We start from the raw sequence: 229185 nt of genomic DNA, 5'->3' as shown, positions 1-229185 counted from the left end.
CTCGTAGATGGCGATCAGCGCCTTGTGGCTGACGTCGGCCACCACGGCGCCCCGGCGCGGCTCCTCGCGGGCCAGCCGCTCGTGCACCAGGCGCACGATCGCCTCGCGGACCGGGCTCCGGCTCACGCCGAGCCGTTCGGCCAGGGCCGGAACGCTCAGCCGCGCGCCCGCCGGGAAGTCGCCGGCGATGATCTGCTCGCGCAACTCGTGGTGGACGCGGTCGGCGACGCGGGAGTCGCTCGCGACGGTCATGACTCACCCCTGGGTTCTCATCCGTGGAACAGCCTCCGGCAATCTTACATGCAAGGGCAGGCGAATTACATGCAGATAAGCCTTGCTGCATGGCGATCGATGTTGTTACATGTCAGCGATCGCACAGCGGAGGGAACGAGATGCCTGACGGACACAAGCCCGCTGACGGGCGGCGCAGCGCAGCGTGGTTCGGGCTCGACGGAAAGCTGGGATTCGTCCACCGGTCGAAGCTCTACAACCAGGGCGGGTCCGGCGACATGTTCGACGGGCGCCCCGTCATCGGGATCGCCAACAGCGCGTCGGACCTCGCGCCGTGCAACGCACACCTCGGGCAGGTCGCCGAGGCGGTCAAGCGCGGCGTACTGCGGGCGGGCGGCGTCCCGTTCGCGTTCCCGACGATCTCCCTCGGGGAGACACTGATGCGGCCCTCGGCGATGCTGTTCCGGAACCTCATGGCGATGGACGTCGAGGAGACGCTCCGCGCGAACCCGCTCGACGGCGTCGTCCTGCTCGGCGGCTGCGACAAGACGGTGCCGGCGCAGGTGATGGGCGCCCTGAGCGTCGACCTGCCGACCGTCATGGTCACCGGCGGCCCCGCGCTGAACGGGCGCTTCCGCGGTGAGGCGATCGGCTCGGGCACCCACGTGTGGAAGTTCAGCGAGGAGGTACGGGCGGGGCGGATGACCGCCTGCGAGTTCCGGTCGGCGGAGGCGTGCCTCTCCCGTAGCTCCGGCCACTGCACCACCATGGGCACGGCGTCGACGATGGCGTGCGTCACCGAGGCGCTCGGCCTCTCGCTGCCCGGGAGCGCGGTGGTGCCGGCCGTGGACGCGGGCCGCGCCCGTATCGCCGAGGAGGCGGGGCAGCGCATCGTCGCCATGGTCGACGAAGGGCTGACCCCCTCACGCGTCCTGGACCGGCGGTCGTTCGAGAACGCCGTACGGGTCAACGCCGCGATCGGCGGCTCCACCAACGCCGTTGTCCACCTGCTGGCCATGGCCGGCCGCGCGGAAGTCGGCCTGTCCCTCGACGACTTCGACCGGCTGGCGGCCGCCGTCCCCCTGCTGGTCGACCTCATGCCGTCCGGCCGGTTCCTGATGGAGGAGTTCCACGACGCCGGCGGCCTGCCCGCCGTCATCCGCGAACTCGGCGACCTGCTGGACGGCGAGGCCGCGACCGTCACCGGCAGGACGCTCGGCGAGAACTGCGCGGACGCCCCGAACTGGCGCCCGGACGTCGTCCGCAGCCGCCGGGACCCGGTGGCCGAACCGGGCTCACACACCGCCGTACTGCGCGGGAACCTCGCGCCGGACGGCGCCGTCATCAAGCTCTCCGCCGCCTCCCCCGAGCTCACCCGGCACACCGGGCCGGCGCTCGTCTTCGACACGATCGAGGACTACGACGCGCGGAAGGACTCCCCGGACCTGCCCGTGACCCCCGACACCGTCCTGGTCGTACGCAACGCCGGGCCGGTCGGCTATCCGGGCATGCCGGAGATCGGCAACCTGGCCATTCCGCAGAAGATGCTGGACCAGGGCGTACGGGACATGGTCCGCATCACCGACGGCCGCATGAGCGGCACTTCGTACGGGACGGTCGTCCTGCACGTGGCCCCCGAGGCCGCCGCCGGCGGACCGCTCGCCCTGCTGCGGAGCGGCGACCTCGTCACCCTCGACGTGCCCGCCCGGAGCCTGGAGATGGACGTCTCCGGGGAACGGCTCTCCGCGCGCGCGGCCGAAAGCCCGGCGGCCGGCGACCTCCGGAAGGGCCCCGCTCCGGGGTCGGGCTGGGCGGGGCTCTACCGCAGCCACGTCAACCAGGCCGACACGGGCGCCGATCTGGACTTCCTCACCGGGCGCCGCGGCCACTCCGTACCGCGCCGGCACCTCTGAGCGGACACCGCCGAACCGACACCACCGAACCGACACCACCGAGAAAACGAAAAAAGGGGCCCCATGACCGACCTCCTGAGCGACCTGGAGCGCAGCCGCGTCCTGGCCATCTTCCGCGGCCAGTCCCCGGGCCAGTGCGCGGACCTGGCCGAGGGGCTGTACGAGGCGGGCATCCGCCTGTTCGAGGTCACGCTGAACAGCGCCGACCCGTTCGCGGGCATCGCCGCCCTCCGCGACCGGCTGGGCGCCGACGCGCGCGTCGGCGCCGGCACCGTGCTCACCACCGGGGAGGTGGAGCAGGTCGCGGACGCCGGCGGCCGGTTCGTCGTCTCGCCCGACATCGAGCCGGGCGTCGTCGAGCGGACCAAGGAGCTCGGCATGGGCTCCGTACCGGGTGCCCTCACGCCGACCGAGGTGCTGCGGGCGGTCCGGGCGGGAGCCGACGCCGTCAAGGTCTTCCCCGTCAGCTCGGTCGGCGCCGGCCACATACGGCAGCTCCGCGGCCCGCTGCCCGACGTGCCGTACGTGGCCACCGGAGGTGTCGACGCGGACCTGGCGAGTGCGTGCATCGATGCCGGGTGCGCGGGCGTGGGCGTCGCCGTCCACCTGCTCGGCGACCCCGCCGACCCCGAGTCGGTGGTCCGGGGTGCCAGGCGGCTCACCGCCGCCACCGCGCGGCCGTAACGGCTCCGCGGCTGACCATCAGCGGCCTGTCAGCGGCCGTCAGCGGCCCGTCAAAGGAGACATCGTGAGTGCCACTGAAGTCCTCGCCCCACGTCAGGATCCCTACGAGCTGCGCCCCGAGGACGTACGCACCCCTCCCGAGACCCTCCGGGAACGGCTGCGCTACCTCGGCCCCGGCATCGTGCTCACCGCGTCCGTCGTCGGCTCCGGTGAACTCCTCGTCACCACCTCACTCGGCGCGCAGGCCGGGTTCGCCCTGCTGTGGCTGGTGATCGTCGGCGCCGCGGTCAAGGTCTGGGTCCAGGTGGAACTGGCCCGCTGGACCATCCTCAGCGGCCAGACCGCGCTCGCCGGCTACGGCAAAGTCGGGCCCCGCATCGGCCGCATGGGGTGGATCAACTGGCTCTGGATCGGCCTCGACACCGCGAAGAACTTCCAGCGCGGCGGAGTCATCGGCGGTACGGCCGCGGCCTGTTCCATCGCGTGGCCGATCGCGGGCGGCGAGCTGAGCCGTACGTCGCTGGTCCTGTGGACCGTCGTCATCACGGCCGTGAGCGTGCTGCTGATGAGCAACAGCCGCTACAGCGTGGTCGAACGCGTCACGACGATATCCGTGGCGCTGTTCACCACCAGCACCATCGCGCTCGCGCTCTCGCTGCCCTTCACCCCGTTCGCGTACTCGGCGGCCGACCTCGGCACGGGCCTGAGCTTCTCGATCCCGGCCGGCGCGCTCGGGCTCGCCCTGGCCATGTTCGGCTCCACCGGGGTCGGCGCCGACGACATGACCAACTACACGTACTGGTGCCTGGAAAAGGGCTACGCCCGCTGGACCGGCCCGGACGACGGCACCGAGGAGCGCGCCCTGCGCGCCGAGGGCTGGCTGAAGGTCATGCAGCTCGATGTGCTGGTCTCGTGGGTGATCTGCACGCTGACCACCCTCGCCTTCTACATCGTGGGGGCCTCCGTACTGGAGCCGCAGAAGGCCGTGCCCGAGGGCAACGAGGTCATCACGACGGTGTCGCGCATCTACACCGACACGCTCGGCCCCTGGGCCAAGGTGATCTTCCTGGTCGGCGCCATCGCGGTGCTGTTCTCCACCCACGTGGCCGCGGTGGCGGCGGTGCCGCGGCTGTGGACCAACACGCTCGGGCTGATGGGCGTGATCGACTGGACGAACCTGGCCGTACGCACCCGCTGGCTGCGGATCTTCACCGTGCTGCTGCCCGCCGTCTGGGCCGCCATGTACCTGTACGTCCAGTCCCCGCTGCTCCTGCTGAAGATCGGGGCCATCGGCAACGCGATCTTCCTGCTGGCCGTGCTCATCGCGGTCTGGCACCTGCGCACCACGGAGGTGGACCGCCGTTTCCGCGCCACCCGCGGCATCACGCCCGTACTCGTGGTGAGCACCGCCGCGATCACCGGGCTGGCGGTCTACGCCCTGCTCGAAGTCTTCGGCATCTCCGTGCAGTAGGCGCATATGTCGCTCCTGTACGTGTTCGGCGGCATAACCTCGGTCGGGTCCGTACGAGGCACCCGCAACCCGCCGCCCGCTCGCCGGAGGAGCAGCAGCCATGTCACTCGCCCGCGTCCACAACTTCGCCATCTCCCTTGACGGCTTCGGCACCGGTGAGGGCCAGAGCCGCGACGCTCACTTCGGTCACGCCGGGGACCGGCTCCACCAGTGGATGTTCGCCACCCGCTGGTGGCAGCCCGGCGGCAGTGCCGGTGTCGACGACGCCTTCGTCCAGCAGTTCACGCCGGGGATCGGCGCCGAGATCATGGGCGCCGGGAAGTTCGGCCACCCCGGCTGGCACGAGGACCCGGAGTGGAAGGGCGCGTGGGGTCCCAACCCGCCGTTCCACACGCCGGTCTTCGTCCTCACCCATCACACGCGCCCGTCCATCGAGATGGAGGGCGGCACGACCTTCCACTTCCTCGACGCGCCGCCCGCCGAGGCGCTCGAGACGGCGCGCGAGGCAGCGGGCGGCAAGGACGTACGCATCGGTGGCGGCCCCACCGTGGTCCGCGACTTCCTCGCTGCCGGGCTCATCGACCACATGCACGCCGTGGTGGTGCCGATCCTGCTCGACCGGGGCGTACGGCTCTGGGACGGGCTGGAGGGCCTCGAGAAGGACTACGCGATCGAGACCACGCCCTCGCCCAGCGGCGTCACGCACCTGACGTTCACCCGCGCCGGCGGCTGAACGGCGGCCGGGCCCACCGTCGCGTGCGACGGTGGGCCCGCGTCGCGGGGCTCGCCTCTTGTGTGTCCTCAGCCGCACCCCGTAAATTACCGGCAGGTAATATATTCGGCGGGCTGCGTGGCGCGGCCGCCTCGTGGCCAGCTCGAAGGAGTCACCATGCCCTCGCTCGACCGTCAGGACAACGTCTTCGTCCTCGACCTCGGAGACGGTGAGAACCGCTTCCACCCGGACTGGCTCACCGCCGTCGGCGCCGCGCTCGACGAGGTGGAGAAGGCAGAGGGCCCGCGGGCCCTGGTCACCGCCGCCACCGGCAAGTTCTACTCCAACGGGCTCGACCTGGAGTGGCTCCTCGCCCACTCCGACCAGCACGTGGACTACGCCGTCAGCGTCCACCAGCTGTTCGCGCGGCTGCTGTCGCTGCCGGTCATCACGGTGGCCGCGCTCCAGGGGCACACCTTCGCCGCCGGCGCGATGTTCTCCCTCGCCCACGACTTCCGCGTGATGCGCGCCGACCGCGGCTACTGGTGCCTGCCCGAGGTCGACATCAACATCCCCTTCACCCCGGGCATGTCCGCCCTCATCCAGTCCCGGCTGACCCCGCAGACCGCGCACGAGGCCATGGCCACCGCCCGCCGCTACGGCGGTGCGGACGCCGCGGCCGCGGGCATCGTCGACCAGGCGGTGCCGGAGGACGCCGTACGCTCCGCCGCCGTCGAACTCGCCCAGGCCCAGGCGGGCAAGGCCGGTGACACTCTCGGCACCGTCAAGGCCCGCATGTACGCCCCGGCCCTGGCCACCCTGCGCGACACCACCAACCCGCTCGGCTGACGGGCGCCGCGCCCCGCCCGGGTCGGGCACCCGCGCCCCGGGCGGGCTCTCGCGTACGCGCGGTCAGCCGCGTACGTGCACTGGTACCGGCAGGGCCACGCTCACGAGCAACACCCGGGCCATACTGGGGCGATGGACGATCTCGCGGGCTTCCTGCCGACCCGGCGTTCCCGGGTCGACCCGGCGGCCGTCGGCAGCCCCGCCGAGGACGGGCTGCGTCTGCTCGCCAGCCTCGACGCGGACGGCGGCGGCCCGCAGCCCGCCGCGAGGGCCCGGGTTCGCGAGTGACGCTGCGTTCCGGAACCGACCGGCCCGGACCGGCGCGACTCGCCCGGCTGCACACCTGACGCGCCTGGCGCGAGTACGAACGCCTCGCCGTGGGCAACTTCCGGTCTACCCGCAGTCACTGATTGGAGCCCGAAGTGTCCCTCTACATCTGCTCGCTGATATTCGACGAGGACGACCACGGCCGCCAGGAGATACCCGCGGACGACGCGTACCACGTGGTGCGGTTCCCGTACGGCTCGCGCGAGTCGTACGACGTGCACAACATGCACCCGTACGCGCAGCCGGACGGCGAGAACAGCAGCTTCCCGGACGCCCGTTCCGGGCTGATCTGGCCCGCGGCCGAGGGCTGGGGCGTGCTCGACGCGATGGTGCAGTGGGAGTCCGGCACGTACACCGAGGTGCGGGACCAGTTCGTACGGGACCCGCTCTCGCTGACCGACAACCCCGTGGACACGACCGCCACGGACCACCGTCGGCCGTCCCCGGGGATGCAGTGCCTCACCAAACAGCATTCGATCTTCGTACACCCCGGTGTGCCGCTCGGCCTGCGCGTGGCGCACAACGCCGGGCAGCCGCTCAGAGTGGTGCACGCGCAGTTCAAGCTCGCCATCCACACCGACGTCCACGGGGGTTCGTGACGGCCGGCTGCACCGGGCGGCCCGTGCCGGAATGTATCCGCTTTGTATGCCCGTCTCCTTGAATCGCCGGTCCGCCAGCCAACGGGCCAGCCAGGGGGAAGGAAACCATGAACAAGCGGAAGATCAGGATCTTCGCCGTCGGTGCGGTCGCGGTGGTCGCCGCCACCTCAGCGGTGGCGGTCGGAACCACCTCCGCGGCCACCACGGACGACGACAACCGGGACGCCGTGAGCGCCGCGAGCAGCGAATCCAGATTCAGACTCGCCGACCCTGACACGGTGCCGACGAACAAGAACGACTACATCACGTACGGCACGAGCAGCTCGGGCAAGAAGTGCGGCGGCGGCAGCGGCGGCTTCAAGGTGCCGATGCTGCGCCACGGCTCGGGCGGCGACGTCGGAATCGCCGACTGCGCCATCGGCGACGCGCTGCCGAGGAAGAACATCGGCGCCTGGGCCGACAAGTCGAGCGGCGTGTGGGCACCCGGCGTCGTCAAGCACGGCGGCAAGTACCTGATGTACTACACGATTTCCAAGAAGGGCTCGAAGCAGAAGTGCATCGGCCTGGCGACCGCGAAGGGCGCCAGCGGCCCGTTCAAGGACGGCAGCAAGCACCCGTGGGCCTGCCCGCCGAGCGGCAGATGGGTGATCGACGCCAACCCGTACGTCTCGGGCGGCAAGTTGTACGTCGTCTACCGCGACGACCAGGTCACGCGGGGCATCGAGAGCGGTGTCTCCGTCGTCGGCGCCGGCCGCAACGGCTGGGCGGACAAGGGCTTCTCGTCGCGCCGCACCGTGCTCACGAGCAAGAACATCGCGTGGGACAGCACCAAGAACGCGGGCAACAACCACATCGTCGAGAACCCTTCGATGTTCAAGGTGGGCAAGACCTGGTACCTCGCCTACTCGGCGAACGCGTGGAAGAGCGCGCGCTACGCGACCGGCATCGCCAAGTGCGGCACGAAGCCGATCCCCCAGAAGAGGTGCAGCCCGATCCGGGACGGGGTGAAGCGGCCGTACTTCGGCTTCAAGGGGAAGGCGGGCCTCGGACCGTGGCGCGGCCTGCCCGGCAACCACGCCGGCTCCGGCGGCATGGACGTCTTCCGGGCACACAACGGCGGCCACCGGGCCGTGTACCACTGGTACCAGCGCTCCAGCGGGAAGCGGTTCCCGGTCACCGGCAACTTCGTATGGCAGGACGGCGGATTCGCCGTGAAGTGACGGCTCAGGCCGAGAGGTCCGCGCCGGGCGGTCCCCGGCGTGGGCCTCCGGGCCTCACCGGCCCCTGTCGTGGCTCAGGCCCACACCGCGTAGATCTTGCCGGTGGGGGCGCTGAAGTAGACCGTGCCACCGGCGATCACCGGTCGTTGCCGGGCGAGGGCGTCGAGGGTCGATCTCCACTCCGTCTTGCCGGTGTCGGCGCGCAGCACGTACAGGACGCTGTCCGCCGCGATGTAGACCCTGCCGCCGGCCGTGGCCGGTGGCGAGAGGACGCTGCTGTCGAAGCGCCGCTCCCACTTCACCTTGCCGGTCTCCGTGTCCAGCGCGCGGAGTCCGGCGTCGGGCGCGTTGGGGCCGGTGTACAGCAGGGCGACCCCGCCGGACACGGCCTGCACGCCCTCGATGTCCGAGTCGGTGTCCATGGCTCCGGCGAAGCGGGCCTTCCACAGCTCCTTGCCCGTGTCCGCGGCCAGCGCGTACACGTAGCGGACGTCGGAGACCGTGTCGGAGGCGCAGGCGAACCACCGGCCGCCGGCGACGACGGGCCCGTCCTGGAGGGAGAGGGTGTCACCGGTGTCACGCTGCCACCGGACACGGCCGCTGTCTGCCTGCCATGCCTGCACCACACTGCCGTTGTGGGTGTAGACGGTGTCACCCGCCACGGCCACGGTGGCACCGGACGAGCCGGCGAAGCGCTCCAGGCTCTCCTCGGTCTTCTTCCAGACGATGTCGCCGGTCCTGGCGGACACCTTGTACAGCGAGTGGCTGTGGGCGCGGTAGCCGACGGTGTAGAGAGCGCCGTCCCGGAAGATCGGCTGTCCCACGCCCAGATCGTCGTCGTCTGTGTGCAGGGTCCACAGCCGTTTCCCGGTGGTGGCCCGCACCGCGTGCACGGAGTTGTCCGCACCGACGTAGACCACCTGCCCCTCCACCGTCGGTGCCGTGGTCTCCGCCGCGTCAGTGCCCAGTCCGTAGGTCGACTTCCGGATGCCCCGGTCGGCTGACAGAGCGTAGAGAGCCCCGCTGTCGGCGGCGCATACGAGGCCGCCGGCCGCTGTCAGCGGCGCGCTGCGGTCCTGGCCCAATGCCGATTCGGCGATGAGGCGGCCGGTCTTCCAGCGCAGACTGCCGGACCGCCGGGCCCCTGGGCCCACGGCCCGTGCGCTTCGACAGCCGCGTCCAGCGCCATCCCCGGTACGTACGCGGTCGCCAGCCACGGCGGCTCCCCGTCCGGATCGGCATCGACCACCCCCGCGGTGAAGGCTCCGTTGACCCGCCGGGCGGCGGCCACCTCCCGGGCGAACCGGCGCCGGAATCCGGACTCCTCCGCCAGATCCTGGCGCACCACCTTCACCGCGACGGTCCGGCCGCCCCGCGACTGCCCCAGGTAGACGCTGCCCATCCCGCCCGAGCCCAGCCTGCCCACCAGCCGGTACGGCCCCACCTGGCTCGGATCCGTCGCCCGCAGCGCCGCGAACGCCTCCACTCCGGTTCACCCTCCCCCGTTCACGCCCCCGGCACCGCACACCTGTCCGTACGTCAACCGGCCCGCCATCCTGGCACGTTGCGGCCCGGAGATGGTCGGGATCCCGCCGCGCCTCACCGGGTGTCGTGGGCGGCCGCCGTGGCCGGGCCGTCCGGGGAGCCGGCGGTGTCGTCGTCGATGATCCGGTTGAGCCAGTCGCCCAGCAGTTGGCGTTCGGACGGGCTGAGCGCCGTCAGATCCGCCAGCGCGGCCCTGAGCGCGATGGCGCTCGGTCCGATGTCGGCACGGGTGCGCGGAGCGGGCTCCCCGGCGGTCGCGGCGGTGCCGTCCGGTCCCGTGTGGCTCGGGAGTGCGGAGGGCCGGCCGTCTTCCGCGGCTGCGGGGCTGGTGATCGCGTGGATGACGGCCTCGCGGGTGATGCGGGCGGCGACCATGTCGCGGTCCGCCGGGGGCGTGGCGATCAGCGTCAGCGTGGTGCCGCGGCCGGCCGCGTGGACCACGCGTGCCGCCCGTTCCTCGGGGACGCTCAGCCGGCCGGCGAGTGCGATGCGGTGTACGAGCCCGGCGAGGATCCGTGCCGCCTGCTCGGCTCCCTCGGGTTCGGCGCCCGTACGGGGGTTCCCGTAGACGAGTGCGTACAGGGCGGGTTCGGCGAGGCCGAATCCGATGTGCAGCTCCCAGCCGCGGCGCAGGTCGTCCACGGGGTCGCCGGTGGAAGGCAGGTTCTGCTTTTCGGCGAGGTACGACGCGAGCCCGCGGCTGGCGACGGCTTCCAGCAGGCCCTGCTTGTCCCCGAACAGCCGGTAGAGGGTCGGGGCCTGTACGCCCGCGGCGTTGCACACGGCCCTGGTCGAGACGGCGTCCCGGCCGACCCGCGTCAGCAGCTCCGACGCGGCGTCGAGGATCGCTTCCCTGTTGCTCTCGTTGACCACGCTCCGATGCTAACAGCGAGCCCTGATCAACGCTAACAATGGCGCTAACAACCTCTTGTTAACGCCATTGAGCGCTGTTAACGTCGAATCGTTAGCATTGCTCGAACGAGGGGTCGCCATGAGTACCACCGCACGTATCGCCGTGGTCACCGGAGGTTCGCGAGGGATCGGCCGCGCCGTCGTGTCCCGGCTCGCCGCCGCGGGCCAGGACGTCGCCGTCGTCTACGGCTCCCGGCGGAAGGAGGCGCAAGCAGCCGCCGACGAGGCCGAGGCGGCCGGTGTCCGCGGTATCGCGCTGCAGGCCGACGTGGCCGACGAGGTCTCCGTGGCCGGGGTCTTCGACGAGGTGCAGCGGCGCCTCGGCCCCGTCGACGTCGTGGTCAACGCGGCGGGCGTGATGGCGTTGCGGCCGACCGGCGAACTGGAGATGGCGGAGCTGGACCGGCTCCTGCGCACGAACGTACGGGGCACGTTCGTCGTGGCCCGGGAGGCCGTCCGCCGGATACGCGCCGGGGGCGCCGTCGTGGCCTTCTCCACCACCGTGACCCGCACGCATCTGCCGTCGTACGGCGCGTACGCCGCGAGCAAGGCGGCCGTCGAGGCGCTCGTCCCGATCCTCGCCAAGGAGTTCGCCGGCCGCGACGTCACGGTCAACGCCGTGGCGCCGGGACCGACCGCCACGGAGCTGTTCCGCGAAGGCAAGACGCAGGAGCTCATCGACCGGATCGCCGGCGCCGCTCCGATGAACCGGCTCGGCACCCCGGAGGACATCGCGGAGGCCGTCGCCTTTCTCGCCGGCCCCGGCCGGTGGGTGAACGGCCAGGTGGTGTTCGTCAACGGCGGCATCGCCTAGCGGGACGCCGCTCTCATCCGGACACCGCTCTCATCCGGCGTACGCACCGACCACAGAGGAGGACCTTCCCATGACGTCTCAGGAAACCATCGCCGAACGCCCCGCCCACGAAGGGTTCGTGGCCTTCACCGCCATCGCCGCGGCGGTGGCGGCGGCCGCCGCCTTCGGCAGCGCGGCCCTCGGCCTGCAGCCGTGGGCCATGTTCGCGGGGTGGGTGGCGTGGTTCACGCGGCCCGCCTCCGCCCGGCTCGGCGTCCACGCCGTCGTATGCCTGTGGCTGGGCATGGTGCTCGCCGTCGTCGGTCACCTGATCGTCGAGGCGGCGTCACCCTTCGCGGGCGACCTGGCGCTGCCCCTCGCGGTGGCCGTCCTCGCCACGGTCGCGGTGGGCCTGCGCACCACACCCGTGCTCGACAACATGCTGGCCTGGTTCCTGGGCCTCGTCGCGTTCTTCGCCGCGGAGCCGGAGAACGTACTCACCGGACTGCTCACCCTGTTCGCCGCCACCGGTCTCGGCGCGTGCGCCGGGTTCGCCTGCGGGCGCCTGCAGCACCGGTTCGCCAGCTGACGGCCGGGGTGGGGACCGTACGCCGTCCCCGCCCCGTACCGGCACACCCTGTCCCACCGAAAGGACGGCACAGCCATGGCCATCACCCCGCGGATCCCCACGGGCGGACGCCCCGCGACCGCCGCCGGTGCCGCCGTCAGCGCCGCCCTCTGCGGCGTCCTGCTGCTGGCATCGTGTACGGCGCCGGGAAGCGGTCCGCCGCAGACGTCCGATACGGGCCCGCGCCCGTCCGTACGGCCCGACGGCGCGGACCGGATCACCCGCGGCCTGGTCCCCGGGGAGGTCACCCGGATCGCGAGCGGCCTGGACATGCCCTGGGGCCTGGCCTTCCTCCCGGACGGTTCCGCCCTTGTCTCCGAACGAGCCTCGGGGCGGGTCCTGCGGGTCCGGCAGGGCGAGAAGCCGGCGGTCGTCGGCACGGTGCCCGGTGTCGAGGTGAGCGCCGAAGGCGGCCTCCTCGGGCTGGCGGTCTCACCGTCGTTCCAGGAGGACCGCACCCTCTACGCATCCGTGTCCTCCGCCGCCACGAACCGCATCGTGGCCCTGCGCGTCGCGCGCGACCTGCGCTCACTTCGCCAGGACCGGGTCCTCATCGACGGCATCGACACCGCCGACCGGCACCACGGCGGGCGGCTGCGCTTCGGGCCGGACGGCAACCTCTGGATCGGCACCGGCGACGCCTTCTCGCCTCGGAACGCCGCCGACGACGACTCGTTGAACGGCAAGATCCTGCGGATACGCCCCGACGGGTCCGTCCCGCCGGACAACCCTTCGGGTACGGCCGTCTACTCCAGCGGTCACCGCAACGTGCAGGGCATCGCGTTCGGAGCGGACGGCACGGCCTACGCCTCCGAACTCGGGCACCGCACCTGGGACGAGCTGAACGTCCTGCGCCCGGGGCGCGACTACGGATGGCCCGAGTCCGAAGGCTCCCGAGGCGCTCACGGTGAGCGCCCGCTGTTCGTGCTGCACCCTGACGACGCGTCACCTTCCGGTATCGCCGTCGCGGGCGGTGCCGTCTGGATGGGCGCGCTCGGCGGGCAGCGCCTCTGGCGCCTCCCCGTCGACGAGGGCCGTGCGGACGGCCGCCCCGTCGCCTGGTTCACCGAACGGTACGGACGCATCCGCACGGTGGAGGCGGCCCCGGACGGTTCCCTGTGGATCACGACGTCGAACACCGACGAAGCGACCTGGGGCGGCACCGACCCCCGGCCGGGCGACGACCTGATACTCCGCGTCGCACTCGTACCGGCCTCCTGACGGTCCCGGCCCCGACCCTGGTCACCTGACCCCGGTCCCGGTCCCCATCCCGTGACCGGCGACCGCCCTTTCCCACCCTGACGAACGGAGAAAGCCGCCATGTCCACCGTACTCATCACCGGAGCCGCCACCGGCATCGGCAACCACACCGCACGGGCCCTCAGCCAGGCCGGGCACACGGTGTGGGCCAGCATGCGCGATCCCCGCGGGCAGGACGCCGAACACCGCCGGGAACTGCTCGACTTCGCCGCGCGGCACGGCGGCGCACTCCGCGTCGTGGAACTCGACGTCACCTCGCAGGAGTCAGCCGACGCGGCCGTGGCGGCCGTCCTGCGGAACGGCGGTGACCTGGACGTCGTCGTGCACAACGCGGGGCACCTGTACGTGGGTTACACCGAGGCGTTCACCGCCGAGGACGTCGCGCGTCTGCTCGACATCAACGTCGTCGGCGCCCACCGCGTGAACCGGGCCGCGCTCCCCCATCTGCGCGGGCGCGGCGCCGGCACGCTGCTGTACGTGGGCAGCACCATCCTCGTCACCACACCGCCGTTCCTCGGCCCGTACGCGGCGTCGAAGGCGGCGTTCGACACCCTGGCGGTGGCCACCTCGTACGAGGTGAACCCGTTCGCGATCGAGACGTGCATCGTCATGCCGGGTGCGCTCACGAAGGGCACCCGGCACTTCCCCGACGCCACACGCGCCACCGACCCGGCCGTCTCGGCCGCCTACGCGCCGCTCGGCCCCATGGTGGCGCGCAACGAGGAGGCGACGTCCGCCCTGTTCGACCCCGCCGCCGATCCCGGTCCCGCAGGGGTGGCCGACGAGATCGCCCGGATCCTCTCCCTGCCTCACGGCGCCAAGCCCTTCCGCAGCGTCGTCGACTACACCGAGGCCGGCGTGGAGAAGGTCAACGAGGCTGCGCGCGCCACCCGCGAGGCGTTCGTACGGCGCCTGGGCTTCGGCGAACTCCTGGCCCCGAGGCGCCCCGCCGTCAGAACGTCGCGGTGAAGCGGAACGCGAAGTGGTCGGAGCCGTACCGCTTCAGGCGTTCCACCTGGGAGTTCCGCACCGAGCGGGTGGCGTACGCCTGGTCGATCGGCACGCCCTTGGCGCCCTTGACGCGGATGTACTCCACCTTGCCCGGCAGCTTCATCGCCCGCGGCCGGTTGAAGTCGCCGACCACGAAGATCGGCAGCTTGGGGTGCTTGTCGTGCTGGTTCTTGACGACGGCGCGGAGCTTGTCCGCGTGCTTCAGCCAGCGGGCCTGCCGCTCCGGGTGCTTGCTCCAGGCGCCGGAGATGAAGTGCGTGTTGACGACGATGAACCGCTGCTTCTTCGCCCGGTGTTCCAGGAGCACCCAGTTGACGTAGCGGTTCGGGGTCACCTTCGCCTCGCCCTTGTGGGTCAGGACGCTGCCGGCCCGCAGGCGTTTGAACGTGTCCTTCCGCCAGGAGATCGGCACGGCTCGCGCGGGGCCGGCCTTGGGGAAGTAGTGGTCGTAGCGGTCGAGCTTCTTCCGCAGCCGGTCCCGGTCGGGCGGGTCGTTGACCTCCTGCCAGCCGATCACGTGGGCGAAGCGCTTGAACTCCGCCGCGCCGCGCTTCACGTTGTGGCCGCCGATCTTCATGGTGACCGCGGCCTCCGCGGCCGGTTCGCCCGCGGCCGCCTGCTCGGGTGCCGCGTGGGCGGACATGGTGGAGAAGGTGACCGCGGAGGCCACCGGTATCGCCACGGCGCCAAGCAGCACCTTCGTTCGCTGTCTCATGCGGAGACTCCTCACAGCGTGGAATCGGCACGCTCCCGGTACGCGCGCTCCGACGCACGAGAAGTATCAGCGGGAGATACAGGGGAGATATAACCGGCGCGGTCCGCGTGGCGGCCCGGGGTGTGCCCGTACTCCTTCCTGAAGGCCTCGACGAACGCCGACGGGCCGGCGTATCCGACGAGGTGCGCGACCCGGGTGACGGGCTGGTCGCCGAGCAGTACGCGTGCGGCCGAGCCCACCACCTTCCTCGATCTCGCCCACCAGTACCAGCTGCTGGCGCTGCTGGCCCGGCTGCGCGACGGCGGCCGTACGGTCATCGCCGTCCTGCACGACCTCAACCAGGCCTGCCGCTACGCCGACCACCTGGTGGCGATGCGGGACGGGCTCGTCGCCGCCGAGGGCGCGCAGTCCGACATCGTCGACGCGGACCTCGTACGCGGGGTGTTCGACCTGCCCGGCGTCGTCGTCCCCGACCCGGTCACCGGTGCGCCGATGATCGTCCCGACGCTCTCTGACACAGCCCTGGCCCCACCTCCCTGATTGACAGTTCGCGTCACATCCCTCCATCATCATTCCACTAATCAAGTAGTTAAAGGGTGCTGAGGAGGTGAGTTCGTGGAGTACCGCATCGACAGACGCGGGGGGACCGCCGCCTACCAGCAGATCGTCCAGCAGACCAAGCAGGCGCTGCGGCTGGGCATTCTCGTGCCCGGCGACCGGCTGCCCACCGCCAAGGAGGTCGCCGAGACCTGTGCGGTCAACCCGAACACCACGCTCAAGGCGTACCGGGAGCTGGAGCGCGAGGGCCTGGTCGAACCACGGCCCGGCCTGGGCACCTTCGTACGCCGGTCACTGGCCCGCCCGCAGGCGGGCGCCGGCTCACCGCTGCGCGAGGAGCTGCGGGAGTGGATGGCGCGGGCACGCGAGGCGGGCCTGGAGCGGGAGGACGTGGCCGCGCTGGTCGCGTCGGTCCTGGAAGAACGGTTCGCCGGTACGACGGCGGCAGCCACGGCGGCAGCCGGAACAGCGGAAAGTCAGGAGTCGAGGGATGCACGTGAGTAACGCCATGGACGCCGGAGGGAGTCCGCAGGAGCCGGCCGTGGAGGCGCGCGGGGTGGGCAAGAGGTACCGGCGCGGCCGGGCGCTCTCGGACTGCTCGTTCCGGGTGCCCGCCGGCCGCGTCTGCGGGCTCGTGGGCCCCAACGGGGCGGGCAAGACGACGCTGCTGGCGATAGCCGCCAACCTGCTGGAGCCCTCGGACGGCACCCTCACGGTGTTCGGCGCGGCGCCGGAGTCCGCGGAGGCGGGGCGGCGTACGGCCTTCCTCGCCCAGGAGAAGCCGCTGTTCCGCCGCTTCACCGTGGCCGAGACACTGCGCCTGGGCCGCGAACTGAACCCCGGCTGGGACCAGCGGGCCGCCGAGAACATCGTCCGCTCCGGCAACGTGCCCATGGAGGCGAAGATCGGCACGCTGTCCGGCGGGCAGCGCACCCGGGTCGCCTTCGCGCTCGCCTTCGGCAAGCGGCCCGACCTGCTGCTCCTGGACGAGCCGATGTCGGACCTCGACCCGCTGGTGCGCCACGAGCTGATGGGCACGCTGATGGCCGAGGCCGCCGAACACGGCACGACCGTGCTGATGTCGTCCCACATGCTCTCCGAACTGGAGAACATCTGCGACTTCCTCCTCGTCATCTCCTCCGGCGGCCTGCGCATGGCCGGCGACGTGGACGAACTCCGCAATGCCCACGTGATGTTGCACGGCGCCCGCGGCGACGAGAGCAGGACGGGCGCCCCGGCGGAACTCGACGGCCACACCGTCGTCGAGTGCCGTACGAGCGGCCGCCAGATCACAGCGCTCATCCGGCCCGGCGGCCCGGTCACCGGCCAGTGGCAGGTCGACAGCCCCAACCTGGAGGAGCTGCTGCTGGCCTACCTGCGCTCCCCCGACGCCCCGCCCCTGGTCACCCCCGAGGCGCAGGTGCCCGGCCAGGCGCAAGGCACCGGTGGCGTACGGGCGGTGGCGGCATGAGCACCGCGACCGAGCACCGCGCGGCCGGCGCCGCCGCGCCCGCCAGGCCCGCCGCGTACGCCTCCCGCGGGCCCCGGCTCAGCGGGCTGGTCTGGCTGGTCTGGCGCCAGCACCGTGCCGCGTACTGGACGCTGCTCGCCGTCACGGCCCTCGCTCTGGCGTGGATCGGCTACGAACGCACCGGCATGATGGACTTCCTCGAGACCCACGGCTGGCCCCGCACGATGCCAAACGGTGTCGAAGGGCAGGCGTCCGACTTCGGCCGTGTCTCCACCGCCCTGGGCGCACTCCCCATCCTGCTGGGCGTCTTCATCGGCGCCCCGCTGCTCGCCGGCGACCTGGAGAACGGCACCGCCAAGCTCGTCGCCTCCCAGTCCGTCAGCCGCGTCCGCTGGGTGGCGGCCAAGCTCGGGATCACCGCGCTGGTGATCGCCGTGTGCACGGTGGCGCTCTCGGTCGCGTTCGGCTGGTGGTGGAGTCCGGTCCGCGAGGAAGTCGCGATCATGGACTGGTCCTCCGGCTCCGCGTTCGACAACACCGGGCCCGTGCCCGTCGCGCTCACCCTGTTCACCGTCATGGGCGGCGTGGCCATCGGGATGCTCCTGCGCCGCACGCTGCTCTCCATGGTCGTCACCTTCGGCTTCGCCGTCGCCGTCCAGCTCGTCTGGTCCCACTTCCGGCTGGACCTCGGCCGCGTCGTCACGGTCACCACGGACAAGGGCGTCGGCGACAACGCGTACCCCGAAGTGCCCCGCGCCGCCACCACGATCGACCAGTCGTACATCACGGGTTCGGGGGATCTCGTCGGCTGGAGCACCTGCGCCGAAGCGGCGCCGGGGAAGGCACACGACGCCTGCCTGCGGAAGGAGGACATCGTGGGCTGGTCGGTGGACTATCTGCCGATCTCGCAGATGAGCGGGATGCAGTGGTTCGGGGCGTCGCTCCTGTTCGCACTGACCGCCGCCCTCGCCGCGTTCGTCTTCCTGTGGAGCCGCAAGCGCCTCGCCTGACGTACGGCCGGTAGCCGGCCCGCAGGCCCTGCCGTACGGCGGGGCCTGCGGTCGCACGGAGCGGTTACGGCCATTCACCTGACTGTATGAACGTGTGACACGGCGCACAGTCCCGCCACTTCGGTGCGACTCCCGCGTTGAACGTGCCGTGGCGTCAATGCAGTGACGGTTCTGCACCCGGCTTCACCGACCGGGTCGGGCGCCACTCAGTGGCAACACGTGAAGGAGCGGGGGAAGTTGGCGAATCATGGTGGTGAGAGAGCCGGACAGCTGGTCGGCCGGGAACGGGAACTGGCCGCCCTCCGGGAGGTGCTGGCGGAGCACCGGCTGGCGACCGTGGCCGGAAGGGCCGGGGTGGGCAAGAGCCGCCTCGCCGGCGACGCGCTCGCCGGGTTGCCGGACGCGCCGTGGCAGCGCGTGGTCCGCGTCGTCTGGGAAGGCTGCGGGCCGGGTGAACCGGGCGCGCTGGCCGCGGCGGTGAGCCGGTCCCTGGCCGAACCGCGACGGCACCCGGAGGCGGTGGGAACGGGCGCGGGCGTAAGGGAGTTGGCGCGGCTGCTGCGCGGCAGCGAAACGCTTCTGCTGCTCGACGACATCGATCCCGTACGGGAGGAGTGCACGGGTCTGGTGCAGAGTCTCCTCTCGGCGGTGCCCGGTCTGCGGGTGCTGGTGACCTCCCGGCAGCCGCTGGGGCTCGGCGAGGAGCACGTACTGTCACTGCCTCCGCTGAGTACGGAGCCGCCCGAGGCGCAGAGCGGCGACGCACCGGCCGTGCGGTTGTTCCTGGACCGGGCCGCCGAAGCGGGCCACCGCGTCGACCGCGTCGATCTGCCGCACGTGGCGGCGATCTGCCGGTCCCTGGAGGGGGTCCCGCTCTCGGTCGAACTGGCCGCCGAGCAAACGTCACGTCACCGCCTCGACGACCTCGCGAAGCAACTCGAACGGCAACAGTGCTGGCTGAGCAGCTCACGCCCGGCGCGCCCCCGGCACCGCTCGCTCCGGTGCGCGGTCAGCGTCAGCTACATGCTGTGCGAGCGCACGCTGCGCACCGTATGGGCCCGGGTCAGCGCCGTCGCCGGCCCGTTCAACGAGTCCACCGCCGTGCACCTGTGCGCGAGCGGAACCGTGGCCGGGCACCAGGTGCCCGCATGCCTGGCGCGGCTGGCCGCGCTGGGGGTCCTGGTGCCCGTACGCGATCCCGGCGGGCTCCGTCAGCCGCGCTACCGGATGGTGCGGGCCGCGCGGGACTTCGGCGTCGAACGGCTCAAGGAAGCGGGCGAACACGCGGAGGCCGTCCAGCGGCGCGCCGAGCGTTGCAGGCAGGTCGCCGCCCTCGCGGAGAGGCTGTGGAGCTCGGGCTCCCAGCCGCAGGCCGTACACCTCGTACAGGAGGAGCAGGAGGAACTCAGGGCCGTTCTGCTGCACGCCCTCGACGACCCCGGGCAGGCCGACGTCGCCCTCGACATCGTCACGAACCTCTGGTTCTGGTGGGTGGTGTACGGCAGGGCGCAAGAAGGGCTCGACCACCTGCTGCCCCTGCTGCCGTTGTGCCCGAGGGACAATCCGCCCACGCGCAGCCTGTGGCTGGCCGCCTGGCTGACCGCTCCCTCGGACCCGGACGGCGCGCGGGAGCTGCTGGGCCGCGCGTGGTCGACCGCCATACTGGACGGAGACGACGCCACCCTCGGCCGCATCGCCCACGTGCAGGGGGCGTTGGCACTGCACCGGCACGACGAGCGGGCGGCAGCCGAGCACTTCCACGAGGCCGCCCGTACGATCCCGTACCGCGCCATCGGCGGACCGTCCGCCACACTGAGCCTGGCGGCCATGGCACTTGCCCAGACCGGCTTCGACCCGCGTGCCGCGCGCAAGTCGGCCCGCCGCGCGCTGACCCGGCGCGGCATCCGCGCCGACGCCTGGACGTGCTTCGTCGCGCGGTACGCCATGGCCTACGTCGACCACCGCCTCGGCCGGCACGGCCGGGCCTGGCGCCGGGCACAGCGGGCGCTCGCCTCGCTCGACGGTTCGCTGCCCGCGCCGTACGGCACGGAAGCGCTGCGCCGGTTGACGGCCGACATCGAGACGAGCCGCCGCAGCTCGCTCCTCCTGCGCTCCGTACCGCTGTCGTGCGCGGTGATACCGCTGCCGGAACCCGCCGGCACCTGAGCGGGCACGCTGCGGCTCCCCCTCCCCCTCGGGGAGCCGCAGCGTGCTCCGGTCGGCGATGGGGCGGGACGGCGCGGCCCAGGAGAGCGCCCGCACGAGGCGCAGACCCCCGCCGGGTGCACCCGCCAGTCGTACGACGGGCTCAACTCCGGGGCGCACGGCGGGCGTTCAGACGGCGTTCAGACCGGCCCGGGGATGCGCTGCGGTTCGGCGCGCCCCTCGGCCCGCCCCTGGGCGGGCCCCTCGCTCCACCCGGCCCGCCCCTCGCCGCGTCCCCCGGCGGTCCGGGCGCCGCCCCGGCCGCGGGCTCCGGCGGGGTCCTCGGGCGGCGGCGCCTGCGGCGGCCCGCCCGTTTCGCCGCGTGCGGCGGGGTCGATCCAGGCGGGGCGGGCCGGGTCCAGCAACCGCTCGGCGTGCCCTCCGGTGCTGCCGTCCTTACGGGGGCGGGGCTGGGGGTCGTAGACGAGCCGTTCGGGCGGTACGCCCCAGGCCGCCAGCCGTTCGGCCATCTCCCCGATGAATCCCCTCGGTCCGCTCAGATAGACCTGCTGGTCGGCCCAGTCGTCCCGCGACAGCAGGGCCGCGTGCATGCGCCGTGCGGCCCCGGTCGGGCTCTCCCGTGAACGGGGGTGCCACCAGGAGAACTCCACCCCAGGGAATCGTTTCTTCAGGCGCTCGACACCGTCCAGGTCGTAGAAGTGGTCCTCCGACCGCGCCATCAGCTCCACCCGCATCGCGGGCGGCGCGGGCCGGGACGTCATCTCCTCCAGCACCGCCTTCACCGGGGACCAGCCGCTGCCCGCGGCCATCAGCGTGACCGAAGGCGCGGTCTGGGCATGGCGCCCCGGCGCGGTGGCGGTCCCCGACGAGGGGCCGAGACGCACACGGTCGCCGGTCCGTACGCGGTCGCACAGCAGAGGGCTGAGGCGGCCACCGGAGACACGCGACACGTGGAACTCCAGGATCCCGTCACCGTGCGGCGCCCGGGCGATGGAGTACGGGCGCCAGACGCCGGGCAGCAGGCCCGGCAGCTGCAGCGTGGCGTACTGGCCTGCCCGGTAGGGGTAGGGCCGCTCGGGCAGTACGTGCAGCACCGCCGTACGGTCCTGGTGCAGCCGGTGGTTCAGGACGGTCGCGTCCCACCAGGCGGGCTCCGCGCGCCGTTCTGCGTCGTTCGCGCCGACGAGCATCGTGTCGGCGGCCAGCCGGTACGCGGCCTTCCACGCGTTCTCCGTCTCCTGGCTCCACGCGTCGCCCATGCCGAACCGGACGGCCGCGACCAGGCTGTCGCCCACGACGTCGTAGTGCTCGGCCGTGACCCCGAACTTGCGGTGGTCCCGGCCGAGTTGGGCAAGCCGGCCCAGGAGTTCCGGGTCGTCGAGATGCGCGACGAGATGGGCGAGGCCGGCGAAGAAGCGGTCGTGCTGCTCGTCCATGCGCTCCGGGAAGAGTCCGCGCAACTGCGGCTGGTGCCGGAATAGATGGGCGTAGAAGAACCGGACAAGGTGGTCGGCCCGCCGGGACGCGATCTCGAATCCCGCACGGATCAAGCCCACGTCGATGTCTGTGCCGTTCACGGACACTCCAAGAAAAACGATCCCCCAGAACCTGCGGATGGTGAGGCCGCGGTCCCCGTACTCCGTCCCGTGTGACGCGCCGATGGCGGAAGATGTGTGCACAGAGCAGGACGATGTCGGCGATGCTAGCAGGTGACGTGACCATCACAAGCAGGTTCCGTGAAGGACGACGCCGGTGCGGACCGACATGGAGAGCGCCGTACACCCGCCGCCCGTGGTGACGATCCCGGCGATGCCCACCGTACGCGCGGCCACCGACAGCCGACTTGAAGACGCCTCATGGAAGGCGCGCCCTTGTCACCGAACCCGGCTTGCGTTCATATCTTTTGGGAAATGTTCGTAGTTGGTGAGAAGCGAGGAGAGCTGATGCGCGTTCGCAGATCCGCACTCTTGGGCGCGGCACTGACCGCGGTCCTGGCCGGAGGCGTACTCGCCCCCACCGCCTCGGCCGACGACTCCTGGAAGGTGCACCTCGAAGACGGCCCCACCGCCACCCTCAGCCTGGACGGCCAGGGCGCGCTCACCCTCGCCGTCGAGCGGAAGGGCCGCACCGTACTCGAGCCTGGCGCCGTCGGGATCACCAGCGCCGAGGCCGACCTGACCTCCGGCCTGGAACTGCTGGACCGCGGCGACCGCGTGGTCGAGGAGCGGTACACGGCGACCGTCGGCAAGGAGCGGGAGCGCACCGTACGGATGGCCGAGTCCCGCTTCGTCTTCGGGAACCAGGACGGTCGGCGGCTGGCCCTGACGGTGCGGGCCTCGGACGACGGAGTCGCCTACCGCTACGAGCTGCCCGACGAGAACGGCGACGGCGTGACCGTCACCGGAGAGTCCTCCGGCTTCCGGTTGCCGGCCGACTCGAAGGCGTGGCTGCAGCCGTACACCCCCAACTACGAGGCCCAGCACGTCGAATCGACCGCGGCCGCGGCGGAGAGCGGGGAGTACGGCTACCCGACGCTCTTCCGCAACGGCGGCGGCGAGGGCGGCGCGGACGGCGACTACGTACTGCTCAGCGAGTCCGACGTGGACGGCCGCTACGACGCGAGCCGGCTGACGCACCAGGAGGGCAGCGGCGCCTACCGGGTGAAGCTGGCCGACGAGTCGGTCAGCTCGCCGGGCGCCCTGAACACCCCCTGGCGCACGGTGATCACGGGCGATCTGGCGACCGTCACCGAGTCCACGCTGACCGACGACCTCGCGCCCGCGTCCAAGGTGGCGGACACGTCCTGGATCCGCCCCGGCAAGGTCGCCTGGTCCTGGCTGGACGGCGGCCAGGACACCCAGAAGGACCTGGCGCGGCAGAAGGAGTACGTCGACTACGCGGCCGAGCACGACTGGGAGTACTCGCTCGTCGACGAGGGCTGGAAGGAGACCGACTGGATGCCGGAGCTGATCGCGTACGCCGAGGAGCGCGGCGTGAAGATCATGCTCTGGATGCACTACGAGGACCTGGACACGGCCGACGAACGGAAGGCCAACCTCGGCCGCATGACGGAGTGGGGCGTGGCCGGCATGAAGATCGACTTCATGGACTCGGACTCGCAGGCGCGTTTCCGGTGGTACGACGAGATCCTCAAGGAGACCGCCGACCGGAAGCTCGTCGTCAACTTCCATGGCTCGACCATCCCGCACGGCATCCAGCGCACCTGGCCGCACGTCATGGCGATGGAGGCCGTACACGGCGCGGAGCAGCTGGACGTCACGCCGGCCGGCCTGTCGACGCTGCCGTACACCCGTAACGTGGTCGGCTCGATGGACTTCACGCCGATGGGCTTCCAGACGGGCAAGCGGCCCGTCACGGACGCCGGGGAGCTGGCCTTGTCGGTCGTCTTCGAATCCGGCTTCCAGAACTTCGCCGGTTCGCCGGAGGAGTACGCCGAACGTCCCGAACTCGAGCGCTTCCTGTCGGAGGTCCCGACCGTCTGGGACGAGACGCGGCTGCTGTCCGGCGAGCCGGGCAAGGAGACGACCGTCGCACGGCGCGACGGCGAACGCTGGTTCCTGGGCGGCATCACCAACGGCGCCGGCCGCGTCCAGCAGGTGCCGACGGACTTCCTGGGCAAGGGCGGCTGGACGGTCGACGTGGTGACCGACGGACCGGACGGGCTCGTACGGGAGACCCACGAGGTGAGGGCCGGCGACACCCTGGAGGTGCGGACGCCCGGGAACGGCGGCTTCGCCGCCGTCGCCAACCCGGCCTGACGGCCTGACGGCCGGCCTCGGGGCTCAGGCGCCCCCGGCCTGCGGAACTCCACTGGCCGCCCGCGCCTTGCGGCACGGGCGGCCGGCGGCCGCCGGTCACTTCCGGTCCGGTCACAGGTCGAACAGGCGGATCACGCCCGCGCCGCTGACCGCCAGTTGGCGGCCGTTCCCGGAGAGGGCGATGGTGTCGACGGGATCGTGGCCGGGGATCGACAGTTTCCGTTCCTCCTGGCAGCCGGCATCCCAGATGCGCACGGTGCCGCCGTCATCGTCGGCAGTGGCGAAGCGGGATCCGTCGGAGTCCATCGCCACTCGATCGCCGTCGTGCGGGATCTCGCAGATGCGCTCGCCTGTTCTCGTGTCGGCCACGATGATTTTCACCGCGCCGGAGATGACGGGCCGCATGGAGATCACAAGTCTCCCATTGTCGCCGACCGCCGTGCTCCAATTGGCGTCACGTTCCAGCACGCCGCCGAGGGTGGTCGGCGAGGTCCGCCCGGTGCCGATTCTCTGCAGCGCGAGGCCGCGCGAGTTGCTGAGCAGAAGATGGCGTCCGCTGGTGCTCATGCCGACTGCGTCCTGTTCGCCGGCGACCGGCATGCGGTCGGCCCTGGTGAGCTGTGGAGACCCGTGCCAGGGGAGCCGCCGCGTCACGACCTCCGTCTTCTCGCTGCCGAACTCGGTCTGGCGGTAGGTGACCTGGTAGATCACGGCGCCTTCTTCGCCCGAGGCCACGCCGTCGGCCCATTCGGCGGAGAGCTCGTCCTTCCCGGTGGCCTCTCCCGTGCGGGTGTCCCAACGTCGTACGGCGCCCTCGCCGTCCACCGTGACGAGAGCGTTCGTCCCCGGCGGCCCGAAGGCCATCGCCGTCGTGTCGCCCGTGGGCAGCGTGGTGCGTGAGGTGTCCTCGGGCATCAACTGGCCCAGGAGCAGGCAGGTCGCCGCCACCACGGAACCGGTGACGGCGAGTTGGCGACGCCGCCGCCGTGTGACCAGGTCCCGCGGAACCGGCGCGCGGTCCCTCGCCAGGGACCGGCTGGCGAGGCGTTCCTGCAGGCGGATGTGGCGGAACTGGTAGGTGCCGGCAGACTGGCGCAGAAGCTGACGCCTCCGGGCGTCGGCGAGGAACCGCAAGAAGTGCCAGGGCAGCCGCCCCCTGGCCGCGAGCACCAGGCGGAGCAGAACGAACCTGGGCCAGGCGCGCGGCAGCAGCATCAGCACCGCGAAGACGGCCCCGGGCAGCAAGGTGGTGGCGAGGGCCGACTCGGAGGTGTCGTAGCCCCCGTCTCGTCGATCACCCGGGGCAGGACATCGGTGAACCGGGGCTCAGCCGACCAGCCCGTCAGCGCCAGAAAGACCATGTAGACGACGGAGACGGTCAGCGTGATCAGCGGCAGTGCGCTGGCCCCCAGCACGGTCCCGGCCAGCCCTGCCCCCGCCAGGGACGAACTGCGGTCCTGGCGTACGAGGTCCAGCGGTGCCGCGTGGGTGGAGTGTGCCGAAGGGGCGTCGAGCCACGCGTAGACGGCGAACGCCAGACCCAGGGCGATCACGGCCCCGAGGACGAACGCGGCGATCCGGAGAAACTCGGCCAGGGTCTGCGAGGACCAGCCGTCGGTGAACGTCATGACGATGCCGACGGTGCCCAGCACTGTCACCGCCACCAGGGACGCGAGAACGAAGCCGGTGCGGAACCCGCCCCACAGCCGGCGCAGTGACCCGCGGAACGACAGCGAGACCCGGCCCGGCCGCCGGTCCGGCGGCGCCGCGTACCAGGTGAGCATCGCCAGCACGGCGGCCACCAGGCCGAAAGCGAGCACGATCTCGTAGTTCACGTCCTGCCCGGCCACACGCACGGCGGCCATCCCGAGCATGGTCAGCATCCCGATCCCGATGCCGACCAGCAGCCCCGCCCAGCGGGAGAGCAGTCGGGAACTCATGTGCCACCAGGCCAGATCGCGTTCCCGGTGCCGGTGGAGGTAGGTCGCCAGGTACGTCAGCCACTTCTCGGCCTGCCGCGCCTCCCGCTGCCAGTCGCCGTCCCCCTGGCCGGGGAGGGTGCCCGGCGGCGGTGCGTAGGCCGCGGGGATGATGTGGTCGACGAGGTGGTCCTCCACGGCGTGCCGGCCGTTGAATTCGAGGAGTTCGGTGGGGTCCAGGCCGCAGTGGCGGTAGACGGCACGGGCGAGGGAGAGCGCCAGCGGGGTGGACAGGGCGGTGGCCACCGGGCCGTCGGGGTGCTCCCGTACGTGGGCGTGGACGGGTTCCCAGTCCACACCTTCCGGCCAGTTCACCTCGTTGAGGTAGGCCACGGCGTCCGGCACCGCCACGGGCGCGACCTCCACGACCGGCGCGCGGCGCAGCGCGGGCGAGCCGCCCTCGATCACGTCCTGGTACTCGGCGGCCCGGCAGGTCACCACGACGCCGCGGCCTTCGCCGCACGCCTCGTTGAGGGCTCGTACGGCGGTGCGCCGGGCCACCTCGGGGATCTCGTCCAGCCCGTCGAGGACGGGCAGCAGCATCCGCCGGTCCAGCAGCAGGCGCGGGACCTGGGACCGGCCGCCGTAGTAGGAGGTGGCCAGGGTGTCCACGATCCAGTCGTCCAGCGAGTCGTTGACCGGGTCCCAGGACGAGACGGACAGCAGCACCGGGACCGGGGTCCGCGCGGGGCGGTCGTCCAGCAGGCCGAGCGTCAGCATGAGGGCCAGGACCGTCTTCCCGGCGCCCGGCTCCCCCAGCACCACCAGCCGGCCGCTGCTCACCTGCCGGTATCCCTCGGCCAGCCGGGCCGCGGCCGCGGGGAAGTCGCCTTCCAGCCGGCCCTGGAGGGACAGCCGCAGTACGCGTCCCTCGACCGTGGAGACCACGGTCTCCGGTGGTGCCGCCACCGGCCGCCTGGTGGCGGCCCACGCCAGCGGGATCACCTGCGGTTCGCGCAACTCCCGGGCGGACACCTCGTCCCACCACTGTTCCTGCACCGTGGCCGCCAGACGGTCGGCGGCCTCATCCGCGTCCGGTGGAGGAGGGGGCGGGGGCAGCAGCTGGGCGACCGCGGCACCGAGCGACCACAGCCCGGCGAACATGCCGGCCATGCCGGTCAGTTCCTGCGCGGAGTCCTGGTCCGCTCTGATCAGCGCCCACCCCAGCCAGAGCGATGCGAACGCCAGCAACGCGAACAGCACCAGGCGGGATCGCCTGCGCCACACCTGCCCCACAATCCGAGCCATCGCGCCACAGTGCCACAGCGAGCTGCGGCGCATCCTGAACTTCCGCGTCAGGCAGGGGACTTCGGCCATTCACGGGGGCGTACGCACCACCCCCTCGTGCGCCGTGCACGCCCCCGGGGCCCCGTGGCTCACCGGTGCCGGTCAGGCCCCGCCGTCGCAGGCCGCCAGCACCTTCCGCACCCGTTCCGCGTTGGAGGCGATGTGGTGGCCGGCCTCACGCTGGGCGCGTACGCAGTCGCCCGCGCGTACGGCGTCCATCAGCGGCTCGTGTTCCGCGATCAGCTTGTCCGGGTGCTCGAACTCCCGGTCGTGGGCGGAGATCGCCATCAGGTAGAAGCGCAGTTCCCTGGTCAGCACGGAGTAGAACGCGTCGATCCGGCCGCTCCCGAGGGTCGCGACGACCGCCGCGTGGAAGGACAGATCGGCGGCCACGATGCGTGCCCGGTCCCGTGAGGCCGTCTCGTTGACGAAGCCGTCGAAGGCCGCCTCCACGCGGGCCAGCCCGTCGCCGTGCAGAGGGGTGGCCAGCGCCGCCCGCTCCAGGCGGTCGCGCGCCGTGTAGAGCTCGTCGACGGATTCGCGGGTCAGTGAAATGACCATCGCGCCGTGGTTGACCTCGAACCGTACGAGTCCTCCGAGTTCGAGCAGGCGCCCCGCCTCGCGGACGGTGTTGCGCGCGATGCCGAGCTCGGCCGCGATGGCGCTCTCCCGCAGGCGCTCGCCGGGGCGGAACGCCCCGGCGAGTATGCGCTCGGAAAGGCCGTCTGCCAGCTGCTGAGCGGTGGTTGTCCTGCGGGTGACAAGTCCGTCGAGAGCTGTCATGGCGGCCATCGTAACGATGCCCTAGCGTTCGACAGCGCAACTGTCCTACAGTTGCGCATCGCTGGCGCCCCCGTCACGGCGCCCCCGCACAGGCGCCGTTCCACCTGACCGTCACGTATCGACAAGTCGAGGCCGCGCAGGCGGAAAGGGCTCGCCCCATGACACCTCGCCCCATGACACAGAGCAGCGGCTTTCTGCGGGTACTGGGCAGGGCCGACGTCCTGGCGCTGGCCTTCGGCGCGATGATCGGCTTCGGCTGGGTCGTGCTCACCTCGGAGTTCCTCGGCGACGCCGGGCCGGGCGGTGCGGCCTTGGCGTTCCTCGTCGGCGGCGGCATCGTCACGCTGATCGGTCTCGTGTACGCCGAGCTGGTCTCGGCGATGCCGCACGCGGGCGGCGAGCACAACTACGCGCTGCGGGCCCTCGGCGCACGCGGTGCCTTCGTCGCGTCCTGGGCCCTGGTACTGGGCTATGTGTCCGTGGTGGCCTTCGAGGCCGTGGCGCTGCCGCAGACGATGCTGTACCTCTTCCCCGACATGCTCACCGGGCACCTGTGGACCGTCGCCGACTACGACGTGCACGCCAGCTGGGTGGCCGTCGGCGTCGTGGCGGCGGTGGCCGTCACCGCGCTGAACTACGTGGGCGTACGGCCGGCCAGCGTGTTCCAGACGATCGCCGTGCTCGTCCTCCTGTGCACGGGTGCGGCGCTGCTTTTCGGCTCGTTCCGCGGCGGATCGTCGGAGGACATGGGGCCGTGGTTCACCGGGGGCGCGGAGGGGATCTTCCTCGTGCTGACCGCCGTGCCGTTCCTCTTCGTCGGCTTCGACGTCATCCCGCAGTCGGCCGCCGAGATCAACCTCCCCTACCGGCAGATCGGCAAGCTGCTGGTCGTCTCCGTGCTGTGCGCGACCGCGTGGTACGTCCTCATCATGCTGACCGTGGCGTCCGGAATGACCCCCGCCGCCCTGGCGGACTCCGAACTCGCCTCGGCCGATGCCATGACGGCGCTGTGGAGCAGCCAGACGATGGGCAACCTGCTGATCATCGGCGGTGTGGCGGGCATCCTGACGAGCTGGAACGCCTTCCTCATCGGCGGCAGCCGGCTCATCTACGCGATGGCGGTCTCCGGCATGCTGCCGAGGTGGTTCGGCAGGCTCCACCCCCGCTTCCGTACGCCCGCCAACGCGGTCCTCTTCATCGGCGCCCTGTCCGTCGTCGCCCCCTTCTTCGGGCAGCCGATGCTCGTGTGGCTGGTCGACGCCGGCGGCATCAACATCGTGATCGGCTACCTCGTGGTCGTCGTGTCCTTCCTCCTGCTGCGCCGCCGGGACCCCGCGATGGAACGGCCGTTCCGCACACCCGGTGGCTCGCCGACGGGTGCCGCCGCGCTCGTACTCACCCTGGGCCTGGCCGTGCTCTACCTCCCCGGCATGCCCGCCGAGCTGAAGTGGCCGTCGGAGTGGGTCATTGTCGGCGCCTGGTGGCTGGCCGGAGCGTTCTTCCTGGCGCGGCTGCCCCGGATCGCACCCGGCGCCGACGCGGAAGAGCGCCTCATCGCGGCAGTGGAATCCCGCTGACCGCTCAACGCTCACGCTGACCACAACCGCTGAACGCAGACCGCTGACGGCCGGACCCGACCGCTGACACCACCGGCCGCCGACCTGATCGCCGTTTTCAGGAGACTGACATGAAACCGCGCATCGGAATCACGTCGCGATTCCGCACCTCCGTACAGAGCCACTGCATTCACCAGGGCTACATCGACCACGTCGTACGGGCGGGCGGCTTACCCGTCGTCATCCCGTGCACCGACGACGCTCTCTGCGAACCTTACTTATCGCTTGTCGACGGGATAATGCTGACCGGCGGCGAGGACATCGACCCGGCCCACTGCACGGGCACGACGCGGCAGACCGGATACGCGTACCAACCGGTCCGCGACAGGTTCGAACTCCGGCTGACGAAGGCGGCGCTGGAGTCGGGGACACCCGTTCTCGGCATCTGCCGCGGCTGCCAGATCCTGTACGCCGCCACGGACGGCCCGCTGTTACCCCATATCCCGGACGTCAACGGCGGTGTTGTCACCCACCGCGTATCGGTCACCGAGACATCGCGGCACTACGTGAACCTCGCCGAGGACGGCAGAGTCGCCCTCGCGTACGGCAAGCAGGCCGTCGAGGTCACCTCGTACCACCATCAAGGGCTCGCCGAGCAGGAGCCCGGCGCCTCCCCGTGGCGAGTGACCGCCCGCTCCGACGACTCCCTCATCGAGGCCCTCGAACTCCCCGGAAGCGCCTGGGTCGTGGGCGTCCTCTGGCACCCGGAGCTTCCCGCGGACGCGGACGGAGGCGAACCGGACCCGTTGATATCGGCCTTCGTGGCAGCCGCCGCGGGAACATCCTGATGTTCCGCTTACGGCCCCTGGCCCCGGCGGATCTCGGCCTCATCCTGGACCTGCAGGAGCGCGTACGGTCGTCCCTCGACGATCCGGGCATCTTCCAGCTCAGCACCCCCGAATTCGTCTCGTACTGCCTCGGCGGCGGCGGAAAGTGCTACGCCGTGACACACGGCGCCGAGACCGTCGCCTACCGGATCGTGTATTTCCCGCGCGGCCGTGACTTCAATCTGGCGAAGGACACTCCGCTGCCATCCGCGGAATACCCGTACGTGGGGCATTGGGACACCGTGGCCGTCCTGCCGGAATGGCGCGGCCACGGGCTCGCGCGGCTGATGAACGCGAGAGCGCTGGCGGATCTGTCCGAGACGGAGATCAGGCACTTGTTCGCGACCAGCTCGCCGAACAATCCACACGGCGTCAGATCGCTGCTCGAGACGGGTTTCCGGCCGTTCCGGCTGGTCCGGAAGTTCGGCGGCAGGCTCCGGTTCCTCTTCTACCGCCCCACTCCCGCGGACTGGCCGGCAATGCCCGACGGCGGGGATGAGCGGCACATCGGCCTCGACGCTGTCAGCGAGCTTGAACGCGCCTTTGACGCCGGCTGGACCGGCACCGGCATCGAGCACCACGAGCGGGACGGCGCGAGCCTGCGCATGCGGCGCTGCCCGCTGCCGTACGGCATCCGCTGCGAGTCAATCGCCACGCCAGGCACGGAAGGCGGCCCCCGTTGAGAATTCTCGTCACCATTCCCAGTCCCGATCTGGAGACCTCCGACTTCCTCCTGTCGGGCAATGTCGTATACGCGCCCGCCCTGAACACCGCGTCCGACGGCGGAGTGCTGGAGGCCCTTCTCACCCACCGCGCGGACGCGCTGATCGCGCCGAGACGTCCGCACGCGTCACTTCTGCGGCGCTGGTCCACGTACGGAGACGGGGACAAGTACGTCGCCTACGTGACCGGAATCCCCGACTTATCCTTACCGCCGGAAATCCACGAGTTCACGCAGAACGACACCTCTCTCGAATCGATCGCGGCGTCGCTGGGCCGCATCGAGCGGCGGTTCACTCTCCGCCACGCGCCCGTACGGCCGTTACCGCCCCGTCCGGAGAGCCGGGAAGCCGTACTCATCGGGGCGGGCATCGTCAATCTGGTGACGGCGCTCTATCTGTGCCGGGCCGGTTACCACGTGACCGTACTCGACCGGTCCCCCGACCCGGGCGGCGAGGACTGGCGCCGCTACGGCTGCACTCACGCCGGCGACGACGCCCGCATGTTCACCTTCACCGAGATGGACAACTACAACAACAAGGACTTCCACGGGGCCCCACCGAGCTACTTCCGCCTGCCGATTGAGAAGGCGGGCTGGCTCGCCACCGGAGACCGGCCGCTGTCCCACGAGGAGCAGGCGTGGATCGACACCTTCGAAAGCGTTCCGTCGTGGCTGGCCCGCACGTACACCCAGGACATCTTCGCGTTCACCGCCGAGGCGTTCCACGAGTGGGCGGATCTGCGGAGCGAGCACCCCGGGCTCTTCGAGGACGTCGTTCTCACCGAGGGCATTCTGCGTGTCTACGACGACCCCGCACACTACGAGTCCGCGCTGGCCCGGCACCGTGCTCTCGGCGCTGTCTCCCGTGAGCCGACGGCGGCGGAACTGTCGGTCGAATTCCCCGCCCTGGCCCGCCCGTTGGACAACGGAACGCTCGTCGGCGGATTCCTCGTGCCCGGCTTCACGGTGGGGATACACCGGTTCTCACGCCGGCTCATCTCCTTCCTCGAAGCCCGCGGTGTGGTGTTCCGCTGGAACAGCGACGTGCTCGGAGTCCGGCGCGGCGGCTCCGGGGAAGTGACCGGCTTCGACTGCACCGTCCCGATACCCGGGACCGCGCACGTCATCGCCTCACCCGGCGTCTACGGCCGCGCTCTGGTCGAGGGCTCCCCCTGCCAGGGAAAGATCCACGGGGTGCTCGGCGGCTGGACGCGGCTCAGCAACGAGGGCGCGCGGCTCGCGCATTCGCTCAAGGTCGGCCGCAGGGGTCATGTCACCGAGGACGCCAACGTGACCGTCGCGGTGGACGCGGACGGCAGGCAGACGCTCGTCGTCGGCTCCGGCTACGGCTACACCGGGGCAACCGCCTGTGCCGACAGCCGGCAGCTCAGCGCGGTCCAGCGCGGCATCGCCGACACCATCGAACGGCTCTTCCCCGACCGGGACGGCCTTCCGGAGTCCTCGCACGCCGCCGACAACTACCACTTCAAGTGGTGTGTCAGGCCGTGGACCGCGACGTCGCTCGGACTCCACCACGAGGAGACGACGGCGCACGGGCAGGCCTTCGTCATCAACGGCGGCCACAACACCGGCGGTTTCGCCCAGGCGCCGGCGATCGCCCGCGCCGTACTCGCCTCTCTCGGCGGAGAGCACCACCCGATGCACGCCCTCTACGCCCCCGAGCGCTTCTCCGCCTTCGCCTGCACCGCCCGTACCGGCGAGTGACGGCGGACCTCACCACTCACGGAAGGAAGCCACCGTGCTCCCCCACGATCAGACCGCTCCGCTCGACCCCGCGGACTGGGAAGAGTTCCGGGCCCTGGGAAAGCGCATCGTCGACGACATGGCCGACTACATGGCGGGGCTCCGGGACAGGCCCGTATGGCAACCGGTCCCCCAGGACGTACGGGACTCCCTCGCCGGCGGCTTACCGGAGTCCGGCGCACCGATGGAGGACGTGTACGAGGAGTTCCGCGCCACGGTCCTGCCGTACCCCCGCGGCAACATCCACCCCCGGTTCTGGGGGTGGGCCAACGGCTCGGGGATACCCGTGGCGGCGTACGCCGACTTCCTCGCGTCCGTCGTCAACTGCACGCTCGGCTCGGGCGAGAACGCCGCGATGATGGTCGAGCAGCAGGTGCTCGCGTGGCTGAAGCAGATCATGCGCTGGCCGGACACCGGCTCGGGAGTGCTGACCAGCGGCGCGTCGATGGGACAGATCATCTGCCTCGCCGCCGCCCGCCAGGCGCACACCGGCGAAACGGACATACGCGAACAGGGCGCCCTCCTGGCCGGAACACAGTTCACGGTCTACGGTTCGACCGAGACCCACCACTCCGTCGAGAAGGCAGTCGAATTGCTCGGCATCGGAGGCCGGCACTTCCGGCAGATCCCCGTCGACGGGGATTACCGGACGGACGTCACCGCCCTGCGCGCCGCCATCCGGCGGGACCGCGAAGCCGGGCTCCGCCCGCTCTGCGTGGTGGGGAACGCGGGCACCGTCAACACCGGGGCCGTCGACCCCCTCGACGAGCTGCTCTCCGTGGCGCGGGACGAGGACCTCTGGTTCCACGTCGACGGCGCGTTCGGGGCGTTCGCCCAGCTGCTCGGGACGCACCGGCCGCTGCTGGCAGGCATGAACGAGGCCGACTCCCTCGTCTTCGACCTGCACAAGTGGCTGTACCTGCCGTTCGACATCAGCTGTGTCCTCGTCAGACAGCCCGGCGCCCTCGAGGACGCGTTCAGCTCCGGCGCGGACTACATCAGCCGTACGTCGCAGGGCCCGGCCTCGTACCCGCTGGCCTTCGCGGACCGCGGGATCGAGCAGTCCAGGCGGTTCCGGGCGCTCAAGGCGTGGTTCGCGCTCAAGACGCACGGGGTCGGGGCCTTCGCCGACACGATCAAGGGGAACATCGACCAGACCGCGTATCTGACGAGCCTGGCCGACGCCTCCGACCGCCTGGAGACCGTTTCCCGCAGCGACCTCAACATCGTGTGCTTCCGCTACGTCTGGCCCGGCGCCACCCTGGACGAACTCAACCGCGTCAACCAGGGGATCCTGTCCAGGCTTCAGGTGGAGGGCCTCGCGATGCCGTCCCATACGGTGCTCGACCGGAAGTTCGTGATCCGCGTGGCCAACAACAACCACAGGTCGACCGAGGCCGACTTCGACTTCCTCGTCGAGCAGGTCCTCTCGGCCGGCGACGACCTGCGTGTGGCGGCGCGGTGAGGGAGCACGTACCACGTACACGCGTACTCGCGGGGCTGTCGGCGGCGCTCGTGGCGACCGCCCTCTGGGGGTTCACCTTTCTGGGGCCCGCCGCCGTCGACCCGGTGAACGTCTACTACCTCGTGCTGGGCCGGTACGCCGTCTTCGGGCTGATGTCGGCCGCCGTCCTGGCAACCCGGCTCGACCGGCTCCGCGCGCTCGGCCCGCGCCGTGCCGCCGGCGCGGCGCACCTGGGCATTGTGGGGTACATCGGCTTCTATCTGCTGCTGTCGATGTCCGCGTCCGTCGGCGGCGGCGTCCTCGCCTCGGCCATGACCGGGCTGATCCCCGTCATGGTCATGCTGGCCTCCAACCTCATCGAGAAGGTGCTGCCGTGGCGGCACTGCCTGCTGCCGCTGGCCGTCATCTCGACCGGACTGTTCCTGGTGAACGGCAGCGCCGGCTCGTTCGGCACGGACGGCGGCCGGCGGGAAGCGCTCATCGGCGCGGCACTGGGCTTCGCCGCCTGCCTGGCGTGGTCGTACTTCGTCATCGTCAACAAGATCCTCATCCGACGCGCGGGACCCGCCGTCGACAACGCGACCTGGACCGCCTGCATCGGCCTGGCCGCCTTCGCCGGCTCCCTGGTGCTGCTGCCGGTGGCCGAATCCGCCGACGGTGCCTCCCCGTTCGCCGGCTTCGACGCGCTGTGGCCGTTCGCGATGTGGTGCGTGGCGCTCGCGGTGCTGGGGTCCTGGTGTGCCACCTGGTTCTGGAACATCGCGTCGAAGCGCCTGCCGTCCACGGTGATGGGGCCGATCATCGGCATGGAGGCGGTGTTCGGAGCCTTCTTCTACCTGCTGTGGGACCAGCGCACCCCCACCGTGTCCGAACTCTGCGGCGGGCTGCTGGTCATCACCGGCGTCGTGCTGTGCGTGTACGCCCTCGCCCGGGTACGGCCCCCTGCCCCGGGCCCGGCACCGGCTCCGGCACGGGGAGTACGACGGTGACGGTGGTGCCGTCTCCGGGTGGTGAGGTGATGTCCACGGTTCCGTGGTGAGCGTGCACCACGGCCTGGACGATCGCCAGGCCGAGGCCCGATCCGCCGCGGGCGTTGCCGCGGCTGGTGCCGGCGCGCCAGAACCGGTCGAACACGTGGGGCAGGTCCTCGGACGCGATTCCCGGTCCGTCGTCGGCCACCCGGATGACGGCACGACCGCCCGACTCCTCGAGGGAGACGTCGATCGCCGCGCCGGCCGGGGTGTGCTGGGTCGCGTTGCCGATGAGGTTGTTGAGTACCTGCTGGAGCCGGGGCCCGTCGCCGGCCACGTGGACGGGCCGGGGCGCGTGCAGGCGTACGGTGCGGCCGGGGGCGATGACCTGGGCGTCCTGGACGACGTCCGCGGCGAGCCGGCGCAGGTCTACGGGTGCGGAGTCGAGGGGGCGGCCGGCGTCCAGGCGGGCGAGCAGGGAGAGTTCCTCGACGAGCAGGCGCATGCGTCCGACCTCGCCGTCGACTCGTTCCAGTGCCCGGTCCAGGTCGCCGGGGTCGGTGAGACCGCCCTGGTGGTAGAGGTCGAGCCAGCCGGAGACGGTCGCCAGCGGGGTGCGCAGCTCGTGCGAGGCGTCGGCGGCGAAGCTGCGGAGATTGTCCTCCGCGCGGACCTGGACGTCGAAGGCCTCGTTGACCGCGAGGGCGAGGCGGTCGGTCTCGCTGCGTCTGCTGTACGTGGGCAGGCGCTCTTCGCGCGCGCCCGAGGCGATGGCGTCGGCGGCGTCGGCCATCTGCTTCAGCGGCCGCAGCCCGAACTTCAGGATCAGCAGCGCGGTGACGGAGGCCAGTACGAGGGTGATGCCGACGCTGCCGGCCTGGCGCGAGATGAAGTCGGCGACGGTCATCCGGTCGACGTCCGTACGTACGGTGAGGACGAGGGCGGAGACGCTCACCTCTCCGTTCGCCGTGCCGGCGGTCAGGCCGCTGGTGGGGATGCGGCGCGCGATCAGGTCCGGCACGGACGGGTGGTCGGTGAGGGTGACGACCTGGTCGGGCCGGTCGGCGGTCAGTTCGTTGACGGCATCCGGCACGTCGTCGCCGACGTGGTCGACGACGGTCCCGTCCCGCCCGACGACGGTGATGCCGAGGACCGGCGCGGCCAGGGCCGCCAACTGTCCGTCGTTGAGCGTGTGCGGGCCTCTGGCCAGCACCTCGTGGACGCGGTCGCCGGAGTCCCGCAGGGCGTCTTCGCCCCGGTCTTCCAGGTAGTGGCGGAGTGTCAGAGCGCCGGCGACGGAGTTGCCGATGACCCCCGCGGCCAGCAGCACGAGGACGCCGGCCAGGATCCGGACGCGGATGGTGACTGCCCGGCGGGGCCGGGGCGGCGCGGCAAGGGGGGTCCGGTTCATGCGGTGGGGCGGTGCAGGCTGTAGCCGATGCCGCGGACCGTGTGGATCAGCGGTTCGCGGCCGTGGTCGAGCTTGCGGCGCAGGTTGGACACGAAGCGTTCCACTACGACGGAGTCGCCGCCGAAGTCGTACTGCCAGACCGCTTCCAGTATCTGAGAGCGGGTCAGTACGTGGTCGTAGTGGGACAGCAGATACCGCAGCAGGCGGAACTCGGTGGGCGACAGGTCGATCGCCTCGCCGTCGCGGTGCACGGTGTGGCGCCGGTCGTCGAGTTCCAGGCCGGCGTAGCGCAGCACACCGTCGTCGGCCGCCGGGCCGGCGCTGCCGCGTGCGCGCCGGATCAAGGCCTGGAGGCGGGCGCTGACCTCGACGACGCTGAACGGCTTGGTGACGTAGTCGTCGCCGCCGAGCCGCAGCCCCCTGACCCGGTCTTCGACGGAGTCTCTGGCGGTCAGGAACAGCACGGGCGTGGTGACGCCGCGTGAGCGGATCAGCTGGAGGACCTCGAAGCCGTTCCCGCCGGGCAGTCCCACGTCCAGGACGACGACGTCCGGGGTGTGTCGGGCCAGGCTGCCGAGGGCCTGGGGGACGTCCTCGGCGAAGCGGGCGTCGAAGCCCGCGAAGCGCAGCGCCGAGGCCAGCAGATCGCGAATGCTGGGGTCGTCCTCGACGACGAGGACGGTGTCCGGGGAGTTCGTGGCGCACATGGTCACAGCTCGCTTCCGTCCGGGGGCGTCAAGACGTCATGAAAGCAGGGCCACTTGGCGGAAGGCTCGCGCCGTACTTGACGGTTTCCTGACGGTTCACGCCCTCGGGCCGATTCCGCCGGTGGACGCCCTAACGTCGGTCGGGCGAGGGGCAGCCGCCAGAGCGAGGTGCGTACGGCACCCGCGACCTTCGAGCGGGCGGGCCTCATCGCCGCACCACCCCTGCCTCACCCTCCGCCTCACGGGCACGGCCGCGGCAGCGCCTGCCCGGCAAAGGAGCGAACCCATGTCAGTGTCCGAACACAAGCTGTCCCGCCGCGCGTTCGGCGGCGCCGTCGGAGCCGGGGCCGCCGCGGCCGTGGCCGGCGTACCCGCGCCCGCCGCTCACGCCGCGTCCGGGGCACCGGTGAACGCCGCGGAGCAACCGTTCCGGGCAGCACCAGGGCGGCGGTCCCGGCGCCCCAACATTCTCTTCGTTTTCGGTGACGACCTCGGCTGGGCCGATCTCTCCTGCTACGGGTCGCCGCACATCAAGACCCCCCACCTCGACGAACTGGCCGCCCAGGGCGTCCGGTTCACCGACGCCTACGCGGGTTCGTCGACCTGCTCGCCCACCCGGATCAGCCTGTACACCGGGCGCTACCCGGGGCGGGTGAGAGCCGGCCTGGAAGAGCCCATCGGCGACGGCTCCGTGGGCCTGGAGCCCGGTCACCCCACGCTCGCCTCCCTGCTGCGGGACGCCGGCTATACGACCGCGATGATCGGCAAGTGGCACTGCGGCTCGCTGCCGGACCACTCCCCCACGAAGTCCGGCTGGGACGAATTCTTCGGGAACTTCACGGGAGCGCTGGAGTACTACTCGAAGCTCACCATGGACGGCAGCTACGACCTGTACGAGGGCGAAACCCCGTACGAGGACCTGCGCTACTACACGCGGATCCTGACGGAGCGGGCGAGCGAGTTCCTCGCGCGCGACCACACGCGGCCGTGGCTGCTGAACCTCAACTTCACCACCCCGCACTGGCCCTGGATCGCCGAGGGCGACACGCAGGAGGCCGCCCGGCTGGAGAAGCTCATGCGCGAACTGCCGCCGGAGCAGTCCCGGTACGTTCTCGCGCACTTCGACGGCGGCACGCTGGACACGTACCGGCAGCTGGTGGAGGACATGGACCGGTCCGTCGGCGAACTGGTGCGGCAGCTGGAGAAGTCGGGGCAGGCGGCCGACACCCTCGTCGTGTTCTGCAGCGACAACGGCGGCGAACGCTTCTCCGGCAGCTGGCCGCTCACGGGCATGAAGTCGACGCTGCAGGAGGGCGGGATACGGGTGCCGAACGTCCTGCGGTGGCCGGCCCGGATCGACGGCGGCCAGGTCAGCGGCGTACCGGTCGTCACCCACGACTGGACCGCGACGCTGCTGGAAGTCGCCGGCGCGCCCCCCGACCCGGCCGCACCGCTGGACGGCGCCAGTCTCGCCGGCTATCTGCTGCGCGGCGAGGACGCCCCGCGGCGGGACCTGTTCTGGCGGCTGAGGACCGAGCGCGCGCTGCGCCGCGGCAAGTGGAAGTACCATCGGGCGGCCACCGCGAAGCTTCCGCCGAACCACGGCAAGGACGTGCTGTTCGACCTGGAGCGGGACCCAGGCGAGTGCGCCGACCGGTCGGCGCACGAACCCGGGCTGCTCGCCGAGCTCAAGTCCGCCTGGGAGCAGGTGAACGCCACCCTGCTGCCCTATCCGGACCCGGCGTAGGGAACACGGTCCGGGGGACCCGGTCGGCGCCGGGCGCCGACCGGCGCGGGCACCGGTGAACACCGGCTCCCGCCGGGGCACTTGAGCATCGGAGCCGGGTGGGCGCCGTACGGCAAGGGGGTGGCCACACGTACAGCTGTACGGTACAGTACCGTACAGCGCGCCCACCCACCGCGCTGCCGGTGCCTGTCGCACTCAGCCCCACATCCCCGGGGGCACCGTGCGATGTCACCTCAAGATCGCCAGTACACGCATCTTTCGCTTCTTTCGTCATGGTCCCGCACCGGGAACCCTGGCCACAAGGAGGCCGATCGCCGCAATTCAGAATGTGATGTTCCACGAATCGGCCGGCGCCGCTCACTGCCGACCGGAGGAACGTAACTTCGGCGAGTCGGCCGAGTAACACCGCGGGGCGTACTGCGCATTCGTGCGATCCTTTCTTTACCGGGAATTACACAAGCTGCCGCCCCAGAGCACGCGAATATTGCAAACCGTCGGGAAACGCCACCCACCGCCGAGAAGTTTTATAGGCAACGATCCCGGCACACTTGACACGAACTCAAGAACATTGTTTAACTTCACCGCATGCACCACTCGCTTGTTTGCCGTAAAACACGTATCGTGACGCAGTGACGCTGGAACGGGGGCCATACTTCTGTGCGAACATATGTGAGTAATCGCAAACGGCCAGTGGACATGGCAGGGCCGACGCAAAGGTGGAAAATCCACCCGGTGCGCGCCCGCATTTCTCCCCCGCCGCACTTCTGTCGCTAGGCACACTCCTGCCGCATTCGCCCCGGACGTTCCCCATCCGCATTCCCTGTCGTCCCAGGTGAGCCGGAGTTGTGCCGTACCTGCAGGTCACGCCGCTCTAATCCGGTCTGCGGCTGTCGGCGGAGAACAGGGTGTATGCCCTTGGCCGCGACCGAGCGAAAGTATTCGACACCTCGCGATTTCTGTGTGCGCACGCCGGTCCCGGAACTCCTTTCCGGCGCGCCATACCCCCTCGACTCACAGGCCACTGGCATGACCGAAGGAGAGCCAGCAGTGGAAATCAAGGTGCTCGGGCCACTCAGTGTCATCGAAGGCGAAGTCCCCATCATGCCGACGGCCACAAAGCTCCGGCAGTTGCTGGCCCTACTGTGCATACAAGCCGACCGCGTGGTCACCGTTTCCAGCCTCATGGACGAGATCTGGGGAGAGTCCCCGCCCAAGAGTGCGTCCTCCATCCTGCAAACGTATGTCCTCCAGCTCCGCCGCAAGATATCCCGCGCGCTCGGGCACGGTGACGCCCGCGTGGCAAAAGACATACTGGTGACGGAGCAGGGCGGTTATACACTGCGGCTCGGTTCCGGGCAGCTCGACTATCTGGCTTACGATCGCCTCGTCGAATCCGGCCGCCTGGCCGCGGAATCAGGTGACCACCGGCTCGCCTCGGACCGGTTCAGCGCGGCCCTCACCATGTGGCGGGGGCCGGCCCTGGTCGACGTCCGGGTAGGCAACGTGCTGCAGTTCGAGACGCTCCGCATGAACGAGAGCCGTATGTCCGTCTTACAGCAGCGGATCGATGCCGACATCCACATCGGCCGGCACACCTCGCTCGTCCCGGAACTCCAGATGCTGGTTGCGCAGTACCCGCTCAACGAGAGCCTCTGCGCCCAGCTGATGGTCGCCCTCCAGCGCGCGGGCTGCTCTTGGCGGGCCCTGGCCGCGTATCAACAGCTACGCGAGGCGCTCTCCCGGGAGTTGGGTCTGGAACCGTCGGCTCCGTTACGGGAGATACACCAGGCCGTACTCGTCGGGGAGCCCGCTCAGAGCCGCTTCTCCCCCGAGCAGGTCGCGGCGGCACCGCGGTACGGCAGCGCGGCCGGTACCCCTCTCTTCGCCGCCACGAGGTGAGCCGGTATGACCACACGCGGCGACCACGGCGACGCGACCACGGTGGACACCGGTCTGGCGCGGCTGACCGCCGAACTGCACTGGCGCAGAAGGAATCCGAGCGCGGGCCCGACCGCCGAGGCGACCCGGAAGCAGCACGCGAAGGACAAGCTGACCGCGGAGGAACGGCTCGACCTCCTCTTCGACAAGGGCTCCTTCCAGGAGATCGAGCCGCTGCGCCGGCATCGGGCCACGGGCTTCGGTCTGGAGGACCGCAGGCCGGACGGCGACGGTGTCGTCACCGGCTGGGGAACGGTGCACGGGAACCGGGTGTTCGCCTACGCCCACGACTTCCGCGTGTTCGCCGGCACGCTCGGTGAGGCGCACGCCGCCAAGGTGCACAAGGTGATGGACATGGCCGCCACCGCGGGTGCGCCGCTGGTCAGCCTCAACGACGGGGCGGGCGCGCGGATTCAGGAGGGAGTCACCGCCCTCGCCGGCTACGGCGGCATCTTCGCGCGCAACGTGGCCCTGTCGGGAGTCGTCCCGCAGATCAGCGTGATCCTCGGGCCCTGCGCGGGGGGCTCCGCGTACTCGCCGGCGCTCACCGACTTCGTGTTCATGGTGCGCGGCAGCTCCCAGATGTTCCTCACCGGGCCCGATGTGATCGAGACCGTCACCGGTGAACGCATCAGCCAGGAGGACCTGGGCGGGGCGGTGGCCCACGCCCACACCTCCGGCGTGGCGGGCTTCGCCGTCGACTCCGAACGCGCCTGCCTGGCGGACGTCCGGCAGCTGCTCTCGCTGCTGCCCGCCAACAACCGGCAGCTGCCGCCCGTCGTGCCCAGCGCCGACCCGCCGGACCGCCGTACGGACGCGCTGCTGGAGCTCGTCCCCGACTCACCGCGGCAGACGTACGACGTCTGTGAGGTGATCGAAACGATCGTGGACGACGGCGAGTTCCTGGAGATCCACGAGAACTGGGCGGCGAACGCCGTCTGCGCCCTCGCCCGGCTCGACGGGCATGTCGTCGGCATCGTGGCGAACCAGCCGAGTGTGCTCGCGGGCGTGCTGGACATCGCCGCGAGCGAGAAGTGCGCGCGGTTCGTCTCGATCTGCGACAGCTTCAACATCCCGCTGGTGACCCTGGTCGACGTGCCCGGCTTCCTGCCCGGGGTGGCGCAGGAGCACGGCGGTATCATCCGGCACGGCGCGAAGCTGCTGTACGCGTACGGCAACGCGACCGTGCCGCGCATCTCGCTGGTGCTGCGCAAGGCGTACGGCGGGGCCTACATCGTCATGGACTCCCGTGCGCTCGGTGCCGACCTGTCGTTCGCGTGGCCGAGCAACGAGATCGCCGTCATGGGCCCCGAGGGCGCCGCCAACGTCGTCTTCCGCCGGCAGATCGCCGCGGCCGAGGACCCGCAGGAAGCCCGCGACCGGCTGGTGCGGCAGTACCGCACGGAGCTGATGCACCCCTACTACGCCGCGGAACGGGGGCTGATCGACAACGTGATCGACCCCGGTGAGACCCGCCACGTCCTGATCCGCTCGCTGGCCGTGCTCCGTGAGAAGCACCGCCGGCTGCCCGAGCGCAAACACGGGAACGTCCCCCTGTGACCGGGGCCGGCATACCGGGGCCGGCCGACTTCGTCCCCGAGGGCGACGGCGGGCGGCTCCGGCACGCGGAGGAGCTGCACCGCAGGGTGCGCGCCGCGCTCGTACGGGACGCGCCGCCCGATGCCGGGCGCGGCCTGGCCGGCTGTGCCGCGGCCGTACGGGTGTGGGCCGGCGGTGACCGGGCGCAGCGGCGGCGCACGGCCGCGCTGCTGCTGCGGGGCGACCGCGTGGCTCCCGCCGGTGGCCGTGACCCGGCGCACGACGACTACACCGCCCACTCGCGTACGGACGGTCTGCTGCTGTCCGCGTCGCGGACGGCCGGCCCGGTGCCACCCGGTGCCCGGGCCGTCCTCGTCACCGCCCGGCACGGCGCGGGCGGGCTGGGCGCACGTGCACCGGGGTACGAGCACTCGGTGCTGCTGCTCGGCCCCGGACAGGTGCCTGCGCGGGGGCGGAGCCGCGAGCTCGGCGGGGAGGCGGTCGTCGGTGAACCGGGCGGCGGCCTGGAACTCGCCCTGCTTGCCGCCCGGTTCACCCACGGGCTGTACGCGTCGGTGGTGGGGGCCCGGCTGGAACGGCTGCTGGACCACGCGCTGCGGGCGGCATCGGCGGGCACCGCGACGACACCCGCCCGTGGGGAGGCGGCGACCGGGGCGTTTCTGGATCTGCTGGTGACCGACTGCCTCGCCCGCTGCGCCGCGCGGGCGGTGCATTTTTCCGGTCACTGGAGTGCCGCCTGTGCGGCGGCGGCCGGGTACGTCGGCGTACGGCTGCTGACGGAGGCCGGCTACGACCTGACCACGGTGCTGGAGGAGGCGCGGCTCGGCAGCGCCCGGCCGCACCGGTGGTACGCGCACCGGCTGCGGACCCTGGCGGCGCCGCCCTGGCGGGACGGGGCGGAAGTGTCGCCCCGTGCCGTGCTCCTCGCGCGGCTGCCCGGATGCGCCCGCGGCAGCGGACCGTTCCGCGGCGCGGACGGCCGGCTTCCGGAGGCGCTGTTCCGGCCCGGAGCGGCGCTTCCCCCGCTCAACCTCGCCGGGGCGGAAAGCCGCCCCGCGCACACCGCGCCCGATCCGCTGCTGGCGTCGCAGGCCGCGCAGGCGGCACGCGTCGCCGGGGCCGGGGACGTGGGCTCCCACCCCGGCTGCGGCAGCACGCTGGCCGGTCTGCTGGGCACGCTGGCCGAGGCCGCCGACGAACTGGCCGAGGCGTGCGCCCGGTTGGGGACGGCCGGTCGTCTGGGGCCGTACGCCCGTTCACTCGCGGACCGCTACGCGCTCCTGGTGGCCGCCACCGCCTGCACAGGCGTGTGGTGGAACGCGTACGCGCACGGCGGTCCGGACTTCCCGGCCGAATCCTGCTGGCTGACCGCCGCGCTGCACCGCGTCGCCCGCCACCTCGGCCTGGGCGTCTCCCCGGAGCCGCCCGGCCCCTGTCTGGCACGGGTGCGGCGGGAGTTGCTGGTACGCCGGGCCGGCGGTACGGGCCACGGCCTGTGGCCCGTACCGCGGGACGGGGCGCGGCTCGCACCGGTGGCGGAGCTGCGGCCGGCGGCACCGGGCGGCTGACCGGTGTCCGCGGCCCCGGCACCGCTGGTGCACGCTCCCGGCCCCGGCGGTCCCTGGCACTCGGTGCGGGACAGCCTGCGGCACCACGGGCTGGCCGTGGCGTACGGCTGGGCCGCCGCGTGGGTGCCGCCCGGCACGGCGCAGCGGGAGCGGGAGCTGCCGGACGGCGGGCCGGACGGCGCCCGCCGGCCGCCCCCGCCCCGCGTGCGGGAAAGGCGGTCGGCGGCCCGGTTCTTCTTCCGCCACACCGTCGCCCGTGCGCTCGGGACGAGTCCCGCGTACGTGGACCTGGCGTACATGCCGCACGGCCGCCCCTACGTGCGCGGCTGCGACGGTCTCGAGGTGAGCCTGAGTCACTCCGGCCCGCTGCTGGCCGTCGCCCTCAGCACCCGCGGCCGCGTCGGCGTGGACGTGGAGGCGGCCGACCGGCCGCTGGGCGGCGCCGGCTGGGAACGCCGGGTGTGCACGCCGCGGGAGCGCGCCGTGCTGGCCGCCGTCCCGGGCGAGCGCCGTACGGCGGAGCTGGTCCGGATGTGGACGCTGAAGGAGGCGTACAGCAAAGCGCTGGGGCAGGGCATGCGCTACGCCTTCGACCGGCTGGGGTTCCCCTCCGACGGGCCGCCGGAGCGGTCGCTCGGGCCGGAGGGCCACTGGCAGCCGGTGACCGGCTGGCACTGCGCGACCGCACTGCCGGAGTCGGCGCCGGCGTACCGGGTGAGCTGGGTGTACCAGCGGCGGCCGGACGCCGCCGCGTCCGCGTCCGGCTGGGCGGACGCGGACGTGGCGGCGTTCCTCGCCGGGCCGGGTCAGAACGACGGTGCGGTGGAGGGCGCCCTGAGGTCGCCCAGGTAGGGGTGCCACAGGTGGGTGGGGTCGTTCTCCACCGCCTCGACGATCTCCCGCATCGCCGCCAGCGCCTTGGGCTCCTCGTCGTCGTAGACGTCGCCCTGGAGCATCTTGAGGACGTCCAGCCGGTAGCGCGGGTCCTGGACGAAGGCGGTGAACAGGATGTTGAGCCGGTAGTAGATGCTGATGAACTCGTACCAGTTCCGTACGCCGCGGCGCAGCTTCTCCTCGTACGCCGCGAAGCGCGCCCGGGAGAAGTCGCCGGCCTCGGCGGCCGCGACGATGTCCTTGCTGGCGATCCGGGCGCTGTTGAGGGCGACGCTGACACCGCTGGAGAAGATCGGGTCGACGAACCGGGCGGCGTCGCCGATGAGGACGAAGTTGTCCCCGACGATCTGCTTCATGCCGTAGCTGTAGTCGCCCTCCACCTTGAGCGGCCGCAGCTGTTCGGCGTTCTTGAGCACGTCGAGCAGCGCGGGGCGGCTGGCGACGGTGTCCCAGAAGAACTTCTCCCGGTCGTTGCCGGACTCCCTGAACCGGCGCTTCTGGCTGACGACGCCGACCGAGGTGATGTCCTCGGTGATCGGGATCTGCCACACCCAGGTGTCGCTGACGGGCAGGAAGTGGACGAAGATGTAGTCCGCCTGCTCCGTCTCCACCGACAGGGCCTTGCGGTCGAGGCCGCGGAACCACGTGTGGACCGCGTACTGGTTGAACACCGGGTCCGGCACCTTGAACTTCTCCTGGGTGCCCAGATGGGTGCGTCGCCCGCTGGCGTCCACCACCATGCGGACCGGTATCCGCACGCTCCGGCCGCCCAGTCTGGCTTCCAGCTGCGGGGTCCCGCCGTCGGCACCGAGGTCCACCTTGCCGACGCGGACACCCTGGAAGACCGTGGCGCCCAGCTCCTCCGCGTGCTTGAGCAGGAGCTGATCGAACTTCCCGCGGTCGACGTGGTACGTGTACTCGCGGTCGACCCCCTCCTGGTTGCGCTCGCGGAACTCGATCTCGGCGTCGCGGAAGTCGTGGTTCAGTCCGCGGAACCCGTTGTGGTCGATGTCCCGGTCCTCGGCCGAGGTCCAGGCCGCGCCGTACTTCTTGGGGAAGCCGGCCGCGTCGACCTTGGCCATGGCGCCTATCTCGTGCAGCACCGGGGTCGTGGCGGGCACCAGGGACTCCCCGACGTGCTCCCTGGGGAACACCTCGCTCTCGAAGACCGCCACGGAGAGGCCGGCCTTCGCGAGATAGGAGGCCATCGTGGACCCCGCGGGGCCGCCACCGATGATTCCGACGTCGAACTCTGCGTCCACTTCGTTCTCCCTGTCACCGGGCCGCTGTGCCCGGGGGTGGTTGTCACGTGTGCCTGGCGGGGGTATCGGGGCGGGCGTCACGCCGCTTCCGTCGCGAGCGTGTGCACCAGGTCGGTGATGGCGTCCAGGTCGGCGAAGTTCCTGGCGGTGAGGTGCGTCGGCGGCACCGCCACCCCGAGGTCGCTCTGGATGTAGGCGAGCAGCAGGGAGGTGTTCATCGACGAGAGCACTCCCCATTCGACGAGCGGGGTGTCGGGGGCCAGTTCGGAGACGTCGCTGCCGTCCAGGAAGTTCTCGCTGATGTACTGGCCGATGGCCTTGCTGACCACGTCGCGGTTGGTCGCGTCCACTGTTTCTCTCTCCTCGGTAGGCGGGTTGCCCGTTCTCGGTGCGGGGCGGGTGTGTCAGCGCAGGACCGGCGGCGCCGGCGCGCGGGCTGGTGGGGTGTACGGGGCGGGCCCGGGCGGGCGTACGAGACGTTCCAGCCGGGCCGTGAAGCCGGCCCTGAACTCCGGTTCGTCCAGCAAGAAGTGACCGCTCGCCAGCACCGACAGCTCGAAACCTGCCGTGGTCTCGTGTGCCCAGCCGAAGACGTGCGGCAGCTCGACGAGCCGGTCGCGGCGTCCGGCCCAGGCGGCCACGGGCACGCCCAGTGCCGGTCCGGGCGACCGGGTGTACGTCTCGGTGAGCCGGAGGTCGTGGCGGATGGCCGGGAGGTAGACACGCAGCAGTTCCGGCTCGTCGCGGAGTTCCGCGGGAATGCCGCCGTACCGGCCGAGTTCGGTGAGGAGCCGCTCGTCGGGCAGGCCGTGCAAGGGCTCGTGCGAGAGCGGGCCGGCGGGGCAGTTGCGGCCGGCGACCAGCAGGGCGGCGGGCGGGGTGCCCAGCCGGGTCAGGCGGCGGCTCAGCTCGAAGGCCAGCAGGGAGCCGAAGCTGTGGCCGAAGACGGCGAACCGCCGCGCGCCGTCCCGCCCGATGAGGCCGGTGAGTTCGGCGGCCAGCGCGTCCAGGTCGGGGGCCAGCGGCTCCCGCAGCCGCGCCCCGTGCCCGGGCAGTTCCAGCGGCACCACGCGGCAGCCGGCCGGAACCAGGGACCCCCACAGCCGGTACGGGGCCGCGCTGCCGCCGGCGTGCGCGAGGCAGTAGAGCGTCAGTTCGTCTTCGGCGGGCGGTGTGTGCATGGCGGAGACCTCCTTTCCGCTAGGGGTACGTGTAGAAGCCGCGGCCGGACTTCTTGCCGAGCAGACCGGCCTCGACCATGCGGGCGAGCAGCGGCGGGGGCGCGTAGAGCGGCTCCTTGAACTCCTCGTAGAGGGCCGTGCCGACGGAAGCGATGACGTCCATGCCGATGAGGTCGATCAGCCGCAGCGGGCCTACGGGGTGCCCGCAGCCGCGCTGCATTCCCTGGTCGATCACCTCGGGAGCGGCGAATCCGGACTCCACCATCCGTACCGCGGACAGCAGGTAGGGGACGAGCAGGGTGTTGACGACGAAGCCCGTGCGGTCGGTCGAGCGGATGACCTCCTTGCCCAGCGTGCCGGTCAGGAAGCGCTCGACGCGGTCGGTCACGGCGGGGTCGGTGCGGAGGGAGGGGATCAGCTCGACGAGGGGAACGGTCTGGGCGGGGCTGAAGAAGTGGGCCCCCACGACGTGCGTCTGACGGCCGGTCACCCGGGCCATTCCCATGATGGACAGCGAGGATGTGTTGGAGGCCAGGACGGCTTCCGGGTCCTCCACGATCTTGTCCAGCTCGGTGAACAGCTCGGTCTTCGCGGCGCGGTCCTCAGGTACGCACTCGATGACGAACTGGCGGTCGGCGAGGTCCAGCAGGTCGGTGCTGAAGCGGACCCGCTCCAGTGACTCGTGGGCCTCGTCCGCGGTGATCTTCCCCCGTTCCGCGGCCCGTTGGAGCGACTCGTCGAGCCGCGTACGGCGCTGCGCGGCGGCGGCCGCTGACCGCACCACTCCGACCACGTCGAGGCCGGCGCGCGCGCAGAGCTCGACGATGCCCTGGCCCATCAGCCCGCAGCCGACGACGCCGACCCTGCGGATGTCCGGCGAGGGCTGCGCTCCGGGGGCGGTCATGACGCCGCCGACCAGTGCAGCAGGGCCGCTCCCAGGGACATGCCGCCGCCGAAGGTGCCGAGCAGCACCAGGTCGCCGGGGCGCAGTTCGCCGGAGCGGTGGGCCTCGTCCAGGGTCACCGCGACGGAGGCGCTGCCCATGTTGCCGTAGCGGTCCAGTGTGCGGTGGGTGCGTGCGGCACCGAGCCCGGCCTGGATGCTGAGCTGGCCGAGCAGGACGCCGTTCGGCTGGTGGGGTACGAAGTGGCGGATCCGGTCGAGTCCGGTTCCGGTCTCCTCCGCCAACTGCGCCACCAGGGGAGGGAAGTTCTCCATGACGAAGTCGCGCACCCCGCGCCCGTCCATCCGGAAGTGGTGCCCGCCCTCCGCGAGGGTCGCCTCCGAGGCGGGCAGCCGGCTGCCGCCGGCCTCCACTCTGATCAGCCGCTGCGCGTCGCCGCGGCTGGCGAGCCGGAAGGCGACGAAGCCCGGCTCGGGCACCGCCGAGACCACGGCGGCCCCGGCGCCGTCGCCGAGCAGCACGGCCGTACGGCGGTCGGAGAAGTCGAGGCAGCGCGAGTACACGTCGGCCGCGATCACCAGGACGCGGGCCGCGGGCCGTTGCGCGACGATGAAACGGGCCAGCTCCAGGCCGTAGAGGAAGCCGCTGCAGACCACGTTGATGTCGAAGCAGGCGGCGTTCCAGGCACCGATCCTGTTCTGCACCAGGTAACTGGTGGGCGGTTGAGGCGAGTCGCCCGTCGAGGTCGCGAGGATGACGTAGTCCAGCTGCTCCGGGTCCAGCCCGGCCTGCTCGAGCGCCCGCTCGGCGGCCTGCGCCGCCAGGTCGGACGTCGCCTCGGACGGTGCCGCGTAACGGCGGCCGAGTATCTGGGTCTTCCGCTCGATCCACTCGGTCTCCACCCCGACCCGGGCCGCCACCTCCTCGTTGCTGATCTCCTCCTTCGGGACATACGACCCCGTGCTCAGGATGCCGATGTGTTGCCTGGCCATTGCCGATCCCCTCTCGCGGAAATGCGGAGCGGTCGCGTCCGCCGCCGGTCGGCGGCTACGCGGCGTTCCGCAGGGTTGTGAGCCGCTCGTCACCGATGCGGTCGCGCAGATCCGGGTCGGTGACGCCGCCGCCGTCGCGGGGCGCCAGGCAGCGCACCCCGACCTTGCCGATGTGCGCGTTGCGCTGGACCAGCCGTACGGCCTCCGCCACGTCCGCGAGCGGGTAGACCGAGGAGAGCACGGGGACCAGCTTCCCGAGGCTGAACAGGCGGCTGCACTCGGCCTGTTCCTGCAGGTTGGCGGCGTGGCTGCCGATGATCCGCTTGAGGTTCATCCACAGGTACCGGTTGTCGTACTCGTGCCGGTAGCCGGTGCTGGAGCCGCAAGTGACGACGGTCCCGCCGCGGCGTACGACGAACACGGAGATGCCGAAGGTGGAGCGGCCCACGTAGTCGAAGGCGATGTGCGGGTCCTCACCGACCTCCCGGCGGATGAGGCGGCCCAGCCGCTTCCCCTGTTCGATGGTGCGCTCCGGGGTGAGCTCGCCGCCGATCCCGATCTCGGACCTGTTGATCACCACGTCGCAGCCGAGGCTCCGCAGCAGCTCCGCCTTGCGCTCGGAGCTGACCACTCCGACGGGGATGCCGCCGGCGTTCTTGACGAGCTGTACGGCGAAGGCGCCGAGGCCGCCGGTCGCGCCCCAGATCAGCACCACGTCGCCGAGCTTGACCCGGGCGCCCCGGTCGCTGATCAGCATGCGGTAGGAGGTCGAGGCGGTCAGCATGTTGCTGGCGGCCTCCTCCCAGGTGAGGTGGCCGGGCTTGGGGAGCAGCTGGCTCGCCCGCACGACGGCGTAGTGCGCGAGTCCGCCGAAGTTCGTCTCGAAGCCCCACGCGCGCTGGCCGGCGCCCAGCATGCCGTCCGCGTGGGTGGCGGGCTCCTGGTCGTCCACCTGGATGCAGGTCGCGACGACGTGGTCGCCGACGCGCCAGCGCCGTACGCCCGCGCCCGCGCGGACGACGACGCCCGCGGCGTCGGAGCCGATGACGTGGTACGGCTGGGCGTGGCGCGCCGCGTAGCCGCCCTCCTTCCCGAATCGCCGCAGGAAGGCGAAGGTCGGGACCGGCTCGAACATCGCGGTCCAGACGCTGTTGTAGTTCACGGCGCTGGCCATGACGGCCACCAGCACCTCGTCCGGGGCGAGTTCCGGCATCTGCACCGGGCCCACCCGCAGCGACTTGCGTACGTCCTTGTCCTCGACCCCGGCGAACATGCCGGTGTCCTCTTCCCGCACGTGCGCCGCCAGGTACTCGCGCGGCACCTCCTCCCGCTCCAGCACCTCGGGGGGCGCGCCCGCGACAACGGCCTCGGCCAACGCGTCCATGGTCCTTCCCTTCTGCGAGTCGCCGTCCGTCACGGCGAGGTCCGGTTGATCAGTTCGTCCGCCGCCGCGAGCTCCCCGTCGAGCAGGGCCAGCAGTTCGTCCTCGGAGGCGTCCGCCCCCGCCTGCCGCGGCGCGGTGTCCGCGGAGGCATGTACGGCGGCGGGTGGTCCGGCCGGCCGCTTTCCGTCCGCCGGCTCCCCGGGGCCGGCCAGCTCCAGCACGTCCGTGGCCAGATGGCGGGCCACGGCGGCGGCGGTCGGGCACTCGAACGCCAGCGTCGCCGGGAGGTCGCAGCCGAAGCGGCGCTCCAGCCGTATCCGCATCTCAAGAACGGTGATCGAGGTCATGCCGAGCTCGAAGAAGCCCTGTTCCGGGCCGAGTTCGCCGGACCCGTCCAGCCCCAGGACCGCGGACGCCTCCTCCAGTACGCAGTCGAGCAGCAGGTCGTCCCGTTCGCCCGAGGGCAGCGTCCGCAGCCGGTCGAGCAGTTCGCCGCGCCCGGCGGGCGCGGCCGACTCCTCCGCCGCCAGATCGGCGAACAGCGGCCAGGGCAGCGTCTGCCGGTACAGCGGAAGGAGCAGGCTCCAGTCCGCGCGGGCCGCCACCGACAGCGCGTCGTCGCCGGCCATCGCGTGGTCCAGCAGCTCCAGGGCCTGCGGCGGCGGGAACGGGTCCAGGCCGCTGCGCGCCAGCAGGCTCGCGCTGGCCTGGTCGAGCAGGCCGACGCCGTCCCACGGCGCCCACGCAATGTGCCGGACCGGCAGGCCGAGCGAGTCGCGGTGCTCCGCCAGCGCCGTGAGAACCGCGTCGGGCGCGGCCTGGAGGCCCGCCCCGACGGCTCCCCACAGCGACGCCACCGAGCCGAACACGACGAAGAGGTCCAGCTCCAGCCCTTCCGCAAGGCACACGTCGTGCAGCAGCCAGGCGCCCAGGGCCCGTTGGCGCAGTCGCGCGGCAAGCTCCCCGGCGTCCGGCGGCGCGGCGTCGGCGGGACGCAGGTTCCAGTCGGCGCCCAGCCAGACCACGCCGGCGACAGGTGCGCCGCACTCCTCCGCCTCCTTGACCGCCTCGGTGGCGCGCTGCCGCCCGGAGCCGTCGTCGGGCGTCAGGACACCGGGTGTCACCACACGGCCCGCGCCGTGCCCCGTCAGCCAGCGTTCGACGTGGCGGGCCAGTTCGCCACCGTCCCCGGCGACCAGGTACGTACGGTCGGCGCGGAGCTCCGGCTGCCGCAGTACGGGCTCCGGCGGGGCGCAGCGCACGACGCGTGCCGCGAGCCTGCGGCCGTCCCGTACGGCGATGTGGTCCTCGCCGTCCGCGGCGAGGAGTTCGGCGAGCACGGCTGCGGCATCGGCTCGGGGATCCCGTACGAGCGGATCGAGGTCGACGACGCCGCCCCACACCGCGGGCCGTTCCACCCCGGCGACACCGGCGAGGCGGTGCACCGGGGCCTGCAGGGGCGCGGGCAGTCCGCCCCGCTCGGGCCGTACCGCGCCACGTGTGACGTAGGTGACACGCGCGGGTTCCGCTCCGGCACCGGTGGCGGAGTGGGCGGCGACTGCCGTGACGGGCACCGAGGCGGCGGTCAGTGCCGCCTCGACCAGCGGCTCCGCTTCCTGCGCCGGGTGGTCCGGCAGGTCCAGCGCGGCCAGGTGTACGACGCCGCGGGCCTCGCCCGGCGGCATGCGCCGCAGCGCCTCGGTGAGCCGGGTGGACAAGGACTCGGCCAGAGGCTCCGACCGGAGCTCTCCGGGTTCCGGTGCGAGGGTTTCCACCGCGTGGCCGCGGTCGCGCAGGAGCACGGCGAGTTCGCCTGCGACACCGCCCCGGTCGGCCAGCAGCAGCCAACTGCCCGTTGCGGGCCGCGAGTCCTCCGACGGGCCGGCCGGATGCGCGCGCTCGGGCCAGCCGGTCCGGTAGCGGCTCTCGGCCGCCCGCTGCCGCTCCTCGGCGGAGAGTTCACGGCCGGGCTCCGGTGCCAGCCGTACGTCGTGGAGTTCGGCGAGCACGTCCCCGTCGGGTGTCGTCAGCCGGAGGTGGGTCTGCGGGCGGCCCGCGTGGTCCGGTGCGCGCCACGCGGCGATCCGTACGCGTTCGCCCGGGGTGCCGCGCACCGCGAGGGAGCCGACGCGGCTGGGCACCAGCCGTACACCGCCCTGGCCATCGGCCCTGTCGCCGTCGTCACCCTCGTGGCCGACGTCGCCGTCGTGGCGGGTCAGCAGCGCGGGCAGCCGCAGCGCCGTCTCCAGCAGATCAGGGCCGCACAGCCAGCGCAGCGTGGCGGGGCTCAGCTCCGCCTCGGCCTCCAGTGCGTGCTCACCGCGCCGTTCGGCCACGATGCGGGGCGACCGGTCCCCGGCCGCGGTGCTTCGCGCGAGGCCGTCGCCCGGTTCGGTCCACTCGGCCGCGAGCAGGTCCGGCGGTGGTGTCACCGCCTCACCCGTGCCCGGCAGGACGCGCCCGGCGGCGACCGTACGGAACGGCGCGGCCGCGTCGGCACCACGGGCGTACAGGGTGACCTCGCAGGCGCCCGCGGGGCCCGGGGAGACCGCGAGTTGGGCGACGGTCGCGGCGCCGGGTGCCATGAAGCAGGGGCCGGGCAGGGTGACGTCCACCAGCCGGCACGGCCTGTCGCCGTTCCCGCCGGCGGCGGCAAGCGCCATCTCCAGCCATGCCGCGGCGGGCAGCCGCAGGGCGCCGCCGGTCCCGTCGCCGCCCGTCTCCTCGGCGCCGAGCCGCCCGGCCAGGCCGGCGTCGATCTCGGCCTCCACGAGGCGGGAGCCCGCGGGGCCCGCCGTACGGGTCTCGCGGCCGACCAGCGGGTGTCCGCCGGCCGCGCCCGGCTCGCGGCCGGCGGGCGGACCGTCGTGCTCCACCCAGTACGGCTTGTGCTGCCAGGGGTAGCGTGGGGCGGCGGCGAGTGCCCCGCCGTACGGATGGAGCCGGCGCCAGTCGACCGCACGTCCCGCGGCGTGCAGCGAGCCCAGCGCGGTGAACAGGGCCCGGCGGCCGTCGGTGTCCCGCGTCAGTGAGGGTACGAGGAGCGGGTCGGCGGCTCCGGCCGCGTCCAGTTCGTGCTCGGTCGGTGTCAGCTGGAGGGGGTGCGGGGACAGTTCGACGAAGGTGTCGTGGCCGTCGGCGATCAGGGCACGCACCGCGTCCGCGTACCAGACGGTCTGCCGCAGGTTCCGGCCCCAGTAGTCGGCGTCCGGCGGGGTGTCGAGCCGGGCGCCAAGCACCGACGAGTACAGCGGCGTACGCGGGACGACAGCGGTCAGTTCGGCCAGCCGGTCCACCAGCCGGGCGCGGAGCGGTTCGGCCAGCGGGCTGTGGGCGGGGGCGCCCGCGGCGATCTTCCGGAAGAAGATGTTGCGGCTCCGCATCCGCTCCTCTACCTCGGCGAGGGCACCTGTCTCGCCGGACACGACGGTGGAGCGGTAGCTGTTGACGACGGAGACGCACAACCGGTCCTCGTAGCCGGCCAGTTCGGCGGTGGTGCGCTCGGCGTCCAGGCCGACCATGGCCATGGCGCCGGTGCCCATGAGGTCCTTCAGCACCTCGGTACGGTGCACCATCACGTCCACGGCCTGTGACAGGTCGAGCGCTCCCGCGCACAGCGCCGCCGAGACCTCGCCCATGCTGTGCCCGGTGACCGCGGCGGGCTCCACGCCCAGCCGCCGCCACAGCTCCACCAGCGCGTACTGGATGGCGAACAGCAGGAACTGCTGGTCCAGTTCGGTGCCGGGCTCCTCACCGGCGGCGAGGGTCTCCGCCACGGACCAGTCCAGGTGGCGCCGCAGCTCCCGGTCGCAACTCTCGACCGCTTCCCGGAAGACGGGCTCGTGCCGCATCAGATCCCGGCACGCGCCGCGCCAGTATGAGCCGTGCCCGGAGAAGACGAACACCGGTCCCCGCCGCGGGCTCTCCCCGGCCTGCCCTACGGCGAGGCCGGGGGCGTTGCGGCCGTCGGCGAAGGCGCCGAGCCGTTCGGCGAGTTGTGCCCGGTCCTCGCCCACCGCCACGAGCCGGTGGGCGAGGTGGCTGCGGCGCAGGGCCGCGGTGTAGGTGAGGTCGCGCAGGCGGGTGTGCTCCGGCGGCTCGTCACCCGCGGCGAGCAGTACGCCGTACGCCCGTGCCTGCGCCTCCAGCGCGGGCCGTGACGCCGCGGAAAGCGGCAGCACGTACGTGCCCTCGCCGACAGTGTCCGGCGCCGCCGGGGCCGACCGGTCCGGTACGGGGGCGGGGGGCGGCGCCTCGGCCAGGACCACGTGCGCGTTGGTGCCGCTGAAGCCGAAGGCGCTGACCCCGGCGACCCGGCGGGCGCCTCCCGGGCCCCACGGGACGGGTTCGGTCGGCACGCGGACGGGCAGGCCGTCCCAGGGGATGTCCGGGCTGGGCTCGCGGAAGTGCAGGTGCGGCGGGATCTCGCCGTGGCGCAGGGCGAGGACGCTCTTGATGAGCCCCGCGACGCCCGAAGCGGCCTCCAGATGGCCGAAGTTGGTCTTCACCGAGCCGACGAGGCAACGGCTGTCCGCCTCCCGTTCGCCGAGCACGGCGCCGAGTGCCTGCAGTTCGATGGGGTCGCCCAGCGGTGTGCCCGTGCCGTGCGCCTCGACGTAGCCGATCTCGGCGGGTGCGGCGTGCGCGTCGGTGAGGGCCGCGCGCAGCAGGTCCTCCTGGGCGGGGCCGTTGGGCACGGTCAGGCCGCTGCTGGCGCCGTCCTGGTTGACGGCGGAGCCGAGCACGACTGCCAGCACGTCGTCGCCGTCGGCCAGTGCGGCCGACAGGGGCTTGAGAACGACGAGACCGCAGCCCTCACCCCGCGTGTAGCCGTCCGCCGCGGCGTCGAACGTCTTGCACCTGCCGTCCGCGGCGAGAGCTCCCATCGCGCTGGTGGACCGGTGGATGGTGTCGTTGAGTATGAGGTTGACGCCGCCGGCGACCGCCACCTCGCTCTCGCCGGTACGGAGGCTGCGCACCGCCAGGTGTACGGCCACGAGCGAGGAGGAGCAGGCGGTGTCCACGGCCAGGCTGGGGCCGTGCAGGCCGAGCAGGTACGAAAGCCGGCCGGTGGCGGCGGTGAAGGAGTTGCCGGTGCCGTAGAAGGCGTCGACGTTGCCGGGGTGCCGGGTGAGGAGCTGGCCGTAGTCGGTGGAGTTCATGCCGAGGAAGACACCGGTGCGGGTGCCGGACAGCGCGGTGGGCGGCAGGCCCGCGTGTTCCAGCGCCTCCCAGGCGACCTCGAGGAACAGCCGCTGCTGCGGGTCCATGACCCGCGCCTCGCGCGGGGGTATCCGGAAGAACGGGGCGTCGAACCGGTCGACGCCGTCGAGGAAGCCGCCGCGCCACAGCCCGGCGCCGTCGAAGCGGTCCTCGGGCACGGTGCGTATGGCGTCGACGCCGTCGCGCAGCATCTGCCAGTAGGCGGCCGGGCCTTCGGCGCCGCCGGGGAAGCGGCAGCCCAGTCCCACCACTGCGATGGGTTCCGGGGCGGGCGGCTCCCCCGCCGGTGCGGGCGGTACGGACGGCGCGGCGGGCACAGGCGCGGCGGGCGCTGGCGCGGGCGGGCCCGCCTCCGGCAGCGGTTCCCGTACCTGCTCCGGCTCCCGTACCGGTGCCGGCACCGGCTCCGGCGCTCGCTGCGGTGCGGTACCGGGCTGAGGCAGCCGCGGCAGCAGGTACGCGGTGAGCCGGTCGACCGTGGGGTGGTCCAGGGCCACGGTCTTGGGCAGTCCGAGGCCCAGCGCCCGCTCCAGGGACCGGGCCAGTTGCACGGCACCGAGGCTGTCCATGCCCAGTTCGGCGAAGCCCTGGCCGCGGCTGACCGCGGCGGCTCCCCGCAGCCCCAGCGCGCGGGCGACGAGCTCGCCGACCAGTTCGGTCAGCCCGTCGCTGTCCCGGGCCGCGGCCGGCGCGGCGTCCTCGGCCGCCGGTTCGGGCACGGCCGTGTCTGCCGCCGTGTCCGGCAGAGCGTCCGGCACCGTGTCCGCCGCCCGCTCGGGCTCCGGCGCCGGCTCCGCGTACGGGAACCACAAGCGCTCCCCCTGCCAGGGGTAGCGGGGCAGTGTCCCACCCGGTCCTTCGTGCCGCGGGTTGACGCTGCCGAAGTCGACGTCCACGCCGCGCGCGTAGAGTCCGCTGAGGCTGGTCCGCGCGGTGTGCGCGTCGTCCGTGCCGCGGCGCAGCGAGGGTACGACCACGCCGTCGAGCTCTTGCTCGCCCAGCTGCTGGGTGATCGGCTGGGCCAGCACGGGGTGCGGTCCGAGCTCGAGGAACGTACGGTGGCCGGCCCGCAGCAGCGCCTCGACAGCGTCGGCGAACCGTACGGGCGCGTACACGTTGCGGGCCCAGTGCCGTGCGCCGTACGGCACTTCCGCGTCGCCGTCCGCGTCCTGCGGCACCGTGCTGAACAGCGGAACGCGGGCCCGGCCCGGTTCCAGCCCCGCCAGCAGCTCCGCCAGCTCCGCGCCGTACGGGGCCAGTCCGGGCGTGTGGAACGCGTACGTGCCCGGCATCACCCGGCAGTCGGCGCCCCGCTCCCGTATCTCCTCGGCGAAGGCGTCCACGGCGGCGGGTTCGCCCGCGACCACTGTGCTGCGCGGGCCGTTGGCCGCCGCCAGGTGCAGCCGGTCGCCGTACGGTGCCAGCAGCTCGGCCGTATCCGCCTCCGGCAGTGCTGCCGAGGCCATCCGGCCCTGCCCGGCGGCCGCGCTCAGCAGCCGGCCGCGGTGGACCACGATGCGCACCGCGTCCTCCAGCGAGAGCACCCCCGCCACGTACGCGGCCGTGATCTCACCCATGCTGTGCCCCACCACGGCGCGCGGACGCACGCCCCAGGAGTCCCACAGCGCCGTCAGCGCGGCCTGGACCGCGAAGACGGCGGGCTGGGCGATCTCGGTGTCGTCGAGCCGGGACTCATCGCCGGCGGTCAGCTCCGCCACCACCGACCAGCCCGTCAGTCCGGCGATCAGCGTGTCGCACGCTTCCAGGCGCTCCCGGAAGACCGGCTCCTCCTCGTACAGCCGCCGGCCCATCCCCGGCCACTGGGCGCCCTGTCCGGAGAAGACGAAGACCGCGCCGGAAGGGCGGCGCGGGCCGTCCCCCGACGGGCCCGCGGCGGCGTCGCCGTAGCGGAGCTGCGCGTCGAGTTCGGCGGCCAGTTCGGCGGCGTCGGCGCCGACGACGGCGAGCCGGTGCTGCGGGTGGTGGGTACGGCGCCGGGCGGCGGTGTCGACGTACGCCTCCAGCGCGCTCGCGCTCTCCGGGCCGTTCGCGCCGGCCTCGCAGTCGGCGCCGACCAGCCGGTCGCGGTGGGCTGCGGCCAGTTCGCGGAGCGCCTCGCCGCTGCGCGCGGACAGCGGCAGCACCAGTCGCGTACGCGAGGGCTGGACGGTCCCCGGGGACGCGGAGCCTTCAGCGTCCCCGGGGGCCGGGCGTGCGGGCGGCTGCTCGACGATGACGTGCGCGTTCGTGCCGCTCAGCCCGAAGGCGCTCACTCCCGCGGCGCGTGGCAGGTCCGTGCCGCCCGGCCACGGCAGCGGCGCCGCCGCGGGCGGTGCGGTCAGCCGCCAGCCGGCCCAGTCGATGTTCCGGCTGGGCGTGTCGAGGTGGAGGTGGGGCGGGATCTCGCCGTTCCGTACCGCGAGTGCGGCCTTGAGCAGGCCGGCGACTCCGGCGGCGGCGTCTGTGTGCCCCAGGTTGGTCTTCACCGAACCGACCGTCAGCGGCTCCCCTTCGGGCCTGCCCCGGCCCAGCACGTGGCCGAGCGCGTACATCTCGATCGGGTCGCCCAGCGGCGTACCGGTGCCGTGCGCCTCGACGTATCCGATCTGATGAGGCGTCATGTCCGCGCTGCGCAGGGCGTCTTCCAGCAGCGACTGCTGCGCTTCGGTGCTGGGGACGGTGAAGCCGACACTGCGTCCGTCATGGTTGACGGCGGAGCCGCGGATCACGGCGAGTACGTCGTCGCCGTCGGCGAGCGCGTCGCCGAGGCGTTTGAGCACCAGCACGGCGCAGCCGTCGCCGCGTACGATGCCGTCCGCCGCGGCGTCGAAGACCTTGCAGCGTCCCGTCGGGGACATGGCGCCGGCCTGGCACATGAACATGGTCAGCTCGGGCGCCAGCAGCAGGTTCACGCCGCCGATCAGTGCCGCGTCCGACTCCCCCAGCAGCAGGGACTGCCGCGCCAGGTGCACGGCGACGAGCGAGGAGGAGCAGGTGGTGCTCAACGAGACGCTGGGGCCGCGCAGTCCGAGGTGGTACGAGAGCCTGCCCGAGCTGAAGCTGGGCTCCTTGCCCGACGCGTACCACGGGTCGATGCCGGTGAGGCCGGCGTACCGGGAGTGCAGCAGGAAGTAGTCCGCGCCGAGTCCGCCGGTGAAGACGGCGGTACGGGTGCCGGCGAGCGTTCCGGGGACGATGCCGGCGTCCTCCAGCGCCTCCCACGCGACTTCCAGGAGCAGCCGCTGCTGCGGATCCATCTGCTGCGCCTCGCGCGGCGCGATGCCGAAGAACGCGGCGTCGAAGCGCTCCACGTCGGGCAGGAAGCCGCCCCACCGTGTGTACATGGTGCCGGGGGTGCCGGGCTCCGGGTCGTAGTAGCGCTCCATGTCCCAGCGGGTGGCGGGCACTTCGGTGATCACGTCGGTGCCGTCCCGCAGCAGCCGCCACAGCCCGTCCGTGCCCGAACCGCCGCCGGGGAAGCGGCATCCGGCGCCGACGATGGCCACGGCCTCGTCGGTCCGCCGTCCGCCGGTCTCCCGTTCGTCGGTGCTCATGACTCCTCCGTGCGCGAGAGCTCGTGGCGGAGCAGCCGGCCGTAGTCGCCGCGCCAATAGGACAGGGGCAGCCGCTCCTGCTCGGTGCCGCCGCCGACGATCCGGCCGATGAGGAGCGTGTGGTCGCCGATGCCGACGGACTCCGCCACGACGCATTCGGCGTGCGCCACGGTGGGTTCGAGCAGCGGCATGCCGGTGACCTTGCCGGGCTCCCAGCCGATGTCGTCGAACTTGGTGCTGCTGTCGGAGGCGAACAGGCTCGAGACGCCCGCGCCCTGTTCGCTGAGGAAGTTCACCGCGAACCGGCCGGTGTCGAGGATCACCCGCAGCGTGCCGCTGCGGTTGTTCACGCCGGACAGCAGCAGCGGCGGCGTTGCGGAGACGCTGCAGACGGCGGAGCAGGTGAAGCCGCGGGGGCCCATGCCGTCCAGCGTGGTGACCACGCTGACGCCACTGGCCAGGGAGCCCATCAGGGAGCGGAAGGTCTGCGGGCCTACGGAGGCGAGTGCGGTCTGGTCTGACAGCCGCTGCCCGGCGGGGGTACCCATCACAGCTCACCCGCCTCGAGAGCGGTGGCGAGCCGCTGCCGGTCCAGCTTCCCGTTGTGCGTCCTGGGCAGGGCGTCGCAGACCGACATCCGGTCCACGATCATGTACGTGGGAAGCCGTTCCGCGCAGCGGCGCTTGACCTCCAGCAGTGTGGGGCGCCGCTCGCCGCCGGATACGAGCACCGCGTGCAGCCGCGCGGTGTGGCCCGAGCCGGTGACCGCCACGGCGGCGTCCAGTACGCCGTGCAGCGAGATGAGGGCCGCCTCGATCTCGCCCAGCTCGATGCGGTGGCCGCGTACCTTGACCATCTGGTCACGCCGGCCGACGTAGTGCAGCGTCCCGTCCTCGTCCCGCCGCGCGAGGTCGCCGGTGTGGTACGGGCCCTGGTGGCGCCGGCGCCCCCAGTAACCGAGCATCACCGTCGGCCCGGACACCACGATCTCGCCGCCGGTGCCCGCGCCGTCCGTACCGTCCACGCCCTCCGCGCCGTCGCCCGGTGCGAGGGTGACGGTGTCGCCGGAGCAGGCGCGGCCGATCGGCAGAGGGGTGTCGCGCTCGAGGTCGGTGTCGGTGACCTCGTAACTGGTGCAGACGTTGGTCTCGGTGGGGCCGTACCAGTTGAGCAGCCGCACCTTCGGCCAGCTGCGGCGCAGCGACTGCACCTGCGGGAGCGCGAACGGCTCCCCGGCGAAGACGCAGGCGCGCAGCTCGGCCGGCGGCGGCTCCTCCAGCAGGCCGCCGTCGCGGATCATCAGGCTGAGCGCGGAGGGCACCGAGTACCAGACGGTGATGCGCTCGGTGCGCAGGAACTGCGCCAGCCGGCCGGGTGCGTAGGCCATGTCCTCCGGTACGAGGTGGACGGAGGCGCCGCAGAGGAAGCCGGCGTAGAGGTCGAAGACGGAGAGGTCGAAGTTGAACGGCGCGTGGTTGGACAGCCGGTCGCCGGGGCCGATGTCCAGCTCGGCCGCAGCCCACTCGACGAAGGCGAGCGCGTTCCGGTGGCTGACGCACACGCCCTTGGGCGCGCCGGTGGACCCGGAGGTGTAGAGGATGTACGCCGGGTCGTCCGGCTCGTTCTCGTACGGTGCGGGGGGCGCGGAGGTCCCTGCCCCGGCGAGGAGTTCACCGAAGGTCACGGTGGGCGGCGGTGTGGCGCCGTCGCCCGCGCCGGACGTGGCGGAAGCTCCCGTGGCCCCCGGCGCAGCCTCCTGGTCGGATACGACGAGCGCGGGCGCCGCGCTCTGGGTGATCAGGGCCAGCCGGGCGGGCGGGTTGGAGCCGGCCACGGGTACGTAGAGTGCGCCGATCCGCAGCGCCGCCTGCATCACGGCGACCGCGGCGACGCTCTTGCGGCTCCAGACGACCACCCGGTCGCCCGGGCGCACGCCCCGTCCGGTGAGGGCCGCGGCATAGCGGCCCGCCAGCCGGTCCAGGTCGCCGTAGGTGACCTCTTCACCGGGGCCGGCGACGGCGAGGGCTTCGGGGAAGTCCGCGGCGGAGTCGGTGAGCAGCCTTTGCAGCCTCATGTCGAGAGCTCCCTGATGATCATCTCGCGCTGGATGTCGGAGGTGCCGGAGAAGAGCACCGAGGGCACCGCGTCGCGGAGTGCGGCCTCGATGCGGTCGGCGCGCTGGTAGCCGCGCCCGCCGAAGATCCGTACGGCGTCGAGCGCGCTCTGCAGTGCGCCCTCGGAGACCGCGAGCTTGGACAGGGCGATGGACAGCGTGGCGGGCAGGCCCCGGTCCCTCTCCCAGCAGGCGCGGTAGAGCAGCAGCCGTGCGCTCTCGGTGCGGAGTTTCATCTCGGAGATCCGGTGCGACACGGCCTGGAAGTCGATCAGGCGGCGGCCGAACTGGCGCCGCCCGCGGGCGTGTTCGACGCACTGCTCGAGGACCCGGTCCATCAGCCCCAGATATCCGGCGAACAGGCAGGCGCGTTCCCAGCCCATCGAGTGCTGGAAGATCACGCCGCCCTGGCCGGGTTCGCCGACGACGCCGGCGTCGGGCACGAAGCAGTCGTCGAAGCGGAGCGTGCCGGCCGGGCACTGGAGCAGGCCCATCTTCTCCATCGGCTCGCCGGCGACGAGCCCGGGAGTGTCACGGGGCACGGTGAAGGCGGTGACGCCGAAGTGGCCCGCGGCCGGGTCGGTGGTGGCGTACGTGACGTAGACGTCGGCGACGGGGCCGTTGCTCACGAAGCTCTTCTCGCCGCTGAGCAGCCAGCCGCCGGCGGTCCGCCGTGCGGTGACGGTGGGCCGGGAGACATCGGAGCCCGCATCGGTCTCGGTCATGGCGTTGCCCGCGATGAGCTCGCCGGAGCAGAGCCCCGGCAGCAGCCGCTCGCGCAGTTCCTGGGAGCCGAAGTCCACGACGGGCATGACGCAGGCGAACAGGTGCGCGCAGGCACCGAAGACGAGCCCGGTCTCGGGGCAGCCGCGGCCCAGCGCCTCGATCTGGTGCGCGGTGTCCAGCGCGCCGAATCCGCCGCCGCCGTACCGGGCGGGGACGCTGAGCCCCAGCAGCCCCAACTTGCCCAGCCGCAGCCAGTCCTCACGGCGGTAGGGGGCCGAGGCCTTCGAGGTGTCCTCGAAGGGGAAGGCCGTGGCCACCTCGGACAGGACTCTCTCGTACCGCTGTCGTTGGTCTTCGTTCCAGCCGAAATCCACGTTTCTCTCCTGCTCGGGGCGGTCGTTGGGCAGCGCGGCGCGTCAGCGGGGTCCGGGAGAGGTGACGGCCGCCGCCGGCGCCGGGCCCTGGCCGTACTCCGGGGGCGCGGCCGGGGTGGCGGGGCGGCGCAGTGCGCGGGACAGCAGCGGGGAGGTCATGACGGTGGTGACGAGCGCCATCATCACCATGGCGGTGAACAGTTCGGTGCTCAGCAGGCCGATCCCCAGGCCGACGTTGAGGATGACGAGTTCGGTGAGGCCTCGGGTGTTCATCAGCAGGCCGAGCTGGTACGACTCGCGCCAGCTCATGCCGTTCAGCCGCGCGGAGACCAGGACACCGCCCAGCTTGCCCGAGCAGGCCACCACGATGATCAGCAACATGTGCAGGGCACCGTCCGCGGTGAGCGACGTCAGATCGACCGAGAGCCCGGTGACCACGAAGAAGACCGGCAGCAGCAGCCGGCTGGTGTGCTCGATGGGGATCAGCGCGGACTGGCGCAGCAGTTCCTGCTGCTCCGACCGCGGCATCACCAGTCCGAAGAAGAACGCGCCGAAGATGGCGTGCAGGCCGATGTGGGAGGTCACGTACGCCGAGGTGAGCGCCCCCGCGGCGGCGAGCATCGGCAGCACCTGAGCCGCGGCCGTACTGGCCCGCGCGGCCATGGCGGCGAGCAACGGGCGCACCACGGCCAGCATGACGGCGACGTAGACCACGCCCCAGCCGACGACGCCGACGAAGGTGCCCGCGCCGGAGGCGGTGACGAGCGCGACGACGACTGCGAGCAGGCACCACGCCAGGACGTCGTCCAGGGCCGCGAGCGCCAGCGCGGTGTGTCCGATACGGGTGTGGTGCAGCTGCTTGTCGTTGATGATCCGGGCCAGCACGGGGAAGGCGGCTATCGAGATGGCGGTGCCGAGGAACAGCGCGAAGTGCGGGAACGCGATCTGTTCGCCGTCCACCGTCCGGTAGGACCCGTACAGCAGCGCGGCCAGGGCGAATCCGAGTGCCATCGGCAGCGCGGCGGCGCTCAGCCAGATGGTGCCGGTGGCACGCCGGCGGCCGTGGAGCGCCCTGTGGTCGAAGTGCCAGCCGATCGTGAACATGAACAGCAGCAGGCCGACCTGTGCGACGACGTGGAGATGCGGCCGGACTTCCGGGGGGAAGCAGCGTTCGGGCAGGTTGCCCGGGAGCAGTCCCAGCAGGCTGGGGCCCAGGCAGATCCCCGCGACGATCTCGCCGATGACGGTGGGCTGGCGCAGCCGGCGGGCGAGGGCGGCGAGCAGTGCTCCGACGACGAGTACCAGGGCGATGCCGCCGAGAGAGGTGAGGGTGATCCACTCCGTGTGTGCAGCGCTCATCATGCGAGATCTCCGCGAGGGCAGGGGTCCAGGAGGCACGCATCCCGTACGGCGGAGGCTGCCGGCGCTGACGTACGCCGGGCGGTCCGGGGGACGGGGGTCTCAGGCGGGCCGCGGAGACGTGGGCGGGGTCTCCGCGGCCCGCGGTCCTCAGAACTCGGTGAGCTCGGCGATCTTCTTGACCATCGCCTCGTACTCGGGGCGGCTCACGATGCTCATCATGGTCGGGAGCTTGGAGGTGTCACCGCTGACGGTGACGTGCCCTTCCGCGGCGGCCTCCGGCGGCTTCAGCTCGGACCGGTGGATCTTGACGCTCACGTCGTAGCCCATGGTGATCCGGAGGCAGGGGTCGTCGATGGTGCCCTCGGGCATCTCGGCGAGACGGCCGTCCGCGAAGCAGAGCGCGTAGCGGACTTCGCCGCGCCCGGGAACGTCGGTGACGAGGTACTGCACCCGCACGTCGGCGCCCGGCAGTTCGGGGAGCTGCGAGCCGAGACCGCGGACGGTACGGAAGTAGTCGGTCGACAGGAACTTTGTTTTCTGCACGGGCCTGCTTCCCTTTCTCTGGGTGTTTTCGCTGAGCGCGCGACGGCACGCTGGCATCCGCTTTCCGGCGGGTTCTCGGGCTGGCCGGTCAGAACAGCCGGCGGCCGTGCAGTCCGGTCTTCGCCATCTCGATCGCGACGCCGCCGATCATTTCCCTGATGTCCGGGGGCGCTTCACGCGCCAGCCACATGCACATGCGGGCCAGCTTGGCGGGTGACGGGCGGAGGAAGTGGACGCTGCGGTCCGCGAATCCGGGCCCCTTCGGAATGTAGTCGGCGCTCTCCAGCTGCCTGAAGAGATTGTCCGCCGCCGTGGCGCCGGATATCTCCTTGCGCTCGAACTGCTCACAGTTCGACACCATGGAGTCGAAAACCTCCCCGTACTGGGCGTGGTCCGGCCACCACAGACCCACCCGGGGCACGTTCTCGAGTTCCTCCAGTACCTTGCGGTCGCGCGACCGGCGGAATTCGGAGAGCGCGCGCTGGAGCCGGAACCCGCCCACGACGGACCCGAACGACCAGATACGGAACACCGCGTTCCAAAGTTCGTAGGTGTCGAAGGCGATGAACGCGCTGTTGACGAGTTTGTCGTTGTAGTCGAGGAGGCCCTGCTCCAGCGTCGAGACGTAGGCGAACTTGTCGACCGAGAAGTCGTCCGTACGCAGGGCGTCCAGCAGCCGCCAGGAGAGCGCGTTGATGACTTCCACGGTGTTGGAGATGCCGCGGGAGAAGAGCGGGTCCAGGAAGCCGGCGGCGTGCGACATCAGGCACCAGCGGTCGCCGATGGAGTGCTTGGACGAGTACTGGAGCCGGTCCGTGGAGACCCAGGGGCGCACCGACTTGGCGTCGGCGAACTGGCGCTCGACCGCGGGGAAGCGCGAGGCGAACTCGCGGAACTCGTCCTCCGCGCTCAGCCCGTTCTTCGGGTACATCCGCGGATCCATCGTGAGGCCGACGCTGACCAGCGGGTTCTTCGAGCCGCGCACGTTGTTGAACGGGATGGCCCAGAACCAGCCGCGGTCGAAGAGATGGTGCATGGTGCCGGAGGTCCACGGGATGGGCGGCCGCTCGGACTTCGGGTGGCGCAGCACCTCGTCCGTGGTCTTCACATCGATCATGTGCGTGAACAAGGAGCGCGAGTGGTGCTTGAACCGGCAGGGGTTCTCCCGCAGGTCCAGCTTTTCGGCGAGCGGTGAGCGGAAGCCGCTGGCGTCCACCAGGTAACGGCCGCGGATCGTGTTGCCGTCGGCGCCGACCACGGCGATGCTGTCGTCGGCCAGTTCGACGTCCTCGACCCGGAAGCCGAGCCGGGTGGCGCAGCCGTAGCGCACGGCCGCGTTGAAGAGGTAGGAGTCGGTGTCCTGGCGGAAGAGGTGCCCGGAGCGGTTGAGCACGCCGGGAGTGCTGAACTGCGTACCCTCGCGCGGATTCGGTTCGTTGCCTTCGGTGTGCCGCAGGAAACCGAAGTGCCGCTTCTGTCCGAACGACGTGCCGATTTCCTTGTTGCAGTCCTTGTACGAGGACAGCGTGGCGATCTCGGGGACGTCGTACCGCTCCGCAAGGATACGGAGCCAGAGCAGCGTGTACGGAATCATCGACTCACCCACGGCGAAGCGCGGGTGGGCGCCGGCGTCCACGATCACCACCCGTGCCCCGTTACGCGCGAGAATGGCACCCAGAATGGATCCGGCAATTCCCGCACCGAGAATGATGACGTCGTGCTCCGGCTTCCGAAGCAGCGCTGGTGCCTGGTTTTCCAGGTCCTGCAGGTTGGGCATGGAATTCTCCTCGACAAGTCGAAGCGCGACCGGTGAAAAGCTAACAGCGCCGCTTCCGACCGTCTTCAGCACAAGGGACGAAATCGTTCTCGGTACTTAGGGACGAGACTCGTACCTGCGGCCAAGCCGACGCCCCGGCGCGCACCCCGAAGTCATCCCAAAGGCCACTTGCCGCAGGCGGTTTGCGGCTGTCAGGGTCGGCGGGAAGGGATACCCGATCGCCCCGGTAATTCTGCCGCCGCGCCATTCCGGAGGAAAGCTGCCATGACGTCCACGGATTCACCAGCTGAACAGGTCGACTTCCGCGACAGACTGGCCAGGGCGCTGGACATGGTGTCCCGGCTCCGCGGCGCGCTGGAAGAACGGGACCGCGCGGCGCGCGCACCGATCGCGGTGGTCGGCATGAGCGTGCGCTTCCCGGGCCCCGCGGAGAGCCCGGACGAGCTGTGGCGGCTGCTGCACGACCGCGTGGACGCGGTCGGCCCCTTCCCCGCCGACCGCTGGGACGCCGCAGCTTACGAGGACGCGGAACCGGGCACGCCGGGCAAGGCGTACGTGACCCGGGGCGGATACGTGCCCACCGCCGAGGACTTCGACGCCCAGCTGTTCGGCGTCTCGCCCCCGGAAGCGCTGGGCATGGACCCGCAGCAGCGCATGGTGCTGGAGGGCGCCTGGTCGGCGCTGGAACACGCGGGCATCGCACCGGACTCGCTCCAGGGCAGCGCCACGGGCGTCTTCATCGGCGCCAGTACCAGCGACTACGTGCGCATGCGCCAGCAGTTCGGGGCCGCTGAGGCGATCGACAGCTACCAGCTGTTCGGCGAGAACAGCTTCATCGCCGGGCGCGTCTGCCACACCTTCGGCCTCCAGGGCCCCGCGCAGGTGATCGACACCGCCTGCTCGTCCTCGCTCACCGCGGTGCACCAGGCCGTACGCAGCCTCCGCAGCGGGGAGACGGAACTGGCGCTGGCCGGCGGCGTCAACGCCATCCTGTCCCCGTACGGGTTCGTGCTGCTGAGCCAGTCGCAGGCGGTCTCCCCCGACGGCCGGTGCAAGACCTTCGACGCCTCCGCCAACGGGTACGGCCGCGGCGAGGGCTGCGGGATGGTGGTGCTCAAGCGGCTGCCGGACGCGCTGCGGGACGGCGACCGGGTGCTGGCCGTTCTCCGCGGCAGCGCCCTCAACCACGACGGCCGGGCCGGGGGGATCTCCGTGCCCAACGGCGCCGCCCAGCAGGCCGTGATCCGCGCGGCCCTGGCCGACGCGGACGTGGCCGGCGCCGACATCGGGTACGTGGAGGCGCACGGCACCGGCACCGTGCTCGGGGACCCCACCGAACTGCACAGCCTGGACGCGGTCCTCGGCGCCGGCCGGGACGGAGCGCGTCAGCTCCGCGTCGGCTCCCTCAAGACCAACATCGGGCACCTGGAGGCCGCGGCGGGCATCGCGGGGCTGATCAAGGCCGTACTCGTGGTCCAGCGCGGCGCCATACCGCCCAGCCTCCACTTCCGTCAGCCCAATCCGATGGTGGAGTGGCACCGGCTGAACCTGTCGGTGCCGACCGAGACAGTGCCCTGGCCGGAGGACGGCCGCCCCCGGCTCGCCGCGGTCAGTTCGTTCGGCGCCAGCGGCACCAACGCGCACGTCATCGTCGAGCAGCCGCCCACTTCGCAGCCGGCCGGGGCAGTGGCGGGCACCGTGTCCGGCGACGGCGGACAGGCCGCGGACCACGCAGAGTTGCTCACTCTCTCGGCCCGTACGTCCGAGGCCCTGACCGCCGTCGCGGACCGGTACGCGCGTTTCCTCGCGGACGACGGCCCCGGCCCCACCCTGCGGGACATCTGCCGTTCCGCCCAGACCGAACGGGCCCACCAGGCGCACCGGCTGGCCGTGGTCGCCGGTTCGCGGGCGGCGGTGGCCGAGCAGCTGCGCCGCTTCGCCGAGCGGGCGCCGGGGGCCCCGCAGGCGGGCCGGGCACCGGCCCGCGCGCGTCCCAAGGTCGCATTCCTCTTCAGCGGGCAGGGGTCGCAGTACGCCGGGATGGCCGGCGAGCTGTACGCGACCGAGCCCGCCTTCCGCGAAGCCTTTGACGGCTGCGCCGAGCTGCTCCGCCCGCACCTCGACGGGCCGCTGTCCGAGGTGGTCTTCGGGGCCGGGAGCGCGGAGCTCGCCCGTACGCGCTGGACGCAGCCGGCGCTGTTCGCCGTGGAGTACGCGCTCGCCCGGCTGTGGATCTCCTGGGGCATCCGCCCGGCGGCGGTCCTGGGCCACAGCGTGGGCGAGATCACCGCCGCCTGCGTCGCTGGGGCGCTGACCCTGGAGGACGCCACCGCGCTGATCGCCGTCCGCGGCCGTGCGATGGACGAGTCGCAGCCGGGAGCCATGCTCGCCGTGCCGCTGTCGGAATCCGACGCGCTGGCCGTCGCCTCCGGGCGCGGCGGCAGCGTGTCCCTCGCAGCCGTCAACGGGCCGGAGAGCACCGTGCTCTCCGGCCCGCTCGAAGACATCGAGGCCCTGGATGCGGAACTGCGGGACAACGGTGTGACCGCCAAGCGGCTGCGCGTCTCCCATGCCTTCCACTCCCGGCTGACGGACGAGGCGCTGCCCGAACTGGCCCGCGCCGCTGCCTCCCTGAGCCCCCGGTCGCCGGAGATCCCGCTGGTGTCCAACGTGACCGGCGGCTTCGTGGACACCGACACCCTCAAGGACCCCGAGTACTGGTGCCGCCATGCCCGCGGCACCGTCCGCTTCCACGACGGGCTGCTGACGCTGCGGAATTCGGGCGTGAGCACGTTCCTGGAGGCGGGGCCGGGCAGGGTCCTGCTCGGCATGGGTGCGCGGGCCGTGCCGGACCACGACGTGCAGTGGCTGACGTCGATACGGGAGGGCGCCTCCGACGCCGCCGAGATCCGCGGCAGCCTCGCCCGGCTCTACCTCCTGGGCGCGCCCGTCGCCTGGTCCGGAAGCAGCGAGGACAATCGGGAACGCCCCTGGCAGCGGGTGGAACTGCCGGGCTACCCCTTCCAACGCCGGCGCTACGCCTTCCCGGTGGGCGAGACGACCAAGGGCGGCCCCGCCGTCACCGCGGGCGAAACCACCGCGCCGGAGGACACGTACGCCCTCGAGTGGCACCCCGCGCCGCCCGCCCCCGGCCGGGGCGCGGCCCCCCCGGTGCCGGCCTCACCGTGGAGGTGCGCAACGTTGCGGCGTCCGCGCCGCCCGCGGTCCCGGACGACGGCGCCGCCGTCCCGGGCGGCGGGCAGGGGCTCATCGGCCTGGCCGAACGGACCCGGCTGGTCGGCGGCGAGCTGGAACACGGCCGTACCGGCGCTGACTTCAGGCTCCGGGCCTCTTCCCGCACGCGTCGCGCCGTACGCCCCCGTGCACCCGCCCCCGTACGACCGTCACGCCGAGGGGTCGCCCGGCAGCGTCAGTCGCCACGCCCCGGCCAGCGCGCGCCACGTACGGGCCCGTACCGGGCCGCCCACCAGCGCGTCCGCGCGGTAGCGGAAGTCCGGGCCGGACACGGTGACCGTGTGCGCCCGCGCACGCAGCGGAGCGCCCGACGGGCGGCGCCGTACGACGACCTCCGCGAGCCCGCCGCTGCCCGGCGCGAGCGACACCTGGGTGACGGGCCGGTCCAGGTCGGCGAGCACCGCGCCGTCGGCTTCGACGCGGAGCCGCTGCGGCCCCCAGTCCTGCGCGCCCGCGCCGTGGCGGCCGCCGGGCCCGGTGAGCGCCGCGAGCAGCGGGAGCGGCCGCGTCAGGGTGCGGACGAGGGAGCGGCAGCCGCGGAGCGGCGGCACCCACCGCCCTGTTCCCGTTCCGGTGCCGCCCGTACGGTTCTCGCCGCCGGGGTCACCGTCCGCGTCGCCGCCTCCGTACGGTGCGCCCGCCGCGTCACCGTCGGCAGTGCCGTACGGGTCCCCCTCGCCGTACGCGTCTCCGTCCCCCTCGTCGTCCGCCGGTCCCGGCAGCCCGTTCCCACGGGCGCGCCGCCCGGACGGCCCGTACGCGCGAGCGCGGGCCGCACGGCCGCCGCCGTGCTGCGCCGCCGGCGAACCGCGCGCACCCTCGTACGGGCCCGGCACGGGCGGCACCCGCAGGGTGCCCAGGACCACTCCTCCGCTGTCGTCGACCAGCAGGTCCAGCGGGTGTTCCGTGCCGTACAGCACCGCCCGCGAGGCGGCGACGGCCGTCGTCGGCACGCCCAGCGCGCCGGCCAGCGCGATCCCCTCCGGCGGCCCCACCGGCACCATCGCCAGCGCGCAGGCGGCCAGATCGCGGTCGCGGTGCAAGAGTTGGACCGTACGCAGCAGCGCACGGTCGTCGCCCACCACCACGGGGCGTCTGCTTCCGCGGCGCGCGAGGGCGCGGGCCGCATCCTCCGGGCGCTCGGGGAGACACACCTTCGTGCCCGGGGCTCCGGCGCACAGCACGTCTCGGGCGATTCTCACGGACTCCCCGTCCGTCAGCCGCGCCCCCGGATCGATGACCACCAGCAGGTCTGGAGCCGACACCTTGTTCCTCTCTCAGGCGCTCTGTGCTCGGGCGGACCGTGCGCTCCGCGGGCCGCTGACCGGAGCCGCGCGGTCCCCGGCACGTCGCGGGACGGGGCTCTCCTGTTCGCACCCCGGTAAACAGTTCCGGTAATCTCTCGGTGCAAGAGCCCCTGTCGCTGTTGCGGTCAGGGGCTTCGTCAATCTGGGGCACCGGTTCACGGCTCTCGCGATGGCACAAGCGCCACGCACGTGGGACATGCCCCGCCCGGAAGGGGTGTACGCCTGTGCCCGCACTTGTGCTGCTCGGTGCTCAGTGGGGTGACGAGGGCAAGGGAAAGGCCACCGATCTGCTCGGCGGCTCGGTCGACTACGTGGTGCGATACCAGGGCGGAAACAACGCCGGTCACACCGTTGTCGTCGGCGACGAGACGTACGCGCTGCACCTGCTCCCCTCCGGCATTCTCTCGCCGGGGTGCACCCCGGTGATCGGCAACGGCGTCGTCGTCGACCCGGCGGTCCTGCTCTCCGAGCTGAGCGGACTCGACGCGCGCGGCGTGGACACGTCCAAGCTGCTGATCAGTGGTAACGCGCACCTGATCACGCCGTATCACGAGACGCTCGACAAGGTGACGGAACGCTTCCTCGGCAAGCGGAAGATCGGCACCACGGGCCGCGGGATCGGCCCCACGTACGCCGACAAGATCAACCGTGTGGGGATCCGCGTCCAGGACCTGTTCGACGAGTCCATCCTCCTGCAGAAGGTCGAGGCCGCCCTCGACCACAAGAACCAGGTGCTGGCCAAGCTCTACAACCGCCGCGCCATCGCGGCCGAGCAGGTCGTCGAGGAGCTCCTCGGGTACGCCGAGCAGCTGCGCGGCTACGTCGCCGACACCACCCTGATCCTCAACGACGCCGTCGACGCGGGCAAGGTCGTCCTCTTCGAGGGCGGCCAGGGCACGCTCCTGGACGTCGACCACGGCACGTATCCCTTCGTCACGTCCTCCAACCCCACGGCGGGCGGCGCCTGTACGGGGTCGGGCGTCGGGCCGACGAAGATCAGCCGCGTCATCGGCATCCTCAAGGCGTACACCACGCGCGTCGGCGCGGGCCCCTTCCCCACCGAGCTGCTGGACGACGACGGCGAGGCGCTGCGCCGTATCGGCGGCGAGCGCGGCGTGACGACGGGGCGCGACCGGCGCTGCGGCTGGTTCGACGCGGTGATCGCGCGCTACGCGACACGCGTCAACGGGCTCACCGACTTCTTCCTCACCAAGCTCGACGTGCTCACCGGCTGGGAGCGCATCCCGGTCTGCGTCGCGTACGAGGTGGAGGGCGTACGCGTGGAGGAACTGCCGTACAGCCAGAGCGACTTCCACCACGCCAAGCCCGTGTACGAGTACCTGCCGGGCTGGAGTGAGGACATCACCGGCGCGAAGACGCTCAGCGACCTGCCGAAGAACGCACAGGCGTACGTGAAGGCGCTCGAGGAGATGTCGGGCGCCCCCATCTCGGCGATCGGCGTGGGGCCGGGGCGGGACGAGACGATCCAGGTCAACTCGTTCTTGTGACGGGACCCGGCGGCCGCGGCGCCCCGGCCCGGCCGCCGGAGAGGCGGGCGAGGACGGGGCGTGCGGCCGTCAGGGCGGGGTCGGCCGCCGTGAGGGCGTCGGCCGGCAGGTCGTAGCCTCCGCCGCGGCGGCGAGCAGCGTGCCGCCCGTACGTCCTGCGGGACGCACCTACGCTCAGCCCGGTGCGGACTCGCCGACCGCCGCACGCGTACGGGCAGCGGCGTCCGTACGCCCAGCCGCCGCGCCCGCGGCGGGAGCGGTGCCGGGCGGAACGGCGTCTCCCGCGGCGACGACGACGACGGGTGCCGCCCGGGGCCGTTCCAGCGCGCCGAACGCCGCCAGGCACAGGCCCAGTACGAGCGCGAAGACCGGCAGCCAGGCCAGCCGCGCCAGCACCCAGCCGGCACCGTCCGGCACCGTGTGCAGGCCGGTGAGCGGCCCGGTGAGGGGGTCGGCCGCGCGGCCCAGAGCGGTCACCGCGAGCATCGCCGTCTGGTGCCACAGGAAGACGGTCATCGCGGAGAGGTTGAGCAGGGCGACCCCCGCCCAGAGCAGCGGCCTGCGCATCGCCCTCCGCAGCGGTTCGCGGAGCAGCAGCGCCGCACCGCACTGGGCGAGTCCGAACGAAACGGCCGCCAGGGTGGGCGGGTTGAGGTTGGACACCTCCGCGCCCGGCACACCGACCATGCCGGCCGGGTAACCCGCCCACAGCACCAGGACCACCGTGCCCAGCACGCCCGGCACCAGCAGCGCGACGGCCGTACGGGCGCGGGCGAACGCGCCGCGCGCCCACGCGCAGCCCAGGCAGTACGGCACCAGCCAGCCCGCGAGGACGTTGACCCAGCCGAGCCCTCCCGGCCCGCCGCCGTAGCCGAACCGGAACAGGTCCACATGCAGCACCACGGCGAGCGGCCACAGCGGATGCAGCCTGGCGACCAGTGGCGTGAGCGCCGTCAGCGCGGCGAAGACCAGCAGGAACCACAGCGGCGAGAGCACCAGCACCAGCAGCGTGTGCACCGTCTCGTAGCCCGCGCCGGTCGCGAACAGCGCGCCCGCCACCACCGTCCACAGCACGAGCACCCCCGCCGCCGGCCGGAACAGCCGGTTCAGCCGGGCGCGCAGCCAACTGCCGTACGACGCCCCGCGGTCGCGCGCGGCCGCGTACCCACGGGCGGCGACGCAACCGCCGACGAGGAAGAACAACGCCAGGCTCTGCAGCACCCAGGACGCGGGGACCAGCGCGGGCAGGTGCCGCAGCGGGCTGTCGCCGAGCAGCTGACCCTCGTCGCCCAGGGTGAGCGCGGTGACCAGCCAGTGCCCGAGCACGACGCCGACGACGGCGAGGGCGCGCAGGGCGTCAACTGCCCGGTCGCGCCCGTACGGTGTCGCGGCGTCGATACGGGCGGCGGCGTTCCGTACGGAGTCAGCCATGGCTGACCGCCCCGGCGTCGCCGCGCGCGATCCGCGCGAGGTTGCGGAGCGACACGGAGTCGGGCCGCAGATAGTCGCTGTGCCCCGCGTTCCCGGCGGCGAAGCGGCGGGCGCCGAAGTCCGCGTCCAGCGGGTCCGGGCCGAGGCCGACGTTGCTGCCGAACAGGTCGGGGCCCGCGTGCGGGACGTGCGCGATCCAGTCGTCCGAGCCGCGCCCCGCCCAGACGCGGGCGCCGGTGCCCAGGCCGCCCGCGTCGGCGGCACCGGTGCCGGGGCTGCCGTAGAACGCGATGTCCGCGGCGGCCGACCCGTCGGCCGCACGGCCGCAGACGGCCGCACCGTACGAGTGGCACAGCAGCGCCACCCGCGCGCCGGGAGCCGCCCGGCGCAACGTGCCCGTGAACGCCCGCAGTTCGGCCGCGCCCTCGTCCGCGAGGCCGGTGGTGAGGACGTCCGAGCTGACCGTGTCCGGGGCGTCGTAGCCCAGCCAGGCGACGACGGCAACCCGGGCGTCGCGGTCCTGGCGCCGCGTCTCGTCGTACAGCGAACGGGCGGCGCCGCTCAGGGACTTGGTGGGGTTGCGCGTGCCGGGCGACGGGTCGTAGGTGTCCAGGGTGGTGTCCGAGCCCGGCACCAGTACGGCGACGCGCTCGGCCGTCGCCAGTTCGCCGAGCACCTCGACGGCGCGGCCGTCGCCCCGGCCGTCGAACTCCAGCAGGCTGCGTCCGGGCCCGGCCAGCGCGCGCAGCGCCGCCGCCCGGTCGCGGTCGCCGTGCGCCAGCGCCATACGGGCGGCATCGCGCGCGGCGTCGCGGCCGGCGGCGTAACGGGACGGCAGGGAGTCGGCCGTGACGGCGGGCAGCCGGGGCGGTACAGGGGCGGGCGTGCCCGCGTGCCCGGCGCCGGACAGCGGCACCACCACCGCCACGGCGATCAGCGCGGCCAGCAGCCCGCGGCGCAGCCTAGAACGGACCCGCCCCGGCGTACGCCACGAACGCCGCGTGCGCCGCGTACGCCCGTCCGCGGACGCGCCGACCCCCTGTGTCCGGCGCGTCCGCGGGCGCTCTCGTCGCAGCCTCATCCCAGCCCCTCCTCGCTCACCGGCCGCGGCGGCCGGTATGACCGAGAAGCTACGAACAAGGCCAGGTCAAGCGCGTCCCGCTGGGGAGCTCACCTGGGATGTGGCTCTGGAGTATGACGAGTACGGGGTGCCGCCCCCCGGCGCGGTCCCGGTTCAGGCTGCCGCATGCGGCGGGGCGCGCTCAGAGGCTCCGGTGAACGGTCCCCCGTACGCTCCTCCATGCCGACGGTCCGTAAGCCGTGTCGGCGACGGGCGACGCGTCGGCGAAACAGCGCCAGACCACGAGCGCTCCACTGGGGTGAACGCTGTACTGGAACTCGACGGGCTCCTCTCCGCCGGCACGGTCCTCGAACGAGAGGGTCCGGTCCGCGTCCTCGGCCGGCGGAAGCGGGACGGCAGTCGGAAACAGTGCGATATAGACAGACATGCCGTGGACTGTACCGAGTGCGGCCCTCGGCACTCCGCGGGCGCCGACGGCGCCGCCCGCCAGGCCCCCTGAACGGGCCCGTCCCGTGAACCGGCCGTGCCGTGAACGGGCCCGTGTCGGGCGGCAGTCGTACGTCAGCGGTCGGTCGGGCTGTCCGTCCAACGCGGGATGTGGCGGGCGGGTCCACACTGCCAGGATCGGCGCATGAGCACTTCCACCGCGGGGCAGTACGCCTGGCCCGCCCATCTCGACGTCGGCGCCGTCCGGTTCGCCCGCCCGACCGCGCGCTACGACGCCGTCCTGGCCTTCTACCGGGACGACCTCGGGCTGCCGGTGCTCGCCGCGTGGCGGGACCACGCGGGGTACGACGGTGTGGTGTTCGGGCTGCCCGGCACGCCCGTGCACATGGAGATCACGCAGCACGGACAGCCGCCGCACATACCCGAGCGGCACCCCGAGAACCAGCTGGTGCTCTACCTGCGCGGTCCGGAGGCCGTCGAGGCGGCCGTACGACGGCTCACCGAGCGCGGCCACACGTCCGTACCGGCCGCGAACCCGTACTGGCCCGAGCGCGGCGCCGTGCTCTTCCCGGACCCGGACGGGTGGCTGGTCGTGCTCGCCCCGTGGGTGTTCGGCGAGGAGGACCCGCCGGTCACCAACGGCCCCGGTGGCTGACACCGCTGTCGCCGGGCGCGGTGGAGGCGCCCGGCGCGGGGGTCAGTTGGCGAAGGGCACGGCCTCGGACGGGTCGTTGTGCCAGTTGGTGGCGATGGGCTTGTTGACCGTCACGGTGTGGGGGAGGTCAAGGGTGACGGGGTTGTACTCGTCGCCCTCGACGGCGAGGTGGAGCACGTCGAACTGCACGCCCCCGTCCTCGTTGACGCTCTTGGGGTTGACGCCGAAGTAGGCCTTGTTCATGCCGGAGACGGTGACCCTGTCGCTGGGGCCGTGCTCGGCGGGGGAGACCTGGGTGTCGGCGTCGGAGCCGAAGGACGCGGAGGGGGTGACGCCCTCCAGGAAGCAGGTGACATGGGACTTGGCCTCGGCGGTGACGAGGAGGTAGCCGCCGGCCTGTGTCTCCTCGCTGACAGTGAAGTTCAGTTCGTCCATGTCGCAGGCCGTCGACGCGGCACCGGCTCCGCCGTCGCCGGTGAACGTGCCGGCGTTGGCCGTGGCGGTGGCGCCTGCCGCGAGGGCCAGCGCCGCAGCGGCGGCCAGGGCGAGGCGGGCGGAACGAGAGGCGAGACGTGTACGCATCGGAATCTCCATGGTGGCGAAGTCAGCTGTCCAGCGGGCTGCTTGGACGACCCCAGGCTGTGCCGCGAATCGTCCCGTCCGCCACAGAAGCCGGGCATTACGGGACGCCGGAACGCCGAAACGGGCGCTGACCAGCAGAGACACCGACCGCCTGGAACGCGTGACTGGAACGGCTGACTGGACGGACACCGCCGCCGGACGGGCAGCGCTCCGGCGCGAACAGGCGTCAGCGGCGGCGCACCCGCGTCGTACGGGCGGTCCGCAGGGGCGAAGAAGGCAGGCGCGTCATGGGGGTTTCACCTCGAACTCCCCCCGTGCCCATTCTCCTGACGAGGCGGCGGCTCTATCTTGACGCTGCCCTTCCCCCACACCGGAGGCATACAACCCATGTCCAGAGTCACCCCCGCGCGTCGCGCCAGATCCGCCGTCACCGCGGGCGCCGCCACCCTCGCCCTCACCGCCGCCGCCACCGTCGCCCTCGCGGGCCCGGCGCCCGCGCAGGACCGCCAGCCGTCGTCCCCCCGGGCGGCAGCCGCAACCTACGCCCAGACCACCGGCGTCGGCGTGCACAACGCGTACGAGAAGGACAAGTACGCCACCTTCTCCGAGGCCCTCGACTCCGGCGCCTCCCTCCTCGAACTCGACGTCTGGACCAGCAACTTCGGCAGCGGCTGGCGCGTCTCGCACAGCGACCCGTTCGGCAACAGCAACAACTGCGAGAACGCCGCCGCGGCCCTCGGCCCCGGCGCCACGGCCGCCGACCAGAGCTTCGACGGCTGCCTCGCCGACCTCCGCGCCTGGCACGACGCGCACCCCGGGCACGCGCCCGTCATGCTCAAGGTCGAGATGAAGGACGGCTTCAACGACAAGGGGGGCCGCGGCCCGGACGAGTTCGACGCGCTCCTCTCCGAACGCCTCGGAGACGCTCTCCTCCGCCCCTCCGACGTGGTCGGCGACCATGCCACGCTCGACGAGGCGGTCCAGGCCGGCGGGTGGCCCGAACGGGACGCGATGGCCGGGAAGTTCCTGTTCGAGCTGATACCGGGCACGGTCGAGGAGGGCAACCCGGCCGACGACCTGTGGACCGACGAGGAGTACGCCACCCACCTCAGCACCCTCGCCGCCGACAACCGGCTGGACCAGGCCGCGGCGTTCCCCGCCGTACACGGCGCGGAGGCGGGCGACCCGCGGGAGGCGCGGTACGAGGAGGCGCTGCGGCCGTGGTTCGTCGTCTTCGACGGTGACGCCAAGGCGTACGCGGGCGGGAGCATCGACACCCGCTGGTACCGGGAGCGCGGCTATCTGCTGGTGATGACCGACGCGCACAACGTCGATCCGCCCATCGACGCCACCAACCCCGAGGAGCAGCAGGCGCGCGACCGCGTCACCGCCCTCGCCGCCGCGCACGCCAGCTTCGCAACCTCGGACTGGTATCCGCTGCCGCAGGTGCTGTCGATGGTCGTGCCGCGCGGGGAGTAGCGGCACCGCACCCCACCGCACACCCACCGCACCGCCTCACCACACACAGGGCGCGCGCCCTCAGCCGTACGGACGTACGGGCGCGCGCCCTCACCTTCGCCGCTTGATTCGACAGCTGTCCATATTGACGTTCCCTACCCCAGGGAGGAGACTTATATTCACAATCTTCAATACAAGCCACTGAGGTGACAGCAATGGCTGAACACTCCACTGACCTGCGCGAGACCGTACGGGCCCGGTACGCCGCCGCGGCCACATCGGTCACCTCCGGCGCGAGCCGGAGCGAGGGCGGGTGCGGCGTGCCGGGTGAGGGCGGCTGCTGCGGCCCCGAGGCGGTCGAGGTCGACGACGGTTTCGGCGCCGCGCTCTACGCCCCCGAGGAACGCGGCGGCCTCCCCGCCGAGGCGCTCGCCGCCTCCCTCGGCTGCGGCAACCCCACCGCCGTCGCCGATCTCCGCGAGGGTGACCGCGTGCTGGACCTCGGCTCCGGCGGCGGCATCGACGTCCTGCTGTCCGCCCGCCGCGTCGGGCCGACGGGCCGGGCGTACGGCCTGGACATGACCGACGAGATGCTCGCCCTCGCGCTGGCCAACGCCAGGAAGGCAGGCGCGGCGAACGTCGAGTTCCTCAAGGGCACCATCGAGGCCATCCCGCTGCCCGCGGACACCATCGACGCCGTCATCTCGAACTGCGTCATCAACCTGTCGACGGACAAGCCCGCCGTGTTCGCCGAGACCTACCGCGTCCTGGCGCCCGGCGGCCGCTTCGGCGTCTCCGACGTCGTCGCCGACGACGCGCTCAGCCCCGAACAGCGCGCCGAACGCGGCACGTACGTCGACTGCATCGCCGGTGCACTGTCCTTCGCCGAGTACCGGCAGGGCCTGGAGGCCGCCGGGTTCACGGACGTCGAGATCACCCCGACCCACGCCGTCGCCGAGGGCCTGCACTCCGCGATCATCCGCGCCACCAAGCCCGCCGACCACCCAAGCCCGTCCGGCGTTTGAGAACGAACCCGAGCGGCCACCGCCGCCGCGCGTGGCCCTTCGACGGGTCACCGGCAGGCCCCTCGCGGCCGAGGGCCGTCCTCGGGTGCCGGACGGGCTGAACGGCGTGCGGGCGCGCGCCTTTCAGTGGTCCAACCGCGGAAATCCCGGTCCGTTTCGCGGTGTCGTGCGGCAATCGCGACGACAGTTTCCTTCAGCGCAACAAGAAAGTCATTCGTGTTGCTGTACGCGGGGTTGTTGCCTCCGTGGGCGTGGTGCCTTACTTGGCTACGCGCCTCTTAGCTACGCGCGTAACCCGGTACCTCCGAACGGCCAACGGAAGGAAGCCAGATGACCCGCACCCCCCACATCACGGGCCGTACGCTTCGCCTGCTCGCAGTCGCCGCCTCCGCCGGCGGGCTGATCGCCACCGCCGTCGCGGTGACCCCCGCCGCGGCCCAGCCCGCGGCCGCCGCTTACCAGGCGTCCTGCCCCACCGACGCCCAGATCAGCCAGGGTTACCACGAGGGCCACGACGGCGTGGACCTCGCCAACGCCCTGGGCACGCCCATCTTCGCGGCCGGTCCCGGCACCGTCACCGAGTCCGGTGAGGCGAGCGGTTACGGCCAGTGGGTCCGTATCAAGCACGACGACGGGTCCGTCACCGAGTACGGCCACATGTACGAGCGGTTCGTTGCCGTCGGGGACACCGTGACCGGCGGGCAGAAGATCGCCTCGATGGGCAGTGAGGGCCAGTCGACCGGGCCGCACCTGCACTTCGAGGTGCATCTGGACGGCGGTTACGGATTCGGTGACGACCCGTTGGCCTACATGGCCGAGCGCGGCGTCCAGCTCCCCTGCGTGCCGTAACCGGAACCGGAACGCCACCGCTGCCACCGCCGCACCCCGCCGACTCCCCCGCACCGCCCCGCCGTCCGCAGGAACCGGTCACCTGATCCGGCCGGTCCCGCGCGGCGAGCGGGTAATTGCCCACCACTACCGGCTTCCCTGGCACCACCGGCGCGCCGCACGCGGCCGCCCACCTCCCCCCACTGCCGAAGGAGACCAGCACATGGCCACGAGGAACGACAGACCAGACTCGGCACCGGAGCCGGCGCGCCGGCCGGCCCCCCGATCGCCGCGGCTCCCCTCCGCGTTCGACCGCCGCGCTCTGCTGCGCGGAGGCCTGGGCGCGACGGCGGCCGTCGGCGCGCTCGCGCTGGGCAGCACCGGGATCGCGCACGCAACCCCCACGGCGTACGCGGACCGGCTGTCCAGCGCGACGGGCGCGAAGAGGAAGGGCACAAGGGCCGTCGCGCCCGAGCCACGGGTCTACACCACCGCCGAGTGGGAGGCCCGCCCGCCGGACGGCGACATCGTCGTCCTGGACCGGGTGCCGACGTTCATCGTCGTGCACCACACGGCCGACCCCGGCAACAGCGAGGACTACTCGCTGGAACACGCCATGCAGATCTGCCGGGACATCCAGAACTACCACATGGACGGCCAGGGCTGGGGCGACACCGGCCAGCAGTTCACCAACAGCCGCGGCGGCTTCGTACTCGAGGGCCGGCACGAGAGCCTCGGCGCCGTACGCGACGGCTCCAAGCACGTGCAGGGCGCCAACGTCGGCGGCCACAACAGCGAGGTCATCGGGATCGAGAACGAGGGCATCTACGTCGAGGTCGACGTGCCCCAGGCGCTCTGGGACTCGCTCGTCGGACTCGTCGCGTGGATCGCCTACCAGTACGGCACCGCCATGGAGAACATCCAGGGCCACCGGGACTTCAACTCCACCGAGTGCCCCGGCGAGGTGCTGTACGGGCGGTTGCAGGAGCTGCGTGACGCGGTCGCCGGCGTGCTCGGCGTGCAGTCCGCGACGCCCGCGCTGTGGCCGCTGCTGCGGCCGGGCGACAGCGGGCACCAGGTCCGCGCGGCGCAGCACCTGCTGCGCGCGAAGGGGTTCGAACGGCTGCCGGTGGACGGCGTGTTCGGTACGGCCACCAAGCAGGCCGTGGCCAAACTGGCGGACACGCACGGCGTGGAGCAGATCGAGTGCGCCGCGCTGCACCACCGTACGACCGACGAGACGGGCTATCTCGGCTCGGACATCTGGCCGTTGCTCACGCCGCACGTACGGGCGGGGGAGAACAGCGAGGTGTCCAAGGCGGTCAGCACGCTGAAGGGCGCCACGCGCGAGAGCGTCCCCGCGGACGCGCTCGGCGAGCTCGACTGGAAGCGCCTGCTGGCCTGAGGACCACCGTCCGGTCCGGCCCGGGCGGTAGGCCGGACGGTCGCGCACCGGCCGTCCGGCCGCAAACCCCCAGACTGGCGTACCGGTTGGGTGACCACGGAGGGGTCACCCAACCGGCGCGCCTCACCCCGTCGCCATGAGTACGACACCCCTCGAATGCCTCCCACGCAGCCGTGACACGAGCCGTGACATGTGTCGTCTGAAGTCATGACACATGTCACCGCCGAGGGAACCGAGCACCCGCTCGTCCCGGACCCGGCTCCGCCGAAGGGCGCCGCGTGCGGTTCGACCGTACGCACCCCGCGCTGGGCCGCGGGATCGGGTTCCTGTCGGCGGCCGTGCTCGTCGCCTCCCTGCGGCTCCTCGTCACCCAGATCGCCGCGAAGGCCGGGGCCTTCACCCCGCCCCTCGCGCTGCCCGTGTGGCTCAACGTCGCGACGGTGCTCGCCGGCGTGGCGGCCAGTACGGAGCGGGCGCTGCGGCTGCGCTACAGCCGGCTGCTCGACGGCGCGGCGGGGTGACGCGCCGCCTTGCCCGCGACGGTACGACCGCCCGTACGGGCCGTACCGGCCGCGGGCCCCATGCCGCCGCGCCTCAGCGCAGCGCGTCCAACAGCACCCCGAACGCCGGGGTGTTCGGGGTGACCGGCGCGTAGTGGCCGCACGCCAGCAGGTGCAGCCGGGCGCCCCAGTCGTTCGTGTACCGGCGCGACAGCTCCACCGGAACGATCCGGTCCGCCGTGCCGTGCAGGATCTCCACGGGCACGCGCGGCATCTGCTTCATCGGGTCGGCGTCGTACAGCCGGTCCGACCAGCCGTTCCCCGGCTTCTCCTCGCCGGCGAGGAACTCGGCCACCGCCCCGTCGCTCAGCCGCAGTTCGTGCGCGCGCACCAGGTCCGCGACGGGCGCCACCGCGAGGATGCGGGCGCTCGCCGCCCGCTCCCGTTTCGCCGCCGCCCACAGCGCGAGCTGGCCGCCCGCGGAGTGGCCGAGGAGGACATGCGGCGGCGCGCCGAGATGCTCCAGCGCGGCGTCGACGTCCTCCGCCGTCTGCGGCCAGCCGCCGCCACCGCCCGTACGGCGGTACTCCACCAGCTCGACCGCGTACCCGCGCTCGGCCAACGCCGCTGCCAGCGGCGACAGATGGGTCCGGTCGTACTTCTCCCGCCAGAACCCGCCGTGCAGCACGGTGATACGCGGGCCGCTGCCCGCCGTCCCGTACAGATCGACGAGCTGCGAGGGGTGCGGTCCGTACCGTTCGGTGCGCTCCGGCGCCACGGGCTTCAGCCCGAGCAGCGCGTCCTGTTCCGTTTCATCGCTCAACCGACGACCTCCCCCAGCGCACGCGCCGCGCGCTCCGCGTCCCCGAACGAAGTGTAGAGCGGGGTGAAGCCGAAGCGCAGTACGTCGGGCCGCCGGAAGTCCCCGATCACGCCGCGCTCGATCAGCGCGGCCGTCACCGTCTCCGCGTCCGAGCACCGCAGGGAGATCTGGCTGCCGCGCAGCCGCTGCGCCGCCGGCGTGACGCTGCGGACACGGCCGCCGCGCACGTACGCGCCGACGCAGCGCAGGAAGAAGTCCGTCAACGCGAGGCTCTTGGCGCGTACGGCGGCGATGTCGACGCCGTCCCACACCGTCAGCGCCTCCTCGAGCGCGAGCAGCGACAGGATGTCCGGGGTGCCGACACGGCCGCGTACGGCACCGTCCGCGGGCACGTAGCCGGGGGCCATCGCGAACGGGTCGGCGTGCGAGTTCCAGCCGGGCAGCGGGGAGTCGAAGCGGTCCTGGAGCTGCTGGCGCACGTAGAGGTACGCGGGGGAGCCGGGGCCGCCGTTGAGGTACTTGTACGTGCACCCCACCGCGAAGTCGACCTGCTCCGCGTCGAGTCCGACCGGCAGCGCCCCGGCGCTGTGGCACAGGTCCCACACCACGCGGGCGCCCGCGTGGTGCGCGTACGCGGTGGTGCCGGGCAGGTCGTTGAGCTGACCGGTGCGGTAGTCCACGTGGTTGACGAGGGCGACCGCCGTGTACGGGCCGAACGCCGCGGGCATCTCCGCGGCGGGCAGCGCGCGCACCGTGGCGCCGGTGAGACGGGCCGCGGACTCCGCGATGTAGCCGTCGGTCGGGAACGTCGCCTCGTCGACCAGCACCTCGTGCCGCCCCGGCGCGTCCTCGCGCGCCATGCGGACGGCGGCGACGACGGCCTTGAAGACGTTCACGCTGGTCGAGTCGCCGACCACGAGCTGGCCCGGCGCGGCGCCGACGAGCGGCGCGATGCGGTCGCCGACCCGTTCCGGCGCGGTCCACCAGCCGGACTCGGACCAGGACCGGATGCGCAGCTCGCCCCACTCGCGGGCCACGACGTCGGCCAGCCGGGCGGGTACGGCGCGGGGGAGGGCGCCGAGGGAGTTGCCGTCGAGGTAGACGGTGGCGTCGTCGAGGACGAACTCGTCGCGCTTGGCGGCGAGTTCGTCGCCTGCGTCGAGCTTGGCGGCCTCGTCGGCCAGGTCGACGGGCGGCTGCGCGGATCCGGTGGGACCAGCGGGGTCGGTGGGGCCGTGGGCCGTGGGCTCAGACATGGCTGCGCGCCGTCCACAGCTCGGGGAACACGTTCTTCGCCGCCCGCTTCTCCAGCCAGGCCACCCCCGCCGAGCCGCCCGTGCCCGTCTTGCTGCCCATCGCGCGCCGGGTGGCCACCAGGTGGTCGTTGCGCCAGCGCCACACCAGCTCGGCGACCTCCGTCAGCGCCTCCCCGAGCCGTACGACGTCGCTGCCCTGGTCCCCCGCGTACGCGCGGGCCCACACCGCCTCGACCGCCGGATGCGGCTCGTGGCGCGCCGCCAGGTCGCGCTCCAGCACCTCGTCCGGCACGTCCTCGCCGCGCCGCGCGAGGAAGCGCAGCACCTCGTCGTACAGGCTCGGCTCGTGCAGCGCCTTCTCCAACTCGCCGTACACGCGCGGCGCCCCGCGGTGCGGCACCAGCATCGACGCGGACTTCTCGCCGAGCAGGAACTCCAGCCGCCGGTACATCGCCGACTGGAAGCCGGAGCCCTCCCCGAGGGCGGAGCGGTACGAGTTGAACTGCGCCGGCGTGAGATGGGCGAGCGGCTCCCAGGACGCGTTGAGCGACTGCAGCTCGTACGTCGAGCGCTTCAGCGCGGCCAGCGCGCCCGGCAGGTCGTCCTGCCGCAGCGACGCGGCGGCGCTCTCCCACTCGTGGACGATCACGGTGAACCACAGCTCCATCACCTGGGTCGTCACCAGGAACACCATCTCGCCCGGATCGTCCGAGAGCGGGTGCTGGAGGTGGGTGAGGACGTCGGCCTGTACGTAGTCCTCGTACGGCGTCGTGCCTGCGAAGTCGAGCGCGGGGGCCTGTGCTGCGTCCTCGGGGACATCGGAATCGTGGGACATCGCTGTCTCCTCAATGTGACTTCCGGGTAGCGGTCCGCTCCTTCCTCGACGGTTGTGGAGCCCCGGTCCCCTGGGCCCGCCGTACGGGCGGGCCCACGGAGCATCATCAGCGAGGCGGCCGTCCGGGGCAAGGCCACCCCCGTACGACCAGGGCATATGCCCCTGGTGTCATGCCGCCCTTACGAGAGGGTCGCCGCCGCGGTGGGCGAGCTCTCCTTCAGGAAAGTGGAGCAGCGCTCGTACTCCTCCTGCTCCCCGATCGCCTGCGCCGCGCGCGCGAGCGCGTGCAGCGCGCGCAGGAAGCCGCGGTTCGGCTCGTGCTCGAAGGGCACGGGGCCATGGCCCTTCCAGCCGTTGCGGCGGAGGGCGTCCAGCCCGCGGTGGTAGCCCGTACGGGCATACGCGTACGACTCCACGACCCGGCCGCCCTCGAAGGCGTCGTCGGCGAGCTGTGCCCACGCCAGCGAGGAGGTCGGGTACTGCGCCGCGACCTCGGCGGGCGCGGTACCGGCCGCGAGCTGCTCGCGCGGCTCGGGGTCGTCGGGCAGGTGGGTCGGGGGCGGGCCCCCGAGGAGGTTCTCGTGAATGGACATGAGTCCCAGTCTGCCTCAGCCAGGGCACCGGCCCACCCGCCATCCCAGCCCGTCCGGCGTTTGAGGACGGCCCTCGGCCACAACGGTGGCGTCACCGGGCACACGACGGCGGCCCGGCACCACCGTGTGATGCCGGGCCGCCTTCGTGGGCGCGCGCGTACGGACGGGGGGCGCCCGCGCGCGTTACTTCAGCTTCGTACCCGTCGACCGAAGGTTCCCGCAGGCCTGCTGCACGCGCTCGGCCATGCTCTTCTCCGCGGCCTTGCCCCAGCTCCGCGGGTCGTAGACCTTCTTGTTGCCGACGTCGCCGTCCACCTTGAGCACGCCGTCGTAGTTGCGGAACATGTGGTCCGCGACGGGCCGCGTGAACGCGTACTGCGTGTCCGTGTCCAGGTTCATCTTCACCACGCCGTTCTCCAGCGCGGTGGCGATCTCCTCCTCCGTGGAGCCGGAGCCGCCGTGGAAGACGAAGTCGAACGGGGACGGCTTGCCGAACTTCTCGGCCACGCCCGCCTGCAGGTCCTTCAGCAGCTCGGGGCGGAGCACGACGTTGCCCGGCTTGTAGACACCGTGCACGTTGCCGAACGACGCGGCCAGCAGGTACCGGCCCTTCTCGCCCAGGCCGAGGGCCTCGGCGGTGCGCAGGGCGTCGTCGACGGTCGTGTACAGCTCGTCGTTGATCTCGTGCGTGACGCCGTCCTCCTCACCGCCGGTGGGGGTGATCTCGACCTCGAGGATGATCCGCGCTGCGGTGGCGGCGGCGAGCAGCTCCTCGCCGATCGCCAGGTTGTCCTTGAGGGTCTCGGCGGAGCCGTCCCACATGTGGGACTGGAAGAGCGGGTTCTGCCCGGCGTCCACGCGCTCCTTGGACACGGCGATGAGCGGCCGCACGTAGCCGTCCAGCTTGTCCTTGGGGCAGTGGTCGGTGTGCAGGGCGACGTTGACCGGGTACTTCTTCGCGACGATGTGGGCGAACTCGGCCAGCGCCACGGCGCCGCTCACCATGTCCTTGCTGTACTGCCCGCCGAGGAACTCCGCGCCGCCCGTGGAGATCTGGATGATGCCGTCACTCTCCGCGTCAGCGAAGCCACGCAGCGCGGCGTGCAGGGTCTGCGTCGAGGTGACGTTGATGGCCGGATAGGCGAACTTGCCCGCCTTCGCCCGGTCGAGCATCTCGTTGTAGATCTCAGGGGTTGCGATGGGCATCTGTCCGCTCCTTGTGATGTCCGATATGCGTGGGCCCTGACCTGGGTATCGAGTGACGTCATCGTCGCCCCCATCTTCCCAGACACCCCCGCGTGCTCCAGCCCTGTCGGAGTTTCACGTGAAACTCCTGGGCAGCGCCGCCTGCGGGGCCGTACGGGCGCCGTACAGAGACGGACGACGCCGTACGGGCCCCGCGCGGGACGCCGCCCGGAGCACCCGTAAAGCCTCCGCGTCAGCCCAGGCCGTCAGCCCAGGCCGAGGTCGCCGAGGTCGTACGGGAACACGTACCTCAGGCCCGCCTCGCGCATCGCCTCGGCCGCCCCGCGCTCCACGATCGACGCCACCGCGACGACCTCCGCGCCCGCCTCGCGCGCCGCCTGTACGGCGGTCAGCGGCGAGTTCCCGGTGGTCGTGGTGTCCTCGACGATCAGCACGCGGCGGCCCGAGATGTCCGGCCCCTCGATGCGCCGCTGCAGGCCGTGTGCCTTCCCCGACTTCCGTACGACGAACGCGTCCAGCGTCCGCCCCCGCGCGGCCGCCGCGTGCAGCATGCACGTGGCCACCGGGTCGGCGCCGAGGGTCAGCCCGCCGACGGCGTCGTATCCGAGATCCGCGGTGGCGTCGAGCATCACCTGTCCGGCGAGCGGCGCGGCCGTGCCGTCCAGGGTGATGCGGCGCAGATCGATGTAGAAGTCAGCCTCGATCCCGGAGGAGAGGGTCACCTGGCCGTGCACCACGGCCTTGTCCTTGATCTGCCGCAGCAGCTCGGCCCGTACGTCGCTCACGTCGCTCTCGGTCATGCGCCGACCCTATGACAGGTGCCGCCAGGTCCAGGTCGTGGCGGCCTCCAGCGGTTCGATGGGCGTGACGAAGCGGGGGAGGGTGTTGAGCCCGTTGGGCGGCCCGGACTGCGGCTCGACGCAGACGGCCTCCGGCTGCTCGTCGTAGACCACCACCCACTCCACGCGGCTGGCGACCTTGAGCTCCAGCTCTCCGGGCCAGGTCAGCGTCACGTCGATGCCCTCCGGCATGCCGAAGCAGTCGTCCCACGGGCCGGGCCGCGGATCGATGCGCTTCCCGGTCGGGAGGTGGTCGGCGCCGCGCTCCTCCTGCCACTCGGCGTCGAAGCCGATACGTACGTCCTCGCCGCCGCCCCCCAGGTTCCGCAGGAACCACGGGTGCCAGCCCGCCTGCGCCGGGAACGAGTCGCCCTTCGTCTCCACCCCGAGCGCCAGCGTCACACCCGAGCCGTCCTCGGCCAGCTCGACGACCTGCGTGATCCGGCCCTCCCAGGGCCAGGGCTCGGTGAGATCGACCGTGAACGCGGCGGACCGCTCGTCCGCGCGCACGGTGCGCCAGACCGCGCTCCGTACGGTGCCGTGCAGGGCGTGCGGACGGTCGTCGACGGGCAGCTGGTACACCTCGGGCCCGTTCCGGAACCGCCCCTGATCCGTACGCCCGCACCAGGGCGCCATCACGAACGAGCCGTACTTCTCCCCCTGCCTCAGCAGCTCCGTACCGCGTGTGGTGAGCGAGGTCAGACGACAGCCGTTCTGCGGATCGACGACCAACTCGGCGTCTGCGGCGCGGAGCGTGACGGCACTGGCGGGGGTGTGACGGTCCATACCACCGACCCTAGCGGCCCGTTCGCCGTACGGGCCGCCGGGGCGACGGCGGCCCGCGGCGGGTGCCCGTACGGGCACGGGAGTTGGCGACGCGGGCGGGGAACGGTCAGCGGCGGCGGCGCAGGGCGCGGCCGAGGACCACCGCTCCGGCGAGGACCAGCGCGGCGGCCGGGGCCGCCCAGCGGAGGGTCGCGGTGGCGGCGGCGTCCTCCGGTGCCGGTACGGGCGCATAGCGGCCGCGGGGCGGCGCGTGGTCCACCTCCTCGGCGCTCCGGCCGATCATCGTGCGCCGGGCGTGTGCCGCCTCGGCGGTCGTCTCGTCCACGCCGTCCGTGTCGTCCATGCCCTCGTCGGCGTCCTCCTCGGCGCCCGTACGGGGGTCGAGCGACGGCGGCGGGATCTCGGCGTCGAAGATGCCGCCGGTGGTGGGCCCGGCTCCGGGCACGTCAGGGGTGCCGTCGTCGGCGTCATCGGTGGCGTCCGGGGCGTCCGCCGCGTCGGCCTCCGCTCCGGTTCCTGTGTCGCCGGGGTCACCCGGCTGGTCGGCCGTACGGTCGTCGCCGGCGGGCGCGTCCTCGGGGGACTGCTTCCCGCGCTTGCGGTCGCCTCGGTCCGCGCCGCCCTTCTCGGGGCCGGGGATGCCGGGGATGGCGCGGTCGTTGTCGTCGGGTTCGCCGATGCCCGCGGCGGCCCGCGCGTTGAGCTCCGCGTCCGGTTCCGCCTCGGGTTCCGCGCCGGAGTCCGCAGGGGCGGCGGGCGGTTCGGTGCGCATGCTCTCGGCCAGGGCCGTACCGAAACGATCCAGCAGCCGGTGCCCCGCCGCCGTCGCCATCTTCGGCTCGAGGTCCGCGATACGCCCGTCGCCGGTCACCTTGCCCGAGCAGACGAGCCGGGTGCCCTCGCCGTCGTCCGCACGCCGCGGTACGACCTTCAGCCGGAGCTTCACCGTGCCGCTGCCCCGTACCTCGCCGCCGGTGCCCCGGACCGTGAAGCCGTCGCCCTGCCCGGTGATCTTCAGGCTGCCCCGGTACGTGATCGTGTGGCCGCCGGCACGGACGCGCAGCCGCCCTTCGACCGCGTCACCCGCGCCTTCCGCGGCGGCGAGCTGGAGACCCGGGACGCAGCGCGTGACCCGCGTCCGCTCGGAGAGCGCCGCGCGTACCGACCCGACCGGAAACGGAACGTACACCTCATGCTCCATAGGCCGGAGCCTACCCACCGCACCCCGTACATGTGCCCGATCACCCGTATCCGCCGTGCCGCGCGGCGCGCACCGTGCCGACCGGACAACGCCCGGCCAGCGCCGGGACGCCGGCCGTACGCCGCCCGCACACCGCCCGCACCCCCGACCGGCGTCAGTACCTCGGCCGCATCAGCGTCGACGGCGGCAGCCCGCCGATCCGTGCGCGCTCCGCCCGGCGCACCGCCTGCCGCAGCGCGCCGGGGGTGAGCGACGCGAGCCGCGGCCCGCCCGCGCGCTCCGGCTCGACCCGTACGGGCGGCGCTGCCGCCGCGTGGTGCCCCGACGCGAGGACGAAGCTCCAGTCGCGCGGGCCCGGCCGCTCCCTCCGGTGTGCACCGCGGTCCGGCCCGGACTTGTGCCCGGGGGCGCGCCCCTCCACCGCATACGGCGAGGTACGCAGGCCCACGGAACGCATGGTGGACTCGACCGTCCAGAAGTCACGCGACCCCACGCTGCACGCGCCCGCGTGCACGACCATGCGCCCGCGCTCGGAGAGGGCGCGTGCTGCGAGTCCGTAGAACTCCTGCGAGTACAGCTTGGTGTTCGCCGAGATGCCCGGGTCCGGCAGCGCCGAGACGATCACGTCGTACGAGCCGTGCTCGCCGCCCGCCCCGTCCGCGCCGTGCGGGCCCCGGTGCGGGGCGAGGCGGCTCACCTGGTCGCGCAGCCAGTTGAACGCGTCCGAGGTGGCCACGCGTACCCGCGGATCACCGAAGGCGGAACGGTTCAGCCGGCTCAGCTGCGGGTCCCCGCGCGCCAACTCGACCACCTTCGGGTCGAGTTCGACGACCGTCACCGACCGCACGCCCGGATATCTGAGCACCTCGCGCAGCGCCAGCCCGTCGCCGCCGCCGAGGATCAGCACGCGCGTGCGCGGGCCGCCGGTCATCGCGGGGTGCACCAGCGACTCGTGGTAGCGCTTCTCGTCCTCCGACGAGAACCGCAGCCGTCCGTCGAGGAACAGTTCCAGGCCGCGCCGCGGATCCCCCGTCAGCACGATCTCCTGGATCTCGGAGCGCACCGCGACCCGTACGTCCGGGCCGTACACCGCCTGCCGCGCGGCCCGTTCGAAGGGGCCGACGAACACGGTGCCCAGCAACAGCAGTGCCAGCACTGCCCCGTTGGCGGCCAGCAGGCCCCAGCGCCCGCGTACGGTCAGGTCCCGCCGGAACAGCCAGAGCACGACGAAGCCGCCCGCGAGCGCGTTCACCACACCGGTGAGCAGCGTGCCCGTCAGCTGCCCGAAGAACGGCAGGAGCAGGAACGGGAACATCAACCCGCCCAGCAGCGCGCCCACGTAGTCCGCGGCGAACAGGTCGGCCACCGCAACTCCCGGGTCCTGCGCCCGGATTCGCTGGATCAGCGTCATCAGCAGCGGCATCTCCGCGCCGATCAGGACCCCGATCGCGACGGAGAAGACCACCATCGCGACGCGCGCCTCGCCGAGCCAGGCGAAGGTCGCGTAGAGCGCCATCGCCGAGCCGCCGCCCACCAGCGCGAGCAGCGCCTCGATGACGCCGAAGCCGACGGCGGCGTGCAGGTGCAGGCGTTTGGCGAGCAGCGAGCCTATGCCCATCGCGAAGACCATCACGGAGAGCACGACGGACGCCTGGGTGACCGAGTCACCCACCAGATAGGCGGCCAGGGCGACGAGTTCGAGCTCGTAGACCAGCCCGCAGGCGGCACACACGAACACCGAGACGAGCACGAGACCGCGTCCGACCCCCGCCGGTACGGGCAGCCGCGCGGGAGTGCTGGGCCGGTCGATCATGTGGGGAACTTACGTCACCCCAACCGCCCACAAGCCACCCACCCGGATGTTCCCGCGCTGTGAAACCGAATTCACGGACTCTTTCGGGTGTTCTCAGGCCGACACTTGTTCTACGCCTTCGCGCAGGGGTACGCCAACCCGGGTCCGGGTCGAGACGAGCCGGCCTTCCTGGGGGTACGAGTGCCAGGTACGCCAGGCCACTTGCTCGCCTTGGCGCTGAACGAGCAGGGCGGTGAAGGCAGTCGGGCTGCCGGGGAACGTTCCCGCGAGGCCGTTGGGATGGTCGGCGACGAGCGCGAGCAACTCCTGCGCGCGCCCCAGGAACGAGCCCGCGGAGAGCGTCTCGACGCGCGCCGCGAACTCGTACTCCCACGTGCCTATCCGTTTCGACACCCCGAGCGGGAGCGGTGCGGTGCTGCCGGGGATGCACGCGACGGTCTCCGAGCAGGAGCCGTGTTCCTTGTCGAGCAGGACCTGGTGCGAGGCGCCGAGCAACCGCAACTGCACTCTGGCGCCTGAGAGTTCGAGATCGAGTTCGGCCAGCGCGGGCAGCGGCTCGCGCCCCAGCGCCCAAGCGAGGTCCCCCGCGCGGGTGTCGCTGTACGCAGTCTTGAGAGAAGTGAGCATGGGTCGGCTCCGCAAGGCGCAGTTGAGGGTGGGATTCACCGAATCACGGAATGCGCCGGGACCACAGCGTTTTACCCATCTTCGCCGGGTTTCCATCCGCTCGGGGGCTTAGCTGCTCAACTGTTCAACTCAAGAGCACACCAAGGGATTACGGCTCATCCGCTAGCAATCGTCAGCAGTCTCCGGAAGCGGAGGCCGCGGCTCTGCAATTGCCGGAAAAACCGGCGCTCGCAGCGTCGTACGCGCCCGCGTACGCCCTCGTACGCCGGGGGGTGCGGGCAGCGGGGGGCAGAGTCCGGGCGCGCGGATCACCGCGGCCACGATGACGGCCGTCACACACCGCTACCGTGGCCCACAGCAACTCCGGCAAGCCCGCGATGCTCACCCCAACGGTCATGGCGTCCCCCTTCGTCTGACCGGCTTCTCACCGCGCCGCGCGCGAGTGATTACGACGGAACGTTCCCTCATAACCCCGGTTCAATCCCCGCGTGTTGACGCCGTGCCTCACTGCGCGTCCCGCTGTGCGCCTCAGTGTGCGCCCCTCTGTGCGGACCCGCACGCGGGGCAGTCCGTACGGCGGCCGAACCGGTCCAGGGCCGGGTCCTCCGGCCGCACCAGATTGAAGCCGAACCGGAAGCCCGGCTCCATGGGGGGCGCACCGGTGAGGAGTGCGAGCGCCGCGTGCGCCAGGAGGCTCCCGGAGAGTCCGGCGGTGACGGCGTTGACCGGGTTCCAGGGCATCCGGGGCGAGGCGGCGTCCTCGTCCTGGTCCGGTCCGAGGCGCAGATCGCGCCGCTCCCTGTCGCCCGCGCGGTGGCACTCCCAGCAGGCGCCGTCACCGGGGACGTGCACGCCCACGGAGACCAGCGGGCCGCGGTAGCCGCCGTCAGCCCAGGGCGTTCTGGCGGCGAGGCAGGCGGCGTTGGCCCAGCCGCGTATCTCCGACGGGTGGTCGGCGCACAGCACCAGCAGGTCGTAGCCGGGGGTCAGCAGCTCGGCGAGGTCGTACGGGCCGCGTACGGTGCGACGCTCACCGGTGACGGTGACGTCGGAGTTCAGGGCGCGCAGCGTGGCGAGGGCGGCGTCGATCTTCGGACGGCCGATGTCGGCCTCGCGGAAGAGGAGTTGGCGGTTCAGGTTGGACAGCTCCACCACGTCCGGCTCGACGCAGTGCAGCCGGCCGACCCCGGAGGAGACCAGGGCCTGGGCGGCGAAGCCGCCGGTCCCGCCGACGCCGACGAGCAGCACCCGGGACCGGCGGAGGCGTAACTGCAACTCCCAGGCGGTGGCCCGGGGTTCGCGGTCCATCCAGCGCAGCAGCGGGACGCCCCTGACGTAACGATTGTGCTCGCGGTCGGAGAACGCGGCCGGGGGCGCCGCCCCCGCGTCCTCGAGGAAGCCCGCCGCCAGCAGCTCGGACATGGCCTGCAGTACGTCGTCCTCCGGCAGCCCGGGGTGCCGTTCACGTACGGCCTCGGCCACTTCCGTGGGCGACCGCGCGCCGTCCATCGCCTCGGTGAGCGTCCAGATCCAGCCGTCCGGATCGCGGATCTCGGCCCCGATCCCGTAGATGACGCTGCCGATCCGGATATGCCCGTCCACGGTCCGGTACGGCCGGTGTTCGGGTTTGACCCGGGGTTTTCGTATCGCACCGATTGTCACCGCCACGTGCTTTCCCCACCCCTTCGCCGTCGCGACCGAAAGACATCTTGACACTGTGCACAGCCCATGGACTACTGACAAGGCTGCACCACGAAATCACGCCAGTGCAGTCAACTGCCCCATTATGTCGGCCAGTTGAAGTGGAAGGAGCCGGACGTGGCCAACAAGATCGAGATAAGGCCGCTCGACAAGAAAGAGACCACCGGACTCAGCGGCACCAGCAACAGCTGACCGGTCCATGGGCACTCCCGCGTATTCGGGGGTGCCCATGGACGGCCCTCTTGCCTTCCCTGCGCGTTTCTGCCTAACTATTGCCATTCTCCGCGCAACCGCCCCCCGCCCGCAGAGAAATGAGGCAGAGCCCTGCTGAGCGACAGCCTGAGCGCGCACGGTGCTCCACCATTCAACGACTATCCCACCGTTACGGAACTCCATTCCAGCGCACGTGCGTTCGCTTCCCGCCACCCCGGCCTGTGCGGCGTGCGCCGGATCGGCACCTCGCGCGCGGGCGAGGAACTGCTGCTGCTGTCCGTCGGTACGCCGGAGGCCAGGGCCCCGGTGGCGCCCGCGCCCGTACCCGCCGCGGCCGGCCCGCCGGCGCACGTGCCGCGCGGCGCGGAAGCGCCCGCGACCGCCCACGACCACCGCAACGTGCTGGTCGTCGCGGGGCCGCACGCCAACGAACGGGTCGGGGGCGCCACGGTGCTGCGGCTGGCCGAACACGTCGTACGGGAAAAGCCGTTACGCGCGGCGGGCGGCCGTAACGTCGGCTGGCACTTCCTGCTGTGCCTCGACCCGGACGGCACGCGCGTCAATGAGGGGGCAGGCGCGGACACCGGAAACAATACGCTCCACCGCTACCACCGGCCGTTCTTCCGGCCCGCCGGAGCGGAACAGCCGGAATGGTCCCCGTCCATTGTCGGGACAGCCGAAGAAACACTCCCGGAAAGCCGGGCACTGCAGACCGTCATTGACGAACTGCGGCCCGTTCTGCAGTGCTCACTGCACGCGAACGACGTCGGCGGAAGCTGGGTCCAACTCACCCGCGAAGTGCCCGGATTGCCGGACCCTTTCGCAAAGTCTGCGGCGGATCTGGGAATTCCGGTGGAAATAGGGAGCATCGACACGCTGTATTGGCCGAGCCCCGGCCCCGGCGTATTCGTGATGCCCGGTCCGGGCGTTCCGGAACGGTTCGCCAGCCTTCAGGAGGACGCAGCGCGTTCGACCTGGTACCACCCGCACCGGTACGGCGGCATGACCGCCGTCATCGAGGCGCCGATGTGGGCCAGCCGGCTCGTGGACGACTGCACGCCGGTGCCCGACCCCGGCCGCGCCGTGCGCGGCTCGGCCCTGCGGCTGCGCCGCCGTGGCCGCCGGGTCGCGGCGCTCCTCGACCGGGCCCGGCCGCTCGTACCGGCCGAGCACGCGCCCGTGCTGCGGGGTGCCGAGGCGGCCGTGCAGGTGTGCCCGGGGCTGGCGGACGACTGGGTACGGATCTCGCGGTCGCCTGTGGGCGGCGCCCGCGCCGTGCCCGGCGTGCCCGGCGTGCCTGCCGTGCCCGCGCTCACCGCCGGGCACCTCGCCTCCCTCGCGGGCGTGACCTGGCGCATTCCGCTGCGCGCCGCGGCCATGGTGCTCGGCTCGCTGGAGGGCGTGCCGGGCCGTGCCGCCCGCGAGCTGCGCGCCGAGCTGTCGGGCATCGTGTCCGCGTGGTGCACTGCCTTCGAGTGCGAGTTCCAGACCCGCTGGGTGGCGGTCGACGACCAGGTGCGGCACCAGGCCCGTACGGTCATCGCGGTGTTCGCGTGCCTCAGCGAGAGCCACGGGCTCGGCCGGCCGTAGCGGCAAACCCCGCGGGGCTCATCCGGGCAGGTGGCAGACCGCCTCCACGTTGTTTCCGTCCGGATCGCGCACGAAGGCGGCGTAATAGTGCTCGTGGTACTCCGGGTGCAGCGCGGGCGCGTGCAGCGTCTCCGCGCCGGCGGCCGTCGCCGCCTCGTGGAAGGCCACGACGGCCGCCCTGTCGGCCGCGGTGAACGCCACGTGCGCCTCACGCGCCTCGCCGCCCGTCCCCACCGGGCCGATCCAGAAGTCCGGCTGCCCGGTGCCGTATCCGATGACCGGTCCGAACTCGAGCACCCGTCTGCCGCCGAGCGGTGCCAGCACCGCGTCGTAGAAGGCCGCGCTGGCCTGGAAATCCCGCACCTGGATCGACAAGTGATCAATCATGCGGGAAGTCTCGCAGCCGCCACTGACAATCCCCCTCCGACGGGGCCTGCCGCGCCGTCAGCCGAAGTCCGCGGCGTGTGCCGCCGCGTAGTCCGCGAACGACCGCGGCGGCCTCCCCGTGACGGCCTCCACCGCGTCCGTCGTACGGTCCTCCGCGCCGCCCGCTATCTCGCGGTCCAGGCGCGCCAGCAGCGCCGCGAACTCCGCGGGCATGCCGGCGGCCAGCCGGTCCCGCATCTCCTCGTACGACAGCGGCCGGTGGCGTACGGGCCGGCCGGTGACGCGCGCGATCACGGCGGCCACGTCGGCGTAGGCGAGGGCCTCGGGCCCGGTGAGTACGAGGTCGGTGCAGGGCGCCGTACGGTCGGTCAGCGCGTGGCCGGCGACCGCGGCGATGTCGTCCGCGTCGATGAACCCGACGCGGCCGTCGCCCGTCGCCGACATGATCACGTCCGCGTCGCGGATGCTGTCCGCGTGCACGTGCCCGCCCGTGAAGTTCTGCATGAACCACGACGGCCGCAGCACCGCCCACTCGTCGAACGTGCCCGCCAGCGCCTCGTGCACCACCCCCGCCCCCGGCCCGCCCGCGGGCAGCGCGGAGGAGCTGAGCAGCACGGCACGGCGTACGCCGGCGGCGCGCGCCCGCGCCAGGAACGGCAGCATGACGGCGCCGGGTTCGGGGTCGGCGGCGGGCGGCACGAGGTAGACGCGGTCCGCGCCGCGCAGCGCGGAGTCGTACGTGCCCGGGTCGGACCAGTCGAAACGGACGGCCTGGACCGGGCGTCGGCCCCCGATGCCCCCGCCGCCCCCGACGCCCCCCGGCGCCTCGGCGCCCCGGCCGGCGGCCGTCACGGGGTGGCCGAGCGCGGTGAGGCGTGCGACGAGGCGGCTGCCGGTGTTCCCGGTGGCCCCGGTGACCAGGACGCGGCCGTCGCTCACGCCGCCGCCCCGCTCTCCGCGTTCGCGTCGGCGTCCGTGTCGGCGTCCGCGTGCCAGGAGTCGGGGAGGCCCATGGGGTTCCAGTAGTCGCGGTAGCGCGTGATGCGGCCGTCCCGGACGGTCACCACGATGATGTACGACATCTCGTAAGGAGCGTCCGCGACCACCATCCGCCCGGTCGCACTCATCTCGACGACAACGGTGTGCGGATCGCTGGTGTGGTGGATCTCCAGATACGGGATCGCCTGGAGGTCGATCTGCCGCGGGTACTCCCGCATGTACTCGGCGACGGCGGCCCGGCCCTCCAGCCGGGAGGGCGCGTGCTCGGGAGCGAAGGGGAACTCGCAGATCCCGTCCTCGTCCCAGAGCGCCACCCAACTGTCGAAGTCCTTGTCCAGCAGCAGGCGCAGCCCGTACCGGAAGAGATCCGCCGGCTCCGTCGGCACCTCCCGCGCTACCGCCGCCGTGCTGCCGCTTTCCATGGGTTTCATGGGTTCCATACGTGTACTCATCAGAGTCCGCCCGTCCGGATAGAATATGGACCATCGGTCCGCTTAAAGATACGGACCGCCAGTCCGTTTTGCAACCGGAAGGCCGCGCCGCCCCATGACCGCACGCAAGCCACGCGCAGACGCCCAGCGCAACCGCGAGAACGTGCTCGCCGCCGCCGACGCGCTCTTCGCCCGCCACGAGAGCGCACGGAGCGTCTCGATGGACGACGTCGCGGCGGCGGCGGGCGTCGGCAAGGGCACGCTCTTCCGCCGGTTCGGCGACCGCACGGGGCTGATCCGGGCCGTTTTCGAGGCCCGTACGGACACCCTCCGCCAGGCCGTCGAGCACGGCCCGGCCCCGCTCGGCCCCCGTACGGAACCGCGCCGGCGCGTCCTCGCGCTCCTCGACGCGCTCCTCTGCTTCAAGCTCGACAACCGCCATCTCTCGCTGGCCTTGGAGGAGGCGGGCAGCGGCAGCCCGTACCAGGCGGCGCACTACACCTGGTGGCACGGCACCCTGCGCGACACCCTCCGCCGCCTGCCCTCACCGGAGACCGGGCCCGACGCGGAGACCGGGCGGCCCGCCGCGAAGGGAGGACCCGCTGCGGACGGAGGACCCGACGCGGAGACCGGCCCCGCCGCGGACGGCGAACCCGCCGCGACAGCACCGGACGGAGCACAACAGCCCCTGGGCCCCTGCGACTTCACCGCCCACGCCCTGCTCGCCGCCACCCGCGCCGACCTCGTCGAGCACCTCGTCGGCCCCCAGGGCGTACCGCCCGACATCCTGCGCGCCCGGCTCGCGGCCCACGTCGCCCGCGTACTCGACGCCGGTACGCCCCCCGGCGCCACGCCCGCCGCCCCCGCGCAGCCGTGTTGAGGAAGCCCCGGGCTTCGCGCAGGATGGCCGCCATGACCGCCACTCCAGGACGACCGCTGCTCAACCGCCGGCTCACGGAGTTCGGCTCGACGATCTTCGCCGAGATGTCCGCGCTCGCCGTCCGCACCGGCGCCATCAACCTCGGCCAGGGCTTCCCCGACACCGACGGTCCCGAGCCCGTACGGGAGGCGGCCGTACGGGCACTGAGGGACGGCCGCGGCAACCAGTACCCGCCCGGCCCCGGCGTCCCCGAACTGCGCGCCGCCGTCACCGAGCACCAACGGCGCTTCTACGGCCTGGCCTTCGACCCCGACACGGAGGTCCTGGTCACCGCGGGCGCGACAGAGGCCATCGCCGCCTCGATGCTGGCCCTGCTCGAACCGGGCGACGAGGTGATCGCCTTCGAGCCGTTCTACGACTCGTACGCCGCCTCGATCGCCATGGCCGGCGCCACGCGCGTACCGCTGACGCTCCGCGCCCCGGACTTCCGCCCGGACCTCGACGCCCTGCGCGACGCCATCACCCCGCGCACGCGCCTGCTGCTGCTCAACAGCCCGCACAACCCCACCGGCATGGTCCTCACCCGCGACGAGCTGACCGCGATCGCCGCCCTCGCCGTCGAGCACGACCTGCTCGTCGTCACCGACGAGGTCTACGAGCACCTCGTCTTCGACGGTGAGCACGTCCCGCTGATCTCCCTCCCCGGGATGCGCGACCGTACGGTGTCCATTTCCTCGTCCGGGAAGACGTTCTCGTTCACCGGGTGGAAGGTCGGCTGGGTCACGGCGTGCCCGGCGCTGGTGACGGCGGTCCGTACGGCGAAGCAGTACCTCACGTACGTCAGCGCCGGCCCGTTCCAGTACGCGGTCGCGGAGGCGCTGCGCCTCCCGGACGCGTACTTCGCGGACTTCCGCGAGGACCTGCGCGCGAAGCGGGACCTGCTGTCCGGCGGTCTCGCGGACGCCGGCTTCGAGGTGTTCCGGCCGCAGGGCACGTACTTCGTCACCACCGACATCACCGCCCTCGGTGAGAAGGACGGCGTCCCCTTCTGCCTCGGCCTCCCGGAACGCTGCGGCGTGGTCGCCGTCCCCACCTCGGTCTTCTACGACACCCCGGACGCCGGCCGCAGCCACGTACGGTTCGCGTTCTGCAAGAAGCCGGAGGTGCTCCGGGAGGCCGCCGAACGCCTGCGGGGACTGCGCGGCTGACCCCCGCGAGACCGTACGAAAGCGCCCCCGCCGGCCGCGTACGGCTGACGGGGGCGCCTGTCGTCGGCTTCGGACCTCAGCTCTTGCCGGTGTCCTCCGTGCCCTCTCCGGGGCCGTCGTCGGACGCGGACGCCGGACCCGAGCCCTCGGCATCGGCATCGGCATCGGCGTCGTCCGGCTTGGCGTCGTCCGGCTTGGCGTCGGACTCGACGTCCTTCTCCAGGCCGAGCTGGTCGACGAGCCACTTGTCGAACTCGATCGACGCCCGTACCCAGCTGACCGTGCTGGACACGAAGTGCTCCAGCGAGACACCGGTGCCGATCATCATCTGCGCTTCGCCGATGAGCCGTACGGTGCCGTCGTCGTGCGTGTGGCTGTAGACCTTCGGCCACAGGGTGCGGCGGTTCCAGTCGTCGATCGACTCGAGCAGCGCGTGCTTCTCGTCGATCGAGTGCGGCCGGTCGTAGAACGTACGGACCGAGAAGACCTGCTGGTCGCCCTCGCCACGGAACATGAAGTACGTGCGGAATTCCTCCCACGGCGCGGCGAGGTCCCCCTCGTCATCCACGACGTACTTCAGCTCCATCTGGTCGAGAAGCTGCTTGACCAGGTCCTGGTCGGGGACGACAGGTCCGGCCGGGCCGTCGCCTGCCTCCTGCGGGTCGGGCTGCTGGCCCCCGAAATTCGGAATCGAGGACGGGTCGATGGTCACCGTGGAATTCCCTTCATACGGATTCGGCCATCCTCCCTCATGACGGCCCGGACAACGCAACCGTGTCCCCGGCCGACCTGCCGACCAGGCCGAAAAAACCCTCCCGCGCCCCATGCGCACCATGCGCCCCACCCCGTAGGGGAGGCGCATGGCGTACACAGGGTGATCCCGGGCGTGCGGATCAGGCGGTGTGGAGGGTGAGGCCGTAGTGGCTCAGCACCGGGTTGAGGGGCTGGAAGAAGGTGGTGCCGCCGCTGGAGCAGTTGCCGGAGCCGCCCGACGTGATGCCCTGCGCCTGGTCACCGCTGATGTACGAGCCGCCGGAGTCGCCGCCCTCGGCGCAGACGCTCGTCTGGGTCATGCCGTGGACCGCGCCCTGCTGGTAGTTCACGGTGACGTTCTTGGCCTGGACGTTGCCGCAGTGCCAGTGCGTGGTGGAACCGGAACGGCAAATGGAGGCGCCGATGGGAGCTTCGTTCGAGCCGCGGACCAGCTGGTCCGAGACGGTGCCCCAGCCGAGGACGACGGGCTCCGTCCACCAGCCGTTGGCGACGTTCACCCACGCCATGTCGCTGCCGGGGAAGGTCGAGCCCTGGAACTCGCCGATCTTCGAGCGGTCCCAGCCGCTCACCGAGGCGCCCTTCTGGCCGCAGTGCCCGGCGGTGACGAAGCCTCCGTGCACCGAGAAGCCGATGGAGCAGCGGACGTTGCCGGTGTAGTACGGGTCGCCGCCAACGGTGCCGGCCGCGGTCGTACGCGCCGCCTCGGCGGTCTCCCGCACGGTGACCGGGCCGCTCTCGCGGGCGTCCGCGACGAAGGCGCGGACATCGTTGTCGGACTTCTTCGAGGCGACGACGCTGACGACGATCCGGTTGCTCTTGTCGTCGACCTGCCAACTGCTCACGCCCGCAGGCGCGGAGAGCTTGTCGATCCGCTTCTTGGCCGCGGTGAGCTCCTCGGCACTGTGCCGCACCATACGGACGTCCGCGCCGGCCGCCCGTACGGCGTCGGCCTTGGCCTTGTCGGTGAGGGCCACGGCGAGGGTGCCGCTCTTCGCGTCGAACCAGGAGCCGCCGTACGCCTTTCCGGCCGCGCGCCGGGCGTCGTCCTGGACGGCGGTCGCCTTCTTCTCGGCGGCGAGACGGGCCTTGGCCTCGCCCTTCGTGAGGCCCATGTCCTGCTGCATCGCGGTCAGCAGCGCGTCGGACGCGGGCTGCGTCTGGGCCGGGCCGGAACCGGATGCGGAGTCGGAACCGGAAGTCGGGGACGCGGTCGCTGCGGGAACGAACACGGCCGCCACCAGGCCGCCTGCCACCAGCAGTGCGGACACCCGGGCACGCTTCACTGTCGTACGTCTCATACGTCTCAAGGGAGGAACCCTTCTGTGTTCCATGGAAGTGGGGTGGAACAGCAGACAGTTGAGAGCGCTCTTAACCGATGCCAGCAGGAGCGTAGCCGGAGGCTTTTGTCAGGTCCATACCAGTGACGGGTCTGATTTCACAGATGGGTACGGCTTACGGGCGCGGCACGCCGTATCGCGCGCCGCGCCCGTAAGCCCGCAAGTCCGCAAGCCCGCGAACTCGCAGTCAGCGCCGGCCCGTCACCGCTCCGCCGGTGCCACGCTCAGCCCTTCCCAGCCGTCCACGCGGTCCACCCGCACCGTGTCGCCGTCGCGGATCTCGCCCGCCAGGATCTCCCTGGCCAACTGGTCCCCGATCGCCGTCTGTACGAGCCGCCGCAGCGGACGCGCGCCGTACGCCGGGTCGTTCCCCTCGGCGGCCAGCCAGTCCAGCGCGGCCGGTGTGACGTCCAGCGTGAGCCGCCGTTCCGTGAGCCGCCGCTGGAGGCTCTCCAGTTGCAGCGCGGCGATCCGGCCCAGCTCGTCCTGGCTGAGCGCGGCGAAGACCACCACGTCGTCCAGCCGGTTCAGGAACTCCGGCCGGAACGACGCCCGTACGGTCTCCAGCACCTTCTCCTTCTTCACCTCGGGCTTCTCCAGGGGATCCACCAGGTACTGGCTGCCGAGGTTCGAGGTGAGCACGAGGATCGTGTTGCGGAAGTCGACCGTACGGCCCTGCCCGTCCGTGAGGCGGCCGTCGTCGAGCACCTGGAGCAGGATGTCGAAGACGTCGTGGTGCGCCTTCTCCACCTCGTCCAGCAGCACGACGCTGTACGGGCGGCGCCGCACGGCCTCGGTGAGCTGGCCGCCCTCCTCGTAGCCGACGTAGCCGGGAGGCGCGCCGACCAGGCGGGCCACGGAGTGCTTCTCGCCGTACTCGCTCATGTCGATACGGACCATCGCCCGCTCGTCATCGAAGAGGAAGTCCGCGAGCGCCTTGGCCAGTTCCGTCTTGCCGACGCCCGTCGGCCCGAGGAACAGGAACGAGCCCGTCGGCCGGTCCGGGTCGGCGACACCCGCGCGCGTACGGCGGACGGCGTCCGACACCGCCCGTACGGCCTCGCCCTGCCCGATCAGCCGCTTGCCCAGCTCGTCCTCCATACGGAGCAGCTTCTGCGTCTCGCCCTCCAGCAGCCGCCCGGCGGGGATGCCGGTCCAGGAGGCGACGACGTCGGCGATGTCGTCCGGGCCGACCTCCTCCTTGACCATGGTCTGCTTCGGGCCGCGCGGCTCCTGCGAGGCGGCGGTCGCCGCCTCCTCCTCGGCGGCGCTGGCGGCCTCCAGCTCGCGCTCCAGCTCGGGGATCTCGCCGTAGAGGAGCTGGGAGGCGCTCTCGAAGTCGCCGTCGCGCTGGGCCCGTTCGGCCTGCCCGCGCAGCTCGTCGAGCTTCTCCTTCAGCTCGCCGAGCCGGTTCAGGCCCTGCTTCTCCTTCTCCCAGCGGGCGGTGAGACCGCGCAGCTCCTCCTCGCGGTCGGCCAGCTCGCGGCGGAGCCGCTCAAGGCGCTGCACGGAGCCGGGGTCGGTCTCGTTGGCGAGGGCCAGCTCCTCCATCCGGAGCCGGTCGACAGAACGCTGCAGCTCGTCGATCTCGACGGGCGACGAGTCGATCTCCATGCGCAGCCGGGACGCGGCCTCGTCCACCAGGTCGATGGCCTTGTCCGGCAGGAAGCGCGAGGTGATGTAGCGGTCGGAGAGCGCGGCCGCGGCCACCAGCGCGCCGTCCGCGATCTGCACCTTGTGGTGCGCCTCGTAGCGCCCCTTGAGGCCGCGCAGGATCGCGATCGAGTCCTCCACGGTGGGCTCGGCCACCAGCACCTGCTGGAAGCGGCGCTCCAGCGCCGGGTCCTTCTCGACCCGCTCCCGGTACTCGTCCAGCGTCGTCGCGCCGACCATCCGCAGTTCGCCGCGGGCCAGCATCGGCTTCAGCATGTTGCCCGCGTCCATCGCGGAGTCGCCGCCCGCGCCCGCGCCGACGACCGTGTGCAGCTCGTCGATGAACGTGATGATCCGGCCCTCGCTGGACTTGATCTCCGCGAGGACGGTCTTCAGCCGCTCCTCGAACTCGCCCCGGTACTTCGCGCCCGCCACCATCGCGCCGAGGTCGAGGGCCACCAGCCGCTTGTTCTTCAGCGACTCGGGCACGTCGCCCTTCACGATGCGCTGCGCCAGGCCCTCCACCACGGCGGTCTTGCCGACGCCGGGCTCGCCGATGAGCACGGGGTTGTTCTTCGTACGGCGTGACAGCACCTGCACGACGCGGCGGATCTCCTGGTCCCGGCCGATCACCGGGTCGAGCTTGCCCTCGCGGGCGGCGGCGGTGAAGTCCGTGCCGAACTTCTCCAGCGCCTTGTACGTCCCCTCGGGGTCCGGCGTCGTCACGCGCTGGCCGCCGCGTGCCTTCTCGAAAGCGTCGAGGAGCTTCCTGTCCGTCGCACCCTGCTCCCGCATCAGCTCGGCGGCGGCACCGCCCTTCTTGGCGATGCCGATGAGCAGGTGCTCGGTGGAGACGTAGTCGTCGCCGAGCTCCTTGGCGCGCTGCGCGGCGTCCGCGATCACGGCCAGCAGCGCGCGGTCGGGCTCCGGGCGGCCGACGGTGGAGCCCTGCATGCTGGGCAGCGCGGCCAGCCGGCGCTCGGCGCCGGAACGCAGGGCGGCCTGGTCGGCGTCGAGGGCGGCGATCAGGTCCTGGATGTTCTCGTTGTCCTCGCCCTCCAGCAGGGCGAGCAGCAGATGTACGGGCGTGATGTCGGGGTGTCCGCCGGTGACGGCCCTGTCGTTGGCCGCGCTGATGGCGTCCCGGCTCTTGTTGGTCAGCTCGGCGTCCACTGTGCTGCTTTCCTCCTCGTCGCGTCCCGCTTGCCGGCCGGACGGCCCTCACCCTCCGGCCCTGCCCTGCTAACTCCAACCTGCAACAAGTTGAGTCTATTCCACTCAACTCGCCATCGACTAGATTCGTTCCCCGTGACGATCACTCTGGACCCCGCGATACTCGCCTTCTGGCGCGAGCGGCACCACTCCACTCTCACCACCTTCCGGCCGGACGGCACCCCGCACGTCGTACCCGTCGCCGTGACCTACGACCCGGGGGCCGGGATCGCCCGGGTGATCGCGAGCGGGGGCAGCAAGAAGGTGCGCAACGTACGGGCCGCCGGGCCCGCGGGGATGCGGGTCGCACTCTGCCAGGTGGACCGGCGGCGGTGGGCGACCCTGGAGGGACGCGCGGTCGTACACGCCGAACCGGAACTGGTCGCGGACGCGGAACGGCGCTTCGCGGAGCGGTACGGGCGGGACCCGAGGCCGAATCCGGAACGTGTGCTGATCGAGATCGCGGTGGACCGGACGATGGGGCGCGGCTGACGGGCGCACGGGGCGGGCTTGCGCACGGGGCGTACGGGGCGGCTGGTGCGCCTGCGTACGGGCCCCGGGCGCGGTGACGTACGGGCGCCCGACGCAAGGGTGTAATCGGCCACTCGGCGGCGGCCCGCAGACGCGGAACGAATCCGTACACTTGCGCCCCTTGCACCCTCCTCCGGGCGGCTGCCCCCGCCCACGCCACCAAATCGTCCTGCGCCCGACCGAATTGTGTGCAAAAACGATTGGGCCGGTTCGTCTCTCACCGCTTTCTGTCCGGCACTTCTAGCCTCCGCCGGGACGACGAGGAATCCCTCACATCCACGTCCCGGAGGAGCTTCGATGCGCCCGATCGCCCGCATATCCCCGCGAGCCCGCACTCGTGTCCTCGGCATGGCAGCGGTGGCCGGAACCCTGGCCCTCACTCCCCTGTCCGCACCGGCCGCCGACGCCGGCCCCGCACCCGAGAGTTCCGGAAGATCCGTGGCCGCGCAGGGCGCCGAGTGCGCCGACGGCACGGCCGACCTCCACGGCCACGGCCATGACCACGGCCACGACGCGGCGCAGCAGGCGGCCGCCTCCAACGCCCGCGTCGCCCGCGCGCACGGCGACGAAGGCGTCGCCCACGAACCCAACGCCGTCAGCGAGCGGCAGGCCCAGGCCATGGAGGCCGACCTGCGCGAACGGCTCGACCGGCTCCGCGCGGCCGGCAAGCTCGACAAGCCCTCCGGCGCACCCGTCACCATCCCGGTGTACTTCCACGTCGTCCACGACGGTGCCACCGGCAAGGTCGACGCCGACGCCATCAACGCCCAGGTCGACGTGCTCAACGCCGCCTACGCCGGCGAGGGCGACGGCAACAACCCCTCGCCGTACCAGTTCGAGCTGGCCGGCACCACGTACACCGACAACGCCGGCTGGTACAACGGCCTCACCCCCGGCTCCTCCGCCGAGAGCGCCATGAAGTCCTCGCTGCGCGAGGGCGGCGCCGACGCGCTCAACTTCTACACCGCAAACCTCGGCCAGAGCCTGCTCGGCTGGGCGACGTTCCCCAGCTCGTACGACACCAATCCGGAGGACGACGGCGTCGTCGTGCTGGACGCCTCGCTGCCCGGCGGCTCGGCGGGCAACTACAACGAGGGCGACACCGGAACCCACGAGGTCGGCCACTGGATGGGCCTGTACCACACCTTCCAGGGCGGCTGCTCCGCGCAGGGCGACCAGGTCGACGACACCCCGGCCGAGCGCGAGCCCGCGTCCGGCTGCCCCGAGGGCGCCGACACGTGCCCGGCGGAGGGCGTGGACCCGATCCACAACTTCATGGACTACTCGTACGACGCGTGCATGACCCAGTTCACCGCGGGCCAGGTGGTCCGGATGAACGAGGCGTGGGAGGCGTACCGGGCCAACTGACGCGGCCCGCCGGTCCGTTAGGGACTGCGGCGCGCGCGCCGTACGGGTGCCCGCACGCGCCGTACGGGTGGCCGCGTGCACCGTACGGCACACCGGCGCCGTCTCCGCACGCGAGCGGGGACGGCGGCGGTGTTCTCGTGATTCGTTCACACCTTGTGGTGCGTCCGGTGCCGAGGCTCCCCGAAGGGGATCCACAGGCTCTACGCTGCGCGTTGGCAGACCAGCCACCGGTTCCTTGCTCCTACTTCTGCTCTTGCTCCTGCTCCGCACCACATCCATGCAACGGGGGACACAGCTTGGGTGCACACGCGCTGTCCGTCTTCGGAGTCTCTCCGGAGGAGGAAGAGACCTACCGGCTCTTCCTGCGCCGCCCGGACACACCACTCGAACCGATTCCGCCCGCGTCGCCGCACCGCGGCCCGGACGCGGTGCCGTGCGCACTGGAACGGCTGTGCGCGCTCGGCCTGCTCCGACAGGACGAGGCGGCACCCTCCGGGTACGCGGCCGAGGACCCGGAGACCGCGCTGTCCCGGCTGATGGACCAGCGCATGCACGAACTCCACAACGAGCTGCGCCGGGTGACACGGATCCGGCCGCTCATCGATGCTCTACGCGCGGAGATGTGCCCGCTGGGCGCCGCGAACGGGGCCAAGGGCAGCACCGCGGGCAGCGCCGGCGCTGCTTCCGCATCGGCCCCGTCCCGTAGGCAGCCGCCGCGTGGCGTCGAGCAGTTGACGGAGCCCGCGCAGATCCGCGACCGCATCGACGACCTCGCGTTCTTCGCGCGCGACGAGATCCTGTCCGTCGAGTCGGCCGCCGAGCCCTCGCCCGACAGCATCAACCGCGCCCGGGCGCTGGGCCTGCGCTCCCTGCGGCACGGCGTCCGTGTCCGCAGCGTCGTGCCCGCCGCGTCCCTCGGCCATGTGGTCACGGCGGCGCACCTGCGCGAACTGGCCGCCGAGGGCGCGCTGATCCGGGTCGCCACGGAGGTCACCGAGCGCATCGTCGTCTTCGACGGACGCACCGCCGTGGTTCCCGTCGACACCGAACGTCCGGAGCGCGGCGCGCTGTTCGCGTACGAGAGCGGGCTTGTCACCCACATAGTGGCCCTCTTCGAACGCATCTGGGGACAGGCCGAGGACCTGCTGACCGCGCTGGACGGGCGGGCGGCGACGGATGCGCCGTGCGTCACCGAACGGGAGCGGCAGGTGCTCGAGTCGATGGTCTCGGTGGGCAAGGACGAGTCCGGCGCCCGGAGCCTGGGGATCTCCGTACGGACCTACCGCCGGCACGTGGCCGACCTGATGCAGCGCCTGGGTGCCGCCAGCCGGGCGCAGGCCGCGCTGCTGGCCCGCGAGCACGGCTGGATCTGACCTGGCCCGCGCCACATGGCGTGTGCCTGCGCCCCATCCAGCCCGTCCGGCGCTTGAGGACGGCCCCGGACCACCCATCCAGCCCGTCCGGCGTTTGAGGACGGCCCCGGACCACGATGGACCTGCCGGTGGCCACTCCGCTGAGGGGCCACGCGCGGCGCCGTGGCCGCCACCCCGGTCCGTCCTCAACCGCCGGACGGGCTTGGGTGAGTGGCTGGACGGGCTTGGGCAAGTGGCAGGGCCAGGTGGGTGGTTGGACGGGGTGCTCAGGAGGGCTCGGCTGACCAGCCGCGCAGTGCCGTGTCCGCGAGCACCTCGGCCAGCGCGCCGTGCACGCCGTCGCTGTCTCCGACGCCGTGGCCACCGTGCCCGTACTCGATCCGCAGCCGCACCCGGTCCGTGCCCACGTCGTCGGGCACGCAGATCCAGTCCGCGGGCAGCAGCCCCAGCAGCCGGACCGCCGTGGTCTCGCCGCCGGGTGCCGACGGCTCCTGCCGTACGACGACGACCTCCACGGCCCCGGCCCCGGCGCCCGCTTTGCGGGCCGGGCCGGCATCGCCGTCCGTACGGGCGCCGTTCGGCGGCGGGCCTGGTGCGGGCATCAGTTCACACCCTCTCTCTGTCCGGCACGGGTGCCGTCCGCGACCGAGCGGGCGTACGCGCGCAGCAGCGGGTGCATGCGGTACGGCCCCGGTGGTCCGTCCTCCAGCAGTCCCGCGTCGACCAGTTGATCCAGCACCTGTTCCGCCTCGGGGACGGCCATGTCCAGCCGACCAGCCGCGTCCTCGGCCCGGAACACCCCCGCCGGGCCTGCGGACGGCACTCCCGCCGCCCGCAGGAACGCCTCCGCCATCCTCGGGTCCAGCCGGTCGAGCGCGAGGCCGAACACGCGGGGTACGGACAGGTCGGGGTCGTCGGTGAGGGCGAGCCGGGAGAGCGGGTCCGCCGCCAGCCAGTCCGCAGCGTCCGCCAGGCCCAGCCCTGGCCGGGTCTGCAGCCGCGCGGCGGCTATGCGCAGGGCCAGCGGGTGCCGGCCGCACGTCTCCACGATCCGTCCCGCAGCCTCCGGTTCGGCCTCCACGCGCTGCGCTCCCAGTACGGAGAGGAGCAGCTGCCGGGACTCCTCGTCGTCGAGCGTACCGAGGCGGTGCACCCAGCCGCCGTGTGTGACCACCAGCCCCGCGAGCCCTCTGCGGCTGGTGATCAGCGCGGCGTCGGACCCCGGCTCCGACGGCAGCGCCGTGTCGGCGACCAGCGCGGCGGGCAGCAGTGGGCGTATCTGCTCCGCCTCCACCACATCGTCGAAGACCAGCAGTGCCCGCCCGCTGCCGCGTCTCCGGCGCACGGCCGCGAGTTCGCGTGCGACATCCTCCGAGCCGCGCGGCGTCCCGTCAGGGCGGACCATGCGCACCAGCAGGGCGCCTCCGGGGTAGCCGCCGCGCAGGAGATGGGCGACGCGCCGGGCGAGAGCGGTCTTGCCGGTCCCGGGAGCGCCGGAGACCAGCACGGGTGCCGGCTCCTGCCCGGCGCACCGGTCCGCCGCTCCGTCCTGCCCCAACCGCAGGGTCAGCGCGTCCACTTCGGCCGCCCGTCCGGTGAACGACGGCACGTCCTCTATCTCCGATACGGCACACGACGCCCCCTCGAGCGGACGCTCATGCACCGGCGCCCGCTCGTACACCGCGGCACGCTCGTGCGCTGCCGCCCGCTCACGCACCGCCGGCCGCAGCACCACCGGTTCACGCAGCGCCTCGCACCCCGCGTCGCGCAACGGCTCACAGCCCGGCTCGCGTGCCGGTGCCCGCGGTGGCAGCCCTCTGAGCCGTACGGCCGGCGGCCTGGTCACCGTCGCCGTCACCGCCGCGCCCAGCCCTTCTCCGCCCAGCTCCTCGCCGCGGAGCATCGCCTGCTCCAGCCGCTGGAGCGCGGGGGAGGGATCGACGCCGAGCTCGTCGCACAAGTGCCGCTTGATACGGCGGTATTCGGCGAGTGCCTCCGTCTGCCGCCCCGTGCGGTACAGCGCCTCGATGAGCTGCTGCCGGAATCGCTCGTGTCCCGGATACATCCGCGTCACGCCCCACAGCTCCGCCAGCGCGTCGGCGCAGCGCCCGAGCGCCAACTCCAGCTCGCAGGCGCGTTCCAGGGCACGCAGCCGCTCCTCGATGAGGCGGGGCACCTCGTCGCGGTGGAGCTCGGGTGAGGGCACGTTGGCCAGCAGGGAGCCCTGCCAGAGAGTCAGCGCGTCCTTGAGCGCATACAGCTCGGCCTCCGGGCCGCCGTCGGCAGCCAGCCCCAGCGCGCCCGCCGTACGCACCCGTTCCCGGAAGCCGAGCAGGTCGAGCGTGCGGGGGGAGGCTCTCATGCGGTACCCGCCGGGGACCGCCTCGACGGGCGCACCGGACACGCCGTGCGCGGCGAGGAGTCTGCGCAGCCGCAGCACGCACGTCTGCAACGCGGCCTTGGCCGTGGTGGGTTGCTTCGCGCCCCAGACCGCGCGGAGCAGGCAGTCCACTGACACCACCGAGTTGGCGTGGAGCAGCAGCGCAGCCAGCAGGATGGTCGGCTTGGACGGTCTGAGCACCGCGACTTCGCGTCCGTCCGTGATGCTCAACGGCCCGAGCAGCTGAATCCGCACTGCCGTCACCCCCTCACTCCATCCGCGCACTCACCCGCGCGCTCGTACGCCCCGGCCCGCGCCGCACCGCGCCGCTTCCTGTCCGTGACGACCGGTCACCCTGTGCTTACGACCATGCCACCCGCCTCCGCCCCAACGCACCCCCGCCCCCGGTCAGCTTGCTGCAACCGCGTCGCAGCTTGCTGACATCGACGGGCAGTTACAGAAACCGGACATCGTTCAGCACAACTCTCGGCGAAGGCCCCGCATCTAACCGATCAAGAGGGTCCGGGGGAACCCGGGGGACCGAGGCCCTCGAAGCACAGAGCAACCGAACGGAAAGAACGGAAAGAAGAGAGCAATGTCGCACCACCGCAGGTCACGCAGGACCAAGCGCAACAGCATCGTGGCGGGGGCCGTGGCTGCCGTGCTCATCCCGCTGGGCGTCGCCGGTACGGCGATGGCCGGAGGCGACTCGTCCGGCGGCACGGAGCAGACCGGCCCGAAGCAGACCGCACAGCAGGCTGCGGCGCAGGACACGCCGAGCGTCGTCACCGAGGTCGAGGAGTTCTACCAGGGCTACATCAGCGCCCTGGGCGAGGGCGACACCGAGCAGGCGAAGTCCCTCCGCAAGGCGGCCCTGACCGAGTCCTTCCAGAACGAGCTCGCGGAGTGGGAGCAGCAGAACGCCGCGGACGGCGTGACGCGTTCGCAGAACGTGCCGGTCGAGGCCGAAGCCGCGTACGACGGCAGCGGCATGGGGCACTCCTGGACCATCGTCACGCTGAAGTGGGACGGCGGCTCGGACGCCACCAAGCTGCACGTGCAGTCCGACCTGGACACGCACAGGATCTCGGACGTCAAGCCGCTCGACTGACGCCCAGTCAGCGCGGCAATCGACCCCGCGGGCCGGGCGCCTGACCAACGCCCGGCCCGCGGTCACGTCTCGGACCGGTAGTGCCGGTGCCCCACGTTGATCAGCTCCAGCTGGCGCCGCGCCGTACGCGCCACTTCCTCCGCGTCCCGCCCCTCACCGTCCAGCGCGGACAGGAGCGCGCTGGCGGTCGTCACCATGTGGTCCACGTACAGCTCCGCCAGCATCCGCACTTCCCCCTCGCTCCAGCCCGCCGAGTCGGGCTCGTCGCGCAGCGTGTCGGCCACCTCCTGCGCGAACAGGCCGAGTTGCGCGGCGATGGCCGTACGCACGGCCCGTACGCCGCCGTGCTGCTCCCGGGAGACGAAGCGGATGTGCGCCGAGTGCGCGCGTACGTGCTTGGTGATCAACTCGACCGTACGGCTGATCCGTTGCTCGGGCCCGTCTGCCGTGGCAAGGGTTTCCCGTACGAGCTCGTGCAGGCCGCCAAGTGCCTCGTCGACGAGGGCCACACCCAGGTCGCTCATGTCGCGGAAGTGCCGGTAGAAGCCGGCGGGCGCGATGCCGACGGTACGGGTGATCTCGCGCAGGCCGATGCTGCTGAGGCTCTGCTCCTCGAGGTGGTGCAGAGCGGCGGCGAGCAGCGCCTGCCGGGTCTTCTCCTTCTGCGCCTGACGGATGTGGCTCATGTCATCGAGTAAACACTCGTTCCGCCAGCGGAGCCAGCACTAGACTGGACTCAGTGAACAGTTGTCACCCCAATTGTTCACCGAGTTGTCCACTGCCGGCCTCAACCGAAGGACTAACGATGATCTTCCTCGTGGCCGCATTCCTGCTGCTGGGCGTACTGGTGGGCGCAGCCGCGCACCTTCCGCCCGCCGTGGCGCTCACCGCGGGGGCGGTGCTCGGCTGCTGGCTGCTGATCTTCGCGTACCGCGAGCGCCGCCGTACACGTATCGAGGAGGGGGCACGATGAGCACCACGGGCACCACCGGCACGCTGCACACCCGCCCGCGCACACGGCTCCCTGACCGCGACGCCCGCAAGGACGCCCGCAAGGACGCCGACGGGATGGCCGTCACGTCGTTCGCGCTCGGCCTCGCCGGACTGCTGGTCTTCAACCTGGTGCTCGGGCCGTGCGCCCTCGTGCTCGGCGGGCTCGCGCTCGCCCGCGGCACCGGGCGGCGCGGACGTGCGACCGCCGGACTCGTACTGGGTGCCGCCGACCTGATCGTGCTGGCCACCCTCGTCACCGCGAACGGCACCGTCAGCTGGCACTTCACGGGGTGACCGGCGGCTCGGCCAAGCCCGTACGAATGCCGGATCGGCCTCCGTACGGTGGCCGATCGGCGCCCGTACGGTGGCCGACCGGGCCTCCGTACGGTGGTGCCGGACCGGCCTCAGTCCCGCGGCGGCTTCGGCCGCCACACCACCAGCGCGCTGGACTGCTGCACGTCCTCGTACGGCACCAGGTCGCGCCGGTACGACGCGTGCACCTGCGCCTCGCGGCGGCGCATCGTCACGGCCGCGCTCTCCAGCGCCTGCTGGAGCTCGGCCGCCCGCGCCTGCAGCGCGGCCACCTGGTTCTCCAGCTCGATGATCCGCTTGATGCCGGCGAGGTTGATGCCCTCGTCCTGGCTCAACTGCTGCACCTGGCGGAGCAGTTCGATGTCACGAGCCGAGTACCGCCGCCCGCGCCCGGCCGTACGGTCCGGGGAGACCAGGCCCAGGCGGTCGTACTGGCGCAGCGTCTGCGGGTGGAGTCCGGAGAGTTGAGCGGCCACCGAGATGACGTAGACCGGAGAGTCGTCGGTCAGTTCGTACGGCGTGCCTCCGAAGCGCTGGCTGCGCCCACCTCGGCCGTTCATCTCAGTCTCCCTTCGCGGCCTTGAACAGCGCTGCTCTCGGGTCCTCGGACGCGGTCGCGTCCCGGTAGGACTCCAAGGTGTCCCGTGCCTTGTCGCTCAAAGTCTTCGGCACCGCGACGTCTATGGTGACGAGCAGATCCCCGCGTGTCCCGTCCTTGCGCACCGCGCCCTTGCCGCGCGCCCGCATGGTGCGGCCGGCGGGCGTGCCCGGCGGCAGCTTCAGCGTGACCGCGGGGCCGCCGAGCGTGGGCACCTTGATCTCCGCACCGAGCGCGGCCTCCGCGAAGGTGACCGGCACGGTGATGGTGAGGTTGTCGCCCCGCCGCCCGAAGACCGGGTGCTTGTCGACGTGCACGACCACGTACAGATCGCCCGCCGGGCCGCCGCGCTCCCCCGGCGCGCCCTTGCCGCGCAGCCGGATGCGCTGCCCGTCCGAGACGCCGGCCGGGATGCGGACCTGCATGGTGCGCGAACTCGTCGCGCGCCCGCTGCCCTTGCAGTTGTCGCACGGGTCCTGGGCGATCAGGCCGCGGCCCTTGCAGTCCACGCACGGGTCGGTGAGGGAGAAGCCGCCACCGCCGCCGCGGCTGACCTGCCCGGTGCCCACACATGTGGGGCACACGCGCGGGCTGCCGTTCTTGTCCCCGGTGCCGTTGCAGGACTTGCAGGCGGCCGAGGAGGACATCCGGAGAGGGACGGTGGCCCCGTCCACGGCCTCGGTGAAGCTGAGCGTCACCTCGGACTCGATGTCCTGGCCCCGGCGCGGCTGCGTACGGGTCGTGGTGCCGCCGCGGTTGAACAGGCCGCCGAAGACGTCCCCGAGACCGCCGCCGAAGCCGCCGGCGCCGGGCCCGCCGCCCGGGCCGCCCCCGCCCGGCGTGCCGCCGAACAGGTCGCCCAGGTCGAAGTTGAACGTGCCGGCGCCGCCGCCCGCGCCGGGACCGGGGCGGTAGCCGCCGTTCCCGAAGAGGGTGCGCGCCTCGTCGTACTCCTTGCGGCGCTTGGTGTCACCCAGCACGTCGTACGCCTCGGAGGCGTCCTTGAAACGCTCCTCGGCCTTGGCGTCGCCGCGGTTGGCGTCCGGGTGGTTCTCGCGTGCGAGCTTCCGGTACGCCTTCTTGATCTCCGCCTCGGTGGCGTCCTTCGGGACGCCGAGGACCTTGTAGTAGTCCTTCTCGATGAAGTCCTTGGTACTCATCCTCGACGTCCCTCCTCCCGTTCAGCCATCTGGTCGGTCATCCGATCGGCGTTTCAGCCCTCGTCCGGGTCACCACTGTCCTCGTCGTCCACCGGCTCCCCCTCGTCGCCCGAAGGCGACGTGGACTGGGCGGACTGCGCGGGCTGCGCCCCCGGCTGGGGCTCCGCTACGCCGACCCGCGCGGGGCGGATCGTCCGCTCGCCGATGCGATACCCCGGCTGCAGGATCTGCACGCACGTCGTCTCCGTGACATCCGGCGAGTACGAGTGCATCAGCGCCTCGTGCACCATCGGGTCGAAGGGCTCGCCCTCCTTGCCGAACTGCATGAGGCCCATCTTCGCCGCGACCATCTCCAGCGACTCGGCCACCGACTTGAAGCCGCCGACCAGTTCGCCGTGGTCACGCGCGCGGCCGATGTCGTCGAGCACGGGCAGCAGCTCCGTAAGGAGGTTCGCGACGGCGACCTCCTTGACGGCGACGCGGTCCCGCTCGACCCGGCGGCGGTAGTTCTGGAACTCCGCCTGGAGCCGCTGGAGGTCCTGCGTGCGCTCGTGCAGAGCGGTGCGGGTCTGGTCCAGCTGAGCGGTCAGCGCCACGTCCTCGGCGAGCCGGTTCTGGCCGCCTTCCGTGCCGTCCCCGTCCGATCCCTGCCGCGGACCGGCCGGTCCCGCCTCCCCGGAGGGGGCGGTCCCGGCGGCCTCCGCCGCGTCATCAGGCACTTCCTGTGCGGTCTCGGCGGGGACCTCGGGCTCCTGCTGGAAGCCCGGAGTCTCCTCCGTCACGCTGCACCGTCCTTCGGCTTGTCGTCGTCCACGATCTCGGCGTCCACGACGTCCTCTTCAGCGCCGGGGGCACCGGCCGCACCGGCCTCGCCGGCACCGGCCTGCGCGCCCTCGGGGCCGCCGGCCGCCTGCGCGGCCTGGGCGTCGGCGTACAGCGCCTGGCCCAGCTTCTGGCTGGTGGCGGCGACCTTCTCGGACGCCTCGCGGATCGCCGCGGTGTCCTCGCCCTCGGCGGTCTCGCCGCCCTTGAGCTTCTCCTTGAGGTCCGCCAGCGCGGTCTCGACCTCGGACTTGACGTCCGCCGGGACCTTCTCGTCGTTGTCCTTGAGGAACTTCTCCGTCGTGTAGACGAGCTGCTCCGCCTGGTTGCGGGTCTCCGCGGCCTCGCGGCGCTTGGAGTCCTCGTCGGCGTACTGCTCGGCGTCCCGCATCATGCGCTCGATGTCGTCCTTCGGCAGCGCGGAGCCGCCGGTGACGGTCATCTTCTGCTCCTTGCCGGTGCCGAGGTCCTTCGCGGCGACGTGCATGATGCCGTTCGCGTCGATGTCGAAGGTGACCTCGATCTGCGGCACGCCGCGCGGCGCCGGGGGCAGCCCGGTCAGCTCGAACATCCCGAGCTTCTTGTTGTACGCCGCGATCTCGCGCTCGCCCTGGTACACCTGGATCTGCACCGACGGCTGGTTGTCCTCCGCCGTCGTGAAGATCTCCGAGCGCTTCGTCGGAATCGTCGTGTTCCGCTCGATCAGCTTCGTCATGATGCCGCCCTTGGTCTCGATGCCGAGGGACAGCGGGGTGACGTCGAGCAGCAGGACGTCCTTGACCTCGCCCTTGAGCACGCCGGCCTGCAGCGAGGCGCCGATGGCGACGACCTCGTCCGGGTTCACGCTCTTGTTGGCTTCCTTGCCGGCGGTCAGCTCCTTGACCAGCTCGGCCACCGCGGGCATCCGGGTCGAGCCGCCGACCAGGACCACGTGGTCGATCTCGGACAGCTGGATGCCGGCGTCCTTGATCACGTTGTGGAAGGGGGTCTTGCAGCGCTCGAGCAGGTCCTGCGTCAGCTGCTGGAACTGCGCCCGGGTCAGCTTCTCGTCCAGGTGCAGCGGGCCCTCGGCGGACGCGGTGATGTACGGCAGGTTGATGCCGGTCTCGGTCGAGCTGGACAGCTCGATCTTCGCCTTCTCCGCGGCCTCGCGCAGCCGCTGGAGCGCCATCTTGTCCTTGCCCAGGTCCACGCCGTGGCCGGACTGGAACTGCTTCACCAGGTGGTCGACGACGCGCTGGTCCCAGTCGTCACCGCCGAGCTGGTTGTCACCGTTGGTGGCCTTCACCTCGACGACGCCGTCGCCGATCTCCAGCAGCGAGACGTCGAAGGTGCCACCGCCCAGGTCGAAGACGAGGATGGTCTGGTCTTCCTTCTCCAGCCCGTACGCCAGGGCCGCGGCCGTCGGCTCGTTGACGATCCGCAGCACGTTGAGGCCCGCGATCTCGCCGGCCTCCTTGGTGGCCTGCCGCTCGTGGTCGTTGAAGTACGCCGGGACCGTGATGACCGCGTCGGCCACCTTCTCGCCCAGGTACGCCTCCGCGTCCCGCTTCAGCTTCTGCAGCACGAAGGCGCTCATCTGCTGCGGGTTGAAGTCCTTGCCGTCCAGGTTGATCTTCCAGTCGGTGCCCATGTGGCGCTTGACCGACCGGACGGTCCGGTCCACGTTCGTGACCGCCTGGCGCTTGGCCACCTCGCCGACCAGCACCTCGCCGTTCTTGGCGAAGGCGACGACGGACGGCGTGGTCCTGGCGCCCTCGGCGTTGGTGATGACGGTGGGCTCACCGCCTTCGAGAACACTGACGACGGAGTTCGTCGTACCCAGGTCGATGCCGACCGCACGTGCCATTTCGGTTTCCTCCAACTGAGCCTTGAGTGGATCTGGCTCAAGACTGCACGAGCGGACAGCGCAAGTCAAATGACCTGAGTCAGGCTCACTCAAGTCTTATGCCGTCTTTACTGGCAGCCCGGCATCCGTGCAGCTCAGAGGCGTGCCGCAGTGCGCCCTACGGCTCGTGAACCCCGTCCGGACTCCACTCGACCACGACGATCGCCGCGTCGTCCCGCAGCCGTCCCCCCGCGTGCTCGCTCACCGCCCCGAGCAGCGCGTCCGGCAGAGCCGGAGTGGGCTCGTCGCGCAGCGCGTCCACACGCCGTACGAGCGGGAAGAACCGCCCGTCGGCGTCCCGCGCCTCCTCGATGCCGTCCGTGTAGAGGAGCAGCCGGTCCCCCGGCTGCCAGGCTTGCACACGGACGGGAAAGTCGTCGAAGTGCTGGTGCGCCAGCCCCAGCGGCGGGACCGGTTCCGGCACCTGCACGAAGCGGGTACCGTCCGCGGTCAGCAGGAGCGGCGGCGGATGGCCGAGGTTGACCATGCGGAGCACCGGCCCTTCGATCTCCACGACGACGGCGGTCACGAAGTGCTCCGCGCCCTCCGGATCCGCCTCCCCCTCGCCGTACGCCTCCCGCCCGCCGGTCTCCCGCTGCCCGTCGGACTCCTCCCCGGCCCCCTCGTCCAGTCGGGCCACGGCCTCCGAGCAGCGCGTCGCGATCCGGGACAGGGTGGGCTCGTACTGCGCGGCCTCCCGGAAGGCGCCGAGCACCGCGGCGGACGTACGGATCGCGGGCAGCCCCTTGCCGCGCACGTCGCCGATGATCAGACGCGTGTCACGGGGCCGTACGACCGCCTCGTACAGGTCGCCGCCGATCCGCGCCTCCGTCTCGGCCGCGACGTACCGCGCCGCCAGCCGCAGTTCGCCCACCCGGCGCGGCATGCGACGCAGCAGGGCCAGCTGGGCCGTCTCGGCGACGCGCTGCACCTGGCTGAGCCGGGCCGCGCCGCGCCGGCGCACGACGCTCGCGTAGACGCTCGTGGCGCTCACCAGCAAGACGGCGCCCACCGCGGTCAGATGCCGGTCGATGGCCACGTACGCCGTGACCGCGACCGCCGCCACCGACACCATCAGCACCGTGCGCGGGCGCCCGCCGATGGCGGCGAGCGCGGGGGCCGGGGTGGCGAGCGAGCCGACCCCGATCATCCTGACGTCGGTGTGGTCGCGGATCAGTTCGACCGTCGCGACGGCGATGATCAGCACCCAGGGAAGCACCTGCGAGACGAGCTCGTGGCGCTCGTCCTCGACCGCGGACTCCTTGCCCGTTTCGCCGCGTATGCCATACATCGTGGAGAAACGGTATCCCAGCTCCTCCCGCGACGCAGATCACCGCACAGCCGGGTACAGCGGCACTGCGATAGTGGGTAGTCTCGTACGAACCGAATAAGTTACTGCTTAGTAAACAGCTCGCCCGCAGGTCCGAGGAGCCCCCATGCAACTCGCCGCGATCGTCGTTTCGCTGGTGCTTGCCGTGGTCGGCACCGCGCTGTTCGCGCGTGCCATCGCCCAGATCTACCGCGCCGTGAAACTGGGCCAGCCCGTCCCCGCGGGCACACGTACGGACGAACCGGCGCAGCGCACTCTCACCCTGGTCCGCGAGTTCCTCGGCCATACGCGGATGAACCGCTGGGGCATCGTCGGCTTCGCGCACTGGTTCGTCGCCGTCGGCTTCCTGACGCTGGTGCTGACACTCGTCAACGCGTTCGGGCAGCTGTTCCAGGCGGACTGGGTGCTGCCGGTGCTCGGCTCGTTCACGCCGTACGAGATGTTCATCGAGTTCATCGGCGTGATGACGGCCGTGGGCATCCTGACGCTCATCGTGATCCGGCAGCTGAGCAACCCCGCGCGGGCCGGCCGCAAGTCCCGTTTCACCGGCTCCAAGACGGGCCAGGCGTACTTCGTCGAGGCCGTCATCCTGATCATCGGCGTCTGCATCATCACGCTGCGCGGCCTGGAGGGCGCGCTGCACCACGTGACGGAGTACGAGGCGGCGTACTTCCTCTCGTACCCGCTCGTCGCGCTCTTCGACGGGATGAGCGTGAGCGCGCTGCAGAACACGGTCTACCTGGTCGCACTGATCAAGATCAGCACGTCCTTCATCTGGATGATCGTCGTCGGCCTCAACACCAACATGGGCGTGGCCTGGCACCGCTTCCTCGCGTTCCCGAACATCTGGTTCAAGCGGGAGGCCAGGGGCGGTACGGCGCTGGGCGAGCTCCAGCCGATGACCTCGGGCGGCAAAGCCATCGACTTCGAGACGGTCTTCGACGAAGAGGGCGGCGAGGAGACGCAGTTCGGCGTCTCGCAGGTCGAACACTTCTCGTGGAAGGGCCTGCTCGACTTCTCCACCTGTACGGAGTGCGGCCGCTGCCAGTCGCAGTGCCCGGCCTGGAACACGGGCAAGCCGCTCTCGCCCAAGCTCCTGATCATGTCGCTGCGCGACCACGCGCACGCCAAGGCCCCGTACCTGCTCGCCGGCGGCGGCAAGGACGCGGAGGGCCGGGAGAAGGCGACCGAGGAACAGCTGAAGGACGTGCCCGCGAGCGCGCTCGCGGAGGCCGAACGGCCGCTGGTCGGCGCGTACGACGCAGGGCCCGGCGACCTCGGCGGCGTCATCGACCCGGACGTGCTGTGGTCCTGCACCACCTGCGGCGCCTGCGTCGAGCAGTGCCCGGTGGACATCGAGCACGTCGACCACATCGTCGACATGCGCCGCTACCAGGTGATGATCGAGAGCGCCTTCCCGAGCGAGGCCGGGACGATGCTCAAGAACCTGGAGAAGAAGGGCAACCCCTGGGGCCTGGCCAAGAAGCAGCGGCTGGAGTGGACGAAGGAGCTGGAGAAGGAGACCGGCATCGAGATCCCGGTCGTCGGCAAGACCGTGGAGGACCTGACCGAGGTCGAGTACCTGTACTGGGTCGGCTGCGCGGGCGCGCTCGAGGACCGGGCGAAGAAGACCACCAAGGCGTTCGCGGAGCTGCTGCACATCGCGGGCGTCTCGTTCGCGATCATGGGCGGCGACGAGAAGTGCACGGGCGACTCGGCGCGGCGGCTCGGCAACGAGTTCCTGTTCCAGCAGCTCGGCGAGGAGAACGTGGCGACGCTGAACGCGGCGTTCGGCGAAGCGTCTGACAGCGGCTCCGCCGCGGGCGCGGACGAGGGCGTCACCGTGCCCGCCGCGAAGAAGAAGATCGTCGCGACCTGCCCGCACTGCTTCAACACGATCGCCAACGAGTACCCGCAGCTCGGCGGCCACTTCGAGGTCGTACACCACACGCAGCTGCTCCAGCGCCTCATCGACGAGGGCAAGCTGGTGCCGGTCACGCCGGTCGAGGGCCTGATCACGTACCACGACCCGTGCTACCTGGGCCGGCACAACAAGGTCTACACGCCGCCGCGCGAGATCATCGGCCGCGTGCCGGGCCTCCGCAACGAGGAGATGCACCGGCACAAGGAGCGCGGCTTCTGCTGCGGCGCCGGCGGCGCGCGGATGTGGATGGAGGAGCGGATCGGCAAGCGCATCAACAACGAGCGCGTGGACGAGGCGCTGTCCCTCAACCCGGACATCGTGTCCACGGCGTGCCCGTTCTGCCTCGTGATGCTGACCGACTCCGTCAACGGCAAGAAGAACGCCGAGCAGGCCAAGGAGAGCCTCCAGGTCGTGGACGTGGCCCAGCTGCTGCTGGACTCCGTACGCACGCCTGACGGGCCGGCGGAGGAGGACGCCGAGGCGGACGGGGCGGACGCGTCGGGCGGCTCGGGCGCGTCGGACGTACCGGAGTCCGAGCCCGCCGAGCCCGCGCAGCCCGGGAAGTAGGGCGGGACCTCCAGGACGTAAAGACGTAAAGCTGAGGCCGGAGGCCGGTCCGCGCGCCGTGGCGCCGGGCCGGCCTTTGCCATGGCTAGGGTCCGTCGCGGCCAAAGATGCAGGTCAAATCGTTTGGTAAAGTAACCATTGGCCATTCCTTGACCTTCACTTGACTCTACGGACGCCCCAGGAGGAGCTATCCGCTTGCTGCCGCCCGTCCCCGTACGCCCGCCCCGCGGAAAGTGACGGCATGGGACACGCCGACACCCTGCTCGCCATGGGCGGCGCCTTCGTCGCCGCCGCCGTCCTCGCCCGCCTCGGCAGCCGCATAGGGCTGCCGACGATCCCCCTGTTCATCCTCGCCGGCATGCTGCTCGGCCCGCACACCCCCGGCTACGTCCTGGTCGACGACCCGCACCAGCTCGAGATGCTCTCCGCGCTGGGCCTGGTGCTGCTGCTCTTCTACCTCGGCCTCGAATTCCACGTGGAGGACCTCAAGACCGGCGGGCGGAAGATGGCGCTCGCCGGCGGCGCGTACCTCGCGCTCAACGTGACCGCCGGATTCGGCTTCGGGCTCGCGCTCGGCTGGGGCCTGTCCGAGGCGCTCGTCCTCGCGGGCGTCCTGGGCATCTCGTCCTCGGCGATCGTCACCAAGGTGCTCGTCGACCTCGGCCGCATCGGCAACCCGGAGTCACGGCCGATCCTCGGCATCATCGTCGTCGAGGACATCTTCCTGGCGCTGTACCTCGCCGCGCTGCAGCCCGTCATCTCCGGCGCCGACAGCATGGCCTCGGCCGCCGGGCAGGCAGCGAAGGCGTTCGGCTTCCTGCTGGTGCTGGCCGTCGCGGCACGCTGGGGCACCCGGCTCATCGGGCGGCTGATCGCGACGAAGGACGACGAACTGCTGGTGATCTCGTTCCTCGGAGCCGTCGTACTGGTCGCGGGGATCGCGGAGGAGTTCGGGGTCGCGGACGCCATCGGGGCGTTCATGGTGGGCCTGATGCTCGGCAACACGACCTCGGGCGGTCGCATCAGGGAGCTGGTGCACCCGTTGCGGGACGCGTTCGGGGCGATCTTCTTCTTCGCGTTCGGGCTGTCCATCGACCCCGGCGACCTGCCGCTGGTGGTGTGGCCGGTGCTGATCGCCGCAGCGGTCACGATCGCCATGAACGTGCTCGCCGCGCTGTTCGCCGCCCGCATCTACGGCTTCGGGCGCGGACCGGCCGCGAACGTGGCGACGACGCTGCTGGCACGCGGCGAGTTCGCGCTCATCCTCGCCACCATGTCGGCCAACGCGGGTCTGGACCGCCGCCTCGGCCCGTTCATCGCGGGCTACGTGCTGGTCCTCGCCGTCCTCGCACCGCTGGCGGCGGGCCGTTCGCACTGGCTGGCGCGGGTCCTGCCGGATGTGGGGCGGCGTCGGAAGGCGGTCGCGGCGGCGGGGTGAGGTGATCGCAAAGGCTTCTTTGCGGAGAGATGTTTGCGAAGAACTCTTTGCGAAGGAGTCTTCGGCGTCTAGTCTGCGGGCATGAGCGACGAGCAGCAGCCTGAGCAGCCTGAGCAGCGTGAGACGCCGTACGACGGCGCACCGAACCGTACGGAAGCCCCCGGCGCCGGCGGCGAAGCCTCCGTCGTACTGGACGCCAAAGGGCTGCGCGCGCTGGCCCACCCCGTGCGCGTGCAGCTCGTCGGGCTGCTGCGGAAGTACGGGCCGTCCACCGCCACCCGGCTCGCCGAACGGCTCGGCGTCAACTCCGGGACGGCCAGCTACCACCTGCGCCAGCTCGATGCCGCGGGCTTCGTCGAGGAGGACACCGAGCGCGGGAACGCGCGGGAGCGCTGGTGGCGTTCGGTGCACCAGTTGACCCGCCTCGACAGCGTCGACCTGATCGAGCAGGAGCCGGAAGCCACGCTCGCGTACCTGTCGTCCGTCGCGGCCACCGACACCCTGCGCGCCCAGCGGGCGCTGAACGAGCTCCAGACGATGCCCCGTCCCTGGCGCGAGAGCTTCGACATGAGCAGCTGGCCGCTGCTGCTGACCGCCGACGAGGCCGCGGCCCTGCAGCGCGAGCTGCACGCGGTCGCCGACCGCTACCGGCGCGACCCCAGCCCCGGCCCGGAGAACGGCACCGCCGAGGCGGACCCGGCGGGCGCCGAACGGGTCACGCTTGTCTTGCAGATCCTGCCCGAGCTGGACGTGGAACGGGACCGGTGACCGCGCGGTGAGCGGCGGTCCGGGGCGGGGCGGTCAGGGTCGGGGCGGTCAGGGTCGGGCGGGTCCGGGGCTCGGCGGTCCGGGGCTCGGCCGGATGTCCGCCGTACGGCGGCTGCGTCCGCTGACGGCCCTGCTCGCCGCGATGGCGGTGGCCCTGACCGGCACGCGGATCTCGGCGATCGCGCTGCCGTGGTTCGTGCTGGTCAGCACCGGCAGCCCCACCCGCACCGGGCTCGTCGCCTTCGCCGAGATGGCCCCGTACGTGCTGGTCAAGGCGTTCAGCGGGCCGCTGGTCGACCGGGTGGGGCCGCGCCGCGTCTCGTGGACGACGGACACGGTCAGCGCCTGCGCCGCCGCCGCGGTGCCGCTGCTGCACACCGCCGGGCTGCTCTCGTTCGGACCGCTGCTCGGCCTCGTGGCCGTGATCGGCGCGGCACGCGGGCCGGGCGATCTGGCCAAGGAGGTCGTGATCCCCGAGGCGGCCGAACACGCCCACGTACGGCTGGAACGCGCCACCGGCCTGTCCGGCGTCACCGAACGGCTCGCCTCCACCGCCGGCCCCGCGGCGGGCGGTTCGCTGGTGGCCCTGGCCGGGCCGGTCGCGGGCGTGGCGGTCAGCGCGGTGTGCTTCGGGCTCGGGTCGGTGATCATCGCGCTGCTGCAACCGCGCGGGATGGGCGGCCGTACGCCGGACGGCCCCGTCTCCCGTACGCCCGACGGTTCCGGTGCGGAACGCGAAGTCCGCGCCGAAGCGGAGGCCGAACCGGACGGACCGGAAGACGAAGCGAACGGCCGTACCGCGTCCGCGCCCGGCTACTGGCGCCGCTTCGGCGAGGGCTTCGCCTTCCTGCGCCGCGAACCGCTGCTGCTCACGATCATCGTCATGGTCGGGATCACCAATCTGCTGGACGCGGCGTTCATGGCCGTGCTGCTGCCCGTTTGGGCGAAGGAGTCCGGGAACGGTCCCGGTGCCATCGGCCTGACCGGCAGCGTGATGGGCGTGACGGCGGTCGTCGGGAGCCTGATCGCCGCGGCCGTGGCGCACCGGATGCGGCGCCGGGTGGTGTTCTTCGCCGGGTTCCTGCTCGCCGGGGCGCCGCGGTTCCTGATCCTCGCGGCGGACGCGCCGCTGTGGGCGGTGCTCGCGGTGTTCGCCGTCAGCGGCTTCGGCTCCGGATTCCTCAACCCCATCCTCGGTGCCATCTCGTTCGAGCGCGTACCGCGACCGCTGCTGGGCCGCGTACACGCTCTGGGCGACTCGCTGGCCTGGTCCGGCATCCCGCTGGGCGGGCTGCTCGCGGGTGCGGCGGTGGCCTCGTTCGGGCTGGTGCCGGTGCTGGTGGCGGGCGGGGCGGCGTACTTCCTCACCACGAACCTGACCGGACTCCGCCCGGAGTGGCGGGAGATGGACCGGCTCCGCGGCAAGGGCAGCCGGCCTCCCGCGGACTCCGTACCGGAGCCGGAACCGGAACCCGAGCCGGAACCCGAGCCGGAACCGGAGCCGGAACCGGAGCCGGAACGAATACGGAGAGCTGCGGCCGGCTCCGAGTGACCCCCTGGCACCCGGCGGCAGCGGTTGAGGGTTGCCGTCGTTCAGGAGCCGCCCGGCAGCGTGCTGACCGCGCGGTCGAACGCGGAGTCGCGGCGCTGCTCGAACTCCTCCTCCGTGAACACCGGTTCCGCCAGGTCGGGCGGAATCCCGGGCCCGTCGAACGTACGGCCGTCGCGGGTGCGGAACTCCTCGTTCGGCAGGCCGACCTCCCAGCCGTTGGGCAGCGCCCGGTCCAGTACGTCCGAGAAGACGCCCTGCGTCGGCTCGCCGATCCGGACCGTACGCCCCGGCCGGTCCAGCAGTGCCTGCGTGAAGGACTCGCCCGCGCTGACCGTCGAACCGCCCGTCAGCACCGCGACCGGCCCCGCGTAACGCGGCACGCCCCGCGCCGGCTTGACGTACTGCGGCTGCTCCGGCGTGAAGCGCTCCGGGTCCTCCGGGTGGTTGCGGGCGCGCTTGCCGTACGCGAAATGCGTACGGTCGGTGAGCCGCGACGCGAGCCGGAGGCCGAGGGCGTCGGCGCCGCCGCCGTTCACGCGGAGGTCGACGATCAGGCCGCGCAGGCGTGCGGTGCGGTCGGCGGTGAGGATGTCGTCGAGGGCCTTGTCGAGAGCGGCCTGTTCGGCGGCGTAGCGGCCGTCGGGGTGCTCGCCGTCGGAGTAGCCGATGAAGCCCGAGACCCGCAGATAGCCCTGGCCGCCGGGCAGGTCGGCGTAGCTGATCCGGCCGTTGGCGTGCTCCTCCAACTCCGCGCCGTCCAGGTCCCGTTCCTTCACGTACTTCTTCACCTTCGTGTCCAGCGCCTCGGACGGCATCGTCGTGCCGGGGCGGGTCTCGCCGAAGAAGCGGTCGGCGCCGTCGGTGAGGCTGACATGCGCGTCGTTCAGCGGCTCCAGCATCTTGCGGAAGACGGCGAAGAGTTCGTCGTCGGTGGTGCCCGCGTCGACGGCCGGGCGGTAACGGTCGCGTGCCGCCTGCCAGTCGACGCCCTTGGCCGCGAAGAAAGGGTAGTTCTCCTGGAACGTCTGCCAGAACACGTCGAACGTCGCCACCGGGTCGGCGGGCGCCTCACGTGTGCAGTCGGCGGGCAGAGCCCGTACGCGCTGCATGTTCTGGTGGCCGGGCGAACCGTCGACGTGCAGCCGGGCACGGTGGGAGGTGGCCGTACGCGCGCGTACGGTCATGCCGCGGCCGTCGGGTGCGGTGTACGTGGTCGAGCCGGCGTCCTGGCCCGATCGCTTCGCCGTCTCCCCTTTGAGGCAACTGACCGACGTGGTCTGGTACTTGCGGAGCACGCCGTCCTTGATGGCCAGGAGCGAGCCGTAGCCGTCCGTACGCCAGACGCCCTCCGGTTCCGGGCCCGGTTCCGGGCGCGAGTCCGCGTCCGCGTCTGCGTCCACCTTCGCGCCCGGCGGTGTGCGCGACTCCGGGCGCTCCGCCGGGAGTTCGCCGGAGCCGGCGGCCATCGCGGCGGGGAGCAGAGCGCCGCCCGAGAGGGCCAGCAGCACACCACCCGCGACGACGGCAGGCCTCCTGAACAACATGATCACGCCTTCCCTCGGTCCTCGCGCGGTCCATCGCGTGCCCGGCCCCGCGTCCGGTGCGCGCGGCCGGGCACCATGCTCGGCCGCGGCGGTCGGCCCGGGACATCCCGCTCACCGGCGCATACGGGGTGGGGTTAACCCCCCGAGGCGCGCGCACGTACGGCGAGGGCTCGTACGGCGCGGGCGGCTCGTGCGGCGGGGCTCATGCGGCGGGGGCGGCGGTTCGTACGGCGGGGCTCGTACGGCGCGGGTGGCGGCTCGTGCGGCGGCGCGCACCGCGCCGCATACGCTGGCGCCGGGGAGCGCTCCGAGGGGGCGGATCAGGGTGCGCAAGGGCGCGGCACACCACCTGTCAACACCCACGGGGTAGGGCCAACCCCACCGTGCTCCCCTAGGGGATGTCACAGGTCAGCGGCGATGCCCGGCCATTCCCCGTCGGCATGACTCCCGAGCCCGCCGAACGCGGTACGTTCGATGAGTGGCTGGATTCAGGATCGGACGCGGCCGGGACTCCCGGAACGCGCAGCAGCAGCGGCAGCATCCCCCGCAGGGCGCCCCTCCGCAGGGCCCGCCCCCGGGCGGCGCGGGCGGCCCGCGCCCCGGGCCGGGTCAGTACGGGCAGGGGGCACCCCGGCCGCCGTACGGCCCCGGACCGGGGCAGGGCGCGCCAGGCGGAGCCGGCGGACCGGGGCCGGGGGCGCCGTACGGGCAGCAGTGGCCGCCGGCGGGCGGCGGTGGCAGGCAAGGCGAGCCCGAGTACTTCGGTGATCCGTACGGCCCCACGCAGGGCGCCGGCCACGACCCGTACGCCAACAACCCGGGTCACACACAGTCGTTCAGCGTCCACGACCCGTACGCCCAGGGCGACGGCTACCCGGACGACGGCTACTCCGACGGCAGCATGTACACCGCCGGCCAGGCACCGCCCGCCGGGCCGCGGCTGCACTGGAAGGACCTGCTGCGGGGCATCGTCCTGCGGCCCAACGCCACGTTCTGGCAGATGCGCGACTACCCCGTGTGGGGGCCTGCGCTCATCGTCACGTTCCTCTACGGCCTCCTCGCCGTCTTCGGCCTGGACGAGACCCGCGACGACGTCCTCAACGCCACGCTGACCAGCGCGCTCCAGTACGTGATCGGCACCGGCGTCGCGATGGTGATCATGGGCCTGATGCTGGGCGCGGTCACGCACACGCTGGCGCGGCAGTTCGGCGGCAACGGGACCTGGGCGCCGACGATCGGCCTCTCGATGCTGATCATGTCGGTCAGCGACGCCCCGCGCCTCCTCGTCGCGATGTTCTTCGGCGGCACGGCGTCGCTGGTACAGGTGCTCGGCTGGGGGACCTGGCTGGCGGCGGGCGCGCTGTTCACCTCGATGGTCAGCCGCTCGCACGACCTGCCGTGGCCGAAGGCGCTGGGGGCGTCGGCGATCCAGCTGATCATGCTCCTCGCCCTGGTAAAGCTCGGCACGCTGTAACGCGGAGCCGGGCCCTCTCTCCAGCCCGCCCGGCGCGCAACCGGACCGGCCAGTCGACCACATCAAGCCCGTCCGGCGATTGAGGACGAATCGCAGCGACCACGCCGCGGCACCGGTCCGGAGCCCCTGGCCGATGAGCGCCGGGCGCGACCCACCGTGGCCGAGGGCCGTCCTCAAACGCCGGACGGGCTGTTTCGCTACGCGAACCGCTGGCTGTTCGAGCCGTCACACGCGGCGAGCCGTACCGGCTCCTCCGCCCCGGACAGGGCGAGGCACAGACCGGGCGCGGCCGCAGGCCGCACCGTGCCGGAGCCCGCGTCCCGTACGAAGCGCTGGTTCTCGCCGCCGTGGCAGTTCCAGAGCACCAACTCGGTGCCAGGCTCGTAGGAGCCGCGGGGCACGTCGACGCAGCGGTCGTGCGTCAGCGCGGTGTAGAGCTGGCCGCTCTCCCCGTCGTGCCACCAACTCTGGTTCCGCTCCTGCTGACAGGCCCAGCCGCGGACGGCCGTGCCGTTGCGGCTGGCGGCGCCGTCCGCGTCCACGCACGTGCCCGTACCCGCGTTGTGGAGTGGCTGGAAAACGTCGTCCCAGGCGAGCTCGTAGAGCTGCGGCTGCCCCTTCCCCGAGGGGTCGGCGCAGGACGCCTCGCGCGCCTGGGACGCGTGTATTCGCGTCAGGCATTCAGCGAACGCGCCGTGCCCGCGCACGTTGGGGTGGAAGGACTGCCGTACCGAATTGGAGTCCGGCGGGAAGGGGTTGGACAGGTCGATGTACAGCCCGCGCGCCCACGTGTTCTCCATGCACACCTCGTGCCCGTGGAAGAGGCGGGAGACGTCCAGGTACGTCGCGCCCGTCTGCTGGGCCACGGTCCGTATGCCCCGCTGGAAGGCGGGCACGGCGCTGTCCCGGGCGAATTGGGAGTCGCTCGTGTACCCGGTGCAGCCACCCGGCAGCTTGCCCGGATAGTTCGGATTATCCTCGATATCCGGGCCGATCGGGCTCGGGTAGCCCATGACGACCAGCTGGTAGTCGCTGTCGGCGTAGCCCGCGTCCCGCATCACCGTCCTGAGGTCGTTCACCGTCTGGGTCACCTTCGGCACGAGGCCGTCCACCCGGCCCTGCCAGCCCGGTGCGTACTTCGGCTCGCACGGCCCCTGGAATGTGAACCAGCGCACCACGCAGTCCGTCATCACCGGCCCGAACTGCAGGTCGTCGTTTGCCCCGGCGACCAGCACGATCTGCTTCAGCCGGGTGTTGCGCGCGTGGATCGCCAGGCTGTCGCTCTGCACCAGCTCATCGGCGTACTGCGGAGTGCCGCCGATCCTGATGTTCTCCGTGTTCGCCCCGGAGCAGGCGACGTTGAACGTCACCTCCGCCTCGATGCCCGTCCGGTGGATCGCGGCGTCCGGCGAACGGTGGCACCAGTTGTCCGGCCCGTTCGTGCCGGGCTCGTACGTGCCGACGCCTTCGCCCGAGATCTCGCTGTCCCCGAGGGAGATCAGCGACGTCTTGCGCTCGTCCATGGTCCGCTGCCCGGGGTCTCCGTACAGCTTCTCGGCCTCCGCTGCCCTGACCTTCTCCAACTCGGCCGGAAGCGGCGCGACCGCGGTCTGCCGCGCCTCCGCCTGCCGTACGTCCGCCTGCCGTACCTCCGGGCGGTCTGCCCGTACGTCGGCCGCGGCCGCGCCGGGTGCCGCTGCCAGCCCGGCGCCCAGTCCAGCGCCACCTAATGCCATCACCAACGCCGTCGCTGTCGCCGCGACAGGTCTCGCACGTGCCATGGGGTGTCTCCCCTCGTGGCGGGCCTCTACTGTTACCCGCGGTGTTTACTCGCAAGTAGCAGGGGTGGGAAGCCCTTTGGAGGGGTTGGCTCGTTGCCGACGGTCCCCGTCGGACCCTCGTCGGGCCCGCCGGAGACCGTACGGCGCCGCGCCGCCCGCCCCTGCTTACATCGGCTCTACGTACGGTGCGCGCCACGCCGGCGCCGCCTCCGCACCCGGACTCGTCCAGAACTCACGAGCACGCACCACCACCCCGTCCCGCACCGTCCAGAACGACGCCGCGTGGAACATCCCGAACTCGACGTGCGGCACGTCGACTTCGGAGACCACCGTGACCCCGTCCGCGACGATCCGGCGCACCCGTATCTCCCAGCCCTCCGGGTATTCGCTGTTCACCGCGAGGAAGTTCGCCCGGCCGACTATCCGCTCCGCGGTGACCGGCCACTCCACCACGGCGTCCTCCGCGAGCAGTTCACCCGCGCCCGCCCAGTCGCGCGCCTCGATGCGCTGCCACAGGGCTTCGACCACCTTCAACGGTTCCATCGGCTCCATGGACGCAAGCGTGGCACGCGCCACTGACAACGGGCCCGGCGAGCCGCTGACCAGCGACAACCGGCGACGATAGGCGACGATGGGCGACAACGGGCGATGACCGCCCCGGTGAGAGAGCGTTCAGCGCGCGAGCAGATCGATCACGCCCGTCCCGTCCTCGTCACCGTGCCCGTCCGCGAGGCGGCGCTCCATCAGCTCCATGTACGGCGCCAACAGCTCGCTGCTGACGCCCTGTTCCTCGGCCGTACGCAGCAGTGTTGCGTTGCCCGCGACCTGCATCGCGAGGTTCGAGACGACGCCCTCCGTGTAGTCGCCGAGCTCCAACTGCTCGGCGACCCGGTGCACGAACGGCGCCATCGCGTTCAACCACCCGGCCAGCAGCCCCGCGAACTCCCGCGGCGCGATGTCCTCCTTGCGTACGAGCGCGAACGCGTGCGCGACCCCCGCGAACATCCCGTTCATCGCGCTCAGCAGCGCCACGTCGTGCAGGGCGGCGTGACCCGCGTCCGTACCCACGTACTTCGTGCCCGCCGGTACGGCGAGCGTGCGCGCGTGCGCCTCGAAGAGGTCGCGGGAGCCGCTGTAGAAGACGTATCCGCCGGAGTCCGGGTCGCCGACCATCGGCGGCACCGCCATCACCCCGCCGTCCAGGAAGCGCGCCCCGCGCGCGGCCGCCCACTCCGCGCGGGCGCGGCCCTGGGCGGGGGTGCCGGTGGTCAGGTTGACCAGGTCCTTGCCCGCGAGGTCGGCGTCCGCCAGGACGTCGCCGACGGAGGCGTCGTCGAGCAGGCAGACGACCACGAGGTCGGCGGCGGCCACGGCTTCGGCGGCCGTACGGGCCACCCGCGCGCCCTCGGCGGCGAGCGGTTCGGCGCGGGCGGCGGTGCGGTTCCAGACGGTGAGGGGATATCCGGCGGCGAGCCAGGCGCGGGCGAACGCCGTGCCGAGGGCGCCGAGCCCAAGGAAGGAGAGCGCGGGCTTGGTCCCGTCCGCACCCTCGGCAGGGGCGCTGATCTCGGCGGTCTCGGCGGTCTGGCTGGTCATAACGGGTTTGTCAGTCATGCCGTCTAGGCTTGTGGCAGCTTCGGAAGTGATCAAGTACGCACTTCGGAGTGGGTGCTTACCCGGAGGAAAGCGAGCAGGTGGGAGGGGCGGGCCATGGCGACGGTGCGGAGACCGGGGTCGTACATATGCGGCGTCGACGCGGCGATGGACGTCGTCGGCGGCAAGTGGAAGGTGCTCATCCTCTGGGCCCTGAACGAGCACCCCTTCCGCTTCGGTGAGCTGCGCCGCGAGCTGCACGGCGTGACCGAGAAGGTGCTCACCGCCCAGCTGCGCGAGCTGGAGGCGGACGGCATCGTCCACCGGGAGGTGCACGACGAGGTGCCGCCCCGCGTCCAGTACGAGCTGACGCCGCTGGGCGTCTCGCTCAACGACGCGCTGGCGCCGCTCGGCGCGTGGGGGCGGGAGCACGTTCTCGGCCGCGCCTCGGACGGGCCCGCAGGGCCGGCGGCCTGATCCAGTCGGCTGGCCACCGGCCGTGCGGCTCAGCGAGCGCGAGGGCTCGGCGAGCGGCCGGGCCAGCTCAGCGGCCGGGCGGCCAGGGGATCTCGGCGAGTGCGGGCAGCAGTGCCTCCTCCTCGTAGTCGAGATGGGCGCCCAACTCCGCTGACATCCGGGCCAGTTCGGCACGGAAGCGGTCGGGGTCGGCCGTGCTCACATCGGCCAGCAGGGCGAGCAGTCCGTCCTGGATGCGGGTGACCGTACGGTGCTCGCTGCTCAACCGTTCAAGAGCGTCACGCAGTTGGGGGTGGTAGCGCGCGAGGGCAGGGAAGACGTGCCCGTCCTCGCTCGTGTGGTGGAACTGGAGCGTCTGGCAGAACGCGAGGCAGTGCTGCCGCAGCTGCAGACCGAGGCCCGGCGCGGGCGGTTCGCCGGGGCCCTGGTGTGCGTCGCGAGCGGCGAAGTGCGCGTCGGCCTCCGCCCGTACGTGGCGCAGCTGCGCACGCAGCCAGCGGTGCACCTCGAGTAGCTTGCCGCCGAGGGTGGTGACCTCGGCGTCCTGCTCCTGGGGATCGTCGGTGGCCTGCGGCTGGGCGGATTCGAGTACGACGACGGGCAGCTTCCGGTCCGTACGGGCCTGGTAGCCCGCGTAACAGGAGTCGGCCCGTACGGCGTGCTCGAACAGCCGGTCCCGGCGCGCGCCTTCGGCGGGCACCGCGATCGCCTCGTACTCCTCGTCCCCGGTCTCCACCCGCACCAGCGGGCGGGCGAGCAGGTTGTGGTACCAGGCGGGGTGCTGGTCGGCGCCCATGTCGGACGCGACGACCAGCAGCAGTCCGTCCCGGCGTACGCAGCCGAGCGGCACGGTGTGTTCCGTACCGGACCGGGCGCCGGTGGTGGTCAGCAGGAGCAGGTCGCCGCCGGCGAACGGGCCGCCGACCCTGCCCCCGTTGGCGCGGAACTCGTCGATGACGGACTGGTTGAACGACAGGGCAGAGGTGGGCGTGGGGATGGACTCGGACATGGGCTTGTTCATGGGTGTGGGCTCTCCAGAGCAGCCGTACGCGCCCGCTCGCGGCTCGCGGCACGCAGCGCGCACGACGGCGGCACGACGATGGGAAGGTGATGGTGATGGTGAAGGCGAACGGCGCGGCGTGACGCGCCCGTTTACGTCAGGCGCTGCCTGCGGAGTGTGTACTCATCGCACGTTCCTTCAGCGACAGGTGCTCGCCCGGCCACCAACCTGCCCACTGCTCTCTGGTCGGCGCCACGCGGCACGCGCTCATTACAGCCACCGGCGCCCGCACGTGTCAACGCGCGCCCCGCCCGGCCCAGCCCCGCAGGCGTCAGGCGTCAGGCGTCGAGCACCTGACCGTGGCGGCGTACGACGGGCGGTTCCACGGACCACGGGAAGTTGATCCACTGGTCCGTCCGCTTCCACACGTACTCGCAGTTGACCTGCGAGTGCGGCTTCTCGTAGATCACCGCCGTACGCACCTCGGCGACGTGCTCGGCGCAGAAGTCGTGCACGAGCTTAAGCGTCCGGCCGGTGTCCGCCACGTCGTCCGCGACCAGCACCTTCTTCTGGCTCAGGTCGACCACGTTGGGCACGGGCGGCAGCATGACGGGCATCTGCAGGGTGGCGCCCACACCCGTGTAGAACTCGACGTTCACGACGTGCAGGTTCTTCACGTCCAGCGCGTAGCCGAGACCGCCCGCGACGAACAGCCCGCCGCGCGCGATGGAGAGGATGATGTCCGGCTCGAAGCCGTCGTTCGCCACGCTCTGCGCCAGCTCGCGCACGGCCTGCCCGAAGAGCGGATACGTCAGGTTCTCGCGCTCGTCACTCATCCGCTCGTCACTCATCGCTCGGTCCCGGCCCTAGGTGTCAGATCTGCGTACGGTGGAAGTTCAGGTACGAGCGGGAGGGCGTCGGTCCGCGCTGGTCCTGGTAGCGGGAGCCGTAGCGGGCGGAACCGTACGGGTACTCGGCGGGCGACGACAGCCGGAACATGCACAGCTGGCCGATCTTCATCCCCGGCCACAGCTTCATCGGCAGCGTCGCCACGTTCGACAGCTCCAGCGTGACGTGGCCGGAGAAGCCGGGGTCGATGAAGCCCGCGGTGGAGTGCGTCAGCAGGCCCAGCCGCCCCAGGCTCGACTTGCCCTCCAGCCGGGACGCGATGTCCTCCGGCAGGCTGACCACCTCGTACGTCGACGCCAGCACGAACTCACCGGGGTGCAGGATGAACGGCTCGTCCCCCTGCGGCTCGATCGGCCGCGTCAGGTCGGGCTGCTCGACGGCGGGGTCGATGTGCGGGTAGCGGTGGTTCTCGAACACCCGGAAGTACCGGTCCAGCCGCACATCGATGCTGGACGGCTGCACCATGGCCGGATCGTAGGGCTCGATCCGCACCCGGCCCTTGTCGATCTCGGTCCGGATGTCCTTGTCAGAGAGAAGCACGGGCTGAGACTACGCGCACGACGCGGGCCCGGCCCAATCGGACCGGGCCCGCGCGGGCGTACGCGCTCGGCGCTCAGCGCTCCGTCTCCGCGGGCTGCCCGCTCCGGGGCGCTGGAGGAACGGGCACCGCCTGCCGCAGACGCGCACAACGCGGACACCGCAGCAGCCGGCCCGGACCGATCCGGTCGGCGCCGAGGTTCTGCATCGGGAACGTCGAGGTGCTGAACTCGTGCCCTTCGGCACAGCGGACGACGGTGGACTCCATCGTTTCCTCTCCCCAAGTACGTGGACGACAAAAGCCACGCTAAGGGATAAACCGCCCAACTCCCGCACCGGCACTCCGCCCCACGGTACGCCCTGCCCTCGTTACCCAAAGCCCCCGCACTCATGCCCCGCCCACGCCCCGAACAGCACAAAGACCCCTCGGCCTGTGCGCCGGGGGTCCGTGATGAGGTACAGTGTCCCGCGATGAGAGGGCTCCAGGAGCCGCTCTTCGCGGGCGTAGTTTAATGGTAGAACATGAGCTTCCCAAGCTTATAGCGCGGGTTCGATTCCCGTCGCCCGCTCCACCCGAGGGTCCAGGTCGCAGACCTGGGCCTTGCTCGTTGTGTGGGCCTTCTAGCGGAGCAAGGCGCGCAGTACGACGACTGCCACGGCCGCGGAGCTGACCACGACGGCGACGGCAGCCAAGGCCACAGCAAGAACGATGCCGCCCAGGAGCAGCGCACCTATGACCCCGAGGCTCGCCGGGGACCGTAACCCGCGAGCAGGCACGCGGGCGTGTGCGAGCACGGGCAGCCGCAGGATTGAACAGGCCGGTGAGTGACGGGCTTGAACCCACCGCCAACGGCAAGCGCATCGGCACCTTCGACGCCTACAGCCCCCACCAAGCCGCGCGCTGGACCCGCACAAGCCTCATGATGCTCACCACCGAACTCGACGAGCCCACCGCCAAGCCCAGCACTGGGCCACCGACGGCCAAGCCCAAGCCGTACGCAACCTACGCGCCGGCCACCCCCAGACCCTCACCATCACCCACCAAGCAACAGCCCTGACCTGGACAACCCACCCCGCACTCTTCCTGACCCTGCTGCACCGCCAGACGACACAACTTCCGCCCTGCACCCAGCACTTCACATCACGAGAGCCCGCCGGGCACGCGCGCTGAGTAACAACCTTCCTTACGACTTCAAGGGCTCGCTCCGCTCACCGCGCGCTCCCCGGCTCGCCGCCGGGGGCGACGCTCCTGTCTCCGCCCCGCTCCGCCCCCGGCTACGCCGGTCGCGCGACCACAGCAATCACCTGTGCTGAGAAGAAGGCCGACGGGGGCCGGGGCGGTCGGCTCCACGGCTCTAGACAGCCACCATGGGGTGAGCCGCTCCACCGACCTTGGGAAGTCGACCCGGTTTCCGCTTCACGTGGGCCTGTCAGTCTCTGTCGCGCAGCGACCGCGTGATCCCGCCGTCATCAAAACGCTTCTGAACCCGCATCTCTCTTCGCGCGTTGCGGGCGTCGAGGACCGCCTTCTCTTGACTGCGCCTGCCATTGTCACCGAGCCCAGCCCGCCGACGGTCCCGCCGGACACCCACAGCTAGGACCCACGCCAAAAACGCCAGGAATACCAGGCCCAACCCTACGTAGAAGCTCACGGCAGGTCACCCCCTCCTAAACATTGTGCCCGTTGGGCCGAGGCCGTGTCAGTCACCTCGACGTCTGTTCATGCAGGTGCCAGAGATCGCCGGTAAGACTCAGGCGAGAAGACACTCCCCGGGCGAGAGCGCCTTGCGAAGCAGCCGACGCCGAGCTGACATGGCCCGGGCCGTCTCTGGGCCCTGCAAAGGTGGCCAACGGTGACAGAGGATGGCCGAGGTGACCGGTGCATCCGAGCAGCTCAGCGGCCCAACTGGCCCAATCAACACGGTGATTCCCAAGCTTATAGCGCGGGTTCGATTTCCGTCGCCCGCTCCACCACAGACCCCCGGGTCATGGACCCAGGGGTTCTTTGTCGCCCAGACCGTTTCAGGCCCCAGCTCAGGTGCCGCACGCCGCACCCGAACCCCGACCGTTTCCAGATCGACGTTCCGCCGCCGCAACTCCGTCTACTCCTCGGGACGCGCCGGGCCGTAGGCGGCGATGGGCCGTTCAAGGCGCGGATTCCTTCCCGGCGCCTCTGCTCCGAGACGGGCTGCGACGGATCAACTCGTCATCGGCCGCCGTTGGCGAGTTTGTGTGCGCCAGTGGGACTCCGGAGGGTTGCCCCACGGCTCTGGCATGCTGCGCCCATGACTGGTGACACACATCAGGACCCTGAGAAGCGCCGTGCCCACCTGATCCAGGTCTTCACGGCTCTGGGCGCGGCGGACCCGGCGGGCTGGGCCGACTCCGAAGTGGACGAGAACATTCCGCAGCTGGCCCGTTTCCTGTTCCTGCGCGGCGTACGGCAGGCGGTCGCACGGTGGGAACAGCCCGGCGCCGTAGACCAGTTGCTCGCCGATCCGCAGAGCCCCGACGAGCTGGCGCAGTTCGAGGCTGCGGGTATCGAGCCACAGACTCTGGCACTTTTCGCCAGCCGAGTCGCCCATGCGACCGCCTTCGATCTTGCCTATCGGCTGGCGGACTCCGACTTCGTCGACCACGATCCGGAGGATCCCGACGGATACCCGCCCCTGAAGCTTCGCGGCGAACTTCCCGGCTGGTGCCTGGTGGAATCCACACCGACCGGTGAACACACCGGCCGCCATGTCGACGGCCTCCACGAGGACATCGGCGGGCTCTGGGAGGACTTCACCGCAGAGTTCGAACCGCAGCGGGGCGCGTAGGAGTCCCGAGCACGAACGCTCTCGACCCGAAGTCTTCACACTTACTCGTCTGCGAACGGTGAGCCGCAGCAACCGAACTCATCCAGCAGTCGCGTCCAAACGTGCCCGTGCCGTACCCGAGGGTCGGACAACCACGGTCAACGGCGGGTAGTCGAGGTCACCCGCAGCGCGGTGTCAGAGCGTGTTACTCGCGCGCGGCGCCGCACCCGACGTCCAACGCGTCGGCGCACCCCTCGGGGACGGGACGGGACGGCGCGTGCGGAGCACCGGTACGGCTGTTGAAGGCGGCCCCGTCTGCGGCTTGAGGAACCAGAACTGGCAGGGCGGTTGTGACGTCCTGGGTAGGAGGCAGCGTGGAGGGTTTGCAGGCCGGGGATCCGCGGGAGGTCGGGCCGTACCGGTTGCTGAAGCGGCTGGGCGGGGGCGGGATGGGGCGCGTGTTCCTGGGCCGTTCCCGTGGCGGCCGGCTGGTGGCGGTGAAGGTGGTACGGCCGGAGCTCGCCCTGGACGCCGGTTTCCGGCGGCGGTTCGCCCGCGAGGTGACGGCCGCCCGGCGGGTCGGCGGCTTCTACACCGCACACGTGGTGGACGCCGATCCGGCGGCGGACCCCCCGTGGCTGGCCACCGCCTACATTCCCGGCCCCTCGCTGCAGGACGCCGTAGACCAGCACGGCCCCCTGCCGGAACGCGCGCTGGGACTGCTGACCGCAGGGCTCGCGGAAGGGCTGGCGGCCGTACACGACTGCGAGATGGTGCACCGCGACCTGAAGCCGGGGAACGTCCTGCTGGCGGCGGACGGCCCCCGCCTGATCGATTTCGGCATCGCGCGGGCCGCCGAGGACACGCAGCTCACCGGCACCGGGATGACCATCGGGACGTCCGGGTTCATGGCCCCGGAGCACCTCCTGGGCAACCATGCCGGGCCCGCGTCGGACGTGTTCTCCCTCGGCGCCGTGCTCGCCTACGCGGCGACCGGCCGCCTCCCCTTCGGTGCAGGCGCCCCGCACGCGGTCAACTACCGGGTGGTGCACGAGCATCCGAACCTGTCGGGGCTGCCCGCGGCCCTTGCCGCGCTGGTCGCGGACTGCCTGGCCAAGGACGCTGCGCTGCGGCCGACGCTGGCGCAGATCCTCGACCAGGTGCCCGCCCCGGACGACTTGGGGACATCCTGGCTGCCGCCCACCCTCACCACGGTGATCGACGAGCGCAATGTCACCCCTCCGACGCCGGACGACACCGGCTCCCCCGAGACCGGGCCGGAAGGGGAAGGCCTCCCGCAGCACGTCGACGCGCTCAACGCCCTGGCCCTGCTGGAGTGGGACGCCGGGAACGGAGAGGAGGCACGCAGGCTCTTCCGGCAGGCCATCGAGGCCGGCGGCACCCCCGAGCAGACGGCCAGGGCCCTCGTCGACCTGGGCTGGCGCGAGACGGAGGACGGAAACCCGGACGAGGGCCGCAGGCTCTACCAGCAGGCCGTCGAGACCGGCCCTCTCTGGCACCAGGGCCACGCGCTGAACTGCTGGGGCCTGCTGGAGAGAGACGCCGGGAACGCGGAGGAGGCACGCGAACTCTTCAAACGGGCCATCGAGACCGGCCAATGGGGCATCGTCCTGGCGGCGTCGTGGAACCAGGCCGTGATCGAGGTGGGGGCCGGGGGCCTGGAGGAGGCCCGCAGGCTGCTCCAGCAGGCCATCGAGGCCGACGGCCCCTCCAAGCAGAGGGCCGATGTGCTCATGTACTGGGCCGACGTGGAACGCGACGCCGGGAACCACGAACGAGCACGCGAGCTCTACAAACAAGTTCTTGAGGTCAAGTGACCAGTGACCAGTGACCCGTGATCATGATGTCGTGCTCGTGCTGGTGGCCACGGCAGGGCCGGGGGCCTGACAGGAAGCGTGCGGGGATTGTCGGGCGGGGGCGGCGCAGTGGGAGCACGCTGGTGGCATGGGTGAATCGGTGATCAGCGACGACGATGTGGCCGGGTTCGTGGAGAAGGGGTTTCTCCGTGTGGAGGGGGCGTTCTCGCGGGAGCTCGCGGCCGAGTGCCGGGAAATCGTGTGGCGGGACATCGACGGTGAGCCCGGCGATCCGGCGACGTGGAAGACCCCCGTGGTGCGGCTCGGTGCCTATGGGCAGGAGCCCTTCCGGGCCGCTGCCAACTCGGCTCGGCTGCATGCCGCGTTCGATGTTCTCGTGGGCGAGGGGCGCTGGGCGCCGCTCGGTGGGCTCGGTACGTTCCCGGTACGGTTCCCCAGCGACGCGGAGCCAGGTGACGACGGGTGGCACGTCGATGCGAGCTTCCCCGGAGACGATCCCGCCGACTTCATGTCCTATCGGGTGAACGTCGCTTCCCAAGGGCGGTGGCTGCTCATGCTGTTCCTCATGTCCGACGTGGGGAAAGACGACGCGCCCACCCGCATCCGTACCGGGTCCCACCTGGACGTCGCCGCCCTCCTCGAACCCGAGCGAGAGGCCGGCCTGTCGTTCATGGACCTCGCCCAGCGTGCCGCGCCCGCCACCGAGCACCGGCCGCTTGACCTGGCCACGGGGCGGGCCGGTGACGTCTACCTCTGTCACCCCTTTCTCGTACACGCCGCGCAGCCTCACCGCGGCGCCGAACCGCGCTTCATGGCGCAGCCCCCGCTGCTTCCCCGTCCGGGGCAGGGACCGAACCTCGAACGCCCCGATGGTGACCACTCCCCTGTGGAGACCGCGATCCGCCGAGGCGCCGGGCGCTGACGCCCGGGCCTGGCGGGGCGGGGCGGGGCGGTTCCAGGGTTGCGCGCATTGGCGGGCCGTACGGGAAGCGCGCCCCCGGGGCGTCAGGCCTTGGCCGGTTCCGCTTCGGGCTCCCGGGGCGTCAGGCGGCGGATGCCGAAGTCGCGGGTGACGGGGGAGAGGTACGCCAGCAGCGCGGAGAAGGCGATGCCGCTCCAGCAGAAGACCGCCCACGGCAGGAAGTCGAAGTTGTCGACGCCCAGGGTGCCCGCGATGAACGCGCCGGAGACGGTCCAGGGCATGAGGACCTCGGTGAGGGTGACCGAGTCCTCCATGCTGCGGGAGAGGTTGGTCGGGTGCAGGTTCCGCTTCTTGAAGGCCTCGCCGTAGAGGTCGTTGATGAGGAAGTACGTGACCAGGGCGTTCGACGTGCCGTTGATGACGGTGAAGCCGGAGAGCAGCGTGGCCAGTACGAGGCTGCCGGTCGACCGCAGCTTGTCGATCACTGTGCTGAGCAGGAGGCGCAGCACGCCGGAGTTCTCCAGTGCCGCGGCGAAGAAGAACGCGCAGAAGACGAAGAACGCCGAGTTGTACATCGAGTGCAGGCCACCGCGGTTGAGCAGCTCGGTGAGGGGGTCCGAGACGTCGCCGGACAGCATGTCGGTGGTGAAGCCGGAGACGGCGGCGTCGAACGTGTCGGCGATGCTGAAGCCCTGGACGAGCACGGCGAGTACGGCGGCGGTCACCGAGGAGACGAACAGCACGATCAGCGGGGGCTTGCGCATGATCGAGCCGACGAGGACCACGGCCGGCGGCAGGAGCAGCAGCGGGTTGAGGGTGAAGAGTTCCTGCAGCTCGTCGACGGTGCCGTCGATGACGTCGAGATCGACCGACCCCGCGTCGATCGAGAACCCGGCGAGCAGGAAGACCACGACCGCGAGGAGCGACGACGGCACCGCGGTGTAGAGCATGTGGCGGATGTGCTCGTAGATGTTGGCGCCGGCCGCCAGGGAGCTCACGTTCGTGGTGTCGGAGAGCGGTGAGAGCTTGTCGCCGAAGTACGCGCCCGAGACCACGGCGCCGGCGGTGATCGCCAGCGAGATGTCCATGGTGGCGGCGACGCCCATCAGCGCGACGCCGATCGTGCCCGCCGCGCCCCACGACGTACCGGTGAACGTGGCCACGATGGCGGTGACGACGAAGGAGAGGACGTACAGGTACGACGGGTTGATGAGCTGGAGGCCGTAGTCGACCATGAGCGGGACGGTGCCCGCGATCATCCAGGTGCCGATCAGGATGCCGATGCTCAGCAGGATGAGGATGCCCGTCAGGGCCCGCTTGATCTTCTCGCCCATGTCCGCGAGGACCTGGTCCAGGCCGACGCCGTGGCAGGCGGAGAAGACCGTGAAGACGATGGCCGCGAAGATGAGCATCAGCTCCGCGGGGAATTCCATGATCCCGATACCGCCGACGAAGATCGCCACGGTGATGACCACCGGTATGAGCGCGACGGCGGGCCGGGGTTGGGGGAGCGTACGTTTCCCGCCTTCGCCGGCCGACGGCGAGTCCTGCGACGGCGGTTCCTGCGGCGGCGTGTCCTGTTGGAACTTCACGGTGTCCTCTCAGGCAGGAGTGTTCGCGGCGTGTGGACGCCGTCGGCGGCGAGCGAGGCGAAGGCCCGGTCGAGATCCTCGAGTTGGCTCTGCGCGCCCTCGAGTCCCACGGAGAGCCGGATCAGGCCGGGCCAGGGGGACGAGACCGGGTCGTCGGAGCGCACCGGTGACGTCACGAGGCTCTCGTAGCCGCCCCAGCTCGGGCCGATCCGGAAGAGGCTCAGGGCGTCGATGAAGCGGGACACCCGCGCGAAGGTGCCCTCCCTCAGCTCGAAGCTGAGGAGTCCGGAGAAGCCGCTGAACTGGGACGTGATCACGTCCTCGTCCGGGCCGTGGTCGACGTACGGGTGGTGGACGGCGACGACCTCGGGGTGCGCGCGCAGATGGTCGAGGACGCTGAGCGCGTTGCGCTGGTGCTGCTCCATGCGTACCGGGAGGGTCCGCAGTCCGCGGAGTACGAGAGAGGCCTCCATCGCGGACATGACGGCGCCGAACAGCTGGTGGCCCTGGTAGAAGAGCTCGCGGAGCACGTCGCGGGAGCCGATCACCGCGCCGCCGATGACGTCGCTGTGGCCGCCGATGTACTTGGTCAGGGAGTGGACGACGAGGTCGACGCCGGCCGCGAGCGGCTTCTGGAAGAGGGGTGTGGACCAGGTGTTGTCCATGACCGTACGGATGCCGCGGCGGCGCGCGACCGCGGTCAGCTCCCGGATGTCCACGACCTTCATCAGCATGGTGCCCGGGCTCTCGACGTAGATGAGCGCCGTGTTCTCCCGTATGTGCTCCTCGGCGTCGGCGGCCGGGTCGGTGAGGACCGTGTGCTCGACGCCGAAGCGTTCGAGGTGCTGGGCGAGTTCGGTCGTCGGGCCGTAGACGGAGTTGACGAAGAGCACGTGGTCGCCGCCGCGGAGCAGGCCGGCGAGTACGGCGCTGATCGCGCCCATGCCGGAGGCGAAGCACTTCGCGGCCTCGCCGCCCTCGAGCAGCGCGAGACGTTCCTCGAGGAAGGCGACCGTGGGGTTGGTGCCCCGGCTGTAGACGAAGTTCTCGTGCTCGGCGGCCTGCTGCCGTACGAACTCGGCGAAGGACGGCTTGGTGAAGAGGCTCGTCTGGTAGATCGGGGGCGCCACGGCACCGGGTTCCGCCCCCGGACCGTCCCACGCGCCCATACAGATCTGCTGGTCGGTGCTGTTCACCTGCGCCCTCCGTCGCGGACTGACATACGGACGACGGTCTTCCGTATGCCGCCGAACGGAGAGAGCTTGTAATATAAGCTGCTACGTAGTCAACACTTCGGACGAACGATGTGCGAGACCGCGTCAGAGTGGTGTACGACCGCGCACGACCGCCGTACGAACGCCGTACGAACGCGTACGACCCCGTACAGCAACCGTCAGCCCCGTACGGCACCGCGCCCGCACCGCGCCACCGCTCAGTAAGCTCACGTGCGAAGGCCGATCGGACTAAGGGGCGAACGCATTGGGAGACACGGCGGAGGGAGCGTCCACGCGGCAGCCGGCAGCAGCCGGACGCAGCGCGATGCGCGCCCAGCCACGGTCGCTGACCAGCCAGGTCGCGGAGTTCATCGAGGAGCTGTGTGTCGGCCCCGATGTCACACCCGGCGACCAACTGCCTCCGGAAGGTGAGCTCGCGACGCGGTTCGGGGTGAGCCGGGTCGTCCTCCGGGAGGCGATGAAGACCCTTGAGGCGCGCGGCCTGGTGCAGCGCCGCCAGGGCAAGCCGGCGGTCGTCGCGTCGCCGAACGCGCTGCCGGTGGAGAACTTCGTCGCGCTCGCGTTCCTGCGCGACAAGCGCGCCCTCATGGAGTTCACCGAGATCCGCAAGGCGCTCGAGGTGCACGGCGCCCGGCTCGCCGCGCAGCGCATCGCGGGCCCGGAGGAGCCGCAGACCCGGTCGCACATCGCCCGCGCCCGCGAGGCGATCGCCGAGCAGCGCGCCAACCCGCTCGACATGCCCACCCGGATACGTACGGACGTCGCCTTCCACCAGGCACTGGTGGCGGCCTCGGGCAACACCAGCCTGACCCAGATACTGGACGCCCTGGAGCGCTCACTCGCCGAGAGCCGCGAGGAGAGCCACCGGCGCTACCTCGCCACCGGCGCCGATCCGGCGGGCTCGGCCACCGAGCACGAGGAGCTGCTCGACGCCGTGCTGACCGGTGATCCGGCGCAGGCGGTCGCGGCGATGGAGCACCACCTGCACGTGACGTTGCAGGAGATCGAGAGCCGCCCCGAGGGGGACGGGGCGGAGGCCGAAGCCGAGTAGTCCGCCGCGGTGCCGCGGCCTGTTCAACCCTTCTGCAGTGCGGCGAGGCCCTTCTGCATGTCCTCGCTGTTCATCACCGGCTGGATCTCGATCTTCGCGCCGAGCCCTTCGAAGAGCGGCTCCGCGATGGTGGGCAGCTGTGAACTGTCCTGCATGTCGAAGACGAAGGTGCAGGACCGGCCACCCTCACTGGGGCCGAAGTAGGCCGCCTCCGGCTTGAGGCGTTCCGTCATCGTCTGCATGATCTTCGGCAGTGTGCCGTTCTTCAGCGCTTCGTTCGAGATCTGCGTGTCCAAGCACGCTCTCAGCATGACCCTCATGGCCCTGCTCCTTCCGCCACCGCGGGCGGCGCGGTCTCGTCCGCGCTCGCTGAGACCCGGTGATGTCCCGCTCAGCCTCGCCGCGAGTGATCAGGGCGGCAACATCTCGACCACCGTCCGGGTCCGCCGGCGGACCGATCGCCCGCCCCGTGCGCGGGACGAATCCGATTGCGGCTGCCGCGGGCGCCCGTAGCATGCCGTGCGTGCGGATTCCCAGCCGAGAACTGACGCCCGAGGACCGTGAGCTCGTCGAGTTCGCGAGGCAGATCGTCGATGCCAACACCGACGGCGAGGACGGCGCGCACACCATGGGCGCCGCCGTCCGGGGCGTCGACGGCGCGATGTACGGCGGCATCAACGTCTACCACTTCACCGGCGGCCCGTGCGCGGAGCTCGTCGCTCTCGGGCACGCCCGCGCCTCCGGGGCCAGGGAGCTGGCCACGATCGTCGCCGTGGGGAACTACGGGCGCGGGCCCGTCGGACCGTGCGGCAGGGACCGGCAGGTGCTGTTCGACTACCACCCGGACATCAGGGTCGTCCTCCCTACGCCCGAGGGGATCAGGAGCGTACGGATCAAGGACCTGATGCCGCTCGGCGCCGTGTGGACCGTCGACGAGGGGACGCAGCGGTTCGACCCGTCGCTGTTCCAGGACCCCGTGGAGGACGGACAGCCGTAGGCGGACAGCCACAGCCGGGCAGCCGTAGAGGGAACGTCAAGAGGGCGCGACTGACGGCCAACGACAGCCGCCCCCGTACGCGGCAGGATCGACAGCAACTGAAGCACACACGTGCGACAGCGCGCGGGGCCCGCTCGGGGGTACGGGGGTGGGCGGGCCCCTGCCTCCCGCCCGTACGCACCGGGGGATGCGGACGGGCCCTACAGCGCCCCCCGTTCGGCTCGCCAGCGGTAGTCGGTCGGGGGGACGCCGTAGTGGTTGCGGAAGGTGCGGCTGAACGCCGCCGGGTGCGTGAAGCCCCAGCGCGTCGCGATGTGCCGGACCGGCTGCTCGAACAGCCGCGGATCGGCGAGGTCCTGGCTCGCCGCCTCCAGCCGCTGCTGCCGGATCCACGCGGCGACGGTCGTGCCCTGCTCCTGGAAGAGGCGGTGCAGGTGGCTGACCGAGATGTGGTGGGCGGACGCGACGGCCGCCGGGCTCAGTTCCGGATCGTGCAGCCGCTGCTGGATGAACGCGCGGATGCGGAGGACCAGCGCCCGTCTGCGCCCCGGTGAGGGCGGACCGGCGCCGCCCCTCGGGCCATCGTCGCCGTTGCGGTCGAAGTTGCCGCCGCCGTCGCCGTCGCCGTCCGGCAGGGAGCCCGGGTCCCATACGACGTCGTGGCGCACCGGGTAGACCAGGTGCGCGGGGCCGTCGCAGCACAGCCCGAGCATGGGCTCGTGGGTGAAGTAGCAGGGCTGGAGGTGGAGCCCGCGTCCGTCGAGGCGGACGTCGAAGTCCCGGTCCTTGCAGTCCAGTACGAGCACGGGAGCCTCCCAGCGGAGCCCTGGATGCAGCCCGGCCAGGACCGCGTCCAGCCCTTCGGTGACGAGCGTACGGACCGTACGGGCCGCCGCCTCCTCCGTACGCCGCCGTACGTGGTCCTCCATCGGGGCGAGCACGGCGCGGTGGTACGCGCGTACGGCGTCGCTCAGCGCGTCGAACGCGGCGGGCGAGCCCTGGGCGACGGCGAGGGCCTGGTCGCGGTACGGCGCCGGCAAGTCGGCGGAGAAGTCCTCCAGTTCGGCGTGCATGCGGGGCGTGGGGGTGTACCGGATCGCGTCGAGCCCGGCGTCCAGATCGTCGCAGCCGAGCGGTGTCAGGAAGTCCGGGTAGCCGATCGGGTGCACGAACGAGCGGAGCACGCCCAGCGGGCGCGCGATCCGCGGCCGCGCCCACGCCTGCCACTCCAGGTGCTCCGTCCCGGGGTCACGGCGCTGCATGTGGCACAGGCTCGTCATCACGTCGGTGAGCGGGTCGGGCCGCTCGGCGATCGTGACGCGGAGCAGATCCGCGGTGGTGAAGTGCACGCGAGGGGGCATCCGGGACTCCTCGGTAGCCGGCGCCCATTATCGCCGGGCACGCGGCACCCGGGCGGTGGAATTCCGGCCGAACTGGGCGGGGGCGTACGGCGGTACGGGCCCGCCGCCGGTGCCCCCCGTCGGCGGTATCAGCGATAACCTGGCCAGGTGGCCCAACGCCCGTGGAGCAGCCGTGAGTAGGCGCCGGTACGTGGCCAGGGGCGTGCCCGGCGGCTATCGCATCTGGGACAACACCCGGCGCCGGTGGTGGGGCGACCTGTACGAGCTGTGCCCGGACGATCTCCTGGCCGCGCTGAACGGCAACGCCGACCACGACACCGTCACCGCCCTCATGAAGCGCTGCCGGGCGCGGAAGAGGTGATGCCTGTCGCGTCTCCGGCGCAGGCGCAGGCGCAGGCACCGGTGCCGTGCCCCTGGGCGGCTTGTAGCCTCCCGGGATGAGTGAAGAGCTGTGGAAGGCGCTGGCCGCGACGCCCGTGGACGAGTTGGAGCGGCGGGCGGTCATAGCCGGGGAGTTGGCCGACGTCCCCGCGCGGAAGGTGGGCTCCGCCACCCGGTACGCGTGGAATGACGGCGGCGGCCAGTCGGCCGTCTGGTACTTCGTGCCGGACGGGCGCGTGCTGCTGCTGACCTTCGATCACGAGACGGCGCTGAACCTGTACGCGGAGGGGGACTACGCCCTCCAGGAGTCGCTGTACGACGGCGTGCCCGAGGATCTCGTACGGCTGGTGCGCGACCGGCCGGAGAACTACGAGTCGCTGAATCTGAAGGACGAGGAGACCGGCGCGACGATCCACTACGCCGGCGGCGTCTTCTGGTACGACGGCGAGCAGTGGCGGCCCGCCGACGGGCTGATGGCCCACTGCGAACGCTCGGGCCTCGACATGTACGAGGAGTCCGGGTTCGGTTTCTGCCTCCAGGACTGTCTCCTGGGGCGCGAGTTCACCCCCGAGGCCGTCGTCGAGCACCGTGCCGCCGAGTGCGTGTACGGAGACGACGACGATCGGCAGAAGGATCTGGCCGATGTCCGGGAGATCTTCGCCAGGCGGTGACCGAGCCGGCGCCGCGTCACGCGTGAACGCGCATGACGCGCCGCGTCACGCGTGAACGCGCGGGCGGGCGCCGCGCCCTGCGTACGCCCGCCCGCTCGCCCGCCCCTCACAGGGGGAGTTGTCGTCAGTCGCCGTGCGCCCCCGGGGCCCCGCTGCCCACGTACTCCCCCAGGCCCGAGACGAGCCGCGTCAGTTCGGCGTCGCCGTCGAAGCGGCGCTGGTGCAGGGCGGCGATCTTCGTGCCGGTGTCCGGGTCCGGGTCGTCGGTGATGTCGAACGACGTGAACTTGTCGACCAGCGGCAGCCCGAGCCGGTCCGTACGCAGGTGGTCGGGGTGGATGAGGTACTCCCAGTATCCGTCGAGGTCCTCGATCACGAAGGTGGCGCCCCACTCGTAGTCACCGCCGTAGTCGCGGCCGACGACGAAGGACTTCACGGACGCGATGGTGCGGCCCTGGGTGCGCAGGCTTTCGAGGGCCTCCTCGAGCTGTTCCGGTGTGACACCGGGCTTGAGGGTGAAGCGGATGCCGTGGTGGATCATCGGTCTTCCTTTCCGTAGTGGATGTCGCTTTCAGTTGAATGTGTGGTTGACCACTCACTCTCCTGACCGAAAAAAGGGCCCCGGCGACCGGGACCCGTGACGGAGCCCGTCAGTAGTGGCGGAGTCCGTCGGACAGCGCGCGGGCCCACGGTGCGTCGACCTCGTGGGCGTCTATGGCGACCACCAGATGACACAGCGTCCCCATGGCGAAGAACCGCTGGATGTCGGCCTCCGACGCCCCGGAGACCCCGCGCACGTACTCGACGAGCCGCGCGTATCCGCCGCGCACCACCTCGCGGATGGCCGGCTCCGACGCCGCCGCGCACTGGGCGTGCAGCTGCAGCAGGAGCAGGCTCCGGTCGGCGATGAGCTTGGCGTACGCGTCGCCCATCGCGTCCAGCACCTCCTGCGCCGAACTGCCCCTGGCCGCCGCGGCTCCATCGGTGAAGCTCTCGCGGATCAGGGCGAAGCAGTGCTCCACGACCGCGGCGAACAGCGTCTCCTTGTCCGGAAACAGCCGGTAGACGTACGCCTGCGAGATGCCCGCCCGCTTGGCCACGTCCGTCGTCGTCGTCCCGAAGTACCCCCGGTCGGCGAACGCGCTGACCGCAGTCCGGAGCACGGTCTTCCGTCGTTCGTCGGCGGTGGAGAGCTGTCGCTGCGGAAGTGAGGTCGGCATGTGACTAATAGACCACTCACACGTGTGGACTGTCAACCCGAAGTCGAGTTGCCTGGCGTAGTCGGCATGGCGAGGTCGGGCAGGGTCTCGCGCGGGCGGCGAGCGTACCGGTGGCCATGGCCCGCGTACGGAGCATGGCCACGGACTTCCTGCCCCGGCTCACGGACGGCGTACGGGACGCGGTGGCGGCCGGTGCGGACGTACTGCTGGCGTCCACGCTCACCCACCCCCTGTGCGCGGCGCTCGGCGAGGCGCGACGCATCCCGACGCTGGGTGTGTACCTCCAGCCATCCAGCCCACCGCCGACTTCCCGCCCGTGTTCAGCGGCCTGCGGCCACTCGGGCGGCACGGCAACCGGCTGGGCGGACAGCTGCTGCTGCGCACGATGGACCGGGCGTTCACCTCGTCCGTCGGCGCGCTCCGCCGCGAACTCGGCCTGCCGCGGCGCCTCAACCCTCGCGACGGAGGACGGCACGGCGCCGGCGCCGGAGGCACTGGCCGCGCTGGAACTGGCGGGGTGAACGGGCGGCCGGGGCGGGCCGGTTGACGGCCCGCCCCGGCTGCGCGTTACGGGTGGTGCGTTACGGCCTGACGATCTCGCCGAAGCCCTTGCCCTGTTCCCAGCGGAGGGTGGACAGGCCCGCGTCGCTGTTGCGGACGAAGACGACGTGACCGCCGTCGTCGCTGACGGAGGCGTCCTGCCAGCCGTCGAAGTCCTTGGTGATGTTGATTTCCCAGTCGCTGCCGGCGAGGTCGCCCAGGCCGACACCCGCCACCGACTCTGTCGGGGGCTCGCCGTCATAGCAGTAGCGGCCGAAGTCGGCGACGAGCGAGACGGTGCCGCTGGACTCGGTCAGTTCGACGCCCTGGCAGCGGTCGCTTTCGGTCTTGTAGATCGTCTGCCACTTGCTCCACGTGTCCGCGCCCTCGGCGCGGTGCCGCTCCTGGACTCCCGTGCCCTCGACGAGCCGTACGTTGACCTGGCGGCCGTCTTCCAGCTTGATCGTCGACTCGAACTCGCCGTCGGCCGCCGCCGTACGGTGTTCTCCGCTCCCGGCTGCCGGACCGCTGTTCCTGGCGCCGTCCCCGGACGGGTCCGCCGTCACGCCGACGGCGCTGCCGTAACCGGCGGCGATCAGGCCGACCGCCGCCGCTCCGATGAGCACGGCGCGGTGCCCCTTGCGAATCCCCACGATGGGTTCCCCTTTTGCTGGTCGTGTTCCGCGCGCCGGACCCGCGACTACGCGCGTCACACGTCGCGCGCGTACGGAGTCCGGCTGCGGTCTCCGGGCAGCTCTCGCCCGGAGAGGTCTTCCGCGGGGACGCGCCGGACCCCCCGTACGGTTGCCTCCCCCTGCGGGGAATCAGTGACAGTAGCGTGAATTCCCCATGATGATCTCGGTGAACTCACCGTGAAGTACAGGGGAACGAGCCCGTGTGCCCTACTTCGCGAGCGGCGCCGCGAAGTGCGCGCTGCTCTGCGGCGCGCCCAGTGCCGCCCAAAGGTTGTACGCCGGACAGATCAGACCCACCCGCAACACCGCCCCGGCGGAGGGTTGTTGTGCGGTCGCCCCACCGCGTGCCGCCCCACCGCGTGCCGCCGCACACACCACGCGTCCGCGCCTACTCCACCGCTTCCGTGGCCACAAGCCGAACCGGCTCGTCAGAACGGCAGATCGTCAGCGGCCACGGCATCCCGTACGCCGTCCTTGGCCAGGGCATGCCCCGGGCCCTCGAACGTGCGGGAGAACAGCGGCTCTTGTCAGACACGGCTGGCCATCGCCGCCAGGTGGATCCCCCGCCGGATGATCTCGGCCTCGCGGGTGCGCAGACGTGACATACGGCGGACGGACTACGCGCCGCCACCCCCCGGAAGCGTGCGGGCGACCAGGGACTCGATCAGGGCGTGGTGGTCGTGTGTGGCGAGGAGGTCCGGGACCGTGAGGTCGTCGACGATCATGCCGAGCATGCCGAGGTAGAGCAGCAGCACCGTGGTGCGGTCGCCGGGCAGGCCGGAGTCGAGGTGCCAGCTGATGTTGTTCTCCAGCGTGGTGGCGAACGAGCGGGTCAGGTCCGTGCGCAGTTCCGGGCGACGGGTGGCCTCCAGTCGGAGTTCCAGCATGGCGAGGTGGCTGCTGCGGTCGGCGCGCATGCGCTCGAGGAGCTGTTCCAGCAGGGTGACGACCAGTTCGCGGCCGGCGGGCGCCCGCATGGTGGCGGCGAGGGCGTCCGGGTCGGGGGTGAGGCGCTCGTGGGTGCGGTCGGTGATCTGGCGGAGCAACTCGGCGCGGTTGGCGAAGTAGTTGGACGCCGTGCCGGTGGGGACGCCCGCCTCGGCGTCCACGGCGCGCAGGGTCAGGCCGCGTGAGCCTTCGCGGGCGAGGACTTCGATGGCGGCGTCGAGCAGTGCGGTGCGCCGGGCCGGGTTCTGCCGCATGGGTCTCTCCAGGAAAACGTCGTTGACACCACTGCAATTGCAGCACTATGTTCAAACCACTTCAACCAGAGTACATCGCGTGCCGTGCGCGCACACCACGAGAGGGGCACACATGCGAAAGCTCACCTACTGCGTCGGAAGCACCATCGACGGTTTCATCGCCGCACCGGACGGTGGCGACCCCACCGGCCCCGGCGGCTTCTGGCCCATCGCCGAGGACTACGTCGCGCATCTGTCCGCCACGTACCCGGAGATCCTTCCGGCCCCCGCGCGCGCGGCGCTCGGTGTCACCGCGGAGGGCACGCGTTTCGACACGGTTCTGGAGGGCCGCCGCAGCTACCAGGTCGGGCTGGACATGGGGGTCACCGACGCGTATCCGCATCTGCGGCACCTGGTGTTCTCACGGACGCTGGCCGAGAGCCCCGACCCGGCGGTGGAGCTGGTCGGCGGCGATCCCGTGGCGCGGGTACGGGAGTTGAAGGAGGAGGACGGCAAGGGGATCTGGCTGCTGGGCGGCGGCGGGCTGGCCGCCTCGCTGTACGGGGAGATCGACGAGCTGATCGTCAAGCTGGCGCCGGTCACCGTCGGTTCCGGGACGCCGCTGTTCGGGGCGTCGGCAGCGTTCGAGCCGGCGGCGTACGCGCTGGCCGAGTGCGTGCCCATGGAGACCGGCGGGGTGTTCCTCACGTACACCAGGAAGCGGGGGAGTTGAGCAACGGACGGTCGACGGTCGCAGTCGCAGGGCCGCGGGCGCCTCCGCACGCCCGCGCTCCCGCTTCTGCGACCGGGCGCCCCCGCGTGCTCCGGCGGGTGGTGAAGCGCGTATGGACCAGGGGCAAAAGCGGGCTTAACGTGCACCAGGTCACCGGTCACTGCCCACCCGCCACTGCTCACCCGCACACCGTGCGAGTCGGGGGATGTCATGCCAATGGTCCGTGAAGCGCCCGACATCCTCTCCCCGGAGTTCGCCGCCGATCCGTACCCCTCGTACGCCGCGCTGCGGGAGTCGTTCCCGCTGCTCTGGCACGAGGCGACGGGCAGCTACCTCATCTCCCGCTACGCGGATGTCCAACGCGCCTTCCGCGACGAGGTGTTCACCACCCGGAACTACGAGTGGCAGCTGGAGCCCGTGCACGGGCGCACCCTGGTGCAGATGAGCGGCCGGGAGCACGCCGTACGGAGGGCGCTGGTGGCGCCCGCGTTCCGGGGGCGGATGCTGGAGGAGAAGTTCCTCCCGGTGATCGAGGAGAACGCGCGCGAGCTGATCGCGCCGATCACCGCGGCCCGTACGGGCACGGCCGAACTGGTGCAGGACTTCGCCACGCACTTCCCGATCAACGTGATCGTGGACATGCTCGGCCTGGACAAGGCCGAGCACCCCCGGTTCCACGCCTGGTACACGGCGATCGTCGCCTACTTCGGCAACCTCGCCCAGGACCCCGAGGTCACCGCGGCCGGCCACCGTACGAGGGACGAGCTCGCGGCGTACATGATCCCCGTCATCCAGGACCGCCGCCGGCACCCCGGCGACGACCTGCTCTCCGTCCTCTGCACCGCCGAGATCGACGGGACGCGGATGAGCGACGAGGACATCAAGGCGTTCATCAGCATCCTGTTCGCGGCCGGCGGCGAGACCACGGACAAGGCGATCTCGGGCCTCGTCGGGAACCTGCTGGCGCACCCGGAGCAGCTGGCGGCCGTACGGGCGGACCGCGGGCTGATCGCGCAGGCGCTGGCCGAGACGCTGCGCTTCACGCCGCCGGTCCAGATGATCATGCGGGAGACCGCCGAGGACGTCGAGCTGTCCGGCGGCGTGATCCCGGCGGGCTCGACCGTCAACTGCCTGATCGGGGCGGCCAACCGGGACGTCGACCGCTTCGCGGACCCGGACCGGTTCGACATCTTCCGTACGGATCTGCCGACCCGTTCGGCGTTCACCGCGGCGGCCGACCACCTGGCGTTCGCGCTGGGGCGGCACTTCTGCGTGGGCGCGCTGCTGGCCAAGACGGAGGTCGAGGTCGGGGTCAACCAGCTGCTGGACGCCATGCCGGGGCTGGCCCTGCGGGAGGACTGCGTGCTGGCGCAGGAGGGCGTGTTCACGCGCGGGCTGACGTCGCTGCCGGTGCGCTTCACGCCTGCGGCGGGCTAGCAGGGCGGCCGGGCAGGACAGCCGTGCCGGGCCGGACCTGAGCCGCTGTCAGGCCTACCCCCGCATGGGCCGTTTCGGTGGACTCCTGTGCCCGTATCCGCTCCCGCGGAGAGTCGGCGATCCCGATGTTGTACATCGAGATCATCTACATCTCCGCAGCAGGAACGGGATCTCTCATGCGAAGAACCCCCCAGTCCGCCCGGCCCGCACAGCCACCGCCCGGTAAGCCCGTACGGCGCCTCGCCGCCGCGCTCGGCGCGACCCTCTCCATCGTCATCACCGTCACCGCGACGTCGGCCTCCAGCAGCCCGCCCGCGACAGCCGCCCCGCGGCCGCTGCCCGTGCAGCTGCTCGCCCTCAACGACCTGCACGGCAACCTCGACCCGGTGAGCGGCGCGGCCGGCGCGCTCGCCAAGCAGAACGGCGACGGGCAGGTCAGCAGCGTCCAGGCGGGCGGTGTGCCGCAGCTGGCGACGCTGCTGGACCGGGCGCGCGAGGGTCAGAGCGACAGCGTGACCGTCGGCGTGGGCGACATGATCGGCGGCAGCCCGCTGCTCTCCGCCGCGTTCCACGACGAGCCGACCGTCGACGCGCTGGAGACGCTGGGCCTGGATGTGTCCTCCGTCGGAAACCACGAGTTCGACGAGGGCAGCGGCGAACTGCTCCGCATGACCGACGGCGGCTGCCACCCCAAGGAGGGCTGCGCGGATCCCGACCAGCCGTACGACGGCGCCGACTTCCCGTACCTCGCCGCGAACGTCACCCGCGAGGGCGGCAAGGAGCCGATCCTCCCGCCGTACTGGATCAAGCGCCTGCCGAACGGCGAGCGCGTCGGCTTCATCGGGCTGACGACCCAGCACACCCCGTCGGCGGTGAGCGCCGCGGGCGTACGCGGGCTGGAGTTCGCGGACGAGCGGCGGACCATCGACCGGTACGCCGAGGAGCTGGACGGCAAGGGCGTCAAGGCCATCGTGGCGATGGTGCACGAGGGCGGTACGCGGGCCGGGAAGGCGTACGACGCCGACTGCGACGCGGCCGGCCCGGCCTCCGCGCTCAGCGGGCCGATCAAGCAGATCGGGCAGCGCGTCTCGCCGAAGGTGGACGTGATCCTCAGCGGCCACTCGCACGAGCCGTACACCTGCACCGTGGACGACCCGGCGGGCAACCCGCGGCCGGTCACGCAGGCGGCGTCGTTCGGGCGCGCGTTCACGGACCTGCGGTTCGTGCTCGACCCGGAGACGCGGGACGTCGTACGGTCCTCGGTCACCGCGCGGAACCACCTGGTGCCGACGGCCACGCCCCGGCAGCAGGCCGTCAACGAGGTCGTCGAGCGCTGGCGGGCGCGTTCCGCGGAGCTGTCGGACGAGGCGGTCGGGCACATCGAGGCCGATCTGCCCGGACGCGGTTCGAAGGAGCCCGAGACCCCGCTCGGCGACCTGATCACCGACACACAGGTGGAGGCCACGAACGGGGCCGGCGCCCAGCTCGCGTTCCTCAATACCGGCGGCATGCGCGCCGACCTGACGTACAAGGCGCAGGGCAAGGAGGGCGACGGCGTGGTGACGTACGGCGAGGCCTTCCAGGTCCAGCCGTTCGACAACCTGCTGGTCACGATGACCCTCACCGGCGACCAGCTGGTGCAGGTGCTGCGCGAGCAGTTCTCCGGGGAGAACGCGGCTGAGCCGATCTTCCTGCAGCTGTCGTCCGCGCTGCGCTACTCCGCCGACATGTCGCGGCAGGGCGCGGAGCGGCTGCTGGAGGACACGGTGCGGGTCAACGGGAAGCCGGTGACGGCGACGGAGCGCTACCGCGTCACCGTGAACTCGTTCCTCGCGGACGGCGGCAACGGCTTCGCGACATTCAAGAAGGGCACCGACCGGGAGACCGGGACGACGGACCTGTCGGCGTTCACGGAGTACCTCCGCAAGCACACGTCGAAGGACAACCCGCTGGCAGCGCCGAAGGCGGAGCGCATCACGTTCCGCTGAACCGGCACTCCGGCCGGACCTCCGGCCGACGCCCGGCACACGGCCCCGGCCCGTACGCAGCACGTACGGTCCGGGGCCGCCGTATGCCGGGAGGCCGTGTCAGGGCGCCGCGGCTACTTCCGCTCCTCGTACACCACCCACACCTGGCCGCGGTCGAACGGCATGCGCTCGCCGTTCGGCAGCGTGTACGTGGTGTCGCCCTCGGCGCTGGTGCGCTCCCACGTCGTCTTGTACGCCTTGCCGTCGCGCAGGACGGTGGCCACGCCCTTGTCGACGGTCTCGATGTACGGGGTGGTGTTCGTGGGGTCCTGGAAGTCGGACGGCGGCATGTCCGCCTCCTGCACCACGATCGTCTTGCCGCCGAGCTGCTCGCCGTCAGTGCTCATGGCCGGTTCGCCGTCGAACGAGGCGAGCCAGCGGTCCTCCTCCTTCGACCAGTTGAACGTGGTCTCGGCCGCCGGGTACTTCACGGTGCGCTCCTCCATCGGCTCGCCGCCCTCCGGCGCCTCGTCGCCGAAGCGGAAGCCGATGTCGCTGCTCTTGCTGGCCTCGGGGGCGCCCGCGAGGATCTTGTCGGGGTGCACGAAGAGGTTGTGCGGGGCCTCGCGGCTCTCGTCGCGGAAGTACGCCTCGGGGAAGTTGTCGTTGGAGAGACCGTAGATCGGCGACTTCTGGATGAGGTCGTCGACGCCCTTCTGCGCGCCCGAGTACGCGAGGGCGGGGCGGTCGAACATGCGCAGCTGCTCCACGTTGTACTCGCGTGCGCTGCGCACCGGGCCTATCTGCTCGGGCTGCTGGCTCGCGTACACGCCTATGAGCCGGCTGAGGCCGCCCTCGACCTTCTCGACGAAGACGATGTCGGCCTCTTCCAGCGCGGTGTGCGGGCGGGCGGCCTTGACGTTGTCGACCTTCACCGCCATTACGGGCGCCGGCTCGGCGGGCAGCCCGGTGAACGGCGACGTGTCCTCCTTCGCGCGCGGCGCGTCCTCGGCCTGCGCGGTGGACTGCACCGCGGTGACGGCCACCAGCGGTGCCAGCACGGCAAGTGCGGTCAGCAGCCGCTTCGTTCGGCGGCCGGCCCGCGGGGCGGGCGAGTTGGAGCTGCGATTCATGGAGCGTCCTTCGTGTGTGGGGGGATGTGGCGCGCAGTTACCTCATCCCCACCGGACGGAATCGTCAACACCCCGCGGAAATCTGTGCGTACGTCTCGACGCACTCCTCGCCTTTCGTTTACGCGCGGAACCACCCGCGTCCGGCGTTCGAGAACGGTCCTCCGCCACATCAAGCCCGTCCGGCGATTGAGGACGGCCCTCGGCCACGACGCACGCGCGGCCGCCCACGGCTCAGGAGGCCCGATGCGCCTCTGCCCGGCGGCCCCCACCGTCCGTCCTCAAACGCCGGACGGGCCGGGTTGTGGGACCGCGCCGCCGTCGCAGAACGCCGGACGGGCTGGGTTGTGGGGCCGCGCCGCCGTCGCTACCGCTTGCGGGCCAGGCCGCCGTAGAGCGCCACGTCGTCCGGGCTGGCGAACGGATCCTCGGCCTCCGGGCGCCACTGCGGGCACGGCACGACGCCGGGCTCGACCAGCTCCAGGCCCTCGAAGAAGCGGGCGATCTCCTCGGGGCTGCGCAGCCGGTACGGCACGGCGCCGCTCGCGTTGTAGCCCTCTATCGCCGCCAGATACGCCGGGTCGGTGTCGGCGCCGTCCCGGACCGACAGGTAGCTGCCCGCGGGCAGGCCGTCCATCAGGCGGCGGACGATCGACTGCGCCTCGGTCAGGTCGTCGACGTGGGCCAGGATGCCCATCAGGAACACGGCGACGGGCTGGTCGAAGTCGAGGATCCCGCGTGCCTCGCTCAGGATGCGCTCGGGGTCGCGCACGTCCGCTTCCAGATAGTGCGTACGGCCCTCGGGCGTGCTGGTCAGCAGGGCCTCGGCGTGGGCGAGGACCAGCGGGTCGTTGTCCACGTACACGACGCGGCAGCGGGGGTCGAGGCGCTGGGCGACCTCGTGGGTGTTGTCGACCGTGGGGAGGCCGGTGCCGACGTCGAGGAACTGCGTGACGCCGGCGTCCTGCACCAGATAGCGCACGACGCGCCCCAGAAAGTAGCGGCCGACCCGGGCGAGATCCACGATCGCGGGGAAGATCTCGCGGACCCGCTCACCGGCTTCCTCGTCCACCGGGAAGTGGTCCTTGCCGCCCAGCCAGTACGTGAAGATGCGGGCGGAGTGCGGGACGCTGCTGTCGATCTTGGGCATCGGCTCCTCCGGACGTTCCGAATGACCAGTATGCCCCTGCTCGGGACCTTCGTGCTCCGGCCCCCGCCCCGGCCCACCGCTGGCTCCCTGCTCAGGCTCCGGAGAGCCGGAGGAAGTGTCTGCCATGGAACCTCTCCCTGCCGGTGGTGCTGCTTCAGGACCAGCCCTGTTCCAGTATGCGGCGGAGCAGCTCGGGCGTACGGGCCGGAGGCTCGGCGGTCGTGACGAGGCGGTCGATGACCTGGCGGTACCGCTTGATGTCCTCGGGGTCCTCCGGATAGTGCGCGCCGATCAGCTGCTCGAGATAGACCACGTCGGGCAGCCCCGGCTGCGGCACCCGGAGCAGGCTGACGGGGCCGCCGCCCGCCGCGTGCGCGCCGGCGCGGAACGGCAGCACCTGGATGGTCACGTGCGGCAGCTCGCAGACGGCGATGAGGTGCTCCAGCTGCTCGCGCATCACGCGCGGGCCGCCGACGGGGCGGCACAGCACGGCTTCGTCGACGACCGCCCACAGGTGCGGCGGCTTGGACCGGCGGAGGATCCGCTGGCGGCGCATGCGCAGGTCGACGCGGCGCTGGAGGCGCCCCTCGGGCTCGTTGTCGTGGCCCAGCGCGATCACGGCGCGTGCGTAGTCCCGGGTCTGCAGGAGGCCGGGCACGAACTGCACCTCGTAGCTCCGGATGACCCCGGCGGCCTGCTCCAGGCCGAGGTAGGTGCGCAGCCAGCGGGGCACCACGTCGGCGTACGGGTGCCACCAGCCGGGCGCGTTCGTGTGCTCGACGAGCGCGAGCATGGTGGCCCGCTCGTCGGCCTCGCGGACGCCGTAGACGGTCAGCAGGTCCGCCACGTCGCGGGACCGGAAGCCGGTGCGGCCGAGCTCCATCAGGGTCAGCTGGGTGTGCTGGAGCCGGATGGCTTCCGCGGCTTCCGCGCGCGTGATGTACTGCGCCTCCCGGAGCCGCCGCAGCCGCTCGCCCAGCAGCAGCCGGGCCACCGCGTGGCCCTCCGCCTGTCCCGTGGACAGCGCGTCGGTGGGCATGGCGACGGACACGTCGTCGGTGAGCCGTGTGATCCGCATCTTCCCGTTCTCCGTCTGGCCGCCTCGGGGCCGGTCCACGCTACGCCCTGCGCCCGGCAGTTGCAGTACCACGGCACGGGTTAGTTCGCCTTTTGACTTTAACGTTCCCGCTGGACACTCGTGCGAACCACCCGACTCCCGGGCCCGGACAGGCAGTTGGCTCCTCCCGGACCACCGGCCCCGGCGCGACCGGAACTGCACGGATCTGTCCGGATCACCCACCGAGGCGACCGGCAACTGCCCTATGGTGTTCACCGGTTGAGCAGAAATCCCGTGTACCACGTCGCCCCTCCCTGACCACGAGGACCACAGCGCCGTACGGGAGCGGGCCGCGCGGCCGCCGCCCCGCCGGTGGCGTACGCACCGGCCCCATGACCGAGTTCCTGCTCACGCTACCCGTCCAACGGGAGGACGCATCGTGACGACGCAACCCGAAGCCGCCGGCGCGAGCCCGGCACCGCCGGCCGGTTGCCCGGCGCACGCCACGGGGGACGCGGTGCCGCTGAGCGGCCCCCGGTTCCACACGGATCCCGCGCAGCTGTACCGGGAGATGAGGCGCGACCACGGCCCGGTGGTGCCGGTGACGCTGCCGGGCGACGTACCCGCCTGGCTGGTGATCGGATACCGCGAGATGTACCAGGTCACCGCCGACCCGGTGCTCTTCCCGCGGGACTCCGGGCTGTGGAACCAGTGGGAGAAGCTGCCCCCGGACTGGCCGCTGCTGCCGATGATCGGGCAGCGGCAGCCGTCCGTGTACTACACCGTCGGCGCCGAGCACCAGCGGCATCTGACCATGCTGCAGAGCGCGCTGGACGGCGTGAGCCACCTCGAACTGGCCAAGCACGCCGAGGAGCTGGCCGACCAGCTCATCGACGGCTTCTGCCACAAGGGCGAGACGGACATCATCGCCGAGTACGCCAAGCCGCTGCCGGTCCTGGTGCTCGCCCGGATCGTCGGGCTGCCGGACGCCGACGGGCCGCCCCTCATCGACGCGATGACTGCGCTCGCGGACGGCGGCGCGGACGCGCTGGAGGGCTTCCGCTACTTCTCCGAACGGCTGCGGCGCCTCGTCGCCGAGAAGCACGCCGCCCCCGGCGCCGACGTCGCGTCCCGGATGCTGGCGCACCCGGAGCCGTTCACCGACGAGGAGTACGCGCTCGACCTGCAGGCCCTCACCGCCGCCGGCCATCTGCCGACCGCCGACTGGATCGGCAACTCCGTACGGCTGATGCTCACCGACGAGCGGTTCGCCGCCTCCCTCGGCGGCGGCAGGCACAGCATCCCGCAGGCCATGAACGAGGTGCTGTGGGAGGACACCCCCACCCAGATCCTGGCCGGGCGCTGGGCCGCACGCGACACCACGCTGGCCGACTGCCGGATACGGGCCGGCGACATGCTGCTGCTGGGCCTGGCCGGCGCCAACATGGACCCGCAGGTGCATGTCGCGGACGGCGCCGCGGACGGCTTCCGCAACGGCAACAACGCCCACTTCTCGTTCAGCCACGGCGAGTTCCAGTGCCCGTTCCAGGCGCAGGAGATCGCGGAGGTCATCGCGCGGAGCGGCATCGAGGTGCTGCTCGACCGGCTGCCGGACCTCGATCTCGCCGTACCCGCTCAGACGCTCGCCCGGCGGCCGTCCCCGTTCCTGCGGGGGATGGCGGTGCTGCCGGTCCAGTTCTCGCCCGCTCCCCCCGTTGGAGGCAGACCATGAGCAGCCCTGACTCGCCGCATACCGCGCCCCCGGAGAGCGCCGCCGCGGGGTGCCCGATGGCGATCGACCCGCTCGTACGGGACCTGGCCGGGGAGACGCGGCGGCTGCGCGAGGCCGGGCCGCTCACCCGGATCGAGCTGCTCGGCGTGCCCGCCTGGACGATCACCCGGCACGCGGAGGCGCGCCGGCTGCTCACGGACACGCGGCTGGTGAAGGACATCAACCAGTGGACGCTGTGGCAGTCCGGGGAGGTGACCCGGGAGTGGCCGCTGATCGGCATGATCGACGCGGGCCGCTCCATGTTCACCGTGGACGGCGCCGAGCACCGTCGGCTGCGTACGAAGACCGCGCAGGCCATCACCCCGCGGCGGCTGGAGCAACTCCGGCCGGTCATCGGGCAGATCACCCGCGGGCTGCTGGACGACCTGGCGGAGCAGGGCGCGGACGGCGAGCCGGTGGACCTGAAGTCCGTGTTCGCGCTGCCCCTCCCGATGCGGGTGATCAGCGTGCTGATGGGCGTCGACCCGAAGCTGCACCCGCGGCTGCACGAGCTGTACAAGGCGTTCTTCTCGATGCTCACGCCGCAGGAAGAGCGGCTGGCGGTGATGGACGAACTGGACGTCATCTTCACCGACATGGTGCGCGCCCGTACCGCGGTGCCCGCCGACGACCTGACGAGCGCGCTGATCCTCGCGGACGAGGGCGGCGAGCCGCTCACGGAGGACGAGGTCGTCGGCAACCTCAAGGCGATGGTGGCGGCCGGGCACGAGACCACGATCGGCCTCATCCTGAACGCCGTTCGTGCCCTGCTCACCCACCCCGAACAGCTGCGGCTGGTGCTGGACGGGGAGGTGGGCTGGGAGACGGTGATCGAGGAGACGCTGCGCTGGGACACCCCGACGACGCACCTGCTGATGCGCTTCGCCACGGAGGACATCGAGGTGGGCGACCCCGCCGACGGCGGCGGTGTCATCTCCGAGGGAGAGGGAGTGGTGATCTCGTACCGCGCCGTGGGCTGGGACGAGACACAGCACGGGCCGGACGCCGACCGGTTCGACATCAGGCGGCCGACGCCGATCCGGCACATCACGTTCGGACACGGCCCGCACATCTGCCCCGGCGCGGCGCTGTCCCGGCTGGAGGCGGCGATCGCGCTGCCCGCGCTGTTCGACCGCTTCCCGGGGCTGCGGCTGGCGGTGCCGCCGGAGGAGATCGTCAATCTGCCGGTGCTCACGCAGAACGATCTGCGGTCCTTCCCCGTACTGCTGGCAGGACGCTGACGCGGTAGCCGGCTGTTTCCGGCGGGGCGTCCCGCTCCGCCGGAAACAGCCGCTCGTCGATCTGCTGGTCCAACTCGTCCTTGAGGCGCTGGTTGGGGCGGGGGGAACGGTCCCGCCGGAGCTGGTGCGCGGGGATGGGAACCATGGCGTCGTCCTCCAGGGAGCGGAGTGCGTACGGTTCTGCCTGGGTTCCGATAGTAGCACGATCGACCGTTTAGTTTTCTACGGAATGGCGGCCCCGGACCCATGAATATATGCGAACGATCGTGCTACTATCCCGTGCCATGCAGCTGACCCCGCTCCTCGTCCGCACCGCCGTCAACGCCGCCTCCTTCGTCTCCGCACCGCTCGCCGGCCGCGCCGCGTACGCGTTCTTCCGGCTCCCGCTGCGCCGCAGCAAGCTGCGCGACCAGGAGCGCGAACTGCTCGCGGGCGCGCGCCGCGGCGAACTGACCGTGCGCGGCAAGCGCGTCGTGACGTACCACTGGGGCAGCGGCGAGCGCCCCGTCCTCTTCGTGCACGGCTGGCGCTCCCGCGGCTCACGCGGCGCGGCGCTCATCGCCGGGCTGCTGGAACGGGGTTACAGCCCCGTCGCGTTCGACGCGCCCGCGCACGGCGACTCGGCCGGGCGGCGTACGACGGTCGCCGAGTTCGGCGAGGCCGTGCGCGCGCTGCAGCGGGAGTACGGCGCGGAGGGTGGCGGTTTCGAGGCCGTCGTCGCGCACTCCGCCGGCGCGCTCGCGGCCTTCTGCGCGCTGCGCGAGGGCGGGTTGCGGGCGGAGCGCGCCGTGCTGATCGGCGCTGTCGTCGACTTCGCGTACATCACCGACGGCTTCTGCGCGGCCCTCGGCCTGCGCGCCCCCGTACGGGAGGCGCTGCGGCGCCGCGTCCAGCGGGAGCTCTACCCTGCCGAGCCGGACCGGGACGTGTGGGAGCGCCTGTCGGTCACCGCGCGGCCCGGCGACGTACGGACGCCGCTCCTCGTGGTGCACGACGAGGACGACGACACGGTCGAGGCGGCCCAGTCCCTGCGGATCACCGCGGCGTACGGCGACCAGGCGCGGCTGCTCCGTACGAGCGGGCTCGGCCACCGCCGGATACTCGCGGACGGCGAAGTGGTGGACACCGTACTGGACTTCGTGGACGGAGCCCGTACGGCCCCGGAGGCCGCCGGGGCGCGCTGACCGCGCCCCGGCTCAGCCCGTCTCAGACCTTCGCGGTGGACAGCTCCGGCAGCAGCTCCGGGTCTGTCGCGGCGGCGTGCAGCCGCGCGTGGACGGCCTTGGCGGCCCTGCGGTAGCAGCTGAAGTCGTCGAGCAGCACGGACTCGGAGTTGGCCGCCTCGAGGAACGAGTGGATCTCGAAGGCGAGTTGCGGCACATCGGTGTCCGCCCGCAGCTCGCCCGCCGTACGCGCCTCCTCGATGGTCTGCCCGACGTACGCGAGCCAGTCGGCGCGAGCGTCCGCCAGCGCGTCGTGCACCTTGCCGCTGCGCGCGCCGAACTCGGCGGAGGCGGAGTAGAAGAAGCAGCCGCCGGGGAAGACCCGCCCCTCGGAGTAGGCGAGCCAGCCGGTGCACAGGTGCCAGACGCGGGCGATGCCCGCCGGGAGCTCCTCCATCGGCCGCAGCACGTGCTCGACGTAGATCTTGACCGCCGCGCGTACGGTGGCGAGTTGCAGCTCCTCCTTGGAGCCGAACAGCGCGAACACGCCGCTCTTGCTCAGCTCCAGCTCACTGGCCAGCCGGCCGAGCGACAGCCCCTCCAGGCCCTCCACGGAGGCGATCTCCACCGTGCGGGCGAGGATCAGCCGCCGGGTCTGGTTGCCTCGTACGACTCGCCCGTCCGTACGTGCCGGGCCGGACGTACGCGTGCGTGCCATGCGCCACCTCTGCTCTCGTTGCGGCGCCCCCCGTTCCGCGTTGCTTCCGCATTGTACTAAGTGCACGACCATGCGGTCACCGACCGTGCACGGCCTATCGGGGCGGCCTATCGGGGCGTCCCGCGGCCGGGCACGTACTTGTAGCCGACCCTGCGGACGGTGACGATGCGGTCGCGGTGCGGCGTCCCGATCTTGCGCCGCAGCCGGGCGATGTGGACGTCCACGGTCCGCCCGTCGCCGACGTACGCGTGGCCCCACACCGCCTCCGTCAGCAGCTCGCGCGAGTGCACCCGGTGCGGGTGCGCGACGAGATGCGCCAGCAGCTCGAACTCGAGGTACGTGAGGTGGAGCTCCCGCCCGTCGACGGTGACGGTGCGGCAGTCGGTGCCGACGGTGATCCCCGTCCCGGTGGGCAGAAGCGTGAGAGGGGCGGCGTACTGCTGCACGGTGCTGCTCCTTCGTCGAGATAGGCGGTCCGGTCAGGGGGCACAGGGGCACAGGGGTCCGGCCGTCAGACGCCCGCCGCCAGCGGGGCCGCCGACGGCCGCGGCAGTCCGTAGTGGTCGCGGAGGGTGCGGCCCGTGTACTCGGTGCGGAACAGTCCGCGGCGCTGCAGGATCGGGACGACGTGGTCCACGAAGTCCTCCAGGCCGCCCGGGAGATGCGGCGGCATGATGTTGAAGCCGTCGGCCGCGCCCCGCGTGAACCACTCCTCCAGCTCGTCCGCGACCTGCTCCGGCGTACCGGCGAACACGCGGTGCCCGCGCCCGCCGCCGAGCCGCGCGATGAGCTGCCGCAGGGTGAGGCCGTCGCGCCGGGCGAGCTCGCGTACGAGGGTGAAGCGGCTCTTGTTCCCGTTGATGTCCTTCTCGTCGGGCAGTTCGGGGAGCGGCCCGTCCAGCGGCAGCCCGGACACGTCGACGCCGAGCATCCCGGACAGCTGCCGCAGCCCGTACTCCGGCACCTGGAGCGCCGTCAGCTCCTCCTCCAGCGCGCGGGCCTCCCGTTCGGTGCCGCCGAGCACCGGGCAGATGCCGGGCAGGACGCGTACGTCCCCGGGCGCGCGACCGTACGCCGCCAGCCGCGAGGTGAGGTCCGCGTGGAACGCCTGCCCGTCGGCGAGCGTCTGCTGCGCGGTGAACACGGCCTCCGCGTGCCGGGCCGCGAACTCCCGCCCGTCCTCCGACGATCCGGCCTGTACCAGCAGCGGGCGGCCCTGCGGGGAGCGCTGCACGTTGAGCGGCCCCGCGACGCGGAAGTGCTCGCCCTGGTGCTCGATGGCGCGCACCTTGCCGCCGTCGGCGTAGACGCCCCGTTCGCGGTCGAGGACCACGGCGTCGTCCTGCCAGCTGTCCCACAGCTTGACGGCGACCTCCAGGAACTCGTGCGCACGCGCGTACCGGCGGTGGTGCGCGACGTGTTCGTCGAGGCCGAAGTTGCGTGCCTCGTCGATGTTTCCGGACGTCACGATGTTCCAGCCGGCCCTGCCGCGGCTGAGGTGGTCGAGCGAGGCGAACTCGCGGGCCACGTGGTACGGCTCGTTGAACGTGGTGGAGACGGTTGCGATCAGCCCGATGTGCTCGGTGGTCGCGGCCAGCGCGGAGAGCAGCGTGACGGGCTCGAAGCCGCCGAGCGCGTTGTGCCGGGCGTTGCCCGGGAGGGTCAGCCCGTCGGCGAGGAACAGGGAGTCGAGGCGGCCGCGTTCGGCGATCCGGGCGAGCTCCTGGAAGTGCGCGAGGTCGGTGATCCGCTCGGGGCGGGTACGGGGGTGGCGCCAGGCCGCGTCGTGGTGGCCGACGCCCATGAGGAAGGCGTTGAGATGGAACGTGCGGCGGGCGCCGCCGCGGGTGACGGTCCTGTCGGTGGTCATGTCGGGCCTCAGTTTCCGGTCGCCGGGCGCCAGGCGGTGAGCCGGCGTTCGACGGTCAGCAGCAGTTGGTTGAAGGTCACGCCGATCGCCGAGACGGTGACGATCGCGGCGTACATCTGCGGGATGGCGAAGTTGAACTGCGAGGAGTTGACGAGATAGCCGAGACCGGCCTTCGCGCCGACCATCTCGGCCGCGATCAGCACGAGGATGGCGACGCCGCCGGACAGCCGGATGCCGGTGAACACCGTCGGCAGCGACGCGGGCAGGATCACCTTCCGGAACAGCTGCGGCGTCGGCAGGTCCATGGAGCGGGCGAGGCGCAGCAGCGTCGGGTCGACCGTACGGACGGCGCTGATCGTGTTCAGCAGGATCGGCCAGGCGCACGCGTACAGCACGATCGAGATCTTCGACGTCTCGCCGATGCCCAGCAGCAGCACGAACACCGGCAGCAGGGCGAGCGCCGCCGTGTTCCGGAACACCTCCAGCACCGGCGTGAGCGCGTCGGCCACCCACCGGTACCAGCCGATCAGCAGCCCCAGCGGCACCGCGATCAGCACGGCCAGGCCGAAGCCCGCACCCGAACGGGCCAGGCTGGCCCGCGCGTCGGACGCGAGCTGCCCGCTCTCCAGCAGGTCCCACCAGGCGGCGGCGACCTCGTGCAGCGGCGGCAGGAACGTACGGTCCACCAGCCCGGCGCGCGGCGCCACCTCCCACAGCGCGAGCAGCAGGAGCACCGCGCCCGTACGGGTCAGCAGCGCCAGCAGGAACCGCCCGGCGCCGCGCGCGAGCCGCGCCAGCGGGCCGCGTACGCCGCCCGCTCCGGCGTGCGCGAGCACGGCGCGCACCGTCAGGGCCTTCGTCTGCGTGGTGACGCTCATGGCGCGATCTCCTCCTTCTCCTGCTCCTGCGCGCGGGTGACCTCGTCGCGCAGCAGGTCCCAGATGCGGTGCCGGTACGCGGCGAACTCGGGGCTGGACCGCAGGTCCTGCACGCTCGTACGGGCCTCCAGACCGATCCGTACGACTTCCTTCACGCGTCCGGGGCGCGAGGTCAGCACGGCGACGCGCTGCCCGAGGTACACGGCCTCGTCGATGCCGTGGGTGATGAACACGACGGTCTTGCCGGTCCGCTCCCAGATCCGCAACAGCTCGTCCTGGAGCGACTCCCGGGTCTGCGCGTCGAGCGCGGCGAACGGCTCGTCCATCAGCAGCACGTCAGGGTCGTACGCCAGGCTGCGGGCGATGGCGACGCGCTGCTTCATCCCGCCGGACAGCTCCTGCGGATGCCGGTCCGCGAAGCCGGCCAGCCCGACGAGGTCGAGGAACTCCCGGGCGCGCGCCGCCCGTTCGCGCCGGGGCACGCCGGTGGCCTCGAGGCCGAACGCGACGTTGCCGAGTGCCGTACGCCACGGCAGCAGCGCGTACTGCTGGAAGACGATGCCGCGGTCCAGGCCGGGCCCGGTCAGCGGCCGGCCGTCGAGCAGGATGCGCCCGGAGGTCGGTTCACCGAGGCCGCCGAGGAGGTCGAGCAGCGTCGACTTGCCGCAGCCGCTGGGGCCGACGATGACGGCGAACTCGCCCGGTGCGACGTCGAGGTCGACGGAGCCGAGGGCGGTGGACGGGGGGCGTTTGCCGCGTGCGGGGAAGGTCTTGCCGACGCCGCGGAGGCTGAGCTTGGGGTTGGTCTTCTCCGTGCCGGTCGTTTCCGTGGTGGTCGTTTCCGTCGTGGTGGCCGGGCTGGTCAACGGGCTCCCTTTCCTTTCCGTCCGCGCGCCGCGCGGTAGCCGTTGAACTCGTTGCTGTAGATGCCGGAGACCCGTACGGCGTCCCGTTCGATGTCGCCGCGGTCCGCGAGCCAGTCGGCCCAGAACGCCAGCTCCTTCTCGGCGATACGGCCGCCCGTGCCGGCCACTCCGTACGACCGCCAGTACCGCAGCGGCGCGGCGTCCTCGTTCCGCTTCCGGCGCTTGACGATCTCCGTCATGCGGGCGACGACCTCCTCGCGGGGCGTCGCACGCGACCACTCGACGGCCCTGGCCACGCCCGTCACGAAGGCGCGGGCGGTGTCGGGGTTGCGGTCGAGGAAGCGGTCGGCGATCACGTACGTGCCCGCGCTGAACGCGCCGAGGAGCGCGTAGTCGTTGAACAGCTCGCGCAGCCCGCCCCGTTCGCGCGCCTTGTCGCGCAGGACGCCGCTGAGCGCGGCGACGCCGATCTGGCCCTGCCGCAGGGACTGTTCGGCGTTCACCGGCGGGACGACGAGCGGCTGGACCTGCCCGGCCTCCTTGCCGGAGAGTCCCTTGCCGCGGAGGTAGACGTCGAGGACGGCTTCGGCGTGGCCGCCGAGGGTGTTCATGCCGACCTTCTCGCCCTTGAGGTCGCGGGCGGTGCGGAGAGGGCCGTCGGCGTCGGCGTAGAAGCCGTTGTACGACTCCTTGTCCGTGCCGTAGTAGCTGATGACGGCGGTGATCGGGGCGCCGCCTGCGGCGAGCTTGACGACGGCGCCGTTGAAGGCGCCGCCGACGTCGGTCTCGCCCGTGGCGGCGGTCTGGATGTCCTGCGGGCCGCTGATCGTGTTGCCGACCCACTCCAGCTTCACGCCCTCCAGATAGCCCAGGTCGGCGGCGAGTTCGGGCGGAGTGACCTGCCCGGCCCAGCCCTGGTAGCGGACGGTGTCGGTCTTCGCGCCGCCCCTGCCCGCGGCGCTGCCGCAGCCGGCGGCGCCGAGCGCGGCGGCACCGGTGAGAGCGGCGGCACCGGTGAGGGCGAGGAACGACCGCCTGCTCGCGGGGGCGTTACGGGCGGGCGCGTCACGGCTGTCACGCACGGGACACCACCGGTGCGGCCGGGAGGGATGCCACGAACTCCTCGACGCCCTCGAACAGCCTCAGCTCCGCCTCCGGCGCCAGCGCGACCTGCCCGTCCGGGCCGCGCTGGATCGAACTGTCCAGCAGGTAGCAGCCGTTGACGACGTGCCGTGCGCGGAGCGCGGACAGCACGGGCCGCAGGGCGTAGTCGATGGCGAGGACGTGCGCCAGGCTGCCGCCGGTGACCAGCGGCAGTACGGTCTTCCCCGCCAGCCCGGCCTGCGGCAGCAGGTCGAGGAAGCCCTTGAGCAGCCCCGTGTACGAGGCCTTGTACACGGGCGAGGCCACGATGAGGCCGTCGGCGGCGGCCACCCGGTCCAGCGCGGAGCGCAGTTCGGGCGCCTCGGCGCGGCCGGCCAGCAACTCGGCGGCGGGCAGATCGCGTACGGCGAGGTGGGCGGCGTCGAAGCCGCCGGCGGACAGCCGCTCCAGGGCGTGGCCCGCGACCAGCGCGGTGCGCGACAGAGGGGACGGACTTCCGGATACGGCGAGCAGGGAGGTCATACGGAGACTCCACGGTGTGAATGCGGAAAAGGGCAGGGGAGGGTGCGGGGCGGCGTTTCGGAATTCCCGCGGAAAGCGGCACGCGCGACGCGCACGGCGCACACGAAAAGGGGCCGTGGGAAATGCGTGACGGCACGCGGGACAAGAAAGCGGTGACGGTGGAACGGCACGGCCGCAGAGGGCCGTTACCGCCTTGCCGCAGCGGTCATGGAGCCGTACGCGGTGGACACCGGGGGCTCAACGAGAAGTGGCTGGGCGTGGCGCAGGGTTCAGCGGCCAGCGGCACAAATGGCGCTGGCGTGACGTCGCAGATCGACGTGCAGACGCGATACGAGAACCTCGGCTTGACTCACGGAAGTGAGCATGCCAGCAGTTCCGCGCGACCGTCAACGAATTGCGCCGGGCATCTCGCCATTCGGGAAAAGGGGCCCGTCCGGAGAATCCCGCGCGCCCCGACTCCCCCGGTACGGACCCGCGTTGTGCCCGTGTTTCTAGCCGGTGGGCTCCACGCTGGTGATCACGGCGAACGGGGCGCCGCCCGGGTCGGTGAACATGGCCATGCGCCCGACCCCCTCCATGTCCATCGCCGGGATCGTCACCTCCGCGCCCTGCGCCGTGGCCTCCGCGACGGTGGCGTCGCAGTCCCGCACCTCGAAGTACGGGTGCCAGTGCGAGGGCGTACCGACCGCCAGGTTCTCCTCCGGCAGCTGCAGGATCCCGCCGTGCGCCGCGGCCTGGCCGCCGCCGGACGGCGACACCACCGTGTACGTGACGTCGTCGCCCATCAGCGTGTCCTCGAAGTCCCAGCGGAACACGGAGGAGTAGAACAGCCGTGCCTCGGCGGCGTCGGAGGTGTAAAGCTCCGTCCAGCACAGCGTGTTGGGGTCGTTGACCGCGTCCAGGCCCCGGTTCTTCCCCGGCTGCCACACGGAGAAATCGGCACCCGTAGGGTCCGTGAATCCGGCCATGCGGCCGAGCGCGAAAACGTCGAACGGCGCGAACCGTACGGAGCCGCCCGCCTGTTCCACCGCGGTGGTGGTGGCGTCGGCGTCGTCCGTGTGGAAGTACAGGTCCCAGGAGGGCTCCACGGCGTCCTCGGTGAGCGGGCCGACGGCCGCGACGGTCTTCCCGTCGAGCTGGAACAGCCCGTAGCCGCCCGCCTCCGCGCCCTGGGACGCGAATTCCCAGCCGAACAGCCTGCTGTAGAAGCCGGCCGCCGCCTCGATGTCATGCGCTCCGAGGTCGAGCCAGATCGGGGCCCCCGGAACGAACCTGGTGGTGAGCATGGTGATGCTCCTCCGCTGAGGTGTGGAACCGTCGAGCACTTCTCAGCATGCCAGCGACGCCGGGCATCCGCCGCTCGGAGCCGGGCGGTGGCGGGCGGTGGCGGGCGGTGGCGGGGGCGCCCGGCGCGCGCGGGCGCGGCCCCGCGTACGGTCCGGAGCGCGGCACCGCGTACGGCCTGACGCGCGGGCGAAAAGCGGGCCGACAGCGGGCATCGAACGGGCGAATCCGGGTGACCCGTACCACCAAGTAGCCGGAAAGAGGTTGGTCAACGCCCCAGCGGGAATGACCGGTTGCGTATACGGGGAACCGTCACAGTGGCGGAGGGGGAGTGGACATCATGCGCGCGAGACCCCATGGGGTGCGGCGCACCGCACGCGTCGAGTACGCGTTGCCACGGCAGGACGTGTCGGCCAGCTGGGCCCGGCGGCTGACCGCCGGTTTCCTGGCCGGGTCCCGGACGCCGCCGGAGGCGGCACTGCGGACGGACGAGGCCACGCTGATCGTGTCCGAGCTGGTCACCAACGCCACACAGCACGGCCGGGCTCGCTGCCGGCTGCGGCTCAGCACGGCGGCGGGCAGCGTCACGATAGAGGTGTACGACGACGGCCCGGGGCGGCCGGCGGTCCGGTCGGCGAGCGCCGACTCGGAGGGGGGCCGGGGCATCGCGCTGGTGCGTCATCTCAGCCGGCGGCTGGACGTCACCGCGCACGCCACCGGAGGCAAGACCGTACGGGCGGTTCTCGCACCCGTCTGACGGCACGGCCACGGATCCTGCACAGAAGCGCCATCCTCGGGGGAACGGCACGGCGTACGCCGCTCGCGTACGCCGCGGCCCTGCGGGAGGCACCACCGCACGCCGTACGGAACCCGCCGCACGCCGTACGGAGACCGCCGTACCCAGCCGGTCCGCCGTACGCGTCACTCCACGCGCGGCTCCCCGTTCTCGTCCTCGTCCGGAAGATGCACGTCGCCGATCGCGACGTTGACCTCGACGACCTCGAGGCCGGTCATCCGCTCCACCGCCGCGATCACGTTCTCCCGCACGTCCCGCGCCACATCGGTGATCGGGACGCCGTACTCCACCACCAGGTCCAGGTCGAGCGCCGTCTGCCGCTCGCCGACCTCGACCTTCACGCCGCGCCCGACGTTCGGCCGACCGCCCGGCACGCGCTCCCGTACGGCGCCCAGGGTGCGGGACAGGCCGCCGCCCATGTCGTGCACGCCGGGCACTTCGCGCGCCGCCATGCCCGCGATCTTCACCACGACGACGTCCGCGATGGACGTCCTGCCGCGCGTCGCCGCCGGCTCCTCGGGTCCCGTCGAGCCCGCCCGTACGGTCGTCGTTCCGGCGTCCGCGTCGCCTGCCGGCACCTTCGGGCTCGCGGCGCCGGGGGAAGCTGTACTGGTCGCCATGGGAGGTCTCCTCCGTCGTTGCTCACTCGGTCATCGATCGTCCGCTGGTCGTCCGCCGTCGGTCCGCAGAGCGTCCGCTCTCCTCACGCGCTCTCCCTCACACCCGATTGGACACGCCTGTGCACGGGGCGTCACGCGGAATCCGGATATTCGTCGCGAGGGACGGACTTTCGCGGGTACCCGTACGCCGTCGCCCGTGACGACGCGCTCCCCCGCGTGTCCAAGAGGGCGAGTGAGAGGAGGCGGTGCGTGCCGGAAGACCACGGCGGCGGCCCCCGTACGGTGCACGATCCCGCACCGGACGGGCGCGCCCGGCAGCACCGTACGGTGCCCGTTCCCGACGACGACGCGCTGCTGGCCGTACGCGCCGGGGAGGGTGACGAGAGCGCCTTCGAGGTCCTCGTACGCCGCCACAGCCCCGTACTCCTCCAGCTCGCACACCGGCTGCTCGGCGACCGCGCCGACGCCGAGGACGCCGTACAGGAGTCCTTCGTCAGCGCGTGGCGCAGGCTGCCGGAGTTCCGTGGCGACTCCGCGTTCCTCACCTGGATGTACCGGATCGTCACCAACCGCTGTCTCAACCAGCTGCGTTCCCGGCGGCCCAGCACGGATCTGGACGCCGTCCCGGAGCCGGCCGCCCCCGAGCACGAGGTGTCACCGGTGCGGGCCGCCGAGGCGGCCGTGGCACTCCGGGAGCTGTCCGGCGTACTCTCCCGGCTGCCCCCGGACCAACGCGCCTGCTGGGTGCTGCGTGAACTGCACGGACTGCCGTACGAGGACATCGCGAAGGCGGTGGGCATCAGTCACTCCGCCGTCCGCGGCCGGATCTTCCGCGTACGGCGCTACCTGACGGAGGCGATGGGCGCATGGCGATGAGCGCGGACCACGGGCCGCCGCCCGGCAGCGGCACGCCCGGCGACGGGCCGCCGGGGAACGGCGCGCCCCGAGACGACGACCTGCTGCCCTGCGGCCGCACCCTGCGCGACGTGTGGGAGGCCTGGGACGACGGGCACCTCGCCGACGACCCGCACACCGCCCACTGCCCGCACTGCACCGCCGCGCTGGACGGGCTGCGCGTACTCGACGGCTACGTGCGCTCCGCCCGCTCCGAGGACGCCGAACGCGCCGGCGACACCGGCCCGGACGGCACGGCCGCCGCAGGGGCGGAGGCGGTCGCGACGCGGGTGATGGAGATCGTACGGCTGGAGCTGCGCCCCGGCCGTACGCTGCCGCTCGGCGCCGCGGACGAGGACGCGTGGATCGTGGAGGCGGCCGCGGCGAAGGCGTTCCGTACGGCGGCCGAAACGCTGCCCGGCGTACGGGCGGGCAGCTGCCGTATCACGCCACTCGACCCCGACGGGGGCGACGACGGTGGCGCGGACACCGGCGGCTGGCGGGCGCCGCTGCCGCTGCCGGGCGGAACGGCGCCGCGCGGCCCCGTACGGGTGCGTCTCGACGTTGCGAGCGACCTGTCCCGGCCGGTGCCAGAGCTGGCGGAGGCGGTACGGGAACGGGTCGCGGAGGCGGCGGAAGAGACGCTCGGGATGGACGTGCGGTCCATCGACGTACGGGTCATCGACGTACTCACGGAGAGCGGACAGCACGACGGGGGGTGGCCGCGGTGACGACACAGCAGGACACCCGGACACGCGTGGTGCACGCCGCGTCGGACGCCGCCGCGGCCACGGACGGCGTCGCCTTCCTGCGGCCCGGCCTGGCCGACCTCGTACGCGGCACGGGGAACGGCGCGCGCAAGGGCACCACCCGTTCCCGCGCACCGGGCGTACGGGCCCGGCGCACGCACGACCCGGAGGGCTGGCACGTACAGCTGCACCTCGCGGTCCTGCGCGGCCACCAGGCGGCGGCCGTGACGCGGGCGGTACGGGCGGCGGTCGAGACGGCGGTGCGCGGGGCCCTCGCGGGGCCGCCACCACGTGTGACGGTCACCGTGACGGTCACGGACATCACGTAACGCCGGACGGGCTTGATGTGGCTGAGGCCGCCCCCAGCAGCGGACACGCGTGACCGTGGCTGAGGGCCGTCCTCGAACGCCGGACGGGCCGGCCCGCGGGGCTACGCCCCGATCGGGCCGCCGTCCTCCGCGCGCACCGTGACGACCGACGGCCGCACCGCCTTGCCCGGCCCGTCCGGCCACTGCGACGCCGGCTTGTCCGCGCTCGCGCCGTCCACCTCGCCGGGGTGCTGGACCGCGACCAGTACGCGTTCCTCCGTGACGACCGGACCGCAGACCTCCGCGCCCTTCGGCACCGTCAGGAACTGCTTGACCTCGCCCTCGCGCCGCCCCCGTACGGCGACACCGAACAGCCCGTCGTTGCTCTCGAGCGCGTTGCCGTCCGTCGCGAGCCACAGGTTCCCGTACGGGTCGAACGCGAGGTTGTCCGGGCAGGAGATCGGGCTGACCCGCTCCTTGGGGAAGCCCGCGAAGTACGTGCTGGGATCCTCCGGGTCGCCGCAGACCAGGAACAGCCGCCAGGCGAACCGCGTGCCCGCCGGGTCGTCGCGGTGCTCGGCGAGCTCCAGGACCTGGCCGTGCTTGTTGCCGTTGCGCGGGTTGGCCTCGTCGGCCGGGGCCTTGCCGTCCTTGCCGCGGTCGGTGTTGTTGGTCAGTGCCACGTACACCTTGCCGCTGCGCGGGCTCGGCTCGACGTCCTCCGGGCGGTCCATCTTGGTGGCGCCCGCCTTGTCGGCGGCGATCCGCGTGTAGACGTACACCTCCTCGGCGGTCATGCCGTCCACGTACGAGCGGTCGCCGCCGGCCAGCCTGATCCACTCGCCGCGCCCGTCGAACTCGCCGTCCTCCGGCAGCTTCCCGGTGCCGTCGATCTCGCCGGCGGGGCTGTCACCGCTGAACTTCGCGACGTACAGCGTGCCTTCGTCCAGCAGCTTCGCGTTGTGCTCGCGTACCCGGCTGCCGTGGCCGCGGCGCATGCGCTCCTTGGAGACGAACTTGTAGAGGTAGTCGAACCGTTCGTCGTCCCCCATGTACAGCACCGCGCGCCCGTCGCGGGTCAACCGGGGCTCGGCGGCCTCGTGCTTGAAGCGGCCCAGCGCGGTCCGCTTGCGCGGCGTGGACTCGGGGTCGTACGGGTCGATCTCGACGACCCAGCCGAAGCGGTTGACCTCGTTCGGCTCCTTGGACAGGTCGAACCGGTCGTCGTACGCCTCCCACTTGCGTTCCGACGCGCCGCCCTCCAGGCCGTAACGCGCCAGCCGCTCCTTGGTGGCGGGGTCGGTGACGGCGTCGGCGTTCGCGAAGTACTGGTTGAAGTTCTCCTCGCCGGACAGCACCGTGCCCCACGGGGTGATGCCGCCGCCGCAGTTGTTCAGGGTGCCCAGGACCGTACGGCCCTCCGGGTCGGCGGTGGTGCGCAGCAGCTCGCCGCCGGCGGCCGGGCCGGTCAGCTCGAACGGCGTCGTCGCGGTGATGCGGCGGTTCAGCGGGTGCCGGGGCAGGGCGGTGAGCCGGCCGCCGCGCTGCTCCTCGGCCGCCAGGACGGTGAGGCCGTGCGCGGCCCAGGCGATCTCGACCTGCTCACGGGTGGGATTGTCCGCGTCGTAGCCGCGGAACATCATCACCTCGGTCGTGTACTCGTGGTTGACCACGAGCAGCTGGCCGCCGTGCCGGCCGTGACCGCCGTACGTGCCGTGCCCGCCGCCGTGCGAGAGGTCGAGCACCGCCATGTAGTCGCAGTTGTAGCCGAACTGGAGGGCCTGCGCCCGCGCCGTCTGCCGGTCCGGGTCGAAGACGGGCGCGCCCGCGAGGACCGGGTCGCCCCAGCGGATCAGCACGTCCTGCACGTAGCCCTCGGGAACGACCACGGCGTCCCGCGTGTTGGGCGCGACCGGCGCGAACCGGAGTCCGCGCGCCGCCTCGCCGCCGTGCGCGGCCCCCGCCCGGCCGTCGGCCCCCGCTCCGGGCCGCTGCCCCTGGGCGGCGGACGGCGCCGCGGACCCGAGGACAGTGGCGCCGGTGGCCGCGACCACCGTGCCGACGGCACCGGCGGCGAGCATCGAACGGCGCGACAGGGCACCGGCGATGACGTCGCCGAGGTACTCGTTGCCGCTCTTGTTCGGCACCTCGTGGAAGCAGGCGTCACCGCAGCGGTAGCGGCAGGTGAGGGCGGATCTTCCGCCGGGGTGTGAGCCGACGAACGGCAACAGTTCACGCATGGGTCCCCTCCGGATCTTCGAGCTACGCCGTGCGTGACGCTATGGGCACGGCCCCGCCGGGGGGCGAAGGCGAGATGAATGCACGGTGAACCGGGGCGCGATTCCTTCCCGTTGGGGCGGAGCTGTTCCCTGGGCCGTTGCCTGGGCTGCTCCCTCGGCTGTTGCCTGGGCTGTTGCCTGGGCTGTTCGATCGCGGAGGCACGTCCCGTACGTCGGCGCGACCCGTACGTCACAGGCTCAGCACCAGGTCCCGGACCGCTTCGGGCCGGGACAGGAACGGGTGGTGGCCCGCGTCGAGCTCGACGACGCTGCCTGCCCGGCGGGCGTACTCGCGCTGCAGCCGCGGCGGAGTGCCCCGGTCCTGAGCGCAGACCAGGTACGTCGAGGGCAGCTGCCGCCACGCGGCGGCCCCGGCCGGCTGCCCGGTCACCCGCAGGCTCTGCCGGGCGAGGTGGTCCGCCGCCCGCGCCTGGACCTCGGGGCCGCAGTCGTGCAGGAACGTGTCCACGAGCAGTTCGGGCCGGACCCCGAACGTGCCCGCGTCGGGGTCCACGTCGAGGAACGGGGCGGGGCCGCCGTCCCCGAAATCCGACAGGCTCTGCCCGGCCTCGGGCAGATAGCTGGACACCAGCAGCAGGTGCCGCACCGAACCGATGCCCGCGGCGGCCTCCGCGGTGACGATGCCGCCGTAGCTGTGGGCGACCACGACGGTCGGCTCGTCGCTGTCCCGCAGCACCTGCCGTACCGCGGCGACGTCCTCGGGCAGCCCCGCACCGCCGACGGGGAGCTCCGGGCCACCGGCGGGGAGCTCCGCGCCGTCGGCGGGCCCCTCCGGGCCGCCCGCGGGCAGGCCCGGCTCACCGCAGCTCGGCAGCGGCGGGGCCACGCTCGTCACTCCCCGCTCCCGCAGCAGCCCGGCGGTGCCGTGCCACCACCACGACCCGTCCCGCACGCAGGCCCCATGCACGAACACGACCCTCATCGCTGCCTCCACGTCCACGTCCGGCTTTTGCTGCCTCGGCTGCCCTGACTGTCCTGGCTGCCTCTCTGACGACGATAGACGTAATGGTTGTTACGTGAAAAAGTGAGGGCATGGGCCGACGACCGCAGCCGCACATCAAGGAGAGGCTCCTCGACGCCTGCGCCGACCACGCCCTCTCGCACGGCCTCCCCGACCGGCTGGAGCCGCTGGCCACCGCCACCGGCACTTCCGCCCGCATGCTCATCTACCACTTCGGCACCCGCGACGCCCTGCTGCGGGCCGTCCTCGGGCGCGCGCGGCAACGCCAGCTCGACACGTTCGGCGACCTCCTGCGGGCACGGCCCGGCGAGCCGTACACCGCCACCCTGCACCGCGCCTGGAAGTCGATCACCGGGCCGGAGGGGCAGCCGTATCTGCGGATGTTCGGTCAGCTGCGCGAGAGCGCGGAACAGCAGCTGTGGCCCGACTTCCGGCGCACCGCGACGACCGACTGGCTCGGGCCGCTCGAGGACGGCCTGCGCGGCATCGGGCGGCCGGAGCTCGCGACGCTCGTTCTCGGCGTCATCCGCGGACTCCTCATGGACCTCGACGCGACGGGCGACACCGCCCGTACGGAACGGGCCTTCCGCGACTTCCTCGGCTTCCTCGACACGGCTAGCACCCCACCGCCAACGGCCTCGTCCGCGGCCACGCTCAGTACGTGAAGCCGAGCGGTTCGTCCGCGCCCTTCGCCGAGGCGGGCGTGCTCAGCCGAGCCCGTACACCATCGCCGCGGTGGACTGTCAACTCAGGGTTGACGCTCCTCGAAGTGTCAACCTACCGTTGACACATGACGAATCCGAACCCCGTAGGCATGACGAATCCGGTCCGGCTCGACGACCTCATCGAAGCCATCAAGAAGGCCCACTCCGACGCCCTCGAGCAGCTCTCCGACGCCGTCATCGCGGCGGACCACCTCGGTGAGCTGGCCGACCACCTGATCGGTCACTTCGTGGACCAGGCGCGCCGTTCCGGCGCCTCCTGGTCGGACATCGGGAAGAGCATGGGCGTCACCCGGCAGGCGGCCCAGAAGCGCTTCGTGCCGAAGGGCTCGGGCGAAGCGGGCGATCTCGATCCGAGCCAGGGCTTCAACCGGTTCACGCTGCGCGCCCGCAACGTGATCATGGCCGCCCAGAACGAGGCCCACGCTGCGGGCAACGACGAGATGTGCCCCGCACACCTGGTGCTCGGCCTGCTCGCCGAACCGGAAGCGCTCGCCGCGGCGGCGATCACCGCACAGGGCGTGACGCTGGACTCCGTACGGGAGGCCGCGAGCGCCGTCCTCCCGCCCGCGGCCGACGAGGTGCCGAGCCTGATCCCGTACAACGCGCAGGCCAAGAAGGCGCTGGAACTCACCTTCCGGGAAGCCCTGCGCCTCGGCCACAACTACATCGGAACGGAGCACATGCTGCTCGCCCTCCTCGAGCACGAGGACGGCACGGGCGTCCTGCACCGGCTCGGCATCGACAAGGGCGCCGCCGAGGAGCACATCGCGCAGGCGCTGGCGGCGTACGTGCAGGTCGCGTCGGAGACCGCGGAGGCCGTACAGGGCGAGAAGAGCACGCAGGGCAAGGCGGGTTGAGGGGGACGGGACGGGTGCGGGCGGCGGGAGGGAGCGCCGCCCGCACTGTCACCGCCCCGCCCCGTACGCCGCGGTGACGCCGTGACGCTGTGACGCCGTGACGCCGTGACGCCGTGACGCTGTTACGCGGACGGCGGCGTGCGGACGAACTTGTCGGGCCGGCCGTTCTGCCAGTTGAACGTGAGCGTCTCGCCGCCGTCACCGACGGAGGCGGTGCCGTTGTTGACGCTTCCGCAGTCGGCCCTGACCGCCATGCCGGCGCTGATGGTCCCGTTGCAGGACTTGCCGCCGTTGGTGATGCTGAACGAGGTTCCGTTGACCGTCATCACGACCAACTTGCCGTCCAGGCGGATCGGGACGTACCACTTGCCCTGCACGTTCACGGGCCCGCGGTCTCCTCCGCCGCCGCCCGTACCGCCGGAGCCGCCCGAACCACTCGAACCACTCGAACCGCTGGAGCCGTCGCCGCTCGTGCGGCTGGGGCGGGGGGCCTTGGCGTCGTCGCCCCCGTCGGCCTGGTTCTTCTCGCGGGCCTGACCGGCCTCGTCTGCCTTGTCGGCCTCCCCCGCCTTGTCGGCCTTGTCGCTCGCGCGCGGGCTCGGCGTCGAGGAGGGGGCGTCGCTCTCGCCGCCCGGACCGGCCGACTCCGTGCCGCCGTCCTGACTGCCGCCCGCCTGCGCCGACTTCTCCGGCGCCCCCGAACCCTTGTCGTCGTCCTCACCGCAGCCGGTCAGCGTGAGTGCCAGTACGGCGGCAGCGACGGCGGCTATTGACGTTGTTTTCCGCACGAGAGATTCCTTCATCGGTCACATCGTTGATTCGCGAATGCTTCGCGTTCCCCGCCAGAAGGGGAGAGTGTGGAGGGAGCCGGCCGGCGCACTCGGCGCGGCAGGCGTGGTCGCCCTCGCGTTCATCATGTTCATGAACGGTCAGCAGAGACTGCCATACCGCGTCCGCTCAAGGCCAGGTGGCAGAACATGCTCTGCGGATCAGTTCGGCTGAACTGCCGATAGCCGCCGGGGGAATTCGGATTGCCGCCGGAATGCCGCATGCGCGGCGCGCTTACGCTCGGCCGGGCCATTCCGGCTCCGACACCCCGATGACGGTCCCGGGCGTGCCACCTGAGGCGCATGCCCGGCGCTCAGGGGCGCACGGGAGAAGCGGGCGGCACGCACCGGCCCCGGAATTCCCAATTCGAGTGAATGCGCGACCGGTTCAGACGCACTCAACGGCAGCCGTTGGCTAAAGGCAATGCCGCCTTCCGGACGCGAAAATTCCGTGCGTTTCGCGCCGGAGCACCAAGGGGGCGCACGCGCACAAACGGAATGCAACCCGTCACCCGAATGCGGGACTGGCGCAGGTCAACGGGCCGCTGGTAACGTTCATTTCGCGTTACAGAGACTGAATTTCCGGGGAAAACAGTCCTGTTCGCGATGCCGCCGCGCCACCTCGCGCCGCCCTTCGGACGGACGGCAGCAGCCCGCATTCCTTCCACGAAAGGGGGAGACCATGGCCCACGAGAGCGCACTCGTCGTCGAACCCCTGGCGATAGGGACGCGTCACTTCTGCGCGTGAGGCAAGCGGGGGGACTTCACGGCGGGCGCCGAGAGCTCCCGCCGTGCAGACGCGCGGCTCACGGCAGACGGCCCAGGACAGTCAGGGCCCGCTGGTAGCGGCCGACCGACCAGGCGGGCGGACTTACGCGTCACCTCCCCGACGCATGTCCGCCCGCCGCCGCGGCCAGCGCCAACGCCGGTGTCACCGAAGGCAGCACGAGTACGCGGACGCCAACGCGACCGCGACGGAGGGGGCGTGATGTGGCGGAGCTTCCACATCCACTACTACGACACGGACAAGAGCGGTCTGCTGCTGGACGCCGTGCGTCCACTGGTGGAGCTGATATCCCCGCACGTGGACAACGTGCACTATCTGCTCCACTGGCTGCGGGGCCCGCACGTACGGATCAACGTGCACGCCGAGCCCCATGTCTTCGCCCGTACGGTGCTGCCCGCGCTGGACGCCCTCATACCGCCGTATCTGGCCGAGCACCCGTCCCGTGCCAGGGTCGACACCGCCGCGCTGGCCCACCAGCACCGGCGGCTCGCGGAGCTGGAGCAGGAGCCCGGCACGCTCACTCCGCTGTTCCCCGACAACTCCATCCGGGAGGCCCCGTACGACTCACGCGAGCACATCCTCGGCGGCACCCGGGCCGCCGCCGACCTGCTCGCCGACTTCTACGCCGCGACCACCCCGCTCAGCTTCGACATGGTGCGCCATGTGCGGGGCGACGAGGGGAGGCTGGCCCAGCTGTCCTTCGACCTGCTGATCGCCTCGGCACACGGGCTGTCCGGCGGGGCCGGGTTCCGGCGCGGCTTCGTGTCCTTCCGTTCCCACGCGGAGGCGTTCCTGTCCTGGTGGCCGGAGGCCAAGGGTCTGCGTCCGGCCTGGGACCTGCACTACGTCGCCCATGCGAAGACGCTCGCCCGGCACGTGCGGACAGTGCTGCACGCGGTCGACACGAGGCCTGACCCGGTCGGCGGGTCGCCGTTCATACACCGCTGGCTGGATGCCGCCGGGCCCACGCTGCGCCGTGGCGCCGAACTGATCGCGAAGGGGGAGCTGTCCATGGACCCGCCTGGGGCGGGCCGTTCGCCGGAGAGGGACGAGCCTGTTGCCGAGCTGCTCCGGAAGAGCCCGTTCCAGAGCCCTCGACGGCCGCCGGGCTTCGTGGTCGACCGGAGCTGGTTCGACCAGTACCGGCTGGTTCTCGACTGCACCTACCTCCAGCTCACCCGGCTGGGGCTGCCTCCGGTCGAGCGCTACCTGCTGTGCCATCTCGCGGCCAACACCGCCGAGGACCTGTACGGCGTGATGGCCACGGACGTGCTGCTGCCCACGCCGGGCGAGTTGGCGTCCACCGGTGGCGGCGCCGTACGGAGCGGGCCGTGAAACCGCCGTTCGCGGCCCGGCTCGACGGCTTCCACGCAGCGGGCGAGCAGACAGGTCCGCCCGTGAACGGCCACGCCTCGATGATGGTGCAGGTGCTCGAAGTGCTCGCCGCACGCGGCCTGGTGCGGACCACGGAGCTGGCCTCGGACGGTACGCCACCCGAGCCGCCACCCGAGCCGCCCCACGAGCCGCCCCACGAGCCGCGGTCCGAGCCGGTGGACGAGTCACCGCCCGAGCCGCCGCCCGAGCCGGTGCATGAGCCGGTGCATGAGCCGGTGCATGAGTCACCGTCCGGGCCGGCGTCCGGGCCCGTGCACCGGCGGGGCGGCGGGCCCGAGCGGCGCGGGCAGCGCCAAGGCGACCGCGGGCTCCGGCCGTTCGCCGAGTCCGTGCTCGGCCCCGAGCGCGCGTACGCGGCCCTGGACCGTTGTCGCGGCGGCAAGGTGCTGGTGATCGGCACCGGGCCGCTGGTCGCCGACTGCGTACGCGCCCTGGCCCGTAGCGGGGTGACGGACCTGGCGACGTCTCCCGACGCGGCCCCCGGCCGCACCGCCCGCTCCTCCCGGCGGGAGGCCGCTCGCGCCCAGGGGCACCATGTCGAGCTGGGCGGCGCCGACTTCGTCCTGCACGCCTTCGACTCGGCGGCGCTCACCCGCGCCTGCGTGCTCGCCGCGGCCTGCGCCGAACGCGGCGTCCCCCTTGTCCAGGCGCTGGTCTCGAAGTGGTGCGTGCTGCTTGTGGCCGGCGGCGGGCCGGACTGGTCCTCGGTGTGGCGGCGGCTGCGCGCCCCGGACAGGGCGGCCTTCCGCGCCGCTCCCCGGCTCCCCGCGCACCGGGTGGTGGTGCAACTCCTCGCGAACCAGCTCGTGTTCGAACTCTTCCGCACGGTGACGGAGACAAGCGCGGCGCCGGAGACCCCCGACCCCCGCGTACGGGCGCTCGACACGCGGTCCCTGGAGCTGACCCGGCACCATGTCCTGCCCCACCCCCGCACACGCGACGCGGCACCGCAGTCCCGCGCGGGCTTCGTCCGTGCCGTGCAGGCGCTGCGGCACGGACCCCGGTGGTCCGACGGGCTGTTCTCCGCCCGGGTGGCGGCGGCGGTCGACCGGCGGTTCGGGCCGATCCGCAGCCTCGACGAGGGCGGCCTCCCGCAGTTGCCGCTGCGCATGGCGCGCGCCGTCGTCGCCGATCCGTCCTCCGACCGTCGGCACACGGTGATCACCGGCCATGGCCCGGACGCCGCCACGGCGCACCGCCGGACGGCCATGCGGGCAGTCGCGGCGTACAGCGCGCTGGCGCCCGACCCGCGCCGCTTCGTCACGGCGGCGCCCCATATGGGAGGGGAGCGCGCGGGAGGGGAACGCACGGGAGGGGAACGCACGAGCGGGGAACGCGCCGAGCTTGCCTCCGGCGCCGAACCGGCGCTGTGGGGACTGCGGTTGCACGACGGCGAGCCGTGTCCCGTCGACGCGTACGCGGTCTTCCCCGCGCCGCCGCAGGAGTTCACGGCGCGGGGCGGCTACACGGCGGTCCGGCCGGGTGAGCCCCGGCTGGAGGCTCCCCCGGACCTGCCGCTGGGCGTGTGCTTCGGCCGCGACTGGACGGAGATGGTCACCGCCGGGCTGCTCGCGCACTGCCGGGAGTCGGCCCTGGGCGCCGCCGAGGCCGAGTTCGTGCCGCTGGACGGCTGGGACGTGCGCGTCCCGGACCCGGCGAGCAGACGCTGCCGGCGGCTGCTCACCGCCCATGGCCACCAAGTCGAGTGCTTCGATCTCACCACCGCGACCGGCGGCGTGCCGGCCGTGGGACTGGCGCTCGACGGCACGGTCGTGGAGGTCGCGTGCGGTCTGCGGCTGGCCGACGCCGTGCGCGACGGTCTGGAACGGCTACTCGCCCGCACGCAGTCCGGTGGCCCGTTCCCGTGCCTCGCCACCCCGCGGGCGAACGGCGGCCGTTGGGCGCCGCCACCCGACGTGACCGTCACCGAGGTCGTCGCCGCGCTGCGCCGCCGCACCGGCGGGCTCCCGGTGCTGGTCCCGCTCGACCACGACCCGGCGATGGTCCGCATCCTGCCGTACGTGGGGCGGGTGGTGCTGACCGACGAACCCGGCTCGCGGGCGAGGGAGGCGGGGTGACCGAGCGCGGCGGGGGCAGACGCGCAGCCGGTTCCTGGCGGAGTCGCTACTGCTGTCCGCGCCGGGCGGGGCGGGTGGCCCGAGGCGACGCCCCAACAGACGGGCGGTGTACGGCCCGTGGGGGCCGTACACCGCAGTCACCGCTTCGACGGGGCGCGCCCGGCGGCGTCACGCCTGGCGTCCGACGGGTCAGGGCTCGATGCCCACGTTCCCCCAGCGCTCCCACCGTTCGGCCTGCTCGGCGGTCAGCGCGGGCCACTGCAGTCCGCCCGGCCGCGCGTACACGCGCGACGCGTAGTCGCCGGGCACATAGCCGGGGTCGAAGAAGCACCCCGTGCCGTACGCGCGGTCGTACGCGGCGCAGGACGCGGCCACGCCCGCGGGCGTCGGCTTCCGCCCGTCCTCCACCCACGCCGACAGCGAACCCATCGCGGCCGCGTACTCGGAGTCGCTCAGCGCGCTGTGCTCGCTCTCCCGCGTGAACGTCTGCACCAGGTTCCGCGCGCTGCCGCCGCCCTCCAGGCTCGCGCGGTACGCCGCCTCGTGCTCCACGAACGCCGTCGGGTCGTCGGCGGCGTGCAGCGTCAGCACGGGGATCGGCACCCGGCCGGTGAGGTCGCTGTCGTACGACAGGTCGCGGACGGCGGACGGGTCGGCGTCGAACCGCTGGACGCCGCGGTTCAGCGCCCGGTCGTCGCTCGAACCCGTATAGCGCACACCCCGGTTGGAGAACGGGTTACGGCCGTCGAGCCGTTCCGCGACGATGTCGCGGAAGGTGAACGTCGCGAACGACAGGTGCGAGACCAGTGTCCGCTCCGGCAGCTCCGTGACGGACAGGATGTTCGCGAGGTTCCGGCGCTGGGCGTCCGTACGGTCCTCGGGTACGGAGTCGACGCCGGTGCACTCCTGGACGCGGGACCGGAGTTCGTCCTTGGTCAGCTCCGAGCCCGCGGGCAGGCCGCGCCACAGCGGGTACTGCTCCTCGGTGGGGCGGGGGTGGTTGCGGCAGTAGAACTGGTAGACCGCGCGCAGGTCGACGCGGTAGTCGTAGCCGCGCGAACCGCCGGCGAGCACGCCGTTGGTGAGCAGGGCGGCGTCGTAGGCGGGCCGTTCACCACCGGACCGTTCACCACCGGAGCGCTCGCCACCGGAGCGCTCGCCACCGGACCGTTCACCGCCGCGGGGCGCGTCCGCGTACGTCTCGGCGACCTTCGCCGCGACGTTGCCGCCCCACGACTGGCCGTGTACGTACGTCCGGTGCGGCTGCCCGAACGTGCCGACGAACAGCCGCCGCAGGTTCTCGGTGTCCTCGGCGGCCATCCGGACGCCGTAGCCACCGCGCCGGTACGAGGAACCCGCCCACGCGTAGCCCTCCTTGACCAGCACCGACCAGCGGGACAGGTCCTCGCTGCTGCGCTCCGGTGACGCCGCGCCGAGGTCGGGCCCGCCGTGCGCGTGCATCACGAGGGAGCCGTTCCAGTCGGCGGGGACGGCGACGGTGTAGTAGGCGCCGTTGGCGTCCCGGCCGCCGTAGCAGTCGGTGCCGGCGGGGATTCCGTCCGGGCAGCCGGCGGGTGCGGGCGGTGCGGACCGCGCCGGCGTACGGGATGCGGCCGGCGCTCCGTCTTCCGCGCCGTACGCGGCGGTCGCGCCCGGTACAAGGCCGGCCAGCAGGCAGGCGGCGGCCAGTGCGCCCGTCAGCTTCCTGCGCGGTCTGTGTCTCCGCAGCGTGCGGCGGCTCGTGTCCACGGCGTGCTCCTCAACCATCGGCGGGTCTTGCGGGGCTGCCGCGTGACGCTAGTCACAAAGCAGCGCCCGGCCGAGATTGCGTTCATAAAGAACATCCGGTGGACACCTGCCCCGGTCAGCCTCGCTCCGCTCCCACGCTCACCCCCGCTCCCGCGTTCAGTCCGCTCCCGCGCTCACTCCGCGGCCAGCGCCGCCTGCGCGGGCCGCGACCGGAGCGCGGCCCAGGTGGGCAGCAGCGTGGCCGACAGCGCGAGCCCGGCCGCGGTGGCGACGATCGCGCCGTAGATCCACAGCGGCCCCGACGGCCACCAACTGTCCGCCGCCGCCACGCTGAACGGGATCAGCGATGTGGACGCCGCCAGCGTCCCCAGCACCACCCCCATAGCCGTGGCCAGCAGCGCCTCTATCGTCACCATCCGCAGCACCTGCCCGGAGGTGGCGCCCGCCAGCCGCTGCAGTCCGAACTCGCGGCGACGGTTACGGGTCGCCATGACCAGCGAGTTGACGACGGCTATCGCCGTGTAGGCGACGATCATGCCGACCATCAGGTAGTTGATCCACGCCTGCGTCCGCACGTCCTCGGCGTTCGCGTCGAGCAGCGCGTCCCGGTCGGCGACCGCCAGCCCGGGGTGCCGCGCGGCCAGTTCGGCGAGCGGGCCGGCCGGGTCCGCGCCGTCTTCCGCCCGTATGAGGATCTGCTCCGGCAGCCCGTCCGTGGTGTGCGGGGCGAGCAGGGTGGCGGGGGTCAGCGCGGACCCGTACCCGGCGCGGCCCTCGAAGAGGGCGACGACCCGTACGTCCACCCGGGCGCGGTCGCCCAGCCGCAGCCGTACGGTGTCGCCCACCGCGACGCCGTACGCCGACGCCTCCGACTCGGGCAGTGCGATCGTACGGCCGCGCAGGTGCGCGAGGCTGCCCGAAGTCGCGCTGACGGACGTGGTCTTGGTGACGCCCTCCGCGCTCACGCCCTGGAGCGGCAGCCCGTCCTCGCCGGTGCCGCGCTCGGCACCGCTGCCGCCGTTCTCACCGCCGCTGCCGTTGCCGGCCTTGCCGCGCTCCACGAAGCCGGTGCTCGTGACGTACGCGCTCGCCGCCGCCACGCCGTCCGTACGCCGCACCGTGTCGAGCAGCGCCGGATCGACGCCGCCCGCCGCCGAGCTGACCACCGCGTCCGCGCGCAGATGCTCCTGGAACGCCTCCTCGCCGGCGGCGACCTGGGTGGTCTGGAGATACAGCTGCCCGGTGGCCATGCCTGTGGCCAACATGATCGGGGTGACGACGGCGGCCAGCCGGACGGCGCGGGCCCGCGAGTTGAGCACGGCCAGCTCTCCGCCGACGCCGCTGAACGCGCGCACCGGCCCGGACAGCAGCAGCATCATCAGCTTGGTGAGGCCGGGCCCGAGCAGCGCCAGCCCCATCGCCGCGGCCATCACTGTGGGCCCCGCGGTGCTGGCCGCGATCGGCCCGTCGAACACCTTGACCGTGATGATCGCCAGCGCCGCCGCGCCTCCCAGGAACACGAGCGCGAGGATCAGCCGCACCGGGTGCAGCCACCGCTCCTGCTGCGCCGCCTCCGCCAGCGCCTCCGTCGGCCGCGCGCGCACGCCCCGGCGGGCCCCGGCCCAGCCGCCGGCCAGCGCCGTGAGCAGCAGCGCGCCGCCAGCGGCGACGGCCGGCACCCAGCCGGAGCGGTACTCGACGACGTGCGCGACCATGCCCCCGTTCACCAGCCGCTCGAAGAGCCACTCGCCGGCCGGCGGCCCCGCGAACCAGCCCAGCGCCGCCGCCAGCAGGGCCACCATCAGCGTCTCGCCGAGCAGCATCCGGCGCAGCTGCCGCGGCGTACCGCCGACGGCGCGCATCAGCGCGAACTCCCGCTGCCGCTGCTGCACAGACAGCGCGACCGTGCCGGACACGACGAAGACCGCGACAAGCGCCGCCAGCCCGCCGAACACGGCGGCCAGCGGAATCAGTTGCTCCCGCCCGGACAGCACCTCCGGATACTCGACGGCGCCCCGGTCGTCCCCGGTCACGACCTTGACCGGGGTGCCGTCGAGCGCGTCCCCGACACGGGACGCCAGCTCGCCCACGTCCTGCCCCGAAGCGGCCGTGACCGCGATGTCCGCGATCTCGCCGCCCGCGAGCGCGTCGGCCCGCGCGTCGGAGAAGAAGACGGTGTGCCGTTCGACGCCGCCTTCCACGCGCGGCGAGGCGATGCCGGTCACCGTGTACACGGCGGAGCCGCCGTGCGCGGCCAGCCGCACCCGGTCCCCGACCCCGGCGTGCGCGGCGCGGGCCGTACGCGCGTCGAGCACCACCTCGTCGGGGCCCTGGGGCGCGCGGCCTTTGCGAGCGCCGCTCTCTCCGTCGCTCTCTCCGCCGCCCTGGAGCTCGTACGGTGCCAGCGGCGCCGACGCCCAGCCGTGCCCGCGCACGTCCGTACGCCCGCCGCCCTCCGTGAGCAGCGCCGCGTCGAAGGTCCGCTCCGCGACGGCCGTACCGACGCCGTCCACCCCGCGCACCGCGTCCAGCGCCGCGCCGTCCACCGGCACCCGCTCCTCCAGCACGGCGGACTCCGCGTCGTCGGCACTCCGGCCCGGCAGCCCGTACGAGCGGTCGCCGGTGACCAGCACGTCGGCGCGGGCGAGCCGCTCCGGCGGCGCGTTGTTCCGGACGCCGGTCTCCAGCAGGCCGCCGCAGGCCATCACGATGACGACGCCGAAGAACAGCGCGAGGAAGGTGGCGGCGAAGCCGCCCTTGCGGTGGCGCAGCGAGCGCACGGCCAGTGCCCACATCAGCGCGGCCCTCCCCGTACGCCGCGGCCCCTCACGCTGCCGCGCGCGCCGCGGACCCGTACGCCCCCGGCCTCCCCGTCCCACCGCGGACACCCCGTGTCGTCGTACGTGTGCCGGCTTGCCACCGCTGCCTCCGCGAGTCCCGCACCGGTGCCGTGATCCTGCCGTCCGGTGTCCACACTGACGCTATGGAGCGGCAGTTGCCCTGCCCATGGGGGTTGCCGCCGACCTGGGGTGGTACAAACCCCACCCCCGCCCTGCGGACACCCCTTGGCCGACCGCCGTCACCGTGCGTAAACGAGGCGAGACGGCCACCCACGGGCCGATAGGATTTCGACCATGGCGGCCACTGGAACTGAGCAGACGGGACAGCAGACGTACTACGTCTCGACCCCCATTTACTACGTGAACGACGCTCCCCACCTGGGCCACGCCTATACGACCGTCGCAGGCGACGTGCTCACGCGCTGGCACCGGCAGCGCGGCGAGAAGGTGTGGTACCTCACCGGCACGGACGAGCACGGTCAGAAGATCATGCGCACCGCCGAGGCCAACGGCGTATCGCCGCAGGCGTGGTGCGACCGGCTCGTCGAGGAGGCGTGGAAGCCCCTCTGGCGGCATCTGGAGATCGCGAACGACGACTTCATCCGCACCACCGAGGCCCGGCACACGGCCCGGGTGCAGGAGTTCGTACAGGATCTGTACGACCGCGGCGAGATCTACCAGGGCGGCTATGAAGGGCCGTACTGCGTGGGCTGCGAGGAGTACAAGACCTACGGCGAGCTGCTCGACGGCGAGGGCGAGTACGCCGGGCAGAAGCTCTGCCCGATCCACCGCACGCCCGTCGAGATGCTCCAGGAGGAGAACTACTTCTTCCGGCTCTCCGCCTACGGCCCGAAGCTGCTGGAGCACTACGAGCAGAACCCGGGCTTCATCCAGCCGGAGTCCGCGCGGAACGAGGTCGTGAACTTCGTACGCCAGGGCCTGGAGGACCTGTCCATCTCCCGCTCGACGTTCGACTGGGGCGTCAAGGTTCCGTGGGACGACAAGCACGTCATCTACGTGTGGATCGACGCGCTCCTCAACTACGCCACCGCCGTCGGGTACGGCGCCGACCAGGCCAGGTTCGAGGACGTCTTCCCGGCGGACGTGCACCTGGTCGGGAAGGACATCCTCCGCTTCCACGCGGTGATCTGGCCCGCGATGCTGATGGCGAACGGCCTCCCGCTGCCGGGGAAGATCGCCGCGAACGGCTGGCTGATGGTCGGCGGCGAGAAGATGTCGAAGTCCAACCTCACCGGCATCTCGCCGCAGCAGCTCACCGAGCACTTCGGCGTGGACGCGTACCGCTGGTACTTCCTGCGGGCGATCGCCTTCGGGCAGGACGGCTCGTTCTCCTGGGAGGACTTCAGCGCCCGCTACACCAGCGAGCTCGCCAACGACTTCGGCAACCTCGCCTCACGCGTCGCGGCCATGGTCGGCAAGTACTTCGACGGCAAGCTCCCGGAGCCCGCCTCGGCCGGGCCCGCCGAGCAGGCCGTCACCGACGGGCTGGCCACCGCCGCGGCCGAGGCCGACCGGCGCATCGGCGACGAGCTGGACTTCTCCGGCGGCATCGCGGCCGTCTTCGACTTCGTCAAGCAGGTCAACGGCTATCTGACCGAGCAGGCGCCCTGGAAGGTCGCCAAGGACGAGTCCGCCGAGGCACAGGCCCGGCTCGCGACGATCCTCTACACCGCCGCCGAGTCGCTCCGCGCCTGCGCGGTCCTGCTCAACGCGGTGATGCCGGACACCTGCCGCAAGCTCTGGGACTCCCTCGGCGCCGAGCCCGCGCTGGGCGCCCTGAGCGACCAGCGGGTCCAGGACGCGGGCCGCTGGGGGCAGCTCCCGGCGGGCGCGACGGTCACGAAGGGCGCGGTGCTGTTCCCGCGCCTGGAGGAGCCGAAGGCGGACTGAGCCGCCGCGGGGCTTTGACCCTGAGGCCCTGAGGCCCGCCCGTACGTACGCGTACGGGCGGGCCTGCTGCCGTACGGGCGCGGCGTGGGCCGCGTACGGCCCGGGCTCAGCCCACCGGCCCGCGCTCAGCAGTCAGGTCAGATTCCCCACGCACATGACGAAACCTGCCTCACCGGGCTTGCTCTTCTCCTCCTTCACGACCTTGCCGTCCACCGTCAGCTTGCAGCTGACGACGGCATCGGCCGTGACGTCGGTCCCGGTCACGGTCATGCTGGCCACCACCTGGCCCTCGCCGGTCTTCTGCGTGACCTTCCAGGGCGACTTGGCACCGGGCACCTGCTTCTCGGCGCCCATCTCCTCACCCCCGGAGTACTTCACGTCGAACGCCCCGGTGGACGTCGCCTCGTACACCACGGTGTGCCCGCCCCCGGCGGGCTCCTGCGCGGCATCCTCGGCCCCGTCCTGCACGGCGTCCGCCGCCCGCTTCCCCTTCTTCCCGGACCCGTCGGAATCGTCGGAACACCCGGCGAGCAGGAAGGCGGAAGCAGCAACGACGGCAACTACGGGAAACGCACGCATGGGGAATCAGATTTCCTTCAGAACAAGGCGACTTGACGTGAACCCGCCCGATCCTGCCACCCTTTTCGACACCCGGTCCAGCTCACCCGGAACTGTTCTCGCGATCCCTCTCCCTGAACTCCGGATCAGTTCTCCCCGCCTGAACTCCTGAATTCTTCCCGTACATTCTCGAATTGCGCTGTGCCATGTGAATCAGCACAGCGCACGGCAGCGAGGGCACATAATTCGCTGGCCAGCGCCCGCAGTCGGCGTGCACACTGGCGCGGTGGATCCGGTGACTCTTGAGACCGAACGTCTCGTACTGCGCGCATTCGCCCCCGGCGACGTCGACGTGGTGTACGACGCCTGCCAGGACGAGGACATCCAGTTCTATACGCCGGTTCCCGTGCCTTTCCGGCGGCAGGACGCCGAGAAGCGCGTGTACGAGGACTGGCCCGAGGGGTGGGCGACGGACAAGGACTACACCCTCGGTGCCTTCCGCAAGGACGGCGGGGCGTTCGTCGGCTCGTACTGCCTCACCAGGCTGAGCCTGGGCGTCTTCGAACTCGGCTACTGGGCGGCCGAAAAGCAGCGCGGCCGCGGCTATTCGGCCGAGGCCGCGCGGGCGCTGTGCGACTGGGGCTGGGCCGCGCTCGACGTTCACCGCATCGAGTGGTGGGCCATGGTCGGGAACACCGGCTCGCGCGCCATCGCCGAGAAGCTGGGCTTCACCGTCGAGGGAACCCTGCGGCACCGTGTGATCGCCAACGACGGCCGCCCGCACGACTGGTGGGTCGGCGGACTGCTCAGGCCCTGAGCCCGGCGAAACGGGGTGCCCACCCCGTACGAACGCCGCAAGCGCCCCCGCCGTCCGGCAGACGGCAGGGGCGCCTTCGGTCGTACGCAGGCAGTGGCTCGGCCGGCGCCGAGCCGCCGCCGCGTTCCGTCGTCAGCAGCGCTTGTCGGTCTGCCCCGAGTACGTGGTGGCGGAGCCCGCCGGGCGGACGGAGCCGACCGCGGCCTTGCAGTCGTACGAGGCGTCCGAGCGCTCGGACCAGTACTCCTGGCCGTTGTCCTTGGGCCAGGACACCTGTCCCTGCTGCCCGTCCTCCGCGTAGTTGAACATGCCGGCGCTGACGTCGTAGTCGTCCTCCTTGTCGACGAAACTCTGCCAGAGCCAGACATAGCTGTAGTCCGCTTCGCAAATGGACGAGCTGAAGTGCTTGACGGAGGCGATGATCTCGCCGCCCTGCTTGATGTGGCGCGTCTCGCCGATCTGGCGGGCGTCATAACAGACGTCGCTGGCCTGAGCCCTCTTGCTCAAGGGGTTCCCCTCGGGCGTGGGTGCCGTGGACTGGGACGAGGCGCGCTCGGACGGCGCGGGAGCCGGTCCGCTGCCCGCGAGAGCGCTGCCTGCCGGGACCATGACGAAGGCGGCGGCGACGGCCGCCGTGGCGAACATGCGTGAACGCATGGGTGGTTCCCCCTTGCTCGGTCGTACGTTGGCCTCGGAGCAGGGCGCAGGTGTGGGTCGTCCCTCCGTACGCGTCCGGAGGGGACACCGGCCAAAAGCTCCGATCTCCCAAGAAGACACGCGACGCGCGCGAAGGGTTGTAGAGCGCTCCCAGGATTCCCGGGACGGGCAGGCACTCGAGGGGCTCCTCGCGTGCCCGCCCCGCCCGACGCGGGCATGGCATGCTGACGCCCGTGAGCGATCTCGACTCCGTACGGCTCCGGCTCGACCGAATCCGCGCCGCGGCCAGGGAGATTGACCCGGCGTTCCTCGATACGCCGGCGCTGCCGTGCGCCCCGCTCGACCGGGCGCTCGGGTGCTCGACGACGCTGAAGGTCGAAACGCTCAACCCGGTGCGGAGCTTCAAGGGGCGCGGCACGGAGACCGTCGCCGCCGCGGCCCGCGGGGAAGGCGTATCGCGGCTGGTGTGCGCGAGCGCCGGGAACCTCGGGCAGGCGCTCGCCTACAGCGGCTCCCGCCGCGGTCTCGACGTCACCGTCGTGGTGGCGAAGACCGCCAACCCGCTGAAGCTGCGCCAGATTTCCGCCTTCGGCGCGGACGTACGGCTCGAAGGCGAGGACATCGAAGACGCCCGGCTGCTGGCCCGCGAGATCGCGGAGACCGACGGCGTCCGCCTGGTCGAGGACAGCCTGGACCTGGCGACCTGCGAGGGCGCCGCCACGATCGGTCTCGAACTCGTACGGGACGACCCGGCGCTCGACGTCGTACTCGTGGCCCTCGGCGGCGGAGCGATGGCCAGTGGCGTCGGCTACGCCGTACGCGCGCTCGCCGACCACGCGCAGGTGATCGGCATCCAGCCCCTCGGCGCGCCCGCGATGGCCCTGTCGTGGCAGCGGCGAACGCTCGTCGAAACGGACCGCATCGACACGATCGCCGACGGCGTCGCGGGCCGCTGCCCCATCCCCGAGGTACTGGACGACCTGCTCGCCGTCCTCGACGACGTGGTGCTCGTGCGCGAGGACTCGATCAAGGCGGGCATGCGCGCGCTGTACGAGCACGCGGGGCTGGTCGTCGAGCCCTCCGCGGCCCTGGGGATCGCCGCGGTCCTCGAGAACCCCGAGCGGTTCGCGGGGCGGCGCGTCACCACGATCCTGTGCGGAAGCAACGTAGGCCCAGCGGACTTCGCCCGCTGGGTCCTGGAACCGACCGCGGACGCGTAGCGGAACTGCCGTCGCGTCCCACGCGGTTGAAAGCCGGGCCTCACCGGGTGAACTCCGCCCTCAGCCGGGAGACGTGAACCCGTTCTCCAGACTGAGAGCAGTTCACCACTCTGCGTACGAAAAGTCGGGGCGGCCGACTTCAGGTCCTTCGTGGATATGCCCCCAGAACGTCCTTGGGCTCACCCACAGTTGATTCCCCCTCGCGGTCTACGATGCGTCACCCACGCTATACGCAGACATACGAACGGCCGCGGCACCGGTGCCAGTTTGAGACAGGACGGGTGTCGGGGCCGCGGGCCCCGACACCCGGGACGTGGCTACGCCTTCGGGGGCGGCGGCTTCCGCAGGGAGATGTGGAGTTCCCGCAGCCGGGTCTCGTCGATTTCCGTCGGGGCGCCCATCAGCAGGTCCTGTGCGTTTCCGTTGAGGGGGAACGCGATGGTCTCGCGGATGTTCGGCTCGTCCGCGAGCAGCATGACGATACGGTCGATGCCCGGCGCGATGCCGCCGTGCGGCGGGGCGCCGAACTGGAACGCGCGGAGCATGCCGCCGAATTCGCGTTCCACTTCCTCCCGGGAGTATCCGGCGATGCCGAACGCCTTGAACATGATGTCCGGTTCGTGGTTCCGGATCGCGCCCGAGGAGAGCTCCACGCCGTTGCAGACGATGTCGTACTGCCAGGCCAGAACGGACAGCGGGTCCTGCGTCTCCAGCGCCTCGATGCCGCCCTGGGGCATGGAGAACGGGTTGTGGGAGAACTCGATCTTCCCCGTCTCCTCGTCCTTCTCGAACATCGGGAAGTCGACGATCCAGCAGAAGCGGAAGACGTCCTCGGCGAAGTGCCCGGCCCGCCGTGCCGCCTCTACGCGCACGGCGCCCATGATCTTCGAGACCTCGTCGAATTCGCCCGCGCCGAAGAACACCGCCGTGCCCGGCTTCGCGTTCAGCGCCGCGAGAAGCGCCGAAACGTCCGACTCCGTGAGGAACTTGGCGATCGGCCCGGTCAGCTCCGAGTCGTCGCCGACCCGCACCCACGCCAGGCCCTTCGCGCCCTGCTCGACGGCGAACTCGCCCATCTGGTCGAAGAACTTGCGCGGCTGGTCCGCCGTGTCCGGCACCGCCAGCGCGCGTACGTGCTTGTCCGCGAACGCCTTGAAGCCGCTGCCCGCGAAGATGTGTGAGACGTCGACCAGCTCCAGCTCGGCGCGCAGGTCCGGCTTGTCCGAGCCGTACTTCAGCATCGCCTCGCGGAACGGGATGCGCGGGAACGGCGAGGTGACGTGGCGGCCCTTTCCGAACTCCTCGAAGACGCCGGCCATCATCCGCTCGATGACGCGGAAGACGTCCTCCTGCTCGACGAAGCTCATCTCGACGTCGAGCTGGTAGAACTCGCCGGGCGAACGGTCGGCGCGCGCGTCCTCGTCGCGGAAGCAGGGCGCGATCTGGAAGTACCGGTCGAAGCCCGCGACCATCAGCAGCTGCTTGAACATCTGCGGGGCCTGCGGCAGCGCGTAGAACCGGCCGGCGTGCAGCCGGGACGGTACGAGGAAGTCGCGGGCGCCCTCGGGCGAGGTGGCGGACAGGATGGGCGTCGCCATCTCGTTGAAGCCCGCCTCGGTCATCCGGCGGCGGATGGAGGAGATGACGGCGGACCGCAGCATGACATTGCGGTGCATGCGCTCGCGGCGCAGGTCGAGGAAGCGGTACTCGAGCCGCCGCTCCTCGTTGACGCCGTCCTCCGCGTTGATCGTGAACGGGATCTGGTCGGCGGCGCCGAGCACCTCGACGTCGGCGACCTCGACCTCGATGTCGCCGGTGGGCAGCTCCGGGTTCACGTTCTCCGCGCCGCGCGTGACGACCTTGCCGTCGATACGGACGACGCTCTCCTTGGAGAGTCCGCTCAGCAGCTCGTTCACGGCGGTCTGCTCGGGCCGTACGACCAGCTGCACGATGCCGTAGTGGTCGCGCAGGTCGAGGAAGAGGATGCCGCCCAGGTTCCGCCGATTGTGCAGCCAGCCGCTCAGCCGGACATCGGTGCCGACGTCGGTGGAACGGAGCTCGCCGCAGGTGTGGGACCGGTACCGGTGCATCATTCATCCAAGTCGTCGGGCCGTGGGGATCGCACTGGGACCGAGCCGTGCTGCGGCGGGGTCCCAGGACCTCTCAGGGTACCGTCCTGGGCCGCCCACACTCGCCTCGGTTTCCCGTACCTGCATAAAGTGGGGCAATGCGCACGGAGGACGTTCTGACGGCCGTGGGCACCGGTGTCTGGCGGTGGGAGAACACCTCCGGCACGGTGACCCTCGACGCGCGCGCGGCACGGCTGCTCGGGCTGGCGGAGCGCGTGAGCGCGGGCGGCACCGTGACGCTCAGCGAGGCGGCGGCCCGTTCGCGGATACACGTCGCGGACTTCCTGGAACTCCAGAGCATCGCCACCCTCGCCGTCACGGAGCACACGCCCGCCGAGGCGCTGGTACGGGTCGTCACGCCGGACGGCGGGGTCGTACGGACCGTACGGCTGCGGATGCGCGCCGTCGGCACCGGCCGCGTGGCACCGGGCGCGGGGGCGGAGCTGCCGCTGGGCGAGAACGTGCCGTTCCATGTCATCGGGCTGATGTCGGAGGTGCCGGAGCCGCCGCCGAGCAGCCCGAGCACGCCGGCCGGGGCCGCACAGACCCAGGTCACCGGGGACTGGCGGCGGTCCAGGGAGGCGTTCCTGCTGGACGCGGGGCGCGCACTGGCCGAGGCGCGGTCCACGGCCGAGGTGCTGCGGGTGGCCGGCGGGCTGTCCATGCCCGGCTTCACGCCGGACGGGCTGGCCGTGTTCGGCGTGGAGGGCGACCGGCTGTCCGTGATCGGGCACCACGGGCACGCGCCGGGCGACGAGGGGCCGTTCCTGGACATGCCGCTGGAGACGGACTACCCGGCGGCGCAGGTGGTGCGTACGGGCCGCGCCGTGTACCTGCCGACCCCCGACGACTACCGCCGCCGCTTCCCCACCACGTGGCCGCTGGCCGCGTCGTTCGGGCGGCAGTCCTGGGCGTTCCTGCCGCTGACCGTGGCCGGGCGGACCATCGGGGCGTGGCTGGCCGCGTTCTCGCACCCGGTGGCGTTCACGCCGGACGAACGGTCCGTACTGTCCACGGTCGCCCGCATGCTCGCGCAGGCACTGGAACGGGCGTATCTGCACGAGAACGAACGCGAGCTCGCCGACGGCCTCCAGCGCGCCCTGCGGCCCGCCGAGAAGCCCCGCATGGAGGGAATGGAGATCGCGGCCCGCTACGTGCCGACGGGCGGCGGACTCCAGGTCGGCGGCGACTGGTACGACGTGATCCCGCTGCCGTCGGACCGTACGGCCATCGTGGTCGGCGACGTGCAGGGGCACGACGTACGGGCCGCCGGGATCATGTCGCAGCTGCGTATCGCCCTGCGCGCGTACGCCGCCGAGGGGCACCGGCCCGACGCGGTGCTCTCCCGCGCCTCCCGCTTCCTGAGCGGCCTGAACCGCGCCGACTCGGCCGACACCGACGCCGACGGCGGCCCGGACACCGGTCCCGACGCCGGTCCCGACGCGGACGCGCGCTTCGCCACCTGCCTCTACATGGAAGTGGACCCGCGCACCGGCCGCCTCGACATCGCCCGCGCCGGGCACCCGGACCCGGCGGTACGGATGCCGGACGGCACCGTGCTCCTGCGCCCGACGGAGGGCGGACTGCCCCTGGGGATCGACCCGGACTCCTGCTACCCCACCAGCCAGCTGCTGCTGCAGCCCGGCGAGACGCTGCTGGCCTGCACGGACGGGCTGCTCGAGACCGGCGGGCACGATCTGGAGAGCGGCTGGGAGCGGCTGCGGGAGGTGTGCGCGGCCCACCTGGACGAGGTCCAGGTCCGGTTCCGGGGGCAGGAGCCGGACCAGGGCCCGGACGGGCAGGACCAGGGCCCGGAAGGGGCGGGCGACACGGAGAGCGGGGGCATGGACGGGAGCGGCACAGGCGGGGGAGGCACGGGCGGGAGAGGCCGTCTGGAGGCGCTGGCCGACGCGCTCGTACAGGCGGTGCACGGGCCGTCCTCGCACCACAGGACCGGCCCGCTGGCCGACCGGCGCGAGGACGACATCGCGCTGCTCCTGCTGCGGCGCAAGAGCGACGGCGCGGGCGGGGGCGCGTACGACGGGGCGGCCCGTACGCCGGTGCGCCGTACGGTGCTGACCGTGGCCCAGGCCCAGCCGGACCGCATCGCGGGCGCCCGGCACCAGCTCGAGTACCTGATGCACGACTGGAAGGACGAGGGCCAGACCCACGGCGCGGTGCTGATGCTCTCGGAAATGCTCACGAACGTACTCGTGCACACCGACGGCAACGCCCTGGCGGTCGCCGAGATCAGCGGCGAGCGGGGCGCGCGGCTGCTGCGCGTCGAGGTCGCGGACCACAGCGACGAACTGCCGCACCTGCGCAGCCCGGGCGAGATGGCGTCGTCGGGTCGCGGGCTGATGCTGATGGAGTCCCTGGCGGGGGCGTGGGGCGTGGACCCGCGGGGGGACGGCAAGTGCATCTGGTTCGAGGTGCGGGAGGACGAGAGCGCAGAGTAGAGCCGAAGGCGGGGGACGGAGGCCGGGGCGGGGCCGGGGCCTTCGGCGTGCGTACGGGGAACCGCGTACGGAAAAGGTGCAGGGGCGCGGTGCCGTCGGGGGGAGTCGGGCGCCGCGCCCCTGCTGCGAGCGAGTGGAAGGGGGGGTCCCCACTCGCCCGGTCTGTGGTGGCCGAACTCCCGAGGGTACGGGTATCGGCCGGTTACCGGGTCTCAGTCCCGCGTGGCGGGTATCCGTCCGAGGCGGCCTGCCTGGAAGTCCTCGAAGGCCTGGGCCAGCTCGGCCTTGCTGTTCATCACGAACGGGCCGTAGTGGGCGACCGGTTCACGGATGGGCCGGCCGCCGAGCAGGATGACTTCGAGGTCGGGCGTGTTGCCGTCCTGCGCCTCGTCCGCGCGCACCGTGATCGCTTCGCCCGCGCCGAACACCGCGGTCTGGCCGAGATGGACGGGGCGGTGGTCCGTACCGATGGCGCCGCGCCCGGCGAGCACGTACGCGAGGGCGTTGAAGTCGGACCGCCAGGGCAGCTCGATCTGCGCACCCGGCGAGACGGTGGCGTGCACCATCGTGATCGGGGTGTGGGTGACGCCGGGGCCGCGGTGGCCGTCCAGGTCACCGGCGATGAGGCGGAGCAGGGCGCCGCCGTCGGGCGTGCTGAGCAGCTTGACCTGGCCGCCGCCGATGTCCTGGTAACGGGGGGCGGTCATCTTGTCCTTGGCCGGGAGGTTCACCCACAGCTGCACGCCGTGGAACAGGCCGCCGCTGACGACGAGCGACTCCGGCGGCGCCTCGATGTGGAGGAGACCGGAACCGGCCGTCATCCACTGGGTGTCGCCGTCGTTGATCGTGCCGCCGCCGCCCTCGGAGTCCTGGTGCACGAAGGTGCCGTCGATGAGGTACGTGACGGTCTCGAAGCCGCGGTGCGGGTGCCAGGGGGTGCCCTTGGGCTCGCCCGGCGCGTAGTCCACCTCACCCATCTGGTCCATCATGATGAACGGGTCCAGATGCCGCTGGTCGATTCCCGCGAACGCGCGGCGGACCGGGAAGCCCTCGCCCTCGAAGCCGGTAGGGGAGGTGCTCACCGCGAGCACAGGGCGCTGAACGACGGCCGCGGGGCCGGGGGCGGCGACACGGGGGAGCGTGAGCGGGTTCTCAACGGTGATCGCAGGCAATGGGGGCCTCCTCGTCAGTAACCCCCAGGGTAGTTCAATGTTGAACCGGGGGCCACACCGCCCTGACCTGGACTTTCAGCGCCCTCCCCGCCCGCCCCGATTCCGGCCCCGGCTCCCCGCGGCACAGCGGGTGAGCCGTGGGAATGGAGCCCCTGGCCATGCCGTTGTGCGGGGAACCGTATGTGATCACCGGAGGTGTGTACATGGACGTCGGCAGGCTGGGCGTGTGGAACGTCGGACTGCGTCTCGGGGACGCCAAGCGGAACGCCGAGGCGGCAGCGGAACTGGAGGAGCTCGGGTACGGCACGGTGTGGCTGGGCGGCGGCCCCGGCGTGGCCGAGGCGGCGCCGCTGCTTCAGGCCACCTCCCGGCTGGTCGTGGCGACCGGCATCCTGAACATCTGGGACCACGAACCGGAGGCGGTGGCCGAGCAGAGCGCGGCACTCGACGAGGACCATCCGGGCCGGTTCCTGCTGGGTCTGGGCGCCAGCCACTCGGCGCTGGTCGGCGACCGCTACTCGCGCCCCTACAGCGCGATGATCGACTACCTGGACCGGCTGGACGCGGCCGGCTCCCCGGCCGGCAGCCGGGTCCTGGCGGCCCTGGGTCCGAAGATGCTCGCGGCGTCCCGGGACCGCGCCGCCGGAGCCCACCCGTATCTCGTCACGCCCGAGCACACGAGCCGCGCCCGCGAGACCCTCGGCGCCGGGCCGCTGCTGGCACCGGAGGTCAAGGTCGTCCTCAACCGCGACCTGGCCGCCGCCCGCGATGTGGCGCGCGGGCATCTGGCCACCTATCTGCGGCTGCCGAACTACACGAGCAACCTGCTGCGGCTCGGGTTCAGCGAGGACGACGTGGCGGGCGCGGGCAGTGACCTCCTTGTCGACTCAGTCTTCGCGCTGGGCGACGTGGACGCCGTGGCCCGCCGCGTGACGGAGCACTTCGACGCCGGCGCGGACCACATCGCGATTCAGGCCGTCACCCCGGAGATGACCGACGTGCCGCTCGCCGACTGGCGCAAACTGGCACCGCTGGCGACCGCCGGCGCCTGACCGGGCCGCTGCTCCGCGGTCAGCCGTACATGCGGCGCATCGCGAAGTCGACCATCTCCTCGACGGCCTTCGCGTCGAAGACGACCCGGTGCTCGCCCTCCATGTCGAGCACGAAGCCGTACCCGGAGGGCAGCAGGTCCAGCACCTCGGCGCCGGTGATGACGAAGTACTTGGACTCCTTGCCCGCGTACCGCCGCAGCTCCTTGAGCGTGCTGAACATGGGGATGACGGGCTGCTGGGTGTTGTGCAGGGCGAGGAAGCCGGGGTTGTCGCCGCGCGGGCAGTAGACCTTCGAGGTCGAGAAGATGCCCTGGAACTCCTCGCCGCCCATCGTGCCCGTGGTGAAGGCGCGGACGGCCTCGGCGAGGGACGGCGGCGAGGGCTCGGGGTAGAGCGGCTGCTGACCGTACGGCGGCGGGGGCTGCTGCTGCGCCTGCTGCGCGTACTGCTGCTGGTGCGCGGCATGCTGCTGATGCACGTGCTGCTGGCCGGCGTGCTGCTGCTGGCCGTGGTGGGGCTGCTGGCCGTGCGAGGGATGGCCGTGCCCCGCGGCCGCGCTCTGGTCGTAGCCGTACATGCGGGCAAGCGTAACGAGTCACACATGGGCGGTAAGGGGTTGCTTCTTATTACCGACGGGTAGCATCATTATCGAATACTTGCTGGTACGAACGAGTCATTACGGAGCCGTCGCCATGGGGCACTACAAGTCGAATCTCCGCGACATCGAGTTCAACCTCTTCGAGGTGCTCGAGCGCGACACGGTGTACGGCACCGGACCGTTCGCGGAGATGGACATCGAGACCGCCAAGAGCGTGCTTTCCGAGATCGCGCGGCTGGCGGAGAACGAGCTGGCCGAGTCGTACGAGGACGGCGACCGCAACCCGCCGGTGTTCGACCCGGTGACCAACACCGCGCCGGTCCCCGCCTCGTTCAAGAAGAGCTACCAGGCGTACATGGACGCCGAGTGGTGGCGGCTGGGCGTGCCCGAGGAGATCGGCGGCACCACCGCGCCGCGCTCGCTGCTGTGGGGCTTCGCCGAGACCGTCCTCGGGTCCAACCCGGCCGTGTGGATGTACGCGTCCGGCCCCGCCTTCGCCGGTGTGCTGCACGAGGAGGGCACCGAGGAGCAGCACAAGATCGCGAAGCTGATGGCGGACAAGCAGTGGGGCTCCACGATGGTGCTGACCGAGCCGGACGCCGGCTCGGACGTGGGCGCGGGGCGCGCCAAGGCGGTGCAGCAGGACGACGGCACCTGGCACATCGAGGGCGTGAAGCGCTTCATCACCTCCGGTGAGCACGACATGTCCGAGAACATCGTGCACTTCGTGCTGGCCCGGCCCGAGGGCCACGGCCCCGGCACGAAGGGCCTGAGCCTCTTCATCGTGCCGAAGTACGACTTCGACTGGGAGACGGGGGAGCTCGGCGAGCGCAACGGCGTCTACGCCACCAACGTCGAGCACAAGATGGGCCTCAAGGTCTCCAACACCTGCGAGATGACCTTCGGCGCGGGGGGCCCCACCCAGGCCGGAGGCTCTGGGGGAGCGCCCGCGAAGGGCTGGCTGCTCGGCGAGAAGCACGACGGCATCCGCCAGATGTTCAAGATCATCGAGTTCGCCCGGATGATGGTCGGCACGAAGGCCATCGCGACGCTGTCCACCGGCTACCTGAACGCGCTCGAGTACGCCAAGGAGCGGGTGCAGGGCGCCGACCTGGCGCAGTTCACCGACAAGACGGCGCCGCGTGTCACCATCACCCACCACCCGGACGTGCGCCGCTCGCTGCTCACGCAGAAGGCGTACGCCGAGGGCATGCGGGCGCTGGTGCTCTACACCGCCGCTGTCCAGGACGAGATCCTGCTCAAGGAGTACGAGGGCGAGGACGCCTCGGCGGAGAAGCGGCTCAACGACCTGCTGCTGCCGATCGTGAAGGGCTACGGCTCCGAGAAGTCCTACGAGCAGCTGGCGCAGTCCCTGCAGACGCTCGGCGGCTCGGGCTATCTGCAGGAGTACCCGATCGAGCAGTACATCCGGGACGCCAAGATCGACACGCTCTACGAGGGCACCACCGCGATCCAGGGCCAGGACTTCTTCTTCCGCAAGGTCGTACGCGACCAGGGCCAGGCGCTCACCGCGCTCTCCGAGGAGATCAAGAAGTTCCTCGCGGAGGCGAAGGGCGGCGAGGACCTGGCCGCCGCGCGCGACGAGCTGTCCCGCGCCGCCGGCGACCTGGAGGCGATCGTCGGCGCGATGCTGACCGACCTGGCCGCCACGGAGAAGGACGTCAAGTCCATCTACAAGGTCGGGCTGAACACCACCCGCTTCCTGATGGCCTCCGGCGACGTCGTGATCGGCTACCTCCTGCTGCGCGGCGCGGCGGTCGCCGCAGAGAAGCTGGCGGAGATCTCCGCGAACGGCGGTGCCACCAAGGACGTGCCGTTCTACGAGGGCAAGATCGCGGCGGCGAAGTTCTTCGCCGCGAACGTCCTGCCGGGCCTCGCCGTGCAGCGCTCGCTGTCCGAGTCGGTGGATCTGTCCGTGATGGAACTGGACGAGTCGGCCTTCTGAGCCGGCGTCCGGCCGACCTCCCGCCCCCATGCGGGAAGGGCCTCGCTCCCGGTCGGGGGGAGCGGGGCCCTTCCCGTTCGTATGCTGAGAGCCATGACCAACGCCAGTCGCTTCGACCGCGGACACACCGACGAGTTGCTGACCTTCCTCGCGGAATCGCCCACGCCCTACCACGCAGTGGCCAGTGCCGCGAAGCTGCTGGAGAAGGCGGGCTTCCGGGAGGTCGAGGAGACGGCCGCCTGGGACGGCACGGCGGGCGGGAAGTACGTCCTGCGAGGCGGCGCCCTCGTGGCGTGGTACGTGCCGGAGGGCGCCGCCGCCGCGACGCCCTTCCGCATCGTGGGCGCCCACACCGACTCCCCCAACCTGCGGGTCAAGCCCGTCCCCGACACGGGCGCGAACGGATGGCGGCAGGTCGCCGTCGAGATCTACGGCGGCACGCTGCTGAACACCTGGCTCGACCGCGACCTCGGGCTGGCCGGCCGGCTGTCCCTGCGGGACGGCACGACCCGGCTGGTGAACGTCGACCGGCCGCTGCTGCGGGTGCCGCAGCTCGCCATCCACCTCGACCGGCAGGTCAACGACGGGCTGAAGCTGGACCGCCAGCGGCACATGACCCCGGTCTGGGGGCTCGGCGACGCGCGCGAGGGTGATCTGATCGCGTTCCTCGTCGAGGAGTGCGGCCTCACACGGGAGTCCGGACCGCGGGTGACGGCCGAGGACGTCACGGGCTGGGATCTGATGGTGCACAGCGTGGAACCTCCTGCGTATCTCGGCCGGGAACGGGAGCTGGCGGCCGGGCCCCGGATGGACAACCTGCTGTCCGTGCACGCGGGCGCCGCGGCACTCGCGGCGGCGGCCGAGCGTACGGATCTCGGGTGCGTGCCGGTGCTGGCGGCGTTCGACCACGAGGAGAACGGCAGCCAGTCGGACACAGGGGCGGACGGCCCGCTGCTCGGCACGGTGCTGGAACGGTCCGTCTTCGCCCGCGGCGGCAGCTACGAGGACCGGGCGCGCGCCTACGCCGGCACGGTCTGCCTGTCCTCCGACACCGGCCACGCCGTGCACCCCAACTACCCGGAGCGGCACGAGCCGGGCCACCTCCCGATGCCGAACGGCGGCCCGATCCTCAAGGTGAACGTGAACCAGCGCTACGCCACGGACGGCGCCGGGCGCGCGGTGTTCGCGGCGGCCTGCGAGAAGGCGAACGTGCCGTGGCAGCACTTCGTCTCCAACAACGCGATGCCGTGCGGGACGACGATCGGTCCCATCACCGCCGCCCGGCACGGCATCACGACCGTCGACATAGGCGTCGCGATCCTGTCCATGCACTCGGCGCGCGAACTGTGCGGCGCCGACGACCCGTTCCTGCTGGCGAACGCGCTCGCCGCCTTCCTGGCGGACTGAGCCCCGCGGCGGGGCCGGCCACCGGCCCCGCCAGGCGGGCGTACGAGCCGTCAGTCCAGCTCCGTGTACGAGCGGATCACGCGGTCGCCCTCCAGGCTTATTCGGTTCTCCCCCGCCGGGGACGGCAGATCCAGCGCCGCGTCCAGCACGCGCCCGAGCCGCCCGCAGCCCGAAGTGCCGGGCACCGCGAAGGTGTTGTCGACAGCGTGGGGGACCTTCCCCGGGCCGCCCTTGCCCTCCGCCTTGAGAACGAGATGGACCGCGTCCGCGTCGTTCCCGATCGAGCAGTCCCGCCACCGGGCCCAGCCCGGGCCGGAGATCCGGAACTTGACGTCCAGCTCGCCCATCCGCTGGTCGTCGGAGTGGAAGTCGAAGGCCCCCGCGTACTGCGGCGTGACCGACAGCGGCGTGTGCGGCACCCGGATCGGCTCCGCCGCCATCCCCCCGAAGACCTGGTGGAACTCGCTGTCGATACGGCCCTCCGCGTGCGTGACCCTCATCGGCTCCGCTATCGGCACATCGATCCGGCCCACGGTGAGATGGCCCGTCGCCGTCATGACCTCGCACCGCCACGCGGCCGGGTCCGCCCCCTCCGGCAGCTCCGCCCGCGCCGGGCAGGCGGCGAAGGGGGAGCCCGGCGGACCCGCGGCCACGGCGGTGTCGGCACCCGCCACGGCCCCCGTGGTGACACCTGCCGTGGCGCCCGCCGTGACACTCGCCGGCGCGGCGTACGCGCCCGCCGCACCCGTGCCCAGCCCCGTCGCCACGGCGCCGAGCGCCGTCGCCACGACGGCGGCAGCGCGCGCCGCAGGACTGGAACGGAGCAGGCCGGACAGGCCGGACCGACCACACAGACCAGACAACCGAGCCATGAGAACCCCCCAGAAGAAAGCAAGAACGAGCCGAACGCGCCAGGACAGGCACGAGGCCGAGGCCGAGGCCGAGACAGAAGCAGAAGCCGGGAGGGCGGGCGGCCCACACGGCCGCCCGCTCCCCCGCACCACCCATCATTGCAGAGTTTTCTCTGCATAGAAAGCTCTGCAGAGAAAATCCCGCATCCGCGCTACGCTGACCTCATGGCCGCCACCGAAGAAGAGCCGCCCCCGCGCCGGGTCGGCGACCCCGAGAGCCTGAAGGCACTCGCCCACCCCCTGCGCCTCAAGATCCTGCGTGCGCTGGGCACTTCGGGCCCCGCCACCTCCACGACCCTCGCCGAGCGCCTGGGCGAGAACACCGGCACGCTCAGCTACCACCTGCGCCAGCTCGAGCGCGGCGGCTTCATCGAGGACGTCCCCGGGCGGACCGGCGGCCGCGAGCGGTGGTGGCGGGCGGTGCGCAACATCGACGTACGGAGGCCGCCGCAGGAGGAGTTGACGGACGCCGAGCGCGCGATCATGGGCGAGCTCGACCGTATGAGACTGGAGGAGGACATCGGCCTCGCGCGCCGGTTCACGCTCGAGGCGGCCGGCTCCGAGGGCTGGATGCGCGGTTCACGCAGCCTCAGCCATCTGACCAAGGACGAGCTGAACGACTTCCACGACGCCTATCTGGAGCTGCTGCGCCGCTTCAGCCGTGGCCCCGAGGACGCGCCGCCCGACGCCCGCCCGGTGCTGCTGCGCTGGTTCGGGCTGCCCGCCGACTGACGTACGCCGCACGGCAGTTGTTCGCGCGTCACCCCGCCTGTTCGCGCCTCACCCGCCTGTTCGCGCCTCACCCCGCCTGATTGCGCGTCATCCGCGCCCGTTTACGTGTCACCGGGCCCAGGTACCCGGTCCTGCGGACAGGCGAGGCAGCGCCGAAACGGAGGCAGGAGGCAGGAGTTCCATGGGCATCGTCTTGTGCATCGTCATGCTGGCCGTGGGGGCGATCCTCACGCTGGCCGTCGACTGGGACGTGCAGGCCGTGAACCTCGATGTCGCCGGGCTCGTCCTGATGGCGGTCGGCCTGCTCGGGCTGTCCGTCTACATCAGCATCTTCAAACGGCGCCGCACGCAGCCGCCGAGCCCGGCCGCGCCGATCAGCGTCGAGGACAACCGGCACCACTGGGAGTAGGCCACCACGACCCGGGCCACCACGACCCGGGCCACCGCGAAAGGGCCGACGGGCCGTACGGCGCGCTCACGCGTCGTCCATGCCCGCCAGCACCAGCGGCAGCCGCCGCGCACCGCCCGCCGTGACCCGTACGGGAACTCCCCAGTCCTGCTGGTGGACATGGCAGGCCGGGTACTGGTTCGCCGCGTCGTCGTCGCAGGAAGCGGCCATCGCGGAGATGTGCAGGACGCCCTCCGTGACCGCGCCCCCGCCGCCGTCCTCCGCCAGCACCAGGCGGCGGTTCAGGTCGGTTCCGTCGCCCGCGCCCTCCGCCAGCAGCTCCGGCGGGGTGGCGCTGACCTGGAGCCGCGTCGAGGGCCCGTACCGCACATCGAGTTTCTGCCCCGCCGGGGGCTGGAAGACGACGTCCAGCCGCAGTTCGCCCGGCGCGACCTCGGTGGCCGCGCGCTGCGTACGGTGGGCGACGGAGGCGACGCGTACGGCCTCCTCCGGCAGCCGCAGCCGGGTCAGCCGGTGCCGCGCCGACTCGACGACCACCAGGTCGCCGTCCGTACGGTCACCGCCCGCACCGCCCCCGTCCGCCAGCACCGCGTCCGACAGCTCGCGCAGGTCGGTGGCGAGCGTGCTGACGCGGCCGGTCGCCGGGTCGTAGCGGCGCAGCGCGTGGTTGTACGTGTCGGCGACGGCGACCGACCCGTCCGGAAGCGCCGTCACGCCCAACGGGTGCTGCAGCAGCGCCTGTCCGGCGTCGCCGTCGCGGTGGCCGAAGTCGAAGAGGCCGGTGCCGACGGCCGTACGGACCTCCCAGCCGTCCCCCTCCGACGCCGGACCGGAAGCCGGATCCGCGCGCTCCACCCACCGCAGCGCCGACGTCTCCGCGTCCGCCACCCACAGCCGGTCGCCGGCCGCCGCGAGCCCCGACGGCTGCGCGAACCACGCCTCGCCCGCGGGCCCGTCGACCAGCCCCTCGTTGGCGGTGCCCGCCGCGACCGCGACCGACCCGCCGGCCCCACCTGCACCTGGCGGCGTATACGTCCACAGCTGGTGCGTTCCCGCCATCGCGATCCACACCCGGTCCGCGAACCACGCCACGTCCCACGGCGACGACAGCGCCACCTCGCGCGCCGGCCCGCTCGTCGGTGAGCCGCGCCACCACTGTGCGCCCGTGCCGGCGAGGGTGCCGACGGCGCCGGTCCCGGGGTCGTACGAGCGCAGCGCGTGGTTCACGGTGTCGGCCACCACGACCGTGCCGTCGGGGAGCGCCGCGAGGCCCTGCGGCTCGCTGAACCGCGCCGCCTCCGGCGGCCCGTCGGCCAGCCCGCGTACGCCGCTGCCGACGCGCCGCAGGACCGTCTCGCCGTCCTCCGCCAGCTCGACGAGCTGGTGCCGGGTGGTGTCCGAGACGAGGAAGTGGCCGCTGCCGGGCAGCCGCAGCGCCTTGCCGGGGAAGCGGAGCGCGGTGGGCTCCGGCTCGGGCGGCACGTACGGGCCGTCGCCGCGCCGCAGCGTGCCCTTCGCGGCGTGCTCCTCCTCCAGCCGGCCGACGAGCGTCTCCAGGGCGTGCGCGTGGCCCTCGCCGGCGTGCTGCGCGACGACGTAGCCCTCCGGGTCGATGACGACGAGCGTCGGCCAGGCCCGTACGGCGTACTGCTTCCACGTCGCCAGCTCCGGGTCGTCCAGTACGGGGTGGTGGACGCCGTAGCGTTCGACGGCGTCCACGACCGCCTGGTGCTCGGCCTCGTGCGCGAACTTCGGCGAGTGCACCCCGACGATCACGAGGGTGTCCGCGTGCCGCTGCTCCAGTTCGCGCAGCTCGTCGAGGACGTGCAGGCAGTTCACGCAGCAGAAGGTCCAGAAGTCCAGCACGACGATGCGTCCGCGCAGGCCGGCGAGGCTGAGGGCGGCGCCGCCCGTGTTCAGCCAGCCGCCGCGGCCGGTCAGCTCGGGGGCGCGGACGCGGGCGCGCGTACGGGTGGGCGGTGCGGCATCGGTCATGGCTCCAGGGTGCCACCCGGGCCCGGGGCACCCTTCGGGCGGCTGAACGGGAAGTGCCGGTGGCCGCCGGTGGTGAGAACTCGGGCGTACGGGGAACAGCTCGCCCATGAGATATCTGGTACGGGAACGCGTGTTCGGCATCGGCGACGACTTCTGGGTCGAGGACGAGAACGGCGAACGCGCCTTCCTCATCGACGGCAAGGCCCTGCGGCTGCGCGAGACATTCGAGCTGAAGGACCGGGAGGGGAACGTCCTCGCCGTCATCCGGAAGAAGGCCATCAGCCTGCGCGACACGATGCGGGTCGAGCGGGACGGCGAGGTCATGGTCACCGTCCGCGAGAAGCGCTTCACCCCGATGCGGAAGGTGTACCGCGCGGAGCTGGCCACCGGTGAGGAGCTGGAGATCCGGGGCGACCTGATCGGCAAGGAGTACGACATCGAGTACGAGGGGGAGCGGCTGGCCCGCGTCTCGCGGAAGTGGTTCCGGGTGCGCGACACGTACGCGGTGCAGGTGGAGCGGGAGGACTCGGACCCGGCGGTGCTGATCGCGGTGGCGGTGTGCGTGGACCGTCTGATGGAACGGGAGGAGGAGGACGGGGGCGGGGAGGAGTAGGGCGCGGTGGAGTGGCGCGGGGAGGAGCAGGGCGGCGCGGTGGAGTAGCGCGGGTAGCGCCGCCCACGGCGCCTGCCCGTGGCTCCCGGCCCTCAGCGCCCTTACAGCACCCGGTCCTTGAGCGCCGGGAACTTCTCGCGCACCCGGCCCACCTCCGCCGGGTCGATGACCGCCGTGAGGACGCGTTCTTCCGTGTCCGACGCCTCCGCGACGACCTCGCCCCAAGGGTCGATGACCGCGCTGTGCCCTGCCTGCAATACGCCCGCGTGCGTACCGGCCGTGCCGCAGGCCAGCACGTAGCACTGGTTCTCGACGGCGCGGGCGCGGGCGAGGAGCGACCAGTGCGCGGCGCGGCGGGCGGGCCAGCCCGCGGGGACGACGAGGAGCCGCGCGCCCGCGTCGACGAGCGCCCGGAACAGCTCCGGGAAGCGCAGGTCGTAGCAGGTGGCCAGGCCGAGGACGGCGGACGGGTGCGGCACGGTGACGGGCTGCGTGCCTGCGTCCATCAGCGTGGCCTCGCCGCGGTCGAAGCCGAACCGGTGGATCTTGCGGTAGGTGGCGGCGAGTTCGCCGTCCGGCGAGAAGACGAGCGAGGTGTTGAACAGCTCGCCGCCGGGGGCGCGTTCGACCACGGACCCGGCGTGCAGCCACACGCCCGCGTCACGTGCCGCCGCCGACATGGCCTCGGCGGTGGGGCCGTGGCGCGCGGGCTCGGCCTCCGCCTCGAACCGGTCGAAGGCGAAGGCGCCGACGGGCCACAGCTCGGGCAGCACCACGAGGTCGGCGCCGCGCTGGGCGCGTACGAGAGCGGCCGTACGCTCCCGGCGTGCGCTGACCGGCTCGTCCGGATCCACGCGCAGTTGTACGAGCGCCACGTGGAACGACGCGTCCGCCGGCGGGTCCGCCGCGGGGTCCGCTCCCGGGTTCGGCGCCGAGTCCGGCGAGTTCGTCGGCGAGTTCGACGAAGAAGCGCGCACCGTACCACCGTCCATGCATTCGAGGGGCTCGAAGGGACATAGCATCGTCACCGGAAAGCACTGCCGCGGTCCCCGTGCGCAGCGTAACTTGAGAGCACCCAGCCCGCCGAACGACCGTACCGCCGAGGGGTCCCGTGTCCGACCACCCAAACCTTCAGCCATACGCCGATGCCTGGACTCAGTCCATCGAGTCGATATCCGAGCTGGTGCGGCCGCTTGCCGAGGGCGAGTGGAACCGCGCGACCGACTGCACGGGGTGGTCGGTGCGCGATGTCGTCTCGCACATCATCGGCATCGAATGCGAATTGCTGGGCGACCCGCGTCCCATCCACACGCTCCCGCGCGACATCCGTCACGTGACGGACGAGTTCAGCCGCCACATGGAGATCCAGGTCGACGTGCGGCGGCACCACACAGGGCCCGAGATGACCAGCGAGCTGGAGTACACGATCATCCGGCGCTCACGCCAGTTGCGGAACGAGAAGCGGAAGCCGGACGCGAACGTACGGCACGTCCTGCCGGGCTGGCCCGAGGTGACCCTCGAACGGCAGCTGATGCTGCGGGCGTTCGACGTCTGGGTGCACGAACAGGACATCCGCCGCGCGCTGCGGATGCCCGGCAACCTCGACTCTCCGGCGGCGCTGGTGACCCGCGACGTACTCGTCGAGGGCCTGGGCAAGGTGGTCGCCAAGCGGGCGGAGGCGCCGCCGAACTCGGCCGTCGTCATCGACGTGAGCGGCCCCGTCGAGTTCATGCGCACGGTGCGCGTGGACAAGGACGGCCGCGGCACGGTGAGCGGCAGCCCCTCGCTCGGGCCGGCGGCGACGCTGTCGATGGGCTGGGAGACGTACGTGCGGCTCGCCTGCGGGCGGGTCCGGGCGGAGGCGGTGGCGGAGGACATCAAGACGGAGGGGGACGCGGGGCTCGCGACGGCCATCCTGAACGGTTTCACGGTGGTTCCCTGACCCGTACGCCCCCAGCCCGTCCGGCGTTTGAGGACGGACCGGGGCGGCCACGCACCGTCAGTGGGTCCACAGCCCGGGGCCCGGCGCACCGCCGTCGTGGCCGGTGGCCGTCCTCAAACGCCGGACGGGCTGGACTTGCCGCGGCTACGCCGGGACGTGGTGGACCGCTTCGACGCGGCTGGCCACCACCCGTTCCTGCTCGCGCCGCTGCGCGCGCCCCCGCAGGCGGAGGATCTGGCTCAGTCCCACCGCCTCCAGCACGAAGATCGTGGTGAAGGCGATCCGGTAGTTGTCACCGGTAAGGTCCAGCAGGACCCCCACCGCGAGCAGCGTCGTCATCGAGGCCGTGAAGCCGCCCATGTTGACGATGCCGGAGGCCGTGCCCTGCCGTTCCGGCGGGTTGGCGGGGCGGGCGAAGTCGAAGCCGATCATGGAGGCCGGGCCGCACGCGCCCAGCACCGTGCACAGCATCAGCAGCACCCCCATGGGCGGCTGCCCCGGCCAGCTCAGCACGGTGGCCCAGGCCGCGGCGGTGGCCGCGATGGTGCCCAGCACGATGGGCGTACGGGCCGCGTGGTGCCGGGCGATGACCTGGCCGTAGACCAGGCCGATCACCATGTTGGCGAGCACGATCAGGGTCAGGAGTTCGCCGGCGGTCCCGCGTGAGAGGCCCTGCGCGTCCACCAGGAACGGCATGCCCCACAGCAGCAGGAACACCATCGCCGGGAACTGCGTGGTGAAGTGCACCCACAGCCCCAGCCGGGTGCCGGGTTCGCGCCAGGCATCGGCGATCTGGCGGCGTACGTAGTCGCGGCCCAGGTGCGCCACGGGTTCCGGTTCGTGCCCCTCGGGGTGGTCTTTGAGGAACAGCAGCACCAGCGTGAGCGCCAGCACGCCGCCCAGCGCACTGCCCGCGAAGGTCGGGGTCCAGCCGACGGCGGCGAGCACACGGGCGAGTACGAGCGTGGTGACGAGGTTGCCCGCCATGCCCACCAGTCCGGCGAGCTGCGCGATCAGCGGTCCGCGCCGGGCGGGGAACCACCGGCCGCCGAGCCGCAGCACGCTGATGAACGTCATCGCGTCACCGCAGCCGAGCAGCGCGCGGCAGGCCAGCGCCATCGCGTACGAGTCGGACAGCGCGAAGCCGAACTGCCCGATGGTGAAGAGGACCGCGCCGAGCGTCAGCACCTTCTTCGTGCCCCAGCGGTCCACCAGCAGTCCGACGGGGATCTGCATCCCCGCGTACACCAGGAGTTGGAGGAGGGAGAAGGTGGACAGGGCGGAGGCATTGACGTCGAAGCGTTCGGCGGCGTCGATGCCGGCGACGCCGAGGCTCGTACGGAAGGTGATCGCCACGAAGTAGACGCCGACGCCGATCGTCCACATCGCCACCGCGCGCCGGCCGCCGAGCCCGGACTCACCCCCGGTGGCGGGCGAGGCGCCGCCACCCGTGTGTATACGGCTCACGGCAGATCACCGCGCACCAGGTGCCGCACCCGGCCGACGTGCTGCCGTACGGAGTCGGCCGCCGCGTCGGCGTCGCCGGAGCGGATGGCCGCGAGGATGTGGGCGTGCTCGGTGATGTTCTTGGCGACGCGCTCGGGGTGGGCGTGCATCACGGCGACGCCCATCCGCAGCTGGCGGTCGCGCAGCTGGTCGTAGAGGCGTACGAGGATGGCGTTGCCGGTGGCGCGGACGATCTCGGCGTGGAAGCAGCGGTCGCTCACGGCGACCTCGGCAAGCTGCCCGGCGGAGGCCTCGGTGCGCTGCCGTGCGAGCAGCTCCTCCAGCCGTTCGGTCAGCCCGGCGGGCGTGGAGGTGGCGGCCTTGCGGACCGCGTGCTCCTCGACGAGCAGCCGGGTCTCGACGACGTCGGAGATCTCCTGCGCCGAGACGGGCAGCACGAGGGCGCCCTTCTTGGGGTAGAGCTTGATCAGCCCCTCGGCCTCGAGCCGCAGCAGCGCCTCGCGCACCGGCGTACGGGACACCCCGACGGCCCCGGCCAGCTCGCCCTCCGTGAGCAGCATCCCGCCCTCGTACTGCCGCTCCAGCACCGCCTGCTTGATGTGCGCGTACACCCGGTCCGCGGCGGGCGGCTGCTTGGCCGGCGCGTCGGCGGTTGCGGGGGCGGCGGGTGGTGTGGTGGTGGACGGGGAAGGCATGCGCACATCTTAGATACAACAGGTATCCGTACGGCCGCCCGGTCCAGGATGCGGACAGGCGGCCGTAAGAGCCGTACGCCGCCGTACGAGCCGTACGAGCCGGGCCCTGGACGTCCGGTCAGGCCCAGACGGTGCCGCGCGCCTCGTACTCCAGCAGGTTCTCCAGCCTGAGCGCCACGTCCGCGCCCAGTTCGCGGCGCGCCAGCCAGAGGCCGAGGTCCAGGCCCGAGGTGATGCCGCCGGCCGTGACGAGGTCGCCGTCGTCCACGACACGGGCCTGCTTGACCACGCCGCCCTGCTTGGCGAGTTCCTCCTGTGCGCCGTGGTGCGTCGTACAGGGTCGGCCCCTGGTCAGCCCGGCGGCGGACAGCAGCAGCGCACCCGTGCACACCGACGCGACCGTCAGCCCGTCGCGCGGCGCGGCGGCGAGGGCGCGCGGCAGCACCCCGCGGTCGATCTCGGCCCAGATGCCGGGGCCGTCGCGGCGCGCGTAGCCGCCGCCCGCCACCACGATCAGGTCCGCCGAGCGGGGCGCCCAGCCGTGTGCCACGTCGACCCGGGTGCCGTAGGAGCAACGGACCGTGCCGGGGCCGTCGGCCCGTACGTACCGCACCTCCACGCCGTCCTCGCTGAACATGTGCGCGGCGGACAGCACCTCGTAGGGCGCGATGAAGTCCTGCTCCTCGATGCCGTCGAACAGCACGATGTGCACGCGCAGCGGCCCCTTGCGCGGCGCCGCCGCGTGTGCGGGGGCCGCCGCCAGCGAACTCGCGCCCGCCGCCGTGGTGGCCGTGACCGTGGTCGTGCGAAGGAACTGCCTGCGTCGCATGATTCCGTCTCCGTGTCCGTGTCCGCCCCGTTCCGGTCCGGGGGCGCGCGCTCCCCGGGCCGGTCAGTCTCACCGGCCGCCGGAAGGCCCGACAGCGGTGCGGGTGACACGCTCCGATAGGTTCCGGCCATGCACACGGTGGCTGTCCTGGTGCCCGAGGGCACGGTCGGGTTCGACCTCGCGGCCGTCTGCCAGGTGTTCGCCGTGGCCCGGCTCCCGGACGGTTCGGCGCCGTACGCGCTGCGGGTGTGCGGGGACTCCACGGTCACCGGCACGGCCGCCGGGACATCCTGCTTCGCGCTCGCGCCTCCGTACCCGCTGAGCGCCGCGCTCGACGCGGGCACCCTCGTGGTGCCGGGCGTCGCACGGCGCCACGAGGGCGACAACGCCGAGGTGCTCGGCCTCCTCCGTACGGCCGCCGGCCGCGGCGCCCGGGTGGCCTCCGTCTGCACCGGCGCCTTCCTGCTGGCGGCGGCGGGACTGCTGGACGGCGCCACGGCGACGACGCACTGGAAGGCCGCGGAACGGCTGGCGCGGGAGTACCCGTCGGTCCGCGTGGACCCGGGCGTGCTGTTCACGGACAACGGCCAGGTGCTGACGTCCGCCGGGGTCGCGGCCGCCCTCGACCTGTGCCTGCACCTGGTGAGCCTCGATCACGGCGCGGCCGTCGCGGCGGAGGCCGCCCGCGTACTGGTGGTGCCGCAGCGCCGGGACGGCGCGATGGCGCAGCGCCCACACCTGCCGCCCGTACGGGCGGCCGCCGCGCGGGACGGGCTGCGTACGACACTGGACTGGCTCCAGCGCAATCTGCACCGGCCGCTGACGCTGCGGGACATCGCCGGGCGGGCGGGGATGAGCGTGCGCCACCTGCACCGGCGGTTCAGGGAGGAGACGGGGAGCACCCCGCTGCAGTGGCTGCTCTGGGCCAGGACCGAACGGGCGCGGGAACTGCTGGAGGCGACCGATCTGCCCGTCGAGCACATAGCGCACATCTGCGGCTTCGGCTCGGCGGTGTCGCTGCGCGCGCACTTCCGGCGGCGGCTGGGCAGCAGCCCGGCGACGTACCGCAGCGCGTTCCGGGCGGTCGCGCCCGCCGCAGTGGGCGCGCCGGTCGCGCCTGCCGCCTCCGGGCCCCGGTGAGCCCGGCCCGCCCGGCCGCGGCGCGCTCGCCGGGCCGGACGGGTGGGCTCGTGGCTCAGGTCCAGGTCATCAGGCGCTTCGGCCGCTCCAGGACGGCCGCCACGTCCGCCAGCACCTTGGAGCCCAGGGCGCCGTCCACCAGCCGGTGGTCGAAGGAGAGCGCCAGGGTGGTGACGTGCCGCGGCTTGACCTTGCCCTTGTGCACCCAGGGCTGCTCGCGCACCTGGCCGAAGGCCAGGATCGCGGACTCGCCCGGGTTGAGGATGGGCGTGCCGGTGTCGACGCCGAAGACGCCGACGTTGGTGATGGTCACCGTGCCGCCCTGCATCTCCGCCGGGGTGGTCTTGCCCTCCCGCGCGGTGCCGACCAGTTCGCCGAGGGCGGCGGCCAGCTCGGGCAGCGTACGGGCGCCCGCGTCCTTGATGTTCGGGACGATGAGGCCGCGCGGGGTGGCGGCGGCGATGCCCAGGTTGACGTAGTCCTTCCGGACGATCTCCTGGTTCTCCTCGTCCCAGGAGGCGTTGACCTCCGGGTTGCGCCGGATGGCGACGAGGAACGCCTTGGCGACCAGCAGCAGCGGGTTCACGCGCAGCCCGGACATGTCCGGGTCCTGCTTGAGCTCCTGGACGAGCCGCATGGTGCGGGTGACGTCCACCGTCACGAACTCGGTGACGTGCGGCGCCGTGAACGCGCTGCTGACCATCGCCGCGGCGGTGGCCTTCCGTACGCCCTTGACCGGGATACGGGTCTCCCGCGCCGCCGTCTCCGCGGACGGGGCCGCGGCCGGCTGGGGCTGCGGCGCGGCCTGCGGCTCCGCGACGGGTGCGGCGGGCGCGGGCGCCGCGGCCGCCTTGTGCACGTCGCCGCGGGTGATCACGCCGTCCGCGCCGGTCGGAGTGACCGTCGCCAGGTCGATGCCCAGGTCCTTGGCCAGCTTGCGCACCGGCGGCTTGGCGAGCGGCCTGCCGCCCGCGTCGACGGCACCGCCCGGTGCCGCACCGCCCGGTGCCGTCCCGGCGAGCGCCGTGTCCGGCGCCGGCGCGGCGCCCGCGCTGCCCGGGTGCCCGTTCAGGTCGCTCTGCACCGCCGTCTGCGCCGCCTCGCCGCCCGCGCCCGCGGGCTGGGCCGACTGCTTGCGCGGGCGGCGCTTGGTCGAGCTGGCGCTGACGCCGTACCCGACCAGCACCGGCTGGCGCTTGCCGCCCTCCTGGGGCTCCGCGGGCTCCGCGGGCTCGGCTTCGGCCGAGCCCGCCGAGGCGGCCTCCGCGTAGTAGCTCGGCGGCTCCACCTCACCGGCGGGCGCGCCGCCGCCCGCCGGGGGGCCGGCCGACGGGTCGGTGTCGACGGTGATGATCACCGTCCCGACGTCGACCGTCGTGCCCTCGTCGAACAGCAGCTCGTGCACGGCGCCGTCGTACGGGATCGGCAGCTCCACGGCGGCCTTCGCCGTCTCCACCTCGCAGACGACCTGCCCGTCCGTGACCGTGTCACCGGGCCGTACGTACCACTTGAGGATCTCGGCTTCCGTCAGGCCCTCGCCCACGTCGGGCATCTTGAACTCGCGGATACGGGTCGAAGTCTCCGTCATCGTCACGACTCTCCTCGATCCTCAGTACGCCAACGCGCGGTCGACGGCATCGAGCACCCGGTCCAGACCCGGCAGGTACTCGTCCTCCAGGCGGGCCGGCGGATACGGCGCGTGGAAGCCGCCGACGCGCAGCACCGGTGCCTCCAGGTGATAGAAGCAGCGCTCCGTGATCCGGGCGGCGATCTCCGAGCCCGTACCGAGGAAGACCGGTGCCTCGTGCACCACCACCAGCCTGCCTGTCTTCTCCACCGATCGCTGGAGAGTGTCGAAGTCGATCGGGGACATCGAGCGGAGGTCGACCACCTCGAGCGAACGGCCCTCGTCCGCGGCGGCCGTCGCGGCCTCCAGGCACGTCTTCACCATCGGCCCGTACGCCGCCAGCGTGAGGTCGCCGCCCTGCCGCGCCACGCGCGCGGTGTGCAGGGGGCCCGGGATGGCGGCGGTGTCGACCTCGCCCTTGTCCCAGTAGCGCCGCTTGGGCTCGAAGAAGATGACCGGGTCGTCGCTCTCGATGGCCTGCTGCATCATCCAGTAGGCGTCCGAGGAGTTCGAGGGCGAGACGCACTTCAGCCCCGCGACGTGCGCGAACAGCGCCTCCGGCGACTCGCTGTGGTGCTCGACGGCGCCGATGCCGCCCGCGTACGGGATGCGGATGACGACGGGCACCTTGACCTTGCCCAGCGCACGCGCGTGCATCTTGGCGAGCTGCGTGACGATCTGGTCGTACGCGGGGAAGACGAAGCCGTCGAACTGGATCTCCGCCACCGGCCGGTAGCCGCGCAGCGCCAGCCCGATGGCCGTGCCGATGATGCCGGACTCGGCGAGCGGGGTGTCGATGACCCGGTCCTCGCCGAAGTCCTTCTGCAGTCCGTCGGTGATCCGGAAGACGCCGCCGAGCTTGCCGACATCCTCGCCCATGACCAGGACCTTGGGGTTGTCCTCCATCGCCTTGCGCAGCGACTCGTTGAGCGCCTTGGCGAGGGGCATCTTGGTGGCAGCCATGGTTACTTGGCCTCCTCGGGCTCGAACGACGCCAGGTACTCGGCGTACTGCGCGCGCTCCTCGTCGACCAGGGCGTGCCCGTCGGCGTAGACGTGCTCGAAGATCGCCATGGTGTCCGGGTTCGGCATGGTGCGTACGGCGTCCCGCACCCGCTTGGCGAGTGCGTCGCTCTCCTCGTCGACGGCGTCCAGGAACGCCTTGTCGGCCAGCTTCTCCTTCTCCAGCAGCGTGCGCAGCCGCAGGATCGGGTCCTTGGCCTCCCACGCCTCGCGTTCCTCGTCCCGGCGGTACTTCGTCGGGTCGTCGGAGGTGGTGTGGGCGCCCATGCGGTACGTGAACGCCTCGACCAGCATCGGGCCCTGCCCCGAACGGGCGCGCTCGACGGCGGCCTTCGTCACCGCGAGGCAGGCCAGCACGTCGTTGCCGTCGACCCGTACGCCCGGGAAGCCGAAGCCGGCCGCCCGCTGGTAGATCGGCACCCGCGACTGGCGCTCGGCGGGCTCGGAGATCGCCCACTGGTTGTTCTGGCAGAAGAACACGACCGGCGCGTTGTAGACGGCGGCGAACGTGAACGCCTCCGCCACGTCGCCCTGGCTGCTCGCGCCGTCACCGAAATAGGCGACGACGGCCGAGTCCGCGCCGTCCTTCGCGACGCCCATGGCGTACCCGGTCGCGTGCAGCGTCTGGGAGCCGATGACGATCGTGTAGAGGTGGAAGTTGTTGCTGTTCGGGTCCCAGCCGCCGTGGTTGACGCCGCGGAACATGCCGAGCAGGTTCGTCGGGTCCACCCCGCGCACCCACGCGACACCGTGCTCGCGGTAGGTGGGGAAGACGTAGTCGTCGTCGTGCAGCGCACGCGCGGAGCCGATCTGGGCGGCCTCCTGGCCGAGCAGCGAGGCCCACAGGCCCAGCTCGCCCTGGCGTTGCAGCGCGGTCGCCTCGGCGTCGAAACGCCGGGTCAGCATCATGTCGCGGTAGAGCCCGCGAAGCTCCTCCGGTGTGGGGTCGATGGCGTAGTCCGGGTGCTCGACCCGTTCGCCCTGGGGGGTCAGCAGCTGTACGAGCTCCGGCTCGGCCGTCGCGCTCGTGGCCGTCTTCTTCTTCCTGGCCGCGCTCGCGCGCTTCCCGGTGCCGCCGCTGCGGCGCGTCGTGCTGCGCGCGGCAGTGCCTTCCACGGTCACGTGTGCTCCTCCGTCTTTCCGGCCCCCGGGATCGGCCGGGGAGCCAGTGCGGCTCGCCCGGTCCCGGTACGGCGCACGGGGTTGGGTGCGGCGCGGACGGAACCGAGCGGTGACTGGTGTCCCGTTCGATGGCCCGCTAAGAACAAGTTACCCAGCGGCACCGCATACCCGCGAAGCCACCCTGACCTGCGATTTTGCTTGGAAATCCAAGTAAATCGCGCCGGTCTGGAACATCACTGGTCACAGCCTCGCAAGCGGACGGGACAGTCGCACGTTATCCCGGCGGCCCGGAGGACGGGAAGAGCCGAGTGCGACCAGTATGTGAGACTGAAAGGGTGCCCGAAAACGGAAAAATCACCGTATTCCTACTCGACGACCACGAGGTCGTCCGGCGCGGCGTCCACGACATGCTCGCCGCCGAACCGGACATCGAGGTGGTCGGCGAAGCCGCCACCGCGGCCGACGCGCTGACCCGCATCCCGGCGACCCGGCCCGACGTGGCGGTGCTCGACGTACGGCTGCCCGACGGCAGCGGCGTCGAGGTCTGCCGCGAGATCCGCTCCCGGCAGGAGTCCGTACGGTGCCTGATGCTCACCTCGTACGCCGACGACGAGGCCCTCTTCGACGCCATCATGGCGGGCGCCTCCGGCTACGTGCTCAAGGCGATCCGCGGCACGGAACTGCTGACCGCCGTACGCGAGGTCGCGTCCGGCAAGTCGCTGCTCGACCCGGCCGCGACGCAGCGCGTGCTGGAACGGCTCCGGGACGGCGGCGCGGCCCGTAACGGCCGTACGGGTGGTTCGGGCGGGGCGGGCGGCGCCCGTGCCGACGACCGGCTGGCGCACCTCACCGAGCAGGAGCGGCGCATCCTCACCCTCATCGGCGAGGGCCTGACGAACCGGGCGATCGGCGAGGAGCTGCACCTCGCGGAGAAGACGATCAAGAACTACGTGTCGGCGCTGCTGTCGAAGCTGGGGATGGAGCGGCGGTCGCAGGCGGCGGCGTACGTGGCCCGCCTCCAGTCAGGCGGCGCCCCCACGCAGTCCGGCGATTGAGGAGGACCTCCTCAGCCACCAACTCCAGCCCGTCCGGCGATTGAGGACGGCCCGGAGCCACGATGGCGGTGCACTGGGCCACAGGGCTGTCGGCCCACTGACAGGCCGTGGCCGCCCCCGGCCGTCCTCAAACGCCGGACGGGCTTGGGGTGCCCGCTACGGGCTGGATTGGGTGGCTGTCCAGGGGCCAAAGTCACGGATCGAGGGACTACCGGCGGTCACGGTCACGCGCGGGGCCGTAGGACAGTGGAGGGATGCCCACCGAGCAAGACCGCGCGATCGAGCTGCTGCGCACCACCCCGTACGGCCGTATCGCGATGAGCCGGCACGCCCTGCCGTTCATCACCGTCGCCCGGCACATCGTCGCCGGGCGCTCGGTGCTGCTGCGGCTGCACAGGGGGTTCGGCTACCACCGGGCGTGTGACGGGAACGTCGTCGCGTACGAGGCGGACAACATGCACCGGGGCGGCGACGTGTGGGCCGTGCAGCTCGTGGGCACGGCGCGGCTCGCCGAGCCGGGGCCGGCGGAGCTGGCGCGGCTCGGGCCGCCGGCCCGTTCGGCGGACGCGGAGCCGTACGCGCCCGCGTACCTCCGCCTCGACCCGCGGTTCGCCTCGGTGCATCGGCTCACCGGCGTGGCCTAGCCCGCCACAAGGCCGCAAGGCCGCAAGGCGCCGTGGGCGACAAGGCCGCAAGACAGAGTCAGCCCAGGACAGAGTCAGCCGCAGAACGCGTCCCGCACCCGCTCGTAGTGCCGCGTCCACCACACCACCAGCGCCGCGGCCGCCGGGAACTGCGGGTCCGCGCGGCCGTCGCGCAGCTGGTAGCGCCAGCGGAGCATCCAGAAGTCGTTGAGGCGCTCCCACCACACCCGGTGCACCGCCGCGCCGAGTTCCGCGGCCGAGGCGGTGGCGCAGCAGCGGTAGGCGCGTGCGTACGCCCGTACCTTCGCGAGGTCCATCGTGCCGTCCGGCCGTACGAAGAAGATCGCCGCGCCGCGTACGGCCTCCTCCGCGCGGGGCTGCACGTCCAGCCGGTCCCAGTCCACGATCGCGACGGGTTCGCTGGGGCGGCCGGGCTCGAGGGCGCGGTAGAGCAGGTTCAGCGGGTGGAAGTCGCCGTGCACCCAGCCGGTGGCGGGGGCCGTGCCCGCGTCGGGGCGGCTGCCGCCGTACGTGCGCAGCATCACGCGGCGCTCCTGCAGGCGGTGCTCGGCGAGTTCGTCGAAGCCGTCACGGTGCGGGCGGGCGCGTACGCGCTCCAGCAGCTCCCCGATCAGGCTCTCGGTCTCGGCCGGGTCGGCGCTCTCCGGTGCCTGCCGCGGCCCGGTCCCGTACGCGGGCAGCACCTCCGCCAGCCGCGTGTGCACCTGGCCGAGGAGGCTGCCGAGCCGCTTGCACTGCGCGGCGGTCAGCTCGTCGCCGTGCCAGTGCCGGCCCTCGATCCAGGGGTGCAGCGCGTAGCAGCGGTCGTCGACGACGGTGACCGTACGGCCCTCGCCGTCGGCCACGGGCGGTACGGCGGGCAGCCCGAGTTCCTCCAGCCGTGCGGTCGCCCGGTGCCGCTGCTCGAGCGGCGCGGGGTCGGCCGGGTCGGCGTCGAGGTGGTGCTTGAGGAAGAACCGGCCGCGAGTGGTGGCCAGCCGGTAGCCGTGGTTGAGCAGCCCGTACGAGAGCGGCTCGCACGACAGCGGCTCGCCCGCGCGGTAGCGCGTGAGCAGCGTGCGGAGGGTGTCCGCGGCGAGGCGCGGAGGTGACTGCTGCACCGTACGGGCCTGGGCTGCCGGTCAGCCGCCGGTCGTGCCGCCCGTGTCGGGCGCGCCTGCCTCGCCGCCGTTGTCCCCTTCGCCGGCGGTGTCGCCCTCGGTGCCGCCTGCCGGGTCGTCCGGCGATCCGGTCGGGCCGGTGCCGCCCGGGTCGCCGCCGGTGTTGGTGCCTCCGCCGCCGGGGGCGCCGCCGCCGTTGCTGGTGCCGGGGTCCGTCGGGGTGTCCGAGGGCGTGTCCGTCGGCGAACCGGTGTCGTCGGTGGGCGTGGTGTCCGTCGCGGTCGGGGCCGGCTCCCAGGTGCCGTCGTCATCGCCGCCGGTGGTGGTGCCCGGGTCCTGCTCGGTCTCGCTGGGCGCCTCCGAGGGCTCCTCGGTGGTCTCGTCGTCCTTCGGCGCGGACGTGCTGGTGTCCGGCTTCACGTCCTTCTTCTCGCCGTCACCGCCGCCCAGGTCGAGGGCGAAGAAGATGCCGGCGGCGATGGCGATGACGGCGAGGAACGCGATAAGCGCGTACTTGAAGCCGCCGCCCTTGCGTCCGCCGTCCGCGCCCATCGCGCGGGTGCCGCCGTCGAAGCCTCCGTCGTCCCGGTCGGGCCGGCCCATCAGCAGCGGCGGGCCCATCTGGGAGGTGTCCGAGTGCGGGTGCCCCTGCGCGCCTGCGCCGGGGATGCCCATGGCCGGGGTGGAGCCGCCGCCGTGCCCGACGGGCCCGGTGTTCCACAGGCCGCCGGTGTGGCTGCCCTGCTCGTGCAGCATCCGCAGGGCGTACTGGACGAGGCCGCGCATCTCCTCGGCGCTCTGAAACCGGTCGTCCGGGTCCTTCGCCAGCGACCGCATCACCAGCCCGTCCAGCTCCGGCGGCACCGCGTCGGAGACCTGCGACGGGGCCACCGCGGTGTCCTGCACGTGCTGGTAGACGACCGACAGCGGGGTCTCGCCGGTGAACGGGGGGCGCAGCGCGAGGAGTTCGTAGAGGAGGCAGCCGGTGGCGTACAGGTCTGACCGGGTGTCGACGGTCTTGCCGAGCGCCTGCTCGGGCGACAGGTACTGCGGGGTGCCCATCACCATGCCGGTCTGGGTCATGGTGTTGGAGGCGCCGTGCAGGGCGCGGGCGATGCCGAAGTCCATCACCTTGACCGCGCCCTGGGCGGTGATGATGACGTTCGCGGGCTTGATGTCGCGGTGCACGATGCCGTGCTGGTGGCTGTAGGCCAGGGCCTCCAGCACGCCGGAGACGATGATCAGCGCCTGGTCGGCGGGCGGCGACTCGGCGTTGAGCAGCAGCTCGCGGATCGTGCTGCCCTCGACGAGCTCCATCACGATGTACGGCGTGACGTTGCCGCCGATGAACTCCTCGCCGGAGTCGTACACGGCGACGACCGCATGGTGGTTCAGCCCCGCGACCGACTGTGCCTCGCGGGTGAAACGGGCCTTGGACACGGGGTCTTCGGCGAGGTCCGAGCGGAGCAGCTTGACCGCGACCGTACGGCCGAGGCGTACGTCCTCGGCGCCGAAGACCTCCGCCATGCCGCCGCGGCCGAGCCGGTGGGTGAGCCGGTACCGGCCGTCGCCGACCAGCCCGTTGTTCCCCCAGAACTCCGGCGAATCGGGCATGGAACCGCCCACGGACCCGCCCGTCGCGTCGGGCTCCGAAGGGCCCCCAGCGGCTTGCGTCTGTGCCATCAGTCCTCGCCGTCGATCGTCCGCGGGATGTGCGGTCGGGTACGCTCTCCCCCGCCTGGAGGCTACCGCCTCGCGGTGCGTGCCGGGATCGGGGCGGAGCTGTAATCCAACCGGCTACGTGCTCCGGCTGGCAAGTTCACTGACCGCGACGGTGCGGTACCTGCCGTGGGGCCCTGAATGAGATTTGTGTCTCGTGCGTGTGGGCACACGATGCGCATCCGGTTACGGAACGGGCAACGAGCTTGACGTGTCAGAGCCCTGGGGCAGACTTGGCCAGTATCAGGATCACTGGACCTGTCCGCAGGACGCGGCCGCGGAGCGTCACCCCGGCCGGTCGCGGGTCCGGCGACCATCGCCACTCGATCGAGACAGACATGCGCCGGTACAGCGCCGCCAAGGGGGAAGCAGTCAGATGAGCGACGACGGCGCACAGGGTGCCGCGCACTACTTGGGCCGCACCGTCGGCAATGGCCGGTTCCAGCTCCAGAGTCTGCTCGGCGCGGGCGGCATGGCCTCCGTGTACCTCGCGTACGACTCCGTGCTGGACAGACAGGTCGCGGTCAAGACGCTGCACACCGAGCTCGGCCGGGAGGCGTCGTTCCGCGAGCGCTTCCGGCGCGAGGCGCAGTCCGTCGCCAAGCTGACGCACACCAACATCGTCTCGGTGTACGACTCGGGCGAGGACGACATCGACGGCGCGATGGTGCCGTACATCGTCATGGAGTACGTCGAGGGCAAGCCCCTGCGGAGCGTGCTGGACGAGGACGTCGCGCAGTTCGGCGCGATGCCCGCCGACAAGGCGCTGAAGATCACCGGCGATGTGCTGGCGGCGCTCGAGGTCAGCCACGAAATGGGCCTGGTGCACCGCGACATCAAGCCGGGCAACGTGATGGTGACCAAGCGCGGTGTGGTCAAGGTCATGGACTTCGGCATCGCGCGGGCCATGCAGTCCGGCGTCACCTCCATGACGCAGACCGGCATGGTCGTCGGCACCCCGCAGTATCTGTCTCCCGAACAGGCCCTGGGCCGGGGCGTGGACGCCCGCTCGGACCTGTACTCGGTGGGCATCATGCTCTTCGAGCTGATCACGGGGCGGCTGCCGTTCGACGCGGACTCGCCGCTGGCGATCGCGTACGCGCACGTGCAGGAGGAGCCGGTCGCGCCCTCGACGATCAACCAGGCGGTGCCGCCCGCCCTGGACGCGCTGGTGGCGCGCACCCTGAAGAAGAACCCGAACGAACGCTTCCCCTCCGCCGAGGCGATGCACGACGAGTGCAACCGCATCGGCGGCTCCGGCGCCGCCTCGGGCGCCGCGCCGATCATCATCAGCGGCGGCCCGGCCGCCAGCGGCGCGGGACTCGGGCAGGCCGTCTTCCCGCCGGTGGACGCGAGCGGGCAGGCGCCGTCCGGCAGCGTGCAGCAGCCGTACCAGCCGCAGCAGTACGGCGGCTACGCCCCGTCGACGCCGCCGCCCACGCCGGCGTACGGACAGCAGCAGCAGGGGTACGCGACCCCGGCATACGGGCAGCAGCAGGGCGGCGGCGCGCAGACCCCGCCGCCGTACAACCTCTCGCCGGCCGGCTCGCCCGGCGGCGGGCACGGTGGCGGCGGCAAGAACAACACCGCCATCATGATCGGTTCCGCGGTCGTGGCGGTCGCGGTGGTCATCGCCGTGATCATCGCCGTGTCGATGAGCGGCGGTGAGGACGACCCGAAGGCCGACGACAAGCCGTCGAACACCACGTCCGCGCCGCCCGGCGCCACCGGCGGCGACGCCGGGACGAGCGGCGAGCCCGGGACGAACGCGCCCCCGGAGGAGAAGTTCAAGGGCGAGGACAAGACGAAGACGATCGACTCCACGGAGTGCACCGAGGCGCGGGAGCACTACGAGGACAAGGACAAGGTGTACGTGCCGGACTTCACGTACAAGAACCTGGCCTCGGTCAAGGACTGCATCCGCAAGGCCGGCTGGAAGCTCGGCGAGGTCACGTACGAGGACGAGAACGTCTGGGGCAAGAACGCGGTGCTGGAGCAGACCCCGGACGACCTGGACGGCTTCGACCCGGAATCGGACAAGGTCGACCTGACCGTCTCCACCGGCCAGCCCGGCACCTGAGCCGCGCGAGCGCCACTGAGCGCGGGGCCCCGGCACACCTGGTGTGCCGGGGCCCCGCGCTCGTTCTCGTCGGTGCGTACCGCTGTCGTCGTGCCCTTGGGCTCAGTCGTGCCTTGGGCTCAGAGGTACGGGCCGCCCTGGCGCGCGTGGCCGGGGTCCTCGACGTCCGGCATGTCGTCCGGGAGCGTGCCCGGCGGCAGCGCCCTGCGCATCTGCTCCAGCTGCGCGCGCGCCGCCATCTGCTGGGCGAACAGCGCGGTCTGGATGCCGTGGAACAGCCCCTCCAGCCAGCCCACCAGCTGTGCCTGCGCGATGCGCAGCTCGGCCTCGGTCGGCACGCCCTCGTCGGTGAAGGGCAGCGAGAGCCGTTCCAGCTCCTCGATCAGCTCGGGCGCGAGGCCGTCCTCCAGCTCCTTGACGGAGCTGGCGTGGATCTCCTTGAGCCGCACGCGGCTCGCCTCGTCCAGCGGAGCCGCCTTCACTTCCTCCAGCAGCTGCTTGATCATGCTGCCGATCCGCATGACCTTCGCGGGCTGCTCGACCATCTCCGTCACGGGGACCTCAGCCTGCTCGTCGGCTTCACCTTCGCCGCCCTTGGAGGCGGCACTGCCGAGAGCCATTCCGTCCGGCCCCACGACCAGGACGTGCGGACTCTCCTGCGACCGTTCATTGCTCGGCTGTGTCATACCCCCATTCTGCATCCCGGCCACCTGCCCCGTCGGGCCAGTCCCGGCAACGGGCCGGCGCGGGCCGGGAGCGGGTCAGGAGCGGCGCAGGCGCAGGGCCAGAAAGGCCAGGCCGAGGCCGAGCGAGGTGAGCCCGGCGCCCAGCGGCAGCACGGGCAGTACGGGCTCACCGCGCCTCGCCGCCGCGTACCCGGGCTGTTCCCGCTGGGCGAGGGCGCCGTCGCCGGGCCGCTCCGGGGGTGAGGCGACCGGGGCGGGGCTCCATGGCTCGGCCTCCGGCTCCGCTTGCGGCTCCGCTTCCGCTGCCGGCGGCGGGGTGGGCGCGGCGGGCGGCTCGTACGGTGCCGCCGGTTGCCCGGGGGACAGGACCGGCGCCGGGTGGTGCCCGGTGCCGGTCCTGTCGCCCGAGGGGTGCGGCTGCGCGCCCGGGTACGTGCCGTGACGCGCGGCCGTCTCGCCGCCGCCCGTAGGGTGCGGTGACGGAGCGCTCGGGTCCGGATGCGTGCCGTGACGCCCGTCGGCGCCCTGTCCGTCCCACTGGCCGCCGGGGTGGTCGTGCGCCGGCCACCATCCGTACGGGGACGCCTCCGGCCCGGATGCGGCACCCCAGCCGGAGTGGCTCCACGGCGGCCCGGGTGCGGGCGCGGGGTTCGCCTCGTCGGCCGCGGCGGCGTGCGGCACGGGGAACAGCACGGCGGCGCAGGCCAGTACGGAGACTCCGAGGGGTACGCGGGCACCGGCCGCGCCAAGGGTGGCGCGCACGCCACGGGCCGGGCCCTGCCTGCGGGTTCCGTTCCGACTGCCACTTCGACGCGAGTGAGCCACCACCGCATCCCTCCCGTGCCGGGCCTGTCCAACGGCGTAACCAGCGTCACATGAATGGACAAACCCGGCATCTCGGACAGGTGCCCGCGGAAGACCCCCGTCCGGCCCGAACCCCGCGCCCACCGGGCGCCGTCAGGTGGTGAGCACGGCCTCGCCTCAGGTGGTGAGCACGACCTTGCCGACGTGCGCGCTCTCGTCCAGCACCCGGTGCGCCTCCGCGGCCTTCCGCATCGGCAGCGTACGGTCCACCACCGGCCGTACCCGCCCGTCCGCGAGCAGCGGCCAGACGTGCTCCCTTACGGCGCCGACGATCGCCGCCTTCTCCCCCGGCGGACGCCCCCGCAGCGAGGTGGCCGTGACGGCGCCGCGCTTCGCCAGCAGGGCGCCCAGGTGCAGTTCGGCCTTGACGCCGCCCTGCAGGCCGATGATGGCGAGCCGCCCGTTGGGGGCGAGCGCCCGTACGTTCCGCTCCAGGTACTTGGCGCCCATGATGTCCAGGATGACGTCCGCGCCCTCGCCATCCGTGGCGGCGCGCAGCTCCTCGACGAAGTCCTGCTCGCGGTAGTCGATCAGGATGTCCGCGCCCAGCTCCGCGCACCGCGCCAGCTTCTCCGGGCTGCCCGCCGTCACCGCGACGCGCGCGCCGACGGCCTTGGCCAGCTGCACCGCCATCGTGCCGATGCCGCTGGCGCCGCCGTGCACCAACAGGGTCTCGCCGGGCCGTAGATGGGCGATCATGAACACGTTCGACCAGACGGTGCAGGTCACTTCGGGCAGCGCCGCCGCGCTCACCGCGTCGAGCCCGCCGGGCACCGGCAGCAGCTGGCCGGCGGGCACGGCGACCTTCTCGGCGTAGCCGCCGCCGGACAGCAGCGCGCACACCTCGTCGCCGACGGCCCAGCCCGCGCCGGACTCGGACGCCGCGGACGGCTCCGGAACTCCCGGCCCCAGCGCGGCGATACGGCCCGCGCACTCCAGGCCGGGATACGGCGAACTGCCGGGCGGCGGATCGTAGAAGCCCTGCCGCTGGAGCAGATCGGCGCGGTTGACGGCGCTCGCCGCCACCTCCACCAGGACCTCGCCCTCGCCGGGGACGGGATCGGGAACCTCCGCCCAGACCAGTGCGTCGGGGCCGCCGGGCTCGGGAATCGTGATCGCGTACATGGGGCGACGCTACCGCCCCGAGTCGCCGGACGGGCCCGACTGTGCCGGCGACGACCGCTGGATGACCACCACCCGGTCGGTGAGCTGGAGCGCCGCCGCCTCCGGGTCGTCGTAGCCGAGCAGCCGGTGCCCGCGTACGACCGTGACCACCAAGTCCGCGCAGTCGCGCGGCGAGTGGCCCGCCTCCGCCTTGGTGACCGGGCGCTCGCTGAGGCTGAGTCCGGTGCCCTGCTGGATCAGGTCCTCCATCACGGAGCTCGCGTTCGGGCTGAGCACCGACAGGCCGAGCAGCCGGCCGGCCGCGCTGGAGCTGGTGATGACCGAGTCCGCGCCGGACTGGCGCAGCAGCGGCGCGTTCTCCTCCTCGCGTACGGCTGCGACGATCCGCAGCCGCGGATTCAGCTGCCGGGCCGTCAGGATGACCAGTACGGCGGTGTCGTCGCGCTGCGGTGCCACCACGATCTGCCGGGCGCGCTGCACTTCGGCGCGTACGAGCACGTCGCTGCGTGTCGCGTCGCCGATCACGCCCGCGTAACCCTCCTCCGCCGCCAGCTTGATGACATGGTGGCTCGGGTCGATCAGCACGAGCCGTTCCTTCGGTGTGCCCGTGGACAACAGCGTCTGGGTTGCCGACCGGCCCTTGGTGCCGAAGCCGACGATGACCGTGTGATCGCGCAAGGCGGACCTCCAGCGCGTCTGGCGCCACTGCTCGCGGGTGCGCTCGGTGAGCACTTCGAGCGTCGTGCCGACGAGGATGATCAGGAACAGGACGCGGAGCGGTGTGATCAGCAGGACGTTGATGAGCCGGGCGCCGTCGCCGACCGGTGCGATGTCGCCGTAGCCGGTGGTGGAGAGGGTGACGGTGGTGTAGTAGACGCAGTCGAGGAACGAGACGGACTGGTCGTGGCTGTCGGAGTAGTCCTCCCGGTCCATGTACACCAGCAGGACCGTCGCCCAGAGCACGCTGAACGCGGCCAGCAGGCGGCGGCCGACCTGCACCATCGGGCCGACCGTGGGCCGTGGCAGCAGGATGTGCTGGTCGGCCGTCTCGCGTTGGGGCTTCTTCCGTGCCTTCACCGGGTACGCCGCCTCGTCTTCGGTACGCCAGGTGCGCTGAGCGCGCCGGGTGCCGGCATGTCGATCGTCACCAGGGAAGTTCCAGAAGCTGTACGGGCGTGCCCGCCGCGGCGCCGCCCGGCGGTACGACGGCCAGGTGGGAGGCCGCCGCGATACCGCGCAGCATGGCAGGCCCCGTGTAGCGCAGCGGCACCGCCCCCACCGCGTCCGCGCCGTGCTCGACGGGCACCAGCCGGGTGTCGCGCGGATGCCCGGACACGTCCGCGGTGAGGGCGGCGCGTACGGGCGCGGGCGCGGCACGGCCCGCACGCGTACGGATCACCGGGCCGGCCAGCGTGACCAGTCCGGAGACGGCGGCCAGCGGGTTGCCGGGGAGGCCCACGAGGTGCCGCCCGCGCAGATCGGCGAGCAGCATGGGATGCCCCGGGCGTACCTCCACACCGTCGACCAGCAGCCGCGCGCCCACCCGGCGCAGGGTCGGGTGGACGTGGTCGAGCGGGCCCGCGGCCGTACCGCCTGTGGTGACGATCAGGTCGGCGGTGCTCGTGGTGACCGCCTCGTACAGCGCCTCCGCGTCGTCCCCGAGCCGCCGCGTCGCCACGACGTCGGCGCCCAGTCCCTCCAGCCACGGCCCGACCATCGGGCCGAGCGCGTCCCGGATGCGCCCGTCCCGCGGCCGTCCGCGGTGCAGCAACTCGTCCCCGAGCACCAGCACTTCGGCGCGCGGGCGCGGGGTGACGGTCAGCTGGTCGTAGCCGGCGGCCGCGGCCAGGCCCAGTACGGCGGGGGTGACGACGGTGCCGGACGCGAGCAGCCGGTCGCCGGAACGGCACTCCTGGCCGCGCGGGCGGATGTCCGTACCCTGCTCGGCACTGCCCGGCGGCGCGTCCTCGGCGAGCCGCAGCCGCGTACCGCCCGCGCGTGCGCGCTCGCTGCGCAGCACGGCGGTGGCGCCGCGCGGCACGCGGGCGCCGGTGGCGATGCGGACGGCACGGCCGTCGGGGAGCGGCTCCGGCTCGTCCTGGCCGGCGACGATGCCGGGGTCCGCGGTGGCGTCGCGGCTGTCGCCGGTCACGGGCGCGGTGAGCTCCCACGGGCCCGGCCCGGAGACGGCCCAGCCGTCCATGGCGGAGGTGTCGAAGGAGGGCAGATCGGTCAACGCCTCGACGGGCGCGGCCAGTACGTGCCGCAGCGTCTCCTCCAGCGGCAGGGTGACGGGCATGCCGTGCGTCGCCGCGCGGGCGGCCGTACGGCGTGCCTCGCCCCAGGGGGACGCGGCGCGTGGGGCGGGTGCGGGGGCGGGGCCGGTGCTGTCTCTTATAACAATCTCCGAGCCCAC

The 229185-nt window shown here is 72.0% G+C and carries 197 protein-coding genes, 1 tRNA gene and 4 pseudogenes (1 of these 202 cut by a window edge); 91 read left to right on the top strand and 111 right to left on the bottom strand.

What is annotated here, in order from left to right; all coding sequences use genetic code 11:
• Nucleotides 1–252, bottom strand: the beginning of a protein-coding gene (locus DVA86_RS03555; protein WP_208875709.1) for a GntR family transcriptional regulator. 402 nt of this gene lie to the left of the window's left edge; the window shows 252 of its 654 coding nt (coding positions 1–252); its start codon is at nucleotides 250–252; the stop codon falls past the left edge of the window.
• A gap of 140 nt (nucleotides 253–392) precedes the next feature.
• Between DVA86_RS03555 and DVA86_RS03550 the strand changes: the two genes are divergently transcribed.
• The 8 genes from DVA86_RS03550 (at nucleotide 393) to DVA86_RS03515 (ending at nucleotide 8006) form a co-directional block, all read left to right on the top strand.
• Nucleotides 393–2144, top strand: coding sequence for an IlvD/Edd family dehydratase (locus tag DVA86_RS03550; protein WP_208875704.1), 1752 nt, complete (start codon nucleotides 393–395; stop codon nucleotides 2142–2144).
• Between the two features lie 63 nt (nucleotides 2145–2207).
• Nucleotides 2208–2828, top strand: coding sequence for a bifunctional 4-hydroxy-2-oxoglutarate aldolase/2-dehydro-3-deoxy-phosphogluconate aldolase (locus DVA86_RS03545; protein WP_208875702.1), 621 nt, complete (start codon nucleotides 2208–2210; stop codon nucleotides 2826–2828).
• A 64-nt stretch (nucleotides 2829–2892) separates the two neighbouring features.
• Nucleotides 2893–4299, top strand: a complete 1407-nt coding sequence (locus DVA86_RS03540) for an Nramp family divalent metal transporter (RefSeq protein ID WP_245996328.1) — start codon at nucleotides 2893–2895, stop codon at nucleotides 4297–4299.
• A gap of 100 nt (nucleotides 4300–4399) precedes the next feature.
• Nucleotides 4400–5032 carry a dihydrofolate reductase family protein gene (locus tag DVA86_RS03535; RefSeq protein WP_208875700.1) on the top strand — a complete coding sequence of 211 codons (633 nt, stop codon included), beginning with the start codon at nucleotides 4400–4402 and terminating at the stop codon, nucleotides 5030–5032.
• 156 nt (nucleotides 5033–5188) lie between these two features.
• Nucleotides 5189–5860, top strand: coding sequence for an enoyl-CoA hydratase-related protein (locus DVA86_RS03530; RefSeq protein ID WP_208875699.1), 672 nt, complete (start codon nucleotides 5189–5191; stop codon nucleotides 5858–5860).
• A 132-nt stretch (nucleotides 5861–5992) separates the two neighbouring features.
• On the top strand, nucleotides 5993–6148 hold the full coding sequence (locus DVA86_RS34930) for a hypothetical protein (protein WP_222623474.1): 156 nt from the start codon (nucleotides 5993–5995) through the stop codon (nucleotides 6146–6148).
• A 134-nt stretch (nucleotides 6149–6282) separates the two neighbouring features.
• Complete coding sequence (locus tag DVA86_RS03520) at nucleotides 6283–6786, top strand: hypothetical protein (protein WP_208875698.1); 504 nt, start codon at nucleotides 6283–6285, stop codon at nucleotides 6784–6786.
• 107 nt (nucleotides 6787–6893) lie between these two features.
• Nucleotides 6894–8006 (top strand): family 43 glycosylhydrolase, encoded by a 1113-nt coding sequence (locus tag DVA86_RS03515; RefSeq protein WP_208875696.1) that lies wholly within the window; start codon nucleotides 6894–6896, stop codon nucleotides 8004–8006.
• A gap of 74 nt (nucleotides 8007–8080) precedes the next feature.
• On the opposite strand, the gene DVA86_RS03510 is transcribed toward DVA86_RS03515, so the two are convergent.
• From DVA86_RS03510 to DVA86_RS03500, 3 genes are all read right to left on the bottom strand, one after another.
• Nucleotides 8081–9160: an outer membrane protein assembly factor BamB family protein gene (locus tag DVA86_RS03510; protein ID WP_208875695.1), complete on the bottom strand. Its 1080-nt coding sequence runs from the start codon at nucleotides 9158–9160 to the stop codon at nucleotides 8081–8083.
• Nucleotides 9064–9492 (bottom strand): protein kinase family protein, encoded by a 429-nt coding sequence (locus DVA86_RS03505; RefSeq protein WP_208875694.1) that lies wholly within the window; start codon nucleotides 9490–9492, stop codon nucleotides 9064–9066. The genes DVA86_RS03510 and DVA86_RS03505 overlap by 97 nt, the downstream gene beginning before the upstream one ends.
• Before the next feature lie 113 nt (nucleotides 9493–9605).
• Nucleotides 9606–10424, bottom strand: coding sequence for a TetR/AcrR family transcriptional regulator (locus DVA86_RS03500; RefSeq protein ID WP_208875692.1), 819 nt, complete (start codon nucleotides 10422–10424; stop codon nucleotides 9606–9608).
• Between the two features lie 118 nt (nucleotides 10425–10542).
• Here DVA86_RS03500 and DVA86_RS03495 point away from each other — a divergent pair, with 118 nt between their 5' ends.
• The 4 genes from DVA86_RS03495 (at nucleotide 10543) to DVA86_RS03480 (ending at nucleotide 14113) form a co-directional block, all read left to right on the top strand.
• A complete protein-coding gene (locus tag DVA86_RS03495; protein ID WP_208875691.1) occupies nucleotides 10543–11277 on the top strand; it encodes an SDR family oxidoreductase in 735 nt (244 codons plus the stop codon).
• A 70-nt stretch (nucleotides 11278–11347) separates the two neighbouring features.
• Nucleotides 11348–11845, top strand: coding sequence for a DUF1097 domain-containing protein (locus tag DVA86_RS03490; protein WP_208875690.1), 498 nt, complete (start codon nucleotides 11348–11350; stop codon nucleotides 11843–11845).
• A 75-nt stretch (nucleotides 11846–11920) separates the two neighbouring features.
• Nucleotides 11921–13105 (top strand): PQQ-dependent sugar dehydrogenase, encoded by a 1185-nt coding sequence (locus tag DVA86_RS03485; RefSeq protein ID WP_208875688.1) that lies wholly within the window; start codon nucleotides 11921–11923, stop codon nucleotides 13103–13105.
• A gap of 99 nt (nucleotides 13106–13204) precedes the next feature.
• A complete protein-coding gene (locus DVA86_RS03480; protein WP_208875686.1) occupies nucleotides 13205–14113 on the top strand; it encodes an SDR family NAD(P)-dependent oxidoreductase in 909 nt (302 codons plus the stop codon).
• Here DVA86_RS03480 and DVA86_RS03475 read toward each other — a convergent pair.
• Nucleotides 14097–14870, bottom strand: a complete 774-nt coding sequence (locus tag DVA86_RS03475) for an exonuclease/endonuclease/phosphatase family protein (RefSeq protein WP_208875684.1) — start codon at nucleotides 14868–14870, stop codon at nucleotides 14097–14099. The genes DVA86_RS03480 and DVA86_RS03475 overlap by 17 nt on opposite strands.
• A gap of 11 nt (nucleotides 14871–14881) precedes the next feature.
• Nucleotides 14882–15187, bottom strand: a complete 306-nt coding sequence (locus tag DVA86_RS36070) for a helix-turn-helix domain-containing protein (protein WP_208875679.1) — start codon at nucleotides 15185–15187, stop codon at nucleotides 14882–14884.
• On the opposite strand from DVA86_RS36070, the pseudogene DVA86_RS03465 reads away from it, so the two are divergent.
• From DVA86_RS03465 to DVA86_RS03445, 5 genes and pseudogenes are all read left to right on the top strand, one after another.
• A pseudogene (locus tag DVA86_RS03465) lies at nucleotides 15102–15410 on the top strand (ATP-binding cassette domain-containing protein); the annotation flags it as partial. The gene DVA86_RS36070 and the pseudogene DVA86_RS03465 overlap by 86 nt on opposite strands.
• 75 nt (nucleotides 15411–15485) lie before the next feature.
• The gene (locus DVA86_RS03460; protein ID WP_208875677.1) at nucleotides 15486–15932 is read left to right on the top strand and encodes a GntR family transcriptional regulator; all 447 of its coding nucleotides are present in this window, start codon (nucleotides 15486–15488) and stop codon (nucleotides 15930–15932) included.
• Nucleotides 15919–16899, top strand: a complete 981-nt coding sequence (locus DVA86_RS03455; RefSeq protein WP_245996327.1) for an ABC transporter ATP-binding protein — start codon at nucleotides 15919–15921, stop codon at nucleotides 16897–16899. Before DVA86_RS03460 ends, DVA86_RS03455 begins: the two co-directional genes overlap by 14 nt.
• The gene (locus tag DVA86_RS03450; protein ID WP_208875676.1) at nucleotides 16896–17909 is read left to right on the top strand and encodes an ABC transporter permease; all 1014 of its coding nucleotides are present in this window, start codon (nucleotides 16896–16898) and stop codon (nucleotides 17907–17909) included. Before DVA86_RS03455 ends, DVA86_RS03450 begins: the two co-directional genes overlap by 4 nt.
• A gap of 237 nt (nucleotides 17910–18146) precedes the next feature.
• Entirely contained in the window at nucleotides 18147–20075 is a 1929-nt protein-coding gene (locus tag DVA86_RS03445; protein ID WP_208875674.1) for an ATP-binding protein, read from the top strand.
• Nucleotides 20076–20254: 179 nt separating this feature from the next.
• Here DVA86_RS03445 and DVA86_RS03440 read toward each other — a convergent pair whose 3' ends face one another.
• Nucleotides 20255–21652: a globin domain-containing protein gene (locus DVA86_RS03440; RefSeq protein WP_208875673.1), complete on the bottom strand. Its 1398-nt coding sequence runs from the start codon at nucleotides 21650–21652 to the stop codon at nucleotides 20255–20257.
• A gap of 366 nt (nucleotides 21653–22018) precedes the next feature.
• Here DVA86_RS03440 and DVA86_RS03435 point away from each other — a divergent pair, with 366 nt between their 5' ends.
• A complete protein-coding gene (locus tag DVA86_RS03435; protein WP_208875672.1) occupies nucleotides 22019–23854 on the top strand; it encodes a glycoside hydrolase family 97 protein in 1836 nt (611 codons plus the stop codon).
• 111 nt (nucleotides 23855–23965) lie between these two features.
• Here DVA86_RS03435 and DVA86_RS03430 read toward each other — a convergent pair whose 3' ends face one another.
• From DVA86_RS03430 to DVA86_RS03420, 3 genes are all read right to left on the bottom strand, one after another.
• A complete protein-coding gene (locus tag DVA86_RS03430) occupies nucleotides 23966–25099 on the bottom strand; it encodes a WD40 repeat domain-containing protein (protein ID WP_208875670.1) in 1134 nt (377 codons plus the stop codon).
• Nucleotides 25069–27081, bottom strand: coding sequence for an NACHT domain-containing protein (locus DVA86_RS03425; RefSeq protein ID WP_208875669.1), 2013 nt, complete (start codon nucleotides 27079–27081; stop codon nucleotides 25069–25071). Before DVA86_RS03425 ends, DVA86_RS03430 begins: the two co-directional genes overlap by 31 nt.
• 141 nt (nucleotides 27082–27222) lie before the next feature.
• Nucleotides 27223–27903 (bottom strand): GntR family transcriptional regulator, encoded by a 681-nt coding sequence (locus tag DVA86_RS03420; RefSeq protein WP_208875667.1) that lies wholly within the window; start codon nucleotides 27901–27903, stop codon nucleotides 27223–27225.
• Nucleotides 27904–28076: 173 nt separating this feature from the next.
• Between DVA86_RS03420 and DVA86_RS03415 the strand changes: the two genes are divergently transcribed.
• From DVA86_RS03415 to DVA86_RS03390, 6 genes are all read left to right on the top strand, one after another.
• Nucleotides 28077–29480 (top strand): APC family permease, encoded by a 1404-nt coding sequence (locus tag DVA86_RS03415; RefSeq protein ID WP_208875666.1) that lies wholly within the window; start codon nucleotides 28077–28079, stop codon nucleotides 29478–29480.
• Nucleotides 29481–29590: 110 nt separating this feature from the next.
• Nucleotides 29591–30307: a gamma-glutamyl-gamma-aminobutyrate hydrolase family protein gene (locus DVA86_RS03410; protein WP_208875664.1), complete on the top strand. Its 717-nt coding sequence runs from the start codon at nucleotides 29591–29593 to the stop codon at nucleotides 30305–30307.
• A complete protein-coding gene (locus tag DVA86_RS03405) occupies nucleotides 30307–31029 on the top strand; it encodes a GNAT family N-acetyltransferase (protein ID WP_208875662.1) in 723 nt (240 codons plus the stop codon). Before DVA86_RS03410 ends, DVA86_RS03405 begins: the two co-directional genes overlap by 1 nt.
• Nucleotides 31026–32792, top strand: a complete 1767-nt coding sequence (locus tag DVA86_RS03400) for an NAD(P)/FAD-dependent oxidoreductase (protein WP_208875656.1) — start codon at nucleotides 31026–31028, stop codon at nucleotides 32790–32792. The genes DVA86_RS03405 and DVA86_RS03400 overlap by 4 nt, the downstream gene beginning before the upstream one ends.
• Before the next feature lie 34 nt (nucleotides 32793–32826).
• Complete coding sequence (locus DVA86_RS03395; protein WP_208875655.1) at nucleotides 32827–34296, top strand: pyridoxal phosphate-dependent decarboxylase family protein; 1470 nt, start codon at nucleotides 32827–32829, stop codon at nucleotides 34294–34296.
• Complete coding sequence (locus DVA86_RS03390) at nucleotides 34293–35285, top strand: DMT family transporter (RefSeq protein WP_208875654.1); 993 nt, start codon at nucleotides 34293–34295, stop codon at nucleotides 35283–35285. The genes DVA86_RS03395 and DVA86_RS03390 overlap by 4 nt, the downstream gene beginning before the upstream one ends.
• Here the strand turns inward: DVA86_RS03390 and DVA86_RS03385 are convergent.
• Together DVA86_RS03385 and DVA86_RS03380 are read right to left on the bottom strand one after the other, a co-directional pair.
• Nucleotides 35191–36678, bottom strand: a complete 1488-nt coding sequence (locus DVA86_RS03385; protein ID WP_208875653.1) for a sensor histidine kinase — start codon at nucleotides 36676–36678, stop codon at nucleotides 35191–35193. The two genes, DVA86_RS03390 and DVA86_RS03385, sit on opposite strands and share 95 nt — an antisense overlap.
• Nucleotides 36675–37385 (bottom strand): response regulator transcription factor, encoded by a 711-nt coding sequence (locus DVA86_RS03380; protein WP_208875652.1) that lies wholly within the window; start codon nucleotides 37383–37385, stop codon nucleotides 36675–36677. Before DVA86_RS03380 ends, DVA86_RS03385 begins: the two co-directional genes overlap by 4 nt.
• A 286-nt stretch (nucleotides 37386–37671) precedes the next feature.
• On the opposite strand from DVA86_RS03380, the gene DVA86_RS03375 reads away from it, so the two are divergent.
• The 5 genes from DVA86_RS03375 to DVA86_RS03355 all read left to right on the top strand — a co-directional run bounded on the left by DVA86_RS03375 (nucleotide 37672) and on the right by DVA86_RS03355 (nucleotide 45050).
• Nucleotides 37672–39132, top strand: a complete 1461-nt coding sequence (locus DVA86_RS03375) for a sulfatase family protein (protein ID WP_208875651.1) — start codon at nucleotides 37672–37674, stop codon at nucleotides 39130–39132.
• A gap of 1047 nt (nucleotides 39133–40179) precedes the next feature.
• Complete coding sequence (locus DVA86_RS03370; protein ID WP_208875650.1) at nucleotides 40180–41031, top strand: AfsR/SARP family transcriptional regulator; 852 nt, start codon at nucleotides 40180–40182, stop codon at nucleotides 41029–41031.
• Between the two features lie 6 nt (nucleotides 41032–41037).
• The gene (locus DVA86_RS03365; RefSeq protein WP_208875649.1) at nucleotides 41038–42630 is read left to right on the top strand and encodes an acyl-CoA carboxylase subunit beta; all 1593 of its coding nucleotides are present in this window, start codon (nucleotides 41038–41040) and stop codon (nucleotides 42628–42630) included.
• The gene (locus tag DVA86_RS03360) at nucleotides 42627–44198 is read left to right on the top strand and encodes a hypothetical protein (RefSeq protein ID WP_208875647.1); all 1572 of its coding nucleotides are present in this window, start codon (nucleotides 42627–42629) and stop codon (nucleotides 44196–44198) included. Before DVA86_RS03365 ends, DVA86_RS03360 begins: the two co-directional genes overlap by 4 nt.
• Nucleotides 44199–44201: 3 nt before the next feature.
• Nucleotides 44202–45050 (top strand): 4'-phosphopantetheinyl transferase family protein, encoded by an 849-nt coding sequence (locus DVA86_RS03355; RefSeq protein ID WP_208875646.1) that lies wholly within the window; start codon nucleotides 44202–44204, stop codon nucleotides 45048–45050.
• Here the strand turns inward: DVA86_RS03355 and DVA86_RS03350 are convergent.
• From DVA86_RS03350 to DVA86_RS03290, 13 genes are all read right to left on the bottom strand, one after another.
• A complete protein-coding gene (locus DVA86_RS03350) occupies nucleotides 45005–46354 on the bottom strand; it encodes an NAD(P)/FAD-dependent oxidoreductase (protein WP_208875644.1) in 1350 nt (449 codons plus the stop codon). The two genes, DVA86_RS03355 and DVA86_RS03350, sit on opposite strands and share 46 nt — an antisense overlap.
• A 77-nt stretch (nucleotides 46355–46431) precedes the next feature.
• Nucleotides 46432–46704, bottom strand: coding sequence for a phosphopantetheine-binding protein (locus tag DVA86_RS03345; RefSeq protein ID WP_208875641.1), 273 nt, complete (start codon nucleotides 46702–46704; stop codon nucleotides 46432–46434).
• A gap of 54 nt (nucleotides 46705–46758) precedes the next feature.
• Entirely contained in the window at nucleotides 46759–47535 is a 777-nt protein-coding gene (locus DVA86_RS03340) for a thioesterase II family protein (protein WP_208875640.1), read from the bottom strand.
• A 19-nt stretch (nucleotides 47536–47554) separates the two neighbouring features.
• The gene (locus DVA86_RS03335) at nucleotides 47555–48439 is read right to left on the bottom strand and encodes a 3-hydroxybutyryl-CoA dehydrogenase (protein ID WP_208875638.1); all 885 of its coding nucleotides are present in this window, start codon (nucleotides 48437–48439) and stop codon (nucleotides 47555–47557) included.
• Nucleotides 48436–49431 (bottom strand): 3-oxoacyl-ACP synthase III family protein, encoded by a 996-nt coding sequence (locus DVA86_RS03330; RefSeq protein WP_208875637.1) that lies wholly within the window; start codon nucleotides 49429–49431, stop codon nucleotides 48436–48438. The genes DVA86_RS03335 and DVA86_RS03330 overlap by 4 nt, the downstream gene beginning before the upstream one ends.
• A gap of 55 nt (nucleotides 49432–49486) precedes the next feature.
• Nucleotides 49487–50815, bottom strand: a complete 1329-nt coding sequence (ccrA, locus tag DVA86_RS03325; RefSeq protein ID WP_208875636.1) for a crotonyl-CoA carboxylase/reductase — start codon at nucleotides 50813–50815, stop codon at nucleotides 49487–49489.
• A 29-nt stretch (nucleotides 50816–50844) separates the two neighbouring features.
• A complete protein-coding gene (locus tag DVA86_RS03320) occupies nucleotides 50845–59592 on the bottom strand; it encodes a type I polyketide synthase (protein WP_208875635.1) in 8748 nt (2915 codons plus the stop codon).
• On the bottom strand, nucleotides 59589–60140 hold the full coding sequence (locus DVA86_RS03315) for a flavin reductase family protein (protein ID WP_208875633.1): 552 nt from the start codon (nucleotides 60138–60140) through the stop codon (nucleotides 59589–59591). The genes DVA86_RS03320 and DVA86_RS03315 overlap by 4 nt, the downstream gene beginning before the upstream one ends.
• Nucleotides 60140–61666 carry an amino acid adenylation domain-containing protein gene (locus DVA86_RS03310; protein ID WP_208875631.1) on the bottom strand — a complete coding sequence of 509 codons (1527 nt, stop codon included), beginning with the start codon at nucleotides 61664–61666 and terminating at the stop codon, nucleotides 60140–60142. Before DVA86_RS03310 ends, DVA86_RS03315 begins: the two co-directional genes overlap by 1 nt.
• Nucleotides 61663–62805: an acyl-CoA dehydrogenase family protein gene (locus DVA86_RS03305; RefSeq protein ID WP_208875629.1), complete on the bottom strand. Its 1143-nt coding sequence runs from the start codon at nucleotides 62803–62805 to the stop codon at nucleotides 61663–61665. Before DVA86_RS03305 ends, DVA86_RS03310 begins: the two co-directional genes overlap by 4 nt.
• A gap of 42 nt (nucleotides 62806–62847) precedes the next feature.
• Nucleotides 62848–64167, bottom strand: coding sequence for a cation:proton antiporter (locus DVA86_RS03300; RefSeq protein WP_245996326.1), 1320 nt, complete (start codon nucleotides 64165–64167; stop codon nucleotides 62848–62850).
• Between the two features lie 147 nt (nucleotides 64168–64314).
• Nucleotides 64315–64710: a hypothetical protein gene (locus tag DVA86_RS03295; protein ID WP_208875628.1), complete on the bottom strand. Its 396-nt coding sequence runs from the start codon at nucleotides 64708–64710 to the stop codon at nucleotides 64315–64317.
• Nucleotides 64711–64798: 88 nt separating this feature from the next.
• Nucleotides 64799–66487 carry an NAD(P)/FAD-dependent oxidoreductase gene (locus DVA86_RS03290; protein WP_208875627.1) on the bottom strand — a complete coding sequence of 563 codons (1689 nt, stop codon included), beginning with the start codon at nucleotides 66485–66487 and terminating at the stop codon, nucleotides 64799–64801.
• Nucleotides 66488–66751: 264 nt separating this feature from the next.
• Here DVA86_RS03290 and DVA86_RS03285 point away from each other — a divergent pair, with 264 nt between their 5' ends.
• Entirely contained in the window at nucleotides 66752–69994 is a 3243-nt protein-coding gene (locus DVA86_RS03285; RefSeq protein WP_208875626.1) for a type I polyketide synthase, read from the top strand.
• On the opposite strand, the gene DVA86_RS03280 is transcribed toward DVA86_RS03285, so the two are convergent.
• Nucleotides 69892–71007, bottom strand: coding sequence for a diacylglycerol kinase (locus DVA86_RS03280; protein WP_245996325.1), 1116 nt, complete (start codon nucleotides 71005–71007; stop codon nucleotides 69892–69894). The genes DVA86_RS03285 and DVA86_RS03280 overlap by 103 nt on opposite strands.
• A 266-nt stretch (nucleotides 71008–71273) precedes the next feature.
• Here DVA86_RS03280 and DVA86_RS03275 point away from each other — a divergent pair, with 266 nt between their 5' ends.
• On the top strand, nucleotides 71274–72557 hold the full coding sequence (locus DVA86_RS03275; RefSeq protein ID WP_208875625.1) for an adenylosuccinate synthase: 1284 nt from the start codon (nucleotides 71274–71276) through the stop codon (nucleotides 72555–72557).
• A gap of 174 nt (nucleotides 72558–72731) precedes the next feature.
• On the opposite strand, the gene DVA86_RS03270 is transcribed toward DVA86_RS03275, so the two are convergent.
• The 3 genes from DVA86_RS03270 to DVA86_RS03260 form a co-directional block, all read right to left on the bottom strand.
• The gene (locus DVA86_RS03270) at nucleotides 72732–73988 is read right to left on the bottom strand and encodes an acyltransferase family protein (protein WP_245996324.1); all 1257 of its coding nucleotides are present in this window, start codon (nucleotides 73986–73988) and stop codon (nucleotides 72732–72734) included.
• Nucleotides 73981–75069, bottom strand: coding sequence for an alpha/beta hydrolase (locus tag DVA86_RS03265; RefSeq protein WP_208875624.1), 1089 nt, complete (start codon nucleotides 75067–75069; stop codon nucleotides 73981–73983). The genes DVA86_RS03270 and DVA86_RS03265 overlap by 8 nt, the downstream gene beginning before the upstream one ends.
• Nucleotides 75070–75250: 181 nt before the next feature.
• The gene (locus DVA86_RS03260) at nucleotides 75251–75496 is read right to left on the bottom strand and encodes a hypothetical protein (protein WP_208875623.1); all 246 of its coding nucleotides are present in this window, start codon (nucleotides 75494–75496) and stop codon (nucleotides 75251–75253) included.
• 204 nt (nucleotides 75497–75700) lie between these two features.
• Here DVA86_RS03260 and DVA86_RS03255 point away from each other — a divergent pair, with 204 nt between their 5' ends.
• A complete protein-coding gene (locus DVA86_RS03255) occupies nucleotides 75701–76171 on the top strand; it encodes a VOC family protein (RefSeq protein WP_208875622.1) in 471 nt (156 codons plus the stop codon).
• Between the two features lie 42 nt (nucleotides 76172–76213).
• Here the strand turns inward: DVA86_RS03255 and DVA86_RS03250 are convergent, their stop codons facing one another.
• Complete coding sequence (locus DVA86_RS03250; protein WP_208875620.1) at nucleotides 76214–76753, bottom strand: DUF4232 domain-containing protein; 540 nt, start codon at nucleotides 76751–76753, stop codon at nucleotides 76214–76216.
• A 387-nt stretch (nucleotides 76754–77140) separates the two neighbouring features.
• On the opposite strand from DVA86_RS03250, the gene DVA86_RS03245 reads away from it, so the two are divergent.
• From DVA86_RS03245 to DVA86_RS03225, 5 genes are all read left to right on the top strand, one after another.
• On the top strand, nucleotides 77141–78232 hold the full coding sequence (locus DVA86_RS03245; protein ID WP_208875619.1) for a phosphatidylinositol-specific phospholipase C domain-containing protein: 1092 nt from the start codon (nucleotides 77141–77143) through the stop codon (nucleotides 78230–78232).
• 194 nt (nucleotides 78233–78426) lie between these two features.
• A complete protein-coding gene (arsM, locus tag DVA86_RS03240) occupies nucleotides 78427–79236 on the top strand; it encodes an arsenite methyltransferase (RefSeq protein WP_208875617.1) in 810 nt (269 codons plus the stop codon).
• A 330-nt stretch (nucleotides 79237–79566) separates the two neighbouring features.
• Complete coding sequence (locus DVA86_RS35895) at nucleotides 79567–80085, top strand: M23 family metallopeptidase (protein WP_208875615.1); 519 nt, start codon at nucleotides 79567–79569, stop codon at nucleotides 80083–80085.
• Between the two features lie 202 nt (nucleotides 80086–80287).
• A complete protein-coding gene (locus DVA86_RS03230) occupies nucleotides 80288–81469 on the top strand; it encodes a peptidoglycan recognition protein family protein (RefSeq protein WP_208875613.1) in 1182 nt (393 codons plus the stop codon).
• A 278-nt stretch (nucleotides 81470–81747) separates the two neighbouring features.
• Nucleotides 81748–81990: a hypothetical protein gene (locus tag DVA86_RS03225; RefSeq protein WP_208875611.1), complete on the top strand. Its 243-nt coding sequence runs from the start codon at nucleotides 81748–81750 to the stop codon at nucleotides 81988–81990.
• 73 nt (nucleotides 81991–82063) lie between these two features.
• Here the strand turns inward: DVA86_RS03225 and DVA86_RS03220 are convergent, their stop codons facing one another.
• The 11 genes from DVA86_RS03220 to DVA86_RS03170 form a co-directional block, all read right to left on the bottom strand.
• The gene (locus DVA86_RS03220; protein ID WP_208875609.1) at nucleotides 82064–82792 is read right to left on the bottom strand and encodes an alpha/beta hydrolase family protein; all 729 of its coding nucleotides are present in this window, start codon (nucleotides 82790–82792) and stop codon (nucleotides 82064–82066) included.
• A complete protein-coding gene (kynU, locus tag DVA86_RS03215) occupies nucleotides 82789–84048 on the bottom strand; it encodes a kynureninase (protein ID WP_208875607.1) in 1260 nt (419 codons plus the stop codon). Before kynU ends, DVA86_RS03220 begins: the two co-directional genes overlap by 4 nt.
• Nucleotides 84041–84883 (bottom strand): tryptophan 2,3-dioxygenase family protein, encoded by an 843-nt coding sequence (locus DVA86_RS03210; RefSeq protein ID WP_208875604.1) that lies wholly within the window; start codon nucleotides 84881–84883, stop codon nucleotides 84041–84043. The genes kynU and DVA86_RS03210 overlap by 8 nt, the downstream gene beginning before the upstream one ends.
• A 179-nt stretch (nucleotides 84884–85062) precedes the next feature.
• Nucleotides 85063–85476: a DUF3151 domain-containing protein gene (locus DVA86_RS03205; RefSeq protein WP_208875602.1), complete on the bottom strand. Its 414-nt coding sequence runs from the start codon at nucleotides 85474–85476 to the stop codon at nucleotides 85063–85065.
• A 183-nt stretch (nucleotides 85477–85659) separates the two neighbouring features.
• A complete protein-coding gene (gene fbaA / locus DVA86_RS03200; RefSeq protein ID WP_281279353.1) occupies nucleotides 85660–86700 on the bottom strand; it encodes a class II fructose-bisphosphate aldolase in 1041 nt (346 codons plus the stop codon).
• A gap of 227 nt (nucleotides 86701–86927) precedes the next feature.
• Complete coding sequence (locus DVA86_RS03195; protein ID WP_208875598.1) at nucleotides 86928–87482, bottom strand: orotate phosphoribosyltransferase; 555 nt, start codon at nucleotides 87480–87482, stop codon at nucleotides 86928–86930.
• Between the two features lie 9 nt (nucleotides 87483–87491).
• Nucleotides 87492–88307 carry an aldose epimerase family protein gene (locus tag DVA86_RS03190; protein WP_208875596.1) on the bottom strand — a complete coding sequence of 272 codons (816 nt, stop codon included), beginning with the start codon at nucleotides 88305–88307 and terminating at the stop codon, nucleotides 87492–87494.
• A gap of 106 nt (nucleotides 88308–88413) precedes the next feature.
• Entirely contained in the window at nucleotides 88414–89508 is a 1095-nt protein-coding gene (locus DVA86_RS03185) for an SRPBCC family protein (RefSeq protein WP_208875594.1), read from the bottom strand.
• Nucleotides 89509–89662: 154 nt separating this feature from the next.
• Nucleotides 89663–91321: a polyamine aminopropyltransferase gene (locus DVA86_RS03180; RefSeq protein WP_208875593.1), complete on the bottom strand. Its 1659-nt coding sequence runs from the start codon at nucleotides 91319–91321 to the stop codon at nucleotides 89663–89665.
• Between the two features lie 93 nt (nucleotides 91322–91414).
• On the bottom strand, nucleotides 91415–91948 hold the full coding sequence (locus DVA86_RS03175; RefSeq protein WP_208875591.1) for a DUF2617 family protein: 534 nt from the start codon (nucleotides 91946–91948) through the stop codon (nucleotides 91415–91417).
• A 528-nt stretch (nucleotides 91949–92476) separates the two neighbouring features.
• Nucleotides 92477–93550, bottom strand: coding sequence for a HesA/MoeB/ThiF family protein (locus DVA86_RS03170; protein WP_245996322.1), 1074 nt, complete (start codon nucleotides 93548–93550; stop codon nucleotides 92477–92479).
• 423 nt (nucleotides 93551–93973) lie between these two features.
• On the opposite strand from DVA86_RS03170, the gene DVA86_RS03165 reads away from it, so the two are divergent.
• Nucleotides 93974–95452 (top strand): M14 family zinc carboxypeptidase, encoded by a 1479-nt coding sequence (locus tag DVA86_RS03165; protein WP_342776408.1) that lies wholly within the window; start codon nucleotides 93974–93976, stop codon nucleotides 95450–95452.
• An 18-nt stretch (nucleotides 95453–95470) separates the two neighbouring features.
• Here DVA86_RS03165 and DVA86_RS03160 read toward each other — a convergent pair whose 3' ends face one another.
• Genes DVA86_RS03160 through DVA86_RS03150 form a run of 3 tightly spaced genes read right to left on the bottom strand, consistent with a single transcriptional unit; the run spans nucleotide 95471 to nucleotide 97278 of the window.
• The gene (locus DVA86_RS03160; protein WP_208875589.1) at nucleotides 95471–95839 is read right to left on the bottom strand and encodes a VOC family protein; all 369 of its coding nucleotides are present in this window, start codon (nucleotides 95837–95839) and stop codon (nucleotides 95471–95473) included.
• A gap of 57 nt (nucleotides 95840–95896) precedes the next feature.
• Entirely contained in the window at nucleotides 95897–96778 is an 882-nt protein-coding gene (locus DVA86_RS03155; RefSeq protein WP_208875588.1) for an NAD(P)H-binding protein, read from the bottom strand.
• Nucleotides 96775–97278, bottom strand: coding sequence for a nuclear transport factor 2 family protein (locus tag DVA86_RS03150; protein ID WP_425470752.1), 504 nt, complete (start codon nucleotides 97276–97278; stop codon nucleotides 96775–96777). Before DVA86_RS03150 ends, DVA86_RS03155 begins: the two co-directional genes overlap by 4 nt.
• Nucleotides 97279–97384: 106 nt before the next feature.
• On the opposite strand from DVA86_RS03150, the gene DVA86_RS03145 reads away from it, so the two are divergent.
• Entirely contained in the window at nucleotides 97385–98149 is a 765-nt protein-coding gene (locus DVA86_RS03145; protein ID WP_208875586.1) for a TetR/AcrR family transcriptional regulator, read from the top strand.
• A gap of 23 nt (nucleotides 98150–98172) precedes the next feature.
• Nucleotides 98173–99357, top strand: coding sequence for a pyridoxal phosphate-dependent aminotransferase (locus DVA86_RS03140; RefSeq protein WP_425470751.1), 1185 nt, complete (start codon nucleotides 98173–98175; stop codon nucleotides 99355–99357).
• Between the two features lie 184 nt (nucleotides 99358–99541).
• Here DVA86_RS03140 and DVA86_RS03135 read toward each other — a convergent pair.
• The 3 genes and pseudogenes from DVA86_RS03135 to clpB form a co-directional block, all read right to left on the bottom strand.
• Nucleotides 99542–100069, bottom strand: a pseudogene (locus tag DVA86_RS03135) (YbjN domain-containing protein); the annotation flags it as partial.
• Nucleotides 100070–100250: 181 nt separating this feature from the next.
• Nucleotides 100251–101429, bottom strand: coding sequence for a S1 family peptidase (locus DVA86_RS03130; RefSeq protein WP_208875584.1), 1179 nt, complete (start codon nucleotides 101427–101429; stop codon nucleotides 100251–100253).
• Nucleotides 101430–101669: 240 nt separating this feature from the next.
• Entirely contained in the window at nucleotides 101670–104294 is a 2625-nt protein-coding gene (gene clpB / locus DVA86_RS03125; protein WP_208875582.1) for an ATP-dependent chaperone ClpB, read from the bottom strand.
• Between the two features lie 135 nt (nucleotides 104295–104429).
• On the opposite strand from clpB, the gene DVA86_RS35130 reads away from it, so the two are divergent.
• The 3 genes from DVA86_RS35130 to DVA86_RS03110 all read left to right on the top strand — a co-directional run bounded on the left by DVA86_RS35130 (nucleotide 104430) and on the right by DVA86_RS03110 (nucleotide 107605).
• On the top strand, nucleotides 104430–104825 hold the full coding sequence (locus DVA86_RS35130; protein WP_245996314.1) for a pyridoxamine 5'-phosphate oxidase family protein: 396 nt from the start codon (nucleotides 104430–104432) through the stop codon (nucleotides 104823–104825).
• 336 nt (nucleotides 104826–105161) lie between these two features.
• A complete protein-coding gene (locus tag DVA86_RS03115) occupies nucleotides 105162–106232 on the top strand; it encodes a zinc metalloprotease (protein WP_208875579.1) in 1071 nt (356 codons plus the stop codon).
• Nucleotides 106233–106528: 296 nt separating this feature from the next.
• Nucleotides 106529–107605 (top strand): helix-turn-helix domain-containing protein, encoded by a 1077-nt coding sequence (locus tag DVA86_RS03110; protein WP_208875578.1) that lies wholly within the window; start codon nucleotides 106529–106531, stop codon nucleotides 107603–107605.
• Nucleotides 107606–107871: 266 nt separating this feature from the next.
• Here the strand turns inward: DVA86_RS03110 and DVA86_RS03105 are convergent, their stop codons facing one another.
• Complete coding sequence (locus tag DVA86_RS03105) at nucleotides 107872–108207, bottom strand: hypothetical protein (protein WP_342776314.1); 336 nt, start codon at nucleotides 108205–108207, stop codon at nucleotides 107872–107874.
• Nucleotides 108207–110240, bottom strand: coding sequence for an AfsR/SARP family transcriptional regulator (locus DVA86_RS03100; protein ID WP_208884339.1), 2034 nt, complete (start codon nucleotides 110238–110240; stop codon nucleotides 108207–108209). The genes DVA86_RS03105 and DVA86_RS03100 overlap by 1 nt, the downstream gene beginning before the upstream one ends.
• A gap of 340 nt (nucleotides 110241–110580) precedes the next feature.
• Between DVA86_RS03100 and DVA86_RS03095 the strand changes: the two genes are divergently transcribed.
• The gene (locus DVA86_RS03095) at nucleotides 110581–111096 is read left to right on the top strand and encodes a hypothetical protein (protein WP_208875576.1); all 516 of its coding nucleotides are present in this window, start codon (nucleotides 110581–110583) and stop codon (nucleotides 111094–111096) included.
• Nucleotides 111097–111158: 62 nt separating this feature from the next.
• Here DVA86_RS03095 and DVA86_RS03090 read toward each other — a convergent pair whose 3' ends face one another.
• Nucleotides 111159–111782 carry a TetR family transcriptional regulator gene (locus DVA86_RS03090; RefSeq protein ID WP_208875574.1) on the bottom strand — a complete coding sequence of 208 codons (624 nt, stop codon included), beginning with the start codon at nucleotides 111780–111782 and terminating at the stop codon, nucleotides 111159–111161.
• Between the two features lie 119 nt (nucleotides 111783–111901).
• On the opposite strand from DVA86_RS03090, the gene DVA86_RS03085 reads away from it, so the two are divergent.
• Complete coding sequence (locus tag DVA86_RS03085) at nucleotides 111902–112069, top strand: hypothetical protein (protein WP_208875572.1); 168 nt, start codon at nucleotides 111902–111904, stop codon at nucleotides 112067–112069.
• On the top strand, nucleotides 112066–112383 hold the full coding sequence (locus tag DVA86_RS03080) for a DUF4190 domain-containing protein (RefSeq protein ID WP_245996305.1): 318 nt from the start codon (nucleotides 112066–112068) through the stop codon (nucleotides 112381–112383). Before DVA86_RS03085 ends, DVA86_RS03080 begins: the two co-directional genes overlap by 4 nt.
• A gap of 110 nt (nucleotides 112384–112493) precedes the next feature.
• Here the strand turns inward: DVA86_RS03080 and DVA86_RS03075 are convergent, their stop codons facing one another.
• The 5 genes from DVA86_RS03075 to DVA86_RS03055 all read right to left on the bottom strand — a co-directional run bounded on the left by DVA86_RS03075 (nucleotide 112494) and on the right by DVA86_RS03055 (nucleotide 118160).
• Nucleotides 112494–112961, bottom strand: a complete 468-nt coding sequence (locus DVA86_RS03075; protein WP_208875570.1) for a heat shock protein transcriptional repressor HspR — start codon at nucleotides 112959–112961, stop codon at nucleotides 112494–112496.
• A gap of 1 nt (nucleotide 112962) precedes the next feature.
• Nucleotides 112963–114159 carry a molecular chaperone DnaJ gene (dnaJ, locus tag DVA86_RS03070; protein WP_208875568.1) on the bottom strand — a complete coding sequence of 399 codons (1197 nt, stop codon included), beginning with the start codon at nucleotides 114157–114159 and terminating at the stop codon, nucleotides 112963–112965.
• Nucleotides 114160–114212: 53 nt separating this feature from the next.
• Complete coding sequence (gene grpE, locus DVA86_RS03065; RefSeq protein WP_208875562.1) at nucleotides 114213–114941, bottom strand: nucleotide exchange factor GrpE; 729 nt, start codon at nucleotides 114939–114941, stop codon at nucleotides 114213–114215.
• Complete coding sequence (gene dnaK / locus DVA86_RS03060) at nucleotides 114938–116830, bottom strand: molecular chaperone DnaK (RefSeq protein ID WP_208875560.1); 1893 nt, start codon at nucleotides 116828–116830, stop codon at nucleotides 114938–114940. Before dnaK ends, grpE begins: the two co-directional genes overlap by 4 nt.
• A 157-nt stretch (nucleotides 116831–116987) precedes the next feature.
• A complete protein-coding gene (locus tag DVA86_RS03055; protein WP_208875558.1) occupies nucleotides 116988–118160 on the bottom strand; it encodes a PP2C family protein-serine/threonine phosphatase in 1173 nt (390 codons plus the stop codon).
• A gap of 145 nt (nucleotides 118161–118305) precedes the next feature.
• Between DVA86_RS03055 and DVA86_RS03050 the strand changes: the two genes are divergently transcribed.
• The 4 genes from DVA86_RS03050 to DVA86_RS03035 all read left to right on the top strand — a co-directional run bounded on the left by DVA86_RS03050 (nucleotide 118306) and on the right by DVA86_RS03035 (nucleotide 124448).
• Nucleotides 118306–120690: a (Fe-S)-binding protein gene (locus DVA86_RS03050; RefSeq protein ID WP_208875556.1), complete on the top strand. Its 2385-nt coding sequence runs from the start codon at nucleotides 118306–118308 to the stop codon at nucleotides 120688–120690.
• Nucleotides 120691–120958: 268 nt separating this feature from the next.
• On the top strand, nucleotides 120959–122128 hold the full coding sequence (locus DVA86_RS03045; protein ID WP_208884337.1) for a cation:proton antiporter: 1170 nt from the start codon (nucleotides 120959–120961) through the stop codon (nucleotides 122126–122128).
• Nucleotides 122129–122209: 81 nt separating this feature from the next.
• On the top strand, nucleotides 122210–122896 hold the full coding sequence (locus tag DVA86_RS03040; RefSeq protein WP_208875555.1) for an ArsR/SmtB family transcription factor: 687 nt from the start codon (nucleotides 122210–122212) through the stop codon (nucleotides 122894–122896).
• Nucleotides 122897–122990: 94 nt separating this feature from the next.
• Entirely contained in the window at nucleotides 122991–124448 is a 1458-nt protein-coding gene (locus DVA86_RS03035; protein WP_208875554.1) for an MFS transporter, read from the top strand.
• Nucleotides 124449–124489: 41 nt separating this feature from the next.
• Here the strand turns inward: DVA86_RS03035 and DVA86_RS03030 are convergent, their stop codons facing one another.
• Complete coding sequence (locus DVA86_RS03030; protein ID WP_245996304.1) at nucleotides 124490–125992, bottom strand: S41 family peptidase; 1503 nt, start codon at nucleotides 125990–125992, stop codon at nucleotides 124490–124492.
• A 478-nt stretch (nucleotides 125993–126470) separates the two neighbouring features.
• Between DVA86_RS03030 and DVA86_RS03025 the strand changes: the two genes are divergently transcribed.
• Entirely contained in the window at nucleotides 126471–127466 is a 996-nt protein-coding gene (locus tag DVA86_RS03025; RefSeq protein WP_208875553.1) for a Yip1 family protein, read from the top strand.
• 197 nt (nucleotides 127467–127663) lie between these two features.
• Here DVA86_RS03025 and DVA86_RS03020 read toward each other — a convergent pair whose 3' ends face one another.
• From DVA86_RS03020 to DVA86_RS03010, 3 genes are all read right to left on the bottom strand, one after another.
• Nucleotides 127664–129247 carry a ricin-type beta-trefoil lectin domain protein gene (locus DVA86_RS03020; protein ID WP_208875551.1) on the bottom strand — a complete coding sequence of 528 codons (1584 nt, stop codon included), beginning with the start codon at nucleotides 129245–129247 and terminating at the stop codon, nucleotides 127664–127666.
• Between the two features lie 165 nt (nucleotides 129248–129412).
• A complete protein-coding gene (locus DVA86_RS03015; protein ID WP_208884335.1) occupies nucleotides 129413–129790 on the bottom strand; it encodes a nuclear transport factor 2 family protein in 378 nt (125 codons plus the stop codon).
• A gap of 129 nt (nucleotides 129791–129919) precedes the next feature.
• The gene (locus DVA86_RS03010; RefSeq protein WP_208875549.1) at nucleotides 129920–130843 is read right to left on the bottom strand and encodes an NAD(P)-dependent oxidoreductase; all 924 of its coding nucleotides are present in this window, start codon (nucleotides 130841–130843) and stop codon (nucleotides 129920–129922) included.
• A 114-nt stretch (nucleotides 130844–130957) separates the two neighbouring features.
• Between DVA86_RS03010 and DVA86_RS03005 the strand changes: the two genes are divergently transcribed.
• Nucleotides 130958–131317, top strand: a complete 360-nt coding sequence (locus tag DVA86_RS03005; protein WP_208875548.1) for a winged helix-turn-helix transcriptional regulator — start codon at nucleotides 130958–130960, stop codon at nucleotides 131315–131317.
• Nucleotides 131318–131384: 67 nt separating this feature from the next.
• Here the strand turns inward: DVA86_RS03005 and DVA86_RS03000 are convergent, their stop codons facing one another.
• The 4 genes from DVA86_RS03000 to DVA86_RS35125 form a co-directional block, all read right to left on the bottom strand.
• Complete coding sequence (locus DVA86_RS03000; protein WP_245996301.1) at nucleotides 131385–132338, bottom strand: nitroreductase/quinone reductase family protein; 954 nt, start codon at nucleotides 132336–132338, stop codon at nucleotides 131385–131387.
• 317 nt (nucleotides 132339–132655) lie between these two features.
• Nucleotides 132656–133153 (bottom strand): phosphoribosyltransferase, encoded by a 498-nt coding sequence (locus tag DVA86_RS02995; RefSeq protein WP_208875547.1) that lies wholly within the window; start codon nucleotides 133151–133153, stop codon nucleotides 132656–132658.
• Nucleotides 133154–133190: 37 nt separating this feature from the next.
• Nucleotides 133191–133766, bottom strand: a complete 576-nt coding sequence (dcd, locus tag DVA86_RS02990; protein WP_208875545.1) for a dCTP deaminase — start codon at nucleotides 133764–133766, stop codon at nucleotides 133191–133193.
• Between the two features lie 73 nt (nucleotides 133767–133839).
• On the bottom strand, nucleotides 133840–134031 hold the full coding sequence (locus tag DVA86_RS35125) for a hypothetical protein (RefSeq protein WP_208875544.1): 192 nt from the start codon (nucleotides 134029–134031) through the stop codon (nucleotides 133840–133842).
• A gap of 230 nt (nucleotides 134032–134261) precedes the next feature.
• Here DVA86_RS35125 and DVA86_RS02980 point away from each other — a divergent pair.
• Both DVA86_RS02980 and DVA86_RS02975 read left to right on the top strand, forming a co-directional pair.
• Nucleotides 134262–134335: transfer RNA gene (locus tag DVA86_RS02980), tRNA-Gly, on the top strand.
• 249 nt (nucleotides 134336–134584) lie between these two features.
• A complete protein-coding gene (locus tag DVA86_RS02975; RefSeq protein WP_208875543.1) occupies nucleotides 134585–134821 on the top strand; it encodes a hypothetical protein in 237 nt (78 codons plus the stop codon).
• 972 nt (nucleotides 134822–135793) lie between these two features.
• On the opposite strand, the pseudogene DVA86_RS35120 reads toward DVA86_RS02975, so the two are convergent.
• Nucleotides 135794–135983, bottom strand: a pseudogene (locus tag DVA86_RS35120) (tyrosine-type recombinase/integrase); the annotation flags it as partial.
• A gap of 65 nt (nucleotides 135984–136048) precedes the next feature.
• Between DVA86_RS35120 and DVA86_RS02970 the strand changes: the two are divergent.
• The 3 genes from DVA86_RS02970 (at nucleotide 136049) to DVA86_RS02960 (ending at nucleotide 139324) form a co-directional block, all read left to right on the top strand.
• Nucleotides 136049–136585: a hypothetical protein gene (locus DVA86_RS02970; protein ID WP_208875541.1), complete on the top strand. Its 537-nt coding sequence runs from the start codon at nucleotides 136049–136051 to the stop codon at nucleotides 136583–136585.
• Between the two features lie 353 nt (nucleotides 136586–136938).
• Complete coding sequence (locus tag DVA86_RS02965) at nucleotides 136939–138402, top strand: protein kinase domain-containing protein (RefSeq protein ID WP_208875539.1); 1464 nt, start codon at nucleotides 136939–136941, stop codon at nucleotides 138400–138402.
• A 127-nt stretch (nucleotides 138403–138529) separates the two neighbouring features.
• On the top strand, nucleotides 138530–139324 hold the full coding sequence (locus tag DVA86_RS02960; protein WP_208875537.1) for a phytanoyl-CoA dioxygenase family protein: 795 nt from the start codon (nucleotides 138530–138532) through the stop codon (nucleotides 139322–139324).
• Between the two features lie 83 nt (nucleotides 139325–139407).
• Here DVA86_RS02960 and nhaC read toward each other — a convergent pair whose 3' ends face one another.
• Both nhaC and DVA86_RS02950 read right to left on the bottom strand, forming a co-directional pair.
• Nucleotides 139408–140916: a Na+/H+ antiporter NhaC gene (nhaC, locus tag DVA86_RS02955; protein ID WP_208875534.1), complete on the bottom strand. Its 1509-nt coding sequence runs from the start codon at nucleotides 140914–140916 to the stop codon at nucleotides 139408–139410.
• Nucleotides 140913–142112, bottom strand: coding sequence for a trans-sulfuration enzyme family protein (locus DVA86_RS02950; protein ID WP_208875533.1), 1200 nt, complete (start codon nucleotides 142110–142112; stop codon nucleotides 140913–140915). Before DVA86_RS02950 ends, nhaC begins: the two co-directional genes overlap by 4 nt.
• Nucleotides 142113–142455: 343 nt before the next feature.
• Here DVA86_RS02950 and DVA86_RS02945 point away from each other — a divergent pair, with 343 nt between their 5' ends.
• Nucleotides 142456–143202, top strand: a complete 747-nt coding sequence (locus DVA86_RS02945) for a FadR/GntR family transcriptional regulator (RefSeq protein WP_208875532.1) — start codon at nucleotides 142456–142458, stop codon at nucleotides 143200–143202.
• Nucleotides 143203–143225: 23 nt separating this feature from the next.
• On the opposite strand, the gene DVA86_RS02940 is transcribed toward DVA86_RS02945, so the two are convergent.
• On the bottom strand, nucleotides 143226–143522 hold the full coding sequence (locus DVA86_RS02940) for a DUF3303 family protein (protein ID WP_208875531.1): 297 nt from the start codon (nucleotides 143520–143522) through the stop codon (nucleotides 143226–143228).
• A gap of 203 nt (nucleotides 143523–143725) precedes the next feature.
• On the opposite strand from DVA86_RS02940, the gene DVA86_RS02935 reads away from it, so the two are divergent.
• Complete coding sequence (locus DVA86_RS02935; protein WP_222623278.1) at nucleotides 143726–144199, top strand: cytidine deaminase family protein; 474 nt, start codon at nucleotides 143726–143728, stop codon at nucleotides 144197–144199.
• 200 nt (nucleotides 144200–144399) lie between these two features.
• On the opposite strand, the gene DVA86_RS02930 is transcribed toward DVA86_RS02935, so the two are convergent.
• On the bottom strand, nucleotides 144400–145560 hold the full coding sequence (locus tag DVA86_RS02930; RefSeq protein WP_245996299.1) for a helix-turn-helix transcriptional regulator: 1161 nt from the start codon (nucleotides 145558–145560) through the stop codon (nucleotides 144400–144402).
• A 172-nt stretch (nucleotides 145561–145732) separates the two neighbouring features.
• On the opposite strand from DVA86_RS02930, the gene DVA86_RS02925 reads away from it, so the two are divergent.
• Together DVA86_RS02925 and DVA86_RS02920 are read left to right on the top strand one after the other, a co-directional pair.
• A complete protein-coding gene (locus DVA86_RS02925) occupies nucleotides 145733–145921 on the top strand; it encodes a hypothetical protein (protein ID WP_208875529.1) in 189 nt (62 codons plus the stop codon).
• A gap of 76 nt (nucleotides 145922–145997) precedes the next feature.
• On the top strand, nucleotides 145998–146612 hold the full coding sequence (locus DVA86_RS02920) for a hypothetical protein (protein WP_208875528.1): 615 nt from the start codon (nucleotides 145998–146000) through the stop codon (nucleotides 146610–146612).
• Nucleotides 146613–146736: 124 nt separating this feature from the next.
• Here the strand turns inward: DVA86_RS02920 and DVA86_RS02915 are convergent, their stop codons facing one another.
• Together DVA86_RS02915 and DVA86_RS02910 are read right to left on the bottom strand one after the other, a co-directional pair.
• On the bottom strand, nucleotides 146737–147153 hold the full coding sequence (locus DVA86_RS02915) for a Dabb family protein (RefSeq protein WP_208875526.1): 417 nt from the start codon (nucleotides 147151–147153) through the stop codon (nucleotides 146737–146739).
• Nucleotides 147154–147262: 109 nt separating this feature from the next.
• On the bottom strand, nucleotides 147263–147832 hold the full coding sequence (locus DVA86_RS02910; protein WP_208875525.1) for a TetR/AcrR family transcriptional regulator: 570 nt from the start codon (nucleotides 147830–147832) through the stop codon (nucleotides 147263–147265).
• A 134-nt stretch (nucleotides 147833–147966) separates the two neighbouring features.
• Between DVA86_RS02910 and DVA86_RS02905 the strand changes: the two genes are divergently transcribed.
• A complete protein-coding gene (locus DVA86_RS02905) occupies nucleotides 147967–148353 on the top strand; it encodes a hypothetical protein (RefSeq protein WP_208875523.1) in 387 nt (128 codons plus the stop codon).
• Nucleotides 148354–148413: 60 nt separating this feature from the next.
• On the opposite strand, the gene DVA86_RS02900 is transcribed toward DVA86_RS02905, so the two are convergent.
• A complete protein-coding gene (locus tag DVA86_RS02900) occupies nucleotides 148414–149025 on the bottom strand; it encodes a hypothetical protein (protein ID WP_208875522.1) in 612 nt (203 codons plus the stop codon).
• Between the two features lie 659 nt (nucleotides 149026–149684).
• Nucleotides 149685–150269, bottom strand: coding sequence for a TetR/AcrR family transcriptional regulator (locus tag DVA86_RS02895; protein ID WP_208875521.1), 585 nt, complete (start codon nucleotides 150267–150269; stop codon nucleotides 149685–149687).
• A 112-nt stretch (nucleotides 150270–150381) separates the two neighbouring features.
• On the opposite strand from DVA86_RS02895, the gene DVA86_RS02890 reads away from it, so the two are divergent.
• The 3 genes from DVA86_RS02890 (at nucleotide 150382) to DVA86_RS02880 (ending at nucleotide 154406) form a co-directional block, all read left to right on the top strand.
• Entirely contained in the window at nucleotides 150382–150981 is a 600-nt protein-coding gene (locus DVA86_RS02890) for a dihydrofolate reductase family protein (protein WP_208875519.1), read from the top strand.
• 216 nt (nucleotides 150982–151197) lie between these two features.
• Complete coding sequence (locus DVA86_RS02885; protein ID WP_425470750.1) at nucleotides 151198–152418, top strand: cytochrome P450; 1221 nt, start codon at nucleotides 151198–151200, stop codon at nucleotides 152416–152418.
• 176 nt (nucleotides 152419–152594) lie between these two features.
• A complete protein-coding gene (locus tag DVA86_RS02880) occupies nucleotides 152595–154406 on the top strand; it encodes a bifunctional metallophosphatase/5'-nucleotidase (RefSeq protein WP_208875515.1) in 1812 nt (603 codons plus the stop codon).
• Nucleotides 154407–154519: 113 nt separating this feature from the next.
• On the opposite strand, the gene DVA86_RS02875 is transcribed toward DVA86_RS02880, so the two are convergent.
• The 3 genes from DVA86_RS02875 to DVA86_RS02865 all read right to left on the bottom strand — a co-directional run bounded on the left by DVA86_RS02875 (nucleotide 154520) and on the right by DVA86_RS02865 (nucleotide 157743).
• Entirely contained in the window at nucleotides 154520–155518 is a 999-nt protein-coding gene (locus DVA86_RS02875; protein ID WP_208875514.1) for a DUF3048 domain-containing protein, read from the bottom strand.
• 364 nt (nucleotides 155519–155882) lie between these two features.
• Complete coding sequence (locus tag DVA86_RS02870; protein WP_208875512.1) at nucleotides 155883–156665, bottom strand: SAM-dependent methyltransferase; 783 nt, start codon at nucleotides 156663–156665, stop codon at nucleotides 155883–155885.
• Nucleotides 156666–156819: 154 nt separating this feature from the next.
• On the bottom strand, nucleotides 156820–157743 hold the full coding sequence (locus tag DVA86_RS02865; RefSeq protein ID WP_208875510.1) for a DUF5753 domain-containing protein: 924 nt from the start codon (nucleotides 157741–157743) through the stop codon (nucleotides 156820–156822).
• A 418-nt stretch (nucleotides 157744–158161) separates the two neighbouring features.
• On the opposite strand from DVA86_RS02865, the gene DVA86_RS02860 reads away from it, so the two are divergent.
• The 3 genes from DVA86_RS02860 to DVA86_RS02850 all read left to right on the top strand — a co-directional run bounded on the left by DVA86_RS02860 (nucleotide 158162) and on the right by DVA86_RS02850 (nucleotide 161918).
• Complete coding sequence (locus DVA86_RS02860) at nucleotides 158162–159454, top strand: cytochrome P450 family protein (protein WP_425470749.1); 1293 nt, start codon at nucleotides 158162–158164, stop codon at nucleotides 159452–159454.
• A complete protein-coding gene (locus DVA86_RS02855; RefSeq protein WP_208875508.1) occupies nucleotides 159451–160734 on the top strand; it encodes a cytochrome P450 family protein in 1284 nt (427 codons plus the stop codon). Before DVA86_RS02860 ends, DVA86_RS02855 begins: the two co-directional genes overlap by 4 nt.
• Before the next feature lie 284 nt (nucleotides 160735–161018).
• Entirely contained in the window at nucleotides 161019–161918 is a 900-nt protein-coding gene (locus DVA86_RS02850; RefSeq protein ID WP_208875506.1) for an alpha/beta hydrolase, read from the top strand.
• A 22-nt stretch (nucleotides 161919–161940) separates the two neighbouring features.
• Here DVA86_RS02850 and DVA86_RS02845 read toward each other — a convergent pair whose 3' ends face one another.
• The 9 genes and pseudogenes from DVA86_RS02845 to DVA86_RS02810 all read right to left on the bottom strand — a co-directional run bounded on the left by DVA86_RS02845 (nucleotide 161941) and on the right by DVA86_RS02810 (nucleotide 169141).
• The gene (locus tag DVA86_RS02845; protein WP_208875504.1) at nucleotides 161941–162615 is read right to left on the bottom strand and encodes a TetR/AcrR family transcriptional regulator; all 675 of its coding nucleotides are present in this window, start codon (nucleotides 162613–162615) and stop codon (nucleotides 161941–161943) included.
• A 107-nt stretch (nucleotides 162616–162722) separates the two neighbouring features.
• Nucleotides 162723–162992: pseudogene (locus DVA86_RS02840) on the bottom strand (winged helix-turn-helix domain-containing protein); the annotation flags it as partial.
• Nucleotides 162993–163126: 134 nt separating this feature from the next.
• On the bottom strand, nucleotides 163127–164485 hold the full coding sequence (locus tag DVA86_RS02835) for an LLM class flavin-dependent oxidoreductase (RefSeq protein WP_208875501.1): 1359 nt from the start codon (nucleotides 164483–164485) through the stop codon (nucleotides 163127–163129).
• An 8-nt stretch (nucleotides 164486–164493) separates the two neighbouring features.
• Entirely contained in the window at nucleotides 164494–165363 is an 870-nt protein-coding gene (locus DVA86_RS02830; protein WP_208875500.1) for an ABC transporter permease, read from the bottom strand.
• Nucleotides 165360–166229 (bottom strand): ABC transporter ATP-binding protein, encoded by an 870-nt coding sequence (locus tag DVA86_RS02825; RefSeq protein WP_208875498.1) that lies wholly within the window; start codon nucleotides 166227–166229, stop codon nucleotides 165360–165362. Before DVA86_RS02825 ends, DVA86_RS02830 begins: the two co-directional genes overlap by 4 nt.
• On the bottom strand, nucleotides 166226–167311 hold the full coding sequence (locus tag DVA86_RS02820; RefSeq protein WP_208875491.1) for an ABC transporter substrate-binding protein: 1086 nt from the start codon (nucleotides 167309–167311) through the stop codon (nucleotides 166226–166228). Before DVA86_RS02820 ends, DVA86_RS02825 begins: the two co-directional genes overlap by 4 nt.
• Nucleotides 167304–167855, bottom strand: coding sequence for an NADPH-dependent FMN reductase (ssuE, locus tag DVA86_RS02815; RefSeq protein ID WP_208875488.1), 552 nt, complete (start codon nucleotides 167853–167855; stop codon nucleotides 167304–167306). The genes DVA86_RS02820 and ssuE overlap by 8 nt, the downstream gene beginning before the upstream one ends.
• Nucleotides 167856–168124: 269 nt before the next feature.
• Nucleotides 168125–168220, bottom strand: a complete 96-nt coding sequence (locus DVA86_RS36245; RefSeq protein ID WP_425470747.1) for a putative leader peptide — start codon at nucleotides 168218–168220, stop codon at nucleotides 168125–168127.
• Nucleotides 168221–168346: 126 nt separating this feature from the next.
• A complete protein-coding gene (locus DVA86_RS02810; RefSeq protein ID WP_208875486.1) occupies nucleotides 168347–169141 on the bottom strand; it encodes a VOC family protein in 795 nt (264 codons plus the stop codon).
• A gap of 338 nt (nucleotides 169142–169479) precedes the next feature.
• Here DVA86_RS02810 and DVA86_RS02805 point away from each other — a divergent pair, with 338 nt between their 5' ends.
• On the top strand, nucleotides 169480–169896 hold the full coding sequence (locus tag DVA86_RS02805) for an ATP-binding protein (protein ID WP_208875485.1): 417 nt from the start codon (nucleotides 169480–169482) through the stop codon (nucleotides 169894–169896).
• Between the two features lie 164 nt (nucleotides 169897–170060).
• Here DVA86_RS02805 and DVA86_RS02800 read toward each other — a convergent pair whose 3' ends face one another.
• Nucleotides 170061–170555 (bottom strand): Asp23/Gls24 family envelope stress response protein, encoded by a 495-nt coding sequence (locus DVA86_RS02800; protein WP_208875483.1) that lies wholly within the window; start codon nucleotides 170553–170555, stop codon nucleotides 170061–170063.
• A gap of 327 nt (nucleotides 170556–170882) precedes the next feature.
• On the opposite strand from DVA86_RS02800, the gene DVA86_RS02795 reads away from it, so the two are divergent.
• The 3 genes from DVA86_RS02795 to DVA86_RS02785 are packed head-to-tail and all read left to right on the top strand — an operon-like array spanning nucleotide 170883 to nucleotide 172527.
• On the top strand, nucleotides 170883–171431 hold the full coding sequence (locus DVA86_RS02795; RefSeq protein ID WP_208884328.1) for an RNA polymerase sigma factor: 549 nt from the start codon (nucleotides 170883–170885) through the stop codon (nucleotides 171429–171431).
• A complete protein-coding gene (locus tag DVA86_RS02790) occupies nucleotides 171422–172180 on the top strand; it encodes an Asp23/Gls24 family envelope stress response protein (RefSeq protein ID WP_208875481.1) in 759 nt (252 codons plus the stop codon). Before DVA86_RS02795 ends, DVA86_RS02790 begins: the two co-directional genes overlap by 10 nt.
• Nucleotides 172177–172527: an Asp23/Gls24 family envelope stress response protein gene (locus DVA86_RS02785; protein WP_208875479.1), complete on the top strand. Its 351-nt coding sequence runs from the start codon at nucleotides 172177–172179 to the stop codon at nucleotides 172525–172527. The genes DVA86_RS02790 and DVA86_RS02785 overlap by 4 nt, the downstream gene beginning before the upstream one ends.
• A 101-nt stretch (nucleotides 172528–172628) precedes the next feature.
• On the opposite strand, the gene DVA86_RS02780 is transcribed toward DVA86_RS02785, so the two are convergent.
• Both DVA86_RS02780 and DVA86_RS02775 read right to left on the bottom strand, forming a co-directional pair.
• Entirely contained in the window at nucleotides 172629–174746 is a 2118-nt protein-coding gene (locus DVA86_RS02780) for a PhoX family protein (RefSeq protein ID WP_208875478.1), read from the bottom strand.
• Nucleotides 174747–174975: 229 nt separating this feature from the next.
• The gene (locus tag DVA86_RS02775) at nucleotides 174976–175728 is read right to left on the bottom strand and encodes an alpha/beta hydrolase (RefSeq protein ID WP_208875476.1); all 753 of its coding nucleotides are present in this window, start codon (nucleotides 175726–175728) and stop codon (nucleotides 174976–174978) included.
• A 110-nt stretch (nucleotides 175729–175838) separates the two neighbouring features.
• On the opposite strand from DVA86_RS02775, the gene DVA86_RS02770 reads away from it, so the two are divergent.
• Complete coding sequence (locus DVA86_RS02770) at nucleotides 175839–176432, top strand: TetR/AcrR family transcriptional regulator (protein ID WP_208875474.1); 594 nt, start codon at nucleotides 175839–175841, stop codon at nucleotides 176430–176432.
• Between the two features lie 125 nt (nucleotides 176433–176557).
• Entirely contained in the window at nucleotides 176558–177349 is a 792-nt protein-coding gene (locus DVA86_RS02765) for a Clp protease N-terminal domain-containing protein (RefSeq protein ID WP_208875470.1), read from the top strand.
• Between the two features lie 122 nt (nucleotides 177350–177471).
• Here the strand turns inward: DVA86_RS02765 and DVA86_RS02760 are convergent, their stop codons facing one another.
• Entirely contained in the window at nucleotides 177472–178152 is a 681-nt protein-coding gene (locus DVA86_RS02760) for a hypothetical protein (protein WP_208875469.1), read from the bottom strand.
• A gap of 1012 nt (nucleotides 178153–179164) precedes the next feature.
• Here DVA86_RS02760 and DVA86_RS02755 point away from each other — a divergent pair.
• Together DVA86_RS02755 and DVA86_RS02750 are read left to right on the top strand one after the other, a co-directional pair.
• Nucleotides 179165–180298 carry a thiopeptide maturation pyridine synthase gene (locus DVA86_RS02755; protein ID WP_245997526.1) on the top strand — a complete coding sequence of 378 codons (1134 nt, stop codon included), beginning with the start codon at nucleotides 179165–179167 and terminating at the stop codon, nucleotides 180296–180298.
• On the top strand, nucleotides 180295–182436 hold the full coding sequence (locus DVA86_RS02750; RefSeq protein WP_208875465.1) for a hypothetical protein: 2142 nt from the start codon (nucleotides 180295–180297) through the stop codon (nucleotides 182434–182436). Before DVA86_RS02755 ends, DVA86_RS02750 begins: the two co-directional genes overlap by 4 nt.
• Before the next feature lie 189 nt (nucleotides 182437–182625).
• On the opposite strand, the gene DVA86_RS02745 is transcribed toward DVA86_RS02750, so the two are convergent.
• Nucleotides 182626–184203, bottom strand: coding sequence for a hypothetical protein (locus tag DVA86_RS02745; protein WP_425470746.1), 1578 nt, complete (start codon nucleotides 184201–184203; stop codon nucleotides 182626–182628).
• Nucleotides 184204–184358: 155 nt separating this feature from the next.
• Entirely contained in the window at nucleotides 184359–186980 is a 2622-nt protein-coding gene (locus tag DVA86_RS02740) for an FtsX-like permease family protein (RefSeq protein WP_208875461.1), read from the bottom strand.
• 339 nt (nucleotides 186981–187319) lie between these two features.
• On the opposite strand from DVA86_RS02740, the gene metG reads away from it, so the two are divergent.
• On the top strand, nucleotides 187320–188936 hold the full coding sequence (gene metG / locus DVA86_RS02735) for a methionine--tRNA ligase (protein ID WP_208875459.1): 1617 nt from the start codon (nucleotides 187320–187322) through the stop codon (nucleotides 188934–188936).
• Between the two features lie 132 nt (nucleotides 188937–189068).
• Here metG and DVA86_RS02730 read toward each other — a convergent pair whose 3' ends face one another.
• Nucleotides 189069–189515, bottom strand: a complete 447-nt coding sequence (locus DVA86_RS02730) for an MmpS family transport accessory protein (protein WP_208875455.1) — start codon at nucleotides 189513–189515, stop codon at nucleotides 189069–189071.
• 274 nt (nucleotides 189516–189789) lie between these two features.
• Between DVA86_RS02730 and DVA86_RS02725 the strand changes: the two genes are divergently transcribed.
• Complete coding sequence (locus tag DVA86_RS02725; RefSeq protein WP_245996296.1) at nucleotides 189790–190311, top strand: GNAT family N-acetyltransferase; 522 nt, start codon at nucleotides 189790–189792, stop codon at nucleotides 190309–190311.
• A gap of 132 nt (nucleotides 190312–190443) precedes the next feature.
• Here the strand turns inward: DVA86_RS02725 and DVA86_RS02720 are convergent, their stop codons facing one another.
• Nucleotides 190444–190968, bottom strand: coding sequence for a hypothetical protein (locus tag DVA86_RS02720; protein WP_208875452.1), 525 nt, complete (start codon nucleotides 190966–190968; stop codon nucleotides 190444–190446).
• Nucleotides 190969–191201: 233 nt separating this feature from the next.
• On the opposite strand from DVA86_RS02720, the gene DVA86_RS02715 reads away from it, so the two are divergent.
• Nucleotides 191202–192188, top strand: coding sequence for a threonine ammonia-lyase (locus DVA86_RS02715; protein WP_245996294.1), 987 nt, complete (start codon nucleotides 191202–191204; stop codon nucleotides 192186–192188).
• A gap of 317 nt (nucleotides 192189–192505) precedes the next feature.
• Here the strand turns inward: DVA86_RS02715 and aspS are convergent, their stop codons facing one another.
• Nucleotides 192506–194278 (bottom strand): aspartate--tRNA ligase, encoded by a 1773-nt coding sequence (gene aspS, locus DVA86_RS02710; protein ID WP_208884326.1) that lies wholly within the window; start codon nucleotides 194276–194278, stop codon nucleotides 192506–192508.
• 137 nt (nucleotides 194279–194415) lie between these two features.
• Between aspS and DVA86_RS02705 the strand changes: the two genes are divergently transcribed.
• Nucleotides 194416–196776: an ATP-binding SpoIIE family protein phosphatase gene (locus DVA86_RS02705; RefSeq protein WP_208875448.1), complete on the top strand. Its 2361-nt coding sequence runs from the start codon at nucleotides 194416–194418 to the stop codon at nucleotides 196774–196776.
• A 212-nt stretch (nucleotides 196777–196988) separates the two neighbouring features.
• On the opposite strand, the gene DVA86_RS02700 is transcribed toward DVA86_RS02705, so the two are convergent.
• The gene (locus tag DVA86_RS02700) at nucleotides 196989–197948 is read right to left on the bottom strand and encodes a pirin family protein (RefSeq protein WP_208875447.1); all 960 of its coding nucleotides are present in this window, start codon (nucleotides 197946–197948) and stop codon (nucleotides 196989–196991) included.
• A gap of 203 nt (nucleotides 197949–198151) precedes the next feature.
• Here DVA86_RS02700 and DVA86_RS02695 point away from each other — a divergent pair, with 203 nt between their 5' ends.
• Nucleotides 198152–199000, top strand: coding sequence for an LLM class F420-dependent oxidoreductase (locus DVA86_RS02695; protein WP_208875445.1), 849 nt, complete (start codon nucleotides 198152–198154; stop codon nucleotides 198998–199000).
• Between the two features lie 19 nt (nucleotides 199001–199019).
• Here DVA86_RS02695 and DVA86_RS02690 read toward each other — a convergent pair whose 3' ends face one another.
• Nucleotides 199020–199577, bottom strand: coding sequence for an SseB family protein (locus DVA86_RS02690; protein ID WP_208875444.1), 558 nt, complete (start codon nucleotides 199575–199577; stop codon nucleotides 199020–199022).
• Between the two features lie 115 nt (nucleotides 199578–199692).
• Between DVA86_RS02690 and DVA86_RS02685 the strand changes: the two genes are divergently transcribed.
• The gene (locus DVA86_RS02685; protein ID WP_208875443.1) at nucleotides 199693–201564 is read left to right on the top strand and encodes an acyl-CoA dehydrogenase; all 1872 of its coding nucleotides are present in this window, start codon (nucleotides 199693–199695) and stop codon (nucleotides 201562–201564) included.
• Between the two features lie 93 nt (nucleotides 201565–201657).
• A complete protein-coding gene (locus DVA86_RS02680) occupies nucleotides 201658–202971 on the top strand; it encodes a M18 family aminopeptidase (protein ID WP_208875441.1) in 1314 nt (437 codons plus the stop codon).
• Nucleotides 202972–203021: 50 nt separating this feature from the next.
• Here the strand turns inward: DVA86_RS02680 and DVA86_RS02675 are convergent, their stop codons facing one another.
• Entirely contained in the window at nucleotides 203022–203759 is a 738-nt protein-coding gene (locus DVA86_RS02675; protein ID WP_245996289.1) for a hypothetical protein, read from the bottom strand.
• Nucleotides 203760–204047: 288 nt separating this feature from the next.
• Between DVA86_RS02675 and DVA86_RS02670 the strand changes: the two genes are divergently transcribed.
• Both DVA86_RS02670 and DVA86_RS02665 read left to right on the top strand, forming a co-directional pair.
• On the top strand, nucleotides 204048–204614 hold the full coding sequence (locus DVA86_RS02670; protein WP_208875439.1) for an ArsR/SmtB family transcription factor: 567 nt from the start codon (nucleotides 204048–204050) through the stop codon (nucleotides 204612–204614).
• A gap of 181 nt (nucleotides 204615–204795) precedes the next feature.
• Nucleotides 204796–205023, top strand: coding sequence for a DUF6458 family protein (locus DVA86_RS02665; protein ID WP_208875438.1), 228 nt, complete (start codon nucleotides 204796–204798; stop codon nucleotides 205021–205023).
• A 66-nt stretch (nucleotides 205024–205089) separates the two neighbouring features.
• Here DVA86_RS02665 and DVA86_RS02660 read toward each other — a convergent pair whose 3' ends face one another.
• Nucleotides 205090–207018, bottom strand: a complete 1929-nt coding sequence (locus DVA86_RS02660) for an NHL domain-containing thioredoxin family protein (RefSeq protein WP_208875437.1) — start codon at nucleotides 207016–207018, stop codon at nucleotides 205090–205092.
• A 106-nt stretch (nucleotides 207019–207124) separates the two neighbouring features.
• Here DVA86_RS02660 and DVA86_RS02655 point away from each other — a divergent pair, with 106 nt between their 5' ends.
• On the top strand, nucleotides 207125–207631 hold the full coding sequence (locus DVA86_RS02655; RefSeq protein WP_208875435.1) for an LURP-one-related/scramblase family protein: 507 nt from the start codon (nucleotides 207125–207127) through the stop codon (nucleotides 207629–207631).
• Between the two features lie 101 nt (nucleotides 207632–207732).
• Here the strand turns inward: DVA86_RS02655 and DVA86_RS02650 are convergent, their stop codons facing one another.
• Nucleotides 207733–208608, bottom strand: a complete 876-nt coding sequence (locus tag DVA86_RS02650; protein ID WP_425470745.1) for a carbon-nitrogen family hydrolase — start codon at nucleotides 208606–208608, stop codon at nucleotides 207733–207735.
• Nucleotides 208609–208742: 134 nt separating this feature from the next.
• On the opposite strand from DVA86_RS02650, the gene DVA86_RS02645 reads away from it, so the two are divergent.
• A complete protein-coding gene (locus DVA86_RS02645; protein ID WP_208875432.1) occupies nucleotides 208743–209573 on the top strand; it encodes a maleylpyruvate isomerase family mycothiol-dependent enzyme in 831 nt (276 codons plus the stop codon).
• Between the two features lie 144 nt (nucleotides 209574–209717).
• On the opposite strand, the gene DVA86_RS02640 is transcribed toward DVA86_RS02645, so the two are convergent.
• The 3 genes from DVA86_RS02640 to DVA86_RS02630 all read right to left on the bottom strand — a co-directional run bounded on the left by DVA86_RS02640 (nucleotide 209718) and on the right by DVA86_RS02630 (nucleotide 212564).
• The gene (locus DVA86_RS02640; RefSeq protein WP_208884322.1) at nucleotides 209718–210959 is read right to left on the bottom strand and encodes an MFS transporter; all 1242 of its coding nucleotides are present in this window, start codon (nucleotides 210957–210959) and stop codon (nucleotides 209718–209720) included.
• Between the two features lie 77 nt (nucleotides 210960–211036).
• Nucleotides 211037–211735: a GntR family transcriptional regulator gene (locus tag DVA86_RS02635; protein ID WP_208875431.1), complete on the bottom strand. Its 699-nt coding sequence runs from the start codon at nucleotides 211733–211735 to the stop codon at nucleotides 211037–211039.
• Nucleotides 211736–211853: 118 nt separating this feature from the next.
• Nucleotides 211854–212564 (bottom strand): DJ-1/PfpI family protein, encoded by a 711-nt coding sequence (locus tag DVA86_RS02630; protein WP_208875430.1) that lies wholly within the window; start codon nucleotides 212562–212564, stop codon nucleotides 211854–211856.
• Between the two features lie 129 nt (nucleotides 212565–212693).
• Here DVA86_RS02630 and DVA86_RS02625 point away from each other — a divergent pair, with 129 nt between their 5' ends.
• A complete protein-coding gene (locus DVA86_RS02625; protein WP_208875429.1) occupies nucleotides 212694–213704 on the top strand; it encodes a GlxA family transcriptional regulator in 1011 nt (336 codons plus the stop codon).
• 55 nt (nucleotides 213705–213759) lie between these two features.
• Here DVA86_RS02625 and DVA86_RS02620 read toward each other — a convergent pair whose 3' ends face one another.
• The 3 genes from DVA86_RS02620 to pdhA are packed head-to-tail and all read right to left on the bottom strand — an operon-like array spanning nucleotide 213760 to nucleotide 217475.
• Entirely contained in the window at nucleotides 213760–215292 is a 1533-nt protein-coding gene (locus tag DVA86_RS02620; RefSeq protein WP_208875427.1) for a dihydrolipoamide acetyltransferase family protein, read from the bottom strand.
• A gap of 21 nt (nucleotides 215293–215313) precedes the next feature.
• On the bottom strand, nucleotides 215314–216294 hold the full coding sequence (locus tag DVA86_RS02615) for an alpha-ketoacid dehydrogenase subunit beta (RefSeq protein ID WP_208875425.1): 981 nt from the start codon (nucleotides 216292–216294) through the stop codon (nucleotides 215314–215316).
• Between the two features lie 2 nt (nucleotides 216295–216296).
• Nucleotides 216297–217475 (bottom strand): pyruvate dehydrogenase (acetyl-transferring) E1 component subunit alpha, encoded by a 1179-nt coding sequence (gene pdhA / locus DVA86_RS02610; RefSeq protein WP_208875423.1) that lies wholly within the window; start codon nucleotides 217473–217475, stop codon nucleotides 216297–216299.
• 335 nt (nucleotides 217476–217810) lie between these two features.
• On the opposite strand from pdhA, the gene DVA86_RS02605 reads away from it, so the two are divergent.
• A complete protein-coding gene (locus DVA86_RS02605; RefSeq protein ID WP_208875421.1) occupies nucleotides 217811–218530 on the top strand; it encodes a response regulator in 720 nt (239 codons plus the stop codon).
• A gap of 254 nt (nucleotides 218531–218784) precedes the next feature.
• On the top strand, nucleotides 218785–219174 hold the full coding sequence (locus DVA86_RS02600; protein WP_208875419.1) for a pyridoxamine 5'-phosphate oxidase family protein: 390 nt from the start codon (nucleotides 218785–218787) through the stop codon (nucleotides 219172–219174).
• 74 nt (nucleotides 219175–219248) lie between these two features.
• Here DVA86_RS02600 and DVA86_RS02595 read toward each other — a convergent pair whose 3' ends face one another.
• Nucleotides 219249–220295 (bottom strand): phosphotransferase, encoded by a 1047-nt coding sequence (locus tag DVA86_RS02595; protein ID WP_245996288.1) that lies wholly within the window; start codon nucleotides 220293–220295, stop codon nucleotides 219249–219251.
• A 21-nt stretch (nucleotides 220296–220316) separates the two neighbouring features.
• Nucleotides 220317–221978 carry a protein kinase domain-containing protein gene (locus DVA86_RS02590; protein WP_208875417.1) on the bottom strand — a complete coding sequence of 554 codons (1662 nt, stop codon included), beginning with the start codon at nucleotides 221976–221978 and terminating at the stop codon, nucleotides 220317–220319.
• Between the two features lie 412 nt (nucleotides 221979–222390).
• Between DVA86_RS02590 and DVA86_RS02585 the strand changes: the two genes are divergently transcribed.
• Complete coding sequence (locus tag DVA86_RS02585; RefSeq protein WP_208875415.1) at nucleotides 222391–224094, top strand: protein kinase domain-containing protein; 1704 nt, start codon at nucleotides 222391–222393, stop codon at nucleotides 224092–224094.
• Nucleotides 224095–224213: 119 nt separating this feature from the next.
• Here the strand turns inward: DVA86_RS02585 and DVA86_RS02580 are convergent, their stop codons facing one another.
• From DVA86_RS02580 to DVA86_RS02560, 5 genes are all read right to left on the bottom strand, one after another.
• Nucleotides 224214–224780, bottom strand: a complete 567-nt coding sequence (locus tag DVA86_RS02580; RefSeq protein ID WP_208875413.1) for a bacterial proteasome activator family protein — start codon at nucleotides 224778–224780, stop codon at nucleotides 224214–224216.
• 75 nt (nucleotides 224781–224855) lie between these two features.
• Entirely contained in the window at nucleotides 224856–225542 is a 687-nt protein-coding gene (locus DVA86_RS02575; RefSeq protein ID WP_208875411.1) for a hypothetical protein, read from the bottom strand.
• A gap of 219 nt (nucleotides 225543–225761) precedes the next feature.
• Entirely contained in the window at nucleotides 225762–226769 is a 1008-nt protein-coding gene (locus DVA86_RS02570; protein ID WP_208875410.1) for an NAD(P)H-quinone oxidoreductase, read from the bottom strand.
• A 9-nt stretch (nucleotides 226770–226778) separates the two neighbouring features.
• Complete coding sequence (locus DVA86_RS02565; protein WP_208884319.1) at nucleotides 226779–227771, bottom strand: potassium channel family protein; 993 nt, start codon at nucleotides 227769–227771, stop codon at nucleotides 226779–226781.
• Between the two features lie 142 nt (nucleotides 227772–227913).
• Nucleotides 227914–229185: molybdopterin molybdotransferase MoeA (locus DVA86_RS02560; RefSeq protein WP_208875409.1), on the bottom strand; the 1272-nt coding region annotated here is incomplete at its 5' end.

Origin of the sequence: Streptomyces armeniacus (assembly GCF_003355155.1) — a bacterium.
Classification (GTDB): Bacteria; Actinomycetota; Actinomycetes; order Streptomycetales; family Streptomycetaceae; genus Streptomyces; species Streptomyces armeniacus.
This window is presented reverse-complemented; position numbering and strand designations above follow the sequence as displayed.

Coding starts and splice junctions, on each gene's coding strand:
- DVA86_RS03550 (WP_208875704.1), top strand. CDS start 393: ATGCCTGACGGACACAAGCCCGCTGACGGGCGGCGCAGCGCAGCGTGG.
- DVA86_RS03545 (WP_208875702.1), top strand. CDS start 2,208: ATGACCGACCTCCTGAGCGACCTGGAGCGCAGCCGCGTCCTGGCCATC.
- DVA86_RS03535 (WP_208875700.1), top strand. CDS start 4,400: ATGTCACTCGCCCGCGTCCACAACTTCGCCATCTCCCTTGACGGCTTC.
- DVA86_RS03530 (WP_208875699.1), top strand. CDS start 5,189: ATGCCCTCGCTCGACCGTCAGGACAACGTCTTCGTCCTCGACCTCGGA.
- DVA86_RS34930 (WP_222623474.1), top strand. CDS start 5,993: ATGGACGATCTCGCGGGCTTCCTGCCGACCCGGCGTTCCCGGGTCGAC.
- DVA86_RS03515 (WP_208875696.1), top strand. CDS start 6,894: ATGAACAAGCGGAAGATCAGGATCTTCGCCGTCGGTGCGGTCGCGGTG.
- DVA86_RS03495 (WP_208875691.1), top strand. CDS start 10,543: ATGAGTACCACCGCACGTATCGCCGTGGTCACCGGAGGTTCGCGAGGG.
- DVA86_RS03490 (WP_208875690.1), top strand. CDS start 11,348: ATGACGTCTCAGGAAACCATCGCCGAACGCCCCGCCCACGAAGGGTTC.
- DVA86_RS03485 (WP_208875688.1), top strand. CDS start 11,921: ATGGCCATCACCCCGCGGATCCCCACGGGCGGACGCCCCGCGACCGCC.
- DVA86_RS03480 (WP_208875686.1), top strand. CDS start 13,205: ATGTCCACCGTACTCATCACCGGAGCCGCCACCGGCATCGGCAACCAC.
- DVA86_RS03475 (WP_208875684.1), bottom strand. CDS start 14,870: ATGAGACAGCGAACGAAGGTGCTGCTTGGCGCCGTGGCGATACCGGTG.
- DVA86_RS36070 (WP_208875679.1), bottom strand. CDS start 15,187: ATGACCGTACGGCCGCCGTCGCGCAGCCGGGCCAGCAGCGCCAGCAGC.
- DVA86_RS03455 (WP_245996327.1), top strand. CDS start 15,919: ATGCACGTGAGTAACGCCATGGACGCCGGAGGGAGTCCGCAGGAGCCG.
- DVA86_RS03450 (WP_208875676.1), top strand. CDS start 16,896: ATGAGCACCGCGACCGAGCACCGCGCGGCCGGCGCCGCCGCGCCCGCC.
- DVA86_RS03435 (WP_208875672.1), top strand. CDS start 22,019: ATGCGCGTTCGCAGATCCGCACTCTTGGGCGCGGCACTGACCGCGGTC.
- DVA86_RS03425 (WP_208875669.1), bottom strand. CDS start 27,081: ATGGCTCGGATTGTGGGGCAGGTGTGGCGCAGGCGATCCCGCCTGGTG.
- DVA86_RS03420 (WP_208875667.1), bottom strand. CDS start 27,903: ATGACAGCTCTCGACGGACTTGTCACCCGCAGGACAACCACCGCTCAG.
- DVA86_RS03415 (WP_208875666.1), top strand. CDS start 28,077: ATGACACAGAGCAGCGGCTTTCTGCGGGTACTGGGCAGGGCCGACGTC.
- DVA86_RS03410 (WP_208875664.1), top strand. CDS start 29,591: ATGAAACCGCGCATCGGAATCACGTCGCGATTCCGCACCTCCGTACAG.
- DVA86_RS03405 (WP_208875662.1), top strand. CDS start 30,307: ATGTTCCGCTTACGGCCCCTGGCCCCGGCGGATCTCGGCCTCATCCTG.
- DVA86_RS03385 (WP_208875653.1), bottom strand. CDS start 36,678: ATGAACCGGACCCCCCTTGCCGCGCCGCCCCGGCCCCGCCGGGCAGTC.
- DVA86_RS03380 (WP_208875652.1), bottom strand. CDS start 37,385: ATGTGCGCCACGAACTCCCCGGACACCGTCCTCGTCGTCGAGGACGAC.
- DVA86_RS03375 (WP_208875651.1), top strand. CDS start 37,672: ATGTCAGTGTCCGAACACAAGCTGTCCCGCCGCGCGTTCGGCGGCGCC.
- DVA86_RS03365 (WP_208875649.1), top strand. CDS start 41,038: ATGACCACACGCGGCGACCACGGCGACGCGACCACGGTGGACACCGGT.
- DVA86_RS03340 (WP_208875640.1), bottom strand. CDS start 47,535: ATGCACACACCGCCCGCCGAAGACGAACTGACGCTCTACTGCCTCGCG.
- DVA86_RS03335 (WP_208875638.1), bottom strand. CDS start 48,439: ATGACCGCCCCCGGAGCGCAGCCCTCGCCGGACATCCGCAGGGTCGGC.
- DVA86_RS03330 (WP_208875637.1), bottom strand. CDS start 49,431: ATGGCCAGGCAACACATCGGCATCCTGAGCACGGGGTCGTATGTCCCG.
- ccrA (WP_208875636.1), bottom strand. CDS start 50,815: ATGGACGCGTTGGCCGAGGCCGTTGTCGCGGGCGCGCCCCCCGAGGTG.
- DVA86_RS03320 (WP_208875635.1), bottom strand. CDS start 59,592: ATGAGCACCGACGAACGGGAGACCGGCGGACGGCGGACCGACGAGGCC.
- DVA86_RS03315 (WP_208875633.1), bottom strand. CDS start 60,140: ATGGGTACCCCCGCCGGGCAGCGGCTGTCAGACCAGACCGCACTCGCC.
- DVA86_RS03310 (WP_208875631.1), bottom strand. CDS start 61,666: ATGAGGCTGCAAAGGCTGCTCACCGACTCCGCCGCGGACTTCCCCGAA.
- DVA86_RS03300 (WP_245996326.1), bottom strand. CDS start 64,167: ATGATGAGCGCTGCACACACGGAGTGGATCACCCTCACCTCTCTCGGC.
- DVA86_RS03290 (WP_208875627.1), bottom strand. CDS start 66,487: ATGCCCAACCTGCAGGACCTGGAAAACCAGGCACCAGCGCTGCTTCGG.
- DVA86_RS03285 (WP_208875626.1), top strand. CDS start 66,752: ATGACGTCCACGGATTCACCAGCTGAACAGGTCGACTTCCGCGACAGA.
- DVA86_RS03270 (WP_245996324.1), bottom strand. CDS start 73,988: ATGGCTGACTCCGTACGGAACGCCGCCGCCCGTATCGACGCCGCGACA.
- DVA86_RS03265 (WP_208875624.1), bottom strand. CDS start 75,069: ATGAGGCTGCGACGAGAGCGCCCGCGGACGCGCCGGACACAGGGGGTC.
- DVA86_RS03260 (WP_208875623.1), bottom strand. CDS start 75,496: ATGTCTGTCTATATCGCACTGTTTCCGACTGCCGTCCCGCTTCCGCCG.
- DVA86_RS03255 (WP_208875622.1), top strand. CDS start 75,701: ATGAGCACTTCCACCGCGGGGCAGTACGCCTGGCCCGCCCATCTCGAC.
- DVA86_RS03250 (WP_208875620.1), bottom strand. CDS start 76,753: ATGCGTACACGTCTCGCCTCTCGTTCCGCCCGCCTCGCCCTGGCCGCC.
- DVA86_RS03245 (WP_208875619.1), top strand. CDS start 77,141: ATGTCCAGAGTCACCCCCGCGCGTCGCGCCAGATCCGCCGTCACCGCG.
- arsM (WP_208875617.1), top strand. CDS start 78,427: ATGGCTGAACACTCCACTGACCTGCGCGAGACCGTACGGGCCCGGTAC.
- DVA86_RS35895 (WP_208875615.1), top strand. CDS start 79,567: ATGACCCGCACCCCCCACATCACGGGCCGTACGCTTCGCCTGCTCGCA.
- DVA86_RS03230 (WP_208875613.1), top strand. CDS start 80,288: ATGGCCACGAGGAACGACAGACCAGACTCGGCACCGGAGCCGGCGCGC.
- kynU (WP_208875607.1), bottom strand. CDS start 84,048: ATGTCTGAGCCCACGGCCCACGGCCCCACCGACCCCGCTGGTCCCACC.
- DVA86_RS03210 (WP_208875604.1), bottom strand. CDS start 84,883: ATGTCCCACGATTCCGATGTCCCCGAGGACGCAGCACAGGCCCCCGCG.
- DVA86_RS03205 (WP_208875602.1), bottom strand. CDS start 85,476: ATGTCCATTCACGAGAACCTCCTCGGGGGCCCGCCCCCGACCCACCTG.
- DVA86_RS03195 (WP_208875598.1), bottom strand. CDS start 87,482: ATGACCGAGAGCGACGTGAGCGACGTACGGGCCGAGCTGCTGCGGCAG.
- DVA86_RS03190 (WP_208875596.1), bottom strand. CDS start 88,307: ATGGACCGTCACACCCCCGCCAGTGCCGTCACGCTCCGCGCCGCAGAC.
- DVA86_RS03185 (WP_208875594.1), bottom strand. CDS start 89,508: ATGGAGCATGAGGTGTACGTTCCGTTTCCGGTCGGGTCGGTACGCGCG.
- DVA86_RS03180 (WP_208875593.1), bottom strand. CDS start 91,321: ATGATCGACCGGCCCAGCACTCCCGCGCGGCTGCCCGTACCGGCGGGG.
- DVA86_RS03175 (WP_208875591.1), bottom strand. CDS start 91,948: ATGCTCACTTCTCTCAAGACTGCGTACAGCGACACCCGCGCGGGGGAC.
- DVA86_RS03160 (WP_208875589.1), bottom strand. CDS start 95,839: ATGATTGATCACTTGTCGATCCAGGTGCGGGATTTCCAGGCCAGCGCG.
- DVA86_RS03150 (WP_425470752.1), bottom strand. CDS start 97,278: ATGGAACCCATGAAACCCATGGAAAGCGGCAGCACGGCGGCGGTAGCG.
- DVA86_RS03145 (WP_208875586.1), top strand. CDS start 97,385: ATGACCGCACGCAAGCCACGCGCAGACGCCCAGCGCAACCGCGAGAAC.
- DVA86_RS03140 (WP_425470751.1), top strand. CDS start 98,173: ATGGCCGCCATGACCGCCACTCCAGGACGACCGCTGCTCAACCGCCGG.
- DVA86_RS03130 (WP_208875584.1), bottom strand. CDS start 101,429: ATGAGACGTACGACAGTGAAGCGTGCCCGGGTGTCCGCACTGCTGGTG.
- DVA86_RS03115 (WP_208875579.1), top strand. CDS start 105,162: ATGCGCCCGATCGCCCGCATATCCCCGCGAGCCCGCACTCGTGTCCTC.
- DVA86_RS03105 (WP_342776314.1), bottom strand. CDS start 108,207: ATGCCCGCACCAGGCCCGCCGCCGAACGGCGCCCGTACGGACGGCGAT.
- DVA86_RS03095 (WP_208875576.1), top strand. CDS start 110,581: ATGTCGCACCACCGCAGGTCACGCAGGACCAAGCGCAACAGCATCGTG.
- DVA86_RS03090 (WP_208875574.1), bottom strand. CDS start 111,782: ATGAGCCACATCCGTCAGGCGCAGAAGGAGAAGACCCGGCAGGCGCTG.
- DVA86_RS03085 (WP_208875572.1), top strand. CDS start 111,902: ATGATCTTCCTCGTGGCCGCATTCCTGCTGCTGGGCGTACTGGTGGGC.
- DVA86_RS03080 (WP_245996305.1), top strand. CDS start 112,066: ATGAGCACCACGGGCACCACCGGCACGCTGCACACCCGCCCGCGCACA.
- DVA86_RS03075 (WP_208875570.1), bottom strand. CDS start 112,961: ATGAACGGCCGAGGTGGGCGCAGCCAGCGCTTCGGAGGCACGCCGTAC.
- dnaJ (WP_208875568.1), bottom strand. CDS start 114,159: ATGAGTACCAAGGACTTCATCGAGAAGGACTACTACAAGGTCCTCGGC.
- dnaK (WP_208875560.1), bottom strand. CDS start 116,830: ATGGCACGTGCGGTCGGCATCGACCTGGGTACGACGAACTCCGTCGTC.
- DVA86_RS03055 (WP_208875558.1), bottom strand. CDS start 118,160: ATGTATGGCATACGCGGCGAAACGGGCAAGGAGTCCGCGGTCGAGGAC.
- DVA86_RS03050 (WP_208875556.1), top strand. CDS start 118,306: ATGCAACTCGCCGCGATCGTCGTTTCGCTGGTGCTTGCCGTGGTCGGC.
- DVA86_RS03045 (WP_208884337.1), top strand. CDS start 120,959: ATGGGCGGCGCCTTCGTCGCCGCCGCCGTCCTCGCCCGCCTCGGCAGC.
- DVA86_RS03040 (WP_208875555.1), top strand. CDS start 122,210: ATGAGCGACGAGCAGCAGCCTGAGCAGCCTGAGCAGCGTGAGACGCCG.
- DVA86_RS03035 (WP_208875554.1), top strand. CDS start 122,991: ATGTCCGCCGTACGGCGGCTGCGTCCGCTGACGGCCCTGCTCGCCGCG.
- DVA86_RS03030 (WP_245996304.1), bottom strand. CDS start 125,992: ATGTTGTTCAGGAGGCCTGCCGTCGTCGCGGGTGGTGTGCTGCTGGCC.
- DVA86_RS03020 (WP_208875551.1), bottom strand. CDS start 129,247: ATGGCACGTGCGAGACCTGTCGCGGCGACAGCGACGGCGTTGGTGATG.
- DVA86_RS03015 (WP_208884335.1), bottom strand. CDS start 129,790: ATGGAACCGTTGAAGGTGGTCGAAGCCCTGTGGCAGCGCATCGAGGCG.
- DVA86_RS03010 (WP_208875549.1), bottom strand. CDS start 130,843: ATGACCAGCCAGACCGCCGAGACCGCCGAGATCAGCGCCCCTGCCGAG.
- DVA86_RS03005 (WP_208875548.1), top strand. CDS start 130,958: ATGGCGACGGTGCGGAGACCGGGGTCGTACATATGCGGCGTCGACGCG.
- DVA86_RS03000 (WP_245996301.1), bottom strand. CDS start 132,338: ATGAACAAGCCCATGTCCGAGTCCATCCCCACGCCCACCTCTGCCCTG.
- DVA86_RS02995 (WP_208875547.1), bottom strand. CDS start 133,153: ATGAGTGACGAGCGCGAGAACCTGACGTATCCGCTCTTCGGGCAGGCC.
- DVA86_RS35125 (WP_208875544.1), bottom strand. CDS start 134,031: ATGGAGTCCACCGTCGTCCGCTGTGCCGAAGGGCACGAGTTCAGCACC.
- DVA86_RS02970 (WP_208875541.1), top strand. CDS start 136,049: ATGACTGGTGACACACATCAGGACCCTGAGAAGCGCCGTGCCCACCTG.
- DVA86_RS02960 (WP_208875537.1), top strand. CDS start 138,530: ATGGGTGAATCGGTGATCAGCGACGACGATGTGGCCGGGTTCGTGGAG.
- DVA86_RS02945 (WP_208875532.1), top strand. CDS start 142,456: ATGCGCGCCCAGCCACGGTCGCTGACCAGCCAGGTCGCGGAGTTCATC.
- DVA86_RS02940 (WP_208875531.1), bottom strand. CDS start 143,522: ATGAGGGTCATGCTGAGAGCGTGCTTGGACACGCAGATCTCGAACGAA.
- DVA86_RS02930 (WP_245996299.1), bottom strand. CDS start 145,560: ATGCCCCCTCGCGTGCACTTCACCACCGCGGATCTGCTCCGCGTCACG.
- DVA86_RS02920 (WP_208875528.1), top strand. CDS start 145,998: ATGAGTGAAGAGCTGTGGAAGGCGCTGGCCGCGACGCCCGTGGACGAG.
- DVA86_RS02915 (WP_208875526.1), bottom strand. CDS start 147,153: ATGATCCACCACGGCATCCGCTTCACCCTCAAGCCCGGTGTCACACCG.
- DVA86_RS02910 (WP_208875525.1), bottom strand. CDS start 147,832: ATGCCGACCTCACTTCCGCAGCGACAGCTCTCCACCGCCGACGAACGA.
- DVA86_RS02905 (WP_208875523.1), top strand. CDS start 147,967: ATGGCCACGGACTTCCTGCCCCGGCTCACGGACGGCGTACGGGACGCG.
- DVA86_RS02895 (WP_208875521.1), bottom strand. CDS start 150,269: ATGCGGCAGAACCCGGCCCGGCGCACCGCACTGCTCGACGCCGCCATC.
- DVA86_RS02890 (WP_208875519.1), top strand. CDS start 150,382: ATGCGAAAGCTCACCTACTGCGTCGGAAGCACCATCGACGGTTTCATC.
- DVA86_RS02885 (WP_425470750.1), top strand. CDS start 151,198: ATGGTCCGTGAAGCGCCCGACATCCTCTCCCCGGAGTTCGCCGCCGAT.
- DVA86_RS02880 (WP_208875515.1), top strand. CDS start 152,595: ATGCGAAGAACCCCCCAGTCCGCCCGGCCCGCACAGCCACCGCCCGGT.
- DVA86_RS02875 (WP_208875514.1), bottom strand. CDS start 155,518: ATGAATCGCAGCTCCAACTCGCCCGCCCCGCGGGCCGGCCGCCGAACG.
- DVA86_RS02870 (WP_208875512.1), bottom strand. CDS start 156,665: ATGCCCAAGATCGACAGCAGCGTCCCGCACTCCGCCCGCATCTTCACG.
- DVA86_RS02865 (WP_208875510.1), bottom strand. CDS start 157,743: ATGCGGATCACACGGCTCACCGACGACGTGTCCGTCGCCATGCCCACC.
- DVA86_RS02855 (WP_208875508.1), top strand. CDS start 159,451: ATGAGCAGCCCTGACTCGCCGCATACCGCGCCCCCGGAGAGCGCCGCC.
- DVA86_RS02850 (WP_208875506.1), top strand. CDS start 161,019: ATGCAGCTGACCCCGCTCCTCGTCCGCACCGCCGTCAACGCCGCCTCC.
- DVA86_RS02845 (WP_208875504.1), bottom strand. CDS start 162,615: ATGGCACGCACGCGTACGTCCGGCCCGGCACGTACGGACGGGCGAGTC.
- DVA86_RS02835 (WP_208875501.1), bottom strand. CDS start 164,485: ATGACCACCGACAGGACCGTCACCCGCGGCGGCGCCCGCCGCACGTTC.
- DVA86_RS02830 (WP_208875500.1), bottom strand. CDS start 165,363: ATGAGCGTCACCACGCAGACGAAGGCCCTGACGGTGCGCGCCGTGCTC.
- ssuE (WP_208875488.1), bottom strand. CDS start 167,855: ATGACCTCCCTGCTCGCCGTATCCGGAAGTCCGTCCCCTCTGTCGCGC.
- DVA86_RS36245 (WP_425470747.1), bottom strand. CDS start 168,220: ATGCTCACTTCCGTGAGTCAAGCCGAGGTTCTCGTATCGCGTCTGCAC.
- DVA86_RS02810 (WP_208875486.1), bottom strand. CDS start 169,141: ATGCTCACCACCAGGTTCGTTCCGGGGGCCCCGATCTGGCTCGACCTC.
- DVA86_RS02805 (WP_208875485.1), top strand. CDS start 169,480: ATGCGCGCGAGACCCCATGGGGTGCGGCGCACCGCACGCGTCGAGTAC.
- DVA86_RS02800 (WP_208875483.1), bottom strand. CDS start 170,555: ATGGCGACCAGTACAGCTTCCCCCGGCGCCGCGAGCCCGAAGGTGCCG.
- DVA86_RS02790 (WP_208875481.1), top strand. CDS start 171,422: ATGGCGATGAGCGCGGACCACGGGCCGCCGCCCGGCAGCGGCACGCCC.
- DVA86_RS02780 (WP_208875478.1), bottom strand. CDS start 174,746: ATGCGTGAACTGTTGCCGTTCGTCGGCTCACACCCCGGCGGAAGATCC.
- DVA86_RS02775 (WP_208875476.1), bottom strand. CDS start 175,728: ATGAGGGTCGTGTTCGTGCATGGGGCCTGCGTGCGGGACGGGTCGTGG.
- DVA86_RS02770 (WP_208875474.1), top strand. CDS start 175,839: ATGGGCCGACGACCGCAGCCGCACATCAAGGAGAGGCTCCTCGACGCC.
- DVA86_RS02765 (WP_208875470.1), top strand. CDS start 176,558: ATGACGAATCCGAACCCCGTAGGCATGACGAATCCGGTCCGGCTCGAC.
- DVA86_RS02760 (WP_208875469.1), bottom strand. CDS start 178,152: ATGAAGGAATCTCTCGTGCGGAAAACAACGTCAATAGCCGCCGTCGCT.
- DVA86_RS02755 (WP_245997526.1), top strand. CDS start 179,165: ATGTGGCGGAGCTTCCACATCCACTACTACGACACGGACAAGAGCGGT.
- DVA86_RS02745 (WP_425470746.1), bottom strand. CDS start 184,203: ATGGTTGAGGAGCACGCCGTGGACACGAGCCGCCGCACGCTGCGGAGA.
- DVA86_RS02740 (WP_208875461.1), bottom strand. CDS start 186,980: ATGTGGGCACTGGCCGTGCGCTCGCTGCGCCACCGCAAGGGCGGCTTC.
- metG (WP_208875459.1), top strand. CDS start 187,320: ATGGCGGCCACTGGAACTGAGCAGACGGGACAGCAGACGTACTACGTC.
- DVA86_RS02730 (WP_208875455.1), bottom strand. CDS start 189,515: ATGCGTGCGTTTCCCGTAGTTGCCGTCGTTGCTGCTTCCGCCTTCCTG.
- DVA86_RS02720 (WP_208875452.1), bottom strand. CDS start 190,968: ATGCGTTCACGCATGTTCGCCACGGCGGCCGTCGCCGCCGCCTTCGTC.
- aspS (WP_208884326.1), bottom strand. CDS start 194,278: ATGCACCGGTACCGGTCCCACACCTGCGGCGAGCTCCGTTCCACCGAC.
- DVA86_RS02705 (WP_208875448.1), top strand. CDS start 194,416: ATGCGCACGGAGGACGTTCTGACGGCCGTGGGCACCGGTGTCTGGCGG.
- DVA86_RS02695 (WP_208875445.1), top strand. CDS start 198,152: ATGGACGTCGGCAGGCTGGGCGTGTGGAACGTCGGACTGCGTCTCGGG.
- DVA86_RS02690 (WP_208875444.1), bottom strand. CDS start 199,577: ATGTACGGCTACGACCAGAGCGCGGCCGCGGGGCACGGCCATCCCTCG.
- DVA86_RS02685 (WP_208875443.1), top strand. CDS start 199,693: ATGGGGCACTACAAGTCGAATCTCCGCGACATCGAGTTCAACCTCTTC.
- DVA86_RS02680 (WP_208875441.1), top strand. CDS start 201,658: ATGACCAACGCCAGTCGCTTCGACCGCGGACACACCGACGAGTTGCTG.
- DVA86_RS02670 (WP_208875439.1), top strand. CDS start 204,048: ATGGCCGCCACCGAAGAAGAGCCGCCCCCGCGCCGGGTCGGCGACCCC.
- DVA86_RS02665 (WP_208875438.1), top strand. CDS start 204,796: ATGGGCATCGTCTTGTGCATCGTCATGCTGGCCGTGGGGGCGATCCTC.
- DVA86_RS02660 (WP_208875437.1), bottom strand. CDS start 207,018: ATGACCGATGCCGCACCGCCCACCCGTACGCGCGCCCGCGTCCGCGCC.
- DVA86_RS02655 (WP_208875435.1), top strand. CDS start 207,125: ATGAGATATCTGGTACGGGAACGCGTGTTCGGCATCGGCGACGACTTC.
- DVA86_RS02640 (WP_208884322.1), bottom strand. CDS start 210,959: ATGTGGACGATCGGCGTCGGCGTCTACTTCGTGGCGATCACCTTCCGT.
- DVA86_RS02635 (WP_208875431.1), bottom strand. CDS start 211,735: ATGCCTTCCCCGTCCACCACCACACCACCCGCCGCCCCCGCAACCGCC.
- DVA86_RS02630 (WP_208875430.1), bottom strand. CDS start 212,564: ATGCGACGCAGGCAGTTCCTTCGCACGACCACGGTCACGGCCACCACG.
- DVA86_RS02625 (WP_208875429.1), top strand. CDS start 212,694: ATGCACACGGTGGCTGTCCTGGTGCCCGAGGGCACGGTCGGGTTCGAC.
- DVA86_RS02620 (WP_208875427.1), bottom strand. CDS start 215,292: ATGACGGAGACTTCGACCCGTATCCGCGAGTTCAAGATGCCCGACGTG.
- DVA86_RS02615 (WP_208875425.1), bottom strand. CDS start 216,294: ATGGCTGCCACCAAGATGCCCCTCGCCAAGGCGCTCAACGAGTCGCTG.
- DVA86_RS02600 (WP_208875419.1), top strand. CDS start 218,785: ATGCCCACCGAGCAAGACCGCGCGATCGAGCTGCTGCGCACCACCCCG.
- DVA86_RS02590 (WP_208875417.1), bottom strand. CDS start 221,978: ATGGCACAGACGCAAGCCGCTGGGGGCCCTTCGGAGCCCGACGCGACG.
- DVA86_RS02585 (WP_208875415.1), top strand. CDS start 222,391: ATGAGCGACGACGGCGCACAGGGTGCCGCGCACTACTTGGGCCGCACC.
- DVA86_RS02580 (WP_208875413.1), bottom strand. CDS start 224,780: ATGACACAGCCGAGCAATGAACGGTCGCAGGAGAGTCCGCACGTCCTG.
- DVA86_RS02570 (WP_208875410.1), bottom strand. CDS start 226,769: ATGTACGCGATCACGATTCCCGAGCCCGGCGGCCCCGACGCACTGGTC.
- DVA86_RS02565 (WP_208884319.1), bottom strand. CDS start 227,771: ATGGTGCAGGTCGGCCGCCGCCTGCTGGCCGCGTTCAGCGTGCTCTGG.